Genomic DNA, 226,619 nt, shown 5'->3' with positions numbered 1-226,619 from the left:
ATAGTTCACCAGTACCCGGCGACCATTTTCAACGGACACACAGCTGCGGCCGTCTACGGCCTCGGATCAGTCAGCGCTCCAGCCACAGGACTGGTACCCGGGGATCACCGGTCAATCTCCACGCCTGCGATGACTCTGACCCGCTCCCGTCAGCGTCGCCACCGGATCGTCGACGGGCTGCCGGTGACCACGCCGGCGGCGACGATCGCCACACTCGGCCGGGATGACTTCACCGCGGTGAAGTTCCTGGAGCGCCACTACGACGGGCTGAAAGGCGCGGACCGGTTCGCCGCGGATCTCCGGGCGATGCGACCGGAGCAGCGCGCCGCCCTGGATTCTGTCCTGTCGAGGGCGGTGATCGGGGCGTCGAGTCGGATGGAGCGGTTGTTCATCCTGGATCTGCGCCGGAAGGGCCTGGACGTGATCCCCAACTTCCGGTTCGGGCCGTACACGTGGGACGGCGGGATCCCGGACGGGACGACACTGTTCGATCTGGACAGTTACCGGTACCACGGGCCGCACGAGGAGGACATGAGGGACATGAACCACCGGACGTTCATCATCGACCGGTGGAAGTCGAACCACGCGGAGATGTTCGGGTGGGGGCATCTGCAGTACACGGATTCGTGCCTGGCGTATCCGGACACCCGGGCCCACGCGCTGGCGGAGATTCTTAGCCTGGTGGAGCATCGCCGGTCACGTCGTCACCCGGAGGCGGTACCCGGGGGCGTCAACTCGGGCGTGTGGACCTTTCACGGGGAGTGGGGCTGATCAGGGTGCCGGTTCCGGGGCGCCGCCGGTGAGTTCGTTGAGCCAGCCCTCGATGTCGATCTCCGGCAGGTCGGAGGGGACGATGTCGGACGGGATCTCCGTGGGGATCTGGGTGGGCAGGGCCGGGGCCTCCTCGGTGGTGGTGACGGTGCGTTCGACGGTGCTGGTGACGGTGACCGGGGCCGGGGGCTCACGGTCGGCTTCGGCGGCGGCGCCGCGCCAGAGGAAGAAGAAGGCGATGGCGGCCAGCAGGGTGAGGCCGAAGAGGATGCCCAGGAGCATCGGCAGTGCCCCGCCGGACTTCTTCGCCGGCGCCGGGGCCGCAGAGGACGGTGCGTAGGGCTCCTCGTACGGCTGTTCGTGGGCGGAGTCATAGGCGGGGTCGTAGCGGAAGTTCGGGTCGTGCTCGCCCGGGAAGTACTGGCGGGGTCGGCCCTGGTCGCCAGAACTGCCGGAGCCGCCGCTGGTGGGGCCGATGTACCGGGTCTCGTCGTCGGGGTTGCCGGGGTTGCGCGGGTTCATGGGGATGAGGTTACAGATACCGGTGGGCGTCGCGGAGGCGGTCGAACCACCGGTCGCGACGATCGGCGGGGGCGGCGAGTGTCTCGAGCCGGTCCGGGTCGGGGGTGACGGGTGCGACGGGCAGGTGCCCGTCGACGAGTTCGCGGGGTTCGGCGACGTCCTCGAGGAACAGCGACCCGGTGGCGAGGCCGGCGGCGGCGGGCGGGACGTCCATGTCATCGTCGTCGGAGAGCACCGGCAGCGCTGCGACGGCGGCGAGTCCGGCGTTCATGCCGACGGCGGTGTCGAGGGCGGAGGCGACGGTGATGTCCATGTGGCGGGCCCGGAGGTCGGTGGCCAGCTGCAGGACGCGGCGGACCCCGCCGAGGGGGGCGACCTTGACCACGGCGACGTCGGCGGCCTGCAGCTCGGCGACGCGGTAGGGGTCGTCGCTGCGGCGGATGGATTCGTCGGCGGCGACGCGGGCGAAGATGCCGGAACGCATGAGGGCGCGGCGGACCTCGGCGAGTTCCTCGACGGTGGCGCAGGGCTGTTCGAGGTAGTCCAGCGGTCCGAGCTCGTGCGCCGCGGCCACGGCCTCGGTCACGGTCCAGCCCCGATTGGCGTCGACGCGGATGACGGCACCGGGGACGTGGTCGCGGACCGCATTGACGCGGGCGATGTCGTCGTCGAGCGTCTGACCCTTCTCGGCGACCTTGACCTTGATCACGCGGCACCCGGCGAACCGGGCCAGCACCTCCGGCACGGCGTCGGCGGTCACGGCGGGGACGGTGGCGTTGACCTCGACTGTGTCGCGCAGCGGTGCGGGGAAGCCCTCGTAGGCGGCCTCGAGCCCGGCGCGCAGCCAGGCGGAGGATTCCCGTGCCCCGTACTCGAGGAAGGGGGAGAACTCACCCCAGCCCGCGGGGCCGTCGATAAGCAGTGCCTCGCGGATGTCCACCCCGCGGAAGCGCACCGCCATCGGCAGGGCTACAACGTGGGCGCGGTCCAGGATGTCGTCGACGTGCATGGGACCTAGAGTAGGCGGACCTCGTCGTCGTCGATGAGCAGGGCCCGGCCGTCGCGGAGCAGGGCCAGCGGCCAACGTTGCCCGTAGGCGCGGACGGTGTCGGCGATGATGTCGATGGGAAACGGCGGGTCGCCCTGTGCGTGTGGGATGACCACGAGGTCGGTGAGCCCGAGGCCGGTGTGGTCGGTGAGCTCGGGCGCGACCGAGGGCGAGTCCAGCAGACTCACCGGTTCAATGCTCGGCCCGGCGATGACGGAGCCGGCGGAGCAGCCGATGTAGGGCAGGCCGGCGCGGACGTGGCGCAGGAGGATGTCGTCGGTGCCGGTGGAGCGGAGGACCCACAGGAGGTCGAAGGTCTCGCCACCCGCGACGTAGACGGCGTCGACGAGCCCCAGCACCCGGTCGACCTCCGCTGGCGGCGTGGTGGCCAGGGGCAGCTCCACGAGGTCCAGTCCGGCGGCGCGGAGTCCGTCGCGTTCGGTGTTGATCCACGGCGCCTGGTCGACGGAGCCGAAGGAGCGTGCGGCGTCGGGGATGTAGGCGACCGTCCCGCTGACGAACTCGGACAGGCGGGGGTGAAGGAACGAGGTCAGGAGCAGTCTCATGGCACCAGGGTAGTTTTGCCCGCACAATGGTGTCCATGAGCGATCCGAAGAGCATCCTGTCCCCCACCGAGATCGACACGCAGCTCCCGCACGACTGGAAGCGGGAGGGCAACACCATCCACCGGCAGGTCGAGACCGGCGACTTCACCACCGGCCTCGGCCTGCTCAACAAGATCGGGGAGGCCGCCGAGACCCAGGACCACCACCCCGACCTGTTCCTCACCTACGGTTCGGTGGCCATCACCCTCTACAGCCACGACGTCGGCGGAGTGACCACCCGGGGCATCCGGACGGCGGAGACCATCAACGGGATCATTACCGGCTGACATCCCGGCCGGCTCGTAGGCTGGGAGACATGACCTACAGCACTGACAACCCCTACGACGCCTCCCAGTGGGCCACCGTGGCGGGTTTCGAGGACCTCACCGACATCACCTACCACCGCCACGTGGGCACCGAACGCAAGGACGGCATCGTCCGCATCGCCTTCGACCGGCCGGAGGTGCGCAACGCATTCCGCCCGCACACCGTCGACGAGCTCTACCGGACCCTCGACCACGCGCGGCGTACCCCGGACGTCGGCGTCGTGCTCATCACCGGCAACGGGCCGAGTGAGAAGGACGGCGGCTGGGCGTTCTGCTCCGGCGGTGACCAGCGCATCCGCGGCCGCTCCGGCTACCGCTACGCCTCCGGCGAGACCGCCGACACCGTCGACGAGGCCCGCACCAAGGTCGAGGGTGGGCGCCTGCACATCCTCGAGGTCCAGCGCCTGATCCGCACGATGCCGAAGGTGGTCATCGCCGTGGTCAACGGGTGGGCCGCCGGCGGCGGGCACTCCCTCCACGTCATCTGCGACCTCACCATCGCATCCCGCCAGGAGGCCCGCTTCAAGCAGACCGACGCCGACGTGGGTTCCTTCGACGCCGGGTACGGTTCCGCCTACCTGGCCAAGCAGGTGGGCCAGAAGTTCGCCCGCGAGATCTTCTTCCTCGGCCGCAGCTACGACGCCGAGACGATGCAGCGGATGGGTGCGGTCAACATCGTCGCCGACCACGGCCAGCTCGAGGAGGAGGCCATCCAGGTCGCCCGCGAGATCAACGGCAAGTCCCCGACCGCGCAGCGCATGCTCAAGTTCGCCTTCAATCTCACCGACGACGGCCTCATGGGCCAGCAGGTCTTCGCCGGCGAGGCGACGCGCCTGGCGTACATGACCGACGAAGCCGTGGAGGGCAAGGAGGCGTTCCTGGCAAAGCGCGCCCCCGACTGGGACCGTTTCCCCTTCTACTACTGACGTGCGCCGCATCATCGCCGTCGACGGCCACGGCGGCTCCGGCGAGACGACCCTCGCCGCGTCCATGACCGGGCCCGGCGTCACGGTCGTCCGCGCCGACGACCTCGCCCGGCACCGCTCCTTCTGACTGGGCGCAGCTGCTTGTCGACGACATCCTCGTCCCCTACCTCGCAGGCACCCTCATCGTGGAGGGCACCGGGGCGGACGCCGCCGACTTCATCGACGAGTGGATGGCCGAGGAGATCCCCTTCCTCGGGCATCACCGCCCGTGGGAACGGGCCGACCGGATCATCCGGCCCGGTCAGAACTCCCCGGCCCCCGACTCCGGCTCCGGGTCGCGGTAGACGATGGAGCCGTCGATGACGATGGTGACGTTGTCGGAGACGAGCACCCCGCCGGATTCGAGCACGGTCTGGAACATGACGCCGTAGTCGCGGCGGTTGATCTCGGTGCGGGCCTCGAAGCCGACGCGGTACTTGCCGAAGGGGTCGATGTCCGCCCCGCCGAGGGTGAGGGTGAACACCTCGTGCCGGGCGATCCCCTTGAGTGTGAGGGTGCCCTCGACCTTGCCGTGCAGTTCATCGTCGAGCCAGGCGTTGGTGGACTCGAAGGTGATCTCGGGGTATTCGCGGACGTCGAGGAAGTCGGCGCTGCGCAGGTGGACGTCGCGGGGCGGCACGCCGGTGTTGATCGAGGATGCGCGGACTGTGGCGGTCAGCTTGAGGTCGTGGAGGTTCTCCCCGACGGAGAAGGTGCCCTCCCAGTCGTCGAACACGCCCCGGATCTTGGTCACCATGGCGTGCCGGGCCTCGATGTATACCGCGGTGTGGTCAGGGTCGATGTCGTAGTCACCCTGGAGGACGATCTGGGTCATGGCGTTCCTTGGAAATGAGAGGTCGATGGTCCGGACGTTTACGTTTCGATAACTATACATATCCCGGCGGCGGTGGTCACCGGGTCGGGTCGGCGGGCCAGTCCTCCGGCAGGTCATCGAACCCCGGCGGCGGCCACGGCGGCAGATCGGCCGGGTCGAGCGAGATCGGGGTGCGCGGCGACCAGTTCTCCGCCCAGGGTGCGCCCTGCGTGTCGATGGTCCGGGTGCCGTCGACGCTGGTCCACCCGCCCCCGCCGAACGAGCTCGCGGTCGCGGTGTGCTCCCCGTCCGTACGGATGAGGAAGGAACCGTCGACGACGGAGAAGATCTCCTTGTCCAGGTCCTCGATGAGGACGTCGGAACCGCTGTCGCACGCGTCGCAGGCGCACGAGGGGATGTCCGCGATCGGGTGCGGCGGGTCCGCGACCGCGACCTCAACCATCGGTGCCCGGCCGTTGTCGAAGATCCAGGCCGCCCCCTGCAGGTGCACCGGCAGCGCACCCGGTCGGCGCGGTGTGAGGGTGATCCGCCAGTCCTCCTCCCCCGTCCGCTCCCGCACCACGGTGGCCCAGCCGCGCTCCTCGAGGATCTGCGCCCAGGCCAGGCACCGGTGGATGATCATCCGGAACTTCCGCGGGTCGGCGCACACGCTGTAGTCCTCGTCGCGCGCACCATCCTCCGGGAACGGCCAGGACGGCGGGTCCTGCGCCCGGAATGCGGCCTCGACGTCCTCGAGCAGTGCCACGGCCTCCACCGTCAGCGGATCGTGCCCGCGGTTGTTGTGGTCGTTCCACCAGGTGGTCATGGGCCCAGGCTAGTATCGACGCCCGTGACCCGCGTTCTGGAACCCCTGCTCATCGACGCCGCCGACCCCGCCGCCGCCCTGCCCGCCCTGGAGGAGGCGATCGCCGGCCGGCGCACCCTGCTGCCGGTGCCGGTGCAGGATCCGGCGCGGACGGCGCTGCTCAAGGACTCCCAGCATGCGGGCCGCGCCATCGAACCCACGATCGCGCTGGTGGTGGCCACCTCCGGGTCGACCGGCACGCCGAAGGGGGCGCAGCTGACGGCGGTCAACCTCGTCGCGAGCGCAGATGCGACGCACCAGTTCCTCGGTGGGGAGGGCCTGTGGGTGCTGCCGATGCCGGCGCACCACATCGCGGGCATCCAGGTGCTGGTGCGGTCCCTGGTGGCGGGCGTCGATCCGATCTGTCTGGACCTGTCCACGGGGTTCCACATCGGTGCGTTCGCCCGGGCCGCGTCGGAGGCCGCGACGACGTCGGGCCGCGTCTACACCTCGCTGACCCCCATGCAGCTGGCGAAGGCGATGGACACGTTGCAGGGCATTGAGGCGCTGCGGGTCTTCGACGCGGTGCTGGTCGGTGGGGCGGCGATCAACCCGCGGCTGGCTCAGGCCGCGGCGGACCTGCAGATCACGGTGGTGGCCACGTACGGGTCCTCGGAGACCTCCGGCGGCTGTGTCTACGACGGCCGTCCGCTGCCCGGCGCGCAGGTGCGGGTGAGCGGCGGCCGCATCCACCTGGGTGGGCCGATGATCGCGCACGGCTACCGCAACCATGCGGGGCATGAGGCGTTCGCGGAGCCCGGCTGGTTCGCCACCTCGGACGCCGGGCGTATCGACGCCGGCGTGCTCACCGTCACCGGCCGCCTCGACGCCGTCATCGATTCCGGTGGGCTGAAACTCCAGCCGGAGGTGCTGGAGCAGGCGATGCTGCGGATCGCCGGGGTCGACGAGGTCTGTGTGGTGGGCATCCCGCATCCGCGGCTGGGCCAGGCCATCGTCGCCGCCTACACCGGCGCCGCGACGCCGGGTGAGGTCATCGAGGGCCTCGACGACCTGCCGCGGTGGCAGCTGCCGAAGGAACTGCGGCGGGTGGACGCGCTGCCGGTGACGGGGCCGGGGAAGGTGGACCGGCGCGGCGTCGAGAAGCTCTTCTAGTCTTCGCGGGCGGAGGCCTCGACGAGGGCGGCGATGTCGTCGTCGGTGTAGACGCGGGCGATCTGCTCGTCGTTGCCGCCCATGAGGGTGTTGCCGATGACCAGCGCACCACCCTGGGTGGTGGGCACGACCGCGAAGTTGCGGGGGTTGGAGTAGACCTGCCGGATGGGGTGGCCGGAGCGCAGGGCGCAGGCGTGGAGCCAGACATCGTCGGCCCGCGGCGTCAGCTCCATGAACTCCTCCCCCTGCGCGACGACGTGGGAGATGAAGGTCTCCGGGTAGAGCACCCCGGACACGCCGGTGGCGAAGTGCAGGTAGGAGGCGCGGGAGGTGTTCGCCGCCGTCCACTTGACGTAGGGCAGCAGCTGCCCGTCGCGCAGCTCGATGCGGTGGGCGCGGTAGGCGATGACCACGTCGCTGCGCAGGTCGCCGATGAACAGCAGACGCTGGAGGAACCACTCGGGGTAGATCATGTCGTCGTCGACGGTGGCCACCCGCACTCCCTGCCCCTCGACGGCGCGGAACTGGTTCCAGTACTTGGTGTGCGGGCCGTAGAGCCCGTCGGAGCGGCGGACCTGCAGGCCCCGGCGCACCAGACGGCGCAGGGTTTCGGCCAGGACGCCTCATAGTCCGCCGGGTCGAGCCACAGGATGATCGGCGCCTTGACGTACCCACGGGCGAGGGACTCGATGGTGTAGTGGACACGACGCAGGCGGTCGCCGTGGGAGGTCAGGGAGATGACCACGTCACCGTCGCCGGGGATCTTCGTCATGGCGAACCGGTTGTTCCAGGCCAGCGGGATCATCCGGAGCAGGGTGAAGAAGAAGCTCACGACCTGCCCCAGCACGTATCCGATCCACATGGGTGACCACTGTAACCCTCCACTCCCCCGAACGCGCACCGGGCGGGCCGATGGAGGACAATGGCCACCATGTCCTACTCCGCCACCCCCGGGACTGGTGGCAGGCCGCGCGCCCGCACACCTGGCCCAATGCCTTCGCCCCCGTCATCGTCGGTTCCGGTGCCGCCGCCTACGCCGGTGGTTTCTCCTGGTGGCGGGCGCTGCTCGCCCTCGTCGTGGCGTGGGCGCTGATCATCGGGGTCAACTACGCCAACGACTACTCCGACGGCGTCCGCGGCACCGACGAGGACCGCACCGGCCCGGCGCGCCTGACCGGCGGCCGGCTCGCCCGACCGGAGCACGTCAGACTGGTGGCCTTCGTGGCGTTCGGTGTCGCCGGGGTGGCGGGTGTCATTCTGTCGTTGGCCAGCGCCTGGTGGTTCATCCTCATCGGCGCGCTGTGCATCGCCGGCGCCTGGTTCTACACCGGCGGCAAGAACCCCTACGGCTACCTCGGACTCGGGGAGGTGGCGGTGTTCATCTTCTTCGGCCTCGTCGCCGTCCTGGGCACCCAGTACACCCAGCTCGGTGCCGTCACCTGGATCGGTGCGGGCTGTGCGGTGGGTATCGGCGCGATCTCCGCGGGCGTGAACCTGGTGAACAATCTCCGTGACATCCCGACGGACGCCGCCGCCGGCAAGATCACCCTCGCGGTGCGCCTGGGGGATGCCCGCACCCGCATCCTCTACGCCGTCCTGGCCGCGACGCCGTTCGTCATGTCGCTGATCATGGGCGCCGAACTCACCCCGTTGGTCGTCGCCGTCCTCGCCCTGCCCCTGGCGATCGCCGGGATGCTCACCGTCCTGCGCGGTACCAGCGGCCGCGAGCTCATCCCGGTACTGGGCACGACGGGTAAGGCGATGCTGCTGTGGGCCGTGATCACGGCCGCCGTCCTCGCGTTCAACGCCCCGGGGGTGTAGATGAGCGGGGTCATCACCGGGTTCGCCATCATCCTCGCCGTCATCGGCGTCGGTGTCCTGCTCGCCCGCTTCGGCGTGATCAACAACGACCGCGAACGGCTCGTGCTCAACCGCGTCGCCTTCTATGCCGCGTCCCCGGCGCTGCTGTTCACCTCGGTGGCGAACTCGGATGCGTCGACGTTGTTCTCCCCGGTCATCGTCGTCATCTTCCTGGCGACGGCCGCGACCTCCCTCATCTACATCCTCGCCTCGCTGGGCTTCTTCCGCCAGGATCTGCCCACCACGACGATGGGGGCGGCGTCGTCGAGCTACTTCAACTCGGTGAACATCGGGCTGCCGGTGAGCATCTACGTCCTCGGGGAGGCGACCTATGTGGTGCCGGTCCTGGTGCTGCAGATGGTGATCGTCACCCCGTTCATCCTCGCCGGGCTCGGTGCCGGCCCGGACGAGGGCGGCGGCCGGTCGACCGCCGCGAAGATCGGCGACTCCGTCCGCACCGCGCTGCTCTCCCCCATCGTGCTGGGCTCCTTCCTCGGGCTCATCGTGGCGGTGGCAGGCATCAGCATCCCCGCCCCGGTGATGACCCCGCTGGAGATCCTCGGCGGCGCGTCCATCCCGATGATCCTCATCAGCTTCGGCGCCTCCCTGCGCAACACCGCACCCCTGACCACCCCGGCGGACCGGCCCGGCACGATCGTCGCCACCGCCCTCAAGCTGGTGGGCATGCCCCTCATCGCCTGGCTCATCGGCCTGGGCATGGGGCTCGACGACACCCAGCTCTACGCCGCCGTCATCCTCGCCGCACTGCCGGCCGCCCAGAACGTGTACAACTACGCCGCCACCTACCAGCGCGGCATGATCATGGCGCGCGACACCGTCTTCCTCACCACCTTCGGCTCCCTGCCGGTCATGCTCGGCATCGCGCTGCTCTTCGGCCGCTGACCCTCACCCGGGGAGCAGGCCCGCGAGCCGGGCCATGCGCAGGCCGGTGTGCAGTTCCGCGCGCACCGCGCCGTCGGCGAGGTCACCGGCGATGACGGAACGCATCTTGTCCAGCCGGTAGTACAGCGTCGACCGGTGAATGCCCAGCTCACCTGCCGTGCGTCGGGCGTCACCGCCGGCGTCGAGGTACGCGGTGAGCGTGGCGATGAGGTCGGGCGAATCCACCGCCCCCAGCAGGTCCCGGACCACCGGGGGAAGGTCCGCGCGGGTGAAGGACTCCAGGGGCATCCGCGCCAGCGTGGCGTCCAGTCCCGCGGCATCCCAGGTGGTGACGGTTCCGTGGTCGCGCGGCGCCAACCAGGACGCCCGCCACGCCAGGCGGGCCTGTTCGAAGGACCGGGGAGCCTCCTCCAGTGCCATGAGGGTGCCCACCCCGGCGCGGACCGGCGTGACCTGCGGGTCGGCGAGAATCCGGACCAGGCGTGGCACGACGACCGGGCGGGGGAAGATGAGCACCCCGACCTGGTTGTCCAACACCCCGCCGACGACCGTCGCGGTCGAGGTCTCCCGCACGAAGCCGAGGGTGCGGGCCACGGCCTGCCCGGCCTTCTCATGGTCCGACGGCGCGGCCGTCCGGGGGTCGACGCCGAGCGCCACGGCGCAGTAGCTGGCGGAGGAGCTGAGGAACCGTTCGGCGATCAGGGCCTCGGCCGCCCGGGCCCGGACGGGGGCGTCGCCGGCGACCAGGTCGACGGTGAGCTCGTGGGCGCGGGCCGATCGTCCGGCCGCATTCTGCTGCCGGGCCTGGAGCAGGGCAGCCAGGCGTTCGGTGGCGTGGCCCAGCTCCGGCGGCGGGCTCCCTGTCGAGGGCAGGACGAGGTGGCCGACGATCTGCCGGCGGGCGTCGACGAGCCGGGTGAACAGGAGCGGGCCGACACCGGGAATCTCGATCACCTGCTGCGGGGTCCGCGACGTGCGCGGGCGTTCCCAGGAGTCGCTGTGGGTGAGCAGGTGCGCCAGCCGCCGACGGTCCTCCGGGGACTCGTGGATGGACCAGGCCACCGCCCTCATACCCGCGTCGAGGACGACGAGGCGGCAGCCGAGTTCCTCGGACAGGTCCTGAAGGGCGTCATCAAGTTCGGGTGAGCGGTCCACCCACCGGATCCTAGCGGAGCAGTCCGACAGAGTGTCGGAAATCTCGTCCCCGCATTGCCACATCGTGCCGATGAATCCACCCGTGCGTCACCCGTACGGTGCAGGACATGACTTCCCCACGCATCGCCATCATCGGGGCCGGCATCGGCGGCCTCACCCTCGCTGCGGAACTGCGCCGCCGCGGCCTCGACCCGCAGGTCTACGAGCAGGCCGCCGAGCTCCGTGAGGTCGGAGCCGCCGTCGCCCTCTCCGCCAACTCCACCCGATTCCTCCGCGACCGCCTCGGCATCGGGGCGGACCTCGCGGACAAGGCCGCCGACGTCGACGGGCTCATCTTCCGCGACGCCCGCGACGGCCGCACCATCGGCCGGGTGCTCTCCCGGGCGGAGTACCACGACCGCGCCGGCGCCCCCTACTACGGAGTCCACCGCGCGGACCTGCAGCTCATGCTCCGTACCGCCCTCGGCGACGACGCCATCCACCTGAACAAGAGGTGCGTGGACGTCGACGATTCGGGACAGTCCGCGATCGTCCACTTCGCCGACGGCGACCACGTCGAGGCCGACCTGGTCATCGGCGCCGACGGTGTCCGCTCGGGGCTGCGCCGCAAGATCCTCGGCTACCACGACGCCCAGTTCTCCGGCTGCTTCGCCTGGCGCGGCCTCGTCCCGCCGGAGCAGGTCCCCTCCCTCCCCGACCCGGAAGCCATCCAGTTCTGGCTGGGCCCCGGCGGCCACATGCTCCACTACCCCATCGGCAACGGGACGCAGAACTTCTTCCTCGTGCAGCGCCACCACGGGCCGTGGCCGGCCAAGCCCTGGGTCATCCCCGCCGAGGAGGGCGAGCACGTGCGCGCCGTGGAGAACTGGCACCCGGCGATCCGGGAGATGGTCGGCGCCGTCCCCGCCGCCGAGCGCTGGGCACTGTTCCACCGCCCACCGCTGCAGCACTGGAGCTCCGGACGCATCACCCTGCTTGGCGACGCCGCCCACGCCATGGTCCCCCATCACGGTCAGGGTGCGAACCAGTCCATCGAGGACGCCATCGTGCTCGCCGACTGCCTCATCGAGGGCCTCGCGGACGGCACCGGCTGGGACGCCGCCCGCCAGCGTTACCAGGATCTGCGCGTCGACCGGACCCGCCGGGTCCAGATCACCTCACTGGCCGCCGCCGACGTGTTCCACCTGCCCGACGGCCCACTCGCGGACGCCCGCAATGCCCGACTCGGCGCCCCGGACTTCTGGGAGAAGTCGATGGCGTGGATCCACGAGCACGTCGCCGCGCCTAGCGGGACTCCAGTTCGCGCTTGACCCAGTCCTTGCGCTCCCGGCGCTGGCGGGCCCGCTCCGCCACCGCCCGGGTGGCCTCCTCCCGCATGCCGCGGAACAGCAGCATCGACAGCGGCAGCGCGACGATGAGCGCCAGGAGGGCGGACATGACGAGGGGCACGGGGGCGTCGATAAGCACCGCGGCGAGCTGGATGACCACGGTGAGCACCAGGAACAACGCCAGCCGGGCGCCGCCGTATTTCAGCAGCGCGACATTGGCCCGCCGCTGCAGGGCCGGATCCACCTCCGGCGGGGCGGCGGCGGACTCAGGCTGCGGGGGCGTGTCAGGTGCGGTCACACCAGTAGAGCCTACTCAACCGCATTCCCCGGTTGCCAGGCACCGTAAGGTGGAATGCAGAAGGAGGAACTCATGGGACGTCTGCTGCTCATTCTGCTCATCATCGTCGCCGTCGTGCTGGTGTGGAAGGCCTTCGGGCCCAGCTCATGGAAGCGCAACCAGAAGGCCGGTGCCACTCCGCGCGCCATCAAGGGCCCGGACGATGACGAAGAGTTCCTGTGGAACATCGAGAAGGACCGTTTCAAGCAGCGCCGCGCCCGTGAGGCCGCCGCCCGCGAGGAAGAGGAGCGGGTCAGACGAGCCCGGGAACGCTACGTGGACGACGACGCCGCTGACCCCGGGCCGGGCACCGGGACCCCCGATTCACCGGAGAATCCGGACACCCCCGACACCCCGGACCCCGGCACCGATCCCACCGACGGGAACACCCGGCCATGACCCCGGCCGCCGTCACCGCCTGGGTCGAGGCCGACCGTGCCCTCGACCTGGCGGTGATGCGCGACCAGCTCGCCGACGACGTCCGGCTGACTTCCCCGCTCACCGACGGCTTCGACTTCCGGGGAGCCGACGAGGTGATGGCCGTGATGGCGGCCGCCTTCGAGCTGCTCGAGAATATTGACATCCGACGGGTCACCGGCGCGGACCGGGACTTCGCCCTCCACGGCACCGCGACGCTGCGGGGAGCCAACCTGGAGGAGATCCAGTGGCTCCATCTGTCGGCGGACGGGCTCATCGACGAGATCACCCTGTTCGTCCGGCCGATGCCCGCGGCCGTGGCGCTGCTCGCGTCAATCGGCCCGGGGCTGACCCGACGTGGCGCGATGGGACGGGTTGGCGCGCTCGCCTCCCGGGCGGCGGCCCCGCTGGCGGGGATCACCCAGACGCTGGAGACCCGGCTGATGCCCCGCCTGAAATAGGTCAGGCGTTAACGCTTCTCAGACCTGTCCGAGGTGTCCGCGAAGGTCATCTTCAGGCGCAGGGCCTGCGCGACCGCGGCGACCTTCTCCCAGCGCACCCCCGTGCCACCGTGCTCGATGGTGTGGAGCGTCGACCGGGACACTCCGGCCTCCGTCGCCACATCCTGCTGCAGACGCCCGAGGTCACGGCGCCGCTGGGCCAGCTGGCTGCCGAGCGCGATGAGTTCAGGGTCATCGCCCGCCGGCTTGCCGGTCTTGTTGCGGGGTGCTGACGTTCCGGTCATCACTGCCTCCCCTTGGTCGGGGTCTGGGACACTTCTTTTGCTTGTCACAACAAGCATAGTGTGTCCGACGTTATACCGGCAGGGGTGACGGTGGGATGTGACCCTGATGTGACCTCAGGAGACGCTCAGTTCAGTCCCGCTAGTTCAGTCCCGCGTAGGAGTGCAGGCCGGAGACGACCATGTTGATGAAGAACAGGTTGAAGATCATCGTGGCCAGGGCGACGATGTTGATCCACGCGGCACCGTGGTTACGCCAGCCGGCGGTGGCGCGGGCGTGGAGGTAGGCGGCGTAGAGGATCCAGGTGATGAAGGAGACGGTCTCCTTCGGGTCCCAGCCCCAGAACCGACCCCAGGCGGCCTCCGCCCAGATCGCGCCGAGGATGATGCCCAGGCCGAAGATCGGCAGGGTGAAGATGGCGGACTTGTAGGCCAGGGCGTCGAGCTTCTTCGCGGTGGGCAGCGGCTTGGCCACGGCACCGAAGAAGCCGTGCTCCTGCCCTTGGGCTGCCAGATGCGCAGCAGGTAGAGCAGGGAGGCGATGCCGGAGAGCATGCCGATCGACGCGCCGACGGAGACGGTGGTGACGTGGATGGGGAACCAGAAGGACTGCAGGGCCGGGACGACGGGGGCGGCGTCGGCGTAGAGCTTGGTGCCGCCGAAGAACATCAGGGCCAGGACCGGGACGAGCAGCCACGGCCAGACGATGCGCCATTCCTTGCGCTGGATGACCACGGCGGCGGCGATCATGGTGAAGGCGGTGATGACGAGGACGTACTCGTAGAGGTTGCCGAAGGGGAATCGTTCGGTGGCCAGGCCACGCAGCACCGCGGAGACGACGTGGACGATGATGCCCAGCCACACCAGCGCCTGGGCCATGCCGCCGATCCGGTCGGTGGCGGCCTCCCGCTGGCGGGCCTGTTCACGGGAGGGGACGGTGGTGTCGCCCACGGGGGCGTCGACACGCTCCCCGGTCGGGGACGCTCCCACGGTGACCAGTTCCCGCTCAGCGGCGAAGGCGCGGCGGGCGTCGATGACGCCCTGCATCTTCACGTAGTAGAACAGCGACAGCGCGAGGGCGGCGAAGTAGATGATCAGTGCCGTCACGAAGGCGGTGTCGGAGAAACTGGAGAGTGTCGTGTTGACAGGCATGGCGAGGTGGACACCTTCGGGGAGTCGGTGGAACAGGCGGAGTTACGTCTCGACGCTACCCCACCCTGCCTGGCGAATCCAACCCTCGGACCACCGGAACTCCGTCTTTCGGTGGATCAGCGGACGGGTTGTTCATCCAGGTCGGGGACGAGGTCATCGTCGTCGATCTCGTCCGGGTCCTCCAGGCCGAACAGGGCGCGGTGGATGTCCTCGAACTCGCCGCCCCAGCCGGCGCGGTCGGTGCGGGCGAGGCCACCCATCTCGACGCGGGTGACACCCTCGTCGACGGGGATGAGCCGGACCCAGATGCGGCGGCGGCGGATGAGCAGGGAACCGACGAGGGCGGCGAGCATCACGGCCGAGGTGACCAGCACCCAGGGCTGGAACGGATCGCGGGAGATCTGGTAGTTGGCGAACTCGCTGGCCCCGTCGAAGGTGACCTCGGTGCCGTCGTCTAGGGTGACGGACTCGCCCTGGGTGAGGTTGACGCGCTCGATCTTCTGCAGCTGCCCGGAGTGCAGGAGGGTGGGATCGAGGCTGAAGATCGACTGGGCCCGGCCGGTGTCCAGACCGGCGTCACCGCGGTAGACGTCAATGGCCACGGCCGGGTCACGCATGGCCGGGTAGCTGGAGGTGAGCAGTTCACCGTTCTCACCCGACCATTCGGCCGTCGGGGCGAACAGGCCCTGGATGGCGATCTGGTTCTGGCGGCGGTCGAACAGGTCCGGGTACATGCCGGCGGGCGGATCGAAACGCATGACGCCCGAGGAGAGGAAGAAGGTGGGGTCGTCCGGGCGCCACTGGATGGTCTGCGTGCGGGTCTCACCGTTGGGCCACGTGACCGTGAAGGTGGGGGCGTAGCCGTGGCCCTGCAGGTAGACGCGGTCACCGGCGACACGCAGCGGGTGATTGACCTTGAGCTCGTAGTCGGTCCACTCCTCGGTCGGGGTGAGGATGTCGTCGCCGACGGCGTAGGAGATGTTCGAGGTGAACATCTCGGCCTGGCCGTTGGGCAGGTAGTCGGCGGCGAAGTCGTGGGCGTCGAAGCAGAAAGTGGTCAGGCCGGTGCCGTCGAACAGGGGCCCGGCGCGGAAGGAGTCGTAGTTGGCGGTGGAGGTGTTGCAGAACTCGGTGCTCTGGGTGATCTCCGGGGTCTCGTAGTTGCCGGATTCGGTGACCACGATGACGTGGCCCTCGTAGTAGACCATCCGGCCGGCGGCGATGGTGATGAGCATGCCCACCAGACCGAGGTGGAACAGGAGGTTGGCCAGTTCGCGGGTGTAGCCGCGTTCGGCGGCGAGGGAGAAGGCGCCGGCCCGGTCGTCGTCGGGCTGGTACTCGGCGACGTGCCACTTCTTCAGCAGCCCGCGGGCGTCGTCGGCGACCTCGGCCATCGGTTTGTCGATGGTCCCCTCGGCGTGCAGCGGCAGCCGCCCGAGGTTCTTCGGTGCCCGGGTCGGCGGTGTCTTCATCGCCTGGTAGTGGTCCCAGGTCCGCGGCAGGATGCAGCCGATGAGGGAGAGGGTGAGCAGGAGGAAGATGGCGGCGAACCAGGTGGACTGGAAGACGTCGAAGAGCTGGAGCCGATCGTAGATCTCGGCGAGGCGGCCGTTGTTGGCGATGTACTCCGCCACGTTCTCCTCATTGAGGCTGCGCTGCGGCAGCAGGGCGCCGGGGATGGCGGCGATGGCCAGCAGGAACAGCAGAGCCAGTGCGGTACGCATGCTGGTCAGCCAGTGCCAGGCCTTCTTGAGGTACGTCCAGACGGTGCGCATCGCGTTAACTTTCCACTCCTGAATTGTTGGTGCTGGTCGGTGCCGACGGTCAGATGAGCGTCGCGCCGTACTCGACGGTCCACTGCCGGACGACGTTGATGAAGTGCGCCCACGCGCCGGACAGCAGGGCGATGCCGACAAGGATCATGAGCACGCCGCCGATGATCTGGATGGTGCGGGAATGCCGGCGCAGCCAGTCGACCGACCGCATCGCGCGGGCGGAGCCGAGGGCGATGAGCAGGAACGGCAGGCCGAGGCCGAGGCAGTAGCCGATGATGAGGATGACGCCGCGGGCGGCGGTCATGCCCTCGGTGCCGGCGGAGACGGAGATGATCGCGGCGAGCGTCGGCCCGAGGCACGGGGTCCAGCCGAGGGCGAACACGCCGCCGAGCAGCGGGGCGCCGACCCAGGTGGTCCAGCGTTTCGGCGCCATGCGGGTGTCGCGCTGCAGTGCGGGGACCATGCCCATGAACACGATGCCCATGAGGATGGTGATCACCCCGCCGATCCGCATGAGGGTCTCCGCGTTGAGGGTGAGCAGGCTGATCGCCCCGAACACCGTCACCGTGGCCAGCACGAACACGACGGTGAAGCCGAGGATGAACAGCAGTGCGGCACCCGCCACCGCCCACTGGCGCTTCTTTGCGACGACCGCGCCGTGTCTCTCATCGACCCGCATCTCACCGCCGACGATTCCCGCCAGGTAGGACATGTACCCCGGCACCAGCGGCACCACACACGGGGAGGCGAAGGACACCAGTCCCGCCGCGGCGGCGGCGAGGATGCCCAGCAGCAGTGGGCCGGAGGCGGCGGCGTCGGCGAACTGCTGGCCGATGCCCTGCGCCAGGACGACGTCGACCACCAGGGCCTCCTGCGCCAGCGGTAGGGCGACGTCGAGAATGTCCTGCGAGGTGACCTCGCGGAGGAACACCGCGGCGGGGCGGTGCTCGGTGTCGAGGACGATCGTCGTCGGGATGACCGAGGTGGGCACGCCACCGAGGGCGGCGGCGGTGCGGAACGGCGGATCGTAGATCGACGGGTAGGTCAGGCCGTTGTCGGTGATGAAGTCCTGCGCGATGGTCTGGTTGTAGTCGCGGACGTTGATGCCCAGCACGGTGCCGCCGAGGGGCTCGAGTTCCTCCTGGATGACCTGCAGGTCATCGGCCTCGGAGCGGCAGGGCGCACACCACTGGCCCCAGGCGTTGAGGACGACGACCTCGCCGGCGTAGTCGTCGAGGCTGATCGTCTCCCCCTCGTCCATGAGAGATTCACCGCTGAAGTCCGGGAGCGGGGCGCGCTCGTCCTCGGCGTAGAAGATCTCGGTCTGCCCGCCGGGCGAGTGGAACTGGAAGGTGCCGCCGACGGCGACGGCGTTCTGCGCGCTGTCGGAGTCGGTGGTGCAGGCGGTGAGGGTCAGGGCCGCCGTCGCGACGACCGCCGCGGCTGCTGCTCTGGTGCGGCGCATGCTCAGATGTCCTTCGCGGGGGTGGAGTAGAAGATGTCGGTGATCTCGTCGTCCTGGAACACCAGGGAGGTCACGGACGCCAGGTCGCATTCGCGGCTGGCGTGCGCGAGCGGCAGACCACGGACGGCGCGCTGGACCATGACGATGGGCAGCTGGTGGCTGACGAGGATGGCCTCGTGGCCTTCCGCGCGGCGGCGGACCTTCTCCACCGCGCCCATCATGCGCTCGGCGATGTCGACGTAGGCCTCACCCCAGCTCGGCTCGAAGGGGTTGAGCATGAGCGGCCAGCGCACCGGGTTCCACAGCTGGGAACGCCAGCCCTTGGTGCGCAGCCCCTCGAAGCGGTTACCGGCCTCGACGATCTCGTCGACGGTGTCCACCTCCAGGCCCGTGATCTCGGCGACGACCTCGGCGGTCTCCTGCGCGCGCTGCAGCGGGGAGGCCGCGAGATAGGTGACGTCATGGTCCTCGAAGGAGCGGGCGGTGCGCGCCGCCTGGGAACGGCCCCGGGCCGACAGGTGGTAGCCCGGCAGGGTTCCGTAGAGGATCTTCGTCGGGTTGTGGACCTCACCGTGACGGACGAGGTGGACGATCGTGGTGCTCATGGCGGGGTTCCTTTAGGCGGTTGCGGCGGCGGCGGCCTTCGCGGCGGGGACGAGTGCGTCCTCGATCCGCTTGAAATCATCGTCCGTCAGCGCGGTGGACACAAACCAGGTCTCGAACGCGCTCGGCGGGGCGTAGACCCCGTGGTCGAGCAGCGCATGGAAGAACGCCGGGAACCGGAAGGTGTCGGCGGCCTTCATCTCGTCGAAGTTGTGGCCCTGCCCCTCGGCGAAACGGATGGACAGCATGGTGGCGGCGCGCTGGATGTGGTGTGCCACACCCTCGCGCTGAAGGGCGGTGGAGATGAGCCCGGCCAGGCGGTCGGCGTTGGCCTCGAGCACCGGGTAGATGTCCTCGGAGGCCAGTCGCAGGGACGCCATGCCCGCGGCCATGGCGACGGGGTTACCCGACAGGGTGCCCGCCTGGTAGACGGGGCCGGTGGGGGCCAGGTGCTCCATGATGTCGCGGCGGCCACCGAACGCGGCGGCGGGCAGACCACCGGAGACGACCTTGCCGAAGGTGGTGAGGTCACCGGCCACCCCGTCCACCCCGAACCAGCCGGAGTGGGAGGTGCGGAAACCGGTCATGACCTCGTCGAGGATGAGCAGGGCACCGTCGGCGTGGGCGATCTCCTTCAGTGCGGCGTTGAAGCCGTCCTGCGGGGCGACGGTGCCCATGTTGCCCGCGGCGGCCTCGGCGATGATGCAGGCGATCTCCCCCGGGTGCTCCGCGAATGCGGCCTTGACCGCCTCCAGGTCGTTGTAGGGCACGACGATGGTGTCGGCGGCCGAGGCCCCGGTGACACCCGGCGAGTCCGGCAGGGCGAAGGTGGCCACCCCGGAACCGGCGGCGGCGAGCAGGGCGTCGACGTGGCCGTGGTAGCAGCCGTCGAACTTGATGATCTTCGGTCGACCTGTGAATCCGCGGGCCAGCCGGACGGCGGACATGGTGGCCTCGGTACCGGAGTTGACCAGGCGGACCTCCTCCACGCTGGTGCGGTCGACGATCATCTGGGCCAGCTCGGTCTCCGCGTTGGTCGGCGCGCCGAAGGAGAGTCCCTTCGTCACCGCCTGCTGCACGGCCTCGACCACCTCGGGGTGGGCGTTGCCGTGGATCATCGGGCCCCAGGAGCAGACGAGGTCGACGTACTCGTTGCCGTCGACGTCACGCAGCCGGGACCCGGACGCGGACTCGATGAAGCGGGTCTGGCCGCCGACGGAACCGAAGGCCCTCACCGGCGAGTTCACGCCACCGGGGATGAGCGCGCGGGCGCGATCGAAGGATCGGGCGGACGCAGTCGTGTGGGCCGAGGTCACATCAGCGGAAGTCATGGCTCCCCATTGTAGGGGGTGGTCCGGGGTAGTCCATATGGTGGGGGTCACCTGTCCGCCGGACCCACCAACCGGCCCGGAACCTCCCGCAATGCCGCCGGGTGGGCGGTCGCCGTCGCCTCGGAGCGGGCGGCCGGGAACTGCTCCCGGATCTCCTGCACCCGGGTGTTGAGCCCGGGTCAGCTGGCGAGTTTGAGGCCCACGATGCCTCCGACGACCATGAGCAGGAAGAGGATCTTCAGGGCGCTGACGGCTTCCTGCCCGGTGACGAAGGAGTAGATGACGGCCAGGGAGGCACCGACGCCGACCCACACGGCGTAGGCGGTGCCCAGTGGGAGGGTCTTGAGCGCCCAGGCGAGCCCGCCCATGGAGATGATGAGGGCGACGACGAAGACGATGGAGGGGCCGAGGCGGGAGAAGCCGGCGGACTTGTCCAGGGCGACAGCCCACACGGCCTCGAAGGCGCCGGAGAGAAGCAGAATGATCCACGAGATGGTCACGACAGTGTCTTTCTGGCCGTCTTGTCGCGACTCCGGGTACGGCTCCCTCGTCCGGGCCCGGCCACCACGGCCGGGCTACGCCTGATCAGCCTAGCAAACGGGTGGCGGCGGCGCGGGCGTCCGCGATGACGGCGGGGACACCCACTCCGCCGGTCCAGGCGCCGGTGACGTCGATGCCGGGGGCGTCGGTAAGCGCGGTGCGGACGGTGTCGACGGTGGCCAGGTGCGTCTCGTCGTAGCGCGGGAGGCCGCCGAACCAGCGCTGGACGTAGATCTCGGCGAGGCCGGCGGCGCGGCCGTCGAAGCCGGTGAGGGTCTCCAGGTCGTCGAGGGCCCAGTCGACAAGTGCGTCCTCGTCGGCGCGGACGATGGCGTCGTCGCCGAAGCGGCCGAAGCTGGCACGGACGAGGGCGCCGCCCCGCTCCCCCAGGTGCGGCCACTTCTTCGAGGAGAGGGTGAAGGCCTTCGCCTGGACCTCGGGCTCGTCCGCGGCGACGAGGATGCCGGAGTTCTCCGGCAGCCCCTCGGCGGAGTCGAACTTCATGCCCACCACGGCGGAGGAGGCGAGCTTGACGGCCTTGAGGGCCTCGGCGGCGGCGGGCACCAACTGGCGCAGCAGCATGGCGGTGGTGGGGGCCGGGGTGGCCAGGAGCACGCGGTCGTACGTGCCCTCCCCACCGCCGGTGATGGTGAAGCCGCCGACGCCGCGGGTGATGCCGGAGACGAAGGCGTCGAGGTGGATGTCGGCACCCGAGGCCTCGGCGAGGGCCTCGTAGAACTGGGCGTAGCCGCCACGGAAAGTGGCGAACACCGGCGCCGGCACCGCCCCCGGCGCGGGGGTGGGGCGGGCGGCCTCGCAGCGGGCGACGGCACCGGAGAGGGTGACCTTCTCCCCTGCCTCGGCCAACTCGTCCAACGCGACGGCCAGCTGCGGGATGGTGGCGCGGATGCCCAGGTCGTCGGCCTGGCAGGAGTACACGCCGCCGAGCAGGGCGGAGACGACGCGGTCGGCGACCTCGTCGCCGTAGCGTTCGCGGACCAGGCGGCCGACGCTCATGTCACCACCGACCTGCCAGGGGATGCTGTCCTGGTCACCCTCGGCGTCGATACGCGCGGCGGTGTCGGTGGAGACGAGGTGGGCGACGGGGGCGGAGGTGGCGGGGATGCCCATGACGCCGCCGGCCGGCAGATCGTGGACGGTGCCGCCGGAGTAGACCAGGGAGCGCAGGCCGGAGGGGTGGACGAGTTCGTCGCCCAGGCCGAGGGACGCCACATACTCGACGGCGTCCTGTCGCCGGGCGAGGAACGCCTCGGCGCCCATGTCGGTGGGGCCGGACTCGAAGGGGACGGTGAACAGCTTGCCGCCGATACGGTCCTCGGCCTCGAGGACGTCGATGTGGGCGTCCGGGTCGGCGCGGCGAATCTCCACGGCGGCGACGAGGCCGGCGAGGCCGGCGCCGATGATGGCGTAGCGCACTAGTGCTCCTCGTGGATGATGGCGACGGTCTCGGTGATGGCCTCGGCGGGGGTGTTCGGCAGGACACCGTGGCCGAGGTTGAAGATGTGGCCGGTGGCGTCGCCGGCGTCGATGGCGGCGGCGGCCTCGGCCTTGATGCGGGCGACCTCCTGGGACAGGACGGTGCGGCCGGCGAAGAGCATGGCCGGGTCGAGGTTGCCCTGGAGGACCTTCGGGCCGGAGGCGGCGGCGATGCGGGTGGCGGCGACGTCGAGCGGGACGCGCCAGTCCACGCCCATGACCTCGGAGCCGGCCTCGCTCATGGCGCCGAGGATCTCGCCGGTGCCCACGCCGAAGTGGATGCGCGGGATGCCGGCGTCGTCGATGGCGCGGAGGATCTCGGTGGAGTACGGCAGGACGAACTCGCGGTAGTCGCGTTCGGTGAGGAATCCGGCCCAGGAGTCGAACAGCTGCATGGCGTCGATGCCGGCGTCGATCTGCAGCTGGAGGAAGCGGATGATCGTCGGGGTCAGGCGCTGCATGAGGGCGTGCCAGGTCTCCGGCTCCGCGTGCATCATCGCCTTGGTGGTCTCGTGGTTCTTGCTCGGCCCACCCTCGACGAGGTAGCTGGCCAGGGTGAAGGGCGCGCCGACGAAGCCGATGAGGGCCTGGGTGTCGGTGAGCTCGTCGAGGATGATCCCGATGCCGCGGGTCACCTCGTCCACGTCCTGCTCGAGGATCGGGAGCTTGTCGACGTCCGCGCGGGTCCGGATCGGCGCATCCATCACGGGTCCGCGTCCGGGGACGATCTCCACGCCGACGCCGGCGGCCTTGAGCGGCACGACGATGTCGGAGAAGAGGATGGCGGCGTCGACGTCGTGGCGGCGCACCGGCTGGAGGGTGATCTCGGCGAGCAGTTCCGGCATGAAGCAGGAGTCGAGCATGTCGATTCCCTCGCGCACCTGGCGGTACTCGGGCAGGGAACGCCCGGCCTGGCGCATGAACCACACCGGGGTGCGGGTGGGGGTGCGGCCGGCGGCGGCGTCGAGAAGCGGGGCGTCGTGGAGGCTACGGCGTGTCATGTCCCCCATTGTGGTCCACCGGCGGGTGGAACACGAACCGCCGGGCCCCTAGCGGGGGAAGTTGCGGGCGCTGTTGGAGCGGGCCTCGATGAGCAGGGAGGACCCCAGCATGAGGACGGTGGCGGCCATGGGGTGGAGGATGCCGGCGACCGACGCCGCCAGGGCGAGGCCGTTGTAGGTCCAGGCGAAGATGATGTTGTGGTCGATGATCCGGCACACGCGACGGGCGTGCCAGATCAGCTGCGGCACGGCGGAGACATCCGGGCGCAGGACGATGACGTCCACGTCCGCGTGGCCGGACTGGGCGACCCGGTCGACCTGGTCGTCGGTGCCCATGAGGATGCCCACGTCCGCCACCCGCAGGGTGTCGGTCACCGAGACGTCACCGACCATGGCCACCGTCGCCCCGCGGGTGTGCAGTGCCCGGACCGACTGCGGCTTCTTCGCCGGGGCGATGCCCGCGAGAACCTGGTCGATGCCGATGCGGTCGGCGAAGCGGCGGGCCACCGGATAGGTGTCCCGGCTGAGCATGACGGTGTCCACCCCGAGATCGTCGAGCTCGGTGATGGCGTCCTGCGCGTCGTCCTTGACGGTGTCGTGGAGGGTGATCACTCCCCGGTCCCGGCCCTTCCACCGCACCACCAGGGGGGTGCCGCCGGACACCGCGGCCGCCGCCAACCGGCCGTGCAGCTCCGACATGTTCTGCGGCCGCCACAGCCGCGCCTCCACCTGGGTGAGGTGGACGCTGCCGTCGGCCTCCGCCAGGGGCAGGTCGATGAGTCCGGTGAATCCGCCCTCGGAGTCGACCTCCGCGTGGGTGACGTCGATCCAGTGCGGGATCTCCTCCCCGCCTGCGCCGGCGTCGCGCGCCTCCCGGGCGGCACGGACCAGGGCCCGGGAGACGGGGTGGTCGGATTCCAGCGCCAGGGCGCCGGCGACCCGGAGGATGAGTTCGGGGTTCTCCCCCCGGTCGGCGGTCACGGTCTCCACGGTCATGTCCGTCTCCGCGAGGGTGCCCACCCGGTTGAACACCACCGTGTCCACCGTCTCGGTGCGGCGGATGGTCGCGCCGTCCCGGAAGAGCACCCCGTTGCGGGCCGCCGACTCGACACCGTGGCGGATGGCCAGGGCCGGGGACAGGGCGATCGCCACCGGGGCGACACTCGCCAGCACCGCGAGGGCGGTGGCGAAGGCGGCGTTGAAGTTGCCGGCGATGAGCACCCACAGGGCGAAGTCGAGCGCCGCCACCCCGAGGGCGGCCGGGATGAGCAGGGAGGCGGTGCGGGTGGACAGCAGGGTCGACTGGTTCTGCTTCCGGTTCGCGTCCGAGACCCACTGGTGGATGGCGGCCAGGCGGGTGCGGTGGCCGGTGTAGACCACGCGGACCTTGATCCGGCCGTCGAGGTTCCGGGTGCCGGCGTAGACGTAGGAGTTGACCTTGACGGGCTCCCGGTCGACCTCACTGGTGGCGATCATGCTGCGTTCGACCGTGCAGGCACCACCGACGACCACGCCGTCGACCGGGATGATCTCCCCGGCGGTGACCACGACGTCATCGCCGACGTTGACCTCCTGCAGGGGGATCCGCTCATCCGCCGGCGCGCTTCCCGGCCCTCGGCCCTTGGGGACGACGAGCACGGGATGGTGCGGCCCCGGGCGGCGGGCGTCCACCTCGTCGAGCAGGCTGCCCCGGGTACGCATGGTGAGCAGCCGGCCGGCCAGGAGCAGGACGGTCATGCCGCAGGCGACGTCGAGGAACAGCTCACCGTCGGTGATCCGGGAATGGCGGAAGGCGAACCACTCCGGGTGGGAACGCCAGTCGAGGTCCCCGGCGGAGGTGAGCAGCAGCATGACCAGGGACCAGACCACGGCCGCGATGATGGCCACCGAACTGGCGCCGTCGAGGGCCGTGAGCCCGCGGCGCAGCCCACCGACCAGCGCCCGGTGGAAGGGCCACGCACACCAGGTGACCACCGGGGTGGCCAGCGCCAGGCTCGCCCACTGCCAGCCGTCGAACTGCCAGTCCGGGAAGTAGGCCATGATGAGCACCGGGATGCTCAGCAGCAGGGCGATGACCAGGCGGGTGGGCGTGAGCAGTTCCCGGGCGGTGAACAGGACGTCGTCCGGGTGGGCGGTCTCCGGTTCACGCAGGCGGTCGAGCTCGGAGTCGAGGAAGCCGGCGCGGCGGGCCCGTTCGAGGAGACGCGCCTCCTCCTCGATGTGGCGGCGGATCTTCCAGGAGGGGCCGCGGCGGGGGCTGCGTTCCCGACGGTCCCGGCGGTCGGTGCGCTGGGCCAGCCCCTCCCCCGGCATCGCGCGGAGCACGCGGCGGCGCAGGGACAGGTCGGTGAGCACCGCGGTGATGCCGAAGCCGGCGATGATCTCCACGAGGACGTCCGGGTCGACGGTGTCGGGGGCGGTGATCCAGGCGGTGGCTTTGGGGTAGACGATGCGGGCACGGACGCCGGGCACGGCCTCGAGGGCGATCTCCATGTCGGCGACGTCCGGGGCGTTGGTCAGTCCCTCGAGTTCGAAGCCGTAGGAGACCTTGGGGCGGTCGGCCGGGTCGATGTCGGGATCATCACCGCGGGCGTCCCGGTCGCCGAAGCCGGCGGCGTCGGCGGCGCTGCGGGCCTCGGCGATCGCGGCGGTCACCTGATCGGCGTTGCGTTCCATGTCTGGAAGATTAGTGCTCCGCGTCGGTTTTGTATGCCACGTAGTGGTTGGCGTCCGGGCGGAACATGAGGAACGCGGCCAGGGCCAGCAGAATCACGATGAGGATCATGGCCAGCCCGCCGACCTGGATGGCGAAGGCGACGACGTTGAGGAACACCGCCAGCGCGATGACCACGAGGAGGATCCGACGCGAGAGGCGGCTGCCGGACCTCAACTGCGCGGCGAGCGCGGCGATGAGCAGGCCGGTGATGATGTTGGCGATACCGACGAAGCGGAGGTTGCCACGGAAGGCCTCGATGAGGTCCCGGCCGGCCCCGGGGTTGGCGTCGCTGGCGGCCTGCGGGTTCTCCGTGAGCATGACCAGGCCGGCGAGGACCATGACGATGGCGGCGGCGACACTGAGCCAGTAGCTCCACCGCAGCGAGGCTGGCCAGGTGTCGGGGTCACCGGCCGGGGTGCGGGGCCGACGGTTGGGGTCGTTCGGGTCGGCGTACATGCCGGGGAACATGCTGGGCACGGGGTCAGTCCCTCCCCGGCTTGTCGGAGTCGATCTCACGGGTCCACCGCATGGTCTCGACCCGGAAGGAGAAGACGAGGCCGAGGATCGCGGCGACGCCGACGAGGATCTGCAGGCTGCCGTCGATGAGGTAGAAGATGACGGGGACGTCCCCGCCGCCGGCGGGCGCCATGAACAGCAGCAGGATGCGCAGGCCGAAGTAGATGCCGAAGAACAGCAGCAGTCGGCGGGCGGTGCCGGCGTGCCTCGAGCGGCGTTTGATCAGGGTGAGTCCCCAGGCGAGCAGGCCCATGATGAGCAGGCCCATGACGCCGATGAGGATGACCGAGGCGTAGGCGCTGGCGGTGACGGTGGCCTCGCCGAGGTTGGCGATCTCCTCGTCGCTCAGGCCTTCCCGGGCCATGGCGAGCAGCGGCGCGGGGTCGATGAGCGCGATGACGACGTTGAGGATCTGGTGGAGGACCTCACCTCCGATGGCCAGCGACCACAGCAGCAGGAGCAGCCGGATGGTCTCGGGCATCTCGGGCCTGCCGTCGGCGGGCGGCGTCGTCTCCGCCCCCGCGCGGGTGTCCAGTCCGGTCGTCGTCTCCGACATCAGCGGCCCCCGATAAGCCGGGCGGCGTCGGTGGCGAAGTAGGTGAGGATCTGGTCCGCGCCCGCGCGCCTGATGGAGGTCAGCGACTCCATCATCACGGCGTCGAGGTCGACCCAGCCGTTGCGGCCGGCGGCCTGGATCATCGCGTACTCGCCACTGACCTGGTACGCGGCGACGGGCACCGGGGAGGTCTCGGCGACGGCGTGGAGCACGTCGAGGTAGGGCAGGGCGGGCTTGACCATGACGAAGTCGGCGCCCTCGTCGATGTCGAGCTGGACCTCGAGCAGGGATTCGCGCAGGTTGGCGGGGTCCTGCTGGTAGGTGCGGCGGTCCCCCTGGAGGGAGGAGCCGACGGCCTCGCGGAAGGGGCCGTAGAAGGCGGAGGCGTACTTCGCGGAGTAGGCCATGATGGCCACGTCCTGGTGCCCGGCCTCGTCGAGTGCCTCCCGGATGGCGAGCACCTGGCCGTCCATCGCCCCGGAGGGGGAGACGATGTGGGCGCCGGCGTCGGCCTGCGCCACGGCCATCTGCTGGTACAGCGGCAGCGTCGCGTCATTGTCGACGACCGCCCGTCCCCACCGGTCCTGCCTCACCACCCCGCAGTGCCCGTGGTCCGTGAACTCGTCGAGGCAGGTGTCGGCCATGATGAGCAGGTCCTCGCCGAACTCCTCCCGCAGTGCGGCCAGCGCCCGGTTGAGGATGCCCTCCTCCTGCCAGGCCTGGGAGCCGTCGGCGTCCTTGTCCGCGTCGGTGGGCACGCCGAACAGATCGACGCAGCGCACCCCGGCGTCGAGCGCCTCGTGCGCGGCCCGCTTGAGCGAGTCGAAGGTGTGCTGGTTCACGCCCGGCATGGAGGAGATCTCCCGCGGGGTGTCGATGCCGTCGGCGATGAACATCGGCAGGATGAGGTCGGCGGGTCGCAGAGTGGTCTCCGCGACGAACTCGCGCATCGCCGCGTTCCGCCGCAGCCGGCGGGGGCGACGCGAAGGGATCGGGGTGGACAGCGGGGACGGGGAGTTGGAGGCCACGGGGGCTACTGGTCCTTCCTCAGGGGGCGGGGTCTCGGCCCACCCCATCGTAGGTGCTATTCCGACGCCGGTTCCGCGACGACGGCACCGGCCTCGGTGGCCACCTCCGGGGCAGCCTTGCGGCGGGCGCGGCGCTTCTTGCGCGGCGGCGGGAGCTGACCGGCCGCACGCAGGCGTGCGACGTGGGCCGCGAGGGCGTCGACAAGCTCGGGGACCTCGGCGATCTCCGGCTCCACGTCGACCCGCAGCCCCATCTCGCGCGCGGTGGCGGCGGTCATCGGGCCGATGCAGGCGATGATGGTGCGCTGGTGCGGCTTGCCGGCGATGCCGACGAGGTTCTTCACCGTCGACGAGGAGGTGAAGCACACGGCGTCGAAGCCACCGGACTTGATCATCTCGCGGATCTCCGCCGACGGCGGGGCGGCGCGGACGGTGCGGTAGGCGACGACATCGTCAACCTCCCAGCCCGCCTCGTGCAGGCCGTCGACGAGGACGTCGGTGGCGATGTCCGCCCGCGGCAGCAGCACGCGTCCCACCGGGTCGAGGTCCTCGACGTACTCGGGGAACACCTCGACCAGGCCCGCGGCGTTCTGCTTCGTCGCCGGGGGCAGCAGCTCCGGGGTCATGCCCAGGGCACGGATGGCGTCGGCGGTCTTGGAGCCGACGGCGGCCAGGTGCACACCGGCGAAGGCGCGGGCGTCGAGGCCGATCTCGTTGATCTTCTCCCACACCGCGGACACGGCGTTGACGGAGGTGAACACGATCCACTGGTAGCGACCCTCGACGATGCCCTTGATGGCGCGTTCCATCTGCGCCGGGTTCCGCGGCGGCTCCACCGAGATGGTGGGCACGGACTGCGGGATCGCCCCGTAGGAGGACAGGCGGGCGCTCATCGCGGCGGCCTGCTCCTTGGTGCGCGGCACGAGGACGCGCCAGCCGTACAGCGGGCGGTTCTCCCACCAGGAGTACTTGGTGCGGTCGTCGACACCCTTGCCCAGGGTGACCACCAGCTGGCCCGGCAGCTCGGCGTCGAGCCGGCCGAGGGTGCCCAGGGTGGCATCGTGGGTGCGCTGCAGGCGGGTGGTGCCGTTGACGGTGACGGACACCGGGGTGTCCACGCTCATGCCGCGGGTGATCAGCTCGGTGGCGATGGTCTCCAGGTCCGCGGCACCGGCCTGGAGCACGAGCGGCTCCGGGGCACTGACCAGCTGGTCCCAGTCCACCCCGCCGCCGGTGACATCGGTCTCCGTGTAGGTGGAGCCCAGGGCGATGCCGGCGAAGGACGGGACCGTCGACGGCAGGGACATGCCCGGCACGACCTGGAACTCCAGGCCCGCGGCGGCGACGGCGGCGATCTCCGCCATCGTGGAGTCCCGGGTCAGCGGGTTGCCGGAGACCAGACGGATGACATCCCCCTCGGCCTCGGCGAGGGCCTCGGACAGCTGCGTGGCGATGAACGCCGGATCAGTGCTCACCGGTTCCCGGATGTCCGCGGCCGTCGGCGGCGCCGGACGCGGCGGCCGACGACGGGCACCCGCCTCCTTCGCCTCCGCGCAGATACGCTCGTACTCCGCCTCCGCGGCGGCGAGACGCTCCTTCGGCACCGGGAGAGCGGCAGCGACGACCTCACGTACCCCTGGGAGCACTGCCTCGTCGGTGACGGCGACGGAGGTGGTGGAGAGCACCTCACGCGCGCGGACGGTCAGCAGATCGGGGTTACCGGGGCCAGCGCCGACGAAGACGACCTTTCCCGGCTGGGAGGTCTGGGGGACCATGCTCATACGGATCTTTTCTAATGTCGGGCCCGCCGCCATGAAACGGGCCGGAAATGGTTTGTCACAACAGGTCAGGACACAAATGCACGCCCATCGCAGCGGTGTGCCCCCGGCCGGTGACGGCGTAAAAAGGGGGCCATATCGCTCACGGGGCGTCCACCGTGTGGTATCTACACCATAAATTAGAGGGGCCGGAATACGAAAAACGGTGACCGGGGTGCTCTGCCCCCTACCCGGCCCTCAGCCGACCGTCAGCCGACCACGCGGGAGAGTTCGTGGGCGTAGTCCCGCGCCTTCGGGGTGGAGATGATGATGCGGTTGACCGTCACCGAATCCAGCTCGAGGATGATGCCCGGGCCGGCGCCGTGGCACACCGAGAAGGTGCTGGCCCGGGTGCCGTCGGCGGCGGTGAAGGTGCCGGTGTTGGTCAGCCCCCGGATGCGGGTGCCCGGGGCCCGGCGCAGCGAGTCCCGGGTGCTGGCGACGGCGCAGGCGTCCTCGACGACCTCCACCGCGGTGATAGCGCGGGTGGGGATGGTCAGGTGCGAGCGACGGGCGGCGAGCTTCTCCCACCAGTCGAGCAGGACGGTGACCTGCCGGTCGTTGATCTTGAGAACGGCCATGGGGTTCAGTCTATGGCCATGACCTCTGCGGCACCACGCCCGATGAGGTCGGCGGCGACCTCCTCGCCGAGGGCCACGGGGTCGGTGCCGGAGGCGGTGTGGGTGAGCTGGGTGGAACCGTCGAGGGCGAAGACGCCGGCGGTGAGCGTGATGGTGTCACCGTCGAGGGTGGAGTGGGCGGCCACCGGCGCGGTGCAGCCGGCCTCGAGCCGGTTGAGCACGATACGTTCGGCGGTGGCGCAGGTGAAGGCGGCGGCGTCGAGAAGCGAGTCGATGGCGGCGCGGGCCTGCTCGTCGTCGACGCGGCACTCGATGGCCAGGGCACCCTGGGCGGGGGCGGGGAGGATGGTGCCGGCGTCGAAGACCTGGCTGGCGCGGTCGCCCTGCTCCACGCGGGACAGGCCGGCGTAGGCGAGGACGACGGCGTCGAGCTCCCCGGAGGTGACCTTGCCCATGCGGGTGTCGATGTTGCCGCGCAGCGGACGGATGTCCAGGTCCGGTCGGTGGGCGCGCAGCTGGGAGATGCGGCGCGGGGCGGAGGTGCCCACCCGCGCCCCCTCGGGCAGGGTGTCCAGGGTGAGGCCGTCGCGGGCGATGAGCGCCTCGCGGGCGTCGGCACGCACGGGGACGATGAGGTGGAAACGCTCGTCCGGCGCGGTGGGCAGGTCCTTGAAGGAGTGGACGGCGATGTCGCACTCGCCGGCCGCCATCGCGTCGCGCAGCGCCTGGGTGAACACGCCGACGCCGATGCGCTCGACCGGCGCCATGTTGACGTCGCCCGCGGTGGTGACGATGTGCAGCTCTGCGTCGAATCCGGCGGCGATGAGCGCATCACGCATGTGGCCGGCCTGGGTCGTCGCGAGCTTCGAGCCGCGGGTACCGATCTTCAGGGTCATACCTTCTCCTTCACAGTTGTGGCGGGGTCCTCGGTCAGTTTGCCCTCCGGCAGGTCAGCGACGTCGACGGCGACGGACGGCCCCTCGGACGCGAGCCCGAACAACTCCTGCAGGGCGGACTCGTAGGAGACGACGCCGGACTCCGCGGCGAGCTTCTTCACCCGCACCGTCGGCTGGTGGAGGAGCTTGTCGACGACCCGGCGCACCGTCCGCGTCACCTCCTCGAACTCCGCGTCGTCGATGGTGGGGGTCCGGGAGCGCAGGCGCTCCAGCTCCCCCTCCACCAGCTCCGCGGCGTGCCGGCGCAGCGCCGACACCGCGGGGACGACGTCGCGGACCCGCTGCTCCGAGCTGTAGGCCTGCAGTTCCTCGGCCACGATCCCGAGCGCCTCCTTGTGCCCGGAGTGGTGGTCGCCCCGGCCGGAGATGGTCTTGTGCAGCCGTTCGATGTTGACCAGGTGGACCCCGTCGAGGGTCGCGGTGTCGTCGTCGATGTCCCGCGGCATGGACAGGTCGATGAGCATGAGATCCTCCACCCGGTCGTCCGGGACGTCCGCGGCGGTGATGGTGAAGTCGTCCGCGCCGGTGGCGGAGACGGCCAGGTCCACCCGGGACAGGGTGGCCGCCCGGTCGTCGAAGTCCACGACCTCGGCCGTCACCCCCGCCTCCCGGGAATGCTCGGCCAGCCGCTCGGCCCGGGAACGGGTGCGGTTGGCGATGATGAGCTTGTCGATGCCCAGCCGCCCCAGGTGCGTCGCCGCCAGCGACGCCATCGCCCCGGCGCCGAGCACCAGCGCGGTGCGGCCGGTGAGCACGGAGGTGCCCAGGTGGCCGAGGGCCTCGTCGACGGCGACGGAGACCATCGAGGCCCCCGCGTCGTCGATGTCGGTCTCGGAGTGGACGCGCTTGCCGGTGTGCAGCGCCGACTGGGCCAGGGAGTGCAGCGCCGGCCCGACGGTGCCTTTGCCGGATGCCTCCTGGTACGCGGTGCGGACCTGGCCGATAATCTGCTGCTCGCCGACCACCATGGAGTCCAGGCCCGAGGCCACCACCATCATGTGCTCGGCGGCGGCGTCGGCGTAGCGGACGTAGAGGTAACCGCGCAGGGTGTCGATGTCCACGTCGGAGATCTCGTGGAGCACCTCCACGACGTCCTGGACTCCGGAGTGGAAGGAGTTAGTCACGGAGTAGATCTCGAGCCGGTTGCACGTGGAGACGATCATCGCCTCACTGAGCGCGGGGCGTTCCACCAGGCGGGAGGTGGTGTCGTTGCGCACCGTCTCGTCCATGCTCAGTCGCTCCAGCAACGCCACCGGCGCTGACCGGTGCGACATTCCCACGACGAGCACACTCACGTTTACCTTCACCGCTTCCCGTTCAAGACCTTGCACGTGCCAGACCCCGGGGCGGCGGGCGCCTCGGGGCGGATCAAACAAAAGGATACCCCCGCGGTGTCGGAAACCCGCATTCAGTCTCCTGGGTGCACCCGCCGGGAAGGATCAGACGTCCGCAGCCAAGGCGGCGGCCAGCTCCGCGTCGTCGACCTCCCAGCAGGAGAACTCCTCCCCGTCGAGCACCACCACCGGCACCCGGTCGCCGTACTCCATCGCCAGCTCCCGGTCATGATCGACGTTGCGCACCCGCAGACTGGCCCCCGCCGCCGCCACCACCGGGGTGATCTGCTTCTCCACCCGGGCACAGGACCCGCAGGTCGTGCGCACCATCAGTTCCACCTCATGGGTGTTCGTCTCCGCCATGGCGTCCACCTTCCGTTCCCGTCAGGGCGCGCACGGTCGCGGGCGCGCCTACGATGGACACGATAAACGAGCCGGTCTGCGGGCGGCTCCCCCCATCCCTGACAGGAAGGCACGGACACCGTCATGGACGCAGTGGACCCAGTGGACCCAGTGGACCCACTGTCCGCCGAATCACCCCGGGAGTTCCTCGCCAGCTGGAGTGCCTCCCGCGGCAACCTGCGCCGATTCCTCGAGGACCGGGCGCTGCCCCCGCTCGACGAACAGTCCCAGCGCACCGCGGGCGAGGCCGCCGCCGCGGCCGCCGTCCAGGAGACCTTCGAGAATCGAGCTCGACGCCTTCAGCGCCGGCGTGGACTCCGTGTCCAGCTCGATCCACAGCGCCGGCGGCATCCACCTCAACCTCCCCGACCCGGACATTCCGCAGGACATCGGTGCCGCCGCCTTCTTCGACGTGGACAACACCCTCATCCAGGGTTCCTCGCTCATCGTCTTCGCCATGGGGCTGGCCCGGAAGAAGTACTTCCGCCTCTCCGAGATCCTGCCCATCGCCTGGAAGCAGCTGAAGTTCCGCGTCACCGGCTCCGAGGACGCCCAGGACGTCGCCGCCGGCCGCACCCAGGCCCTGGAGTTCATCCGCGGCAAGAACGTCGCCGACCTCGTCGAACTGTGCGAGGAAATCGTGGACACCCGGATGATCGACAAGGCGTGGCCCGGCACCCGCGAACTCGCCCAGATGCACCTCGCCGCCGGCCACCAGGTGTGGCTGGTCTCCGCGACCCCGGTCCAGCTCGCCCAGATCCTGGCCGAGCGCTTCGGGTTCACCGGCGCGCTGGGCACCGTCGCCGAGGTCGAGGACGGGCGTTTCACCGGCCGCCTGGTCGGCGACATCCTCCACGGGCCCGGCAAGAAGCACGCCGTCGCCGCCCTGGCCGCCATCGAGCAGCTCGACATGTCCCGCTGCACCGCCTACTCCGACTCCATCAACGACATTCCCATGCTGTCGATGGTGGGCACCGCCGTGGCCATCAACCCGGACAAGAAGCTCAAGCAGGAGGCCGCCCGCCGGGGGTGGCAGGTCCGCGACTACCGCAGCCTCCGCCGGGCCGTCCGCGCCTACGGCCTGCCCGCCCTGGCAACCGCCGCCTTCAGCCTGGGCAGCTGGCGGATCTTCCGCCGGGGCCGGGGCCCGGGCGGTCCGGGCGCTTCGGGGCCGGCAGCCCCCGCCCGGCCGTAGGCCTTCCCGGACAGCCACCCGGATACAGGAGAAGGGCCGCCGGCCACCCTCCGAGGAGGTGTGTCGACGGCCCTTCAGCCCAAGTCGAGGCTTACTTGCCCAGCTTACGACGCTGCACGCGGGTGCGGCGCAGCATCTTGCGGTGCTTCTTCTTGGACATGCGCTTGCGGCGCTTCTTGATGACAGAACCCATGGGGTTTCCTCATTTCGTCTTCGAGTACGTACGTAACCTGCTGACCATTCCGCGGACCCGGTGAAAGGTCACCGACACCGAGGTGCACGCTCGGCGCGAACGGATCGTCAGCACGAATGCGGACCATCTTACCTGTCAGTGCCCGAGCACCACAAAGCCGGGTGTCCTGACCCCGGGGGCACCAGCGGTGCCCGGGATCACCACCGGCGCCCGCCCTCCGGGGAGGAGCGGGCGCCGGTGATGTTCTTACCAGGGGGTGAGTGTCTGACCGACCGCTCTACCCGACCTCGTAGTACGAGGAGTCGAGGTAGTCGTTGACCGCCTTCTCGTGGACGCGGAAGGAGCGACCCACGCGCACGGCCGGCAGGTCACCGGAGTGGACCAGCCGGTACACGGTCATCTTGGAGACGCGCATGATCTCCGCGACCTCCGCGACCGTCAGAAACGTTCCCTTGTCTGCATTAGCCATAATCTTCTAACCCTTCAAGCAAGCGGGCGCGCTGCAGGCTTCCCCTCCCGCAGATCGGACACGCACGTGCTTGGACAAGCTTAGCGTGAATTGTGTGACTGTTGCGACTTAAGTGCCGGGAATTTCTTCGTAGTCCCCCGGGCGGGGTGGCGCGACGGCCTCACCGAGCTCCGCGGAACGCTGCGCACAGGCCTCGGTCGCCCGGAAGAATGCCCCGCGGATACCGGATTCCTCCAGCTCACGAAGGGCGGCGACGGTCGTGCCCGCCGGAGAGGACACGTTGGCGCGCAGCGTCGCCGGATCCGAACCGGAGTCGGCGAGCATCTGGCCGGCACCGGCGGCGGAGGTGGTGACGAGCTTCTCGGCGACGTCGCGGGTGAGGCCGAGGGAGACGCCGGCGTCGATAAGCGATTCGGCGACGAGGAAGAAGTACGCCGGCGAGGACCCCGCCAGCGCCGTCACCGCATCCATGTCAGACTCCTCCACCGGGACGACCTCACCCACGCTGGAGAGCAGCTCCGTCACCTCGGCGAGCTGATCCTCGGTGACGAAACGACCCGGCGCCACCGCGTTCATCCCCCGCCCCACGAGCATGGGGGTGTTCGGCATCACGCGGATGACGGGGGTTCCCGCGACGACGGCGTCCTCCATCGACGCCAGCGGGATACCCGCCGCCATGGACACCAGCACCGTGGCGGTGTCGTTGCCGTCGAGCGAGTCGGAGATCTCCCCCAGCAGATCCACGATGTGCTTCGGCTTCACACAGAGGAACACCACACCCGCACCCTCAACGGCCTGCTGGTTGTCCGTCGAGTCGCGCACGCCGTACGCCTCGCGCAGCTCCTGGCCACGCTCCGGGCGACGGTTGGTCACCGTGATGGACTGGGGGTCGACATTGGCGTTGACGAGGCCGGAGATCAGCGCCTCGCCGATCTTCCCGCCTCCGATTACTGCGATATTGGTCATGTCCCCACCCTGCCACGACAACGGCCCCGCGGCACCAGTGCAGGTGAGCGGGGCCGGAGAGGCGCGATGAGGCTAGATCATCACGACGACGAGGGGGCCGAAGGTCATCACGAGACCCACGACCGCGGCCAGGAACATCGACAGCCCGTCGTTGGCGGTACGCAGCGCGCGCACCACCGCGACCATGCCCACGGTCACCAGCACGGCCAGCACCGCCACGATCGGCCGACTGAGGTTGTCCCACAGCATCTCGAAGCCCTTGAACACCACGACACCGAGCACGACACCGATGATCGCCAGCAGCACGACCCCGGTGATCGAGGTCTTCTCCTCCACGGCGTCATCGTCACCGTCCCGCGTATCGACGTCACCCTCGTCCACCGCCGCGTCATCCTCCCGGACCGCGACATCCGCCGCCGTGGATCCGGAGGTCGCCGCTGCCGTGGTGGCGGCCAACGGATCCACCTGCGGAATCTCACCGGTCTCGTCGACACTCGGGGCCGGGCGCTTCGGCGCACTCACGGCCGCCTGCCGGGTGGTCTCCGGGGCAGTCCCGTCGTCCGCAGCGGACTCCTCGCCTGTCCGGGCCGTGATCTTCTCAGCCAGTGTCCGGCCGGCCGGCTCAGCGGTTCCGCTGTCAGCCTTGTCCTCGGCCTGATCCACCTTCTGGAAGACCACGGTCTGGTCCCCCGACGGTGTCGGCGTTGGGGTGTCAGAGTTCTCGTCCTCAGCCCCCGCGTCGTCGCGGGAATCCGTCGTGGATGGGGTGGGCTTGTCAGCGGCGGGGGCGGCCATCGTCGGCTTGGGCTCGGACGTGGCCTCGGGCTTTGCCTCATCCGTTGCCTCAGCCTGGAGCTCATCCCGGGCACCGATTCCTGCATTCGGCTCCGAAACTGCTCCGGATTCAGGCTTCAGACCGACCTTTTCGGAGCTCTGCGCAGAGGGCGCATCCTCCTTCTTCGGGGTCGGCGTGACGGCGGGTGCGAGCTTGGCATCGGCCTTGCTCTCCGCCTCCGGACCAGCCTCCGGCCCAGGTTCCGGGCCGGTCGTGGGGTCCGAATCCTCCGGACCGTCAATCGGGACGGAGGAGTGACGGGACTCGGCGGGCTTCTCCTTGACGGCCGGGAAGGAACCGGTCAGCTCGGCGACGGAGATGCCACCGTCCTCGAGACTCCGGCGACGCCGGCGGCGGGGCTTGTCCCCCTCCGGGGTCTCCTTGCCGGCCCGAGCCAGCAGCTCGGCGACGGTCAGCTGTTTCTCGCTCATGGTCTCGTCCTTTTCTGGTCAACGGCGTCTACGGTCTCCACGGCTCGGCCGTCGGCAAGTCCCTTGTCGATGCGTCGGAGGATGACACCTTCGCGCAGCGCCCACGGGCAGATCTCGATCTTCTCCAGCCCGAGGGCACGCATACTCGCCTCCGCGACGAGCGCACCGGCGACAATCTGGTGCGAGCGGTCGGAGCTGATGCCCTCTAGCTCTGCGCGGTCGGCAGCCGTCATGCGGGAGATGAAGGCGATGAGCTGGCGCAGACCCGGCGCGGTGAGGGTGCGTTTGACGTAGGGCCCCTCTGCGCTGGGGGCGGCACCGGTGAGGCGGGCGAGAGTGCGGAAGGTCTTGGAGGTGCCCACCGCCAGGCCGGCGGTGCCGTAGGCACGCATCTGCCGGGCGGGGTCGACGAGTTCAGCGTCGATGTAGTCGCGCAGGAGGTTGATCTTCTTGCGCTCCGGCGGGTCGGTGTCGAACCACTGGTGGGTGAGGCGGCCGGCGCCGAGGTCGAGGGACACCGCGACGTCGGGAAGCTCGTCGGAGCCGGTGGACAGCTCGAGGGAGCCGCCGCCGATGTCGAGGTTGGTGATGCGGCCGGCGGACCAGCCGTACCAGCGGCGGACCGCCAGGAAGGTGAGTCGGGCCTCGTCCTCGCCGGAGAGGATCTCCAGGCGGACGCCGGTCTCCTTCTCCACGTGGTCGAGGACGGCGTCGGAGTTGGTGGCGGAGCGGACGGCCGAGGTGGCGAACGGCATGATCTCGGAACACCCGAGGGTGTTGGCCAGATCGGCTGCCTCGCCGACGGCGTTGGTGAGCTTGCGTAGCCCCTTGTCGTCGATGGCGCCGTCGTCGTCGACGAGCTCCACCAGTCGTAGGGTCGTCTTCCAGTCGCTCATGGGGGTGGGGTGCCCGCCGTTGCGGGCATCCACTGCCACGAGGTGGACAGTGTTGCTGCCCACATCCAATACACCTAGTCGCACATGTATCAGGGTAGACGGTCTACGGTGTGCAAGTGTGAATCGCCCGCGCCCTCGCCAGGTTTTTCTTGGTTTCCCCGAATCCTCCCCCGCCGGCCGTCAGATCGTGGCGGGCCGGGAGGCTGCCCCGGACTTTCCCCGGGAATGGTTCGAGTTCGTCAATCCCGAGGATCCGCACCACACGTTCCAGATCGACCTGACGTGGCTGGAGTCGTTCTGGAGCTGTCAGTTCGGTACCGACCGCTGCGGCGGGATCGACAGATCGCAGCCGGATGTCGGCTGCTGTGTCCACGGCGCGTATCTCGCCGATGAGACGGACCGGGATCAGCTGTACAACGCGGTGGCGGAGATGCCGGCGAAGTACTGGCAGAACCGCCCGGACAACGTCGACGCGTATCTGCGGGAGGCGGACCCGGTGGCCCTGGAGCCGTGGCTGGTGTGGGACGAGCTCGATGATGAGGACGGGGAGCCGGAACCCGCACTGAAGACCCCGGTCGTGGGCGGTGCCTGCATCTTCGCCAACCGGGCGGGCTGGCCCACCGGTACCGGTTGCGCCATCCACCAGTGGGCCGTGGCCGAGGGCCGGGATCTCACGGTGGAGAAGCCGGAGGTGTGCTGGCAGGTGCCCCTGCGCCGGAACGAGGCCTACGAGGACCGGTCCGACGGAGTGGAGATCCTCCGTACCGTCATCGGTGAGTACGACCGTCGGGGCTGGGGCAACGGGGGCGAGGACTTCGACTGGTGGTGCACCGGTGACTCCACCTGCCACACCAGCGACGTGCCGATGTGGCGGTCCTATGAGGCGGAGCTGGTGGCGCTGATGGGCCGGCCGTCCTATGACGTCCTCGCCGATCATTGTCGACGCCGCGCCGCCGCCGACCTGCACGCCGCAGCCCACCCGGCGAGCGTGAAGGCGGGATGGGCCTGACATGTCCGTGACGTTCGCCCCCATGTGGCGGGTCTCCTGGCGGTCCGTCCTCGCGCACCGTGGCCGGATGCTGCTCACGTTCATCTCGGTGGTGCTCGGCACGGCGTTCATCTCCGGTTCCCTCCTGCTCACGACGGCCCTGGAGAAGTCCTTCGACTCGATCATCGATGCGGGCGTGGAGGGGATCGACGTCGGCCTGGTCGGCAGCCAGACCTCCCCGCAGGGCGTGCCGTTCACGGTGCTCGAGGAGATCTCCTCCTGGCCGGAGGTCCGCGCCGTCAACGTCATCGGCGACGGCCCCGGCACCCCGACCGGCACCCGGGCCGCAGGCGATTCCGGCATCATCGTCATCCTCCCCGACGGCACTCCCCTGCAGGCCGGATCCTCCGGCGCCCACCCGGCGGCGGCCCATCCCCCGGAGAACACGGTCGGCCCGGTCCCGGACATCACCGACGGTGCCGCCCCGGCCACCCCGGAGGAGGTGCTGATCAACTCCTCGGCCGCCGAACGCGCTGGCCTGAACGTCGGCGACGCGATCCAGGTGATCACCCCCGCCGAGCAGGTCACCGTCACCGTCTCCGGCATCTACGACTCCCCGCGGGACATCGCCGGCTGGGTGGGGGTGATGTTCACCCCGGAGCGCTACCTGGAGATGTTCACCCTCAACGACTACGCCTCCCAGGCCGTCATCGCGGCCGCCGAGGACGCCGACCCGATGACGGTGCGCAACCGGATCGGTCAGACCTGGCCGTGGCTGACTCCCCTGCTCCCCGAGCAGATCGCCGAGCGGATGAGCGGCAGCGTGGTCCAGCAGATGGAGTTCGTCCGCTACGTGCTCGTCATCTTCGGCGCCATCGCCCTGCTGGTCGGCGCGTTCAACATCGCCAACACCTTCGCCATGGTGGTCGGCCAGCGCACCCGGGAGTTCGCCCTGCTGCGTTCCATCGGGGTGTCCACCGCCCAGGTCGCGGTGTCGGTCATCGCGGAGGCCGCCCTCGTCGGGCTGGTCGGCTCGGTCGTCGGCATCGCCGTGGCCTTCGCCCTCGTCGCCGCGTTGCTCGGCTACTTCAACACCGGCGCGGGCGAATTGTCCCACATCGACTTCCAGTGGACGTGGCAGGCGGTGACCATCCCGCTGGCCTTCGGTGTCATCATCACCATGGCCGCCGCCGTCGCCCCGGCCCGTCGGGCCGGCATGCTCCCTCCGGTGCAGGCCTTCGATCTTTCCGACGCCCGCTCCTCCCGCGCCCCGCGCCTCACCCTTCTGGCCGCGGGGGTTCTCGGCGGGGTCGGCGCCGTGCCCCTCGCCGCCGCCGCGTTGATCACCACGATCAACGGGATCACCCCGAGCGTGGAGGCCCGGCTGAGCCTCATCGCCGTCGGCGTGGTGGCCATGTTCACCGCGCTCGCCCTCGCCGGCCCGACCCTGGTCACGGCCGCCGGCCTGACCCTCGGAGCCGCGCTGACACTCCCCCTCGGTGCGGTGGGCACCCTGGCGCGCCGGAATTCGGTGCGCAACCCCCGCCGCTCGGCAGCCTCCGCCCTGGCGCTCGCCCTGGGCGTCGGTCTCGTGGCCTGCGTGGGCACCATCGGTTCGACGACGAAGGCCAGTGTGTTCGGCATCGCGGAATCCTCGGTGACCTCGCCCTTCGTCCTCGACAGCCTCGCGGGTTCCTCCCTCCAGGGCCAGCCCGGTTCCACCTCCGGGCTGTCGCTGCCGCCGGAGACCCGGCAGCGGGCGGAGTGGACCACCGGCGTCGAGGACGCCGGCACCCTCATGAACGTGCCCCTGCGGGCGAACAACTGGGACCACCAGACCACGACGGTCCTCGACGCCGACTTCACGCAGTTCATGTCCCTCGGCATCCTCCAGGGCACCGTCGGTGACGCCTCCGAACCCGCGGTGATGATCTCCGCGGAATACGCCGACCAGACCGGACTGCAGGTCGGTGACCTCATTCCGCTGACGGCCTACGAGGGCGACGAGGCGGACGCGGTGTGGATCCCGGTGTCGGCGGTCTACACCGACACCTCCCTGCTCGGCCACCTGGCGGTCAGCCTGCCGGCGGCCGCGGCGGTGGTGGACAACCTGGAGTCGTTGATCACCCGGGTGTCCGTGTTCGTCTCCGCCGACGGCTCGGTCTCCGACGAACAGCTGCGGCACAACCTCACCAACGTCATGGACCCGCTGCTGGTGGTGCAGGTGAAGTCGAAGGCGGAGTACGGCAGCGCCCTGGGCACCCAGATCAACCAGCTGCTGCTCATCGTCTACGCACTGCTGGCCCTGGCGGTGATCATCGCCAGCCTCGGGATCATCAACACCCTCATGCTCTCGGTGGCGGAGCGCACCCGGGAACTGGGTGTGCTGCGGGCGGTGGGGCTGCAGCGCCGGGAGATCCAGTGGATGGTCCAGATCGAGTCGTTGATCATCTCCATCCACGGCGCGGTGGTGGGCATCGCGTTGGGCACCTCCGCCGGGTGGGCGGCGACCCGGGTGCTCGGGTCCAAGGGGATGGCGAGCCCGGAGATCCCGTGGCCCCAGATCGGCCTCATGGTCGGCGCCTCGATCATCCTCGGCGTCGTCGCGGCGCTGATCCCCGCGATCAAGGCGTCCTACACCCCGGCGCTCGAGGCCATCGAGCGCTGATCAGGCCTCGAACTTGTACCCCAGGCCGCGGACGGTGACCAGCTGCTTGGGGCGCGAGGGCTCTTCCTCGATCTTGGACCGCAGGCGCTTGACGTGAACGTCGAGGGTCTTGGTGTCGCCGACGTAGTCCGCGCCCCAGATCCGGTCGATGAGCTGGCCACGGGTGAGCACCCGGCCGGCGTTGCGGAGCAGGTACTCCAGCAGGTCGAACTCCTTGAGCGGCATGGGCACGGGCTCTCCGGCGACGGTGACGGTGTGGCGTTCCACGTCCATGGTCACCCGGCCGCCGGTGAGGATCTGCTCCTCGACGTCGTCGAACACCACGTCCGGGTCGGCGCCGCGACGCAGGACCGCCCGGATCCGGGCGATGAGTTCGCGGGAGGAGTAGGGCTTGGTCACGTAGTCGTCGGCACCGAGTTCCAGGCCGACGACCTTGTCGATCTCGGAGTCACGGGCGGTGACCATGATGACGGGGACGGTGGAGGTGGCACGCAGCTGCTTGCACACGTCGGTGCCGGACATGCCCGGGAGCATGAGATCGAGGAGGACGATGTCCACGTCATTGCGTTCGAACTCCACGAGGGCGGTCTGGCCGTCACCGGCGGTGATGACCTCGAAGCCCTCCTTGCGCAGCAAGAACGCCAGCGGATCGGCGAGGGATTCCTCGTCCTCGACGATGAGAATGGTCGTCATGATGCTTTGTCCTTTCGACGTGTGGCCACCCGGGTGACCGCTTGCCGCAGCGGTCCGGCTGCCTGAGTCTCATCATCCCCGATGACGGGCGTGTCGTCCGTGTCAGGCTCGGGATGATGTATCGGAAGTTCGATGGTGAACGTGGATCCGGTCCCCGGTCGGGACCACAACTTGATATTACCGTTGTGGTTGGCCACCACATGTTTGACGATGGCCAGCCCCAGGCCGGTGCCCCCGGTGGAGCGGGACCGGGCCTTGTCGACGCGGAAGAAGCGCTCGAACACGCGCTTCTGGTCCTCCGGGGAGATGCCGATACCCCGGTCGGTGACGCGGATGAGGACGACGTCGGAATCCACGATCTTCTGTGACACCGACACCGGCACCGACTGCGGTGAGTAGTTGATGGCGTTGGAGATGAGGTTGGAGACCGCGGTGACCAGGAGAGACCGGTCCCCGAGGACGAGGACACCGGAGTCGTTGCCCTTGGTGAGGGTGATGTCGGCGTTGTCGGCCGCCACCTGGTTGCGGGAGAACGCCTCGGCGATGACGTCGTCGACGGAGACCGGCTCCATCTCCGGCAGGGCCTCGGCACCCTGCAGTTTGGACAGGGAGATCAGTTCGTTGATCATGTCCGCCATGCGGTGGGCCTCTCGGTGGAGGCGCTGGCCGAAGTACTCGACGTGCTCCGGGTCGTCGACGCCCTCCATGAGTGCCTCCGCCAGCAGCGCCATGCCGCCGACGGGGGTCTTGAGCTCGTGGGAGACGTTGGCCACGAAGTCGCGGCGGGCGGACTCCATGCGGACGTTCTCGCTCTCGTCGGTGCCGTAGACGATGACGAAGCGGTCGTCGACGAGCGTGAGCGGTTTGATGAACGCCCGGACCGAGGAGACCCGGCTGCCGGTGCGGCGTCGTGTGACGGTCAGGTCGAGGGTGCGGCTCTCCTTGTCGTCGAGGACGACGGTGGCGACCTCCCAGACCTGCTCGTTGACCGAACGGTCGTGGACCAGGTTCATGTCGTGGGCCCGGGCGTTGGAGAGGATGACCTCGCCGCCGCGGTCGAGCACGGCGACGCCGGTGGGTGAGCCCTGGATCGCCAGGTGGAGCACCTGGCTGATCGTGGTGACCTGGTTGTCCTCCAGCGTGGCGGTGGACCGGTAACGCGCGAAGCGTTTACGCGCCCAGCCGAACGCCGGAAGGGCGACGCCGGCGACGGCGACGCCCAACAGAAAGGCGAGGACGGAGGACACGCCCTAACGGCTACTTGCCACCCTGCGCCGCGACAGCGGCGGCACCGGCCTGGGCGGCCTCGGGATCGAGGTAGGTGCCACCCGGGTTGACCACGGTGCCCTCGGCGTCGAGCTCGTAGATCAGCGGGATGCCGGTGGGGATGTTGAGGGCCGCGATGTCCTCGTCGGAGATGTTGTCCAGGTGCTTGACCAGGGCGCGCAGGGAGTTGCCGTGCGCGGCGATGAGGACGGTCTCGCCCCGCTTGGCGCGCGGCAGGATCTCCTGCTCGTAGTACGGGATGAACCGCTCGACGACGTCCTTGAGGCACTCGGTGCGGGGGACGGTGTCCAGGTCGGCGTAGCGGACGTCGTCGGACTGGGAGTACTCGGCGTCATCGGCCAGCTCCGGCGGCGGGGTGTCGTAGGAACGGCGCCAGGCCATGAACTGCTCGTCGCCGTACTTGTCCTTGGTCTCGGCCTTGTTCAGGCCCTGCAGGGCACCGTAGTGGCGCTCGTTGAGACGCCAGTCACGGATGACCGGAATCCAGTGGCGGTCCGCGTGGTTGAGGGCGATGTTCGCGGTGCGGATGGCACGACGCAGCAGGGAGGTGTACACCACGCCGGGGAGCAGGTCAGCCTCGACGAGGAGCTCGCCGCCGCGCTTGGCCTCGACCTCGCCCTTCTCGGTGAGGTCGACGTCGACCCAGCCGGTGAACTGGTTGGATTCGTTCCACTTGCTCTGCCCGTGGCGCAGAAGAATCAGCTTTCCGTTAGTCATACCTCCTAATATGCCACCTCCGCGCCGGTCGCGCCGTGCTTCCGGGCGAGGAAGGCCGGCCGGACCACTACGGTCGGGGGTAGAGCGGGTGGCCGTGGTGGCGCGGGGCGGGGCCGGGTCAGAGCCGGGTCGGGTACGGGCGAGCGTCGACACGCTCTCGTCGGTGCTACTGCGCTGAGGCGTGCCGGGGCTGGCAGTCGTTGATCTCCACGGTGACGGCCTCGGCGTAGACGGAGGCGAGGCGCGCGGCGGTGGAGGCCCAGGAGAAGTTGGCGGCGTGGCCGACGGCCTCCTCGGCCATGCGGATGCGGGTGTCGTCGTCGTCGAGCAGCTGGCCGATGGCGTCGGCCCAGTCCTCGGTGGCATGCCCGTCGACGAGCAGGCCGGTCTCCCCCTCCGCGACGGCGACGGGCAGACCGCCGACGCGGGCGGCGATGACGGGGGTGCCGCAGGCCTGCGCCTCCATGGCCACCAGGCCGAAGGACTCGTTGTAGCTGGGCACGGCGACGATGTCGGCCGCCTGGTAGATGGACACCAGTTCCTCGGGCGGGCGGGGGTCGAGGAAGCGGATCCGCCGGGCGACGCCGAGCTCGCGGGCGAGGTCGAGGTACTCCTCCGCCGTCGCCGACGCACCGCTGGCGCCACCGCAGATGATCACCCGCAGGTTGCGGTGCGGGTCGCGGCGCATGAGTTCGGCGGTGGCGCGGATGAGCACCTGGGGGCCCTTGAACTGCTGGAGCCGGCCGACGAAGGCGACGACCTTGGCGTGCAGTGGGATGCCGAGCTGGCGGCGGGACTGCTCGGTGTTGCGTTCGGTGCCGGGGGTGAACACGTCGACGTCGGTGCCGGGGGTGACCACGACGATGCGGTCCGCGTCGGCGTCGTAGTGCCCGACGAGGTCGGCGGTCTCCTCGAGGGTGTTGACCACGAGGACGTCGGCGTTGTCCACCAGCTGCTGTTCGCAGATGCGGCGGGCCTCGGACTCGGCGGAGTCGTCCTCGCTGCGGTGGGCGTTCTTCACCGCGGCGAGGGTGTGGGCGGTGTGCACGAGCGGGATCTCCCACAGATCGCGCAGCAGCCAGCCGACCTGGCCGGAGAGCCAGTAGTGGGAGTGGATGAGGTCGTAGTCCAGGTCGTGGCACTTGTGGAACTGGACGATCCCGCCGGCGAACGCGGCGAGCTGGGTGGGCAGGGCCTCCTTGTCCAGGCCCTCGTAGGGTCCGGCGACGATGTTGATCACCCGCAGCCCCTCCTCCACCTCGACGACCTCGCCCTGGCTGGGCCGGGTGGCGCGGGTGTAGACGTCCACCTCGACGCCCTGCCGGGCCAGATGGCGGGCGGTGCTGAGGACGTAGACGTTCATGCCGCCGGCGTCGCCGGAGCCCGGCTGCTGCAGTGGCGAGGTGTGCATGGAGATCATCGCGATGCGCATGCCCCAATAGTAGAGCCGACAGTGGGCGCTCAGCCGTCGTTATACTGGGGCGAACCGGACAATCGACCGAAGGGACCTCCATGTCGGCTTACGAGGACAAGGCCTGGCTGCAGTACTACGACGACTGGACACCCCATTCGTTGGACTACGACGACACCACGTTGCTCGACGTCTACGACAACAACCTCGCCCTCAACGCCGAGAAGCCCGCCACCTGGTTCTTCGGCCGGTCCCAGACCTACGGCGAGCTGGATCGCCAGGTCCGTCGTGCCGCCGCCGGCCTGCGTGCCTTCGGAGTCCGCCCGGGTGACAAGGTCGCCATCATCCTGCCGAACTGCCCGCAGCACATCGCCGCCTTCTACGCGGTGCTCAAGCTCGGCGCCACCGTCGTCGAGCACAATCCGCTCTACACCGCCCACGAGCTCAAGGGCCCCTTCGCCGACCACGGCGCCCGGGTGGCCATCTGCTGGGACAAGGCCGCCCCGACCCTGGAGAAGCTGCGCAACGAGACCTCCCTGGAGACGGTCATCTCGGTCAACATGATCGAGGCGATGCCGAAGGTCAAGCAGCTGGCGCTGCGTCTGCCGATCAAGAAGATCCGCGAGTCCCGCGAGCAGCTGTCCGCCCCGGCCCCGAACACGGTGCCGTGGGAGGCGCTCATCGGCACCGCCATCGGCGGCGAGGGCGACGACATCGTCTCCGAGCCGTCGGTGACCAAGGAGACCATCGCGCTCATCCTCTACACCTCGGGCACCACCGGCGCCCCCAAGGGTGCGCAGCTGTCCCACGGCAATCTCTTCGCCAACTGCCTGCAGGGCAAGAACTGGGTCCCGGGTCTGGGCGAGCAGGACGAGCGCATGCTCGCGGCCCTGCCGATGTTCCACGCCTACGGCCTGACGATGGTGGGCACCCTCGCCTTCTACGTCGGCGGCGAGATGGTCCTGCTGCCGGCGCCGAAGATCCCGCTGATCATGGACGTGATGAAGAAGCACACCCCCACGTGGCTGCCGGGCGTGCCCACCCTCTACGAGAAGATCGTCGAGGCCGCGGAGACCGACAACGTCGACATCTCCGGTATCCGCAACTCCTTCTGTGGTGCGGCGACCCTCCCGGTGTCCACCGTGGAGAAGTGGGAGCGTTTCACCGGCGGCCTGCTGGTGGAGGGCTACGGCCTCACCGAGACCTCCCCGGTCATCGTGGGCAACCCGATGAACGAGAACCGTCGCCCCGGCTACGTGGGCATCCCCTTCCCCGACACCGAGGTCCGGGTGGCCGATCCGGAGAACCTCGACGAGACCCAGCCGGACGGCACCGAGGGCGAGATCCTGGTCAAGGGTCCGCAGGTGTTCCAGGGTTACCTCAACCAGCCCGAGGCCACCGAGGCCAGCTTCCACGACGGCTGGTACCGCACCGGCGACGTCGGTGTCATGGAGGAGGACGGTTTCATCCGTCTGGTGGCGCGCATCAAGGAGGTCATCATCACCGGTGGCTTCAACGTCTACCCGGCGGAGGTCGAGGAGGCGATGCGTGATCATCCGGACATCATCGACCTCGCCGTCGTCGGCCGCCCCCGCGAGGACGGTTCGGAGGACGTCGTCGCCTGTGTGACCCTGCGCGACGGTGCCGCCATGGACCCGGACGGTCTGAAGGACTTCGCCCGCGAGCGCCTCACCCGCTACAAGGTGCCGCGCACCTTCTACCACTTCGAGGAGCTCGCCCGCGATCAGCTGGGCAAGATCCGCCGCCGTGAGGTGCAGGAGGACCTGCTCAAGCTGCTGGAGAAGTAACCGGCCGCTTGTCGACGTCGCCGCGCCTCCCCCACCGCGCGTTCCCCGGCGTCCCCGAGTCAGCCCCGCGACCGTTGGTCGCGGGGCTTTCCCGTGCAGTTGACCGCTCATACCCCCATGGGTATATTCTCCACTGTTCAGACGATACCCCCTAGGGTATGAAACCCCGACGACAGGAGAACCCCATGTGTCGCCCCGTCACCTGCAAGAACTGCGGAAAAACCACCTGGGCCGGCTGCGGCCAGCACATCGACCAGGTCCGCGCGACCGTCCCCGCCGGCCAGTGGTGCACCTGCACCCGTGACCAGCAGAAGAAGCCCGGCCTGTTCGCCGGACTGTTCGGCCGCTGACCGGAAGGACAATCCCATGACCACCCCCACCACCACCACCGTCATCGTGGGCGGCGTCGCCGGCGGCATGTCCACCGCGGCCAGGCTGCGGCGACGAGACGAGACGATGGAGATCATCGTCCTCGAGGCCTCCGGCCACGTCTCCTTCGCCAACTGCGGCCTGCCCTACCACGTCTCCGGCGTCATCCCGGAGCGCTCGAGCCTGCTGCTGCAGACCCCGGACGCCCTCCGGGACCGCTTCAACCTCGATGTCCGGGTCAACCACCGCGTCACCGCCGTCGACCGCGCGAATCAGACCGTGACCGTACGCGACGAGACCGACGGCCGCGAGTTCACCCAGGCCTACGACCACCTCGTCCTCTCCCCCGGCGCGACCCCCGTCCGACCGCCGATTCCCGGCATCGAGCGCGCCCTGACCCTGCGCACCGTGGAGGACGTGGACGCGATCATCGCGTCCCTGGATGAGAACGTGCACTCGGTGGCCGTCGTCGGCGGCGGGTTCATCGGCCTCGAGCTGGCCGAGAATCTCCGCCACCGCGACCTCAACGTCACCGTCCTCGAACGCGGCGACCAGATCATGGCACCGCTCGACCCCGAGATGGCCGCCCTCGTCACCGACCACCTGCGCGAGCACGGTGTCACCGTTGAGACCGGTGCGGACGCCACGGAGATCACCGCCGACGGCGTCCGGCTCGCCGACGGCCGCCACATCGACGCCGACCTGGTCATCGCCGCCATCGGCGTCACCCCCGAATCCTCGCTCGCCCGCGCAGCCGGCCTCAAGATCGGTGAACGCGGCGGCATCAGCGTCGACGACCAGCTGCGCACCTCCGACCCGGCGATCTTCGCCCTTGGCGACGCCGCCGAAAAACGCGACGCCGTCTCCGGCGAGGACACCCTCGTCCCGCTGGCGCAGACCGCCAACCGCCACGGCCGGCTCGTCGCCGACATCATCACCGGCCGCGACGTCTCCCGCACCGCCACCCTGGGCACCGCCATCGTCGGCATCTTCGGGCTGGCCGCCGCCTCGGTGGGCTGGAACGAGAAGCGCGCCCGCACCGCCGGCCGCGACATCCGCCTCATCCACGTCCACCCCGTCGACCACGCCGGCTACTACCCCGGCGCGGAGATGCTGCACCTCAAACTCGTCGTCGACGCGGCCACGGACGCGATCCTCGGTGCGCAGGCGGTGGGCATGGGTGGCGTGGACAAGCGGATCGACGTCATCGCCACCGCCATGCGCGCGGGGCTGACCGCCACCGATCTCGCCGACCTCGAACTGGCCTACGCCCCGCAGTTCGGGTCCGCGAAGGACCCGGTCAACATGCTCGGCTTCGTCAACGACAACATCATCAACGGCGAGAAGACGATGCAGTGGCACGAGGTGGCGGACGCCGTCGCCGACGGCTGGACGCTCGTCGATGTCCGCACCCCGGAAGAGTTCAACGCCGGCACCATCCCCGGTGCGATCAACCTGCCTCTCGACGATCTCCGGGAGCGCCGAGACGAGCTGGCCGGACGGCGGGCGCTGGTGTTCTGCCGCGTCGGCCAGCGCGGCCATGTGGCCGCCAGCCTCCTGGGCCAGCTGGGTGTCACCGTGGCCAACCTCGACGGTGGTTTCCTCACCTGGAGCAGCCTGAACGCTGGGATAAGGTGACAGGCATGAAACTCAGCCCCGAGGAATCCAAGCCGGCCGTCACCCGACTCAAGCGGGCGCAGGGCCAGCTCAGCGCGGTGATCCGCATGCTCGAGGAGGGCCACGAGTGCGAGGAGGCGGTCACCCAGCTGGCCGCGGTGGCCAAAGCCATCGACCGGGCCGGGTACCTCGTCGTGGCCACCGGCATGAAGAAGTGCTTCACCGAGGAGGGCCCGGAGTCCTACGACGAGAAGAAGCTGGAGAAGATGTTCCTCTCCCTGGCCTGAGCTCCCCGGCCTGGGCCCGCACCGGGTTCAGTCGATGGCCACGCCGATCCACACCGGCTCGGGCACGAGCGTGACACCGAAGGCGTCGCGGACGCCGTCGCGGACCTCGCGGGCCAGGGCCACCAGGTCGTTGGTCACCGCCTGCCCGCGGTTGGTCAGGGCGAGGGTGTGCTTGGTGGACAGACGCACGGGGGCGCCGTCACCGGGGTAGCCCTTGTCGTAGCCGGCGCGGTCGATGAGCCAGGCGGCGGAGAGCTTGACCTGCCCCTCAGCCCCTCCGCCGGCGGCAAACCGGGGCATCCGGTCAGCGTCCTCGTCGCCGCGGCGGGCGCGGACCTCGGCCTGGACGGCGTCGGCAAGCGTCGTCGGGACGATGGGGTTGGTGAAGAAGGAGCCCGCGGACCAGGTGTCGTGGTCGTCCGCGTCGACGACCATGCCCTTGCCGCGCCGCAAATCGAGGACGGCCTCGCGGACGTCGGCGACGGGGCGTCGTTCGCCGCCCTCGGTCGCCCCGAGGCGGCGGGCCAGCTCGCCGTAGCGCAGCGGGGCACTCTGGCCGCCGGGGTGCAGCTGCAGCTCGATGGCCAGGACGATGCCGCGGCCCGTGAACTTGAGGTTGGAGTAGCGGTAGGCCAGGTCGAGGTCGGCGGCCGGGACCCAGGCCATCTCACCGGTGTCGCGTTCGAGCAGGAGGACCTGCACGAGGACGTCGGAGATCTCCGCACCGTAGGCCCCGACGTTCTGGACGGGGGTCGCGCCGGCGGAGCCGGGAATGCCGGACAGGCACTCGATGCCGCCGAGACCGGCCTCGACGGAGGCGAGGACCACGTCGTCCCACACCGCACCCGCGTCCGCACGGACCAGGCCGTGCCCGGAGACGGTGACCTCGGTGTTCTCCACGACGACGGCGACGAGATCGAGGTCGCCGTCGGCGACGACGAGGTTGGACCCGCCGCCGACGATGAGGAGGGGAACCGCCAGGGCGTCGAGAAGCATGACCACCTCAGCCACCGCGGAGTCGGTGCCGCAGCGGACGGTGAGCCGGGGCTTCCCGCCGAGGTGGAGGGTGGTCAGGTCGGCGAAGGTGACGGTGTCATCGAGGGTGACATCGTCGATCTCCCGGAGACGGGCGGCAATGTCTGGGGTCGTGGAGGAGTCAGTCACGGGATTAACGGTAGTCTGTTGTTCATGGCAACCCGTAGTGAGAACACCGTAACCATCAATCAGCCGGCCGAGAAGGTCCACGCCGCGCTGACCAACGCCGACTACTGGGCGTACATCGCGAAGAATCTCTCCCCGGAGCCGGGCGAGGTCAACGCTTTCGAGGCCACCGAGGGCGGTGCCGTGGCCACCCTCTTCGAGGTCCTCCCGCTCGACGTCCTGCCGGAGGCCGTCCGCGCGATGATCTCCCAGGCGCTCAAGGTCAAGCGCGTGGTCACCGTCGGCCCGCTCACCGACAACGCCTCGCACATCTCCTACACCGCCGACGTCAAGGGCACCCCGGTCGACTTCAACGGTGACATCCAGCTCACCGGCGACGCGGACACCACCACCCTGTCCTACACCAACGACGTCTCCGTCAACATCCCGTTCATGGGCCCGGCCATCGAACCGAAGGTCGGCGAGGCTCTGGGCGAGCTGTTCACCAACGAGGGTCAGCTCACCGACACCTGGATCACCGAGAACCTCTAGGCACCCCCGGTTTCTCCATGGCCGACCATGCCCATAATCTCCGCGCGGAGCCCGGGCAGGGTCGGCCTTTCGGCGTCATCACCCGCGGCACCACCGGCTTCAACCGCCTGCGCCGCTCCGACCGGTGGACCATCCACCATCCCCGGGTCCGCGAGCTGCTTGCCGACGCCGCGCACCCGCTCGCCGTCGACGTCGGGTACGGCGCCTCCCACGCCACCACCGTGGAGTGGGCCACCCGGTTGCGCACCGTCCGCCCCGACATCGAGGTCGTGGGCCTGGAGATCGACCCGGACCGGGTCCTGCCCCCGCGCGACGGGGTGCGTTTCCAGCTCGGCGGCTTCGAACTCGCCGGCTACCGTCCCCACCTCGTCCGGGCGTTCAACGTGCTGCGCCAGTATGACGTCGACCAGGTGGCGCAGGTGTGGTCCACCGTGTGCGGCCACCTCGCCCCCGGCGGACTCTTCGTGGAGGGCACCTGCGACGAGCTCGGCCGCCGGGCCACGTGGGTGCTTCTCGACGCCGCCGGCCCCGTCTCCCTCACCCTCGCCTGGGACCCCTTCGACGTCGAGCGCCCCTCCGACGTCGCGGAACGCCTGCCCAAGGCCCTCATCCACCGCAACGTCCCCGGCGAACCGGTCCACGCCCTGCTGGCCGCCGCCGACAGCGCCTGGGACCGATCCGCCGGGTGGGAACCCTACGGCCCGCGGGTGCGGTGGCGGCAGGCCCGGCAGCTGCTCATCGACGACGGCGTGCCGCTGACCCCCGTCCGCCGCAAGGTCCGTGACAATCTCCTGACAGTTCCCTGGGCAACGGTTGCCCCGGCCCACTGATCTGCGGTTCACTGGTGGGCATGGCTCGCTCAACCTCCTCCACCATCGGCAAGTTCCTCCTCGGCCTCCTCGTCGCCGTCCTCATCCTCGTGCTCGTGGCCGAGTTCGGACTGCGCTGGTTCGTGGGCAAGGAACTGCGCGACGGATTCCGCGCCGAGGCACAGGAACAGGGCACGACCCTGAGCGAGGACCCCACCATCGCCTTCGGCGCCACCCCGCTGATCGTCTCCGCGGTCCGCGGCGTCATCCCCGAAGTGGAGATCACCACCCCCTCCACCCTGAGCATCACCCAGGGTGAGCTCCCGGAGATCAACGGCTCCCCCGCCGCCCACGTCCAGCTCACCGACCTGCGGATCTCCGACCCGGACAACCCGGTGGCCGCCCACATGGTCACCTCCACCGAGGTGCCGGAAGACTACCTGCTGGCCACCGTCCAGCGATCGATGGCCGAACAGCAGTCCGGCACCGAGGGCGTGGGCGCCCTGGTCCAGGGGCTCATCCGGGTCACCGACATCACCGCGAACCCGGCCGGCAACACCCTCGACGTGGAGTTCACCGACGGCGCGGCCACCCTCAACCTCACCCCGGTCCCCGTCGACGGCCAGCTCACCTTCGAGGCCACCGGCGCCTCCCTCTTCGGCTTCGACCTGCCTGAGCAGGTCACCGACATGATCACCCGGGGTCTCGCCGAGAGCGTCACCGATCAGAGCGGGCAGGTGAGAATCGACTCCTTCGAGGTCATCGACAACGGCGCCCGCGTCGTCGTCTCCGGCGACAACCTCAACCTCAACTCCATCGCCGGGTCCACCTCAGCCGTCGAGCAGCGCTGACAACTCACTCACACCGACCCGGTCGGCACCGGCCTCCAGCGCGGCGATGACCCCGGCCAGATCATCGGCGCCGACCGCGGTGCGCGGCAGGTCCGTGCGTATCGACGCCCCCGACACCACCCGGTCAGCACCTGCCAGACGGGCCGCCTCCGCGGCCGCCTCCCCGTGCGGGCCGTCCACCAGCACCGCCAGATGCACCGGCGCCGGCACCGCCTCGCGGACCGCCACGAACTCCGCCAGCAGAGTGTTGGGGTCATCGACCGTGGCGTCCGGGGTCAGCCAGATCTCCCCCGCCCCCTGCTGCACCGCCAGCCGCGCCTCGGCGGCCTTGACCAGACTGTGGTGCCGACCCGAGGGGTAGCCCACCACCGACGCGACGGTCAGGCCCTCCGGCTCCCCCACGGCCGCGAGATGACTCGGAGAGACGACGACCCCCGCCAACCCCGCATCGCGGGCCGCCAACGCACGGTGACAGGCCTGGGTGGGGGTGACGGGGACGTCGACAAGCAGAAGAAAGGCGCGGCCCATCAGCCACGCCTGATCATCAATCACGGCAACTACCAGCCACCGTTGCCGCTGACCAGCGACCGCAGGTGCGGGCGGACATCGAACCAGTAAACGCCGATCGCGACCATGCCCGCCCACGACAGGAACGGCACACGGGTGAACACCACGAACGCCGAGGCGACGAGAATGGCCACCCAGATCAACTTGGACTGCCGGTCCCCGGCCGTGTACGCGTCATCGCGGGTGGTGGCCGCGAAGAAGGCCCCCACCACACCTGAGAGCACGATGATGGAGAACAGCACCAGTTCGAGGATCTGGTAACCGAAGATGAGTTGTTGGGCAAGCATGGTGGTTCTTAGACGTCCTTGTCGCTGGGGCGGTCGTCGGTGTCCACGACCTCTCCGTCGATCATATGCGGGACCGGTCCGTCCGTCGTAGTCGCACCCGGGGTCGCACCCGGGGCCGGAGTGACATCGGTGGCACCGTCCCGGTCCGCGGCGGCACGGGCCCGGTTGATGAGCACCTCCAGGCGCTCACGCAGATCGTCGAACAACGAATCCTCGTTGTCAGCGCCCGAAGTTGCGCCCGCGGCACGGCGGGCCTTCGCCTGGCTGACCGTCTCGTCGAAGGTGCTGCGCACCGAACCCACGGCGGTGTTGAGAGCGGACTTGGCCTCCTCTGCCGCCGTGGAGTCCTTCGTCTCGGCCGCGGCCCGACGGGCGGAGGCCGCCAGGTCACGCAGGATGTCCTCCGCCCGGCTGGCGAAGGTGGCGGAGACGTTCCGGTAGTCATCGGTGCTGCTCGCACCCGACAGACCGGTGCGGGCCTCCTGGGTCGCCGCCTTGAGACGGCCGAGGGTGGAGTCCTCCTCCTCGACCGGGGTGTGGATCGCGTGGGCACCGGGGGTCAGATCCGACTGCTCACGGTCCTCCCGGAACCGGCCGGCGAAATCGGAGACCACGTCACCGAGACGGGAGCCCGCGGTCACCCAGGCCTGGAACGGCTCGCGGAGATTGTCCAGCAGGGAGTTGTTCTCCTCCGGGGTCTGGTGGAGGTTGTCGTTCGGGGTGTTCATGGTCGATCCCTTCTTGACTGTGAGAGCGCTACGCTCCGAAGAGCAGGTGATTCACAGTGTAAATAAGAAGTCCCGCCAGCGCACCGACGATCGTGCCGTTGAGCCGGATGAACTGCAGATCCTTGCCCACCATGAGCTCGATCTTGTCGCTGGCCTCCTCCGCGTCCCAGCGCTGCACGGTCTCCGAGATGATGGCGGTGACCTCCCCGGCGTAGTTCTCCGCCAGGAACGCCGCCACACCGGTGATCCGGCGGTCCAGACTCGCCCGCAGCTCCGGATCGGACTGGATGTTGTTGCCCCACGTGACGCCGAGCTCGGTGATCTTGGTGCGCAGCATCGACGTCTCATCACCCGCCGCCTCGATGAGTGAGGCGGAGGCGCTCGCCCAGATGCTCCCGGCCGCGCCCCGCACCGGGGTCGAGCCCATGAGATCGTGCTTGAGACCCTCCACCCGGGCGATCATCGTCGGATCGTGCTGGAGATCGTCGGCCAGGTCGCCGAGGAAACGGCGGATGGCGTTACGGGCCTCATGCTGCGGGTCATTCGCCACAGCCGCGGTGAAGCCGACCAGCTCCTTGTACACCTTCGCGCCGACCAGTTCCTTGGCGAACTTCGGTGACCACTGCGGCATACGCTCGTCGATGAGCACCGTCACGGTGTCCTCCATCCCCCGGACCTTCCGGTGGACCCAGGTCACCACCTCCTGGACGATCGGCTCGGTGCGGCCGTCCTCGATGAGATCCGCGAGCATCCGACCCGCCGGTGGCCCCCAGTCCGGGCCGGCGAGCTTGTCGATGAGCTGGGACTGGATGAGCGCCTCCGCGTCCTTCGGGTCCAACGCCCGGACCGCGTTGGCCGTCAACCGGCCCGCCTCACGGGAGAGCTTCCGGGAGTTCTCCTCCTCCGCGAGCCACGCCCCGATCCGTTCCGGGATGTTCGCGGAGCTCACCTTCTCGGTGATCAGCTCCGCGTTGAGGAAGTTCTCGCCGACGAACCCCGAGAGCGCCTCACCCAGCTGGTCCTTCTTCTTCGGGATCAGCGCCGTGTGCGGGATGGGGATGCGCATGGGATGACGGAACAGGGCGGTGACCGCGAACCAGTCGGCCAGGCCACCGATCATGCCGGCCTCGGCCGCGGCCCGGACGTATCCCACCCACGTCGGCGCCCCGCCCGGCTGGTTCTGCCACCAGCTGCAGACCAGGAAAATGACCGCGGCGACGATGAGCAGCCCGGTGACGAAGGCCTTGTGGTTGCGCAGGGTGCGCCGACGCCGGGCCTCGACCTCGGGGCTCGGGCCCGGCACCCCCCGGGTGTCGAGCAACGGCTCCAACCCGGCCCCGGAGTCCGTGCCCGTGGTGCCGGCGGTCAAACTGTGCTTACCCATGTTCCCCATTATCCCTAGAGCAGATCGAGCGCCAGCTGGAAGAGGTTGAACGACGTGATGGCGACGATGATGGTGACCAGGACGATGATGATCTTCCGCGACATGCGCTCCACGGTACGGCAGGCCCGGGCGCGGACAGGCATGAGGAACGCCGACAGCTCCGCGCCCGCGGAATGCGGGGCGGAGCTGTCGGAGCGAAAGACGTCAGCGACGCAACGGTCTAGTTACGGCGACCGGTGGTGTCGCGGTACTCCCGGTAGAACCGGCGGCCGCGCCAGATGAGGCCGAAGCCACCGACGAGGAGGACGACCGCGATGGCCAGGCCGATCCAGAAGAACATCATCAGGTTGTACTCGGCCGGGGCGACGCCCTGGCCCCAGAGGTAGTTGGCTGCCACCCAGATGAGGATGCCGATACCGGCCAGGGAGGTGAGGATGAGACCCATGCCGATCCAGGTGGAGGACCGCTCCAGGGAGGAGTGGTGGGCACCCAGGGACACCGGGTCGTAGCCCTCGATGTATGCCTCATGGATCTTCGGGGCGTAGTTGGGGAAGCTCTCGGATGCCTGGTCCGCAACCGCATGGTTGTTGGAACTCATGAGTGCTCTCGCTTTCGTCTCTCGGAACTGAAGTTACTTAACGAGCTTAGTCGTCCTTGCCGCGGAAGGCGGCACGTGCGCGCTCCTTGTTGATCGCCGAGACGGCGGTCAGCGGGATGCCCGCGGGGCAGACGTCGGCGCACTCGCCGTACAGCGAGCAGTGGCCGAAGTTGGTCTCCAGCTCGTCGACCATGTGACGGGCACGCTTGCCACGCTCCTCCTTGCCCAGGGGCATGAGGGAGAGGTGGACCAGCTTCGCGCCGGTGAACAGGTGCGCAGCACCGTTCGGGCAGGCGGCGACGCAGGCGCCACAGCCGATGCAGGCGGCGTGGTCGAGGGCGAACTCGGCGGTCTCGTGGTTCTGGTGGAGGGTGTCGGCGTCCGGGGCGGTGCCGGCGTTGATGGAGACGTAACCACCCTTCTCCATGACGCGATCCAGTGCGGAACGGTCGACGACCATGTCCTTGATCACCGGGAACGCGGCGGAACGCATCGGCTCCAGCTTGATGACGTCACCGTCGTTGTAGCCGACGAGGCGCTGCTGGCAGGCCGGGGTGTTCTGGCCCGGGCCGTGCGGACGACCGTTGACCATGAGGCCACAGGTGCCGCAGATGCCCTCACGGCAGTCGGAGGCGAACATGTACGGCTCGAGGTTCTGCTCGATGAGCCGGTTGTTGACGTGGTCGAGCAGCTCCAGGATCGACATCTGCGGAACAGCGTCCGGGACATCGACGGTCTCGAAGGCGCCTTCGTGAGTCGGTCCGGCCTGACGCCAGATCTCAAGTGTCAGCTTCATTACTTGTAGTTCCTTGTCTGCAGCGGGATCGATTCGAAGTACAGGGGATCAGCGTGGCGGATGAACTTGCCCTCGCCGGCCGGCTCCCATGCGGAGACGAAGCACCAGTTCTCATCGTCGCGCTCGGCCTCTCCGTCCTCGGAGAGGTGATCGTCGCGGAAGTGTGCACCACAGGACTCGTCGCGGTCGAGAGCGTCGACGCACATGAGCTCACCCAGGTCGATGTAGTCGGCGACGCGCGCCGCGTACTCGAGAGCCTGGTTCATGTAGTTCTGCTCGCCCGGGACGACGACGTTGGCCCAGAAGTCCGCGCGGATCTCGCGGATCTTGACGATCGCCTCCTGCAGGTCCTTGACGTTACGGGACACGCCGCAGGCGAAGTAGAGGATCTCGCCGAGCTGACGGTGGTAGTAGTCGGCACCGTGCGGGTTCGGGCCCTTGATGTTGAGCAGGCGGTCGATGCGGGCCTGGGCACGCTCGACGGCTTCCGCGGCCTCCGGGGAGTCCGCCGGCAGGACAGCCTCGCCGAGGTGGTTGGCCAGGTAGTTCGGGACGGTGAACGGCAGGGTGAACCAGCCGTCGACGGAGGCGGACAGCAGGGAGTTCGCACCCAGGCGGTTCGCACCGTGGTAGGTCCAGGAGGCCTCACCGGCACAGAACAGGCCCGGGATGGAGGTCATCTCGTTGAAGTCGGTCCACAGGCCACCCATGGTGAAGTGGCAGGTGGGGGCGATACGCATCGGGGAGGTGTAGGGATCCTCACCGATGGCCTCCTCGTACATCTTGAAGAGGTTGGAGTAACGCTCGCGGATGGTGTCCTTGCCCAGGCGCTCGATGGCGTCGCGGAAGTCCAGGTACGCGGAGTTGTGCAGCGGGCCCACGCCGAGGCCGGCGTTGATCTGCTGGGAGATCGCGCGGGACGCGACGTCGCGGGGAACCAGGTTGCCGAAGGCCGGGTAGCGGCGCTCCAGGAAGTAGTCGCGCTCCTCCTCCGGGATGGAGTTCGGGTCGCGGTCGTCCTTGGGCTCCTTCGGGGACCAGATGCGACCGTCGTTACGTAGGGACTCCGACATGAGGATGGTCTTCGACTGCCAGGTCGCGTTGACCGGCAGGCCGGTCGGGTGGAACTGGATGAAGGCCGGGGAGGCGAAGTAGGCGCCGAGTTCGTAGGCGCGCATGAGGGCGCCCGCGTTCGAGTTCTTGGCCAGCGTGGACATGTGGTACACGTTGCCGTAACCGCCGGTGGCGAGGATGACGGCGTGGCCGGTGAACGGGGTGAGCTCGCCGGTGATGAGGTTGCGGGTGACGATGCCCTCGCAGCGCTTCTGGCCGTCCCGCTCGGTGACGATGAGGTCGACGAGGTCAGCGTGGGTGAAGATCTCCACGTTGCCCAGGCCGATCTGACGGGTCAGCGCGGAGGCGGTGGACAGCTGCAGCTGCTGACCGGTCTGGCCGCGGGTGTAGTAGGTGCGGGAGACCTGCACGCCACCGAAGGAACGGGTGGCCAGGGTGCCGCCGTACTCGCGGGCGAAGGGGGCGCCGATGGCGTTCATGTGGTCGATGACGCGGACGGACTCGACGGCCAGGCGCCAGCAGTCGGACTCGCGGCAGCGGTAGTCGCCGCCCTTGACGGTGTCCTTGACGTGGCGGTAGGCGCCGTCGTTGTCGACCTTCTTGCCGCGGGCGGAGTTGACGCCACCCTGGGCGGCGATGGAGTGCGCGCGACGCGGGGCGTCGTGGTAGGTGAAGACCTTGACGTTATAACCCAGCTCGCCGAGGGCGGCTGCGGCGGCGCCGCCGGACAGGCCGGTGCCGACGACGAGGACCTCGAACTTGCGGCGGTTGAGCGGAGAGACCAGGTTCATGTGGTCCTTCTGCCAGTCCCACATGTCCTTGGTCGGAACGCCCTTGGGCTCGGCGTTGTCCAGGATGGTGCCGAGGCTGACGCCGTCGACGATGGATGCCGGCTGAGTGAACTCAGCGCGCTCGGCAGTCTCGATGGTGTTGTTCATGGTGATGTCTTAATTCCCTTCCGGACCTAGCTGAGCCAGCCGAGTGCGATGGACAGCGGCATCGAGATGTTGCCGATCATGACGATCGCCGGCACCAGGTAGGCGACGACGAGCAGAACCTGACGCCAGCGCTTGCCGGTGATGCCCAGGTCGGACACGGCGAGGTAGATGCCGTGGGACAGGTGCAGGAACAGCACGACCATGGCCAGGATGTAGAAGATCGCGACAGGCCAGCGGCTGAAGCTCGCGATGAGGTTGGCGTAGATCTCGCCGTGGGCGAATGCGTCCGGAGCGGCCGGGGCGACGCCCATGGTCAGGTCCAGGACGTGGAAGATGACGAACAGCAGCAGGATCAGGCCGGTGACCAGCATGCTGCGGGTGGAGAAGGAGTTCAGGCCACCGACGAGGTTGGTGCGCTTGAACTTGCCGCGGGAGCGGGTGGATCGGCCGTGCAGGGCGAAAGCGCCGTGGACGTGCAGGACCAGGGCGACCAGGAGCACGATGCGGAAGACCCACAGGATGGACTCACGCGGGAAGATCGGGCCACCCATGGTGCGGAGGAACTCTCCGTACTCGTTGATGGCCGCCACGCCAGCATGGTCCGGCATGTAGATCTTCAGGTTTCCGACCATGTGGACCAGGACATACAGTCCGAAGATCAGGCCGGTGATGGCCATCACCAGTTTGATGGCCCAGGTCGGGTAGGACGGCTGCTCGCGCAGCGGCTTCTCAGTAATCTTGCCGTGGACGATCGCGTCACGGTCTGCGTTTTTAACAGTCATGGCACCTCCAGTGTCGCTCATACTTTACGGTCCAGCCCCCGCCAGCGACTACTTTCCCGGTTTCGGATTCCTCCGCCCACCCCGCCAACTCCCCCCAAGGTCGATACATGTTAGGTCAGGGTTACCTTCCTGTCCGGGGACGGAAACTACCGCCTGCCACGTCGCTTTCCGCACCTGAGCACTGACGGACCACGGAACTGGGACGGTTGTGAGCTTGCTCACCTGGAACACCGCTCCCCTCACCCCCTCCCCCGTTCGGTGTCAAACTTTCGGCGATTCCCGCCTCGGATCGCCACATTCACCACAGGTTCGCCTCCGACTCGCTGCGTTTCCTCACAAAATTTGCAAAGTAGTGAATGAGTGAGGCGCGTCACGCTAACATGTCCCCATGGGAAAGACCTATGTGGGTTCGCGCCTGCGCCAACTCCGCCGCGAGCGGGATCTGAGCCAGGCCTCGCTGGCCTCCACTCTCGGCCTGTCTGCCAGTTACGTCAACCAGATCGAACATGACGTCAGACCGTTGACCGTGCCGGTCCTGCTCCGCATCACGGAGGCCTTCGGTGTGGACGCCACGTTCTTCTCCCGCGACGACGACTCCCGCCTCCTCGCCGAGATCCAGGACGTCGTGCTGGACAAGGAACTGTGCCCCAACCCCGTTGAACTCCAGGAACTGTCGGAACTGGTCTACAACCACCCCGCCATCGCCCGCACCATGGTGGACATGCACCGCCGGTACCGGAACGTGCGCGACAAGCTGTCCATCGCCACGGACACCCGCCGCCACGTCAGCCCCCTGGCCACCGGGTCCGGCACGCAGGCACTGTCCATGCCGCACGACGAGGTCCGCGACTTCTTCTACGCCCGCCAGAACTACCTGGAGACCCTGGACACGACAGCCGAGGACATCGCCGAACAGGTCGGCGTGACCCGCTTCGGCATCCGCGACACCGAGGAGGCCCTGGCGGACCGCCTGCGAGCGCAGCACGGCATCGAGATCACCACCTCCCCCGACCTGGACGGCACGCTGCACCGATTCAACCGGGAGACCGGGGAACTGGAACTGGCCAGTCGCCTGTCCACCGGCCAGCGGGCGTTCCGGATGGGCATGGAGCTGGCCTACCTCGACGCCCACGACACCATTGAGGCCCTCGTCGCCGAGGAGCACTTCACCTCTGAGGCCTCCGCCAACCTTGCCCGGCGCGGCCTGGCCAGCTACTTCGCCGCCGCTGTCCTACTCCCGTACCAGGTGGTCCACACCGAGGCGGAACGCTCCGGTTATGACGTCGACTACCTGGGCAACGTCTTCGGCGTGGGTTACGAGACCGTGGCCAGCCGCCTGTCCACGCTGCAGCGGCCCAACCTCCGCGGCATCCCCTTCACGTTCGTCCGCGTGGACCGGGCGGGCAACATGTCCAAGCGCCAGTCCGCCACCGGTTTCCACCTGGCCAACTCCGGCGGCACCTGCCCGCTGTGGAACATCTACGAGACGTTCACCAACCCCGGCACCATCCTGCGCCAGCTGGCCCAGATGCCCGACGGCCGGAACTACCTGTGGATCGCGCGCACGGTGCGCCACCACCGGGGCCGGTTCGGTGACACCGGCAAGCTCTTCGCCATCGGCCTGGGCTGCGAGGCCCGGCACGCCGACCGGACGGTCTACGCCGAGGGCCTCAACGTCGAGGACCTGTCCGGGGTGACCCCGATCGGTGCAGGCTGTCGCGTGTGCCCGCGCGAGAACTGCGCGCAGCGCGCCTTCCCCCCGATCCACGAGGAGATCGTCATCGACGCCCACCGCTCCTCCGTCGCCCCCTACAACTAGCCCTCCTTCCAGGAGGAGAAGGCGCACGCCCGGGAGGGGCGGGCGTCGATACGCAGGTCAGAGCTCGTCGAGCTCGACGTAATTGCCCTGCTGCGTCCGGCGCTGGTACTCGCGCAGATTGTAGGTCGCGCTGCGGATCTCCACGTCCCGGTCGAAGTTGGAGCCGAGCGCGCCGGCCATCGTGCCCAGGGAGGCGCTCAGCCAGGCGATGGAGATGTAGGTGAGGTACCCGACGTCGCGCTCCAGCTCCGACTCCAGGTAGGCGACCGGGATGACCACCGTCGCGGCGATGAGCATCACCGCGAACGCCAGGAGATAGATGAGTATCGCGGTCATGCCGATGGTGCCGACGGTGGCCAGGTTGTCGATCCGCTCCCGCCAGCGTGTCTCCTGCGTGTTGCTGCGCTGCCACAACCGGTTGTGGATGATCAGCCAGGTAGCGAATGCCGTGACCGCCAGGAGGCTGACGAGGATGAGACGGCCGGCTGTCATCTCCTCCGCCAGCACCCAGATCGACCCGTAGAAGATACCGAAACCGCCGGTCGCGGCAATCGCCGCCAGCGAGCTCGACAGCACCGGGATGAGATGCCCCGGCTGATTGCCGCGCACCATTCCCGCCACCATCCGGAGGTTGCGCACCGGGCCGTCGAGCACCCGGGTACGTACCTCGTCGGAGTCGTCGGAGGCCGCCCCCTCGACCGGGTCCCCGTCACTGCGCGGGGCACCCTGGATCGGGCCGGAGCCCTCGATGAGGCTCGTCAGCTCCTTCCGCAGGCGTCCGGTGGAGCCGAACATCCCCAGCGCCGGCAGGCTGATGAGCACCGCATCATGCTCCTTGGCCCGCTGGCTGACGATGGGGCGCTCCGCGGCGGTCAACGGCAGATCGGTGACGTAGATGAAGCGGTCCCACCCCCGGTGTCCGAGGATCTTCTCCGCGTGTTCGTTGAGGTGGATGTCCCCGTCCGGGGTCATGGGCAGCGTCTCCACGCGGACCTCCACAGGCCCGACGCCGGGGTAGGTGCCGTGGATGACCCGGGTGTCGTTCTCCTCCGTGTCGCGGTGGACGTCGGTGAGCATCGGCTCGATGATGCGTGCGACCTCGCGGGAGGGCTTTCCCTCGTCCGCGATGATTCCCAGAGTTGGCATGGATGTCCTCTCTTCCGGCTGACCGGACACAGACGAAAGGGGCCTGCGGGCGGATGTGCCCTCAGGCCCCTTCGACGGCGTCCGGGGTGGCGCTGTGACGGCCGCCCCGGAAGCCCGGGTGGAACTTACAGGTTGATCATGTGGCCGGAGATGCCGTGGGCGGCTTCCTTGATGGCCTCCGACAGGGTCGGGTGGATGTGCACGGCGCGGCTGATCTCCTCGGTGGTGAGATCGAAGTTCTGCGCCAGGACCAGCTCGGGCAGCAGCTCAGAGGCGTTGGCCCCGACGAGGTGGCCGCCGAGCAGCTCGCCGAACTCGGCGTCGGCGACGATCTTGGCGAAGCCGTCCGTCTCGGCCAGGCCGACGGCCTTGCCGTTGGCGGAGAACGGGAAGGTGGCGACCTTGATCTCACGGTCCGGCCACTTCTCCTTGGCCTGCTCCTCGGTGTAGCCGAAGGAGGCGACCTGCGGGTTACAGAAGGTGGCGCGCGGCATCATCATGTAATCGCCCAGCTCCTGGGTCTCCGCGCCGGCGATGGTCTCGGCGGCGACGATGCCCTGCGCCTCGGCGACGTGGGCGAGCTGCAGCTTCGCGGTGACGTCACCGATGGCGTAGATGTGGTCGACGTTGGTGCGCATGAAGTCGTCGATGGCGATGGCACCGCGCTCGGTGAGCTCGACACCGGTGTTCTCCAGGCCGAAGCCCTCGACGCGCGGGCGGAAACCGACGGAGACGAGGACGCGGTCGGCGGTGATGGTCTCGGTGTCGTCCGAGCCCTTCTTCTGGTAGTCCACCTCGACGGAATCGCCGTTGTCGCGCACGGCGGTGGTGGCGTGCCCCGGCAGGAGCTTGACGCCGAGCTTCTTGTAGGCCTTGGCGATGACCTTGGACACCTCGGCGTCCTCGTTCGGCAGGACGCGGTCCATGTACTCGATGACGGTGACGTCCACGCCGTAGTTGGAGAGCACGTAGGCGAACTCCATGCCGATGGCGCCGGCGCCGACGATGACCATCTTCTCCGGGGCCTTCGGGTTGAGGATCTGCTCCTCGTAGGAGACGACGTTCTCGGAGAACTCGACGCCGCGGAGGTTGTTGACCACGGAGCCGGTGGCGATGATGCAGTCATCGAAGGTGAGGGTCTTGCCCTCGTCCTTGCCCTCGCTCACCTCGATGGTGTTGGCGTCGGTGAAGGTGCCGAAGCCGTCGATCTCGGTGATCTTGTTCTTCTTCATCAGGTAATGGACGCCGCCGACGATCTTCTCCGACACCTTGCGGGAACGCTTGTGGGCGTCCTCGTAGTCGAAGGAGACGTCACCGTTGATGCCGAACGTCTTCTTCTCGTGCGTGAAGATGTGGGCGACCTCGGCGTTCTTGATCAGCGACTTGGAGGGGATGCAGCCCACGTTGAGGCAGACACCGCCCCAGTACTGCTTCTCTACGACGGCTACCTTCTTGCCGAGCTGGGCTGCGCGGATGGCGGCGACGTAGCCACCGGGGCCCGCGCCGAGTACTACAACGTCATAATGTTCAGTCACGAAAACCAGGATACGTGCTGCCCTCCGCCGTGTCACCGGGCAGGTCTCCCGACGGCCCTTCCCCGGACAAAAGCAATCCCCGGCCCACCCTGTGCAGGTGGACCGGGGATGCCTCCGGGCGGCTCCTAGATGAGGCCGATGGTCAGCGCGAGGTTGGAGGAGGCGGAGGAGCCGAAGTGCAGGGCCTGGCCGAGGACGGTGTTGATGGAGACGATGATCTGCTCGAAGATGCTCATGGGTCTACTTTCTCTTATGGTTTCAGCGGAGTGCTCCCACCCCGGTGACAGGCATTCGTTGGATACCAACGTTGCGGCCGGCCGAAACGTTACGGGACGAGACTCCGGACATTATGACATAGAAACCACTTGCCCACCATACGTAACGCCGGTAACTTTGACGGCTCTTCGCGTTTCGGAGTGCGTAGCTGACCGCGGGGTGGGGTTCGGGGTGGCACAACATGTAGGGGTCCTGGCCGGTACAAAATGAGAGTTACCACACCATCATCTGACCGAACCAGGACCCTACTGTGCAGCCTACTACTGGCAACCTCGTCGCCGACACCATCTGCCGTACCGCGGAAATCGGCCTGACGATCACCGGCGCCGCCGACGCCGGAAACATCACCGTCATTGACGCCACACCGGTGGCCGTGAGCAACGCCTGTCCTGAATGTTCCCGACCCGGGAAGCTTCGCGACCACGTCCTTCGCCGTCTCGTCGATCTGCCGGTGGTCGGGTTCCCGACCCGTCTGCACGTCCGCGTGCCCCGCTTCACCTGTACGAATGCCTTCTGTGGCAGGAAGATCTTCCAGGCCACACTCAGCTGCGCCGATGACGGAGCGAAACTCACCCACCGGGTGACCCGCTGGATCCTCCAGCGCCTGGCGATAGACCGGATGAGCGTGTCTGCCACCGCCAAGGCACTGGGCATCGGCTGGGAGCTGGTCAATCAGGTCGCCCTCGAGGCCTGCCGCAAGCTTGTCTACGACAACCCCTCCCACCTGGACGGCGTCCGGATCCTCGGGGTGGATGAGCACGTATGGAAGCACACCCGAAAGCCAGGTCAGCCATCCGGTCTGGTGACCATCCTCGTCGACCTCACACCCCTGGTCGACGGACGTGGGCCTGCCCGACTGCTGGATATCCGCCCCGGACGCAGTGCACAGGTGCTGCGCGGGTGGCTGCAGGAACGCGACCCTGGCTTCCGGAAGCAGGTACAGGTGGTGACCATGGACGGCTTCGCTGGCTACGCCACCGCAGTCGATGAGGTGTTGCCGCAGGCCACCAAGGTGATGGACCCCTTCCACGTGGTGCATCTGGCAGCCGACAAACTCACCCGCTGCCGGCAGCGGCTCCAGCGGGAGACCCAAGGGCGGCGTGGCCGGAAGGACGACCCGTTGTACAAGCACCGTCGCACGCTGTTGACCAGGAGGAACTACCTCACCGAGCGGCAGAAACAGCGCCTGGAGATGCTGTGGGCCACCGATGACGACTACGTGGCCCTGGAAGTGACGTGGCTGTTCTACCAGGACATGATTGCAGCGTACGGGCATCCGAAGAAGTCGGAGGGCAAGAAGCTCATGAGCAGGGTGATCAACAGCATTCGTAAGGGCCTACCCGAAGGTCTCACGGAGCTTGCCCAGCTGGGACGGACACTGTGGCGCCGGCGTGAGGACATCCTCGCGTACTTCGATGTCGGGGCGCCCAACGGCCCGGTCGAGGTGATCAACGGCCGGCTCGAGCACCTACGCGGCATCGCCCTGGGTTTCCGGAACCTCGACCACTACATCTTGCGGTCCCTGATTCACTCTGGGCAGCTGCAGGCCAGGATCAACGCACTCTAAATCGTGAAGAGCCCCTTAAACGCTACGTGGCCCGGGAGGTCTACCGCGTCCTGCGCAACCCCCGGCCCGCGCCGGCCACCAATGACCTGCGCCCACGCCGTCTCGCCTTGGGTCTGACCCAGGTCAGGGTCGTCCGGGAACTGGGCACCTGGTCCACCTCGATCTCACGTCTGGAACGCGCTCAATCCCGCGACCGCGACCTCATCCGCCGCTACCGGGAATAGCTGGAAGAACAACCCAAAATAAGCGTTTGACAAAGATAGGAGCATCATTTTCAGCCTTGTGCATGCGAGTAGTGACCAGATAGTGGTCAAGAGTCGTGTTCACATGCCTGGCCACCGGGTGCTGGCTGTGCAAACGCCTTCTGCCTCTGACAATTCATGCCGGAAATGTCCTCGCAACCGGACTCATAGCTAGGAGTGGGCAGACGTTAAAATGAGTGACGCGTTACCTAGGTGGTCGGACTAGCTGTGTCTTGGGAAAGTAGCATTGGGCGGGAATCTTTTTTACTGGTGTCTATGGGGGTCCATATGCCCCTAAGAGAAAACACGAACCACCACCTAACTTCGCTGAGATTCTTACCGACTATACTTGAGGGCAATAGAGCGACTGTAGCTCCTAATATCATAATGATAGAAAAGGAAGTAATTCCCATTAGTATGGCGATGCTGCCATGCAGGGGATTCGGTCACACCGCCGTTGACGATGTAGTCGTGGACTATCTGCGCACCGGTGAAACCACGGTGACCGATCTCCCTGGATTGAACTAGACCCTACAAGGCGGGCGACTGATTTTGAATATGGCACCACCAAGTTCGCAGCTATGTTGTAACCGAAAAAATCAACGAGGTAACCCTTGAACTCTATTCCCAATCAGGAAACAACCGGAAAGCCCCATGAGTCATTGAACCGGCTCCCCTGGGAGTGGTACCTGGGAATAGTGGCTGTTATCGCGGGAGCTTGTGCAGTCCTCGTCGCGGGGTGGGAGATGATCCCTGATCCTTTCCCGTCGCACTGGAACGCCGGTGGGGAACCCGACTCCTTCCGGGAAAAGCAGGTTGCCGGCGTTTTAGTCGTTGTCCTCTCGATACCTTTCCTCTTTCTGGTGACCGGGGTCATGGCTGGCTTAGTTGATCATTCTCGTCAAACAATTCATGATTCAGGGATCGAGGCCGACCGGGCCCGTATGCTCTCGAATCTGGTGCAACCTGCGGTAGCCGCATTTTGTTTCGTCGGCGCTATAGTGACCACTCTCAGTAATCTGGCATCGGTTTTTGGGCTACTGCAGGGGGGCTGGTCGTTCTGGGGGATGCTTAGCGTCATTGTGTTGCTGATCCTGGTGTTTTTCCGAAGATCTGCCACCATCCACCAGCAGGTAGAAACCGTCTACCCATCTGAAGAATCTCGGAAGACGTACAAGTGGGGGATGTTTTATTTCAACCCTGACGATGATGACATGATCATTAACAGCGGCGGACTGAATGTCCCGAACTTCGGGAATAAGTATTTCTGGGTGTTGTTCGCATTCCTGGTCGGAATCATAGTTTTTATCACTACCTTGGCAAATGTAGCCGATTAACCGGCTCTTCCGTTTCTAGAGTGCATTGATCCGGTTTTGTAGCTGGCCAGAATGAATCAATGACCGCAATATGTAGTGGTTCAAGTTTCGGAAGCCCAGGGCGATTCCACGCAAGTGTTCCAGCCGTCCGTTGATCGCTTCCACCGGGCCGTTGGATGCCCCGGTATCGAAGTACGCCAGGATCTCGTGGCGTAGTTTCCACATTGTCCGGCCCAACTGCCCCAACTCCTGCAGTCCCTTCGGCAGGTCGGATTTAATGCGTCGCATGATCTTGTACATCCACAATTTTCCAACCTTTCGGTCCTGGTACTCATACGCGGCAATAATGTCTTGATAAGTGTGGTGAGTGACATCCACCGCGACGTGATTTTCATCAGCGATCACCGCATCCAACTTCGCTCGCTGACCGTCAGTCAGCAGGCCCATCCTGGTCAATAAAATCCTGCGCACCCCATATAATGGGTCACCTGACCTGCCACGATGGCCCAACGTCATCTGTTGGATTCGTTGCCTCGTTGTCGTGAACTTTTCCCCAGCTAGCTGCACCACATGAAACGGATCCATTACTTTGCGGGCCTTGGGCAACTGCTCCCGGGTGGCTTTGTGATAACCAGTAAATCCGTCCATCGCGACGACTTTCACTCGGCGACGAAAGTCCTCATTACGACTGGCCAGCCAGTGACTCAAGACTCCCGCGGAACGCCCTGGCACCATGTCCAACAACCGGGTTGGACCGGTGCCATCGATGGTGGGTGTCAGGTCGACAATGACGGTAACGAAGCTGGGTTCTCCCTGGCCACGACGGTGTTTCCACTTATGTTCATCCACCCCCAGGATCCGGACCCCAGCCAGGTGATCAGGGTCGGCGTACACCAGATCACGGGCCATGCTCAACGCCACCGTGTTGACTAAGTCCCAGCCGATATCCAGTGCCTTGGCAATGCCTGCAACACTCATCCGATCAATAGCTAGGCGCTGCAAGATCCAACGGGTGCATCGGTTGGTCAGCTTGCTCTTCGGGGCGGCACAGGTGAGTTGATGCTGGAAGATCTTGGTTATACACGTGGTGTTGGTGCAGGTGAACCTGGGTATCCGGACCCGCAACCGGGTGGGATGGCCGACGACGGGCAGATCAACAAGTTCACGAATGGTGTGGTCGCGTAACCGGCCGTCCATCCCGCAGGATGGGCAGTGTGCATCAGGCTGAACTGGTGCGCAGTAGATCCAGGTGTGAGTGTCAGCGATCGCAGCATCAGTGATTGTCAGACCTAGTTCAACAGTGCGGATGATGGTGTCAGCGACAAGAGACGTAGAATTAGGCTGAGGTCCTCGGGGCGGAAGATGGTTGTGTAGTGACTTTCATCTTCGCACCGGGGGCCCTACATCTTGTGGTGGGCCGCTCTCATAGTGTTCGTGTCGCCGCCAGGGTTACGCACTCTAGAAACGGAAGAGCCACTTTGACCGGGAACCGAGCAGGGAGACGATTCCAGTGCACCACCTCACCCGACCGCGACTGACCGTCGCCGCCCTGGCACTGACCTGTGCCCTGCTCCCCGCCCCCGCCCTCGCCGGCGGCCCCACCCCGGCCTCCCCACCCGCCGCCACCGCGACACTGACCCCGGTGACCACTCCCCTCACCGACGACGCCCCCTCGTGGCGCCACGCCGTGGCCGCCCACTCCGACGAGCGTGTCGACGTCCTCGAGGTCACCGCCCACTCCCCCGCCATGGGCCGCGACGTCCCCCTCGTGGTCATCACCCCGACCGGTGACGCTCCCCGCCCGACGCTCTACCTGCTCAACGGTGCCGACGGCGGCGAGGGCGCCGCCAACTGGATCGACCAGTCCGACATTCTCGACTTCTACGCCGACAAGAACGTCACCGTGGTCATCCCCATGGCCGGCGCCTTCTCTTACTACACCGACTGGCTGGAACCGGCCCCGGACCTCGGCGGCGTGCAGAAGTGGGAGACCTTCCTCACCGAGGAGCTGCCCGGCCCGCTGGAGGACCGCTTCCACGGCAACGGCCAGCGGGCGGTCGCCGGCATCTCCATGTCCGCGACCTCCTCCCTGCTGCTGGCCCAGCACCACCCGGGTTTCTACCGGGCGGTCGGCTCCATGTCCGGCTGCGCCGCCACCACCACGGGTGCCGGCAACTTCGGTCTCGGCCTGACACTGCAGCGCGGGGGTGCCACCCCGGAGATGATGTGGGGTCCGGTCGACGGGCCGGTCTTCCGGGAGCATGACGCCCTCATCAACGCCGAACGCCTGCGGGGCACGGAGATCTTCCTGTCCAACGGGTCCGGCCTGGCAGGGCCGTGGGATCTGCCCTCCTCGCCGTATCTGGCTGGGCAGACGCAGCAGCAGGCGTCGGAATCCATGGCCACCACCATCGGTGTCGGGGGTGCCATCGAGGCCGCCTCGAACTCCTGCACCCACGACCTCAAGGCCAAGCTCGACTCGCTCGGGATCCCCGCCGATGTGGATTTCACGGACGTGGGCACACACACCTGGGGGTACTGGCAGGATGCGCTGCGATCCTCCTGGCCGACGTTCGCCCGCGCCTTCAACCTGGCGGACGACCTGGCAGGGGGGTGACGCCGTGAGAACCTCACATCAATTGTTCAGCACATCCGGGGGTGTCCCGTTAACATCTCTGTCAGCCGTTACGATGAACCCCATTGAGTGCGCTTCAGGCCTCCGGCCCGAATCGCCCCCACACTCCGCCTCTCCGGGTACCAGTCTCCGGGACCGGCGGCGAACGACTAGGAATCAGGAAACCAACCGCATGAAGCTTCTTCGCCAGATCGCCGCCCCGCTTGCGGCGCTGTCCATCGCCGCCACCGCCTTCGTCGCCCCGGCCGCCGGCGCCGCCGAGCTCACCCCCACCGACGTCGCTGATGGCGCCACCCTGGGCACCATCAAAGAGATGACGCAGGATGAGATGGCCGCCAGCGACCGTAAGTGGATCCAGAAGACCATCAACGACGAGCGCGTCCAGAAGCTCAAGGTCTCCTCCCCGTCCATGGGCCGCGACATCCCGGTCGCCGTGATCACCGCCAAGGGCGGCTCCGAGGGCGCGCCGACCATCTACATGCTCAACGGTGCCGGTGGCGCCGAGCAAAACATGGACTGGATCACCTCCGGCAAGATGCGCGAGTTCTACGAGGACAAGAACGTCAACGTCGTCATCCCGATGCAGGGCGCCTTCTCCTACTACCTCGACTGGTACGACAAGACCGCCGGCACCAGCTACATCGACGGCCCGCAGATGTGGGAGACCTTCCTGCTCAAGGAGCTCCCGGGCCCGATCGAGGAGCGCCTCGGCGCCAACGGCAAGCGTGGCATCGGCGGCTACTCCATGTCCGCCACCTCCTCCCTGGTCCTGCCGCAGAAGGCACAGGGCTTCTACGACGTCGCCGGTTCCTTCTCCGGTTGCGCCGCCACCTCCGCTCCCCTGCCGTGGCTCTACGGCAAGCTCACCGTCAACCGCGGTGGCGCCGAGCCGGAGCAGCTGTGGGGTCCGATGGGCGGCGAGTACAACCGCGCCAACGACGGCCTGATCAACGCCGAGAAGCTGCGCGGCACCGAGCTCTACATCTCCAACGCCTCCGGTCTCGCCGGCGAGAAGGACATGCCGGGCTACTACGTCGAGCAGGGCGTTGACCCGGCCGTCGCCTCCGCCGGTGCCGCCACCCTCATCGTCGAGGGCGGCGCCATCGAGGCAGCCACCAACCAGTGCACCCACGACCTCAAGGCCAAGCTGGACAACGCCGGCATCCCGGCCGAGTACAACCTGCGCCCGACCGGTACCCACTCCTGGAACTACTGGATCGAGGACCTGCACAAGTCCTGGCCGACCTTCGCCAGCGCTCTCGGCGTCGAGTAATCGAGCCTGACTGAGCCACTGACTCAGCCGACGTCAACGGCGCCGCCCACCTCGCGTGGGCGGCGCCGTTTCGCGATTAGACTCGGCGGGCATCATGACTGAGCACACCGATCGAACGTTCCTGGAGTCCATCGACGATCCGCGGGCACTGGCCTGGGCGGAGGAATGGTCGGCGGTGACGGAGGCCGACGTCGACAGGCATCCGGGCCGGGCACGGGTGCGGGACCGGATCCGGGCGGCGCTGGACACGGATGACCGCATTCCGTACGTCGCCCGGCGCGGGGACCACCTGTACAACTTCTGGCGCGACGCCGGCCACGAGCGCGGCCTGTGGCGGCGGACGACGCTGGAGTCCTACCTGGGTGAGGGGACGGAGTGGGAGGTGCTCATCGACGTCGATATGCTCGCCGCCGAGGAGAACGAGCCGTGGGTGTGGAAGGGCGCGCACGTGCTCACCCCGGACAATGACCGCGCTCTGGTGCGGCTGTCCCGCGGCGGGGCCGACGCCACCGTCATCCGCGAGTTCGACCTGGGCACGCGTTCCTTCGTCGCCGGCGGGTTCGCGCTGCCGGAGGCGAAGTCGGACGTCAGCTGGGTCGACCGCGACACCCTGCTGGTGGGCACCGACACCGGCGAGGGCTCGCTGACCGCCTCCGGGTACCCGGTGCAGGTGCGGGTGTGGCGGCGTGGCACCCCGCTTGTCGACGCCCCCGTGTACACCTCCGGCCGCCACGACGACGTCGCCGTCGGCGCGTGGGCCGACACCACCCCCGGCCACGAGCGGATCATCGTCTCCCGCGCACTGGATTTCTACCGCTCCCGCCAGTCGGTCGCCGCCGGGCTCGACCCGGACGCCTCCCTGCAGGTGCTGGAGATCCCCGAGGACTGCGACGCGATCATCCACCACCAGTGGCTCTTCCTCGCCCCGCGCACCCCCTTCGCCGGGTTGCCCGCCGGCGGACTCGGCGTCATCGGGCTGGCTGATTTCCTGGGCGGGGCACGCGACATCCGCCCGGTGTTCGAGCCGACCGCCCGGATCTCCCTGCAGTCCACGGCCTTCACCCGCGGGTTCCTCATTCTCACGCTGCTCGACGACGTGGCCACCTCCCTCCGGGTCCACCCCCTGACCGACCCCACCGCGCCCGGCGACGACATCGTCCTGCCCGACCTGGTCGCCGCCTCCGTGGTGTCCACCAGCCCGCTCGACGGCGACGAGGTGTGGCTGACCACCTCCTCCTTCACCCGGCCGGCCACCCTGTGGCGCCTCGACCTGGCCGAAGGGTTGGTGCCCCGGATGGTGCGCCGCTCCCCCGCCCTGTTCGACGCCACCGGTCTTCAGACCCGGCAGCACTGGGTGACCTCCGCCGACGGCACCCGCCTGCCCTACTTCATCACCGGCGACTTCTCCCGGGGCTCCCGCCCCACGCTCGTCGGCGGCTACGGCGGCTTCGAGGTCTCGCTGACCCCCGGATACTCCGCCGTGCGCGGCATCGGCTGGCTGGAGCAGGGCAACTTCTTCGTCCAGCCCAACCTGCGGGGCGGCGGCGAGTTCGGCCCCGACTGGCACACCCAGGTCACCCGCACCAACCGGCACAAGGTGTGGGAGGACCACCACGCCGTGCTGCTTGACCTGGTGGAGCGTGGGTACGCCCGCCCGGAGCAGATCGGCATCCGGGGCGGCTCCAACGGCGGACTGCTCACCTCCGGCGCGCTCGTGCAGTACCCGTCGGCGTTCGGCGCCGCCGTGATCCAGGTGCCGCTGACGGACATGCTGCGCTATCACACCTGGTCAGCGGGGGCGTCGTGGATGGCGGAGTACGGCGACCCGGATAATCCGGCGGAACGTGCCGCGATCGAGGCGTGGTCGCCGCTGCACAACGTGGAGGGGGCGGACGTCGAGAAGTATCCGCCGGCACTGGTGACCACCTCCACCCGCGACGACCGCGTCCACCCCGCCCACGCCCGCCTGTTCGCGTCCGCCCTCCGCGACGCCGGCCAGCCGGTCGACTACTTCGAGAACACCGAGGGCGGCCACGCCGGCGCCGCCGACAACGCACAGGTCGCCCGCGTCGAATCACTCATCTACACCTGGCTGAGCCAACGCCTGTGAGACGCGCGGGTAACATCTTGTGGACCATGATCAGTAACAGGCTGCGCTCCACCCCCGTCCCCGGCATCCGCGACGAGTACACCGGAATCGACTTCAACCTCGGCTTCCACGTCCGCGCCTACGACCTCAGTCTGGACTACCGGGTCGCCCCCAACCGCCTGGACGGCACCGCCACCCTGCACCTGGACAACTGGCGCGCGCTGCAGACCATGACCCTCGATCTCGCCCAGGGCATGCGCGTGGCCAAGGTCACCGCCCAGGGCACCGCCGGCCGGTCCATCCAGGTCCAGCGCTTCCGCCACACCGGCGGCAAGCTGCGCCTGAGCTTCCGCGAGGAGATCCCGGTCGACTCCGAGTTCTCCCTGACCATCCGCTACTCCGGCACCCCGCGGCCCGTCCGGTCGCCGTGGGGCACGATCGGCTGGGAGGAACTGACCAACGGCGCCCTCGTCGCCTCCCAGCCCAACGGTGCCCCCAGCTGGTTCCCGTGTGACGACACCCCCGACGAGAAAGCCCGGTACGACATCACCGTCACCACCGACAGCCCCTACGCCGTCATCGCCAACGGCACCCTCGTCGACCGCCGCACCGCCGGCTCCCGCACCACCTGGCGCTACCAGGTGGCCGACCCCATGGCCACCTACCTGGCCACCATCCAGATCGGCGACTACTCCCAGCTCCAGCTCTCCGCCGACGGCGCCGCCGTGCCCGTGCACGCCTGGGTGCCGCCAGCCCTGCGGGCCCGTGCCGCCGAGGAGTTCGTCGACCAGTCCCGCATGGTCGAGCTCTACTCGCAGTTGTTCGGCCCGTATCCCTTCGACTCCTACACCGTCGTCGTCTGCGAGGACGCCCTGGAGATCCCCCTCGAGGCGCAGGGCCTGTCCATCTTCGGCGCCAACCACATCCGCGGCGACCACGCCTGGGAACGCCTCATCGCCCACGAACTGTCCCACCAGTGGTTCGGCAACTCCCTCGGTCTGGCCCAGTGGAACGACATCTGGCTCAACGAGGGCTTCGCCTGCTACTCCGAATGGCTCTGGTTCGAGCACGCCCACGGAGTGCCGGCCGCCGACTCCGCCCGCGAGCACTACGCCCGTCTGGCGGCACTGCCGCAGGACATCCTGCTCTCCGACCCCGGCACGAAGGACATGTTCGACGACCGCGTGTACAAACGCGGTGCCCTCACCGTCCACGCCCTGCGCGTCCTGCTTGGCGACGCCCCCTTCTTCCGCATGCTCCGCCGCTACGTCGCCGCCGGCCGCCACGCCGTCGTCGAACCCGTCGACCTGCGCCGCGAGGTCCTCGCCGAGGCCGCCTCCGCGGGAATTCCCGAGGCGTCGGTGGAGGCCGTGTGGAACGCCTGGCTCAACCAGACCGCCCTCCCGGAGTTCCCTTCGTGAGTGCCGCATGAAAGCCCTGAGCCTGGCGACCGTCTTCGCCGCACTCTCCGGCTTCATCGTCGTCTACGTCGCCTCCTGGGCACTCGACGTCGACCGGGCCGCCGAGTTCCAGGCCTACTGGGGACTCTTCTTCGCCGCCACCGGCTTCCTCGACGGCCTCATGCAGGAGACCACCCGCGCCGTCTCCACCGCCCGCGAATCGGGACGGATCGGGTCCGGACGACCCTGGCGGCTCGGCACAGCTATCGGCGTCGGCGCCCTGGCCCTGGTAGCTGTGAGCGGCTTCTGGTGGATGCCCCTGCTGGTCACCGGCGACACCGGATCAGCCGTCGCCCTCATGGCCCTCGGCCTGCTCTCCTACACCTTCCAGTCCGTCCTCTCCGGCATCCTCTCCGGCCTCGGCCTGTGGACCCGCTACGCCTGGCTCGTCGCCCTCGACTCCGGCATCCGCCTCCTCCTCGCCCTCCTGGCCTGGGCACTCGGCTGGACCATGCTCGCCTTCCTCATCCTCACCGTCATCGGCGCCGCCATGTGGCTGGTCGTCCTGGCGCTGTCCTCCGAGGCCCGTTCCGCCGCCCGGGCGCTTGTCGACGTCGACCCTGCGCCACTGGCCCGCCGCGTCGGCTCCGCCATGCTCGCCACCGGCGCCGCCGCCGTCATGATCACCGGATTCCCCGTCTTCATTCAGGCCACCACCACGGAATCCACGCCCGGGAACGTCACCGTCGCCGGCATCATCATGGCCGTCACCCTCACCCGCGCCCCCATCCTCGTCCCACTCCAACGCTTCCAGTCGGCGCTCATCGTCCGCTTCGTCGAGACCCGCGACAGCCTGCTCCGTTCGCTCGGAGTTCCCGTCGCCCTGGTCCTCGGACTCGGCGTCGTCGGTGGCGTACTCGCCTGGCTGATCGGCCCGTGGATCCTGTCGACCTTCTTCAAGGACGGCTACGAGATCCCCGGCCTCATCCTGGCGATCCTCACCTTCGCCTCCGCCTGCACCGGCTCCCTCATGATCACCGGCACCGCCACCCTCGCCCGCGAAAAGCACCGCGCCTACGTGGCCGGTTGGGTCGTCGCCTCGGCCGTCGCCTTCGGCGTGCTGTGGCTGGCACCGCTGACTCTGGAAGCTGGCGTCTGTGTCGCACTGATCGCCGGCCCGGTCGCAGGTGGGCTGGTGCATGTGTGGGCGTTGCGCAGGATGGCTGTGCCGGCTTCCGGCGCGTCGTAAAAGTCGGTCTCGTAATTACGACGCCACCAGGAGCCGTTAGGGCTGCAATCTGAGTCATAAACCGGTCGGTGGTGGTCGTAATTACGAGACCGACTTTTACGACCATTTACGACCTCTCACGACGCAGCCAGGCCAGCCAGCGCCACCTCCACCGCCTGCCGGATCCGCCGCTTCGTCTCCCGGGTCTTGCGGAGCATCCCGGCCGAGGTCCGGATCAGCAGCCACCCGGACGCCAGCAGATCGGCCGTGATCTCGGCGTCCTTGTCGCGCTGGCTGCGTTGCAGGTGATGCTCGCCGTCGTGCATGAGCCCGACCCGAAGCCGGACGTCAGCCTGGTCCAGAACCGTGAGCAACGTCTTTCCGGCCAGTGGTTCGCCGGGGCGGCCGACCGTACCGTCCGTGTAGACGGGCACCTGCGCCCGGAAACACACATCCAGCCCTGCCACGGCCTCATTCGCCAGCAGCCGCAGCACCGTCTCCGGTTTCGACTCGGCTCCGCCGCAGCTCAGCCGCAGCAACCGCTCGAGCCGCTTCGCGGCGATCTGGCCGCGCAGCCCGACCCGGATCGCCTCGGCGTCCACACCGAACACATACCGGAATCGGTCGATGAGCTGCACCGACATCACCGTCACCGGGTCCAGCTCCAGGCTCGCCAACGTGTCCCAGGCATGCTCTCTGCGGGCCAGGGACTTCAGGCAGGCGGCCAGCGTGGTCATCGGAGTCGTCACTTTGACTCCGTCGATGGTCGTCCACTGGTGGTTTTCGTCCACCGCCGCACCGTCGGGCTCTGCGAGCTCGACGCCAGTCGGGCATCTGCTGTGCACAGCAGGGTCGTGTCGGCACCGTCGGCGAAGTCGTGGAGACCGAGCAACGCCAACGCTGACCACTCCGCCACGACTGACCTGGGCCGGGCGCGGTGGTGGGCGAGCGCCCGGTCGCGCGCCCGCACCCGGTAGAGCAGGCCGCGGGGGTGGAACTGGGCGTCGTGTCGCGCGAGATGGTCGGGGCGCAGCGCTGCCACGGGCACGGCCCAACCTGGTGCGGCGAGGACGTGGTCTCTCGGGAGGGTCGTGTCGGTCAGCGGAAGGAGGGCGTTCACACTCCTGTTAGACCCGGCCACGCCCGGAAAGGTTCCCGGCCTGGTCCGTATAGTGGGCAGGCATGAGGACAATGCTGGTCACCGGGGGCGCCGGGTTCATCGGGGCGAATTTCGTGCACCTGACACGGAGTCGTCACCCGGAGGATCACATCATCGTCCTGGACAAGCTCACCTATGCGGGCAACCGCGACAGCCTCGCGGGTGCGGAGGTGGAGTTCCTCGAGGGTGACGTCTGTGACGCCGCGCTTGTCGACGCCGCCGTCTCCCGCGCCGATGCCGTCATCCACTTCGCCGCGGAGTCCCACAACGACAATTCGCTGCGGGATCCGCGGCCGTTCGTCGACACGAATGTCGTGGGGACGTTCACGATCCTGGAGGCGGTGCGTCGCCATGAGACGCGCCTGCACCACATCTCCACCGATGAGGTGTTCGGCGATCTCGCGCTCGATGACCCGGCGCGCTTCACGGAGACCACCCCGTACCAGCCGTCGAGTCCGTATTCGGCGACGAAGGCCGGGTCGGATCACCTGGTCCGCGCGTGGGTGCGCAGCTTCGGCGTCACTGCGACGATCTCCAACTGCTCGAACAACTACGGGCCGTACCAGCACATCGAGAAGTTCATTCCCCGGCAGATCACCAACATTCTCGACGGTCGCACGCCCAAGCTCTACGGCACCGGCGAGCAGGTCCGCGACTGGATCCACGTCGACGACCACAATGCGGCGGTCCATCTCATCCTGGAGCAGGGGCGGATCGGCGAGACCTACAACATCGGCGCGGACAACGACCACGTGGACAACAAGCGGGTGATGGAGCTGATCTGCGAGCTCATGGACGCTCCCGGTTATGAACATGTCGCCGACCGCCCGGGGCATGACCAGCGTTACGCCATGGACTCGACGAAGCTGCGGACCGAGCTCGGGTGGGCCCCGCGGTACACGGACACCGACACCGGCATGCGGGCAGGCCTCGAGCAGACCATCGCCTGGTACCGGGACAATGAGGCATGGTGGCGGCCGGCGAAGGAGCAGGTCGAGGCCGGTTACGCGGAGAGGGGACAGTAGATGCGGAGCACAGCGATCGAGGGGCTGATCGTCCTGGACCTGGCGGTCCACACCGATGAGCGCGGCTGGTTCAAGGAGTCCTGGCAGCGGGCCCGGATGACCGGGGAGGGGCTGCAAGATTTCCGGCCGGTGCAGTCGAATGTGGCGTTCAACGCCACGGCGGGGACGACGCGCGGCCTGCACGCGGAGCCGTGGGACAAGCTGGTGACCGTCGGCACGGGCCGGGTCCAGGGCGGCTGGGTGGATTTGCGGGAGGGCTCGCGGACGTTCGGTGAGACCGAGTCCGCGGAGATCGGCCCGGGCACGGCGGTGTTCGTCCCCCGTGGGGTGGCCAACGGGTACCAGGCGCTCGAGGACGACACGACCTACCTGTATCTGGTCAATGACCACTGGTCCCCGGACGCCCCCTACGTCAACGTCTCCCACCGGCTCGTTGACTGGCCCCTGGAGCCGGTCAACCTGTCGGACAAGGACCTGGCGAACCCGGCGGAGCTTATCCCGGTCGCCCCGCGCAGGATCCTGGTGACCGGCGCTGACGGGCAGGTCGGCCGGGCCCTGCGGAAGGTTCTGCCGGACGCGGAGTTCTGCACCCGGGAGGAGTTCGACATCACCGACCCGCCCGAACGGCCGTGGCGGCAGTACGCGGCGATCATCAACGCCGCGGCCTACACCGACGTCGACGGTGCCGAGGATGACCGGGCGACCGCCTGGCGGGTCAACGCCGAAGGCCCGGCGCAACTGGCCCGGATCGCCACGGAGCACAATCTCACCCTGGTGCACCTTTCCAGCGACTACGTCTTCGACGGGGACACCGACCGGCCGTACACGGAGGAGGATCCGCTGAGCCCGGTGAGCGTGTACGGGCAGTCGAAGGCGGCGGGTGACATCGCGGTGGCCACCGCGCCGCGGCACTACATCGTCCGGACCGGGTGGGTGGTCGGGGAAGGGCGCAACTTCGTCGACACCATGCGCGGGCTCGCCGAGAAGGGCGTTCAGCCGCAGGTGGTGCACGACCAGAAGGGTCGGCCGACCTTCGCGGGCGACCTGGCGAAGGGCATCGCCCACCTGCTCACCGCACAACCCGAGTACGGGACCTACCACCTCACCGGCGCCGGTGATGAGGTCGGGTGGGACGAGGTGGCGATGGCCACCTTCACCGCCCTCGGCCAGGATCCCGACAACGTCCATCCCGTCAGCAGCGCACAGTACTTTGCGGGGAAACGGCACGCGCCGCGGCCGTCGAGAAGCACGCTGAGTACGGCGAAGATCGAGGCGACGGGGTGGGCGCCCCGGAACTGGCGCGTCGGGCTGGCACTATATCTGGCATGAAGGGCATCATTCTCGCCGGTGGATCCGGGACGCGGCTGTCTCCGATCACGCAGGGCATCTCCAAGCAGCTCATGCCGATCTACGACAAGCCGATGATCTACTACCCGCTGTCCACCCTCATCCAGGCGGGCATCCGGGAGATCCTGGTGATCACCACCCCGGAGGACCAGCCGGCGTTCCGACGCCTGCTCGGTGACGGTGCGCAGTGGGGCGTGATGATCGACTACGCCGAGCAGCCGAAGCCGGAAGGACTGGCGCAGGCGTTCATCATCGGTGCGGACTTCATCGGCGACGATGACGTGGCCCTGGTCCTCGGCGACAACATCTTCGAGGGTCACCAGTTCTCCACCACCCTGGCGGAGTGCCGGAACCCGTCCGGCGGCATCGTCTTCGCCTACGAGGTCTCCGACCCGGAGCGCTACGGTGTCGTCGACTTCGACGCCGACGGCCGGGCCGTGTCCATCGAGGAGAAACCCGCGCACCCGAAGTCGAACTTCGCGGTCGTGGGCCTGTACTTCTACGACAACCGGGTCATCGACATCGCCCGGTCGATCGAACCGAGCGAGCGGGGTGAGCTGGAGATCACCGCCGTCAACGAGGCCTACCTGCGCCTGGGTGAGCTGACGGTCCAGCGGCTGCAGCGTGGCGATGTGTGGCTGGACACCGGCACCTTCGACTCGATGAGTGAGGCCTCCTCCTATGTCGAGGTGATCCAGAAGCGCACCGGCACCATCATCGGCTCACCCGAGGTCGCCGCCTACCGGGAGGGGTTCATCGACGCCGCCGCCCTGGTGGAGCTGGCACGGCCGCTGGAGAAGTCCGGGTACGGCGAGTACCTGCTCAATGTCGTCCGCGACCGGTAGTCGGCGTTAGGATCACCCCCATGACCAGACTTGCCGTCCTCATGACCGTCTATCACCGGATCGTCCCTGCCGAGCTGGCGGCCGCCCTGGATTCGCTCGTGGCGCAGACCCGCCCGGCGGATGAGATCGTCATCGTCGAGGACGGACCGGTCGGCGCGGAGCTTCGGGCGGTGATCGACGGGTTCGTCGATAAGCGGTCGGAGGCGCGTACCGTCACCCTCGCCCGCAACCAGGGCTCCGGGCCGGCGTCGGCGGCGGGGATGGCGACGATCACCACCGACCTCGTCGCCCGGCTCGACGCCGACGACCTCGCCGCCCCCGACCGCCTCGAACGCCAGCTCGCCTGGTTCGCCGACCACCCGGAGACCGACGTCCTGGGTACCGCCGTCGCCGAGTTCCGGGACGACCCGGCCGAGACGATCGCGGTGCGCGCCCTGCCGGAGACCCACGAGGAGATCGCCCGCTACGCCCTGATCAACTCGCCGCTCAACCACCCGTCGGTGATGTTCCGGGTCGCGGCGGCGGAGAAGGCCGGCGGCTACCGCGACGTCCACTTCATGGAGGACTACGACCTGTGGGCGCGCATGCTCGCCGGCGGCGCCCGCTTCCACAACCTGCCCGAACCGCTCACCCACTTCCGCACCTCGGAACAGCAGCTGCAGCGCCGCACCGGCAAGGGGATGTTCGCCGCGGAACGCCAGATGCAGGCCAACCTCGTGCGCTACGGACTCATCAGCCGGCCCCGCTCCTGGTTCAACCTCGCGGCCCGGACCGCCTACCGGCTGCTGCCCACCGCACTGCTCACCCGCGTGTACGGCCGGTTGTTCCACCGATGATGTTCGGCCCGCGATAGCATGAGGGTCACCATGAACGAGCCCACACAAGACTTCCGGGACACCTGGCTGGTCATCCCCTGCTACAACGAGGGCGCCGTCATCCAGGACGTCATCGAGAACGCCCGCCGGACGTTCCCCAACATCGTCGCGGTCAATGACGGCTCGCCCGATGACTCCGCCGCACGCATCCACGCCGGCGGCGCCCACCTGGTCAACCACCCCGTCAACCTCGGCCAGGGGGCCGGCATCCAGACCGGTGTCGAGTACGCCCGGCAGCAGCCGGGGGCCAGGTACTTCGTCACCTTCGACGCCGACGGCCAGCACCAGGTCAAGGACGTGGTCCGCATGGTCGAGCGCCTGCGCACCGAACCGCTGGACATCATCGTGGGCACCCGATTCGGCCGGCCGCGTGCCGCCGACGACCAGGTGCCGTGGATCAAACGGCTGGTGCTGAAAACGGTGGTCATGCTCTCCCCCACCACCCGGCGCCTCGGCCTGTCGGACGCGCACAACGGTCTGCGGGCGTTCAACAGGAAGGTCGCCGACGAGATGAACATCCGCATGAACGGCATGTCCCATGCCTCGGAGATCGTCTCCCTCATCGACCGGAAGGGCTGGCGCGTCGCCGAGGAACCCGTGGACATCCTGTACACGGAATACTCGATGAGCAAGGGCCAGTCCCTCATCAACGGCGTGAACATCCTCGCCGACGGCATGCTCTCCAGGAGGCTCTAGATGATCGCGACCATCGTGCAGATTCTGCTCCTGCTGGCCACCGTGGCGCTGGCGTTCTACTTCCTCACCAACCGCCGCAAGGCCCGCGCGAAAGCCGGCGTCAAGCTCGGTTTCGTGCTGTTCATCGTCGCCGCGATCTGGGCCGTCCTGCGCCCGGACGACCTCACGGTCCTGGCGAACTGGATCGGCGTGGACCGCGGCACCGACCTGCTGCTCTACGTGCTGGTCATCGCGTTCATGTTCACCACGATGTCCACGTGGATCCGCTTCCGCGAGCAGGAACTGCGCTACGCCCGCCTCGCCCGCGCCGTCGCCCTGCAGAGCCCCGTCCTCCCGGACGAGACCATGCCACGTATCGACGCCACCGGGGCACCCAAGCAGGACCCCGCAGCGTCCTGACCAGCCGCCGGCTAGTTGTTCCGGAAGAACTCCACCGTCTGCGCCACCCCGTCCTCGATGGAGGTCAGCGGCTCCCAGCCCAGGACGGCGCGGGCGCGCTCGTAGGACAGTGCCGAGCGGGGCACATCCCCCAGGCGGGCGGGGGCGTACTCGGGATCGTCGGTGGCCCCGGCCGCGTCCGCGACCAGGGTATGCAGCTGCCGGTCGGAGGTCTCCACCGACGTACCGATGTTGAAGCGCATGCCCGACCCCTTCTCCCCGGAGGCGAGGTAGAAGGCGCGGACGACATCGCCGACGAAGACGTAGTCGCGGGTGTTGCCGCCGTCGCCGAACACCTTCGTCGGTTCGCCGGCGAGCAGTCGCTGGGAGAAGATGGCCACCACGCCGGCCTCGCCGTGCGGGTCCTGGCGTGGCCCGTAGACGTTCGCCGGGGCGATGTGGGAGCAGTCCAGGCCGTAGAGGTGGCGGAAGGTGTTGAGGTAGACCTCGCCGGCGTACTTGCTGGCCGCATACGGGGCGTGCGGGTCGACCGGGACGTCCTCTGTGACGGGGAAGTCCTCCGGCGTGCCGTAGATCGCCCCGCCCGAGGAGGTGTGGACGACCTTGCGCACCCCGTTCTTCCGTGCCGCCTCCGCCAACCGGATGGTGGCGAGGATGTTGGTCTCCGCGTCATGGATCGGGTCGGTGACGGACTCCCGCACGTCGATCTGCGCGGCGAGGTGGAAGATCACCTCGGGTGAGTGCTCGGCGACGATCTGGTCGAAGTCGACGTCGAGCAGATCCCCCTCGATGAAGGTGAGTTTGCCCGTCGTCTCCGCGTCGGCCAGGTTGGCCAGCCGGCCGTGGGAGAGGTTGTCCAGGACCACCACCTCATGGCCCTCCGCGATGAGCAGATCGACGAGGTGGGAGCCGATGAAACCGGCGCCGCCGGTGACCAGTGTCTTCATGCCCTGCACTCTAGCAGCGCCGACCGACACGACCGGCTAGATCGTGGCTAGTGGCCCCGGCGGATCCACTCCTCCAGGTGCGGGGCCTCGGCCCCGACGGTGGTGTGGTCACCGTGGCCGGTGCGGACGATCGTCTCGGCCGGCAGGTCGAGGACGGAGCGCTGCAGGGACTCGATGATGGTGTCGAAGGAGGAGTAGCTGCGGCCCGTCGCCCCGGGCCCGCCCTGGAAGAGGGTGTCGCCGGAGAACAGCTCATTCGCCTCGGGCAGGTAGAGGCAGCAGGAGCCGGGCGAGTGGCCCGGGGTGTTGAGCACCTGCATGTCGGTGCCGGCGATGTGGAAGACCTGGCCGTCGTGCATGGTCTCCGGTGCCAGGCCCGGATGGGTGTCCTCCCACAGCATGAGGTCGCCGGAGTGGAGGAGGACGGGGGCGTCGAGAAGCTCGGCGAGTTCCGGCGCCACGGTGATGTGGTCGTTGTGGCCGTGGGTGCACAGGATGCCCTTGACCTTGCGGCCCGCCACCGCGTCGATGACGGGGGCGGCGTCGTGGGCGGCGTCGATGATGTAGACCTCGGAGTCGTCGCCGACGAGCCAGATGTTGTTGTCCACCTCCCATTCCCCGCCGTCGAGGGCGAAGGTGCCGGAGGTTTCCACGTGATCGATGCGCAGGCGGCTCATTTAGAGGACCACCACCGATCGCAGGACGTCGCCGGCCTTCATGGTGGCGAAGGCCTCCTCCACCTCGTCGAGGCCGATGCGCTCGGAGACGAACTTGTCCAGCGGGAACCGGTCCTGCAGGTGCAGGTCGACATAGGTGGGGAAATCACGTTCCGGCAGGCAGTCGCCGTACCAGGCGGGGCGCAGGGAACCGCCGCGGCCGTAGAAGTCGATGGCGGGGATGTCGATCCGGGAGGTGAGGTTGGGCACGCCGACCATGACCATGCGGCCGGCGTGATCACGGGAGTAGAAGGCCTGCTGCCAGGTGGGCATGATGCCCACCGCGTCGATGGTCACGTCCGCGCCGAAGCCGTCGGTGATCTCCCGCACCTTGGCGACGACCGCGCTCTCCTCACCCTCACCCGTCAGCTGGGAGGAGTCGATGGTGTGGGTGGCACCGAACTCGGTCGCCCACTCGAGCTTGCGGGGGTCGATGTCCACCGCGATGATCGTCGACGCGCCCGCCAGCTTCGCGCCGGCGATGGCGGCCATGCCGACCCCGCCGAGGCCGAAGACGGCGACCGACTCACCGCGCTGAATGTCGGCGGTGTTCACGGCCGCGCCGAGGCCGGCCATGACGCCGCAGCCGAGCAGGCCCGCAGCCGCCGGATCCTCCGCCGGGTTCACCTTCGTGCACTGGCCCTCGTGGACGAGGGTCTTCTCCGCGAAGGCGCCGATGCCGAGCGCCGGCGACAGCTCCGTGCCGTCGGTCAGCGTCATCTTCTGCGACGCGTTGTGGGTGTTGAAGCAGTACTTCGGCTCACCCTTGCGGCAGGCCCGGCACTCGCCGCACACGGCCCGCCAGTTGAGGACGACGAAGTCACCCACCTTGACGTGGGTGACGTCCTCGCCGACGGTCTCCACCACGCCCGCGGCCTCGTGGCCCAGGAGGAAGGGGAACTCGTCGGCGATGTCGCCGTCGCGGTAGGCCAGGTCGGTATGGCAGACGCCGCACGCCTGGATGGCGACGATGACGTCGTTGGGGCCCGGGTCCGGGATGACGATCTCCGCGCTCTCCACGGGGGCGCCCTGGGTTCTGGCGATGATGCCGGTGACGGTGGTGCTCACTGAGGCACGCTCCTTTGTCTGTCGGGATTATGTCGGAATTATGTCGGGTCCGATGTCAGTGCCCCGAGCCTACCGACGCCTACCGACCCCGGACATGCGACGACCCCGATCAGGGGATCCTGGTCGGGGTCGGTGCGGTACGTCAGTACGGGCTAGCTGCCGGCGATCACGTTGGCCACGTGCTCGTGGCCGCGGGAGGTGAGGTGGAACGGCAGGTTGCCGGGGCCGGCGTGGAAGTCGACCAGGCCGGCCCACCCACGCAGGTGGTCGGGGCCGCACATGCCGCGGTCGACGGTGGAGGGCTTGAGGTCGACGAACTCGACGCCGGTGGCGCGGGCCAGATCGATCTGCATGTTCTGGGCCTGGCGCTCCCAGTGGCCGACCTGCGGGGCCGGGGTGCGGTCGGAGATGTTGCCACCGACGTGGACCAGGCAGATGTGGTCGTTGGTGGTGATGGTGCCGTAGCCGACGATCTGGATGCGGGCGTTCGGGGCGGCGGCGCGGATGCGGTTGATCTGCGGGGACATGGCGCCGACGAAACGGTTGCGCAGGTCCTGGTCGGAGAGGTTCTGGTTGTTGTAGGTGTCGTTGAAGCCGGAGGAGATGACCACGCGGGCGGTCGCCGGGGTCAGGGCGCCGGCGGCGAGGGCGCGGTCGACCTGGGTGGAGAACTGCGGGCCGGGGGAGATGGAGGTGGTGCCGGTGCAGGCGTAGTCCCACGGGGAGAGGCCGACCTTGTGGGCGGCACGGACACCGTAGTTGTTGTTCGAGGTCGGGCAGGCGGCAGTGGAACCCGGCGCGGAGGAGGCGGCGAAGCGTCCGCCGATCCACTCGCCGACCGGCGGGTCCGCGATGACGGAGTCACCGAAGATGACCAGGTTGCGCTCCTGCGCGTCCGACTGCGGGGCGAACATGAGGCCCGTGAGGATGATGAGGGCGGCCCAGAGGACGGCGAATCGGCGGGTGACGGGGTGGGACAGGCGCAACTGCATGCGTGGGATCCTTACGCGGAGATGGTGTGTCGTCACTGGACAGTCTGGTACATGAAACAACATTTGTCACATGAACCACACCAGTAACACACATGGTTCGTCTAAGGTGTAATCGCAGATTAGCCGACCGGAGTTACTTCGACAAAGAAAACTAACTACAGTGTCAACCAGTTTGTCGCCCACCCTTGCTGCTACCGAGGAGCCAGTCCCACCGTGTCATTCCCCATCCGCCTGCGAGACACCGCCGCCACCGCCCGGGCCCTGGCGTCCTTCATCCCGGGAGTCGTCCGCTCCGGCATCGTCGGCCTCCACGGTGGCCCCGCAGCGGTCGCATCCACCCCGTCCGTGCTGGCCAGGTACTGGTTCACCACCGCCCGCGAGGTCGAGCAGGGACACCAGACCACCCCGCACCGCGTGGCGCTCATCGACGATGACGGCGAGCTGACCTACCGGCAGCTGCGGGAGAACTCCCAGTCCGTGGCCCGCCACCTCGTCAGCCTGGGCCTCGACGAGATCCGCCTCGGCGTCATGGCCCGCAACGGCCGCGGCATCCTCTATCCCATGGCCGCCAAGGGTTACGCCGGCGCCGCCATCTTCCTCCTCAACGTCGGATCCTCCCCCGAGCAGCTCACCGGCTGCATCGAGGAGAACGACATCAACGTCCTCGTCATCGACGACGAGTTCCTCGACCGGCTCAGCCCCGAGGTCGTCGAGCGCACCGGCGTCCACGTCATCGTCGGTCACCAGTCCCGCGAACACGATGACCTGCACACGCTGCGCGACATTGTCGACGCCCCGTCGCGCACCGCCGACATCTCCCTCCCGGTGTTCCCGAACCATGGCCCCATCGTGCTCATGTCCTCCGGCACCTCCGGCATCCCGAAGGGTGTCATGCGGCCGGAGCCGAAACTGCCGCTGGTGCTGGCGGGCATGCTCAAGAAGATCCCGTGGCGGGCCGACATCCGCGTCCAGATGCACGCCTCCATGTTCCACACCTGGGGCTGGGGTGCGACGAACATCGCGCTGGCGGCCCGGGCGACCATCGTCACCCACCGCATCTTCGACGCCGAGCAGGTCCTCCGCGACATCGACGAGCATCGGCTCGAGGCGATGGTGACCTCCCCGATATTCCTCAAGCAGATGTTCGAGATCCCGGACAACGAGCGTTACGACACCTCTCGCCTCGAGTTCATCGTCTCCTCCGGCAACGCCCTGACCCCGCACCTCGTCGAGCAGACCATCGAACGTTTCGGCCCGATCCTCTGCAACGTCTACGGCTCCACCGAACTCACCCTCGCCACCGTCGCCTCCGCCGAGGAACTCGCCGCCGACCCGACCGTCTCCGGCGAGGTGGCCATCGGCACCGTGCTCAAGATCCTCGACGAGGACGGCAACGAGGTACCCACCGGCACCCCGGGCCAGATCTACCTGCGCAACTCCACCACCCTGACCGGCTACACCAACCCGACCATCCCCATCGACCAGGCGCAGGGCCTGGTCCGCATCGGCGACCAGGGTTACCTCGACGAACACGGTCAGCTCCGCGTCCTTGGTCGCATCGACGACATGATCATCGTCGGCGGCGAGAACGTCTACCCCCGCTCCGTCGACGAGGTCCTCGACGGCATGCCCGGCGTCGCCGACTCCTTCGCCGCCGGCGTCGACGACGACACCACCTTCCAGCGCATCGCCGTGTGGATCGTCCGCGAGGACTCCCCCGCCGGCGAGGCACTGACCGACGAGACCATCCGCGACCACGTCCGCGACAACCTCGCCGACCACTCCATCCCGCGCGACGTCCATTTCGTCGACGAACTCCCGCGCAACGAGACCGGCAAGGTCGTCCCCCGCCTCCTGCCGAACTAGAAGCGGATCCCGTGCCCGTAGGCGTAGGCCACGCCGTCCCGGTCACGGTAGACGTAGTCGTCGTCGAGGAACTTGCCGGGCACGTCACGCGGTGAGTCGGCGATGGCCTGCGGACTCACCGGCATGGTCAGCGGCAGGCGTCCGGCCGGTCCCCCGCCCTCGCCGGCGAGGGAGGCGAGCAGGTTCTCCGGGGTGATCTCGAAGGTCGCCACGACTGCGGCGGCGTCCGGCTCGATCTCCCCGAGCAGCCACGGATTCGTCACGTTGACCAGCAGGATCGTCGGCACCGCCCGTTCGATCTCGCGGACCCGGTCGACGTCGACACCGTTGTTCCGCGGATCCACCGACAGGGACACACCCTCCCGGTCGTCCTCGAACAGCGCTATCGCGGGCCGCGCCCACACCAGGGCGAGATCGGCCTCCTCCGGCGTATCGACGACCGTCGCTCCCGGCCACCGCGTACCGATCGCCGCCTCCAGCTTGCCCTGGACCTCATCGATCTTCGTCCGGCCGGTGACGTAGGGGAACACACGCACCGGGCGGGAGGGGTCGAGGGGGAGCAGGGCGGCGTCGTGACGCAACAGGGTCACCGACTCCCGCTGCGCCCGCTGCCCCAGCGCCGACACCTCCGCATTGCCGATGACCTGCCCGGCCGCCTGCTCGTCGACATAGGGGTTCTCGAAGAGCCCGAGAGCGAAGATCTCGGAGAGCAGGCGGGAGACCGCCGTATCCAGGTCAGCGGTGCCCACCAGCCCCTCGGAGACGGCGACGAGCAGCTGCGCCGGATCCGACATGTCGGAGAAGACGTCCGTGCCTGCCTTGATCGCACGGGCGAAACGCTCCGGACGGGTGAGCTCCTCCACGCCCCAGTACATCGCGTCGATGACACCCGAATCGGAGTTGACGTACCCGCCGTGGCGCATCTGCCGGCGCAGCAGATCACAGAGGAACGTCTCGTTGTACGCGAATGCCACCTCATCGAACTGGGCCGTCGGACCGAACCAGTCCGCCTCCGGCAACTGCGGCGCCGACGAGTTCACCGGCTTGGCGTAGTACGGCATCACCGAGGAGACCCCGGCATCGAACGCCGCCTGGAACGGCGGCAGGTGATAACGCGACAGGGAATCCTCGGTCGGGTACTCGTTCGTCTGACCCCACTCGAAGTGCGGGTCATGGCCGTCCAGACGCACGCCACCACCGGGGAAATGCTTGATCGTGCAGGCCACGGAGGTGTCCGTGAGCTCAGGACCCTGCATGCCGGTCACGGTGGCCCGGATGTACTCCGTCACCAGGTCCGTGTCCTCACCGAAGGTGCCGTTGAAGCGCGACCACCGCGGCTCCGACGCCACATCCGCCATGTACCCGTAGAGCTTGTGCAGGCCACCGGCCCGCCACTCCTTCGCGATCTCCACACCGAAACGCTCCATGAGCTCCGGATCCTGCAGAGCCGCCAGACCCAGCTCACTCGGCCACTCCGAGAACACACCCGTCGACTCGTTGACACCGAACTCGGCCACCAGCGCCACATGGTTACGCGGATTCGACGCGAACACCACCGGGATACCCAGGCGCGAGGCCTCCGCCACCTCCTGCACCGCATTCGTCCACGTCGCCAGATCCTCCGGCGCCAGATTGTCCCGGCAGATGAGGAACCGCTGATGCCGGACGTTGACCGCGTTGTCCGTCGACGACGTCACCAGCACCGGCTCCGGATACGCCTGCCCCGTGATCGGGTTGGCGTCCCGCCACACATCCTCCGGATTGAGGACCCGACCGGGCTCGGCGTGGGGCAGGAACTCGGAGTACCCCGGGTAGTGCGAGCCGATGATCATCAGGCCCGCCTTTTCCTCATCGGTCATCCGGCCGACCAGGTCGGCGACCCGCTCGGCGACCGGCAACCGCCAGTCCTCGTAGGGGCTGAGCTGACCGTCGCCGTCCAGGTCACGGAACTTCAGACCGTCGACCTCGATGATCTGTTTGGCGCGGGCGCCCAGGGTCGGTTGGGTGGGCATGAGGCCTCCAGCTTTCCGGCCGGGGCCACCGGCCTGCTCGGGTGTGATGGGCTTTCGGGGCGGTGATTATCTGCTGCCGAGCTTATGTCGCTTCCCGAGAGAGCTGGAGGGGGTTGCAGGTAGTTGCAGGTGTCGGCCGGATCAGTCACGTTCACCCCAATTCGACGTGACCAATTTATCGAGAGGCGAGCGGGCGACTCTCGATAAATTGGTCAAGTCGAATTGGGGTTTCCGAATTGGGGGCACGACGAAACCCCAGACCTACCTGCTTGTGGCCTGGGGTTGTGTGGAGCCGCCTGCGAGAATCGAACTCGCGACCTTCTCATTACGAGTGAGATGCTCTACCGACTGAGCTAAGGCGGCGCGGTACAGGTAACGCGTACCGAGGGACAAGCTTAGCGCACCTGCGTTTATCGGAGAAATTGCCGGTCAGGACACCTGGCAGGCCTGGCGGATGCGGCCGATCATGCCGTCGAAGGCGATGACGGGGGTGACGTTGACGTTGATGCGTTCGCGGCACTGGGCGACGGCGTCGAGGCAGTCGACGAGGCCGGTTTCGCTGACGCGGCCGGCGAGGTCGCCGGCGAGGCCGGAGAAGTCGGGGTGGGTCAGGGGAACCTGGGCACCGGTGTGGATCATGAGGGCGTCACGGTAGAGGCCGGTGAGGTCGACAAGCGCCAGGTCGAGGGTGTCGCGGATGCTGCGGGTGGTGCGCTTCTTCTGGGTGTCGGTGAGATCCTTGAGGGCACCGGCGCTGCCGTCCATGGCCTTCTGGGTTCCCTTGCCTCGGCCGCCCTTGCCCAGGGCGCGTTCGAGTTCGGCGAGTTCGTCGGCGTTGATCTCCTCGAGTTCGGCCTTGATCTGCTTTTCCACGCCCCGGATGAAAACGAGGGAGGCCTTGAAGGCTTCGTCGCGGTGGAAGATGAGCTCGGCGAGGTGGAGGATGCTGGCGCGGCGTTTCTGGTTGGCAGGGTCGGTGATGAGGCGCCGGGCACGGCCGACGTGGCGGAGGGAGGCGACGGCGGCGAGGTGGGCGTCGTCACGCGAGGCGCCGACCTCGGTGGTGAGGATGCGCACGATCTCGTCCACGGAGGGGTAGGGGACGTAGAGGTGGCGGCAGCGGGAGCGGAGTGTGGGCGAGAAGTCGTCCGGGTCGATGGAGGGGGCGCACATGATGATGACGGTGTGCTCCGGTGGTTCCTCGACGATCTTGAGGATCGCGTCGGCGGCCGGCCCGGAGAGACGGTCGGCGTCCTCGATGATGATCACCCGCCACGGGGAGGTGGTGGGCAGTTTACGGGCCTCAACACGCACGGTGCGCATGGACTCGATGCTGATGGACAGCTCGGTGGGGACGATGTGGATGACGTCGGTGTGGGCGTCGGCGAAGGTGTCGCGGCAGGCCTGACAGCGGCCGCAACCGGCCTCGTGGGGATCGGTGCACACGAGGGCGGCGGCGAGGGCGACGGCGGCGATGGACCGGCCCGAGCCGGGTGGGCCGGTGATGACCCAGGAGTGGGCCATGCCGTGGCCGAGTTCGGTGACCTCGCCGCGGACGAAGGCGCGGGCGGTGTCGGCGGCGCGCAGGACGGTGTCCCGGACGGCGGGGGCGTCGGCGAGTCGCTCGGCCACCGAGACACGTGCCTCGGAGACGGGGGAGTTGTTCACCCGTCCCACCCTATTCACCCTGTCACGGTGCTGCCCGCGTGGGAGGGGTGGGGAGGTTAGAGTTAGGAACCATGAGTCGACTTATGCGGGCCGCGAAATGGCTGTGGGGCACCTCGTGGCCCCTGTATGCCGCGACCGTGCTGCTGTCGAATGTCATCGGCGCGCTGGCGATCATGCTGTTCATCCGGTTCCTCATCCCGATGCCGGAGGTCCGTAGTTTCCGGGCGGATGTGCCGCATCTGGAGGTCATCGGGCTGGGGTACCTGGCGTTCGCGGTGATCGTGGGCATCATCGCCACGCTCATGCTGTTCCGGCCGGTGCTGGACTGGCAGCGGCACCCGGATCAGCATGACCCGAACATGGTGCGCAACCTGGTGATGCGGATCCCCGTGTACCAGGCGCTGGTGTGCCTGGTGGTGTGGGCCATCGGTATCGCCATCGCGGTGGCGGTGGCGGCGTCGTCGAGCGGACGCCTGGCGGTGGTCATCGGCCTGGCGACGTCGCTGGCGGGCATGATCGTGGTGCTGCTGACCTATCTGGAGGCCGAACGCCTCGTGCGCCCCGTCGCGGCGGAGGCACTGGCCCGGCGTTTCGAGGATTCGACCCTGGAACCGCCCATCACCCAGCGCCTGCGGCTGACGTGGGTGATGACCACGGCGGTGCCCGTCTTCGGCATCCTCCTGCTGGCCATGGCACAGCGGGCCGGTTTCTTCATGGGCAATGCCGGCGAGCTCATCCCCGGCATCGTCGCCCTGTCGCTGACGGCCCTGGTCACCGGCTTCGTGGGCACCACGTTCGCCATCATGAGCGTCGTCGACCCGATCCTCGAGCTGCAGGAGGCCATCAACCGGGTCCGCCGCGGCGACACCGACGCGCAGGTGGACATCTATGACGGCTCCGAGATGGGTGTCCTGCAGGCCGGGTTCAACGAGATGATGCGCGGACTAAAGGAGCGCCAGCGCGTCCGCGACATCTTCGGCCGCTACGTGGGCACCGAGGTGGCCAAACGCGCCCTGGAGGAACGCCCCACCCTCGGTGGTGAGGACCGCAAGGTCGCCGTCCTGTTCATCGACGTCATCGGCTCGACCACCTTCGCCGTCAACCACACCCCGGAGGAGGTCGTCGAGGAGCTGAACAAGTTCTTCGAGCACGTCGTCGAGGTGGTGCACCGCAACAAGGGCATCATCAACAAGTTCCAGGGTGATGCGGCACTCGCCGTGTTCGGTGCTCCCCTGCCGCTGTCGGACTCGACCTCCCACGCGCTCACCGCCGCCCGGGAGCTGCGCCAGGAACTCAAGGGCCTGGAACTGCAGGCCGGCATCGGTGTCGCCGCGGGCCATGTCGTCGCCGGCCACATCGGCGGCTCCGACCGTTTCGAGTACACCGTCATCGGCGACGCCGTGAACTCCGCCGCCCGCCTCACCGACCTGGCCAAGGACACCCCGGGCCGGGTGCTCACCAACGCCACCACCCTCCGCGGCGCCAACGAGGCCGAGCAGGCCCGCTGGACCGTGATGAAGTCCGTCGAGCTGCGCGGCCGCCGCGAGATGACCCAGCTTGCCCGCCCCATCCGCGCGACGATGGCCGACCGTTCCTGACATGTCACGCCTGCACCCGCGGCGCCTGCTGCTGCTCACCGTCGGCATGCTCATCATGGCGCTCGGCATCGCGCTGTCCATCCGCAGCGACCTGGGCACCACCACCATCTCCTCCCTGCCCTACGTCCTCAGCCTCATCACCCCAATGACCCTCGGCACGGCGACGATCCTGGTCAACCTCGGCCTCGTGACGCTCCAGGTGGCGATCCTGCGCCGCCGCTTCCGGCTCTTCCAGCTGCTCCAGCTCCCCATCCTGGTGATCTTCGGCCTGTTCAACGACCTCGCCCTGTGGGCCACCGACTGGATCAGCCATGACGCCTACTGGCAGCAGTGGCTTCTCGTCCTCGCCGGCATCGGCCTGCTCGGCGTGGGCATCTGCTTCCAGATCGCCGCCGACACCGTCATGCTCCCCGGCGAGGCCACCGTCCTTACCATCAGCCGGGAACTGAGCCGCCGTTTCGGCGATCGCACCCTCTTCGTCTTCGGCTACATCAAGATCATGCTCGACCTCACCCTGGTCAGCAGCGCACTCATCCTCGCGCTCACCTTCCTCGGCGGCTTCATCGGCGTCCGCGAGGGCACCCTCGCCGCCGCGTTCCTCATCGGCGCCACCGTCAAGCGCCTCCAGCCGCACCTCGGACCAGTGCTGGTGCGCTTCCGCGGCTGACGCTTATCGACGCCCACCCGTCCCCCATCCACAGCGCCACAGTCCGGGTGTCAACAACCGACGTGGTTGTCCACAGAGCCGGATCGCACCGTGGTGGAGGGTCGAACATTTCTGCGAGGCTGAACGCATGACAACCACTCTGACGGTCCATCCCACCCCCACCACCGACTTCGTTCCCCGACCCCGCAAGCTCCGCGCCCGCCCCGCCCACGGGGCATACACCCTCATTGACGGCGCCCTCGATCTCGGCCTGGTCACCGGGGATTCCTTGTACGCGGTCGCCGACACCGACGGCCGTCACCACGTCACGGACATCGACGAACTCCGTTCCGGCACGCTCGCCCGCATCATCGTCCGTGGCGGGTTGTGAATCCACCATGCCGCCGAGTTCATCGACCAGGCCCGGGACGACCTGCGCCTCGCCGGCGCGGTCTCCGTCCACGAGAGCGAGGGTGTCGTGTGGTCCTTCTGGCCGGATTCCCTGTCCGCCGAGGATGTCGCGGTGGCCGTCGCCCGCTCGGCCGTCGAGTTCGGCCTGGCCAACTCAGTGTGTCAGGAGCAGTCGCGACCGCAGCTCATCGAGGCGCTCATCCATCCCGGCCCGCCGCTGCCCGCCATTCCCTTCCTGTGAGCCTCAGTCCTCAGCGGCGGGTGAGCCCGTCCACCATGAGCATGTTGCCGATGACGTTGGAGGCCACCATGCCGGCGTCGAGGACCCGGTACGGCAGGGAGTCGCCGGTGAGGATGGTCTCCCGGAACAGGGCGATGCCCTCGGACACCAGGAGCAGGTTGCCACCGTGACCCAGGCCCTTGGCGGGGGTGCTGCCGTCCTGGAGGGCGGGGTCGTCGGCAAGCGTGGACGTCGCGGAGACGAACGCGCCGGCGAGGATCGCGGGGGCGATGAGCTGCTTCTTCTTCCACGCGGCGAGACCGACACCGGTGGCCCAGGCCGCGGCGCGCAGGCCGGTGCGGACCAGGGAGGGCCGGGCGCCGTGGGCGACGAGTGCCGCGGAGTAGGCGGCGTGGTTCGCCGCGATGCCGAACATGCCCATCACCGGGGTGGTCTCCGGCCCCTTGAGCTTGGCCAGGGTGCCCACCCAACCGCCGGCCATGCCGGCGAGCAGGACCGGTTCGCGGTTCGTGCGCAGGATCGTGCCCGCCAGCAGCGGCAGCAGGGTCGGGGCACTGAGCAGTTCGACGCGGCGCCAGCGCAGGATCCTCGACCAGGCGGTCAGCTCACCGAGGGTGAGGTAGGCGGTGCGCTCCGGCTCGGTGAGGGTGGTGGACACGGCGGCGACGAGCGCGTCGACGCCGTCGCGGGTGTGGCTGAGGATCTGGGTCATGTTCTCCAGGCTAGTGCGCTCATGAGCAGACGCTGCGCCGCAACGTAGGTCACGGCGACGGCGGTGTCCACGGCCCGGGCGGCCGGGGTGTCCCCGGGCAGGGCCACGGTGCGCACGAGAATGAGGGAGTCGGACAGCAGGAAGAGGTTACCGCCGGCGGCCGCCCCGCTGCCCCTGAGTGCGGGGTCGCTGGCGAGCGCGGAAGTGGCTCCGACGAAGCCGCCGTAGGTGAGGACCAGGCCGAGCCGTTCGCGGCCGCCGAGGACGGCCGCCGCGGCCAGGGGAACGGCCCGCAGCGCCACGGGCCCGGGCCGGAAGCGGGCACCCCGCCGGTGGAGAAGGGCGAGGTAGGCGGCGTGGTTGAGCGCGAAGGCGGCCGCGGCGGGGCGCAGGCGGTCCTTCCGCAGCAGCAGCAGGTCCCCGATCCAGCCACCGGTCAGACCGACGGCGGCGGGGGCACGGTCGCGGCGCGGCAGGGCCACGACGGCGTCGGCGAGCAACGGGACCACCAGGGGTTTGGCCACGTCACGCACCCACCGTGAACCGACCGCCCGGGAGGCCGCATAGGCGGCGCCGGCCAGCCAGTAGGGTGTGCCCGTCCGCATCTACTTCTTCCGCGAACCGGCCTTGACCACGCGCTTGGTGGTCTTCGGCGGCAACTTCCTGGTCGTTTTCTTCGTCGTCTTCTTCGTCGTCTTCTTGGTGGACTTCTTGCCCGACTTCTTGGTGGTCTTTTTCGCCGGCGCGCCCCCGTCGGCGGCCTCCTTGGCGCGACGCTCGGAGAGCAGTTCGTTGGCGCGGGCGTCGGTGATCGTCTCCGGGGAGTCACCCTTGCGCAGCGACGCGTTGGTGGTGCCGTCGGTGACGTAGGGGCCGAAGCGGCCGTCCTTGACGGTCATCGGCTTGCCGGAGACGTCGTTGTCGCCGAGCTCCTTGAGCGGCGGCTTCGCGGCGGCACGGCCCCGGCGCTTCGGCTCCGCGTAGATGCGGCGGGCCTCGTCGAGGGTGATGGTGAAGATCTGCTCCTCGTTCGCCAGCGAGCGGGAGTCGGAGCCCTTCTTCAGGTACGGGCCGTAGCGGCCGTTCTGGGCGGTGATGACCTCGCCGTCCGCGGGGTCGGTGCCGACCTCACGGGGCAGGGACAGCAGCTTGAGGGCGTCGTCGAGGGTGACCGAGGCCGGTTCCATCGACTCGAACAGCGACGCGGTGCCCGGCTTGAGATTCTCCTCCACCAGGGCGGTGATGCGCTTGTCCTTCTGGGCGGCGGCGGTCTTGGTGTCCCAGTTCTTCGCCCGCTTGCCCTCGGCGGCGCGCTGGGCGTCCTCCTCGGCGCGTTCCTTCGCCACGACCTCCTCGGCGGACTTCTCGGCGCGTTCGCGCTCGTCCTCGCGCAGGACCTCGGTGACGTACGGGCCGTAGCGGCCCTCCTTGGCCACGACCATGCGGCCGGTGGCGGGGTTCTCCCCGAGTTCGCGGCCGCCCTGCGGGGTGGCGAAGAGCTTCTCCGCCAGGTCGAGGGTCAGCTCGTCCGGGGTGGTGGTCTCGGGCAGGTTGGCGCGCTGGTACTCCGGCTCGCCGTCCTTCTCACCGACCTTGCGCTCGATGTAGGGGCCGTAGCGGCCGACGCGGACGTAGACGGGACGGTTCTCGGCGTCGTCGAAGAGGTGGAGGGAGTTCACGGAGCGGGCGTCGATGTGCTCGAGGTTCTCCCCGACCAGGGCCTTGAGGCCGCCGTGGCGGGCGATGGACTCGGCCATGTTGTCGGAGGCCTCGGCGTTGCCGAAGTAGAAGCCGGTGAGCCACTCGGTGCGGTCCTCCTCGCCGGCGGCGATGTCGTCGAGCTCGTCCTCCATCGAGGAGGTGAAGTCGTAGTCGACCAGCGGGGTGAAGTTGTTCTCCAGCAGGCCGACGACGGCGAAGGCGACCCAGCTGGGCACGAGGGCGTTGCCTCGGGGGTGGACGTAGCCGCGGTCCTGGATGGTCTTGATGATCGACGCATACGTCGACGGGCGGCCGATGCCCAGTTCCTCCATCTTCTTGACCAGGCTGGCCTCGGTGTAGCGGGCCGGCGGGTTGGTGGAGTGGCCGTCGGCGGTGATCTCGGTGGCGGTCAGCGGGTCACCCTCGGTGAGGTTGGGCAGGCGACGCTCGGCGTTGTCGGCGACGTCTCGGCCGTCCTCGAGGCGGGAGGTCTCCACGTAGGCGCGGAGGAAACCGGGGAAGGTGATGGTGCGGCCGGTGGCGGAGAACTCCGCCTGCTCGCCGGTGGTGGCGGTGCCCGAGACCGTGACCTTGAGCGAGGTGCCCTTCGCGTCGGACATCTGGGAGGCGACGGTGCGCTGCCAGATCAGTTCGTAGAGTTTGAACTCCTCGGCGTCGAGCTGGCCGTGCAGCTGGCCCGGGGTGGCGAAGCTCTCGCCCGCCGGGCGGATCGCCTCGTGTGCCTCCTGGGAGTTCTTCGACTTACGTTCGTAACGCCGGGGTGAGTCGGTGACGTAGGCGTCGCCGTAGAGCTCGCGGGCCTGCTGCCGGGCGGCGGTCAGGCCCTGCTCGGACAGCGAGATCGAGTCCGTACGCATGTAGGTGATGTGGCCGTTCTCGTACAGGCGCTGCGCGATGCGCATCGTCCGGTCCGAGGTGTAGTGCAGCTTGCGGCCGGCCTCCTGCTGCAGCGTCGACGTCATGAACGGCGCGTACGGGCGGCGGGTGTAGGGCTTCTCCTCCACCCCGGACACCTGCATGTCCACGCCCTGCAGGGCCTCGGCGAGGGCCTCGGCCTTCTGCTTGTCGACGACCACCGCATCACCTTTGAGCTGTCCCAGGTCGTTGAAGTCACGACCCTGGGCCACGCGGCGCCCGTCAATGGCAGAAAGCTTCGCGGCGAAGGCACGCGGGTTGTTCGGGTCCTCGTCCGTGTTGCCGGTGTCCAGCTGGGCGGTGAGGTCCCAGTAGTCGGCGGAGACGAACGCCATGCGCTCGCGCTCACGCTCGACGATGACGCGGGTGGCCACGGACTGCACACGGCCGGCCGACAGGCGCGGCATGACCTTCTTCCACAGCACCGGGGAGACCTCGTAGCCGTAAAGACGGTCGAGGATACGACGGGTCTCCTGGGCGTCGACGAGGTTCTCGTCGAGCTCGCGGGTGTTTTCCGCGGCGGCGATGATGGCGGGCTTGGTGATCTCGTTGAACACCATGCGGCGCACCGGCACGGTCGGCTTGAGCACCTCGAGCAGGTGCCACGCGATGGCCTCGCCCTCGCGGTCGGGGTCGGTGGCCAGCAGGAGGGCGTCGCACTCCTTGAGCTTGGCCTTGAGGTCGGCGACCTTCTTCTTCTTGTCCGGGCTGACCACGTACAGCGGGGCGAAGCCGTGTTCGGTGTCCACGCCGAGTCGGGCCCACGGTTCCTTCTTGTACTTGGTGGGAACGTCAGCGGCTCCCCGGGGCAGGTCGCGGATGTGTCCGACCGAGGCCTCGACGATGTAGTCGTTGCCCAGATAGGGCTGGATCTTGCGGGCCTTGGTCGCCGACTCCACAATGACCAGGGTCTTCCCTGATCCCTTCGCTGCTGCCACGGGAATTCTTCCCTCTCAACTAGATGAGACATTGCACTTGATGCTTTTTCCGGGAGACTCTAGCCGGTTCCCGGTTCTGGGCTACACCGTACACAGTATTTAATGGCCCTCCTGTGGTCGGGGACGGTTGAGTCGGAAAGTTCCCCCGGGGCCGGCGCCGCAGGCGGTACCGGACGCGGCGCCACGGTGGCCACTACACTCTGTGCAATGACCGATCAGATCGTCAGCTGGGTGGAGACCCTCATGACCCTGCCGGTCTTCTATCCCGTGCTCGGCCTCGTGGTCATCATCGACTCGTTGTTCCCCCTCGTCCCCAGCGAGACCATCATCACCCTCGCCGGGGCGTGGGCGGGTTCCCGTGGCGTACCCGACCTGCTCACCGTCATCCAGGTCGCCGTCATCGCGGCGATGATCGGTGACAACCTGTGTTACCTGCTGGGCACCCGCCTCATCGGATTCGTGGAGAACACCCCCGACGACTCCGCCCGCGGGAAGGCCATCGCCTGGGTGCGGCGCAACATCCGTCGCCGCGCCGCCACGACGATCATCGTCGCCCGGTTCATCCCCTGGGGCCGGTGGTTCATGACCATCATGCTCGGCTCCGTGCGCTACCCCTGGCGCTGGTTCCTGCTCTACGACACCTTGGGCATCATCATCTGGGCCGTCCAGGCCGCGATGATCGGCTACCTCGGTGGCTACCTCTTCCGTGACCATCCGCTGGTCGGCGTCATCGTCGGCATCACCCTGGGCACCGTCGTCGGCCTGCTCATCCAGCGGGTGCAGGCGACGTTCTTCGAGTGGCGCGACGAGCAGCGGGGCATCTCGGAGGCGTGAGTCGACGCGCCCCACCCCGACAACGACGAAGGCCGCCCCTTCCCGCTCTCGCGGGGATGGGACGGCCTTGTCGAACGTCAGCTGCGTGGCTGAGTTTCCTCTTTAGAGCATTACCTCTTGGGAGTCTGAGTACTCAGAGTCGGTGACGACTTAGAGCGGGCGGACAGCCTGAGCCTGCGGGCCCTTGGCGCCTTCGCCGATCTCGAACTCGACCTGCTGGTTCTCCTCGAGGGTGCGGAAGCCCGAACCCTGGATCTCGGAGTAGTGAACGAAGACGTCGGCGGAGCCGTCGTCCGGAGCGATGAAGCCGAAGCCCTTTTCGGCGTTGAACCACTTCACAGTACCCTGTGCCATGTGTATAACCTTTTTCTTGATCTGGGGTGGTACGGATGACAGCATCTGCCGGCATCCGGGTCGAAATCGAACCCCCGTTAAACTCCATCTCCCGTGAGGGAGAGGTAAATCCCGGGTGCTCGCGTCAAAAATCCCTTGCGAGCACGTAAACGTAACGCACAGAAACCGCGACCGAGGTCCAGTGTGTCATGCTTTGGGCCTAAGCGGTAGTCTAATCGCATTTCCGGCCGAAAATATTTGGCCCGAACCCCACCGAGAGGGGGTATTCCGATGGTGGACACCAACCCGTTGGGCGCCGAACTCTCCGCGACCATCATCCGACGTTTCCCCACATCAACCTGCACTTATGCGTCGACGATCGACGCCCGCCCCTCGCGTCACGCCGAGTGGCCGGAGTGGGTGCATCCGGGTGTGCAGAATTTTCTCGTCGACTCCGGAATTTCCCGGCTGTTCTCCCATCAGGTGGAGTGTGCGCAGCTCGCCTACGACGGAATCGACGTCGTCGTCGCCACCGGAACCTCCTCCGGCAAGTCCCTGGGCTATCAGCTGCCCATCCTGACCACCCTCGCCGAGGACCAGACCGCCTGCGCGCTCTACCTCACCCCCACGAAGGCACTGGGATCGGACCAGCTGGCCGCTGTCACCCGGATCACCCGCGAGGTCGACGAGCTGCGCAGCATCCACCCCGCCCCCTACGACGGCGACACCCCGGTGGAGGCCCGCGCCGGCATCCGGGACGCCAGCCGCCTGGTGTTCACCAACCCGGACATGCTGCACGTGTCCATCCTGGCCAATCACCAGCGGTGGGGGCGGCTGCTGCGAAATCTGCGCTACATCGTCATCGACGAGTGCCACACCTACCGCGGTGTCTTCGGCGCCAACGTCGCCCTCGTGCTGCGCCGCCTGCTGCGGATCGCCGCCCACTACGGTTCCCACCCCACCGTCATCCTCGCCTCCGCCACGTCGGCCGATCCCGCCGCGCACGCCGAGAACCTCATCGGCCGCCCCGTCACCGCGGTCATCGAGGACGGGGCCCCCACGGGTGCCCGCACCGTCATGCTGTGGGAGCCCGGGTTCATTGAGGGCATGGAGGGCGAGAACGGCGCGCCCGTACGCCGCGCCGCCACCACCGAGTCCGCCGACATCATGGCCACCCTGGTGGCCGAGGGTGCTCGCACCCTCACCTTCGTCCGTTCCCGTCGTTCCGCGGAGTTGGTGGCGATGCGCACCGCAGAGGATCTCTCCGGCATGGGTCGGCCGGATTTCGCCCGCCGCATCGCCGCCTACCGGGCCGGTTACCTCGCCGAGGACCGTCGCCGCCTGGAACGCCAGCTCGACGACGGCGAGCTGCTCGGCGTGGCCACCACCAACGCGCTGGAGCTGGGTATCGACGTCGGCGGTCTCGACGCCGTCGTCACCGCCGGATTCCCCGGCACGGTGGCGAGTTTCTGGCAGCAGGCCGGCCGGGCGGGGCGCCGCGGCCAGGGGTCACTGGTGGTCCTCGTCGCCCGGGACGAACCGATGGACACCTACCTCGTCCACCATCCGGACGCCCTGCTGGGCCGGCCGGTGGAGCGGTCGGTGTTCAACCCCCGCAACCCGTACGTGCTGCGGGGCCACGTGTACTGCGCGGCCGTCGAGAAGCCCTTGAGTGAGGCGGACGTCGAGACGTTCGCCGCACACGACGTCGTCGTCGAGCTGGAGCAGGCCGGCCTGCTGCGCCGCCGCCCGCGCGGCTGGTTCCCCGTGCCGGTACTCGAGGGGGAGCTGACCCCGGAGACGGCGCACACCTCGGTGAGCCTGCGGGGCGGGTCGGGCGAGGAGGTCATGATCGTCGACATCTCCGACGGCCGCCTGCTGGGCACCATGGACTCCGCCCGCGCCGCCGCCCAGGTCCACCCCGGCGCGGTGTACCTGCACCAGGGGGAGAGCTTCGTCATCGAGGACCTCGACCTCGACGACTACGTGGCGCTGGCCCGCCCGGAGGTGCCGGACTACACCACCATCGCGCGCACGGAGACGGACATCCGCATCCTCAACCGGCCGGGCGAGGACGAGATCATCAACTACTCCCCCGGTCTGTGGGTGGCCAACGTCGAGGTGGAGGTCACCGACCGGGTCGTCGGCTACATGGTCAAGCTCGCCGACGGCACCACCGCCGACATGGTGCCGCTGGACATGCCCGAGCAGCGCCTGGTCACCCGGGCCGTCTCCTACACGATCGACCCGCTGGCCCTCAGCGCGATGGGCGTGACCGCGGCCGACACCCCGGGCACCCTACACGCGGCGGAGCACGCGGCGATCGGGCTGCTGCCGCTGATCGCCACGTGTGACCGTTGGGACATCGGCGGCGTGTCCACCGCGCTGCACATGGACACCAATCTGCCCACCGTCTTCGTCTACGACGGCCACCCGGGTGGTGCGGGTTTCGCCGACGAGGGTTTCGCCCGCTTCCCGGAGTGGATCGAGGCGACGTTCGAGGCCGTGCGCTCCTGCGCTTGCGAGTCCGGCTGCCCTTCGTGCGTGCAGTCGCCGAAGTGCGGCAACGGCAACAACCCGCTGGACAAGGCCGGCGCCCTCAAGCTGCTCGGAGCGCTGGTGACCATGACGGCTACACCGGCCCCGCCGTCGAACTGACCTCCCTTCCGCGGACGACGGCGCTGACCGTCACGTCCGCACCACTCACGGTGCAGGTGCGTATCGACGCCCCGTTGTACCCCGCCACCGCATCCGCCGCACCGCAGGCGTCCTCCCCACGGTAGACCGCGAAGGCGCCGGCCACGGCGGCGAGATCCGCCGCGACCTGTGCCTCGTGGTGGGCGATGACCAGAGCGGCGGCCGCCCCCACCGCCGCGTACAGCGTGAGCAGGGCGGCGGCGAATCCGGCGGTGGCGATGGTGGCGTAGCCGTCGTCCCCGAGCTGGCGGCGCAGGCGGATCACGGCTGCTCCACCGGGTAGACGGCCGAGTGTGAACGGGTGCCGAAGATGGCCGGGACCTCCGCGGTCGCCGTCACCAGGCCACCGGATTCGCGGATGGTGACCTCGCCGCGCACCGCATGGTGCTCCACCCCGATGGCGTGGGAGCGGGCGGCGGAGCCGGCGAGGTCGACGGCCGCGAGGTGGGCGGCCATGGTGGCGACGGCCCCGACGATGAGTCCGCACACCATCACCAGGCTGGCCAGGGCGAGCGCGGCCTCGACGGTGACGGAACCGCGGTCGTCGAGACGCATCATCAGCCCGGCGTGTTGGACAGGGCGTCGGTGATGATCGACTCGAGGGCGTCGGACACCCCACCCGAGCTGACCACGAGATACAGGGCGGCGGCCAAGGCGGCGGCGCCGAGCGATCCCATGGCGTACTCGATGGTCGACATACCATCGTCGTTGCTGGTCAGGGTGCGGATTCGGTGGATGAGGGACATGGTTTTCTCCTTAGGTGAGTAACTGGGTTCCCAGGCTGATGACCACGGGGGCCAGGCCGAGGAGGAAGAAGGCGGGCAGGAAACAGGTGGCCAGGGGCAACGCGATGAGCACCCCGGCGCGTTCGGCCCGGGCGGTGGCGTCATCGGCCGCCCTGGCGCGCAGGCCGTCGGCGACCTGACCGCAGGCATCGGCCATCGCCGCCCCGGACCGGCCGGACATGCGTGCCAGGCCGGCGAGATCGGACAGTCCGGGGACGTCCGCGACCTCGGCCCACGCCCGGTCGGCGGGGACGCCGATGGCCAGCAGAGCTGCGACCTGCCGCCACCGGTGGACGGTCGCCCGGTCGGCGGCCGCCCCGGCCACCGCGGTGGCCGCGGCCGCCGTGGACAGGCCGGCGCGGATGCACGTGGCGAACAGGTCGATGTCCGCGGCCAGCGACAGCGGGTCCACGTCCGGGGTCGGCCCGGCGCGGGGTATGCGGGGCCCGTGGCGGTCGAGTCGCCCGGTGGGGCGTGGGGTGGCGATGAGCAGGGCCGCTGCCAGCAGCAGGAGTTTCATGGCGCCGCCTTCGTGATGATGTGGCGGGACCAGGCGAATCCGGCACTGGCCAGTCCGACGCCGGCGACGAGCAGGATGCCGCCGAGGCCACCGCCGAACAGGAAGCCGAGCGGATCCGCCCCCATGGCGGTGCCCATGCCGACGCCGGCCACGGGCAGCAGGGTGAGAATGACGGCGGTGGCCTGCGGTCCCTGCAGCGTGGCGGTGGTGGCGCCACGGTGGCGGACGCGGGCGTCGATACCCGCCCTCGCCTGCTGCATGAGCGGAACCAGGGGCAGGCCCCGCCGGTCCGCCAGCTCCCAGAGGGAGCGCAGGGTGGCCAGTTCCGGAGGTCCGGGGTCGTCCCGGATGGCCCGGGGGTCGGCGGCGAGGAGCCGAAGGGTGCGGCTCAGCTCCGGCGGGGCGCTGTCGGGGATCTCCGCGACGGCACGGGTCAGTGCCTGCCCCGTCGGGGAGCCGGCCTGCAGTTCGCCGATGAGGTGACCGAGGAAGGTCACTGTGGCGGCCTCGCGGCGCCGCGTGCGGGCACGCTGCCGGGTGTCACGGACAGTCCACACCAGGGTAAGGCCCGCGGTGAGGGTGGCGACGGCGACGCTGAGTCGGCCCAGCAGGAGGAAGACGGTCAGCCCCGCACCGACGGAGAACGGAATGAGCCAGCGGGTCCACTGCATGGCAGCCGGGGGCAGGAGGCGCGTCCGCGGGGACGGGGCGGCGGTGACCACGCAGGCGGCGGCCAGGAGCAGGGCGGTCATGCCGGCCTCCGGTGGGCGGCGGCGAACTCGTCGAAACCGGCCAGCGGGCCGTGATCGGCGTCCCACACGGCACGGGCGGTGACGGGATGGCCGCTGAGCTCGCCGATCTGATGGATATGACGGCGGCCGGTGGGGTCTCGCCGCATGACGATGACCACGTCCACCGCAGCCGAGAGTTGGGTGGCCAACGCGTGCCGGTCGAGTCCGCCGAGGGCGGCGAGGGCCTCCATACGGGCAGGCACCTCTTCGAGGGAGTTGGCGTGGACCGTGCCGGCTCCACCGTCGTGGCCGGTGTTGAGGGCGGTGAGCAGGTCGACGACCTCCGGGCCGCGGATCTCGCCGACGACGATGCGGTCGGGTCGCATCCGCAGCGCCTGCCTCAGCAGGGTGGACATGGTGATCTCGCCGGAGCCCTCGATGTTGCGGGCGCGGGAAACCAGGGTCACCACGTGCGGGTGGGGCGGGTGCAGTTCGGCGGTGTCCTCGATGCACACGATGCGTTCGCGATGGTCGACCTCGGCGAGCAGTGCCGCGAGCATCGTCGTCTTGCCGGTGCCGGTTCCGCCGACGACGAGGAATGCCCGTCGCTGGTGGATGATGCCGCGGAGCAGGTCTGCGATCTCGGGGCTCACCGTCTCGCGGTCAGCCAGTTCCGTCAACGTCGTCGCCGCCTGGCGCAGGACCCGCAGGCTCAGGCAGGTGCCGCGTTCCGCCGGTGGGGACAGCAGGGCGTGGACGCGGATGATGCTGCCGTCGTCCCGGGTCAGGCGACCGTCCGCGAAGGGCTGGGCGTCATCGAGGCGGCGGCCGCAGGAGACCGCGAGCCGGGTGGCCAGCTGGCGGACCTCCGCGTCGTCGGTGAAGGTCAGGTCGGCGCGTTCCAGGCCGTGTCCGCGGTCGAAGAACACCCGGTCGGGGGCGTTGACGACGATGTCGGTGACCCCGTCCAGGCTGAGGATCTGTTCCAGTGGGCCGATCCCCGTCGAGTCGTGTCGCAGGCGCCGCAGCAGGGCGAGCACGTCGACGTCGGAGATGACCCCGGCCTCTTCCCGGATGAGTCGGGCCAGTTCGGCGGGGTCGGTCGCCGCGCCGGGCAGGTCGATGAGGCGCCGTTGCACCCGTTCCATGAGGGTGCTCATGACCGCGTTCCTGCCTCGGCCAGGGCTGCCCGCGCGCAGGTGAGCAGAGGTCGGGGAAGCTGGTCCGGGAGTCCGGACAGCTCCACGGTGCGGGCGAGACGGGTGATGGTCCCGAGTTCGGCGATGATGTCGCACTGGGTGATCTTCTCCAGGTCGTCGCTGCTCAACCCGGCCCAGCCTCGGTGGCGCGCGATGCCGGCCACGCTGGTGCGGGTTCGTCGCAGGTCAGCCGTGATCCGGGCTGCGGCCGCCGCCGGGCGGACCTCGGCGGGGATGAGGAGGATCGCCTGGTCGGCGGCGTCGAGCACGGTCAGGGCGGTGTGGTGGTCGGCTGTGCTGGTGTCCACGATCGTCGTCCCACCCGCCCCACGGATACTGTCGAGGACCGGGGAAATGGTGTCCGGCCCGAGTCGGAAGGGGTCGGCGATGGTGCTGCGCGCCGCGGAGAGCACCGCGACGCCGTCCCGGGTGCCGGGCAGGGCGGCCCGCAGGTCGACAGCACTCACCGCCCCTTCGCCGAGTCGCAGGTCCGGCCAGCGGGCCCCCGGGGTGTCCTCGAGCCCGAGGAGCAGGTCGAGCCCGCCGGAGCCGCCGTCGGCGTCGATGAGCGTGACGGGAGCACCGGAGTCGGTGGCGCAGACGCGGGCCATCGCGGCGGCGAGGGTGGAGGTCCCCGCTCCCCGGCGGCGCCGAGGACGGCGATGACGGTGGAGGCATGGTCCGCTCCACCGGATCCGGGATGGTCCGGGATCCGTGGGGCGGCGTCGGCGTGACCCAGTTCGGTGAGGAGTTCGGCCGCCTGGGCGGGAAGCACGTAGGCGTGTTCGGCGTGGCAGTTCAGGGCGGCCTGCCAGTCGACGGGGCCCGGGTCCGCGGCGAGGAAGTAGACGCCGGGGCGACGGGCGAGGGTGCTCACGTGGGCGGCAATGTCGGCGTCGACGAGGACGGCGCGGGCCCGGGTATGCAGGCGTGAGATCTCCCGCGGATCAGCCGAGTCCATGACGGCGTAGCCGGTGGCGGCCGCGACATGGGTGGCCTCGGGATGCAGGGCGGGGTCGCCGACGGCGACGAGGATGAAGTCACCGGTGGTGCGGCCGGCGGGTTGGGTCCACCTGGAATTCGACATGCCCCCACCATCGCGGGGCCGACGGGTGCGGACAATGCCCGATAGCGCAGATTGTGGACAACTCCGCCGGTTGTTGAGGTGTCCCCGTCTTTATGGGGATAAGACCGCTCCCCCGGCGACGGATTCGGTCGGACCCGGCCATACTGACGGTGTCCGGAAAATTAGGGACGGCCCGCGCCTCGGGGGGGTGTGCGCGGGCCGTCAGTAACCCGGCTCGGGGGGGTGTGCCGGGGCAGGCCACACGGTATATCGGGGCCTTGCAAGAGGAATTATGGCACATCTTTCTCACAGAGACAACAGTGGATCGACGAAATCTTCGAAAAATCTTTCGAGGGGGTTTCCGGATGTTACATACTGGCCCGTCACACCGATAGTTCTTGAAGCACCACTCACATGCCCACGGACAACAGGGGGAAGGAGGACGGATGGACCACGTCATTCACAATGCACCCCTAACCACATTGGCAACATCAATCACTTACGTTTCACAGACTTCAGGTCTAGACTATGCATCCATGAGTTCCGGTCCCCTGTCCTCCCCTGAGGCACCTGAGGCCCCCGCGCGTCGCGTGGCGGCCTTCTTCGACCTGGACAAGACCATCATCGCCACCTCCTCCGCCTTCGCCTTCGGCCGCGAGTTCATGCACAGCGGCCTGATCACCCCGGCGGCGGCCCTGCAGCTGTCGCTGGCCAAGGCGACGTACATGATCGCCGGACAGTCGAGTGAACAGATGGACGCCACCCGTGACCAGCTCGCTGCGATGGTGGCCGGCTGGTCCGTGGAACAGGTCCGCGACATCGCCCGGGAGACCATGCACAACGTGGTCACCCCGGCCATCTACGCCGAGGCCCGGGAACTGATCACCTTCCACCGCAACGCCGGCCATGACGTGATCATCATCTCCGCCTCCGCCTCCCACCTGGTGGAACTCATCGCCGAGGAACTGGGCATCGACCAGGTCGTGGCCACCGAGCTCGAGGTCGCGGACGGCCGTTTCACCGGTGAGATCCTCTCCTACTGCAAGGGCGACGCCAAGGCCCAGGCCCTGCTCGACCTGGCAGCGAAGAACGACTATGACCTCGACGCCAGCTACGCCTACTCGGATTCAGCCACGGACATCCCGATGCTGGCGACGGTGGGTAACCCGGTGACGGTCAACCCGGACCGGGCGCTGAAGAAGCACGCCCTCGAACACGCCTGGGAGATCCGCACCTTCAAGGATCCGATCCCGCTGTTCCAGATGCCCTCGTCACGCGAGGTCGGCATCGGGGCCGGGGTTGTCGCCGCCGTCACGGCCGTGACCGTGGGCAGTCTGTGGTGGGCCCAGCGCGGCCGCCGCGGCACCGCCTGAGATCAGACAGCCCGGGCGATGGCCTCCGCCTCGTCCGCACCGGCGATCCACGCCCGCAGGGACAGTTCGAGGAAGTCCTCCCCGTAGCCCTCGGCAAGCGATTCCAGATAGTGGGCCCGGTGCCGGTTGAGGTGGGTCTCCGGCACCGCCAGGCCGCGGGGGTCAAATCCGGTGGTCACCGCAGTCAGTCGTGCCGCCGCCCGGGCGATGAGACCGGAACGCTCCCCGAAGATGCGGTGGCCGGCGATCTCGCCGTGCACCACCTGGGGCAGCAGCACATCGTGGGCGTGCCCACCGGTGATCAGACCGGCCAGTGCCTGCAGCCGGGCGGCCCCGTCCGCGGCCACCGGGAGGCCGTCCCCGCCGGCCAGGGTGTCCATGCGGGCGAGGATCTGGAGCGGCGCCCGGAGAAATGTCCGGGCGGAATGCTCGACCGTGCCGGGGGCCAGCAGGCCGTAGACGCTGATGGCCGCGCCGAGGGGCCCTGCGGGGGTGTCGAGGCGTCGGGTACGGGGGTCGTCGATAAGCGCGGAGGTGCGCGCACCACGGAGAACGGATTCGGAGCCGGTGACATCCGCCCGGCGCAGGGACACGGGCCGGCGGTGGACCGCGGCGACGGCTGCGGAGGCCTCACGGGCGAGGTCGGCGATCCCGCCCAGTTCCAGGAGGGGTTGCAGCGGGTCTGTCGCGGGCATATCCACTACGATAGCCGTCGAGGGTGTGCGCATTCATCATGAATCCGTGACACCATGGGCTGATAACGCTGGACAATGGAACCTAGGAAGGCACACCGTGAGCAACGACGGACTGTACACCGATGGACCGAAGGACTTCACTCCTCGGGTCAACTCCATCCCGCTGAGCGATGTCGACACCACCCGGGCCGGTGAGGGCTCGATCGGCGACCTGGTGTCGAACGCCACCGCCCAGATGTCGAGCCTGTTCCGCTCCGAGCTGGAGCTGGCCAAGACCGAGCTCGCGGGCGAGGCCAAGAAGGGTGCGATGGGTGGTGGCCTGTTCGGCGTCGCCGGCGTCATCGGCCTGTACAGCTCGTTCTTCTTTTTCTTCTTCCTCGCTGAGCTGCTGTCCACCTGGCTGGAGCGCTGGGCGTCGTTCCTCATCGTCTTCCTCATCATGGTCGTCCTCGCCGCGGTGCTCGCACTGTTCGGCTGGAAGAAGATCAAGAAGATGGGTGCACCGAAGAAGACGATCGACTCGGTCAACGAGCTGAAGAACCTCGTCCCCGGTCAGGCAGAGAAGAAGCTGGAGGCCCGCAACCGGGGCCTGTACAGCTAGTCTCCCCCGATCTTCTCCTCCGCCCGGCGTCCCTGCGACCGGGCGGTCTTTCTGTTGTCCCCTCCCCGGAAGGAGCCCGACGTGGCGGACGCACCCCTGTCCCCCTCCGTGGTGGAGCTGCCCGGCCCTTTCGAGCACGTGCTCGTCCACACCCGCGGCCTGCGGCTGCATGCGGCGGTCGCCGGCGATCCGGCAGCCCCGCTCATCGTGCTGCTGCACGGCTCCTTCGGTGGCTGGTTCGACTATCTTGACGTCATCGCCCCGCTGACGGAGGGGGCTTCCATGTCGCGGCTGTTGACGCCCGCGGCTACGGCCTCTCCGACAAACCCCCGGCGGTGGCCGGTGACGACCTGCGCACCGCCGCCGGTGACATCGCGGGCCTCATCCTCGCCCTCGGGCATGACGACGCCGTGGTGGTCGGCTCCGACACCGGCGGCAGCGTCGCGTGGGCCCTGGCCTCCGCGTACCCGGAACGGGTGAGTGCGCTCGTCTCGGTCGCCGCGGCCTTCCCCAGCGACCTGCGCCAGGCGATGCTCACCCGTCCGTGGAGCTTCGCGTGGATGATCGCCCGCAGCCTCGTCTCCCGCGCACCGTCCTCCCTGCTCACCCGGATCCCCCGGCTGGGGGCGGTGGCCTACCGTCGGCAGCTGCTGCTCAACACCGCCCCGGGTTTCCACTCCTCCCGGCGTTTCGACGACACCCTTCAGCTACGCCGCACGGCCGCCCGGATCGGCCGCGCCCCGGCAGCCATCGTCCGCAACAACCGGTTCCTCACCTCCGCGGTCACCCCTCGGTGGGCGAGCGAGAAGGTCACCGCCCCCACCCTGCTGCTCGAGCCGGCGCTACCGGCCTGGCGTCACCTCAACGCCCTGTCCCGGGCGCGGGTGGCCGGCCCGGTGGAGGTCACCGGGGTCCCGGGGACGAAGAACCTGCCGCAGATCGAGGACCCGTCGGGGTTCGTCACCGCGGTGCTCGGTTTCCTCGGCCGTCACCTCTGACTGCTGCACTCACTGCCCTTATCGCACCACACACGCCTGCGTGTCCACTTCCGTGGACAGGGCGGTCACGTCCCCGATGTGCTTGCGCACCTCGGCGGCGGTGAGGGCGTAACCGGTGTCGGTCTGGTCGACGCTGGCGCCGAAGACGAGACCGAGGACGGCGCCGTCCCGGTCGACCAGCGGCCCGCCGGAGTTGCCCTGCCGGATGGTGCCGCGGACGGTGTAGGCCTCCCGCTCGATGCGGCCCGAGGCGTAGATGTCCGGCCCGGCGATGATGAGCTTGTCGCGGACGCGGGCGGGGGCGGCCTCGAAGGGGCCGGAGTCGGGGAAGCCCATGACCAGGGCGTCCGCACCCGTGTCCGCGGGTTCCGCGGCCCAGTTCAGCGGAGCCAGCCCCAGGTCGGGGCTGTGGAGGACGGCGATGTCGATCTCGGGGTTGTAGTAGACCACCTCGGCGTCCTTGACCCCCAGGACGGTGTCCAGGCGCACGGTCTCGGTGCCGGCGACGACATGGGCGTTGGTGACCACGTAATCGGGGGCGGTGACGAAGCCGGAGCCCATGAGACGGCGACGGCAGGTGCTGGAGTCACCCATGACGTGGATGACGGAGGGGCGCAGCGCCTCAACGAGCCCGGGGTCACCGACGTCCATGTTGGGTGCCTCGACCTCGCGGGCCACCGGCTCGTCGAAGGGCGAGAACAGCGGCGGCAGGCCGGAATCGTTGAGCATGACCGAGATGCGCGAGGGCAGCTGGTCGAGGCCGGGCGGGGTGGCGGAGTCGACAGCGCTGAGGATGGTGGAGTTGCGGATGCCGTTGCTCACCGGGCCGGTGAGGCCGGCGGCGAGCGGGATGGAGATGAGCCAGATGACGATCATCGTCGCGGCCGCCGAGAACAGCGCGCCGATGGCGGAGTCGATGGTCTGGGAGGTGCGCATGCGCATCCGGTCACGCACCGAACCGCCGAGCATGCCGCCGATGAGGTTGCCCAGGCCGACGAGCAGGATGATGGTGCCCAGCCCCAGCAGGAAGCGGAGGGCGGTCGACTCGGTGAGCTGCATGACGGGCGGGGCGACGGCGGCACCGATGATGAGGCCGGCGACGATGCCGATGGTGGACAGGACCGACGAGAAGGCACCCTGCCGCCACCCGCTGACGATCGCCAGCAGGAGTGCGAGGACGATGAGTCCGTCGACGATGAGGGCGGATGTCACGTGGGTGGTCACCTTTCCGGATGGGTTATCGGAGGAATCTTATCTGGTTGAGCTGTGGCTCATTGTTGCGTGACTTTTCCAGCGTGGCGGACAGGTCGAGGGTGGTATCCCGGTCCCAGGGCTGTTCCCAGCCGGCCTGGTGGATGAGGGCGGAGATGAGGCCGGCGGTGAAGCCCCACACGAGGTAGCCGTGGGAGGTGAAGGCGGGCCCGGACCAGCCGGACCAGCCGACCATGAGGCGGTTGCGGGGATCGATGAGGTCGTGGAGCCGGGCGTGGAAGACGTCGTCGGTCTCGGCGGGGCTGGCCACCCCGACCCGGGAGGGGCTGTGCCGGTGGGCGAGGACGGGGTGAACGGGGTAGCCGGAGGCGCGGATGTGCACGGGGTCGAGGGCGGCGACGGGGGTGACGGCGGTGCGGTCGAGGCCGGTCTCCTCCCAGGCCTCTCGCAGTGCGGCGTCGACGGCGTTGACGTCGTCGGGGTCGATGCGGCCGCCGGGGAAGGCGATCTGGCCGGAGTGCGAGCGCATCGTCGGGGTGCGGTGGGTGAGCAGGATCGTCGCGTCCTCTGGCAGGGAGTCGGAGAGGCTGCCGGTGCCGGACATGAGCATGAGGACGGCGGCACTGCGGCCGTCGGCACGCGGGTTGGTCAGCCCCCGGGCGTCCACTCCGCGGATGTCACGGTGGCTGCGGGCCATGGGGACGTCGTCGACAAGGCGCCGCATCCACCGGGGCGCGCGTTCGGGTCGCAGGTCGGTGTTGATGCCCGGCTGATCCTGCACGTACGGGTCGGTTGAGCCGGTCACCTGGCCAACGCCTCCGTGACGGCGTCGTTGATCTCGTCCGCCGAGGTGAAGGGCTTCGCGTACATGCCGACCTGCTCGTCGCCGTCGAAGACCACGGTGACGGGGATGACCCCGGGCAGTCCGAGGGTGCCGGCGAAGGTGTTGTCGTCGTCCTGGTAGCTGGGCAGCTCGATCCCCAGCTCGGTGAGCATGGCGGCACCGTTGGCGGGATTGGCGTCCGCGTGCACGCCCACGACCTCGTACTCGGGGTGTTCGGCGGCGAACTCGTCGAAGTGCGGCAGCTCGTCGCGGCAGGGACCGCACCACCAGGCCCACACGTTGACCACGGTCGGTTTGTCCGTCCCGGGCCCGGTCTCCCCGCCGAGACAGGCCAGGTCGATGCCTCCCGCACCGTCACCGGGGCAGTCCGGGCGGGCGACGATCTCGGCGTCGCTTGCCGACGCCTCCCCTCCCGCGCCCTCCGCACTCTCCTGCGGGGCGTTGACCTCACGCAGCAGAAACACCGCGCCTGCGACGACGGCGATCGTGGCGAGGACTCCGGCGGCGGTCATCCACAGCAGCTGCCGGGTCATGCGAACTCCCCTCGGGAGGGGCAGTCCCGGGCGATCGGACACCGCCCGCACTCGGGCCGGCGCGCATGGCAGATCCGGCGGCCGTGGAAGATCAGCCGGTGGGAGAACATGGTCCACTCCTTCTTCTCGATCAGTTCCGCGATCGCGTACTCGATCTTCACCGGATCCGTCTCACCGGTCAGCCGCAGCCGTCCGACGAGTCGCTTGAAGTGCGTGTCCACCGTCAGCCCCGGTAGCCCGAAGGCGTTGCCGCGGACCACGTGCGCGGTCTTGCGGCCCACCCCGGGCAGGGAGACCAGGTCGTCGAGGCCCTCGGGCACGCGGCCGTCGAAACGCCCCACGAGCGCCTGCCCCAGGCCGATGAGGTGACCTGCCTTGGCCCGGAAGAACCCGGTGGGGCGGATGATCTCCTCGATGTCGGCGGGGTCCGCGGCGGCGTAGTCCGCGGCCGTCGGAAAGCGCCGGAACAGTTCCGGGGTGACCTGATTGACGCGCACGTCGGTGCACTGCGCGGACAGGACCGTCGCTACCGTCAGCTCCAGCGGATCCGAGAAATCCAGCTCACAATGCGCGTCCGGATACGCCTGCGCCAGGGTCCGGTTGATGCGACGGGCCCGACGCTTACGCCCCAAGTCGGTCTCTGGCGGACGAGGGGTGGAGGGCTTACCGGGCATACCGGACAGCTTAGCCACTACGATGTCAGACCATGACCGCCCTACTCGTTCTCGCCGTTCCACTCGTCCTGGCGTTGTTCGCCATGCAGATGGAACGCTTGGAGTCGGTGGTGCTGCCCGACAGCGCCAAGGCCCCGACCGAGGTCCCCGACCCGGAGGACTCGGAGGACTCCGCCGAGTAGGGCCACATCAGCCCGGCCAATGTGACTAAATCCCCCCGAGTGTCTGCTTGGTGACCAATTCCACGGTAGGGTGGTGTGGAGCACATTGCGCCGAGAGTCACATCCGAGATTCGCGAGAGTCACAGTCGGATATCAATCCGTCCCATCAGAGGACCGCTCCCGGCGCGCCATCTACGTAGAGCACCGAGGAGCAAGCCAGTGGAAGGTGTACAGGAGATCCTGTCCCGCGCGGGTATTTTCCAGGGAGTCGATCCCACCGCCGTGAACAACCTGATCCAGGACATGGAGACCGTCCGGTTCCCCCGCGGAACCACCATCTTCGAGGAGGGTGAACCCGGCGACCGCCTGTACATCATCACCTCCGGCAAGGTGAAGCTCGCCCGCCACGCCTCCGACGGTCGCGAGAACCTCCTCACCGTCATGGGCCCCTCCGACATGTTCGGCGAACTGTCCATCTTCGACCCGGGCCCCCGCACCTCCTCCGCCGTGTGCGTCACCGAGGTCCAGGCCGCGACGATGAACTCCGAGATGCTCAAGCAGTGGGTGTCCGACCACCCCGAGATCGCCCAGCAGCTGCTGCGCGTCCTCGCCCGCCGCCTGCGCCGCACCAACGCCTCCCTCGCCGACCTCATCTTCACCGACGTCCCCGGCCGTGTGGCCAAGACGCTGCTGCAGCTGGCCAACCGCTTCGGCTCCCAGGAAGGCGGCGCACTGCGCGTCAACCACGACCTCACCCAGGAGGAGATCGCCCAGCTCGTCGGCGCCTCCCGCGAGACCGTGAACAAGGCCCTGGCCACCTTCGCCCACCGCGGCTGGATCCGCCTCGAGGGCAAGTCCGTCCTCATCGTGGACACCGAGCACCTGGCCAAGCGCGCCCGCTAGCCACCCCGCACACGACACAACCCGCGCCCCCTACTCCGGGGGCGCGGGTTGTCTGTTGTGCCTGTTTTGGTGACGCCTCAGCGGCTACGCGTTCTCGCGGTCCAGGTAGCGCAGGGCCACGCGGGTGGACTGCTCGGCGGCGTGCCGCAGGACGGGGTCCACGTCGTCGTACATCTCGTCGATCATCGTCTTCAGGTCCACATCAGCCCCGAACTTCTCCCGGACCTCCCGGATCTGGGTGAGACGGTGCTCCCGACGGTCGATGTACTTGCGGGCGAACGCGGAGACGTCCTCCCCGTCCGGGCCGTGACCCGGCAGGAGGCGGATCCCCGCGCCCCGCTCCTCGAGAGTGCTCAGGGTCTCCAGGTACTCGCCCAGGTCACCGTCGGTCTCCGAGATCATGGTGGTGTGGCGGCCGGCGATGGTGTCACCGGTGATGATGCCCTCCAGGGTCGACTCCCCCGGGACACCGGACCAGATGAAGAAACACACCGAATCCCGGGTGTGCCCCGGAGCGTGCACGACCTCGATCTGCGGGGTCACGCCCTCGACGCTGATGATCTCCCCGTCCGTCAGCGGGGCCTGGTCGCCGCTGCAGTAGGTCGGGTCGAACGCCCGGACCGGCGCACCGGTGAGCTGGCGGAAACGCTGCGCACCGTCCGCATGGTCGTGGTGGCGGTGGGTGAGCAGGATGAGGGCGACCTCGGCCGCCTTGGCGCCGAGGACGTTGAGATGGCCCTCGTCCTCCGGGCCCGGATCGATGACGATGCTGCGCGGGTCATCCGCGGCACGGATCACCCAGGAATTGGTGCCCTCGAGGGCGGCGTAACCCGGGTTGGGACACAGGACAACGGCCACCGAATCGGTGACCGGCCGAAGCTGGCTGTAGGCGGGATGCTCCATGGGGACCAGCTTAGCCCGCTTCCCCCCGTGCCACCGAACACACGGGGTGCCGGCGTCAGGCGGGGCGGGCCTGGGTGGGCCTGGGTGGGGCAGCGTGTCCTACTGCTCCCCTGCCACCTCGACGATGATCTCCACCTCGACCGGGGCGCCCATCGGGAGCTCGGCGACACCGACGGCGGCGCGGGCGTGCTCGCCGGCCTCGCCGAAGACCTCACCCATGAGGTTGGAGGCGCCGTTGATCACGGCGGGCTGTCCGGTGAAGCCCTCCGCGGAGGCGACGTAGCCGACGACCTTGAGCACGCGGGTGACGTTGTCGATGCCCACCAGGGCGTCCACGGCGGCCAGGGCGTTGAGGGCGGCGGCGCGGGCGTACTGCTCCGCATCCTCGGCCGACACCTCGGCACCGACCTTGCCGGTGGCGGCGAGCTGACCGTCGACGAACGGCAGCTGGCCGGAGGTCCACACCTGATGACCGGTGCGGACGGCGGGGACGTAGGCGGCGACGGGGGCGGCGACGGCCGGGAGGGTGATACCCAGCTCGGACAGACGGTCGGTGGTGGTCACAGTTACTTCTCCCGCTTCATGTAGGCGACGACGTTCTCGGGGTTGGGGCCGGGGACGACGGAGACGAGCTCCCAGCCGTCCTCGCCCCAGGTGTCGAGGATCTGCTTGGTCGCGTGAGTGAGCAGCGGAACGGTGGCGTATTCCCATGTGGTCATGGGCAACACCCTACCGGGGAGCGAACGTCAGAGTCCCTCGATGTCCCCGCCCGCGGCGAGGAAGTCCGCCCAACTGGTGATGTGGGGGTTCTTCCGCAGCAGGGCGCGACGCTGACGCTCGGTGAGGCCGCCCCACACGCCGAACTCGACGCGGTTGTCCAGGGCGTCCGCCCGGCACTCGATGACCACGGGGCAGTGGCGGCAGATGACCGCAGCCTTGCGCTGTTCGGCGCCGCGGACGAACAGGGCGTCCGGATCCCCGGACCGACACTTGGCCTGAGTGATCCATTCACCACGCTCAAAGCAGAGGGAATCCTGCTCAGGGGAAGACTGGAGGGTCTCACCGACGAGGGGGGCACCCATCATGTGCTCCTTTCCACAGGCCAAATTCGTTTGCGGCCAACACTTTCCGGGTAAGTGTATTCACACACTTCGCATCAAGTCGAATGCGTCACACTTACAGGGGCAACCAAAGGTTCCCACCACACCCCTCCACTGCGTAGGGTATTGAACGTGTCTGTTTCGAAATCCCTGGCAAAGATGGTTGCCGCCACCGCCGCCGCCGGTGTCGCCGGCGCCCTGGCGCTCGCCCCGGTGGCCGGTATCTCGGGCGTGGCCATCGCCCGGACGAATGAAACCATGCAGTCCAACCTCGCTGACCTGACCGGAGGCGAGACCCCCGGTGTCACCACGGTCACGGACGCCACCGGGGAGCCGATGGCGTGGCTGTTCAGTCAGCGCCGCTACCCCGTCGGCGGAGACCAGATCGCCCAGCCGATGAAGGACGCGATCGTCTCCATCGAGGACCACCGCTTCTACGAGCATGACGGCGTGGACATGCAGGGCACCGCCCGTGCCCTGGTGACCAACCTGGTCGCCGGCGGGGTGGAGCAGGGTGCCTCGACCATCAACCAGCAGTACGTGAAGAACTACCTGCTGCTCATCGCCGCCGAGGACGACGCCTCCCGGGCCGCCGCCATCGAGCAGTCCATCCCCCGCAAGCTCCGGGAGATGCGGATGGCCTCGGATCTGGACCGGAATCTGAGCAAGGACGAGATCCTCACCCGCTACCTCAACCTCGTGCCCTTCGGTAACCACGCCTACGGCATCGAGGCCGCCGCCCAGACCTACTTCGGGGTCACCGCCGCCGAGCTCACGGTCCCGCAGTCGGCGATGCTGGCCGGCATGGTCCAGTCCTCCGAGGCGCTCAATCCCTACACCAACACCGAGGGTGTGACCTCGCGACGCAACACCGTCCTGCAGTCCATGGTGGGCAACGGCTACCTCTCCCAGGCCGACGCTGACGCCTACGCCGCCGAACCGCTCGGGGTGCTGGAGTCCCCGGCCACCCTGCCCAACGGCTGCATCGCCGCCGGGGACCGCGGTTTCTTCTGCGACTACGCCCTCACCTACCTCGACTCCAAGGGGGTCAGCCGCGCCGAACTGCTCGAGGGCGGCTACACCATCACCACCACGCTTGACCCGCAGGTCCAGGACGCGGCCCGGGCGGCGGCCGCCGCGAACGTCAGCCCCGAGGCCGCGGGTGTGGCCGAGGTGATCAACGTCGTCGAACCGGGCCGGGACTCCCGCGACATCCTCGCCATGACCTCCTCCCGTAACTACGGGCTCAATCTCGACGCCGGGGAGACGATGCTGCCGCAACCGTCGTCGATGGTGGGTAACGGCGCCGGCTCCATCTTCAAGGTGTTCACCGCCGCCGCGGCCATCGACCAGGGCATGGGCCTGGAGACCACGCTCGACGTCCCTACGCGTTACGAGGCCCGCGGCCTCGGCGAGGGTGGGGCCCGCAACTGCCCGCCGGCCACCTACTGCGTGGAGAACGCCGGGCAGTACCAGCCGCAGATGACCCTGCGTGAGGCGCTCGCCCACTCCCCCAACACCACCTTCGTCCAGCTCATCGAGCAGGTGGGTGTGCCCGCGGTGGTGGACATGTCCGTCAAACTCGGGTTGCGCAGCTACACCACGCCGGGCAGCTACGACGGGGATCGTTCCATTGCGGACTTCATGAAGGAGGCCAACCTCGGTTCCTACACCCTGGGACCGACCCCGGTGAACCCGCTGGAGCTGGCCAACGTCGGTGCCACCCTCGCCTCCTCCGGTCGCTGGTGCGAACCCAACCCCATCGACTCGGTCACCGACCGGGAGGGCCGCGAGGTCTACCTCGAGCGTCCCGCCTGTGAGGACGCCATCGAACCGGGCGTGGCCGACGCCCTGGCGGGAGGCATGGCCGCCGACATGGAGATCGGCACCGCCCGGGCCGCGGCGCAGGCCTACGGCTGGGGTGGGCAGGCAGCCGGAAAGACCGGCACGACCGAGTCCAACCAGTCGTCCGCTTTCCTCGGCTTCAACACCGGCTTCTCCGCCGCGCCGTACATCTACAACGACGGCACGACCACCACGCCGCTGTGCACCGCCCCGGTCCGGCAGTGCGGTGACGGTAATCTCTTCGGCGGCCGCGAACCGGCCAACTCCTGGTTCCAGACCGCCAACCAGGTGCCGGCCGCCCTCAACGGGGGCCTGCCGTCCCATGACCCGAAGTTCGACGAGGGCACCTCACACGCCGTCCTCGGCGACGTGGTCGGCCGCACGGAATCCGATGCCCGCCGGTACCTCACGGACCGCGGCTACCAGGTGAACACCCGGATCGTCACCGGCAACCCGACGCCGCGGGGCATGGTGGTCCGGGCCACCGCGCAGGACGGGCTGCTCCGCGAGGGCGGCACCGTCATGCTGGAGATCTCCGACGGCGTCTACCGGGCCCCCGCCCCGGCTGAGCCGTCCCCGAGCCCGGACGCCGGCCCGGAACCGGCACCGCAGCCCATCCCGGGCGTGCGCCAGGAGGACATCGACGCCCTCCTCGACGCGTTCGGACTCTAGCTGCTCAGGCGGTCCTTGACCGCCGCCGAGAGGCGCTTGCCGTCGGCCTGGCCGGCGGCGGCCGCCGTGGCGGCCTTCATCACCTGGCCCATCTGTTTCATGGACACCTCGCCCACGGCGACGCCCTGTTCGGCGGCGACGTGGGCCACCGCGGCGTCGACAAGCTCGGTGAGCGCGGCATCGTCGAGCTGTGCGGGCTGGTACTCCTCGAGCACCGCGACCTCGGCCAGCTCCGCGTCCGCGAGCTCCTGCCGGTCATTGGCCGCGTAGATCTCCGCCGACTCGCGGCGCTTCTTGATCTCCCGGGCGACGACCTTGAGGATGTCCTCGTCGCTCACCTCGTGCTTCGCGCCGGTGGTCTCCTCCGCCTGAATGGCAGCCAGGAGCATGCGGATCGTGCCCGTGCGCTCCTTCTCCTTCGCCTTCATCGAGGTCTTCAGGTCGGCCCGGATCTTGTCCTTCAACTCACTCATGGGGACCACGGTACCCGCCCGGTAAGGTGGTGCGGGTGAACGAGACAACCACAGCGATCAAGCGCATCCTCACCATCGCCGGCGCCGTGGTGGGCGCCGGAGCCGCCGCCGGAATCGGCGTCGCAGCCTGGGGAAACTCCGAGCTGCGGAAGTTCGAGCTCAAGCAGGTCACCGCCCCACTGCTGGCCCCCGGCACCCTGCGCGGCGCAGACGCCTTCCGCATCCTGCACATCTCCGACCTGCACATGATCCCCGGCCAGGACACCAAGATCGCCTGGGTCTCCGCCCTCGACGCCCTCGACCCTGATCTGGTGGTCAACACCGGTGACAATCTTTCCGACGAACGCGGTGTCCCCGACGTGCTGCGCGCCCTCGGCCCCCTGCTCAACCGGCCCGGCATGTTCGTCTTCGGCACCAACGACTACTGGGCGCCGGGCATCCCCAACCCGGTCACCTACCTTTTCGGCGCGCGACGCACCCCCAGCTACGTCGACCTGCCGTGGCGTGACATGCGGGCCGCCTTCATCGAACGCGGCTGGCAGGACGCCACCCACCAACGCCTGGAATTCCAGGTCGGGCCCGTCCGCCTCGCTGCCGCCGGTGTCGACGACCCCCACCACGACCTCGACGACTATTCCCTCATCGCCGGCGCCCCCAACGTCGACGCCGACCTCTCCCTCGCCCTGCTCCACGCCCCCGAGCCGCGCGTGCTGGAGAAGTTCGCGGCCGACGGCTACCAGCTCTCCCTGTCCGGCCACACCCACGGCGGCCAGCTCTGCCTGCCCGGCAGCCGGGCCGTGGTGACCAACTGCGGCATCGACCGCGAACGGGTCTCCGGCCTCCACCGCTTCAAGAACATGCTCATGCACGTCTCCAACGGCCTGGGCACCTCCAAGTTCGTCCCCCTCCGGTTGTTCTGCCGCCCCTCCGCCACCCTCATCCACGTCACCGAACGAGACGCCTAGCTGGCGTTTTGCAGGTTTCTCCGGTCCTCGGCTAAGGTATCTCAGGTACCCACGCAGTAATGCAGCCGGTACGAACCGGGATATGGCGCAGCTTGGTAGCGCGCCTCGTTCGGGACGAGGAGGTCGCAGGTTCAAATCCTGTTATCCCGACCATCAGATGAACCCCCTGGCAATCGCGCCAGGGGGTTCCGTCATGTCCGGGGTGGAGGTCCGGGGGCCACACACCGAGACCTGAACCCCGAGAGGGGTGGTGCTCTCGGCGTTGACCGGCCCCATACCCCGAGAGGAGTGGCCCTCTCGGCATCCAGGTCTCGGGGTATGGCTCAGACGCCGGTCTCCACGGAATTGTCGGCCGTCACCGCGCTCGCCCGACGGGCAGCGATAGAGAGACCGGCCACACCCACGGCAGCCAGCACACCCAGCACGGCGACCGCGGCCCACAGGGACATCGCGGAACCGTCGTTGCCCGCGGCGGTCAGGCCGGTGGTTGCCCAGTTGAGTGGGGTGAGGTTGGCCAGGACCTGCCAGATGACGGCGACGTCATGGCCGGAGGCGGCCTTCCACACCCAGCCGACGAGCCCGATCTGCACGAGGGCGGCGATCCCGGCGACGACGGACCCGGCCACCGGCCCGAACAGGCCGATCACCGCACGGGTGAGGACCGCGGAGGCGACCACCCCGAGGGCCAGGATCAGGGCGGACAGGGCGAGGACGGCCGGGGTGACGCCGCTGCCGACGATCGCCAGCAGCACCACGCCGAGGGCGGTGAGACCGGCGGTCGCACCGGCCAGGATCCACCAGCCGCCCCGGGCCACGCGCATGAGCACTCCGCTGGCCGCGCCACCGAGCATGACGAGGGCGGCGATGAGCATGGCGTACATCGGGGCCAGCGTCGGTGTCGTCTCCGCCGTATCGGCGGTCGCCACCCCCTCGCCGGTCCCGGCGGCCTGGACGACGGGCAGGGCCCGCTGGATGGCGCCGATGCGGTCCTGGGTCTGGGTGGCCATCTGGTCGATGCGCTGGACGCCGGCGTCAAGTTCCTCCACCCCCGCGACGGCCTCGTCGACCCCGCCCTGGGCCTCGGTCAGTCCGTGGGAGAGGTCCTGCGCACCCTTGGTGGCGGAGTAGATGCCGTCGTGGAAGGCGTAGCCGGGGACGGCCAGCTGGTTGGCCACCTCGCGGGAGCCGTCCTTGAGGGCGGTGAGCTGGTTGGCCAGGTCGCCGTCGAGCTGGGCCATCTCGACCTGACCGCGCAGATCCTGCAGACGCGTGCGGGCGTCGACGAGGTCGGGGTCGGTCGCACCCTCGAGACCGGCGACGGTGTCGTCGATCATGCCGAGGAGCTGGCCCTGCAGGGCACCGAGGCCGACGACCTGGTCGACGGCGGTGCCCACGCCGTCGGCGACCTCGGTGGCACCGGTGCCGAGCTGGCCCACGCCGGCCTGGAGTTCGACCATGCCCTGGGAGAGCTGCTGGGCGCCGGTGACGGCCTCACCGAACTGGGTGGGCAGGGTGGTCGCCCCCTCCTTCATCTCACCGACGCCTTCGGTGAGCTGTTCGGTGCCGGTGGTGAGGAAGCCGGCCTGGGCTCCGGCCTCGCCGGCGGCGCGGCGGGCGTCGACAAGCTGGGCAGGATCGATGCCGGACGGTGAGGCGGCGACGGGCGCGGCCGCCGGTTCGTCGTCGGCGTTCCAGGAGCGCGCCGGGTCGAGGCCGGTGGCGGCGGCCAGCGCTGCGCCGATGATCAGGGGCAGCACGAGGAGTGCGGCGATGATGATCCAGGACCTTCTGCGGGGCGACGTGCTCATGGCTTCGAACGTACTGGTCCGCGGGCGGAGAACCTCTCAGGCGCACCGTCACAGCCCACTGGTAAAGTGATGCTGGTCAAACTGTGAATTCAACACCTGACCCGACAACATAATTGAGCGTGATTCCCCCGTGACACTTGTTCTTGTCATTGCGCTCGCGGCCCTGGCGGTTGTTCTCGCCCCACCCGCGGTGCGCGTGTTCGACAGAAAGGCGGGGTGGCCGCTCGCTGCCCTGTTCATCGCCGGTGCTGTGATCCTCGGTCGCGAGCTGCCCGCCGTCATCGACGGGAGGGCGCTCGAGTTCACTCAGGTGTGGGTGCCGGACGTCATCGCCCCGGGGATGGATGTCTCGCTGGCGTTGCGCGGCGACGCACTCGGCGTCTTCTTCTCGCTGCTGGCGCTGGTCATCGGCGCGGTGGTGTTCATCTACTCGGCCGCCTACCTGCCGAAACATCAGGGCAACACCAGTTTCTACACCATCATGACGGCGTTCACGCTGTCGATCCTGCTGCTCGTGCTCGCCGATGACGTCATCCTGCTGTTCCTGGCGTGGGAGCTGGTGTCGCTGGCGTCGTTCATGCTCATCGCCCGGTCGGGGTCGAGTGGTGAGGCAGGCTCGGTCCGCACCCTCGTGCTCACCTTCGTCGGTGGTCTCACGCTGCTCACGGCGGTGGCGATCGCGGCGACCCAGGCGGGGACGACGAACCTGCAGGGGATCCTGGCCAGCGACGTGTGGGCGGGCAACCCGGGGCTGACGGCCACGGTGGCGGTACTCATCGCGGTCTCCGCGTTCACCAAGTCGGCGCAGCTGCCCTTCCACTTCTGGCTGCCCGAGGCGATGGCCGCGGCCACGCCGGTGTCGGCGTTCCTGCACGCGGCCGCGGTGGTCAAGGCCGGTATCTACCTGCTGCTGCGCTTCTCCACGATCTTCCACGACGTCGCGGTGTGGAACTGGCTGCTCATCGTCGCGGGCATGACCACCGCCATCGTCTCGGCGGCGTTCGCGGTGCAGAAGACAGACCTCAAGCAGCTCACCGCGTACTCCACGGTCTCCCATCTGGGCTGGATCGTGGCCACCATCGGCGTGGGCACCCCCTTCGCCATCGCCGCGGCCGTGGTCCACACCGCCGCGCACGCCCTGTTCAAGTCGAGCCTGTTCATGCTCATCGGCGTCATCGACCACGAGGCCGGCTCCCGCGACATCCGTCGCCTGGGCAGGCTCTACGACAAGATGCCGTTCACGTTCGGCTCGGTGGTCGTCGGCGCGGCGTCGATGGCCGCGGTCCCGCCGCTGCTGGGCTTCATCTCCAAGGAGGGCATGCTCACCGCCTTCCAGGACGCCCCGGTCGGCAACGCCGGCGTGGTCATCCTGCTCGTCGCCGCGGCGATCGGCGCGGTCCTCACCTTCACCTACTCGGCGAAGATCGTCTTCGGCGCGTTCATCGACGGCCCCCGTGACATGAGCGGCGTCCACGAGGCCCCCGTCTCCCTGTGGCTGCCGGCCGCTCTGCCGGGCCTGATGTCGCTGCCGCTGGCGTTCATGGTGGGGCTTGCCGACGCCCCCGTGGACGCCGTCGTCGCCGCCGTCGGCGCCGAGCACGAATCCCACCTCGCCCTGTGGCACGGGATCAACACCCCGCTGCTCATCTCCGTCGGCGTGCTCGTCGTCGGCGTCCTCGGTGTCGTGGCACGGAAGCGGATCTGGCCGGCCGTCGAGGGCCGCAGCCTCTTCCCCGGCTCCGGCAACGCCGCCCTCCACTCGCTCACCCAGGGGGCGACCACCCTGGGCCGTGGCCTCGGGGCCATGGCCGACACCCACAACCCCTCCCGCCACCTGCTGCCGCTCGTCGGCTGCGTGGTGGTGCTCGCGGCGGTGACCCTCGGGGTGTCGATAAGCAACGGCGGCGGGATCGACGGCATCGCGCTCGCACCACGGGCCAAGGGTCTGGACAACTGGTGGGACCTCATCCCGCTGGCGATGATCGCCGTGTCCGTCGCCGGCCTCATGACCACGCGGAACCGGCTGTCCGCCGCCGTGCTGCTCGGCACCGCGGGTGCCGGCATGAGCCTGCAGATGATGATGCTCGGCGCCCCCGACGTCGCCCTGACCCAGCTGACCGTCGAGGCGCTCACCGTCATCGTCATCATGATGGTGCTGCGCTACCAGCCGGAACAGTTCCCCACCGTCCGCTCCGGCGCCCAGGTACGGTCCCTGATCGTCGCGCTGCTCGCCGGCACCACCGCCTTCCTCGGCGTGTTCACCCTCATGGGTCGCCGCGACCGCTCCGAACTGGCCATGTGGTACCTCGAGGAAGCCCCCGAGATCACCGGCGGCCAGAACGTCGTGGCCACCATCCTCGTCGAATTCCGTGCCCTGGACACCCTCGGTGAACTCTCGGTGCTCGGCATGGCCGCCGTGGTCATCGCCGCCGTGGTCAGCTCCATGCCCCGCCACCCCTTCAAGGGCGGCACCCGACCGGCCCCCTTCGGCCAGTCCCAGCTCAACTCCATCCCCATGCGCAAGGTCATCGTCCTGGCCATCCCCGTTCTCGCGGTCCTGTCCGTGCTCGTGTTCATGCGCGGCCACCAGGACCCGGGTGGCGGCTTCGTCGCGGCCCTGATCATGGGCGCCGCCATCGGCCTGGCCTACCTGTCCAAGGGCAGCGACTCCATCGTCTTCCGCGAGTCCACCCCCATGTGGCTGACCGGCATCGGCATCATCACGGCACTGGCCGCCGGCTTCATCGGCCTGCTCAAGGGCTCCTTCCTCTACGCCATCCACGGCTACGTCCTGGGCACCCACCAGACCACCTCGCTCATCTTCGACCTGGGCATCTACCTCGCCGTGCTGGGCATGCTCACCATGTCCATCAACGCCCTCGGCGGGTACCTGCGTCCCGGCACCGAGCAGGAGGAACTCGACTGGGTCCGTTCCGGCGACGGCCCCCTGCCGGCCACCGCCCCGGTCGAGGCCGAAGAGGACGCCGCCGAGGCGTTCCCCACCCCGATCAACCCGGCTGACGCGCCGCGGTCGGTGCTGGTCCGCGAGTCCCGCACCGACGCCAAAGCCCGCCCCGACACCGCAGCCCGCCCCGATGGAAAGGAGAACAACGAATGATCATGGCCCTGACCATCGGCGTGCTCGTCACCGGCGCCGTCTACCTCATCCAGCAACGCGGCATGGTCCGCATCGTCTTCGGCATGACCCTGTTCGGCCACGCCGCCAACCTCATGCTGCTCGCCGGCGGTGTCGGCGCATGGCGTGGGGAACCGTTCCCCGACCGCACCGCGGTCGCCGACGCCGCCGACCCCCTCCCCCAGGCGTTCGTCCTCACCGCCATCGTCATCGCCATGGCCACGACGACGATCCTGCTCACCCTCTCTGCCCTCGGACGGGATGACGACACCGACGTCCCCGAGCCGGCCGACGACAACATCACCGACCCGATGGCCACCCTCGGCCGCGCCGCCGCGACAGAGCCCACCGGGTCCACTGCGAAGGAGGTGCGCAGCTGATGCAGACCGTTGACTGGGTCCTGCCCCTGTTCGCCGCCGTCCCGCTGCTGTCCGCCGCGATCGCGGTACTGCTGCCCTGGCGCGCCGCCCGCGACGTCATCTCGATGGTCATCCCTCTGGCCGGCATCGTCGCCGGTGGCTGGCTGTTCGCCCACACCGCCGAGCACGGCGCCATCGCCCACAACGTGGGCCTGTACGTCGGTGGTGTGGCCATCCCGTTCGCCGCGGACACGTTCTCCGCGATCATGATCATCACGACGATGATCGTCGCCGCGACCGCCAACTGGTTCGCCATCGTCAGCGGTGAGACCGTCTCCCGCTACTACGCGTCGCTGACCCTCATCCTCATCACGGGTGTCAACGGTGCCCTGCTCACGGCCGACCTGTTCAACTTCTTCGTGTTCATCGAGGTCATGCTGCTGCCGTCCTACGGCCTCATCGCGATGTCGGGCACGTGGTCGCGCCTGGCGGGCGGCCGCACGTTCGTGCTGGTCAACCTCTTCGCCTCCACGCTGCTGCTCATCGGTGTCGGTTTCGTCTACGGTGTCACCGGCTCCGTCAACATCGCCGCCCTGCAGGGCGTGGCCGCCGGCAACGGCCCGGCCGTCGTGGCGATGGGTGTGGTGGTCATCGCGATCGCCGCGAAGGCGGGTGTGTTCCCGGTCCACACGTGGCTGCCACGCACCTACCCGGGCTCCTCGGCCGCGGTGATGGGCCTGTTCTCCGGCCTGCACACCAAGGTCGCGGTGTACATGCTCTTCCGGATCTACGTGCACATCTTCGATCTCGAGGACCGGTGGAACTGGCTGATCATCGCCATCATGATCATCTCCATGCTCATCGGCGCGTTCGCGGGCCTGGCGGAGAACTCGATCCGCCGGGTGCTGGGCTACCAGATGATCAACGGCATGCCGTTCATCCTGGTGATGCTGGCGTTCACCTCGGAGGATCCGCAGCGCGCCCTGGCCGCCGGCCTGCTGTACACGCTGCACCACATGATCACGGTCGGGGCGCTCATCCTCAATTCGGGCGCGATCGAGGAGACCTACGCCACCGGCACGCTGTCCAAGCTCTCGGGCCTGGCGCGTCGCGATCCCCTGGTCGCCGCCGTCTTCGCCGCCGGCGCGTTCTCCATCGTCGGTTTCCCGCCGTTCTCCGGCATGTGGGGCAAGATCCTCATCGTCGTGGAGATCGCGCGGACCGCCGACTGGGTCGCGTGGCTGGTCATCGCGGTGATCGTCATCGCGTCCGTCGGCGCGCTGCTGGCCATGATCCGGGTGTGGCGCACAGTCTTCTGGGGTTCACCGATGCAGAAGTACCCGTCCGCCCTGCGCGTCTCCGGCCGCCTGCTGGCACCGTCGGCGCTGCTCATGGTGGTGTCGCTCGCCATGTTCGTCTTCGCCGGCCCGCTTATCGACGCCGTCCTCATCTCCACCGAAGGCCTCCTCGACGTCGGCGCCTACGCCGACGCGGTCCTCGGCGAGGACCCCATCGGCGTCCCCGACATGACCGACCTGCAGGAGGCCGCTGACATGCACGTGCTCATCTACATCCCCTGGTTGATCAAGGAGATCTTCGTCGCCGGTTTCCAGGTCGCGGCAGCCGCGTTCCGCCCGGCCGCCGGCTATGACCCGGTGGTGGTGCGCTACCCGCTGCGGGTGACCAGCGACTGGCAGATCTTCTGGTTCACCACCTCCATCACCGCCACCCCCTCGACCCTGTCGCTCGGCCTGCGCGAGCCCACCGAACCCGGTGCCCCCCGCATCCTGCTCGTGCAGGCGGCCTTCGGCTCCGATCCCTCCGACGTCGTCGCCGGCCTGGCCGACATGGAGGAGCGCATGGCACCGCACGTCAAGAACATCGACCACGGGGTGCCGGGCCACGGCTCGGTCACCGAGCTGCCCCGCCCGTACTACGAGTACCCGACCGACCGGAAGGAGCACGACCGATGAGTCCCTTCGAGTGGATCCTCGCCGGCTGCATCGCCGTCATGACCGTCGCGCTGGTCTCCGGACTGGTGCTCATCCTGCGCACCTCCGACTTCCTCACCCGGGCGGTGCTCAGCGACCTCATCTTCTACGCCATGCTGTGCATCTTCCTCACCTGGACGCTCACGCACTCCACGTCCATCGGCTACGAGGTCGCCCTGCTCGCCGCCATCGCCGGCGGTGTCCTGCCGACCCTGTCGATGGCGCGCATCATCTCGAAGGGACGCAGATAACCATGACCGTCGCTGAGATCATCGTCTCCATCCTGGCCGTCCTCGCCACCGTCATGGTGGTCGCCACCGCCGTCGCCATGTGGCGCGCCCCCGACGCGCTCACCCGGGTCAACCTGCTCGGCCCCGTCGTCGGTGTCGCGGTGCCGTTCCTGCTCATGGGCAAGCTCATCCTCGACTGGTCCACCACCGGTTTCGACCCGAACAACACCATCCGCGCGATCCTCGCGATCGCCGGCGTGTGGATCGTCGCCTCCGTCGGCTCGTACTACATCGGCCGCTCGATCTACGGCGTCACCGTCGTCGACCGCAAGGCCGAGCAGCAGCAGGCGTACCGCTAGGGAACCTGTCATTCGGGGAGATCCCCTGCACTGCAGGGCAGGGAATCTCCCCGAATGCAGAGTCGCTCCACCGACTCAGTACAGATTCGTCAGAGCGTACGTGGCCTGGTCGTTGGTGTAGCCCTCGTACACCAGCTGCTCGTAGAGCCGCGCGTTCCGGAGGGCCCGAACACGTGCACGAGACAACACGACGCCCGCCACCCGGGATGATGTCCGGGGTGGCGGGCCTGCAGTCTGCCGGGTGTTACTTGTTCTTGTTGGCGGTGTAGATCTCGCGGACCCGGTTGCCCAGGTTCTCGTCGACGGAGCTCCAGTACCAGTAGACGCGCTCCTCCACCTCAGGAGAGACGCCCTCCATTGCACCGGCGATGTTGTTGGCGATGCGCTCCTTCGCGGCGTCGTCAAAGACCTCGCGGTAGAGAGTGCCGGCCTGGACGAAGTCGCCGTCCTCCGGGTGCTGGACGTAGGCGGCGCGGACGAGGTCGGTGCCGTGGTTGTCGGCGCCGACGTAGGTGTCGGTGGCCTCGCCGTAGGTCACGCCGGAGGAGGAGTCCTCTCCGTTGTCCAGGTATCCGGCGCCCTTGTCGTAGCGGTTCGGGGAGTAGGAGGGCTGGGTGGCGTCCTCGAACTCGTAGGCCATGTGGCCCTCGCGGCTGTAGGTGTTGACGTCGTCGATCGGGCGGTTGATCGGCAGGTCACGGTAGTTCGGCCCGATGCGGTAGCGCTGCTGGTCGGCGTAGGCGAAGATGCGTGCCTGCAGCATGCGGTCCGGGGAGAAGCCGATGCCGGGGACCAGGTTGGACGGGTCGAGGGCGATCTGCTCGATCTGTGCGAAGTGGCTGTGGGGGTTGCGGTTGAGCACGAAGTAGCCGACGTCGATGCGCGGGTAGTCCTTCTTGGACCAGATCTTGGTCAGGTCGAAGGGGTTGAAGCGGTAGTTCTCGGCCTCGGCGACGGGCATGATCTGGACCTTGACGTCCCAGATCGGGTAGTCGCCGTTCTCGATGGAGTCCCACAGGTCCTGGCGGTGGTAGTCGGCGTTCTCGCCGGCCATCGTGGTGGCTTCCTCGTCGGTGAAGTTCTCCACGTCCTGGCGGGAGATGAAGTGGTACTTCACCCAGAAGGCTTCGCCGGCCTCGTTGATCCACTGGAAGGTGTGGGAGCCGTAGCCGTTCATGTGGCGGTTGGTCTTGGGGGTGCCGCGGTCGCCCATGAGGTAGGTGACCTGGTGGGCGGACTCGGGGGTGCGGGTCCAGAAGTCCCACTGCATGTCGGCGTCACGGAGGCCGGAGCCGTTGAGGCGCTTCTGGGAGTGGATGAAGTCGGGGAACTTCACGCCGTCACGGACGAAGAAGACGGGGGTGTTGTTGCCCACGATGTCGTAGTTGCCGTCCTCGGTGAAGAAGCGCAGGGCGAAGCCGTGGACGTCGCGCCAGGTGTCGGGGGATCCCTTCTCGCCCGCGACCGTCGAGAAGCGGGCGCCCATCGGGGTGACGGTGCCGGGCTGGAACAGCTTGGCCTTGGTGTACTGCGAGACGTCCTCGGTGATGTGGAGCTCGCCGAAGGCGCCGTGGCCCTTGGCGTGGGGGATGCGCTCGGGAACGTTCTCGCGGTTGAAGTGGGCGAGCTTCTCGATCATGTGGATGTCGTTGAGGATGTTGGGACCCTGCTGGCCGACGGTGACCGAGATGTTCTCCGACGCAACGGGCGCGCCGTTGTGGCGGGTGGTGTGGCCGGTGGTGTGCGGGCGCAGACCGCGGCTGAGGATCTTGTCGATGGCGGACTGGTCGTTCGACATGTCATGCTCCTTCGGGACTATTTCATGGACTGAAGTTATGGGCGGTTCGTGATTGATAGTCTATGTGCAGGTTCGGCCACCCGCAAGGCCCAACCTCATCACCGGGGGCAATTTCGGCCGTTTGCCCTGGTAACCTCATAACCCGTGACCAAGCACTCCGCCCGCGATGACGCCGTCGTCACCGACCTGGCCCTCCGCGCCGGCCGGGGCGACCGCGACGCGCTCACGGAGTTCATCCGCGCCACCCAGGACGACGTGTGGCGCCTGCTCGCCCACCTCGGCGGCCGCGACATCGCCGACGACCTCACCCAGGAGACCTACCTGCGGGTCATGAGCGCCCTCCCCCGCTTCGCAGCCCGCTCCTCCGCGCGCACGTGGCTGCTCTCGCTCGCGCGCCGCGTGTGGGTGGACAACATCCGCCACGACATGGCGCGTCCCCGCAAATCCGTCACCGAATACGAGGACGCCGCCGCCGCATCGCAGGTCAACGGCGCGAACGCCTCCTCCTGGTCCGACTGGATCGACGCCCGCACGCTTATCGACGCCCTCCCTCCCGAACGCCGCGAAGCCCTCATCCTCACCCAGGTCCTCGGCTACACCTACGAGGAGGCCGCCAAGATCACCGGCGTGCGCATCGGCACCATCCGCTCCCGTGTCGCCCGTGCCCGCAAGGACCTCATCGAGGCGACCGGGCCGGTGTGACTATCGGGGATAAATCGCGTTTACTTAAGACATTGACACCCCAGGGCAGTTTTGCCTTGCAACCGTCCATTTCACCTTTTCAGGAGCAAACTTCCTCATGTTTAAACGTGCGTTAGCCATCTCCATGGCTTTCATCGGTCTCATCGTCGGCGCAGGTTTCGCGTCCGGCCAGGAGGCTCTGCAGTACTTCGTGGCATTCGGCACCTGGGGCATCGTCGGTGCTGTTGTCGCGTCAGCGCTCATGATCGTCACAGGCGTCGCCATTCTCCAGCTCGGCAGCTATTTCCAGGCTTCCGAACACACCGCGGTGCTCAGCCGTATCTCGGGGCCGGTGACGTCGAAGATCCTGGACTTCTCCACCATCGCCACGCTGTTCTGCATCGGATTCGTCATGTTCGCTGGCGGTGGCTCGAACCTGCAGCAACAATTCGGCTGGCCGGCGTGGATCGGCGCAACCATCATGCTCGTCCTGGTCATGCTCACAGGCATGCTGGACGTCAACAAGGTCTCCGCCATCATCGGTGCGATCACCCCATTCGTGATCGTCTTCATTGTCTGCACCACCATCTGGACCATCGTCACTTCCAACCCGGACTGGAGCTCCCTTAACGTGGCCTCTGAGTCCGTGGTCACCACGCTCCCCAACTGGTGGCTGTCCGCCCTCAACTACATCGGCCTGGCGATCATGACGGCGGTGTCCATGGCAATCGTCATCGGCGGCAACAACCTGGATACCCGCGCGGCAGGTCTCGGCGGCCTCATCGGCGGCCTGTTCTTCCTGCTCATGCTCATGCTGCTCGTCGTCTCCCTGTTCATCGCCGTGGAGACCGTCGGTGGCGAGGACATGCCGGTTCTTGCCCTGATCAACGAGATCCACCCGACACTCGGCTTCATCATGACGTTCGTGGTGTTCGGCATGATCTTCAACACCGCCATCGGCATGTTCTACGCACTGGGCAAGCGCCTGACCCGCGGCAATCCCTCGAAGTTCCGCGTCGTCTTCCTCGCCGCCTGCCTCATCGGCTTCGGCCTGAGCTTCTTCGGCTTCCGCGACCTGGTGTCCTACGTCTACCCGGTACTCGGCTACCTCGGCATCCTCATGATGATCGTCATCTCGATTGCCTGGTTCCGAGGCCGCGAAAAGTTCAGCACGGAGGGCAAGCGCCGCGTCCGCGCCCGCAAGCTACTGGCCCGCAAGCTTGACCCCCGCAAGCGGTTCACCAAGAAAAACCAGCGGGAACTGGCTCGCCTGACCGATGAGTCGAACGTACCGGACGAAAAGTTCCGCGAGTCCCTCATCGACGAAATCGCCTCCGAGCTCGAGTCGGACCCCGACGTGGATTACGACCGCAACGATCCGCCGTCCAACGTCGTGTATGTCCAGCACACAAAGCCGACGGCAAACACGGACGGTTCAGAGACAACAAACCACACCGAAGTCCCACCAGCGAAGTAACCACCCTCACGCCCGACGCCCCTTCGTCACCACCCGGTGAACAAAGGGGCGTCGGTGATTCAGCTCGAGCAAGGTCGCTCCGAGGAAGCGGACAGACTCCCAACCACCACGCGCTTCGAGACAGCAGAAGACCTCCGGCTGAAGGAAGGGAGCATTTCGCCTTCCTCCACACCAGAGGTCTTCATTCCACCACCGGATCACCTGCTCGACTAGGTGATCCGGCAGGATCCCACTAGCTTCGCGGGACGCAGTTGTCGTACAGGTACTTGCCGACGAGACCACCGATGGCGATCACTGCGGCAGCGCCCACTGCCTGGCCGATGGCGCCACCGTCGTTCTCCAGCTCGGCGTTGATCTGAGCGATGAGACGTGCAGTCTCTTCGTCATAGATCCCGGACTGCTGCTGCAGGTCAGTGTTGATGCGCTGCAGCTGTGCCTGCGCGTCAGCGACCAGCGGGGACAGTCCCGGGATGTTGACCTGTGTTGCGATGCCGATCGGGATCAGGGCGAGCAGGGGAAGGCCGACGGTTGCGGCAGCCTGGACACAGCGGGCGTCCGAGGAACTACTACTGGGGCCACGGGTCAGGGATGAGCCCTCGGTGCCATCCGAGGATCCGATTCCCGACGATCCCCCGCATGCCGCACATTCACCCTTGTTCACCGTCACGACAGTGCCATCAGAGAATTCGATGATGGTGTTGCCGGACTCGTCGATGCACTGGTTCGCCCCGGGTTTAATGGAGGGTAGGAAACTGGAAAAGGAACCCCTTACGTGCCCGTCAAGTACACCCCAGAGCTCAAGCAGCGCGCCATAGAACTCGTGCTCCACGCCCAAGCCGACCCTGACACGGCCCGGGGTGCGGTCACCCGCATCGCCGGCGAGCTCGGCGTGAGCAAGGAAACACTGCGCGTCTGGGTCCGCACCCACAAACAATCCGGTGTTGGCACCCCGGCCGAGTCGGTCGACCTGGAAGCAGAAAACCGCCAGCTGCGGGCTGAGCTCGCCGAAGCCAAACGCGCCAACGATATCCTGAAGAAGGCCTCAGCTTTTTCGCGGCGGAACTCGACCGCCCACACAAGTGATCGTGCGATTCATCGACGACAACCGTGCCCAGTTCGGGGTCGAGCCCATCATCCGTGTCCTGGCTACCACCAGCGCGAAGATAGCCCTGAGCACGTATTACGCCCACAAATCCCGGCCTGAATCAGCCCGGTCTATCCGGGACAAGCAGATCACCCGGGCGCTACGCCGCATCTTCGAGGACAACTACTCATGTTACGGTGCCCGGAAACTGTGGGCGGAGATCAACCGCGAAGGCACCTTCGGCAACGTTGCCCGCTGCACCGTCGAACGCCTCATGGCCGCCGACGGCCTGGCGGGTATCCGCCGAAGGAAGAAAAAGCCCTCGACCCGCAGCGCGGGGCCAAGTCCTGGGAAGTGGTGTTTCTGCCCTTTCGATAAAACAGAAGGTCTGACGGGCTCAGGGGCCGTCACGAGTCCGATGGTGAGACTGGCTCATGCGACCTCCTGAGTGGACTCGCCGGCATCGATGACGGCGGCGGCCATCATCGCGTTCGTCTGCTCCAGACTCGTCAGCGACATGTAGCGCTTCTGCTGGATCCACTCATCATGCTGCTCCGCCAGCACCGCCCCGACCAGACGGACCACGGCGTCGCGGTTCGGGAAGATACCGACGACGTCGGTGCGCCGGCGGATCTCCCGGTTCAGCCGCTCAGTGGGGTTGTTCGACCACACCTTCGTCCACACCGCCTTCGGGGCGTGCGTGAACGCCAATAGCTCGTCCAGGGCATCCCCCAATAGTCGGCCACGTGCGGGAACCTCTGCTCGCAGAAGGTCACGACTTCGCGGGCTTGGGCCCACACCGATGCGGCGTCGGGTTGCTGGAAGATCGTGTGGAACATCGCCGACAACGTTGGCCACTGGGTCTTGGGCACCATCCCGGAGAGGTTCTTCGCGAAGTGTGTGCGGCAGCGCTGCCAGGAGGCGTTGGGCAGGACTTCCCCGATGGCGTGCTGGATGCCCAGGTGCGCGTCGCTGGTGACCAGGTAGACCTCGTTGAGACCCCGGGCTTTCAGGTCTCTGAAAAAGCCGGTCCAGGAGGCCACCGACTCGGCGGTGGCGACCTGCATGCCCAACAACTCCCGGTACCCTTCGGCGTTGGCCCCGGTGGCCAGCAGGACGGAGGTTTTCACCACCCGGCCGCCTTCACGGACCTTCATGGTCAACGCGTCACACGAAACATACAGGTACGGGCCGGTGTCCAACGGCCGGGTGCGGAAATCCTCCACCATGGAATCGAGATCCTTGGCCATCTCGGAGACCTGCGACTTCGAGAGATTGGTGATGCCCAGGCTGGCGACCAGGTCGTTCATCCGACGCGTCGACACACCCTTGAGGTAGCAAGTGGCAATGACGGTGGTCAGGGCTCGTTCGGCACGTGTGCGCCGTTCCAGCAGCCAGTCCGGGAAGAAGGACCCGGTTCTGAGTTTGGGCACGGCGACGTCGATGGTGCCGACGCGGGTGTCGAGGTCGCGGTGGCGGTAGCCGTTACGGACGTTGGAGCGGTTGTCACTGACGGTGGCGTAATCAGCACCGCAGATCTGGTCGGCCTGGGTGGACAGGATCTGGTTGATGAAGCGCTGGAGCATCTCGCGCATCAGGTCCGGGGAGGCTTGAGACAGTAGGTCGTCGAGATAGGTGGCCGGGTCGATAGAATAAGGGCCAGCGGCCATCGTGGGTTTCCCTTTCGAGGAGATGTGAGAGTTGATTCGAAAGGTGACTTCGGTGGTCGCCCACGTCGTTCATGGGGTCCTCACCGGCAGTTACAGATACACCACGCTACGGGACACGACCCGTACCGATGATCAGATCACCCTCCCAGTGTCCGGGAACCGCCCGATCGGCGGCCTCGGCGGGCCGTTCGGACAACACGACGTCCGCGGTGGCGTGACCCTGGGGTGTATTCCGTGACCGTTCCCGGGGTCGGCGCAGCGCCCGCCCAGTACGCAAGCAGGTGACCAACTCACGTTTCAGGCCGCCACGACCCTCGATGAACAGTGACTGGTAGATCGCCTCCGGGCTGATGCGCATGGATTCATCATCGGGGAAATCGATGGTCAACCGGTGAGAGATCTGCTCGGGACTCCAGGCAAGCGACCAGCGACGATCCGCCCGATGCGGCTTGTTCAACCCTTTCCACGGCACCGGTGTCGGCCCATCAACCACGGTTCCGTCAGAACGGCGAATGTTGCCGGAGAGTCGCTCCTGCACATACTCACGCAGCACCACGTGAGAGACGAGTTTCGCAGTTTTCGGGCGCTTCGCGGCCTGTTGCGCTTTCCACTGTGCCACCACCGCCGGATACTCTTGTTTCCCGCTGCGGGTTGCAGCGTTGCGCCGCAGTTCCCGCGAGATAGTCCCCGGGTCACGCCCCAGCTCACGGGCGATCTGCCGCACTCCCAAGCCCGTGGCCCGCAGGATCGCGATCTCCTCGAGCTCTTCGAACGACAGGTACCTACCCGAGGGCTCGTTCAGGCTCAGTGGTGGCATGCCCCCAGCATGCCGAAACCAGCGCGTACCCACCGGCACGGACACTCCTACTTTGAGCGCTGCCTCCGCCGAGGTGATGCCCGTCGCGATCAAGCGCCAGAACTCACGCTGCACCTCCCGCGAGGGTTCCGGACGACCGGGCGACCGCATCGGGGGCCGCAACGCCCGATCCGCACGCCACTGCCGCCGCGCACCCTCGTGCACATCGCTCGTCCTCGCGATCCAATCCTTCGTCGCCACAGCTGAACACCTCCATCAAAAGGGGTGTTGCGACGACCAGTTGAATCCGCCCCGGACATAGTGATCATAATCGCACTTTTCGTCCGGGTGGAGCCATCCCGATGCGGTGCGGTGGGATTCACTACACGTCAGCCGAGTTCGACCCAGCGACGTGAAAGATCCCTCGCCCGACAGAGTGGGCGAGGGAAGGAGGGGCTCTCTTAGACCAGCAGTTCGGCGATCTGCACGGTGTTAAGAGCGGCGCCCTTGCGCAGGTTGTCGCCGGAGACGACGAGCACGAGACCCCTGTTGTCGTCCACGGTCTGGTCCTGGCGGATGCGGCCCACGAGGGAGACGTCCTTGCCTGCGGCAGCGAGGGGGTGGGGACGTCGACAAGCTCGACGCCGGGAGCATCAGCGAGGATGGCCTTTGCCTCGTCGGCGGTGATGGAGCGGTCGAACTCGGCGTGGAGGGTCAGGGTGTGGCCGGTGAAGACGGGCACGCGGACGCAGGTGCCGGCGACCCTGAGATCCGGAATGCCGAGGATCTTGCGGGACTCGTTGCGCAGCTTCTGCTCCTCGTCGGTCTCCTCGGAGCCGTCATCGACGAGGTTGCCGGCCAGCGGCAGGGCGTTGAAGGCGATGGGGGCGACGTAGGGGCCGAGGTCCTCCGGCATCTCGACGGAACCGTCGTGGACCAGCTCGACGTTGCGGTCACCGATCTCGTTGGTCTGCTTCGCCAGGGTCTCCACACCGGCGAGGCCGGAGCCGGAGACGGCCTGGTAGGAGGAGACGTGCAGGCGGGTGAGCCCGGCGGCGTCGTGAAGCGGCTTGAGCACCGGCATTGCGGCCATGGTGGTGCAGTTCGGGTTGGCGATGATGCCCTTGACCAGCGAACGGGCCTGGTCACCGTTGACCTCGGAGATGATGAGCGGGACCTCGTCGTCCTTGCGCCACGCGGAGGAGTTGTCCACGACGGTGGCACCCGCGGAGGCGAAGACCGGGGCCCACTCCTTCGAGGTGGTGCCGCCGGCGGAGAACAGGGCGATGTCGACGTCCGCGACGGACTCCGGGGTGACCTGGGTGAGATCCTCGACGACGATGTCCTGACCCCGGAACTCCAGGGAGGTACCGGCCGAGCGCGAGGAGGCGAAGAAGCGGACCGTGTCGGCCGGGAAGTTGCGCTCCTCGAGAATGGAACGCATGACGCGTCCGACCTGGCCGGTGGCGCCGACGACTGCGATGGTGGTCATGGGTGGTACTCCTTAACGGCCGGTGCCGGCGTAGACGGTGGCCTCGGTGTCGCCGCCGAGCTCGAAGCGCTCGTGCAGGGCACGGGCAGCGGCCTCGAGGTCGGTCTCGCGGATGAGGACGGAGATGCGGATCTCCGAGGTGGAGATGAGTTCGATGTTGACGCCGGCGTCACGCAGTGCCTCGGTGAAGTCGGCGGTGACACCCGGGTGGGACTTCATGCCCGCACCGACGAGGGAGACCTTGCCCACCTGGTCGTCGTAGAGAACGTTCGACCAGTCGTGCTCACCCTGCAGCTTCTTCAGCAGCTCCATGGCGCGCGGGCCGTCGGAACGCGGGCAGGTGAAGGTGATGTCGGTCTTGCCGTCCTCCAGCGAGGAGACGTTCTGCAGCACCATGTCGATGTTGATCTCGGCGTCGGCGACGGCGCGGAACACGGTCGCGGCCTCGCCCGGCTTGTCGGGGATGCCGAGGACGGTGACCTTGGCCTCGGAGTTGTCGGTTGCTACGCCAGTGAGAACTGCTTCTTCCACGGGGATATCCTCCATCGAACCGGCGATCAGGGTGCCGGGATCATTGCTGTAAGACGAGCGAACTCGCATCGGGACATTGAAGGCGCGCGCGTACTCCACGCTGCGCAGCACCAGGATCTTCGACCCCACCGCCGCAAGCTCGAGCATCTCCTCGAACGAGAGCTTCTCCAGCTTCTGGGCGTTGGGGACGATGCGCGGGTCGGCAGTGTACACGCCGTCGACGTCGGAGTAGATCTCGCACACGTCGGCGTTGAGCGCCGCAGCCAGTGCGACGGCGGTGGTGTCCGAACCGCCCCGACCCAGCGTGGTGACGTCGCGCGTGTCCTTGTTCACGCCCTGGAATCCGGCGACGATGCAGATCCGACCCTTGTCCAGGGCCTCCTGCACCCGGGCCGGGGTGACATCGACGATCCGCGCGTTGCCGTGACGCTCGGTGGTGAGCACACCGGCCTGGGAACCGGTGAAGGACTGGGCCTGCGCACCGAAGGACTCGATGGCCATGGCCACCAGCGCATTCGAGATACGCTCACCGGCGGTCAGCAGCATGTCCATCTCGCGGGCCGGCGGGACCGGGTTGACCTGCGCGGCGAGGTCGAGCAGTTCGTCGGTGGTGTCCCCCATCGCGGAGCACACGACGACGACGTCGTTGCCGGCCTTCTTGGTGGCGACGATCCGCTCCGCAACCGCGCGGATGCGCTCCGCCGTCTCCAGGGAGGAACCGCCATATTTCTGAACGATCAGAGCCACCAGTCGGCCACCTTTCGTCGTTGTTCGCCAGGGGTGAGTGAAGTTCGTGGTTCACCTTACCTGCCTGCGTTTACGGCGCAGCATTTAGTTGCGCGGGGGCAACTACCCTCCCCCGCGCTCAGATGGCCCAGGGGAACACGCCGAGCAGGTACGCGGAGAACCACGCCCCGAACAGGACCCACCCGGTCGCGGCGGCGAGCTGCCAACCGCGCGGCCACCGCCGGACGATGAACAGCACCCACGGGAGCAGCAGGATGACGGCGGGCATGAGCAGGCGGGGCCGGGAGTGCATGATGCCGTCGGAGAGCAGGACCGTGGCCATGAGCGCGGCGGAGAACAGCCACACCTCCCAGGGCACACGCCGCCAGGCGGCGGCCAGGGCGATGACCGAGGCGACCATGACGCCGACACTGAGGAGGTACCCGGCCTCGTCACTGGTGGTGAGCACCTCCCAGACCCAGGTGACGGTGGCCCGGCCGAGATCGACGCCTGAGCTCCAGCCCTGCTCCTGGATGCCGAAGTAGCCGCCGGCATCCCAGGTGGGGATGCTGGCGTAGATGACGTAGCCGAAGATCGACCACGGGGTCAGGGCGAGTGCGGCCCATGCCCGCCAGTCCCGGCGGGCGTGCAGCAGGACGACCACGAGGAACACCGCGATGAGGGCGACCGCCGTGAGACGGGTGAACCCGCAGGCCAGGATGAGGATCCCGGCCAGCCACCAGCGACGGTCCATGAGGGCGAGAAGCGCCCAGAACGCCAGCGCCCCGAACAATGCCTCCGAGTACGGCATGGAGAAGGTGATCGCCATGGGGGCGCAGGAGACGAGGATGCCGGCCCCGATGCGACCGGACAGGCCCGCGCCCATGCGGGCGGCGATCGCCATGGCACCGGCGGTCATGGCGGTGCCGGCCACGACGTTGACCAGCATCGCGGCGACGGGAAAATCAAGCCCGGTGACTTCGTGCAGCAGGCGGACCAGGGCCGGGAACCCGGGGAAGAACGCGAGGGTGCGTTCATGGACGGGGACATCGGTGCCCAGGTCGGCGTCGAAGTAGCCGGACTCGGCGATGGCCAGGTAGTACTGGGCGTCCCACTTGGTCAGCAGGCCGGCGAGGTCATCGTCGTTGGCTCGGGCGACGACCCCCAGGGTGATGATGCGGACGACGGAGCCGATGAGGAAGATCAGCGCGGCGACCAGCCACTCCCCCGGCGGGAAGGCGGGGCGGGTGGACGGAACGGCGCGGGTGCTCACGGGACGATCGTAGCCAGATGTATCCACAGCACCACCCCTCGCACCGTGAGGTGCGGGGAGTGGTGCGGGAGGGGCGGCGTCGATAAGCGGGGGTTACACCGCCTCGCGGGTGTGCATGCTGCGGTCCGCGAGGAAGTAGATGACGGTGCCGGCGGCGGCGATGAGCGCCAGGACCCACAGGACCGAGGAGTAGACCTGGCCGGCGGCGGTGTCCGAGAGGGACAGGCCGGAGAACCACGTGAGCTCGAGGTCCTGGAGTTTCGCGGAGTACGCGATACCCAGGGGGATGGCGATGTTGATGATGAGGTTGTAGAAGCCGATCGCGATACCCGACTTGATCGGCGGGATGTTGCTCAGCGCCGTGTTGACCAATGGTGCGTAGATGAGGGCGAAGCCGGAGGCGAAGAGCACGATGGAGACGGCGAGGACGCCGACGTGCAGCTCCATGAAGATCGCCGCCATGACCAGCGAACTGACGATCATCGCCAGGGCGGTGAAGATGGTCTGCCGCGAGGTGAGGACCTTGCCGATCTTGCCGGAGAAGATACCCACCAGCACGGCGCACGCGTAGCCGGGCACCATGAGCAGCGCGGCACGGTCGAGCGACATGTCATGCAGCGAGTTCGCGGCATACGGCAGCAGGAAGATGTAGCCCAGCTGCGTGGAGTAGACGATGAACACCAGGGTGATCGCCCAGACGTAGCGGCCGTTGGTGAAGAACTCCGGGCGGACCAGGGCACCCTTGTGGGACTTCACGTGCCAGGCGAACAGGGCCAGGCCGATGACGGTCGGGATGAGCCACAGCCAGTTGAAGGCCTGCATGTACATGGTGAGGCTGGCGGCGAACACGGCGATGAGGAACAGGCCGAGGATGTCCAGGTGTCCCTCGACGGCCTCATCCTCCGGCACCATCTTGTAGATCGCCGGGACGACGAGCACGAGGATGAGCGGGATGAGGAACATCGCCGTCCACGACACGTAGGTGGCGATGAAACCACTGGTGAGAGCACCCACGAGTAGACCGAACTGGAAGGCGGCGGTGGAGAAACCGAGGTAGGTCTTCTGGTCCTCGGCGGCCAGATGCTTGGTCACGTAGATGACGTAGAGCGTCTCCGCGGCGGCGAGACCGGCGGTCTGGACGATACGGCCGGTGAGGACCATCGGCCACGAGCCGGAGAAGATGAAGCCCATGAGCGAGCCGACGACGATGAAGCCGACGCCGACGAGCATGAGCTTGCGGATGGAGATCGAGTCGGCCAGCGCGGCGTAGACCACCGCGCCGATGCCGATGACCACACCCGCCAGCGACGCCTGGAGGCTGGCGGTGTTGTCGGAGATGCCCAGGCCCTCGGCGATGGGCATGGTCATGGTCTTGAAGCCGTTGTCCACGATGAGACAGAAGACGAAGGCGAACAGCAGGACCGGGACGGCGGCCTTGGGGTTGACGGCGGTGCCGGCCTGGGTGCCGGACTGGTTGCGGGGCTGGTTGCCGGTGGCGGTTGACATGGTCCCCGGCCCCTAGATCGCAGCCAGCGGGAGGGCGAGTTCCATCATCTGGGTGAACGCCGTCTGGCGCTCCTCCGGAGTGGTGGCCGCACCGGTCATGATGTTGTCGGAGACGGTGAAGATGCCGAGTGCGTCCACGCCCGCATGGGCGGCGATGGCGTAGAGGCCGGCGGACTCCATCTCCACACCGAGCACACCCATGTCGGACCAGCGCTGGTTCACCGTGTCATCGACGTTGTAGAAGATGTCGCTGGAGAGGATGTTGCCCACGTGGATGTCCACGTTCTGCTTCTCCGCCTCATCAGCGACAGCCTTGAGCAGCGTCCACGACGCGGTCGGGGCGAACGTGCCGGGCAGGTTGTACTGCTCGAGGATCCGGGAATCCGTGGAGGCGGACTGGGCGACGACGACCTCGTAGAGGTCCAGATCCATCTGCAGCGAACCGCAGGAACCGACGCGGATGACCTTCTTCGCCTCGAAGATGTTGATCAGCTCCCAGGCGTAGATGCTGATGGAGGGGATGCCCATGCCGGACCCCATGACCGAGACCGGGGTGCCTCGGTAGGTGCCGGTGTAGCCGAGCATGTTGCGGACCTCGTTGAACTGGACGACGTCCTCCAGGTAGGTGTCCGCGATGTGCTTGGCGCGCAGCGGGTCACCGGGCAGCAGGACGGTGTCGGCGATGTCGACGCCGCGGGGGTTGATGTGCGGGGTGGACTTGGTGGTGGCCATGGTGGCGGGACTCCTCATCGACGGTGATGCGTTCTGGTGATGCGTGGTGATGCGTTGTGCTGATGCGTTCTACCGCCCAGGCTAGACCCCGGCAGAACAATTGGCAATGCGGTGGATTACATTTGTTCCAGTCGCGTGAGGCAGGTCACGATTCGTTACGTCATACACGGGAGAATCATCCCGTCCGCACGGCCAAAGACTCGCGTACGCTCAGCAAAAGCGCTGGTAGTCGTACCCCGCCCCAGTAACATAAGGATCGATTCATCAGTTCGGTGAGTCATCTGACCGAAAGGGTCGACCTCATGTCCTACCTCAGCTCCTGGCTCGTAGCCCCGTTCGATTTCGTACTCGACTGGCTACTCCTGCCGTTCTATTTCCTCAGCTCCATCCTCTGAGTTCGCGGGACTTCACGGGCCCCACGATCCGCCGGCCCCGCAACCCGGCAGATCCCGAACTCCCGCAGCGTTCCATCGCCCACCCCTCGCCCACCACGCCATGGTGCCGGCCGGGGGTGTCCGCGATTCGACGGCACGTCAGGGACCGCCGACTGACGACGCCCGCGCGACGCCGGGGAGGCCGCATCATCCAGGTTCGCGCCGGGGCATGAAACAGACAGGCCCCTCCCCACAGCCACCTCCTCAGATTCCGGACAACTATTCTCAGGGAAACGAAAGCTCTGGTCACTATGATCGGCCCGGCCCACCGACTCCGGTGGCATAACCGACCAGAAAGGTTCTCCCATGTCCTCCTTCCTCAGCTCCTGGGTCACTTCTCCGTTCGTGTTCGCCTTCGATTGGCTGACCGCCCCGCTGCACTTCCTCAGCTCCATCGTCTAACTGCGTTCGGATCCCTGCCGGTCCCCGCCCACGCCATCCCGGCGTTACGGGCGGGGATCTCACGTTCCCGGGCCCGGTTTCACCCCACCGCCCCAGACCCCGTCAGCAGATTCTTCACAGAAAAGCGTTGACCGGACAGTCATCCGGTGTAGGCTTCACACCATGTTCTACCGCGCGAACCTCCTTCTTCTTCGCCGCGGCGGGTTCTAGGTCCTGGCAGACACGACCGGCACCCCGTCGCGGAGTTCGGTGTTGCCGGTTGTGAACCTCGCAGACTTCCACCGATAGTCAGCGATGAGACCTCGGGCACTACTACAGTGAAGGCCATTCGGCCCCTGGTAGCCGCCCGGTAGAAACCGAAGAAGAAAAGGAAACTCCGATGTCCCCGAACGACGCCTTCATCTCCGCCCCCGCCGAGATCTCCACGCCCGCCGGCCCCCGCCGCGAGGGCCAGCCCGCCTGGAACAAGCAGCGCAATTCCTCCCAGCCGGTGCACCGCTACCGCCCCTTCGCCGAAGAGGTGGAGGACATCACCCTGCCGGACCGCACGTGGCCGGACAAGAAGATCACCGTGGCTCCGCAGTGGTGTGCGGTGGACCTGCGTGACGGCAACCAGGCGCTCATCGACCCGATGAGCCCGGAACGTAAGCGCCGGATGTTCAACCTGCTGGTCCAGATGGGCTACAAGGAGATCGAGGTCGGTTTCCCGTCGGCCTCCCAGACGGACTTCGACTTCGTCCGCGAGATCATCGAGAAGAACATGATCCCGGAGGATGTCACCATCCAGGTGCTGGTGCAGGCGCGCGAGCACCTCATCCGCCGGACCTTCGAGGCGTGTGAGGGTGCCAGCAACGTCATCGTGCACTTCTACAACTCCACCTCGGAGCTGCAGCGTCGGGTGGTGTTCCGCAAGGACAAGCCGGCCATCAAGCAGCTGGCGGTGGATGCGGCGCACCTGATCAAGGACATCGCGAAGGATTACCCGGGCACCAACTGGCGCTGGGAGTACTCGCCGGAGTCCTACACCGGCACGGAGCTGGAGTTCGCCCGCGAGGTCTGTGACGCGGTCACCGAGGTCATGGAACCGACGCCGGAGCACCCCATGATCATCAACCTGCCGTCGACGGTGGAGATGATCACCCCGAACGTCTACGCCGACTCCATCGAGTGGATGCACCGCAACCTGGCGCGCCGTGACTCGATCATCCTGTCCCTGCACCCGCACAACGACCGTGGTGAGGGCGTGGCCGCCGCCGAGCTGGGTTACCTGGCCGGCGCCGACCGGATCGAGGGCTGCCTGTTCGGCAACGGCGAGCGCACCGGCAACGTCTGCCTGGTCACCCTGGGTCTGAACATGCTCACCCAGGGCGTGGACCCGCAGATCGACTTCTCCGACATCCGCCTCATCCGCGACACCGTGGAGTACTGCAACCAGCTGCGCGTACCCGAGCGCCACCCCTACGGCGGCGACCTGGTGTTCACCGCATTCTCCGGCTCCCACCAGGACGCCGTGAACAAGGGCCTCGACGCCATGGCCGCGAAGGTCAAGCCCGGCGCGGACAACACCGAGGTCACCTGGGACGAACTGCGGGAGACCGTCTGGGAGGTCCCCTACCTGCCCATCGACCCCAAGGACGTCGGCCGCGACTACGAGGCCGTCATCCGCGTCAACTCCCAGTCCGGCAAGGGCGGCGTCGCCTACATCATGAAGACGGACCACGGCATCAACATGCCCCGCCAGATGCAGGTGGAGTTCTCCGGCGTGGTCCAGGCCGTGACCGACTCGGAGGGCGGCGAGGTCAACTCGAAGAACATGTGGGACATCTTCGCCACCGAGTACCTCGACACCGACTCCCCCGTCGAGCAGGTCTCGGTCCGGGTGGAGAACGCCGAGACCGACGAGGACGAGGCGAAGGTCACCGCCACCGTCATCCATGACGGCAAGGAGACCACCATCACCGGCTCCGGCAACGGCCCCGTCGCGGCCTACGCCAACGCCCTGGAGCAGCTGGGCATCGACGCCGAGGTGCAGGAGTACTCGCAGCAGTCCCGAACCGCGGGCGATGACGCCGAGGCGGCCTGCTACATCTACGCCACGGTCAACGGCTCCGCCGCCTGGGGCGTGGGCATCGCGGGCTCCATCACCCGCGCCTCGCTCAAAGCCCTGACCTCCGCCGTCAACCGTGCCCTGTCCTCGCAGGTCCCGGCCCTGGCCGGCGGTGTCTAGAAGGCGTCCGAACACCGCCCGACACCGGGACATCAACCGGGACATCAACCGCCGCACACGCCGGAGACTAGGCTGACAGCGTGCACAGCTACCTGTTGGCCGTGCTCTTCGCGTTGGCCTCGGCCCTGACGATCGCGTGGGGCACGGTCGTCCGCCACCGGATCGTCGAGAACGCCCCCGCGGGTTCCTCGCCGATCCTCGTCGCCATGCGGCGCCCGTTGTGGTGGGCGGGGATGTCGACGGCGATCATCGCGTACGTCCTGCAGGTGGTGGCCCTGGGTTTCGGGCCGCTGCTCATCGTCCAGCCGGTGCTGGTCATGTCGTTGATGTTCACTCTGCCGCTCTCGGCGGTGTACGAGGGCCGCCGGATCTCCCGCCGCGAGACCTTCTGGTCCGCGGCGTTGACGGTGGCGGTCACCGCCATCGTCCTCGTCGGTCGCCCGGTGGGCGGTGAGGACCACCCTCCGCTGGAACGGTGGATCCCGGCTCTCACGGTGGGGGTGATCGTCCTGGTGGCCATGGACCGGTTCGCCCGTCGGCAGATCCGCCGGGAACGGGCCCTGATCCAGGGCCTGGTCACCGGCGCGGTGTTCGGTTACGTCGCGGTGCTGTCCAAGGCGGTGGCGGACGTGTTCGTCGAGTCCGGGTTCATCGGGCTGCTGACCAACTGGGAGGTCTACGGCCTCACGCTCGCGGCGACCCTGGGCACGTGGGTGCAGCAGAACGCGTTCAACGCCGGGGCATTGCGCAACTCCCTGCCCGCGATGAAGATCGCCGAGCCGATCGTCGCGTTCACCCTCGGTTATCTCGTGCTCTTCGAGCGTTTCCAGGTCGACGGCTGGGAGTGGCTCCTCTTCGGCGCGGCCTTCGCCACGATGATCGCGTCGACCGTCGTGTTGTCGCGCATCAACATCTGACCGCCGGGCGCGCACGGCTGTGCAACGGAGGTGAACTAGACTTCCTCAACATGACCGACACCAACGGGACCGCTGAGCAGGCGCCGGGCCAGCAGGAGCAGTCCGAGCAGGACGCACGCCACGCCGCGGTGGCCGCCCACCCGTTCGTCGCGGTGACCATCCAGTCCACCGGCATCCACCCCTCGACGGGTCGGCTGGTGTCCGTGGACGCCGTCACGTTCGACGCGGACGGGGAGATCGGTGAGGAGTTCCACGCGGTGATCAACCCGGGCTCGGATCCGGGGCCGCACCACTTCCACGGCCTGACCCATGAGGAGGTCGCGGCGGGGCAGCGCTTCAGCCAGGTGCTGCGCACCCTCGACCGGCTCATCGACGACCGCACGCTCATCGTCCACAATTCTCCCCGGGTGTGGGGGTTCATCGTGTCCGAGGCGCGTCGCACCATGAACGCCGCGGCCCGGGCGAACCGTTCGCGCGGCCGGGGTCGGGGGCGGGGCCGTCGTCGCCGCCAGCGGGTGGGGCATGTCCCGCGGCCTGCCGCGATCGTCGATACGCTCGCGTCCGCCCGCCGGCAGGAGATCGCCTTCGAGGACACCCGCCTCGGTGGCCTGGCCACCGCGCTGGGAATCCCGGACGCCTCGCCGGTGGCCACCGTCGACCGGGCGCAGGTCCCGGAGGAGGAGACCTCCCGGGAGCAGTCGCTGCTGCTCATCGACGTCCATGAGACCCTGCGGGAGCAGGGGCCCCTGTGCGAACGGGAACCCTCCGAGCTCCGCGCGGACCGGTTCGGCCTGCAGCGCACCCACGTGCGTGTCGACGCCGTCGAGGCGCCCCGCCCGCACCCCAACCCCGGGGTGTACGTCCCGGGGCGTTCCCTGGTGCAGGGCATGGAGGTCGTCGTCGCCCCGGAGATCGAGATGGACCCCAACGACATCATCGAGGCCTGCCTGCGCGAGGAACTGGCCTACTCGGAGAAACTCACCCGCCAGACCTCGGTCGTGGTGTGCAACAAGACCACCGACCTGCGGGGCAAGGCCATGCACGCGGTGCGCAAGGGTATTCCGCTGCTCTCCGATGTCGCGTTCATGGCCGCCGTGGAGCGTGGCGTGACACCGGCGGGCCGGTAGCCGTCCACTACGCTGGAGCGCATGCCTGCACGAATCCCGCGCTCCCTGCGCCGACTGCGATCGACTGCGGCCACCGCCGCCGCCTCGCTGGCCACCACCGCCTCCCGGCTGTCCGGCCGGGGTGCCGGCGGCATGATCGGCGGTCTCGTGGCCAACGCCATCGACCCGACCATCATGGACCGGCTCGGCCGGGGACGGCCCGCGGTGCTGGTCACCGGCACCAACGGCAAGTCCACCACCACCCGGATGATCGCCGCCGCGCTGCGCGCCCGGCACACCGTGGCCACCAATGACGGCGGTGACAACATGGACGCCGGCATCATCTCCGCTCTGCTGGCCGGCAAGGACGGCTCCCACATCGTCCTCGAGGTCGACGAACTCCACGTCCCCGCCGTCGCGGACCGACTGTCCCCGAAGGCCCTGGTGCTGCTCAACCTCACCCGGGACCAGCTCGACCGCGTCGGAGAGATCAACAAGATCGAACGCGCCCTGCGCGGGGCGGTCATGGCGCACCCGGACATGCTCGTCATCGCCAACTGCGACGACGTGCTCATGACCTCCGTCGCCTACGACGCCCCCAACGTCGTGTGGGTGGCCGCCGGCGCCGGCTGGACCGGCGACTCGGTCTCCTGCCCACGCACCGGCGGCCACATCGTCCGCGAGGGCGATGACTGGTGGGCGATGAAGAAGCTGCCCGACGGCCGCGAGTTCCGCCGCCCCTCCCCCACCTGGACCGTCACCGATGACGGACTCACCTCCCCCGACGGTGGCCACACCCTCAGCCTCCAGCTGCCGGGCCGGGCCAACCGTGGCAACGCCACCCAGGCCATCGCCGCGGCCGTCGAGGCCTTCGACGTCCCGCTCGACGCCGCCGTCGAGGCCGCCGAGGGCGTGGACAACGTCGCCGGCCGCTACTCCACCGTCCGCTACGGCGACCGCGACGTCCACCTGCTGCTGGCCAAGAACCCGGCCGGCTGGCAGGAAGCCCTGTCCATGGTCGACCGGTCCGCGGACGGCCTGGTCATCGCCGTCAACGGCCAGGTGGCCGACGGTGAGGACCTGTCCTGGCTGTGGGACGTGCGCTTCGAGGATTTCGACGACCTCTCCGTCAAGGCCGCCGGCGAACGCGGCACCGACCTCGCCGTCCGCCTGGTCTACGCCGACATCGACCACGAACACATCCCCGCCCCGGTCAAGGCCATCGAGGCCTGCCCGCCCGGGCGCATCGAGGTCCTGGCCAACTACACCGCCTTCCGTGACCTGAAGAAGGACCTGCAGAAGGCTCTGAACAAGGAGGCGGAGAACCGTGGCTGATCAGCTCACCATCGGACTCGTCCTGCCCGACGTCCTGGGCACCTACGGCGATGACGGCAACGCCCTCGTCCTGCGCCAGCGCGCCCGGATGCGCGGTTACGAGGCGGAGATCCTGCCCATCAAACTCGGGGACGCCGTGCCCGAGGACCTCGACGTCTACTGCCTCGGCGGCGGCGAGGACACCGCCCAGATCCTGGCGGCGGAGCACCTCATCGCCGACGGCGGCCTCACCCGCGCCGCCCACCACGGTCGCCCCATCTTCAGCGTGTGCGCCGGGCTGCAGGTCCTCGGCGAGTCCTTCCGCGCCTCCGGCCGCATCATCGACGGTGTCGGCCTCATCGATGCCACTACCGTCGGCCTGGACCACCGCGCCATCGGTGAGGTGACCACCACGCCGACGAAGGCCGGCATCACCGCCGAACTGACCGAGCCGCTCACCGGCTTCGAGAACCACCTCGGCGCCACCGTGCTCGGTGCCGGTGCCGAACCACTGGGCCGGGTCACCCGCGGCACCGGCAACTGCGACGACGCCGCGGCCGCCGATCTGCCCGACGCCTCCCGTCAGCGCTTCGCCGAGGGTGCTGTGCAGGGCAGCGTCATCGCCACCTACATGCACGGCCCCGCACTCGCCCGCAATCCGCAGCTCGCGGACCTGCTGCTGGCCCGTGCCATGAACATCGCCCTGGGGGATCTCGAGCCCCTGGAGATCGGGGTCATCGACCGGCTCCGGCTCGAGCGCCTGAAGTAGAACGCGGCCCGGCGGAGTATCCTCGTCACATATCGCGCGGGAGTGATGTGTCCCGCCGGAGGGTGAGAGGATGCTCCCATGAGACAGGCAGTCCCACTGGTGCTGGTCGTAGCCGCCGGCCTGCTCGCTGGCTGCGGGTCCGTGACCATTCCGTCCGACGTGGACGGCACCTTCGACCGGGCCACCGACGGCACGCTCGTGGTCGGGGTCTCCGAACACCCGCCCTGGGTCGCCGTCGACGAGGACACCGGTATGGCCACCGGCATCGAGGCGGACCTCATCGCCAGCTTCGCCGGGAGCATCAACGCCGAGGTCCGGTGGCAGCCGGGTCCGGAATCGGTGCTCGCCGGACAAGCGGAGGAGGGCACGGTCGACATCGTCGTCGGCGGGCTGACCACCTCCTCCCCGTGGTCCTCCCACCTGGCCCTGACCCGCCCCTACGCCACCGTCACCTCGGCCGGCGGACGGGAGGAGCAGATGGTCATGGGCGTGCGCATGGGTGAGAACGAACTGCTCGTCGAACTGGAGAAACACCTCGCCCGCCACCAGGGGGAGGTCTCATGAGCCGGCACCACGACACCGCCGACGCTGCCACCGACGCTGACGCCGGCCCGGTCAGCGGGCCGCTGCCGAGCGGACCGCAGGACGCGCTACGCCGGGCCGTCAGGCTCGAGTGGATCACCATCGCCTTCCTCGTCGTCTCGGTCATCGTGGTGGGACTGGTCGCCGGCCAGTCCCAGGCGATGCAGGCCGCCTGGGCCGAGGACGGGTTGTCCCTGCTGCCGCCGGTCGCCTTCCTCGTCGCCACCCGGATCATCCGCCGGCCCCCGAGCTTCCGGCACCCCTACGGTCATCATCGTTCCATCGGTGTGGCCCACCTGGTCGCCGGGACCGCTCTGCTGCTCATGGGCGGCATCCTCCTCGTCTCCTCCGTGCTGGGACTGATCCAGCTGGAGAAGCCGCCCGTGGGCACGACCGTCCTGTTCGGCCACCAGTTCTGGGCGGGCTGGCTCATGATCGCGGTGATGATTCCCACCGCGATCATTCCGGTCATTCTCGGGCGCCTGAAGATCCGCCTGGCCGAGGAACTCCACGACAAGGTGCTGCGCGCTGACGCCGACATGAACAAGGCCGACTGGTCGACCGCCGTGGCCACCATCATCGGTGTCCTCGGCATCGGGGTGGGGTTGTGGTGGATGGACGCCGCGGCCGCCATTCTCGTCTCGGCGTCGATCGTCTACGACGGGATCACCAACGTGAAGGCCGCCGTGGAGGATCTCACCGACACCCGCGCCACGCGATTCGACGATTCCGCGGAACACCCCCTCATCGACGAGGCCGAGGATCTGGCCCGTGCGGTCCCCTGGGTCCGGCAGGCCGCCGCCCGGGTCCGGGACCAGGGGCACGTCTTCCACGTCGAGATGTTCGTCATTCCTCAGCCGGGGCAGGACCCCACCGTCGAACAGCTCATGGCGCTGCGACACCAGCTGCTGGACATCCACTGGAAGCTTCATGACGTCGCCGTCATCCCCGTCGCCTCCATCCCGGGATATCTGCTCGCGGATGAGCCCCGCCTGACGTAGGCGGGGCCCGTCGCGGATCGAAGGCGGTTACGTGGCCGGATGGGGCTGGAGGTCCTCCCGGCTCCGGTAAGCCGTCTCCGAGGCGGAGGGATGACGCGGCAGGAATGACAGCGCCACCATGGCCAGGCCGAGACCCAGGTGGAGCCAGTTGTCCGCGCTGTTGAGCGGGAGGAAGTTGGCGGCGGAATCCAGGTCGACGATCAGACCGTAGACGAACAGGGCCAGATAGATGATGCCGCCGATGAGCAGGAAGTTCCGCGCACCGTCCGGGGAGCGGAACATGAAGATGCCGGCGAGGCCGAACAGCAGGTGGATGATGTTGTGCAGGATAGATACCTGGAACACACCCAGCAGCAGCGCCTCCGAGTGGTGGCCGGCGACACCGAGCGAGTCGTAGTTGGAGGTGAGGACGGGGATGAATCCCGCGAAGCCGACGATGAGGAAGGCGATACCGACGGCGAGGGCGAGGATCTGGACCGGGGAGGGCTTGACCCGGGAGCGCGAGGGTTTGAGGGCTGACATGGGACACCTCTTTCCGAGGGGCCGACCGCGGAACCGGCGGGTCGAAGGGACGTGCCGGCGGCCAGGTGCATGCCGCGGAAGTTCACGTCACTCTCGTGCATCTGTGACAAACCGCTGATGCGTACATCAGAGCCTAACAACCGTGCCTGCCAGTGACTATAAGCCGGGAATGATTGTTACCGCATCTAGATCTTCAGCCGACCACTCAGCGCCCGGGACAGGGTGAGCTCGTCGACGAACTCCAGGTCCCCGCCGAGCGGCATGCCCGACGCGAGCCGGGAGATGGTCAGTTCCGGGAAATCCCGGAGCAGGCGCGCCAGGTAGGAGGCGGTCGCCTCACCCTCGGTGTTGGGGTCGGTGGCGAGGATGACCTCGTGGATGTCGGGGATGTCGTCGTAGAGCGGGGCATCGGGGGTGGAGTCCGCGAGTTCGCGGTCCGGCAGCACTCCGCCGATGCGTTGCAGCAGTTCGGAGACGTGCAGGTCCTTCGGCCCGATGTTGGCCAGCGGGTCGAGCGCCCCACCGAGGACGTGGTACCGGCCGGTGTATTCGCCGGTCCGCTCGATGACCTGGATGTCCTTCGGCTCCTCGACCACGCAGATCATGCCCTTGTCGCGGCCGGAGTCGGCACAGATCCGGCACACCTCCTCGCGGGAGATGTTGCAGCAGATCCGGCAGAAGGTCACGCCATCGCGGACGGCCTCGAGTGCCGAGGTCAGTCGGTTGATGTCGTCCGGCTCGACGGCCAGCAGGTGGAAGGCGATGCGCTGGGCGCTCTTGGGGCCCACGCCGGGCAGGCGGGAGAGTTCATCGATGAGATCCTGGAGCGGTCCTTCAAACACGTCGCCTACCACTGCCTTTCACCTACGTCACTGACCGGTCCAGGATAGTGCCTGGCACCCCGGGGGCCGGTCACCGCCCCACGGCCTGACCGACAAACGACGTGATCCCCGTCCGGTGAGGGCGGGGATCATGAGTCGGTGCGGATCAGGGGTTAACCGAGCATGCCGCCGAAGGGGTCGCCGCCGCCCTGGGACAGCGGGCCCATCTTCTCCACGGCGAGGTCACCGGCCTTCTGGTGGGCGTCCTGGAAGGCGCCGGTGACCAGGTCCTGCAGGGTCTCCACGTCCTCGGGGTCGACGACCTTCGGGTCGATGGTGACGTTGGTGACCTCGCCGCCACCGGTCATGGTGACCTTCACCAGGCCGTTGCCGGCTTCGCCGGTGATGGCGGTGGCGAGGATCTCCTCCTGGGCCTGCTGCAGCTTGGCCTGCATCTCCTGGGCCTGGGCGAGGATCTGGGACATATCCGGCTGAGTCATGGCGTGCCTTTCATCGTCTGTGAATTACCGGGCCAAGTGTACCGACTCACAGCTTGCGTGCGCCGAGCTCCTGCGTCAGCAGTTCCACCGCGATGGTCGTCGCGTCTCGACGGTCGAACGTCCCCGGCTGCTGCGCCTCCTCCGCCATCATCTTCTCCTCCTCCCTGCGGGAGGCCTCCGGATCGGGTGTCGGTTCCGCCTGCGGCGGAGTGGGGGCGGGGGCCGGCTGCGGTGCCGGCGGAGTCATCTGGCGGCGCGGCGCCGGGTGGTGGTCCTCCGGCGGTGCGGCGAACTCCTCCTCTGGTTCCGGCGGCAGGGGAACGCCGTTGTCGAACTGGGGCCGGGCGGCCCGCTCGGCCATCTTCGCCCGGCCGCGTTCCACGGCCTGTTCCCAGGGTTTCCGGGCCGGCTGCTGGGCCGGCTGTTCCGGCTGCTGCGCCGCCTCCGGCCGCTTCTCCGTCTGCGGCTCAGGCGCGGCCTCAGGCGCCGAACCGCCGAGCGGGCGCGGCGTACCCCAGCCAGCGGTGGCCGGGGGTGCGGGATCAGGCGTGGGGGCCGGACTCTCGGGCTCCTCGGTGGGCTCCGGCTCATCCCGGGATTCCTGGCCGCCGTCGGCCTGGCGCTGCGGATTCCAGGCGGGCTGCTTCGGCGCGGGGGCGTCGAACCCGGCCGCGGAGGGATCCGTGCCGATGACACAGTGCACCTTGAGGCTGCGCCCCGCCTCCTCGGAGATCACGGCGGCAATGTCGCGGTTCTTCGACTCCTCGTTCAACCGCTCCGCCAGCGCGCCGGTGTTGTGGCCGAGGATGAGCGTGTCGTCCCGCAGGCCGAGGACCCGGGCCTCGGCGAGCATGATGCCGGCGATCTTGTTCTTCTCGCTGATGCGGGCGCGGACCTGGGACCACCGGGCGCGGATGGTCTCCACGGGATCGGCGGCCGATTCCGTCGGCCCCCGGGTGGGCTCGGGGGTCGGCGTGGGCGTCGGTTCCTCTGCGCGCACCGGCTCGGGCTGCTTCTCCGGTTCGGGGGTCGGCTCCGGTGCGCGGGGTGGAGCCACGGGTGCCTGCTTCTCCGGCTCCTCCGGCTGAACCGGGTCCGGCTTCCGCTCCGGCTGGGCGGCCTGCTGTTCGGCCTCCTCCCGGGCGCGGCGGACGGAGGGGCGCTCGAAGACGCGGCGGGGCTGCTGGTCCACACCCTGCTCCGGGGTGGCGGCGGGGGCCGGCTGTGCCACCGCGGCGGCCTGGGCACCGGCGTGGGCGACCCCCGCGCCCTGGACCGGCTGGGCGGGCAGGAGCAGGTGGGCGCAGAGGATCTCCAGGAGCAGGCGCGGGGAGGTGGCGCCACGCATGTCGGCGATGCGCTCGTTGACGGTGGTGGACAGGTGGGCGAGCTGGGCGGCGGTGAAGTTCGCGGCCTCGTCGCGGAGGATGTCGGCGCGGTCGGTGGGGGCGTCGACGAGTCCGAGGTCGAGCGCCTCGGGGACCGCCTGGAGGATCATGAGGTCGCGGAGGCGGTCGAGGAGGTCCTCGACGAAGCGGCGGGGGTCGTGGCCGGCCTCGATGACGTCGTCGACGGTCTGGAACAGGGCGGCGCGGTCACCTGCGGCGAGTGCGTCCACGGTGGCGTCGATGAGGGAGAGATCGGTGACCCCCAACAACGGGAGGGCCAGATCATAGGTCAGCCCCTGCTCCCCGGTACCGGCGATGAGCTGGTCGAGGATGGACAGGGAGTCACGCGGCGATCCGCCGCCGGCGCGGATGACCAGCGGGTAGACCGAGTCCTCGACGGGCACGCCCTCGGCAGCGACGGTGCGCTCGAGCAGCCCGCGCATGGCCAGCGGGGTGAGCAACCGGAACGGGTAGTGGTGGGTGCGCGACCGGATCGTGCCGATGACCTTCTCCGGCTCCGTGGTGGCGAAGATGAAGATGAGGTGCTCCGGCGGCTCCTCCACTATCTTGAGCAGCGCGTTCGACCCCTCGCGGGTGATCATGTGCGCCTCGTCGATGATGAAGACGCGGTAGCGGGACTCGGCGGGGGCGAAGTACGCGGACTCCCGCAGCTCCCGCATGTCCTCCACGCCGCGGTGGGAGGCGGCGTCGAGCTCCGTGACGTCGAGGTTGCCGGACCCGCCCGGGGCCAGCGACACACACGACGGGCACACGCCGCACGGGTTCGAGGTGGGCCCCTCGATGCAGTTGAGGGAGCGGGCGAGGATGCGCGCCGACGAGGTCTTTCCACAGCCACGCGGGCCGGAGAAGAGGTAGGCGTGGTTGATGCGTCCCGAGTCGAGGGCGACGGACAACGGTCGCGTCACCTGCTCCTGGCCGACGAGTTCAGCGAAGGAGGCGGGACGGTACTTCCGGTAGAGAGCCACGGGCATCAGCCTACCCGTGGATTCAGCGCTGCCAATCCAGGAGATCGATCCCCGCGGACCCCAGTTCCTGCTGGAGGGCCCCCACGCCCTCCTCCACCGCGAAGGCGTGTTCCGCGTCGGTGAGCATCACCAGCTGCAGGAGCACCGTCAGCCGGCCCTCCTCGGTCATGCGCGGCACCTGCCCGCCCCACAGGTACGGCGGGACGAACAGGCCGTGGGCGACGCTAACGTCACTGAGTCCGGCCTTCTCCGCAAGGTTCGGCAGCATCGTGCCGGGCTGTGCGGGGAGGACCCCGGCGGCGTCGATAAGCATGGTGGCGGCGGCCGCCAGGACGTCGATGATCTGCTGCTCCCCCGCCGTCGCGACGGCGAGCAGCTCCGAACGTACCGGCAGGGCCTCGTCGGCCGTCTCCAGCCCCGTATCGACGACCGCGAAATCAACGGTGCAGCCCAACCGCTGCCCCTCACCGAGATCGGTCACCGCGACGTGCAGCTGCCCGAGCTCCTTCAGCGCCAGCTCACCGGGGATGAACTGGTCGACCCAGTAGAGCGTCTCCTCGATGTTCAGGAGATCACGCCCCGAGCTTCTCGACGGCCGCGAGCAGCACGCACGTGGCCACCCCGTCCATGGCGACCTCGAGCTCCTCCACCGGCGGCAGCGACGGCGCCAGGCGGATGTTGCGGTTGTTGGGGTCATCCTTGAGCGGGAAGGAGGAACCCGCGCCGGTGAGGTTGATGCCGGCCTCCTTCGCCAGCTCCACCACCCGGGAGGCGGTGCCGTCGATGACGTCGAGGGAGATGAAGTAGCCGCCCTCCGGCTCCGTCCAGCGGGCGACCTCGTACTCGCCGAGACGACGCTCCATGATCTCGATGACCCGGGCGAACTTCGGGGCCAGCGACCCGGCATGCTTGCGCATCACCGCACGCACCCCCTCGGCGTCGCCGAAGTAGCGGGCGTGCGCCAGCTGGTTGACCTTGTTCGGCCCGATGCCGCGCACCCCGGCGATGCCGAGGTACCAGTCGAGATTCTCCTTCGAGGACGCGAAGAAGCTCACACCCGCGCCCGCGTGGGTGATCTTCGACGTCGACGACATCACCCAGAAGCGGTTCGGGTTGCCGGCCCCAGCGGCCAGCTCGATGACGTTGACGATCGGCGGGAACTCATCCGTGAGCGTGTGCACCGCGTACGCGTTGTCCCACACGATGCGGAAGTCCGGGGCGGCGGTCTCCATCGCCGCGAGCTCACGGCACACCTCCTCCGAGTAGGTGATGCCGGTCGGGTTGCCGAACATCGGCACCGACCACATACCCTTGACCAGCGGATCCTTCACCAGCTCCCGGATGGCCTCCACATCGGGGCCGTCCTCGAGCATGGGCACCGTGACCATCTCGAAGCCCAGGGTCTCCGTGATGGTGAAGTGACGGTCATACCCCGGCACCGGGCAGATCCACCGGATCTTCTCCCCGTCGCCCTCCAGATCCTTCCAGGGACGCTCGGAGTCGTTGTTGCCGAACATGTACGACCACGTGATCAGGTCGAACATGATGTTCAGCGACGACGCGTCTCCGGCGATGAGGTTCTCCGGATCCACCCCGATGACCTCCGCCCACAGCGTCCGGATATCCGAGATGCCCTTGAGGTTGCCGTAGTTGCGCACGTCCGCCCCGTCAGCGTCGGTGTGGTTACCCTCCCCCGGCAGCGCGAGAAGGGATTCCGCGAAGTCGAGCTGCTCCGAGGACGGCTTACCGCGGGTGAGATCGAGCTTGAGATTCTTCGCCTTCAGCTCGTCATAGTCCTTGCGGACCTGGTCCGCGAACTGCGCCAGACGGTCAGAATCGAAATCGAGGAGCGTCACTGTGGGCCTGCCTTCCGAGGCTTTACGTGGAGAAAAGTCTTCGGCCACAATGGTAGACGCTCAAGAAAAAATAAGGGGACCCCGCGCACCCGCCAGAGCTCGCTGACCCTTGCTGCATTCCTGCCCTGGGGGAGTTCACAAGATGGACGCCGCACGGGATCCTGCCGATCACTCTAACGCATCCGGGTGCGAAGAGACCAACTTGCCCCGGGTGGCCAGCGATTTGTTTTTTCCTCTCAGGGTTGTGTACTGTTTCACGAGAACACAGCGACGAAAGTTGCCGGGTTCGGCTGGGAGGATTCGACTAGCGGCCTATGTCACACGCCTGGAACGCGTGCGGGTAGCAATACCCTCGTGGGTTCAAATCCCACATCCTCCGCCACAAGATCGCGGCACCTACTCCGGTAGGTGCCGCGATCTTGTCGATTCAGGGGTTGGTTGGCGGCGGGGCGGAAATTCGGGTGGCACGAACGCCCGGGAATCAGGGATTCCGGGGCGTTCGTGCCACCCGAAGGGACGGTCAGCTCCCCCATACATAAGCCTGTCGAGACAACGATTCCGGATCCCACTGCTCCAACAGCTCCCCCACCGTGGTCATGCCGGGGTACCCCAGGGAGGCGGCGAGGTGGGCGACGACGGTGTCCACGGGGGCGTCGAGAAGCATCTCGCGGAGCGTGACAGCGCCGTCGCGCTTGGCCAGCCGCCGCCCCTCGGCGTTGAGGACGAGCGGGACGTGCCCGTACTCCGGCACCTCGAGGCCGAGCAGACCGGCGAGATACGCCTGGCGCGGCGCGCTGGCCAGCAGATCCTCGCCACGCACCACCTGATCCACCCCCTGGAAACCGTCATCGACGACCACCGCCAGGTTGTACGCCCACCCCGGCTCCTGCCCGCCGCGCTGCAGCACAAAATCATCCACCTCGCCGGTGTAGGTGCCGAGCCAGCGGTCATGGACCGTGAACTCCGCGACGTCCGCCCACAACCGCACCGCCGGCACCCTCCCCTGCTCCGCCAGTGCTTGTCGACGCCCCTCCTGCTCCCCCTCCGTGAGATCCCGACACGTCCCCGGGTAACTGCCCGGCACCGCATGCGGCGCCCGCGACGCCTCCTGGATCTCCTTCCGGGAGCAGAAGCACTCATAAGTGGGCAGCCGGTCGAGGGCCGCAGCGTAGGCCGGGAACCGGTCCGACTGGTGGAGAATCTCCCCGTCGAAAGTCAACCCCAGAGTCCGCAGATCCTCGATCTGGCGCTGCGCCGATTCCTCGCTTGAGCGCTGCGTGTCGATGTCCTCCACCCGCAACAGAAACTCCCGCCCCGTGTGCCGGGCCAGCAACCACGCCACCACCGCGGTACGCAGATTACCGAAGTGGAGATCCCCGCTCGGGGAGGGTGCATAACGTCCGGCGCCGGTCATGGCACCTAGGATAACGGCCATGACCGCACCCGAGGCCCGCTTCATCCCCGTCCGCGCCACGATCTACCCCGTCATCGTGGCGTTCTTCGTCGCGGTGTTCCTCATCTCCAACATCCTGGCCACCAAGGGCGTGGTCATCGGGCCGCTGGTCACCGACGGCGCCTTCTTCCTCTTTCCGCTGGCCTACATCCTCGGTGACGTTCTCTCCGAGTGCTACGGGTTCGCGGCGACCCGACGGGCCATCCTCACCGGTTTCACGGTGACGATTCTCGCCGTCGTCTCCTTCTACATCGCCATCTGGCTACCGCCCGCCGACTTCTACCAAGGGCAGGAACAGTTTGCCCACGTCCTCGGCCTCGTCCCGCAGATCGTCCTGGCGTCCCTGGCCGGCTATCTGGTCGGCCAGCTCCTCAATTCCTGGGTGCTCGTGGCCATCAAGCGCCGCACCGGTGAGAAGTCCCTGTGGGCGCGCCTCATCGGTTCCACGGTCGTCGGCGAGTTCGGTGACACCCTGCTGTTCTGCCTCATCGCCGCGCCGGTCATCGGCATCACCACGGCGCCCGACCTGGTCAACTACGTGCTCGTCGGGTTCCTGTGGAAGACCCTCATCGAGGTCATCCTCCTGCCGGTGACCTACCTGGTCATCGGGTGGGTGAAGCGCCGGGAGGGTTACTTCCGCCCCGCGTAGTAGCGCCCCATGAACTCGTCGCGGTAGGCCTCGAAGTCGCCGGTCTCGATGGCGGCCCGGATGTTGTCCACCAGGCGGATCATGAACTCGAGGTTGTGGATCGTGCACAGGGTGCCGGCGAGGAACTCCTTCGCGCGCAGCAGGTGATGGATGTAGGCGCGGGAGTAGTTCTCGGAGACGTAGCCGCCGAACTCCTCGTCGACGCCGGCGAAGTCCCGGCGGAACTTCGCCCCCATGAGGTTGAGGCGGCCGTCGAGGGTGTACACACCACCCCGGCGGGCCAGACGGGTGGGGGCGACGCAGTCGAAGGTGTCGGCGCCCGCCTCGACAGCGGTGAACAGGTCATCCGGTTCGGAGATGCCGAGCAGGTGGCGGGGCTTGTCGGCGGGCAGTTCGTCACAGACCCAGCCGACGATGGTGCCCAGGTTGCCCTTCTCCAGGGCGCCACCGATGCCGAAGCCGCCGAAGCCGCGCCGCCCCTCGTCCACGGCGGTCTGCGAGAGTTCGACCAGGCCACGGGTCGCCTGGCGGCGCAGGTCCTCGTACTGGGCACCCTGGACCACGCCCCACAGGGACTGCTTCAGCTTGTCCACGCGTTCCTCGGTGAGCCGGTGGTGTTCGTCGAGGCAGCGCTGCGCCCAGCGGTGGGTGCGCTGCACGCTGGACTCCTGGTAGGAGCGGGTGTCCATGAGGGTGGTCAGCTCGTCGAAGGCGAAGATGATGTCGGCGCCGAGCTGGTGCTGGATCTGCATGGAGATCTCGGGAGTGAAGCGGTGTTTGGAGCCGTCGCGGAAGCTGGTGAAGTCGACGCCGTCCTCGTCCACCCGCGCCAGGTTGGGTTTGCGGTGGGTGTGGTGCTGCCCTTCGGCGGCCTCCATGGACAGGGTCTTCTGGAATCCACGCCCTGGCTCATCACCTGGAATCCGCCGGAGTCGGTGTAGGTGGGGCCGTCCCAGTTCTCGAATCGGCCCACTCCCCGGCCTCGTCGACGATGTCGGAGCCGGGCTGGAGGTAGAGGTGGTAGGCGTTGGAGAGGATCGCCTGGGCGCCGGTGGCGCGGATCTGCTCCGGGGTCAGGGTCTTCACGGTCGCCTTGGTGGCCACGGGGATGAAGGCGGGGGTGCGGATGTCGCCGTGCGGGGTGTGGATGACACCGGTGCGACCGTGGCGGCCGGGGGCGGAGCCCAGCTCGGTGCCCACCTCGAAACTCAGGTCCTGACTCATGAACTCACTTTCTCCATTTCCTCACGGTGCGCGGTCTCGGCGGCGTGCCGGGCCTCCCATTCCTTCTCCAGTTCGGTGCCCTCGATGTCCATGCGGGGGATGAGGCGGTCGAGCCAGCGGGGGATCCACCAGGTGGCCCCGCCCATGAGGAACATGGTGGCCGGGACGAGCGACATGCGGACGAAGAAGGCGTCGAAGAATACGCCGACGCCGAGGGCGAAGCCGAAGATCTGGATGAACGGCAGCGGCTGGTCAATGAAGGCGATGAACACCGCGATCATGATGAGGGCGGCGGCGGTGACCACGCGGGCGCCACGGGTGAAACCGACGATGGTGGACTCATCGACGGCGTCGAGACGCGTGACCTTCCGCGGTGCGCCAGGCTCGGCCGCCGCCTGTTCCTTGAGCGAGATGTAGTGCTCACGCATGCGGGTGACCAGGAAGACCTGGTAGTCCATGGCCAGGCCGAAGGTAACGCCGATGAGGAAGATCGGCATGAAGGAGATGAGCGGGGCCGGGGTGTTGACCAGATCCCACAGGCCCTCCTGCCACACCAGGACGGTGAGGCCGAAGGCGGCGCCGACGGAGAGCAGGAAGCCCAGGCCGGCGACGAGGGGGACGAGCACGGAGCGGAACACCCCGAGCAGGAGGAAGATGGCCAGGCCGACGACGATGGCCAGGTACACCGGCATGGCACCGGCGAGGCGTTCGGTGATGTCCATCTGGACGGCGGTCAGGCCGGTCATGCCGACGTCGACGCCGGTGGCGTCGGAGATCTGCTCGCCCTGTTCGCGCAGGGCGTGGGAAACCTCGGTGGTGAACTGGTCGTCCGGCCCGGTGGTGGGGGTGACCAGGATCTGGGCGGCGGTGGCGTCGTCGTTGACGGCGATGAGCTGGGCGTGCTTGACGCCGCCGACGGTCTGCAGCTGCCCGACGGTGTAGAGGAAGGAGCTCATGGTCGCGGCGTTCTGTGGGTCGACGGCCTCGCCGGCCTGCTCGGCCAGGTCGGTCTGGGCGCGCACCAGCGGTTCGAGGGCGGCGGAATCGGGGTTGACCTCGTGGGCGTCGACGATGACCAGGAAGGGGGCGTTGACGCCCTCACCGAAGCCCTCGGCCATGAGGTCGGCGGACTTGCGCTGGGTGGTGTCGAGGTTGGAGGTGGAGTCCGACGGCAGCGACAGCTCCATGTCGAGCACCGGCGCGGCCATGGCTCCCAGGCCGAGGACGACCACCGCCATGACGAGGCCGGGAGCCTTCCGGACGAAGCTGACCCAGCGGTTGCCCATGGTGCGTCCGCGGCGACGCTTCCCGCCGCCGCGCACCGGGTTGCCGGACAGGCCCGGGATGCGGGCCTTGAACACCCGGTCGCCGAGGACACCGAGCAGGGCCGGGATGAAGGTGAGCGCGATGAGCACGGCCACGAGGACGGTGAAGGCGGCGGACAGACCCATGGCGGTGAGGAACTCGATGTTGACGATCGTCAGCGCCGCGAGGGCGATGATCACCGTCGCGCCCGCGAACACGACCGCGGATCCGGCGGTGCCCACCGCCATGCCGGCGGCCTCGTCGGCGGGCATGCGCCGGCGTTCGGCCCGGTAGCGGGAGAGGATGAACAGGGCGTAGTCGATGCCCACGGCCAGGCCGATCATCACCGCCAGCACCGGGGTGATGTTGTTGAGCTCGACAAACGCGGTGGCGACGATGATCGCCAGGGCGCCGATGCCCACGCCGATGACGGCGGTGATCACCGGCAGGCCGGCGGCGATGACGGAGCCGAACGTGGCGATGAGCACGAGGAACGCGACACCCAGGCCGATGATCTCGCTGGAGGTCTTGACCTCGATCGGGTCACCGAAGCCGGCACCGCCGGCCTCGACCTGGATGCCCTGCTCACGGCCGAGATCCATGGCGTTGTTGACGATGTCCCGGTGCTCCTGCGTCACGTCCATCGAGGACTCGACGTCGAAGGTGAAGGTGGTGTAGCCGATGCGTCCGTCGTCGGAGAGCATCTTGAGGTTCTCCGCGTCCGCCCGGGCCGTCTCCTCCGGCAGGCCCTGGGAGGTCATCTGCTCGATGACGCCGGCCTGCAGGGCCGGGGACACCTCGACCGGGTTGCCGAAGCGTTCGGTGCCGGTGATGTCGTCGAGGTTGTCCTCGATGGCGGAGACGACCGTGTCGATCGCCGCCGAGTTCTGCGGTTCCGCAAGCGTCTGGCCGTCGGGGGCGACGAAGACGACGTTGACCGAGGCCGCGTTCGCCGGGTTACCGGCATCGGGGAAATTCTCCTGCAGGGTGTACAGCGAGTTGATCGACGGGGTGCCGCCGATGCTGAACTGGTTGGAGAACGGCTTCTGGAAGGCCACGGCAGCGCCGGCCATGCCGCCGAGGACGGCCAGCCACAGGACGATGACGATCCACTTCCTATGGAAGGACCAGCGCCCGAGCTTGAACAGAAACTTTGCCACGATTGATTGGCTTCCTAAGGGAGGACGGGGAGAAAACTCCCGCCAGTCTACCGAGAGTTCGGGAATGCGAAAATCCCTGGTACTCGGGTGAGTACCAGGGATCCTCTGCTGGCGGTGGCGGCGGGATTTGAACCCGCGGTTGGGGGTTACCCAACAATCGCTTTCGAGGCGATCACCTTCGGCCGCTCGGACACGCCACCGCGGACAACTCTAACGGAGCGTGTCAGTGTCGACCAAATTAGCGCTTGTCGTCCTGCACGGAGCCGAGGACCTTGTTGCCGGCGTCCTTGACGGCGTCGCCGGCCTCATTGGCGGCCTGCTTGGCGTCGGCCTTGGTCTGGTCGGCGCGGCCCTCGTCCTCGAGGCGCTCGTTGCCGGTGGCCTTGCCCAGGCCCTCCTTGGCCTTGCCGCCGAGTTCCTCTGCCTTGTTCTTGAAGTCACCCATGGTGTGTCTCGCTTTCTGCATCGGTCGGTCAGTTGCTGTGACCCAGCCTACAGGCGTTCCCGGAAACGTGCAGACACCCTTATCTCCGCCCCTATCTCAGTCCGGCGAAGAATTCCGCGAGCAGCGCCGCGCACTCGGACTCGAGCACTCCCCCACGGACGGCGAGGTGGTGGAGCTGGCGTGGGGTACGGACGGCGTCGATAAGCGAGCCGCAGGCGCCGGTCTTCGGCTCCCACGCACCGAAGACGAGCTCGCCGACGCGGGCGCCGAGGATGGCGCCGGCGCACATCGTGCACGGCTCGAGCGTGACCACCAGCGTGCAGTCCGTCAGCCGCCACGCGTCCCCGTAGGTGCGGACGGCGCGGCGGATGGCCTCCATCTCGGCGTGGGCCGTGGGATCCGCGTCCGCTTCGCGACGATTCGTCCCCCACCCCAGCTCCCGCCCATCGGGTGCGTAGATCACGGCACCGACCGGGATGTCACCGGGCGGGGTGGTGCGCGCGACCTTGAGCGCCCGGCGCATCCGCTCCTCCGCCAGCACCAGACCGGCCTCGCGGGGCAGCGACTCAGTCATCGAGGTCGGCGGCCTCCGCCAGCTCATCCGCGAACCCGAGCTCGTCCGCGATGCGCAGCAGGAGCTCGGAGGGGTACGGCTCGGTGTCGTCGACGAGCACGCCGAGCACCTCCTCACTGATCCCGAGATCGGCGAGAAGATCGACGTCCCCGTCCGGCCAGCCGTCCACGTCATCGAGCTCATCCGGGTCCAGGTCCGGGACATCGGCGTCCAGCTCGCCGAGGACCTGGGCGGCGAAATCATCGTCCACCGCCATCGTCGCGTCCGAGAGCAGCAGCTGGACACCGTTGGGTGTGGGGCGGACGATGACGAAGTACTCGTCCTCCACGCACAGCAGCGCGAAAGCCGGGCCCTCACTGCGCAGCCCGCGGACCGCCCTGATCGACGTGGACAAGGAGGAGAAGTCATCGTCGAACGGACGCACCTGCCACTGCCCCTCCGAACGGGTGACGGTGACGGCGAAACTCTGGCCGTACTCCTCGTGTTCCATATCGGTGAGCGTAGTCGGCCTGTGCCACACTTGTCAGGTGACCTCGACTGCCCTCAAGCGACCTGTCTGCATCCTCGGCCTCGGCCTCATCGGCGGCTCCCTCCTGCGCGATCTCGCAGCCGCCGACCACCCCGTCTTCGGCTACAACCGCTCCCCCTCCGGCGCGCGCGCCGCCGCCGGGGAAGGTTTCGACGCCATCTCCGACCTCGAGGCGACCCTGCGACGCGCCGCCGACGACAACGCCCTCATCGTCCTGGCGACCCCCATGCCCGCCATCCCCGGTCTCCTCGACGCGATCGCCGAGTTCGCCCCCGACTGCGGCTTCACCGACGTCGTCTCCGTCAAGGCCAAGGTGTGGCAGCTGGTCCAGGAACGCGGCATGGCCGACCGCTACGTCGGCGGCCACCCCATGGCCGGCACCGCCGACAGCGGCTGGGAGGCCTCCCACACCGGACTGTTCCGCCGCGCCGCCTGGGTGATCACCTACGACCACGCCCCCGACGCCGACCAGTCCTGGATCGACCTGTGGACCGAGGTGGTCCACCTCATCATCACCGTCGGCGCCGAGGCCATCCCCGCCCGCGTGGACACCCATGACGCCGCCGTCGCCCGCGTCTCCCACCTCGTGCACGTCTTCGCGGAGGTCCTCGCCGTCGTCGGCGACAACGGCGGCGCCCTGGCCCAGTCCCTGGCCGCCAGCAGCTTCCGCGACTCCACCCGGGTGGCCGGCACCCAGCCCGCCCTCGTCCAGGCCATGTGCGAGACCAACGCGGACGCCGTCGTCGCCGCACTCGACGAGGCACTCGACATGCTTCACGACGCCCGCGACACCCTCGCCAAACCACATCCCGACCTCTCCGCCCTCGCCGACGCCGGTTACGCCGCCCGTGTCCGCTTCGAGGCCCGCCACGGCGCACGGGCCGAATCCGTCTCCCCCGTCAAGATCTCCTCCCGACCGCTCCTGCGCCTGCACCCCGGCACCGAGGGCTGGATCACCCAGCTCCGGCACGCCGAGTCCCTGGGCGGACGGATCGAGATCTTCTAGGGTGCCCCGGGGGTTGCCTTCGCCCCTTTGCCCCTCTGCCCCTGACGCCTTATGCCGGGAATTCACGCGGATGCGCCGGACACCCGATTCTGACCTGGGGATTGGTCGGGGCACGCCAGAATCCGCGTGAATTCCGGGTGGAGACACGGCCGGCCGGCCCCGGCGGCCACCCCGCCAACGCAGAAACCGCGGTTCCCCGTGACGGGGAACCGCGGTTGCTGTCTGTGCGCCCGGAGGGATTCGAACCCCCAACCTTCTGATCCGTAGTCAGATGCTCTATCCGTTGAGCTACGGGCGCTGGCCGCTCAGCGTGTCGCCGTGCAACGAGACGTTACTTTACCCCCGCTGCCAGCGACACACAAAACAGCTGGTTAAACCACCAATCCGAAGACCGGAACAGCGATGAAGTACGCGGCCAGGGTGATGAGGACAACCGCGATGAGGTTGAGCCAGATGCCGCCCTTGATCATGTCCCCGATCTTGACGTAACCGGAGCCGTAGGCGATGGCGTTCGGCAGGGTGGCGACCGGCAGCATGAACGCACAGGTGGCGGACAGGGCGACCGGGATGGTGAGCAGGAGGACGTTCATCTCGGTGGCGCCGGTGAGGCCGATGCCGACGGCGACGCCGCCCATGATGGGCAGGAAGGTCGCGGCGGTGGCGGTGTTGGAGGTGAACTCGGTGAGCACGAGGACCAGGAGGGCGACGGCCCCCATGAGCAGGAAGATCGGGAGGACCTCGAGCGCCTTGGCCTGCTCACCGATCCACAGGGACAGCCCGGTGGCGGTGAACATGCCGGACAGGGAGAGGCCGCCGCCGAAGAGGAGGAGGACGTCCCAGGGGACCTCGTTGGCGGTCTTCCAGTCGAGGAGGCGGACGCCGGTCTTGCCCTCGGCGGGGATGGTGAACATGAGCAGGCCGGCGATGATGCCGACGATGGCGTCGTCGTAGACCATCTCGGAGCCGGTCCAGGCGATGATCAGGGGGATGAAGACCCAGGACAGGGCGGCGAGGATGAAGATGATGCCGACCATGATCTGCGGGCGGGTCCACGGGCCCATCTTCTCGATCTCCTCGCGGATGAGCTCACGGCCGCCGGGGATCTCGTCCATCTCCGGCTTGAACACGGTGATGAGGACGAGCCAGGCCAGGACGGTGAAGGTCGCGGCGACGGGGACGCCGACCATCATCCACTGGCCGAAGCCGATGGTGATGTCGTGGGCTTCCTTCATGTAGCCGGCCAGCAGCGCGTTCGGCGGGGTACCGATGAGGGTGCCCAGGGAACCGATGGAGGCGGAGTAGGCGATGGCGAGCATGAGGCCGGTGGCGAAGTTCTTCTGCTTGCGCATGCCGCCGACGATGCCGGCGGTCAGCTGCAGGACGGACAGGCCGATGGGCAGCATGACCACGGCGGTGGCGGTGTTGGACACCCACATGGAGAGGAAGCCGGTGGCGATCATGAAGCCGAGGATGAGGCGCTTGGGACTGGTGCCCACGGCCATGACCACGGCGAGAGCCATGCGGCGGTGGAGGTTCCAGCGCTGCAGGCCCAGGGCGAGGAGGAAGCCGCCGAGGAAGAGGAAGATGGTGGAGCTGGCGTAGGGCGCTCCGACCTGGGAGAACGTGGCCACCTGGGAGATGGGGAACACGGCGATCGGGATGAGCGCGGTGGCGGCGAGAGGGATGGCCTCGGTCATCCACCAGACGGCCATCCACACGGTGGTGGCGGCGACGATGCGCATGGCCTGGTGGCTGTACTCGACCTCCGGGTCCGCGCCGGCGGACTGGAGGACGGTCTCGGCGGCGTTGGCCGGGAAGAAGAAGTAGACGAGGGCGGCGAGGACGATGCCGAGGACGATGCCGAACAGCTGGCGGTGCCATTCGCGGGTTTCACGGACCTCGGTGAGTTCACCTTCGGTGACGGCGGTGCTCTCGTGTGTCTGAGGAGTGCTCATGATGCGTGCACGATCCTTCTGGTAAAAGGGATGGATTGATCGGCTGTGATGTTACTTACGGGACCCTGACCCACAAGAATGAATCACGCCGATTCGGACGTGAGATCGCCTACGTGTACCCGCCTGAACCCCGTCACCTGCACCGATCGCACGAGGTCCGCCCTTCTGTCACCCCGTAACGGGGGCGGCGTCAGTGTAGTCGAAAGATCATATCAACCCCCTGGTCAGAGCCCCAGGACGGCCTTGGCGATGAGGAAGTAGACGATGAGGCCCGTCGCGTCACAGAACGTCGAGATGAACGGGTTGGAGAACACCGCCGGGTCCGCTCCGAGTTTCTTCGCCAGGATCGGCATGACCCCGCCCACCGTCGCCGACATCATGCACACCGCCAGCAGGGTCGACCCGATGACGATGCCGATCGGCAGTCCGTAGACGGCGGTCGCCAGACCGAACCCCAACGTCCCCAGCAGTGAGCCGAGGACCACGCCGACCCGCAGCTCACGCCAGGCGACCTGGGCGACGTCGCGCCCGCGGACGTCGCCCAGCGCGATCGCCCGGGTGACGGTCGTCGCGGCCTGGTTGCCGGTGTTGCCGCCGGTGCCGGTGAGCAGGGGGATGAACAGGCTCAGCACCACCGCGGCGGCGAGCGTGTCCTCGAAGGTGTCCAGGACCTGCACCGTCAGCAGCGCCGACACCGCCAGCACCAGCAGCCAGACGATGCGGGAACGCACGACCTTGAGCAGCGGCGTTGACAGGTAGGGCTGCTGCAGCGGTTCCGACGCACCCGAACGGGCCGTGTCCTCCAGAATCGGCGTCCTCGACGATGTCCATCGCGTCATCGACGGTGAGGATCCCCACCAACCGGTCCGAGTCGTCCACCACCGGCATCGCCAGCAGATCCAACGCCAGGAACCAGCGCGCCGTCTCCTCCGCGTCATCCTGCGCACCCGCGTACACCGGGGTGTTCATGAGCGTATCGACGCCCTCCTCCCCCGCCGCCGTGAACAGCGCACGCAGAGACGTCACCCCCACCAGCACCCGGTCCTCGGTGATCACCGGCAGGGTGTAGATAGTCTCCACGTCCCCGGCGACGTCCTTGAGTTTCGCCAGGACGTCGTCGACCGTCATGTCCTGGTAGATGTGCGGCACCTCCGGTGACATCCGTCGGCCGATGGACCCCGGGCCCGACCCCCGGAAAGTAGACACGGGGGATGTGATCAGGAAGCAGATCTCAGCGTAACAGGACATTGCTCCTCAAACACTGCTGGAGCGAGATACCCGCACCAGGAATGCCGACGCGTGGTGTTGTAGCGGGTACACCAGCGGAAAACAACTCGCCGGCACTGCAACTGATTGGCAAACGTCTTTGCGTCCTGGAGGACCTCACGCTTCAACGCGGCGTTGAAGGACTCCGCCAGGGCGTTATCAGCGCTGCTGCCGATCGCGCCCATCGACTGCCGGATCCCCAGCTGCGTACACGTGTCCTGGAACGCATGGGAAGTGTAGACACTGCCATGGTCCGAGTGAAAAATTGCGTCGTCGAGACTTCCGCGCTGGCCCTTGGCCATCACCAGGGCGTCCTGGACCAGGGAAGAACGCATGTGATCGGCAATCGCGAAGCCGACCAGCCGGCGGGAGAAACAGTCGATGACCGTGGCCAGGTACATATTCGACCCGTCCGCGATCGGCAGGTACGTGATATCGCCGACGTAGACCTGGTTCGGTGCCGGGGCGGTGAACCTCCGGCCGACGAGATCCGGAAACACCGGCTTCCTCCCATCCGAGACAGTCGTGGTGACCTTGCGTTTCTTGGAGTAGCCAACCAGTTGCAACGAGCGCATGATCCGGGCGACTTTCTTGTGATTGACCGGACTGCCGGGCGAGTCGTCGTTGAGTTGCGCCGTGATGCGTTTGGAGCCGTAGCAGCCGCGTTCTGCGGCGAACACGGCCTTGACCCGTGCGCCGAGGATCGCGTCGCTGAGCAGGCGTTGTGTCCTGGCGGAGGAGGTGTTTCTCCATTTGTAATACGAGGACCGGTTGAGTTTCAGAACCTCACATAACCGCTTGACCGAATGGCTGTTCTTGGCGTCGTCAACGAACTGGAAGCGGATCACCAGGTCGTCTCTTCCGCAAAATATTTCGCGGCCTTGCGCAGGATGTCGCGCTCTTCCTTCAGTCGGGCGTTTTCCCGTTCCAGCTGGCGGATACGTTCGGCATCGGTCACCGATGTCGGGGTCTGCGAGGCGGCCTCGGTGCTGGTGGTGGTGCGGGCGCCGGTGCCGTATTTGCGGACCCAGATCTGGAGGGTGTTGCGGTTGACGCCGAGTTCGGTGGCGAGGGCGTTGATCGATACGCCGGGGGAATTCTCGTAGAGGGCGACCGCGTCGTGGCGGAATTCCTCGGTGTAGGTCTTGCTGGGCATGGTGGCAGGTTACCTTTCTTCCCCGGCAGAAAGCCGGGTTGTCGGGTGTCTACCAAACAGGGTCAGGTCCCCCCTTCGGGTAGCCGAGGACCACGCCCGTGACATCGCGTTCCGAGTCCTCCAGCGCCTTGAGCAGCCGCTCCGCGATCTCCGCCGGGAGCTCATCGAGCAGGGAGACCCGGTCGTCCGGGTCCAGCTCCGCGAAGAACTCATAGACTGCCGTGTCCCCCAGCGCGTCGATGAGGTCGGCCTGGTGGGCGGAGTCGAGCGCGTCGAACACCCCGATCGACCGGCGCCGGGACAGCAGCCGCAGAATGAGCGCGGCCCGCGTGGCCGGGGAACGCTCGACCAGGGCGACGACGTCCTTGATCGGCGCCTCGTCCAGCAGCTCCGACAGTTCCTCGGCGCGCTCCGGCCGGATCTGCCTCTCCGAGCGGATGATGTGCTCGAGGCGGTCGATGACCTCACTCATGGGCCCTCCCTTTTCCGCAGGCCACACTACCCGACCGGCTGACCCGGCCCCCAGATCATCACCGGGTCGGTCGGCGCCCCGGACAGCAGGCTCAGCTCACATCCCTGCGGGTCGGTGATCACCTGGACCCGCCCGGCCGGGGTGTCCCAGGCCTCCAGCTCCACCGTGCCACCGAGTTCGAGCACCCGGTCCGGAAACCCGCCCGCCTCCGCCACCCGGATGTGGATGTCCGCCCACCGAGGGTCGTCGTCCCGCAGGCAGGACACCTCCTCGGTGATGCCGGCGCGGTCGGTGGCCACGTAGAACGGCGGCCCGCCCATGGTCACCACCGGGTCGTAGCGGGTGCCGATCCGCCACCGCAGCTGCCGCCGGTAAAAACGCCCGGTCTCCGCGACATCGAAAGTGCGGAACCCCACCCAGGCCGGGGTTCCCGGGCCGTCGTCCCAGCACGCGCCCGGCGCCGTCCCCGGCTGCCACAGCCCGACCACCCCCTGCACCGCGATGACGGCCTTCACTCCCAGCGCGCCCACCTGGGTCGGCGCCACCACCAGCTGGTCCTCGTCGTCGAGCACCCGGCCCAGTGTCCGCGTCAGATCCCGGTCCTTGAGGTACGGCAGCCAGCCTTCCTCACGCCCGCTCGCCGGCAGGAGGCCCCCGACCGGGCGTCCGGCGCTGATGATCAACCGGTAGCCCGCCAGCCCGTCGACGTCGGCGAACTCCCAGCCGAACAGGGGCCCGTAGAACGTCTCGGCGGCGGCCGGATCCGGGGAGGCGAGTTCCATCCAACAGGGGTCGCCGACATGGTGCGTGGTGGTCATGGGCTCACGGTAACCGTCGACCCCGACACGGCCGCCGGGCCTGTCGAACACGCAGCACAACAGCAGAAAGGCGACCACCCGGAGGTGGTCGCCTGTTGTGCGCCCGGAGGGATTCGAACCCCCAACCTTCTGATCCGTAGTCAGATGCTCTATCCGTTGAGCTACGGGCGCGGTGCCGGTTCCGCGGGGGATCCGGCGGCGGAGACGAGAGGATTCGAACCTCCGGCCCGCCGTTAAGCAGGCAACTCATTAGCAGTGAGTCCCATTCGGCCACTCTGGCACGTCTCCCGGCTCTCCGGCAGCCACGAGGGCATACCGGGTGAACCTCAGCGAATCCTACCTGTGACCCGGCCCATCGATCAAACCGCTATACACTCAAGCCCATGATTCGCCCTGATCTCGCCGATATCCCCGCCTATGTGCCCGGTCAGCGTCAGCCGGACGCCCTGAAACTGTCCTCCAACGAGGTGACCACCCCGCCGTTGGCCGCGGCCGTGGAGGCGATGTCCCGGGCGGCGGCCGGGGTGAACCGGTACCCGGACATGGGTGCGGAGGATCTCAGGGCGGCGCTGGCGGAGCACCTCGACGTCGACGTCGATCAGGTGGCCGTGGGCTGCGGCTCCTCCGCCCTGTGCCAGCAGCTGGTGCAGATCACCGCGACCCCGGGTGATGAGGTCCTGTTCGCGTGGCGCAGTTTCGAGGCGTACCCGATCTTCGCCCGCGCGGTCGGGGCGATACCGGTGGCGATCCCGCTCACGGCGGACGGGGCCCATGACCTCGACGCGATGGCGGCGGCGATCACCGACCGCACCCGGCTGATCTTCCTGTGCAACCCGAACAACCCGTCGGGAAACACGATCACGCAAGAGGAGTTCGACGCGTTCATGTCGAAGGTGCCGGCGGAGGTCATCGTCGGCCTGGATGAGGCGTACGTCGAGTACAACCGGGCCGGGGACACCGTCCTGGCCACCGAGGCGATCACCCGCCACCCCAACGTCGTGGGCCTGCGGACCTTCTCCAAGGCCTACGGTCTGGCCGGGGTGCGGGTCGGGTACGCGTTCGGCGCCCCGGACATCATCGCGGCACTGAACAAGCTGGCCATCCCCTTCGCCGTCAGCTCGGTCGCGCAGGCAGGGGCGCTGGCGTCGCTGGCGGCGGCCGATGAGCTGCTGGAGCGCACCGAGGAGACCGTCGTCGAGCGGGACCGGGTGGCCGAGGCGCTGGGGGCGCGCCGCTCCCAGGCGAACTTCGTGTGGCTGCCGGCCGAGGACCTCGCCGAGCGGCTGGGCACCACCCCGGCCGAGCTCGCCGCCCGTCTCGCCGGGCAGGGTGTGCTGGTGCGCGCGTTCCCGGAGGGGGTACGTGTCACGGTCACCACGGCGGCCGAGGCCGACCGGCTGCTCGACGCGTGGCGGGAGGCCGGGCTGTGACCGGGTTGATCCGTTTCGCGCTGAACATCGTGGTCACGGCGATCGCGTTGTTCTTTGTCACCCGCATCGTGCCCGGGGTGACGGTCACCCCGGCGGAGGATCCCTGGGCGTTCATCTACGTGGCCGCCGTGTTCGTCCTGGTCAACGCGTTCCTCGGGCCGATTCTCCACGGGCTGGGTGCACCGGTCACGGTGCTCACCCTCGGCCTGTTCGCGCTGGTGATCAACGCGGTACTGCTCATGGTCGCCGGGTGGCTGTCCGGCGTCCTCGGCCTGGGCCTGTCGGTCGACGGTTTCGGCCCGGCGCTCATCGGCGCGCTCATCATGGCCGTGGCCACGTGGGTGATCAACCTCGTGCTCGGCGCGGTGGGCCTGCGGCGTTAACCGCCGGCGAAGGGCGGGAGGACGTCGACCCGCTGCGCGCCGGCGAGCGGGGTGTCGCGGGGGGAGTTGCGGCCGTCGACGAGGAACGTGCAGCGTGCGAACACCTCGGCCAGCGTCATGCCGGCGTCGGTGGTGCCGCGGTGGTGGGCCGCGCGGGCGTCGAGAAGCTCGCCGAGGGTGGCGGGGACCCTGTCGGGGTCGACGGTTTCCCGGTCGGTGCCGGCGGCGGCGCGGGCGGCGGCGAAATAATGGATCTCCACGGCCCCCAGCATGCCACTACCATGGCGTTCATGCGTACCCCCGAGGAGCACACCGCCGCGATCGCGAAGGCCGTTCCGGCCCGTGGGCAGGTGCGTGTCCCGCTTGCCGACGCCGCCGGGCGCACCCTCGCCGCCCCCGTCACCGCCGGCGTCGACTCGCCGCGCTTCGACAACTCACAGATGGACGGCTACGCCCTGAGCAGCGCACACGTCGCCGCCACCCCGGGGGTGTTCACCGTCGGCGAGACACTGCCCGCGGGCACCGACCCCGACCAGCTCTACCCGGACGGCCTCGACGATCACGTCGCGCCCATCATGACCGGGGCGAAGATCCCGCGCGGCACGGCCGCGGTCGTGCCCGTCGAGGCCTGCCGCCCGGACCGGTTCCCCGGGGCCGGTGAGCGGATCGAGATTACCGCCGCCGTGCAGCCGGGTCAGTACATCCGGCCCGCCGGCAGTGACATCCGGGCCGGCGATCCGCTGCTGCGCGCCGGCGACCGGATCAGCCCCGTCGCCGTCGGCGTCCTCGCTGGCCAGGACATCACCGAGGTCACCGTCGTCGAACGACACCGGGTGATCATCTGCACCGGCGGGGCGGAGATCGGCACCGGACACGGCGCCGGAGCCGCCGCGATCCCCGACTCCAACGGCCCGATGCTCGCCGCGCTGTGTGCCCGGGCGGGCATCGAGGTCGCCGCCCACATCCGCACCGACGATGACCCGGCGCGCCTGGCCGCCGAGCTGGCGGCGGTGGCCGAACGCCTGGGCCCGACGGCCATCATCACCTCCGGCGGCATCTCCGCCGGCCAGTTCGAGGTCGTCCGGCAGGTCCTCGGCTCCGACGGCTGGTTCGGACACGTGGACCAGCAGCCCGGCGGGCCGCAGGGACTGGCCCGGTTCCACGGGATCCCCGTCATCTGTCTACCCGGCAACCCGGTGTCCACCCTGGTCAGCTTCCGCCTCTTCGTCGCCCCGCTGCTGGGCACCGCCCCCGCCCCGGTGGTGGCCGTCCTCGCAGAGGACGCCCCGGGGCTGCCCGGCCGGGACCAGTTCCTCCGCGGCCGCCACACCGGCGGGCAGGCCGCCCCCGTCGGCGGCGCGGGTTCCCACCTGCTGGCCCAGGCCCTCGGCGCCGACTGCCTCATCCGCATCCCCGCCGGCGGTCTGCCCGCCGGGCAGCACGTCACCGTCTACCCGTTCGATTAAGGAGACCCGGATCCCCATGACCCGCACCGGACTCGTCATCGTCGCCTCCACCCGCGCGGCCGCCGGAGAGTACACGGACCGTTCCGGCCCGATCGCCGTCTCCTTCCTTCGTGAGCTGGGCTTCACCACCCCCGACGCCCTCGTCGTCCCCGACGCCGACATGCCCGCCACCATCGACCGCATCCTCACCGGTGAACGCCCGGACGTGGTACTCACCTCCGGCGGCACCGGCGTCACCCCGGACGACCGCACCGTCGACGCCGTCACCCCGCACCTGGACAGCGAGCTGCCCGGCATCGTCCACGCCTTCTTCGCCCGCGGCATGGAGCACACCCCCACCGCCGTGGTCTCCCGCGCGGTCGCCGGCATCGTCGGACACACCTTCGTCATGACCCTGCCGGGCTCCACCGGCGGTGTCCGCGACGGCTGCGAGGTGCTCCAGCCCCTGCTCACCCACCTCCTCGACCAGCTGGCCGGGGCACGGACCGGGCACGACCACGCCGCGGACCGGGCGCCTGCCGATCCCGCCTACGTCGCGGACCAGACCGGCGTGGTCCTCGACGCGTTCATCACCGACGAGCCGCTCGAACCCCTCCTGGCGCAGGCCCGGCGCGACACCCTCACCGACGCCATGGGTGCCCTGGTGACCTTCGAGGGTGTGGTCCGTGACCACGACGGCGGCCAGCGCGTGGCCACGCTGTCCTACTCCTCCCACCCGACCTCGGACGCCGTGATCGGGGAGGTGGCGGTCTCGGTGAGTCAGGCGCACCCCACCACCCGCCTGTGGACCGCGCACCGCACCGGCGACCTGGCCATCGGAGAGGTCGCCTTCGCGGTGGTGGCCGCCGCCGCCCACCGCGGTGACGCCTTCGCCGCCTGCTCGACGCTGGCCGACCGGGTGAAGGCCGAGGTGCCGATCTGGAAGGAACAGGAACTCACCGACGGGGCCAAACAGTGGGTGGGGCTGGAATGACCGGGCACAGCGACCTGACACCGGAACACATCGCCCGCTACCGCCGCCAGATCACCCTCGGTGGGTTCGGTCGCCCCGGCCAGGGGAAGCTGCTGGACTCCCATGTCGCCGTCGTCGGTGCCGGTGGCCTCGGCTCCCCCGCCCTGCTCTACCTGGCCGGCGCCGGCGTGGGGCACGTCACCGTCATCGACGATGACGTCGTCGACCTGTCCAACCTGCACCGGCAGGTCATCCACACCACCGACCGCATCGGCACGCCCAAGGCCGGGTCCGCCCGCGAGCAGATGCTCGCGCTCAACCCGGACATTGAGGTCTCCGTCGTGGCGGAGCGGCTGACCTGGGACACCGCCCTCGACGTGCTGCGTGAGGCCGACGTCGTCCTCGACGGCACCGACAACTTCGACACCCGCCACATCGTCTCCGCCGCGTGCGCCCGCCTGGACATCCCGCATGTGTGGGCCTCCATCCTCGGTTTCGACGCCCAGCTCACCGTCTTCCACGCCGGCCGCGGCCCCGTCTACGACGATCTCTTCCCCACCCCGCCGGCCCCCGGTGAGGTCCCCAGCTGTGCGCAGGCCGGCGTGCTCGGGCCGGTGGTGGGCATCGTCGGTTCCGCGATGGCCATGGAGGCCATCAAGCTGCTCACCGGGATCGGCGAGCCCCTGCTGGGCACCCTCGGTTACTTCTCCTCCCTGACCGGCCGCTGGGAGTACATCCCCGTGACCGGTTCCGCCGACACCGTCGAGCGGCTGCGTACCGAGGACCCGCCGGCCCAGGTCACCGCCGCGCCGATGGTGGTCAGCGTCGCCGAGGTCACCTGCATCCCCGACGACGCGGTGCTCATCGACGTCCGCGAACCCGACGAGTACGCCAACTTCCGTATCCCCGGCGCCGTCAACCGCCCGCTGGGCGAGGTCCTGGAAGGAACGGACCCGCCGGAACTGACCACCGATCGACCCGTGGTCATCTACTGCGCCGGTGGCGTCCGTTCGGCCCGGGCCGTCGCCGCCCTGGCCTCCCGAGGCATCACCGGGCCGGTGAGCCTGGCCGGCGGCATCGACGCCTGGTTGGACCGACAGGGCTGACCGGGTGCACTAAGGTTGGTGACCCACGTCACCAACCGGAAGGAAGGAGTACCCCATGTGGCTCAACACCCTGTCCAGCATCACCCCGCAGCCCATGCTCGATGGGCTGCAGCACATGCTCGTCACGTCGAGCGTGTTCGAGTTCTTCATGATGTTCCTCGACACGTCCCCTGCCTGACCCTGCCTGACACACCACCGCCCCCGTCACCGAGAGGTGCGGGGGCGGAGGACTGCGCGGAGACGGCGGGATTTGAACCCGCGGAGGTGTGACCCTCGCTGGTTTTCAAGACCAGTGCATTCGGCCGCTCTGCCACGTCTCCTCACACCGCCGACCGGAGCCGACGACACCCAGGGAGCTTACCCGACCTGCTCGGGCAGCCGGGAATTTCCCTACCCTGGGAGGACATGAAGGCAATCACCGTAACCAATCCCGACGATCCCTCCTCCCTCGAACTCACCGAGGTGGACACCCCGCAGCTCCGGGACGGCGAAGTCCTGGTCAAGGTGCATGCGACCAGCGTGAACCGGGCCGACCTGTTGCAGGCCAAGGGCAACTACCCGCCACCGAAGGGCGCCTCCGAGATCATCGGCCTGGAGTGCGCCGGCGTCATCGAGGACCCGGGCACCACCGGCCGCACCACGGGCGAGGAGGTGGCCTGCCTGCTCTCCGGCGGTGGCTACGCCGAGTACGTCGCCGTCCCGGAGGGCCAGCTCCTGCCCATCCCGGAGGGTTACTCCCTGTCGGAGGCGGCCGCGGTCGTGGAGGTCGCCTGCACCGTGTGGTCGAACCTGGGCATGCTCGCCGGTGTGCGCGAGGGGCAGACGGTGCTGCTGCACGGTGGTGCGGGCGGCATCGGCACCTTCGCCATCCAGCTGTGCAAGCAGCTCGGCGCCACCGTCGCGGTGACGGCTGGCTCGGCGGAGAAGCTCGAGACCTGCCGGAAGCTGGGGGCGGACATCCTCATCAACTACAAGGAGCAGGATTTCGCCGAGGAGCTCACGGGCAGGTGCGACGTCATCCTCGACATCATGGGCGCGAAGTACCTCGAGCAGAACCTCAAATCCCTCAACGTGGACGGCCAGCTGGTCATCATCGGCATGCAGGGCGGCCGGAAGGCCGAGATCAACCTCGGCGCACTGCTGCCGCGCCGCCTCAGCGTCCGCGGCACGACGCTGCGCGCCCGCTCCGTCGAGAGCAAGGCGGAGGTGGTCCGTTCCACCGTGGAGAACGTCTGGCCCCTGCTTGACGACGGCCGCGTCACCCACCACATCCACACCACCCTGCCGCTGGCGGACGCCGCGAAGGCCCACGCGCTGCTGGATTCCGGCGAGGTCACCGGCAAGATCGTGCTGGAGGTCGGGGAAGTCTAGGCGAGGGACGCCACGACGCGGGCGAGCTGCTCGATGTCGTGGCGGGTGGTGAACGGCGACAACGACACGGTCACCGCACCGCCGACCTCGTCGACGCCCATCTCGGTGAATACAGGGTCGGCGGGCAGCATCGACGTGACCAGTCCGTTGTCCAGCAGCCGCTGGTGGACCGTCTCGGCCGGCACGCCCCGCACACCGAAGGACAGCCGCGGGATCCGGTTGCCGAATCCGCCGTCACCGGCCTCCCCGGACACCCCCAGGATGTGAACCGTGTAGCGGCTCTCCAGCAGGTCGACCAGGTCATCGAACAGGCCCTGCAGGTGAGTCTGCAGCTGCCCCATGGAGTGCACCAGACGGGTGCGACGGGTACCGGACCCCTCCACCATCGCGGCGAGGTGGTCCACCACCGCGGGGGCGCCACCGGCCAGCGACGGGGCGACCGGGGACTCCAGACCCGGATCGATGCGCTTGTACATGTAGGTGTCCCGGAGCACCAGGGCCGCCACCTGCGGACCACCGAGGGCGGCGAGATCCACGGCGACGATGTCAGCGTCCCAGTCATCCACGTCGAGGGGCCGGTAGGCGGCGTAGGCCGAGGCGTCGACGAGCACCCAGGCCCGCGACCGGGCACGGGTCTGCTCGATGATCTCCGCGACGGGGGCCACCGTGCCGATACGCCCCTGCGCCGCCGACAACGCCACCAACCGCGTCGACCCGTCCACCAGCTCCCCGTACTGCGACGCCGGTAACTGACCCGTCCCCAGGTCGGGCTGCGCCCAGGTGATCCTCGCCGGGGCACCCCGGAGGACATGGTTGAGTTCCGGGGCGTCCAGCCGGGAGAGCACCATCGAGGAGTTGTGGCGCAGCAGCGGACGCATCGACCGGATCAGGGTCTGATACAGAGCCGGCAGGCTCGGGCCGAGGACGACGCGGTCCGCGGTGGCGCCGCAGAGATCGGCGACGGCGACCCGGGCGGCGTCGATAAGCGAACCACCTTCGAGGCGACCCGCCGCACGCGGGCGGGAATGCAGACCCGAAGGGGACTCGACGTCCGCCATGCACGGGGCCAGACGGACGGACCGCGCGATGGCCGCGGCGACCCGCTCCGGCACCTGGGGGCAGTCATGGGCGTTGAGGTAGGTCCACCCGCCGCCGAGCGAGGCGTACTGCCCACGGATGCTCGCGACATCAAGCACCATCCTGGGCGCCTCCTCTGTTGTGACCGACTGCTTCGACAACCCAGTATGCACCGTCTCGCCCGGCGATGCACCGTCACCCCCGAGATGAAGAAAAGTGCATGTCAGGGCAAGTTATCCGGTCGATTCTGCCAGATTTCGGCCTGGGTCTTCTCAGCCTCCATTCAGCCAACTGCGGAGGTCACGGGCGGTGGCGGAACCACCGCGGAATACCGGCCCCACGACCGCGCGGGGTTAGGGTGTTAGATGTGCAGGAACCATCCCCCACCCGAGACCTGGCCGCCGACATCGCCCGGATGACCGGGACCACCGACACCGATGTCCCGGCCTCCCGATCCACGACCTTCGCCGCGGCATGGCGCGACCTCGTCCGCGGATTCCAGCAGCACGAGCTGTGGCTGCAGCTGGGTTGGCAGGACATCAAACAGCGCTACCGACGCTCCACGCTCGGCCCGCTGTGGATCACCATCGCCACCGGCGTCATGGCCCTGGCCCTCGGCCTGCTGTACTCCATGCTCTTCCAGATCCCGCTGGCCGACTTCCTCCCCCACGTCACCGTCGGCCTGATCATGTGGGGATTCATCTCCGGCTGCATCAAGGACGGCGCCGACATCTTCATCGACAACGAGGGACTGATCAAACAGCTCCCCTCCGCCCTGTCGGTGCACGTCTACCGACTCGTCTGGCGCCAGGCCCTGTTCCTCGCCCACAACCTGGTCATCTGGGTCGTCCTCATGCTCATCTTCCCCCGCGACCTGGGTTGGGAGGTCCTGCTCGCCATCCCGGGCATGGCCCTGCTCATCCTCAACGGCGTGTGGGTGACCATGTTCTTCGGCATCGTGGCCACCCGCTACCGCGACGTCGCCCCGCTGCTCGAGGCCATGACCCAGCTGCTGTTCTACGTCACCCCCATCGTGTGGACCACCCAGACCCTCAAGGAACAGGGCGGTGACATCGCCCAGCGCGCCCTGCTCGCCGAGATCAACCCCCTGTTCCACTACCTGGAGATCGTCCGCGCCCCCATGATCGGCGAACCCATCGCCGCCTATCACTGGTGGATCGTCCTCGGCTGCACCCTCGTCGGCCTCGTCCTCGCCCTGCTGGCCATGAAGCAGTGGCGCTTCCGCGTCAGCTACTGGGTATAGGAGAAAAGCCTTGGTATCCATCGACACCTACAACGCCTGCGTCGACTTCCCCATCTTCGACGCCAAGTCCCGCTCCATGAAGAAGGCCCTGCTGTCCACCGCCGGCGGCGCCATCGGCCGCAACAGCGACAACACCGTCGTCGTCGAGGCACTCCGCGACATCAACCTCCACCTCCGCGAAGGCGACCGCGTCGGCCTCGTCGGCCACAACGGCGCCGGCAAATCCACCCTCCTGCGGCTGCTGTCCGGCATCTACGAACCCACCCGCGGCTCCGCCCACATCCGCGGCCGCGTCGCCCCCGTCTTCGACCTCGGCGTGGGCATGGACCCCGAGATCTCCGGCTACGAGAACATCATCATCCGCGGCCTCTTCCTCGGCCAGACCCGAAAACAGATGAAGGCCAAGATCGACGAGATCGCCGAATTCTCCGAACTCGGCGAATACCTCAACATGCCCCTGCGCACCTACTCTACCGGCATGCGCGTCCGCCTCGCCCTCGGCGTGGTCACCTCCATCGAACCCGAGATCCTGCTGCTCGACGAAGGCATCGGCGCCGTCGACGCCGCCTTCATGGCCAAGGCCCGCGTCCGCCTCCAGGAACTGGTGAAACGCTCCGGCATCCTCGTCTTCGCTTCCCACTCCAACGACTTCCTCGCCCAGCTGTGCAACACCGCCCTGTGGATCGACCACGGCGAAATCCGCGAGGCTGGGTTGGTGGATGAAGTGGTGGAGGCCTACGAGGGCAAGGGCGCCGGCGACTACGTCCGCTCCCTGCTCCAGCGCTTCGACGAAGAGGGGTCCGAGGAACCGGGTTCCGCGTAGCTGCCGACCGGAAAAGGTCCGCTGCACGCCCGAATGTGTCGATCGCCGGTGAACTTCCGGGACGGCGGACCCATTTTCGGGCATTGTTCACCGGCGATCGACATCTCCCTTGCCGCGCGCTCCACTCCGCGCTCCTCTAGGATGCCGCCAAGGGGGATTTTTCATGAGCACCAGTCACGTCGGAGACCCTCGGGAACACGCAATCGTCGATACGGCGATGCTGCGCGACCGAGGGCTGAACCAGAAACAGATCGAGCGCCTCGTCCGCACCGGCCGCCTGTACCGGGTGGAACAGGGCGTCTTCACCACGTCGCCGCCCGAGGGAGACCTGCTGCTGCGGGCGTTGTGCCACCGGCGACCGGCGCTGGTGTTCACCGGCAGGACCGCGCTGGAACTGCATGAGGGCCGGGAGATCACCCTGCCGGTCCAGGCTGTCGTCCTCCCCGGGAAGTCTCTCTCCGGCCCGGCAACCCTCACCCTTCGCCGCCGGAAGGCCATCCGCTTCCAGCACGTCAGGGGCCTCAAGGTGACGTTGGGCGCGGTGTCGGTGGCAGATGCCGAAGACATGTCTGATGCTGATCTCATCGCTCACCTCGAGGACCGCTACGCCGGCCGGGCGGGGAAGATCGCCCTCGAGGCGGAGATGGGGACGATCTCCCGGGTACCCGCCCGCCTGCGGCACCTCATCGCCCGAGCCTCCATCGGCGCGGACAGCGACGCGGAGCGGCAAGTGTTCCGGGAGCTCCGGGCGCGCGGTATCCGCGTGGACCAGAACCGGCAGATCGGCGGGTACTTCTTCGACGGTGTCATTGAGGAGGGCAGGGTCATAGTCGAGGTCGACGGGTACCGGTTCCACTCGGCGGAGAACCGGGAGACGTTCATCCGGGACCGGTGGAAGGCGAACTATGCCACGCGTCGGGGGTACCGGGTGCTGCGGTACACGGGCAGTTGTGTGCGGTATCACCTCGATGAGGTGGTGGAACAGATCATCGCCGCCGTTGAGGGGCTCGACGAGGAGCTGCCGACTGAGGCTCACCCGGTGTGGTCGTGGCATGAAACGTTGGTCAGAGACGGGTCCTGGTGGCAGGAGGTGGCACAATGATCCCCATGTCAACAGCCACTCTGTCCCGATCCGGCTCGACCGCGGCGGTGATCGTCACGCACAAGCGGGTTGATCTCCTGCGGGCCTCCCTGGAGCAGGTGGTCCATCAGACGCATCCGGTGAATTGGGTGATCGTGGTGGACAACGGTTGCGAGGACGCGGTGGAGCAGCTGGTGACGGAGCTGGCCGGCGATCGGGCGGTGTACCTTCCCAGCCGCACGAACCTCGGTGGTGCGGGCGGGTTCGCCTACGGTTTCCTCACGGCGCTGTCTCTCGGGGCGGATGCGGTCTGGTGCGCCGACGATGACGGGCGTCCTGCGGACGAGCACGTCCTGTCGACGCTTTTCGACGTCGCCGAGCAGCACCGTCTGCACGAGGTCTCCCCGGTGGTGTGCAACATCGACGAGCCGGGTCGGCTGGCGTTCCCGCTGCGCCAGGGCCTGGTGTGGCGTCGCCACCGCTCGGAGCTGGAGGGGGATTTCCTCGAGGGGATCGCCAGCCTGTTCAATGGCGCGCTCATCAGTGCGGCCGCGATGGAGATCATCGGTGTGCCGGACTACCGGCTGTTCATCCGGGGCGACGAGGTGGAGTACCACCGCCGGCTGGTCCGCTCGGGTCTGCGGTTCGGGACGGCCCTGACCACGGCGTACCTGCATCCGGACGGCTCGGACGAGTTCAAGCCGATCCTGGGTGGTCGGATGCACACGCAGTACCCGGACAATGAGTCGAAACGCTACTTCACCTACCGCAACCGCGGCTACATCATGAGCCAGCCGGGCATGCGGAAGCTGCTGCCGCAGGAGTACGCCCGTTTCGGCTGGTTCTTCCTGGTGCAGAAGAAGGACCCGAAGGGGTTCCTCGAGTGGTTGAGGCTGCACCGGCAGGGGCGGAACGAGAAGTTCACCCGCCCCTGACAACCGGTCAGCGGAAGATGAAGATCCGCTGGACGAAGAAGTTGATCACCGTGGCGGTGCCCTGGGCGATGACGAAGGCGACGAAGATCGCCAGGGAGTCGGACCAGTCCCAGCCGGTGAGCAGGCGGTAGAACACGGTGTGCAGGCCGACGTTGACGAAGTAGGTCAGCGTGTACAGCCCGGCGACCATGAAGAACCGCTTGTAGGAGGGCTTGGCCTGGAAGGTCCAGCGGCGGTTGATCAGGTACGCGGTGAGCGTGCCGAAGATGAAGCCCACCGACCGGGCGAGCACCGGGCCCGCACCGGTGAAGATCTGGAGCGCCCAGGTGAGGCCGAGGTCGACGACGGCGGAGATGACACCGGAGATGATGAAGCGGATGGCCTGTGTTTTCAGGGTCATGCCGGTGATCTCGACGTCGGGCTCTGCGGCAGGTTCGGTGCGCGGGGTGGGGTTGGACACGAGGTAACACCCTACCCTGGTTGCGCTCAGGTACCTGCGACGTTGAGCAGCTCGCGGTAGATGTCCAGCCGATCCACAGGTGCCAGTTCGTCGGGCCCGTAGCCGCCGACGGCGGTCAACCGGTCCAGGGAGGCCGTGCACAGGTCACGGATGGCGGGGCCGGTGAGCGGGGAGCCGTCGTCGTCCTGCCAGCCGAGTCCGCTCATGGCGGTGGTGAGAACGTGGTCGGTGAGCTCGGTGTCGCTCATGCAGGCCAGGGCGAGAATGACCACCCAGAAGGCGTCACGCCCGGCCGCGTCCTCCTCGACGGGTAGTTCGGCCAGTTCGGCCTGTACCGACGGCGGGAGGTCGACGGCCCGCCCGAGGTCGAGGGCCTGGAGGAGGGGGACGAAGTCGAAGATGCCACTGCGGTCGATGATGTCACGGACCGCGGGGTGGGTGGCGGCGAGGACTTCCCGGATGGTGGTGGTGCCGGTGAGTTCGGCGTTGATGCCCGCCAGGTCGAACTCGACGCCGCCGAAGGCTCCGGAGCCGCCGACGCACAGGGCGCGGGGGGTGCCGGAGTCGCGGGGGTAGGACTCGACGGCACTGATGGTGATGTCCCACAGCCCCCAGTGATAGACGATGGCGTCGCCGTCGTCGGTGAGGTGCTGGTGGAGTTCGTCGGCGGCGTCGAGACGCTCCTCGCGGTCCCCGGTGGTGCTGAAGTGCCAGGGTGCGGCGCCGGCGTCCTCGCCCGCGTCGGCCAGGCCGAAGGAGATCCGCAGGACGTCGTGCAGGTCGACGAGGTGCAGGGCGTCGTTGAGGCCGATGTGGCGGTGCACCTCGGCGTCGGGCCGGATGTTGGACGCACGCAGAATCACCGTGCGCGGCTGCCGCTGGCGGCGGGCACGCGCGGCCGTCAGATCGACGACGTTGGCGGCACCTTTCTGTGGCATGCCTCAAGGGTAGCGACGCACCCGCCGGGCGTGCAGAAATCCGTCGGCACCTCAGGGCAGTGGGAGGGGCCGGATCTCCGCCCCGAACTGCTCCTGCAGGTACTTCCGGGAGCGTCGCTGCCCCTCGATGGTGTGCCACGCCTCGACGAGGTCGGCGGCGGCCATGGCCCAGGTCCAGGCGGTGCGTCCGACCGGCTCGCCGCGGTAGGCCTCGGCCAGCGCGGCCGGATCGGGCTGCTCGGGGGCCGTGAAACGCGGCAGGGTGAGCGAGGCGTTGGCCTCCTTCGCCGCGGTGGCGGCCGCGGTGATCTCGGCGAGGGAGTTGTCGATCGCCTGCCGGATCTGCTCGAGCGTCAGGCCGTCGCCGTCGGTGGGCAGGACGGTGGCGTCGGTGAGCAGATCATCCAGGCGTGCGGGATCGACCTCCCCGTCCCCGAGGATCCATGCGCCGGACAGGATTCCGGAGGCCGAGGGCCCGTCGGCGGAGGTCTGCACGTGCCACACGACGACCGTGTCGTCCTGCTTGTCGACGACCGCGAGCACCGTCACGCCGTCTCCTCCCGGGCGGCTGCCAGGCGCTGGCGGTGGGAGACCTCGGCGGCGGCGAAGGACACGGCGCCCGCGACCGCACCGAGCAGGGTGTTCGGCCGTCGCACACCGCGCTTCCGCAGGAAGGCGGCGATGCGGCGCTGCACGGCGGCGTCGACACGCACCGTCATGAGGATGACCACCGCGGCGGCGACAATGATCGCCCACGTCCGTGTCGGCGAATCCACCGAGAAGTCACCCGCCGGGGTATCCGAGTCCGGGCCGGCCCGGTGCCCGATGTGGCCGATGGACTGCCGCAGCTGATCGACCATGACGGCCGGATCATTGTCCGGGTCCTCGTCGAAGGAGTTGAGGACCGCCACCAGGGCACCGCCACCGGCGAGCAGACCCAGCTTCACCAGCGCGCGGGCCGGGCGGGAGGAGACGTAGTCCGGCGAGGCGACGAACGCGCCGACCACGCCCGACTGGGTCACGCGGCCGGCCAGAGTGTCATCAAGGCTGTAGTAGTCGGTCATGGACTCCAGCCTAGCGCCCGCAGCCCGCACCGACAGCGCCGATCGCCGCACTGTATACGCTGGTGACCATGTTCGGACGCAAGAAGGGCTTCGACCCCGACAAGGACCAGCAGGACGGCCGCTTCATCGCCGCGGAGCAGACGAACCTGCCTCTCAATGACTTCATGACGCGGCTCATGGCCCAGGAACTCCCCCTCCTGGACAGTCACGACCGCTCCACCGTCTACCGGCTCCTGCGCGAGTACGCCGAGTCAGGGCAACCGGAGATCACCAGTCAGGACGAGTTGCCGGCGGAGATCCGGGAGATCATCGACCTGTAGAAATGCGGACAACCCCAGCCCGAAGGCTGGGGTTGTCCACTCAGTCCTCTCAAGGACTTGGGGTGTCTACCTAGAGACTAGGAGGACAGAGCGTCAACGACACCCTGGGCGCCGGTGAACACGCCGCCGCCGACAGCGCCGATGGCGTTGAAGACGGTCTCGACGAAGTTGGAGACGATGTTGACGATGTCGGTGAAGAAGTCAGACATGTGAGTGTCCTTTCTCGGAGGTTGTCGAACAAACCTGGTGGCTTGTTCCGTGTCTCAACAATGACAAACCTGCCCCGCCCTGAGCAACCCCGACCCCGGCCGCGAAAAGTGGATTCAGCTTCATGAAAATTATGCTTATGCACATGTTTCCGCTACTCAGGCCGATTTTTCTGGCGAGCGGATATGCCGAGCCTGATGCATACAATTGACCCCGAAACTACCCTAATTCAGGGGTGAGAAAATGGCCTGCGAAATCGTTTCCGCAGGCCGACAAGGGTGATGTCCTCGATGAGCGCAGAGGAAAACGGTGCATAACATGCACGTCGGTGGCGCTCCGCGACGGTCGCTGAAAAGTCCCTTATCGCTTGCGGAAATGATAAAACACTGTAAATCGGAAAGCAACCGTCGGGCGTTACATTTTCCGCCTGATTCGAGATTTTTCGCCCCGAGGGCGGTTTTCCTGTTAACGCCACCCGCCCGGAGGGCGATGAAGAAGTGGTGCGTGTGCCCTGCTTCGTGTGCAACAAGAGATATAGGACACGGGCTCTCAGCGGGCTGATATGTTTCACCGCCCGCCCCTCCCTTTCGCTGCGGGGTCCGGCGCCCGGCCACGGGTAGGCTCGTCGATGTATCAGGTACGCGGGTATGGCCCGCGGACTTCAGTCGAGAGAAGAATCGGATGATGGAACTCCAGACCACTGAACAGTCCCTCACCGGATGGGGCCGTACGGCGCCCACCACGGCGCATGTCCTGGCCACGCCGGACGTCGAGACGATCATCAACGCGGTCCGGCAGGTCGCGGACGACAACGCCGACAAGCCGGTCCATCTGCGTCGTGGCGTCATCGCCCGCGGCATGGGCCGCTCCTACGGTGACCCGGCACAGAACGCGGGCGGCCTCGTCGTCGACATGCAGCCGCTCAACCGCATCCACGCCATCGACCCGGACACCGCCCTGGTCGATGTCGACGGTGGTGTGACCCTGGACCAGCTGATGAAGGCCGCCCTCCCCTACGGCCTGTGGGTTCCGGTGCTGCCGGGCACCCGGCAGGTGACCATCGGTGGCGCCATCGGCCCGGACATCCACGGCAAGAACCACCATTCGGCCGGTTCCTTCGGTGACCACGTCGCCTCGATGGAGCTGCTCGTGGCCGACGGCCGCGTCCTCCACCTGGAGCCGGAGGGCTCGGCGGATGACCCGGACGGCACCCTGTTCTGGGCGACCGTCGGCGGTATGGGCCTGACCGGCATCATTCTGCGGGCGACCATCCGCATGACCAAGACGGAGACCGCCTACTTCATCGCCGACGGTGACCTCACCCAGAATCTGGATGAGACGGTGGAGTTCCACGCGGACGGTTCGGAGAAGAACTACACGTACTCCTCCGCCTGGTTCGACGCGATCTCCCCGGAGCCGAAGCTGGGCCGTGCCGCCATCTCCCGCGGCAGCCTCGCCACCCTCGACCAGCTCAAGGAGCTGTCCCCGAAGCTGGCGAAGGATCCGCTGAAGTTCAACGCGCCCCAGCTGGTGACGGTGCCGGACATCTTCCCGTCCTTCACCATGAACAAGCTGTCCATGATGGCCATCGGCGAGCTGTGGTGGCTCAAGTCCGGTGAATACCGCAACCAGGTCCAGAACCTCACGCAGTTCTACCAGCCGCTGGATCTCATCGGTGAGTGGAACCGTGGCTACGGTTCGAGGGGTTTCCTGCAGTACCAGTTCGTCGTGCCGCGCGAGGCGGTGGAGCCGTTCAAGGAGATCATCCGGGACATCCAGAAGTCCGGCCACTACTCGGCGCTCAACGTGTTCAAGCTGTTCGGCGAGGGCAACCGTGCCCCGCTGTCGTACCCGATGCCGGGCTGGAACGTGTGCGTCGACTTCCCCATCAAGAAGGGCCTCGGCGCCTTCCTCGATGACCTGGACCGTCGGGTCATGGAGTTCGGCGGCCGCCTGTACCTGGCCAAGGAGTCGCGGACGTCGGCGGAGAACTTCCACCGGATGTACCCGGGCATGGCCGACTGGCTGGCCACCCGCAACGAGATCGACCCGACGGGGGTCTTCGCCTCCGACATGTCCCGCCGCCTCGAACTGAACTAACTAGGAGAATCCGAAAACCATGCTCAATGCAGTGGGCCAGGCCCAGAACATCCTCCTGCTCGGCGGCACGTCCGAGATCGGTCTCGGCATCGTCGCCGAGTTCCTCTCCCGCGGTCCCGCCCGCGTCACCCTCGCTGCGCGTGCCGATTCCCCGCGTATCGACGCCGCCGTGGACCAGGTCCGCGCCGCCGGCGCCAGCGAGGTGGACGTCATCGACTTCGACGCCACCAACTTCGCCCAGCACCCGGCCGTCATCGATTCCGCCTTCGCCCACGGTGACGTGGACGTGGCGATCGTGGCCTTCGGCACCCTCGGTGACCAGGAGGCACTGTGGCAGGACCAGGCGGCCGCCGTGTCCTCCGCGCAGACCAACTACACCGGCCCCGTCTCGGTCGGCGTCCTGCTGGGGCGGAAGTTCCGGGAGCAGGGCCACGGCACCATCGTCGCCCTCTCCTCGGTTGCGGGCACCCGTGTCCGTCGCTCCAACTTCGTCTACGGCGCCTCCAAGGCCGGCATGGACGGTTTCTACACCCAGCTCGGTGAGGCGCTGCGTGACTCCGGCGCCAAGGTCCTCGTCGTCCGTCCCGGTCAGGTACGCACGAAGATGAGCTCCGGCGGCAAGGAGGCACCGCTGACCGTCGACGTCGAGGACGTCGCCACGGCCACGGTCAGCGCCGTTCTGGAGGGCAAGGACATCATTTTCGTCCACCCGGCGTTCCAGGCTGTCGCCGCGGTGTTCGGGGTGCTGCCGCGCCAGATTTTCCGCAGGCTACCCTTTTAGGCATGTCGACCCGCGCCACCGTCACGGACGCCCTCCCCGCCTCCGCCCGGAACACCGAGAACTTCACCTCTGACGGGCTCAGCCGGGGCCGCACCCTGCTCGGGATCGCGGCGGCGTCACTGGGCGGCGGTGGCCTCACCCTCGCGGCCTGGCTCGTCCTGCGGCTGACCAGCTGGCCGGCGTTCAACCGGTCCAACATGATCTTCGCGCTGTCCACGGCGGTGACACTCGCCGTGATGATCGCGGTGGGGGTGGTGATGACGGCGTGGCTGCTCGACGACCAGCGGGCGTCGCGGCGTCGAAAAGCTCTGTACGCGCAGGCCGTGGACACCTCCGAGCCGGAGCCGGGAGCGGACGGCAACGTCGCCCCCGTCCCGGTTCCTCCCTCGAGATCCACCGGCCACGCTGGCGGGTGATCCTCACCTACGTGGTGGCGTACCTCTCCCCCGCCGCGATCGTCATCTCCACCACCGCCATTCCGCTGGCGTCGACCCGTCTCTACCTCGACGGCATCCAGGTCGACCAGGGTTTCCGCACCCAGTTCCTCACCCGAATGGCCACCACGTGGGGCAACGAGGACATGAACTACGCCGACCTGCCCTCCTACTACCCGCTGGGCTGGTTCTGGCCCGCCGGCCGGCTGGCCAACCTGCTGGGGATCCCCGGCTGGGAGGTCTACCAGCCGTGGGCCCTGGTCTCCATCGCGGCGACCGGCTGCGTGCTCGTCCCGGTGTGGCAGCGCCTGTCTGGATCCCTCGCGGTGGCCACCGCCATCGCCCTGGTGAGCGTGTGTGTCTCCCTGGTCATGAGCCCCGAGGAGCCCTACGGCGCGGTCGTGGCCATGGGCGCCCCGGCCGCCACCATCCTGGCCAAGCGCGCCCTGCTCGGGTCCTGGTTCGCCAGCGTGGGCCTGATGATCTACATGGGCATCTCCGCGACGGTGTACACCCTGTTCACCGGCGTCGTGGGCGTCTCCATCGTCGCCATCGCGGCGATGTTCATGGCCCTGCACTCCCGGACGTGGGTGCCCGTCAAGCACCTCTTCCTCATCGGTGGCGGCGCCATCCTCATCGCCCTGATCGCGTGGGGGCCGTACCTGTGGATGGTGGTCACCGGACATCCGCACGACGGCAGCGCGGCCCCGAACTACCTGCCGCCGGAAGGGGCGCAGATCCCCCTGCCGTTCCTCACCCCGTCCATCATCGGCGTGCTGTGCCTGCTGGGGCTGATCTTCCTCATCGTGCGGTCCTGGGACCCCGAGGTGCGCTCCATGGGTGTCTCGCTCATCGGTTTCTACGTCTGGGCCGCCGCCTCGATGGTGGCCACGCTCGCCGGTAGCACACTGCTCGGCTTCCGGATCGACATCCTCATCGTCCTCGTCCTGGCCACCGCCGGTGTCCTTGCCATCGTCGAGTTCCGGCTCGTGGGACTCGACCGCTTCTACCCGAACCGGTTCAGCGACAAGGCCCGTCGGTACATCACCATCATTCTCACGGTGGTTCTGGCGGCCGCCGGCCTGAGCTACGCCCAGTCCATCCCGCTGAAGAACATGACCGCCATCGACAACGCGTACTCCAACACCGACGGCTACGGTGAACGGGCCGACCTCGCCGCCCCCGACGCCGGCCGCTACTACGCCGACATCGACGCCGAGATCCGCTCCCACGGGTACGTCCCGGAGGACACGGTGGTGTTCACCGACGAGATCAACTTCATGGCGTTCAACCCCTACCTGGGTTTCCAGGCCTTCACCAGCCACTACGCCAACCCGCTGGGCGAGTTCGAGGCCCGGAACGCGGCCATCGAGTCCTGGGCCGACGGCTCATGGGACCAGTTGGCGGATCCGGACGCCTTCGCCGCCGCCCTCGAAGAGGTGAAGTGGCGCTCCCCGGACGTGTTCATCCTCCGCGGTGAGCTGGATGATCCGGAGGCCGGCTGGAAGACCCACGTCAGTGAGGACATCTACCCCAACAACCCGAATGTCCGCTACCGCGGGCTGCAGTTCAACAGTGCCCCGTTCCTCGATGATCCGGAGATGTGGGATGTCGCCCAGATCGGTCCGTTCGTGGTGGCGAGCCGGTTGAGCCAGTGACGCTGACGTAGACTCAACGCCTGTGTCTGCAACCGCCGTGTCGAAAAAGTGACCCCCGGGGTACCGCCCCGGGCGGGCTGAAGAATCTCGCGATCATCTCCGGCCTCCTGGGGTTTCTGATCTTCGTGCTCACCCCGTTCCTGCCGGTCAACCAGACCCAGTCGACGCTGTCCTGGCCCCAGGGCGACAGCCTCAACTCGGTGAACGCGCCGCTGGTGTCCTACGCGCCGGAGAGCATCGACGTGACGGTGCCCATCACCGACGCGATCGACGGTCTCCGCGACGACCAGTCCCTGGTGCTGTCCACCCTCCCGGCGGACTCGACGGACGCCACCTCCCGTGGCCTGTTCGTCCGCTCCACCGACGGCGGGATCGACGTGGTCATCCGCGACCAGGTCCCCTTCGAACTCACCGAGGACGAGATCGCCGAGCTTGACGACGCCGCGGTGCTCCACATCTCCTCCACCGAGGAGGAGACGGTGGTCACCGTCCCCGACGAGACGGATGACGAGGGCGAGCCGCTGCGCGGCGTCATCGACGAGGACACCCGCCCCCAGGTCACCGGCATCTACACCGAACTCGACGACGCCTCCGGTGCCGCGGCCGCACTGGCGGCCGCCGGACTCGACGTCGAGGTGGAGATCAACTCCCGCTTCACCACCACCCCCTCGGCGGTGAAGTACATCGCCATGTTCGCGGGCTTGGCCCTGCTCGTGGTGTCCCTGTGGTGCCTGCACCGGATGGACCAGCTGGACGGGCGGTCGTCGAGACGCTTCCTCCCCGCCGGCTGGTGGAAGTTCCGCCCCCTCGACGGCATCGTCGGCTTCGTGCTGCTCTACTGGCACATCTGGGGTGCGAACACCTCCGATGACGGCTTCATCCTCACCATGGCGCGGGTGTCCGAGAACGCCGGCTACATGGCCAACTACTACCGCTGGTTCGGTGTGCCGGAGTCCCCCTTCGGCTCCCCGTACTACGACCTGCTCGCCCTCATGGCCCAGGTGTCCTCCGCCTCGGTGTGGATGCGCCTGCCCGCGCTCATCTCCGGCATCATCATCTGGCTGGTCCTGTCCCGGGAGATCCTGCCCCGCCTCGGCGCGAAGATCGCCGGCCGGCAGGTCGCCCACTGGACCGCCGCGATGGTCTTCCTCGCCTTCTGGCTGCCCTACAACAACGGCACCCGGCCCGAGCCGATCATCGCCATGGGTGCGCTGCTGACCTGGGCGTCCTTCGAGCGCTCCATCGCCACCTCCCGGCTGCTGCCGGCGGCGATCGGCGTCATCATCGCCACCATCTCCCTCGGCGCCGGCCCGACCGGCCTCATGGCCGTCGCCGCCCTCCTGGCGTCCCTGTCCAGCCTGTTCCGGATCATCTACCGCCGCCTGCCGCTGCTCGGCGCCCCGCCCGGCTCGTCCAAGGGCACGATCATCCAGGGCGTGCTCGCCATGGTCGCCCCGTTCCTCGCCGCCGGCACCGCCATCCTCATCGCCGTGTTCGGCGACCAGACCTGGGCGAGCGTCATGGAGTCCATCCGGGTGCGCTCGGACAAGGGCCCGTCCATGACGTGGTACGAGGAGTGGGCGCGCTACCAGACCCTCATGGAACAGACCGTCGACGGCTCACTCACCCGCCGTTTCGCGGTGCTCATGATGTTCCTCTGCCTGGCCATCGTCCTCGCCGCCATCCTGCGGCGCGGCCGGGTCCCGGGGGCCGCGAAGGGCCCGTCGCTGCGCCTGGTGCTCATCATCTTCGGCACCATGTTCTTCCTCATGTTCACCCCGACGAAGTGGACCCACCACTTCGGCGTCTACGCGGGCATCGCGGGTGCGCTCGCCGCCCTGGCGGCCGTGTCCCTCAGTTATGTGGCGCTCCGGTCCTCGCGGGCGCGGACGCTGTTCATCGGTGCGGTGCTGTTCCTCCTGGCGATCTCCCTGGCCGGCATCAACGGCTGGTGGTACGTGTCCAGCTTCGGCATCCCGTGGTTCGACAGGACCATCCAGTTCCGTGGATTCGAGGCGTCCACCCCGGTGCTCTTCCTGGCGCTGCTCGTCCTCGTCATCGGCACGATCCAGTCCTTCGTCAGTGACATCCGCACCGCCCAGGCCGAGGCCACCGGCCACCTCGCCGAATACGAGGCCGAGCGCACCGAGAAGCTCAAGCGCTGGACCGGCCTGGCCTCCGCACCCATCGCCATCGCCTGCGCCCTCATCGTCCTGTTCTCCATGGCGTCACTGGGCAAGGGCTTCGTCTCCCAGTACCCGGCCTACTCCGTCGGCCTGGGTAACCTGCGCTCGCTGACCGGCAACACCTGCAGCCTGGCCAATGACGCCCTGGTGGAGACCAACTCCAACGACTCCTTCCTCACCCCCGTCGGCACCGACCTCGGTGAATCCCTCGAGTCCGAGGACAACCGCGGCTTCGAGGCGAACAACGTGCCGCCGTCGATCAACCAGGACGCGGTGTCCACCGCCTCCGTCGGCGCCATCGCCGACTCGGAGAACTCCGGCGGTTCCGCCGAGTCCACCGGCCAGGAGACCGGCAACACCGGCGGTGTGCGCGCCGACACCGGTGTCAACGGTTCCACCGCCCGCCTGCCCTTCGCCCTGGACTACACCCGCGTCCCGGTCGTCGGTTCCTGGACCTCCGGCCCGCAGTTCCCCGCGGAGATCACCACCGCCTGGTACGAGCTGCCGGAGGCCACCGAGGACGCCCCGCTGCTCGTCGTCTCCGCGGCCGGCCGCATCGAGCACCACGACATCAACGGCGTGCTCCACGACGGCCAGGACCTGGTTCTCGAGTACGGCACCCGGGGTCCCGACGGCGAGATCGACGAGGACTCCGTCGGCGAGATGGAGATGCTCGACATCGGCCCGCAGCCGTCCTGGCGCAACCTGCGCCTGCCGCTCGAGGCCCTCCCGGCGGAGGCGGACGTCGTGCGCATCGTCGCCACCGACCTCAGCCTCGACCCGGAGCAATGGCTGGCGTTCACCCCGCCGCGCGTGCCCACCCTCGACAGCCTCGACAACGTCGTCGGCTCCGAGAAGCCGGGCCTGCTCGACTGGTCCGTCGCCCTGCAGTTCCCCTGCCAGCGCACGTTCGACCACTTCGCCGGTGTGGCTGAGATCCCCGAGTTCCGCATCTCCCCGGACCACCCGGGCAAGTCGACGCTCACCCCGTTCCAGGACTACGACGGCGGTGGTGTCATGGGCACCGCCGAGGCGGTGAACAACTCCTACGAGCTGCCCAGCTACACCAAGGACGACTGGCACCGTGACTGGGGATCCATCGAGATCTACCAGCGCCGCGCCAACTCCGAGGACATCGCCCCGGATGACGCTGAGATCGAACTGGAGACCATCCAGCGTTCCGGCCTGTGGCATCCGTCGGACATGATGATCGCCACCGGCGACTGACGGTGACACGTGGCAGGGCCCGGCGTGCAGGTGACCTGCACGCCGGGGCCCTGCGGCGATTCCGGTTACGCTCGTCGGACATGAACGGTCACCAGGACAGCACCGCCGAGCGGATCGTCGCCGACGCCCTCGACGCCATCATCTACGCCGGGCACGACGGCACCATCCGGCTGTGGAACCACGGCGCGGAACTCATGTTCGGCCAGAGTGCCCAGGAGGCGCAGGGGAAGTCGCTGGACATCATCATCCCGGAGAAGCACCGGCCCGCACACTGGCGTGGCTGGGAGCGGGTGATGGCCTCCGGGGAGACGAGGTACGGCAGCGATCCCCTGTCGGTGCCGGGCGTCCGGAAGGACGGCAGCACCCTGTCGCTGGACTTCACCATCATCATGCTCAAGGACGCCGGGGGTGAGGCCGAGGGCGTGGCCGCCATCCTGCGCGACGTGAGTCAGCGGTGGCAGGAGACCCGGGAGCTGCGTCGACAGATCCGCGACCTCACGCAGGACCGGGACGCCGACACCCGCTGATGCCGGGGGTTGGTCAGACCCCCAGCGGCACGGTCGACGGGGTGACGGCCACCGGCAGGGCGGTCTCGCCCATGAGGTCGGCGTCGACGGCGGCAGCCGCGGCGCGGCCCTCCGCGATGGCCCAGACGATGAGTGACTGGCCGCGGCCGTTGTCGCCGGCGACGTAGACCTTCGGGCGGAACCCGGGGAGCAGCGGCTTGACGGAGGCGCGGTACTGCTCGTCGCGGACCATGCGTCCGCGGTCGTCGAAGGCGACGCCGAGCTCGTGGACCAGGCCGCCGCGCTCGGCACCGGTGAAGCCGAGGGCGATGAAGACGAGGTCGGCCTCGAACTCGAACTCACTGCCCGGGACGGGGGTGCGGACACCGTCGATGACCTCGATCTCAACGCAGCGCAGGCCGGTGAGTGTGCCCTCGGAGCCGAGGAACTCGACGGTGTTGGCGGAGAACACGCGGCCACCGAGGGTGTCGCCGGGGGCGCGGGTGGCCAGGCCGAGGGCTTCGATTTCCTCGGCGGACTCGTTGCCGGTGATGACGTACTCGCCCTCTTCGTGGGCGGTGGCGGTGCGCCACACCAGGGGGAAGGTGGGCCACGGGGTGGAGGCGGCGCGGGTCTTCGGGGCGGGCGGGCGGATGTCGAACTGGGTGACGCTCGCCGCGCCCTGGCGCAGGGCGGTGCCGAAGCAGTCGATGCCGGTGTCGCCGCCACCGATGATGACCACCTTCTTGCCTTCGGCGGAGATCTGGGGGTGGTCCATGTCACCCTCGTTGACGCGGTTCTGCAGCGGCAGGTAATCCATCGCCTGGTGGACGCCCTCGAGGTCCCGGCCCTCGGCCGGGAGTTCGCGCGGGAGGGGGTGCCGGTGGCGAGCACGACGGCGTCGAAACGCGCGAGGTCCTGCGCGGTGGGGGACACGCCGGTGCGGAAGGTGGTGCCCTCGGCTGCCATCTGCTCGATGCGGCGGTCGATGAAGCGGTTCTCCATCTTGTAGTCCGGGACGCCGTAGCGCATGAGACCCCCGATGCGGTCGTCACGTTCGTAGACGGTGACGCGGTGTCCGGCGCGGGTGAGCTGCTGGGCGGCGGCCAGGCCGGCGGGCCCGGAGCCGACGACGGCGACGGACTGGCCGGTGTCGAAGCTGGGGGCGACCGGCGTGACCCAGCCTTCCTCGAAGCCCTTCTCGGCGATGGCGAGTTCGACGTTCTTGATGGTCACGGCCTCGTCGTTGATGGCCAGGACACACGCGCCCTCACACGGCGCCGGGCAGAGCCGGCCGGTGAACTCGGGGAAGTTGTTGGTGGCGTGGAGGCGGTCATAGGCCTCCTTCCACCGGTTCTGACGGACCAGGTCGTTCCATTCGGGGATGATGTTGCCGAGCGGGCAGCCCTCGTGGCAGAAGGGGACGCCGCAGTCCATGCAGCGGGTGGCCTGCTGCTGGATCTGGCCGCCGGGGGCGTCCTCGTAGACCTCGCGGAAGTCCATGAGACGCAGCGGGACGGGCCGGTGGGCGGGCTCGGCGCGGGTGTGCTTGCGGAAACCGTGCGGATCAGCCATGTCAGTTCACTGCCTCCATGATCGCGGTGTTGATGTCGCGGCTTTCCTGGCTCGCGAGGTCGATGATGCCCAGGACCTTCTTGTAGTCACGCGGCATGACCTTGACCATGTCGCGGGCCTGCCAGGTGGTCGTGGAGCCGGTGAGGCGGATGTGTTCGTCGATGATGCTCTCCAGGAACTCGACGTCCTCGTCGGTGAGCTTCTCGACGTCCACCATCTCACCGTTGATGCGCCGCTCCAGGTCGCCGACGGGGGCGAGGTAGGCGACGCCGCCGGACATGCCGGCGCCGAAGTTGTCGCCGACCTCACCGAGGACGACGACGCGGCCGCCGGTCATGTACTCGCAGCCGTGGTTGCCGATACCCTCGACGACCGCGGTGGCGCCGGAGTTGCGGACGCAGAAGCGTTCGCCGACAGCACCGGCGATGAAGATGTCGCCGCTGGTGGCGCCGAAGCCGATGACGTTGCCGGCGATGATGTCGGGGTTGTCGGCGCTGATCTGCTCCGGCGCGGTGCCGTGCGGGCGCACGATGATCCGGCCGCCGGACAGACCCTTGCCCACGAAGTCGTTGGCGTCGCCGACGAGGTCGAGGGTCAGGCCCCGCGGAATGAACGCGCCGAAGGAGTTGCCGGCGGAGCCGGTGAGCGTCACGGCGATGGTGCCGTCCGGCAGGCCCTCGGCGCCGGCCGCCCGGGTGATGCGGGAGCCGGTCATGGTGCCGACGGTGCGGTCGACGTTGCGGACGGGATAGCTCAGGTGGACCTGCGGCACCGGGCTCGACGCCATCCAGGCTGGGGCATTCGAGCTGGAGGCGGCCGCGGCGGCGTCGATGGTCAGCTGGGTGTCACGGATGATGCGCTCGTCGAGGATGCCCGCCAGGCCGTGCTCCTGGGTCTTCGTCTGCCGCTGGTTCTGGTGGCGGAAGAACGGGGACTCGGGCACCTCGAAGATCGGGGAGAGGTCGAGGGCGGCGGCGCGGGGATGGGCGGAGGTGAAGGCGGCGTCGTCACGCTGACGCAGCACGTGGGCCTGGCCGACGGCCTCGTCGATGGAGCGGAAGCCCAGCTCGGCGAGGTACTCGCGGACCTCCTGGGCGAGGAAGGTGAAGAAGTTGACCACGTGGTCGGCCTGGCCGGTGTACTTCTTGCGCAGCTCGGGGTTCTGGGTGGCGATGCCGACCGGGCAGGTGTCGAGGTGACACACGCGCATCATGATGCAGCCCTCGACGACGAGCGGGGCAGTGGCGAAACCGAACTCCTCGGCGCCGAGCAGGGCAGCGATGACGACGTCGCGGCCGGTCTTGAGCTGGCCGTCGCACTGGACGCGGATGCGGTCGCGCAGGCCGTTGAGCAGCAGGGTCTGCTGGGTCTCGGCGAGGCCGAGTTCCCAGGGGCCGCCGGCGTGCTTGAGGGAGGTCAGCGGGGAGGCGCCGGTGCCGCCGTCGTGGCCGGAGATGAGGACGACGTCGGCATGCGCCTTGGACACGCCCGCGGCGACGGTGCCCACGCCGGCCTCGGCGACGAGTTTGACGTGGATGCGGCCCTGCGGGTTGGCATTCTTCAGGTCGAAGATGAGCTGGGCGAGGTCCTCGATGGAGTAGATGTCGTGGTGCGGCGGCGGAGAGATCAGGCCCACGCCCGGGGTGGTGATACGCACCTCGGCGATCCACGGGTAGACCTTGTTCGGCGGGAGCTGCCCGCCCTCGCCGGGCTTGGCGCCCTGGGCCATCTTGATCTGGATGTCGGTGCAGTTGTTGAGGTAGTGGCTGGTCACGCCGAAGCGGCCGGAGGCGACCTGCTTGATGGCGGAGCGCTTCCAGTCACCGTTGGGTTCGACGTCGAATCGCGCGGGGTCCTCGCCGCCCTCGCCGGAGTTGGACATGGCGTGGAGGCGGTTCATGGCAATCGCCAGGGTCTCGTGGGCCTCGGCGGAGATGGAGCCGTAGGACATCGCGCCGGTGGAGAAGCGGGTGACGATGTCGGCGACCGGTTCGACCTCGTCGACGCTGATGGGCGCCCGGTCGGAGGCGAACTCGACCATGCCGCGGATGGTGGCCAGGCGGCGGGACTGGTCGTCGACGGCGCGGGTGTAGTCGCGGAAGATCTGGTACTGGCCGGTGCGGGTGGCGTGCTGGAGCTTGAAGATGGTCTCGGGGTTGAACAGGTGGTACTCGCCCTCCCGGCGCCACTTGTACTCGCCGCCGAGGTCGAGTTCGCGGTGGGCGAGTTCCTCGGGGCGGGGCAGGAAGGCGGAGCGGTGGCGGGCCTCGACGTCCTCGGCCAGCTCCGCCAGGTCGACGCCGCCGATCGGGGAGGTCACGCCGCCGAAGTACTCGTCGAGCAGGGCCTGGGACAGGCCGGTGACGTCGGCGAGCTGGGCGCCACGGTAGGAGGCGACGGTAGCGATGCCCATCTTCGACATCACCTTGAGCACGCCGGAGGTGGCGGCGGTGATGTAGTTGGTGCAGGCCTCGTCGAGGGTGAGGTCACCGAGCTGGCCCTTCATGCGCAGCTCGTCGATGGTCTCGAAGGCCATGTAGGGGTTGATGGCGTCGGCGCCGAAGCTGACGAGCATGGCCAGGTGGTGGACCTCCCGGGCGTCACCGGCCTCGATGACCAGGGACGCGCGGGTGCGGGTCCGCTCGGCGACGAGGTGCTGGTGCACCGCGGAGGTCAGCAGCAGCGACGGGATCGGGGCGTAGCGTTCGTCGGACTCGCGGTCGGAGATGACCAGGAGGGTGGCGCCGTCGCGGATGGCGGCGGATGCTTCCCGACGCACGCGGTCGATCGCCGCCCGCATACCGGCACCGTGGTGGGCCACTGGGTAGAGACCGGAGATGACGGCGGTGCGGAAGTGCGGCCAGTCGCCGTCGTCGTCGGCGTGGCGGAGGGTGGCCAGCTGGTGGTTGTCGATGACCGGCCCGGTCAGCCGGATGCGTCGGGCGGCAGCCGAGGTGGGGTTGAGCACGTCGGACTGCGCGCCGAGCAGGGTGTGCATGGAGGTGACCGGCTTCTCCCGGATGGAGTCGAGCGGCGGGTTGGTCACCTGGGCGAAACGCTGGGCGAAGAAGTCGTAGAGCATCCGGGGGCGCTGCGACAGGGCCGCGATGGGGGTGTCGGATCCCATGGAGCCGATCGCCTCGGCGGCGTTGAGCGCCATCGGGGCGATGATGAGGTCGACGTCCTCCTCGGTGATGCCGAAGACGCGCTGGCGCAGCACGGCCCGGTTGTGGGGCATGTACTCGTAGCGGGTCTGCGGGAGGTTCTCGATGTGGACGAAGTTCTCGTTGATCCAGGTCCGGTAGGGCTTGGCACTGCCGAGGGAGGCCTTGATCTCCTCGTCCGGCACGATGCGGCCGGCGGCGGTGTCCACGAGGAACATCCGGCCCGGCTGCACGCGGGTCCGCTTGACGACGTCGCGCGGGTCCAGGTCCAGCACACCCGCCTCGGAGGCCATGACGACGAGGCCGTCCCTGGTCACCCAGATGCGTCCCGGGCGCAGGCCGTTGCGGTCCAGTACCGCGCCGATGAGGGTGCCGTCGGTGAAGGCGACGGCCGCGGGGCCGTCCCAGGGTTCCATGAGGCAGGAGTGGTACTCGTAGAAGTCGCGCAGCTCGGGGTCGATGGTGGGGTTGTGCTCCCAGGCCTGGGGGATCATCATCGCCATGGCGTGGGGCAGGGAGTAGCCGCCGAGGTGGAGGAGTTCGAGGGCCTCGTCGAAACGCGCGGTGTCGGAGCCGTCGGGCGAGCAGATGGGCAGCACCCGGTCGAGGGGGCCGAGGAGCTCGGAGTCGATGAGGGCCTCGCGGGCGCGCATCCAGTTCTCGTTGCCGGTGACGGTGTTGATCTCTCCGTTGTGGGCGACGAAGCGGTACGGGTGGGCCAGCGGCCACGAGGGGAAGGTGTTGGTGGAGAAACGCGAGTGGACCAGGGCCATGGCCGAGGCCATCCGGGGGTCGCGCAGGTCCTGGTAGAACTCGGCGAGCTGCGGGGTGGTGAGCATGCCCTTGTACACGACGGTGCGTGAGGACAGCGACGGGAAGTACACCGTCTCCTCGCCGTGCTTGGTGCCCAGTTCGCGGGCGCAGCGCTTGCGGATGAAGAACATCACCCGGTCCAGGTCGACCCCGGTGCGCTGGCCGGCGGCGAGGAAGATCTGCTCGAAGTGGGGCATGGCGTCGAGAGCCATGGTGCCCAGGCCGGAGGGGTCGACGGGGACCTCGCGCCAGCCGAGGACCGTCGCCCCCTCTTCGACGGCGATGGCCTCGATCTCCCGCTTGGCGTCGAACATGGCCATACGGCGGCGCGGGAGGAAGGCGATGCCGGTGGCGAAGGCCCCGGCGTCGGGCAGGGTCACCCCCTGCTCGGCCATGACGGTGCGGTAGAAGCTGTCGGGGATCTGCAGGAGGATGCCGGTGCCGTCGCCGGTGTTCTTCTCTGCACCGGCGGCACCACGGTGGTCGATGTTCTGCAGGATCTGCAGTCCCTTGTCCACGATGTCGCGGGACGCGCGTCCGTGCATGTCGGCGACGAAGCCGACACCGCAGGCATCGTGTTCGTGTCGGGGGTCGTAGAGGCCCTGACGGTCCATGGATTCCACCTCGCTCTGTTTTCTGACTATCGACCTATAGAAAACACCACGGGCGGCGGGCCGCGCAAGAGATACCTGTCAATCGTTCGGCAGATTACCCCCGTATGTTCGCCACCGACACCGTGGGCACCGGGGTGAACGCGTAGGAGTCGTCCGCCACACACCTGCGGTGCGCCTGAATCCACACCCAGATGAGCAGCGGGTACATCACCAGGGCCACGGCCAGCATCCCGACGACCTGCATCCACATCACCGGCCACATGATGTTCCACCCGAAGTGCAGCAGGAAGGCGATGAACAACCACACCCCGGCCACCCGCAGCCGCCACGCAGTGGACCGCCCGGCGGTGAAGATCGCCAACCCCAGGCCCCAGCCGGCCAGCGCCGAGAACACGATGTGCAGACCCGGGCCCGCGAAGACACGCAGGGCCCAGGTGGTCAAGGTGCCGGCCACGTCGGAATTCGGGTCCATCACGGCGAACATGGCACCGTACATGGCGTTCTCGATGGCCTCGAACCCCAGCCCCACCAGAGCACCGGTCATCAGCCCGTGCCAGGGCCGGTTGAGGCCCCGGAAGGTGAAGAGGATGACGCCGACCCCGAGCGCCTTGGCGATCTCCTCCGGATACGCCCCACCGAAGGACGCCTCGAACAGATCCCACCCCAGCTTGCTCACCAGGTCCATGACCGGGAGCCCGCCGGCCATGACGAGCAGGAAGCTGACGCCGGCACCCCACACCAGGCAGGCGGCCACCCACCGCCACCCCGCCCCAGCGCGGTCGGGCCACATCGGTGACAGCGTGAACAGCCAGATCACCAGGGCGACATAGACGGCCGCGAAGATCAGCCCCAGCAGACCGCCGATGGGCGAGATGAGAAAATTGGTGGCTGTGAAATACACCAGCACCGGGATGCCGATGACGGTGCAGACCACGAGGGTCACCCGGAACAGGCGGCTCATACGTTCACCCTCCCCGGTCAGTGAGCGGCGGGACAGGCAGCCGCGGAGACGGTTCGACGATGGCGTCGGTGACCACCGCCGGCAGGGGTTTCCCGCCGGTGTAGGCACCCCACACCTGGTCCGCCACCGGAGCCACCCGGACGCCGGGGCCGGTGATGACCGCCACCATCGTCTGACTGGCCCGGTCCCCCTCCCCCTCCAGCGAGATGCCGACGCTGGAGGTGGCGGTGTCGATGAGCATCCGGGCCTGACCCTCCCGGAAGACCGGCTCACTGTCGGCGGGGCCCACGAAATTCAGTGCCCGCATCATCCGCCGCAGCGTGCGCTCCGGGTCCTCCCCGCCGTCGGCGATGAGCGACTGGACCGTGACCCCGTCGCAGCGCCAGCCCGGACCGACCGAATCCAGCCCCATCGGCTCACACGTCATGTCGAGCGGGATCTCCCAGGAGTACCCGGGCATCCCGAGGTACGCCTGTTCCCGGCGCTCCCGGTCCGGCACGAGGAGGTTGAGAGCGACCGGCAGGAGCAGGATCACCGCGGTCGCGCCGAACAGTGACCACCACCAGGTACGGTCCACTGTCGGCTGGAGTCGATATCGAGGCATGAGTCCCAGACTAACCGGGGTCGGCTGGCCTAGAGTTGGGACCATGAACGACCTCTACGCCTACGTCAACGGCCCCTGGCTGGCCACGCATGTCATTCCCGACGACCGCGGGGTCGACGGCACGTTCCACCGGCTTCGCGACGACGCCGAGGCCGACGTCCGCGCCATCGTCGAGGAGGACACCGGCCGCGCCGGGACCCTCTTCGACTCCTTCATGGACGTCGAGGGCGTCAACGCCGCCGGCATGGCACCGCTCGACGCGGACCTCGACCTGCTCACCGTGCCCAACATGGCCACCTTCGCCGGTCGCCTCGGCGAGCTCGAGCGCCTCGGCGTCGCCGCCCCCCTGACCTTCTGGGTGGAGAAGGCCTCCGACACGCGCAGCGACTCCGAGAACGCCATCGCCTACCTCATCCAGTCCGGACTCGGCCTGCCCGATGAGGCGTACTACCGCCAGGCCACCCACGCGAAGATCGTCTCCGCGTACCGCGCCCACATCGTGGCCATGCTCGGCTTCCTCGACCCGTCCCGCCTCTTCGGCCTGACGCCTGAGCTCGCCGCCGACCGCATCCTCAACCTGGAGACCGAACTCGCCGCCGGCCACTGGGACGTCGTGACCACCCGCGACGCCGTGAAGACGTACAACCCCACCGCCTGGGCCGACCTGCCCGGCGTCATCCGCACCATCCTCACCGGCGCCGGCCTGCCCGAGTCCGAGGTCATCTCCATGATGCCCAGCTACGTCGACCACCTCGCCGGCCTGCTCACCGACGACCGGCTCGCCGACTGGCAGCTCTGGGGCACCTGGCACATCCTGCGCTCCCGCGCCGGCGTCCTGCCCGAGGAGGTCGGGGCCAGGAACTTCGAGTTCTACGGCACCCTCCTGTCCGGGGCGACCCAGCAGCGCGACCGCTGGAAGCGCGGCGTCGGCCTCACCGAGTCCCTCGTCGGCCAGGAGATCGGCCGGATCTTCGTCGACCGCCACTTCCCGCCCTCCTCCAAGGACGAGATGCTCCGCCTCGTCGACTACCTCGTCGAGGCCTACCGCGAACGCATCACCGACCTCGAGTGGATGACTGAACAGACCCGCGGCCGCGCCCTGGAGAAGCTCGACCAGTTCAAGGCCAAGATCGGCTACCCCGACGTGTGGCGCTCCTACGAGGGCCTCACCTTCGGCGCGACCGGCGCCGACCTGCTCGACAACGTCCGGGCCGCGTCCGCGTTCCTGCAGGACTACGAGCTGAACAAGATCGGCAGGCCCGCCGACCGCGACGAATGGTTCTCCACCCCGCAGACCGTCAACGCCTTCTACAACCCCGTGGTCAACGACATCACCTTCCCCGCCGCCATCCTCCGGCCGCCGTTCTACTCCCCCGACATGGACGCCGCCGAGAACTTCGGCGCCATCGGTGCTGTCATCGGCCACGAGATCGGCCACGGTTTCGACGATCAGGGCTCCCAGTACGACGGCCTGGGCAACCTCAACTACTGGTGGACCGACGCCGACCGCGACGCCTTCACCGAACTCACCGACAAACTGGTCCGCCAGTTCAACGGCCTCATCCCCTCCGTGCTCACCGAACGCGGCATCGAGTCCGAGGGCGTCAACGGCGAGTTCACCCTCGGCGAGAACATCGGTGACCTCGGCGGCCTCGGCATCGCCGTGGTGGCCTACCGCCGCTACCTCGCCGACCAGGGACTCGACTTCGACTCCTCGCCCCGCCTGCCCTTCGAGGCTGAGGACGCCGACCCCGGCCTCGTCGGCCGCGAGTTCACCGGCCTGCAGCGGCTGTTCCTGTCCTGGGCCCGGGTGTGGCGCACCGCCATCCGCCCCGAGCAGGCCCAGCAGTACCTGGCCATCGACCCCCACTCCCCCGCCGAGTTCCGCTGCAACGTCATCGCCGGCAACATCGAGGAGTTCTACCAGGCGTTCCCCGAGGTCGACGAGGACTCCCGGATGTGGGTCGCCCCGGCGGACCGGGTGACCATCTGGTGACAGACCCGGCCACCGGGACCGATGCCGGGCCGGAGTCGGTGGCCCGGCGTTTCGTCGAGGCGTGGAACCGTGCCGACGCCGACGCGCTGGCGGAGGCGTTCACTCAGGACGCGGACTTCGTCAACGTCGTCGGCTTCTGGTGGCACGGACGCCGGCAGATCCGCCACAACCACGCCATCGGATTCCGGGACATGTTCGGCGATTCCACCATGGCCCTAGAACGCGTGCGCACCCGGCCGCTGGGCGAGGATCACGCCGTGGTCCAGGCCCGGTGGACCATGCGGGGCCAGCGCTCCCCCGACGGAATCGTCGACCCCGGTCCCCGACGCGGGGTGTTCACCTTCGTCTGCGCCCGGCAACCCGACGGAACGTGGCTGGGCGTCACCGGGCACAACATCGACATCGTGCCCGGCGCGCAGACGCATGTCGCCGGGCCGGAGGGGTACGGCCGGCCCGCTACTGAACCCGGGCCGTGCACAGCTCCGTTCACCTAGTCCACGAAGTTGAGCTCCGCGACGACGCGTTTCTTCTCCGGCATGGACGGCAACCAGCCGATGAGGGCGTAGCGGGAGGTGTTGGCGTCGGTGCCGGTGGTGCTGGCCCGGCGCAGCAGGTGCGGCATCCGCAGCTCGAAGGAACGGACGTCCCCGTCGACCCGGACGGTGCCCACGGCGCGCTGGCGGGTGGCCTCGTGGAGGGTGACGTCGGTGACCTCGAGCTTCGCGGCGTGCTTGCCGGCCGTCTCCCCGGGCTGGCCGGAGCCGCGGATGTCCAGGGCGGCGGGGACGCCGTCGGAGCGGGTGGCACCGTCGTCGGCCTCGAGGATGGTGCGGATCAGCTGGGTCACCGCGATCGGGTCGCCGAGGGCGTTGGACACCCAGCGGTGGCCGAGGACGCTGTGGTCCATCTCGGTGAGGGTGTGTTCGGGGTCGACCTCGGAGGGCCGGTAGGTCAGGGGCAGCTGGACGTGGCGGCCGTCGAGGTCGGAGCCGATGAGCACCTCGATGCCCACTTCATCGTCCCAGTCGACGAGCCGGAAGCTGCCCAGCAGCGAGACGATTCCGCCGAATCGGGCGGCGATGTCCTCCTTGGTGGGGTTGAGTTCCGCATCGTAGATCTTCGCTACTCCGCTCATGACGGACTCCTCACTGGGACGAACCGGGTCGACTGCTGGTTATTTGCCACCCTAGCCCTCCCGCACCCCTGACGCGCGGCAGTTCGGGTAACTAGGCTGGGCGCCATGAACGAGTCCGACAAGACGCCAGAACAGCTGCAGGACGAGAAGTTCCGCGCCGAGTTCCAGGTCGGCGGTGTTGACCGTGAACTGCCGGCGGAGGAGCAGCTCGAGCAGCTCTACTCCTACCTCGACGCCCACTATGATCTCCCCGATTTCACCCCGCCCTGGAAGGGTGGTGCGGGTGATCCGGACCCGGCGGACAACTACATCGCCCGGCTGGCCGACCGGACGACGCATGCGGCGATGCTCATGCTGGGGTCGGGTCTGGATCATTCGATGCCCGGGGTGGTGTGGGCTGACGGGGTGGAGGCCTCGGAGGTGCCGGAGGTCGGTGGTCGTCTGTTCACCCCGTCGGAGCCGACGGGCCGGTGGGCGGTGAGCTTCCACTCCGGCGGGTGGTGGCGCGGTTCGGGGAATGCGCTGGAGATGTCGTGGCGTCCGGAGGTCGCGGCCGCAGCGGAGCGGTCGGGCACGATCATCCTCGACCTGGATTATCCCCTGGCCCCGCAGAGCACGGTCAAGGAGATGAATCAGGTGGTGCGGAAGGCCATCGGGTACGCCAAGCACCACAACGCGTCCTCGATCGCGGCCTGGGGGTATTCCTCGGGTGCGGCGTTGGCGGCGATGAACGCCTCGCTTGTCGACGCGCTCGTGCTCACCTTCCCCGACCTCGCCTCGGTGGCCAGCCTCCCGGACGAGATCAGCGCGGGGCAGACGGTGCCGGCGGCGGCGGCGTGGCCGCGCAGCCTCGTGCAGATCGCGCTGCAGGACGAGATCGCCGACCGCCCCGAGGGGATCGACGGCGTGGACGGCATCGAGGTCCGGGAGTACGTGGCCCGGCATCGGGTGTCCACCCCGGAGGTGGCGCGCCAGAAGATCGCGGACGTGGCGGACTTCCTCCGGACGGTCTAGGTCCCTCCGCGCAGTTCCCGGCCGCGTTCCTCCACCTTCTCGCGGGCGGCGTCCTGTTTGATCAATGCGGTGGTCCCGCGCAGGGGCAGCTGGATGTCACGTTCCGCGGGGATGCCGGCCTTGAGTTGGCGGGCGCGTTCCACCTCGGCGTCGACCTTGACGCCGAGGACCAGGGAGATGTTGGCTCCCCACAGGGCGAACATGAGGGCCAGGACGGTGCCGATCGCCCCGTAGGAGCTCAGGCCGGTGAGGTAGCTGAGGTAGAGCCAGAAGGCACCGGCGACGAGGCCGATGCCCGCCATCGCCACGACCGCTCCCCAGCTCAGCCAGCGGAACCGGGGCTGTTTCACGTTGGGGGTGTAGTAGTACATCACCGCGATGAGCATGTTCGTGAGCACGAGGATGACGGGCCAGCGTGCCCACCGCCAGACGGGGAGGAAGACGCCGAGGAGGTAGTCGAGGACGTCGCCGAGCCCCAGGGGGCCGGCGATGGGGCCGAGCACGGCGGAGACCACCGACTCATTGAGCACGAGCGCGGCGAGGATGATGACCATGCCGATCTGCAGCAGCAGGGTCGTGCCCAGCATCGTGCCGAAGGTGCGGATGAGCGTGCGCCCCTCAGCCTGGCCGTAGAGGTGGTTGGAGCAGCGGGAGAAGGCGCGGACGTAGGCCGAGGCGGACCACAGGGAGGTGAGCACGCCGGCGATGAGGCCGAGGATGCCACCCATGGAGGAACCCAGGACCATGGACACCACGTCCCGGACCGTCTCCTGGTATTCCGCGGGGACGTACTCGGTGATGACGTCGCCGACGAGGGTGCCCACGAGGTCGGCGTTGTTGGCGAGGATGAGCGTGGCGATCGAGTAGACCGCCAGCAGCGTCGGCGCGAAGGACAGCACCGTGAAGAAGGTGAGCATCGCCGCCTTGTCGAGGATGCCCACGGGGAAGAACTCCCGGACCACCCGGCCGAGGACGTAGCGCCAGCCCACCCACGTCAGGTGCGGCCGGGGCACCTCGGTCGCCTTGGTCGATCCTCCACCCTCGCTCACCTGCCCCATCCTGCCAGAGGCACCGGCGTTCGCCGGGGAGGAACTAGAACGTGGCGGCGTCGATGACGAAGCGGTAGCGCACGTCGGCGGCGATGGTGCGGTCGTAGGCCTCGTTGATGGCCGGGGCGTCGATGAGCTCGATCTCGGCGGTCACCCCGTGCTCGGCACAGAAGTCGAGCATCTCCTGGGTCTCCCGGATGCCGCCGACCAGGGAGCCGGAGAGCGAACGGCGGGCCTGGGTGAACATGCGGGCGGGAGCCTGCAGCGGTGCGCCGGGCAGGCCGAGCTGGACCAGGGCGCCGTCGAAACGCAGCAGGGACAGGTAGGCGGTGGTGTCCAGGTCGACGGAGACGGTGTTGAGAATGAGGTCGAAATGGTTGAGCAGATCCTCGGGCAGACCGTCGGCGGTGGAGACGTGGCGGGTGGCGCCGAAGGCGAGGGCGTCGTCCCGCTTGCGGTCGGAGTGGGAGAAGACGGTGACCTCCGCGCCCATGGCTGCGGCGATCTTCACCCCCACATGCCCCAGACCGCCCATGCCGACGATCCCGACCCGCCGGCCGGGACCGGCACCCCAGTGCTTGAGCGGCGAGTAGGTGGTGATGCCCGCACACAGCAACGGGGCGGCCGCCGCCGGGTCGAGGCCGGCGGGAATGGCGACGGTGAAGGCCTCACGGACGATGATCTCCTGCGAGTAGCCGCCCTGGGTGTATTCGCCGTCGGCGTAGCGGTCGACGCCGCCGTAGGTGACCACCGGCCCCTGCTCACAGTAGGAGATCTCCCCCTGCTCACAGGCGTGGCACTGCCCGCAGGAGTTGACGAAGCATCCCACACCCACCCGGTCGCCGGGGGTCCGCGAGGTCACTCCCGCACCGACCTCCTCGACGATGCCGACGATCTCATGGCCCGGCACCAGCGGATACTCCCGCGCACCCCACTCGCCGCGCATGGTGTGGATGTCCGAATGGCAGATACCGGCGAACTCGATGCGGATGCGCACATCGTCCTCGCGCAGCGCGCGACGTTCGATGGTGACCGGCTCGAGCGGTTCCTGGAAACCCGGGGTACCCCAGGCGCGGACAGTGGTGGTTCCGGTGGTGGCGGTAGCAGTCATGGTGGCGAGGATACCGGTCAGCGGAAACGCACGGCGCGCCCGTTGTGCGGGATGCCCTCCGCGTCCCAGTGCGGGACGGAACGGGCGGGATCGTGGGAGGAGCCGTCGGCACGCACCACCCGCCACCAGGCGGTCAGGTGCCCGACCTGCGCCATGACCCGCCCGACCTGGCGTGGGCCGGTGCCCACCCGGGCGGCGACCTCACCGTAGGTGGTCACCTCCCCCGGCGCGAGCTTCTCGACGACCGCGAGCACCGCCTCCTGCAGATCCGTCAGATCCGCAGTGGGTTGATCAGGGGAGGTCAAATCCCTGCAGCGGGTCGGATTCGCGGGCGTCCTCGACCGGCTCATCCACCTCGCACAGGGTGACGGTGGCGCCGGTGGAGTCGGCGACGATGCACATGCGGCCGAACTCGGAGTCCCAGGGCTCGCGGATGATCTCGCCGCCGAGTTCCGGCACCTTGGCCACGGTGGCGTCCATGTCGAGGACGCCGAGGTAGGTCTGCCAGAAGCTGGGCACCTGCGGCGGGAAATGGCCCTCCGCCTTCCAGATGCCGGCGAAGGCCGCACCGTCGGCCATGGCCGTGGTGTAGGCGAAGTCCTCCCCCGCCGCCATGGCGACGAGCTCCCAGTCGAACAGGCCGTGGTAGAAGTCGACGGCCTTGTCGAAGCCGGCGGTGGCGGTCAGCTCGTGCCACACCGGGGTGCCGGGCTCGCCGGCGGCGATGAAGGCGTCCTCGCCGGCCGGTTCGATGAGGCCGAAGATGGCTCCGGCGGCGTCGACAAGCACCGCCATCCGGCCGAGCTGCACCTGCGTGGGCTCTGCGAGCACCCGCCCACCGAGCTCGGTGATCTGCCCGATCTGGGCGTCGAGATCGTCGGCGAGGAAGTAGGTGATCCACGTGTCCGGGATCGCCGCCCCCTCCTCCGGCTGCGGGATGAACCCGGCGACGGGCAGGCCCTGGATGCGGGCGATGCGGTAGTCGTCGCCGGTGATCTCCCAGCCGAGGATCTCGGAGTAGAACCGTGCGGACTTCCGCACATCGGAGGTGGTCAGGTCGATCCAGTACGGCATGCCGCCGATGGCCTCAAACGCGGGCATTTACAGGTTTCTCCACTTCTCGGGGTCAAAGTCGTCGTCGGCGGTGGCCTCGTCGAAGAAGTCGTCCTGCGCCTCGGTGGTCACCCGGGCGCAGGTCTCGCCGATGCACACGACGTCGCCGTCACGCAGGGTCTTCCCGCGGCGGGTGTCCACCTCACCGTTGACGGTCACCTGCCCGTCAGCGATCTGGTCCTTCGCCTCTCCCCCGGTGGCCACGAGGTTGGCCAGCTTGATGAACTGGCCGAGCTTGATCGATTCGTCACGGATCGCGACATCGCTGACATGCATGCCGGCCAGTCTACTGAACAGCCCGGATCAGACCCCCGACGCCCTCCCAGAGCATGAACACCGCCAGCGCGATGAAGATGACGCCGGTGACGAGGTCGATGACCGCGGAGTTCCGCACGATCCTCGCCGCCATCGCCCGCACCGCCAATGCGAAACCGGCGAACCAGGCGATGCCGGTGAGAATGAGGACAACGGCGATGAGCACCGCCCAGCCACCGCTCATGTCAGGGCGGATGAACTGGGCGAAGACCGCGCCGAAGAAGAGGATCGCCTTCGGGTTGGCCAGGTTGGTGGTCACCCCGAGGCGGAAGGCGCGGGCCGGCGGGAGGTCCGGCACGGGCCCGTCGGAGGTGGTGCCGGACGCGGCCTGGCGGGGGACGGTGGCTGTAGACACGCGGGCGGCCAGACCACCACGCACCGCGCCGATGCCCATCCACAGCAGATAGGACCCGCCGAGCAGCTGGAGCGCCGTGAGCACCTGCGGATAACGGGTGACCAGCGCGGACAGACCGAGCAACGAGCCGGTGATCCACAGGGTGTTGCCCGCCATGATGCCGAGCGCGCACCAGATGCCCGCGGCCCGCGACCGCGACCCCACGCGGATGATCTGCACGAGGTCCGGGCCGGGCGAGATGATCGCCGCGAGCCAGACGACGAGCAGGGACAGCAGACCGGAGGCACTCACGAACGGGCAGTGTAGCCCCCTTGAACTCCCCTTCCGGGGTCACGGTCAGCCAGACGAGGACCAGGACAACACGAAGACGACACCGAGTATGCGGAGCAGTACCTCCCGGAGCGGATTCATCCCTTCACTGGACAAGTGGTTCTGCACGGAGGTGCCCACCTCCGACGGGATGGTCTGGGCGGAAGCCGGGGCGGTGATAACAGCACCGGCGAGGGCGACGGTGGCGACTGCGGTGGTCGCGGCAGTGAGAATACGGCGACGAATACGGGCCATGATGAACTTCCTCCATTGGCTGTTGACAACTTGTAGACAAATTTCGGAGGATGCACCGATCCTGACGGTACATGACTACCAAACTTGTGTCGCAGACCACCGTATCTCACATCGTTTTCACGAATGAAACAGAAAGATATAGTTTTAGAAACGATCCATCAACCTTATTGTTCTTATTTTTACACTGGCGCGGTGAGTACCCGAGAATCCCGACAATCGAACCCAGCGCGTTGACCAGCCCCGATGCCCGTCATTTCCCGCGGTGTCAGTGACCCCAGCCAGCCTCATGACCCGCCGACACTGGAACGCCCTCGAGGAACTCGTGGAGGAGTGGGACTAGATCCCCACCTGCCGGATCGTGATGTTGATCCGCCCCTCCCGCAGCCCGCAGCCGGCCGGCGCGGTGTCCGGCCGAATGGTGGGCACCCCGTGATAGGCCCGGCGCGCCGGTCCGCCGAAGACGATGAGGTCACCGGACATGAGGGTGACATCATCCCAGGGCTTTGTCTTCCCCTCGGTGTGGCCGATGCGGAACAGGGCCTCATCGCCGATGGACAGGGAGACCACCGGGGCTGCGGACTCCTCGTTGGCGTCGACGTGCAGACCCATTTTCGCGTCCGGGGCGTAGTAGTTGACCAGGGCCGCCTCGGCCCGGAACTCACCCGTTGCCCAGGGCACCAGCTCGGGGGCGATGTCCGCCGCGGCGACCAGGGCCCGCTGCGCCAGGTCCGACCACTCGGGTGGGATCGGGGCGGCGTCCACCCCGCCCACGGCGGTGACGTAGCGGTAGGGGTTGGCCGCCCAGAACTGCCCCAGGGACAGGGTGTGCACGCTCATCTGCCCCGAGCCGACGACGGGGCGGGCCATCGCGACCGGTGTCCCCGCCACGGAACGGGCGATCTCGCGGGACTGATCCACCAGGCCGCGCTGCTCGTCGAAGGAGAGGAATCCCGGGACATGCGCGACGCCGGCCCGCAGGTGGCGCGGTGGGCGGGGCAGAGGGGCGTCGAAAAGCACCGGTCCCTCCTGACACAATGGCTTCCATGGACTTCGATCCCAGAACCTACAGCACGCTCGACGACCTGCGCGCGGGGCGCTGGTACCTGCCGGTCTCCGAGGAGGTCGCCGGGCGCCACCGCGAGGTCGCGGACCTGCTCAAGGAGTTCAACGACCTGGGGAACACGAACCCCGCCTGCGGCGAGGAGCTGCCGGACGGAGTGCCGGTGGAGGGGTTGAATGTTTGACCTCACCCGCATCGGCGCCGGCCTCCCCGTCGCGGCGACGATCGACCAGCTCTCGGAGCTTCTGGCCCGCAACAACCGGGCGGTCATCCAGGCACCGCCGGGCACGGGTAAGACGACTCTCGTGCCCCCGGCGCTGGCCAACCACGTCCACACCACCAGCGGCACGAGCGGCAAGGTCCTGGTCGTCGCACCCCGGCGGGTGGCGGTCCGGGCAGCGGCGCGGCGGCTGGCTCAGTTGGACGGGTCATCGCTGGGTGACAAGGTCGGCTTCACCGTCCGTGGTGAGCATCACGCGGGGTCGGCGGTGGAGTTCATGACCCCGGGTGTGCTGTTGCGTCGGCTCATGTCGGATCCGGAGCTCAGCGGCGTCAGTGCCGTGGCGGTCGATGAGGTTCACGAGCGTCAGCTGGACACCGATCTGGTGCTGGGCATGCTGCTGGAGCTGGCGGAGTTGCGCGAGGATCTCGCGGTCGTCGCCATGTCAGCGACCCTGGATGTGGAGAAGTTCGCCGGTCTCATGGACGCGCCGGTCCTGGATACGCCCGCGGTGACCCATCCGCTGGCCATCGAGTACGCGCCGCACGAGGGTCGGCTCCGGAACTCGCGGGAGTTCCTCGACCATCTCGCGGGCCTGGCCCGGGGTCATGAGCATTCCGTGCTCGTGTTCGTGCCCGGTGTCCGCGAGGTCGAGGACGTGGTCGGACGGCTGCCCGGCGCGCTGCCGCTGCACGGTTCGCTCAGCGCGGTAGAGCAGGATGCGGCGCTGACACCCGGGGCGGAGCCGCGGATCATCGTGGCCACGTCCATCGCGGAGTCCTCGCTCACGGTTCCCGGGGTCCGCGTCGTGGTGGATTCGGGGTTGTCGCGGGTGCCGCGTCGGGATGCGGCCCGCCAGATGACCGGTCTGGTCACGGTCTCCGCGGCACAGTCGACGGTGAATCAGCGCGCCGGCCGTGCCGGCCGTGAGGGCCCGGGCACGGTCATCCGCGCCTACTCCCAGTCCGACTACCAGCACCTTCCCGCGCACATCACCCCGGAGATCGCCACCTCCGATCTCACGCAGGCCGCGCTCACCCTTGCGGTGTGGGGCACCCCGCGCGGTGAGGGCCTCCCGCTTGTCGACGCCCCTCCCTCCCCCGCCCTCGACGCCGCCGAGGCAGTGCTGCGCGGCATCGGTGCGATCTCCGGGGACGGCACCGCCACCTCGCTCGGCCGCCGGTTGGCCGGCATGCCCGTCGACCCGCGACTGGGGCGCGCCCTGCTCGCCTGCGGCCCGGCGGCCGCGGAGACCGTCGCGTGCCTGGCGGATTCCCCGCGTGGGGACATCGCCGCGCAGATCCGTCAGCTACGGGGCCAGCGGCGCTTCGACCGGGAGGTCACGCGCCTGCGGCGGCTGGCCGGGAAGGACGGCTCCGGCGAATCCGATCCCGGTGTCATCACCGCCCTGGCCTTCCCCCGTCGGGTGGCCCGACTGTCCGGCTCCGAGTACCTGCTTGCCAGCGGCACCCGGGCGGTCCTGCCGCCGGACTCCTCCCTCAAGGGCCTCCAGGGCGCGGAGTGGCTGGCCGTCGCCGAGGTCACCCGCACCGGCGGCACTTCCCGGGAGGGCCGCGCGGGCGCGACGATCCGGGCCGCCGCCCGCCTGAGCGAGGCCGCGGCGAGGCAGGCCGTCGGCGTGGACACCAACACGCTGGCCACCGCCGAGGGCGGAAAGGTGCGTGGCCGGCGGGTCACCCGCATCGGGGCGATCGAGCTGAGCTCCACCCCGGTGACGGTCGATCCGGCCCGGGCGGCCGAGGCCCTGGCGGAAACGGTGCGGAAGGAGGGGCCGGTGATGTTCCGTTTCTCGGAGAAGGCGCAGGCCCTGCGGGAGCGGCTGGCTTTCCTGCATAAGCAGCTCGGCGAGCCCTGGCCCGATCCGGCCAGCGCTGACCCGGACGTGTGGTTGGCACCGGAGCTCGACGCCATGGCGCACGGCACCGCGGCCAACCGGGTGGACATGTATCCGGCGCTGCAACGGCTGCTGCCCTGGCCGGAGGCGACGCATCTTGATGACCTCGCCCCCACCCACTTCGCCGCCCCCAGCGGGAATCGGCACCGGATCCGGTACGACACCGGCAGGCCGATCGTCAGCGTCAAGCTGCAGGAGTGCTTCGGCCTGGACGCCTCCCCGGAATGCGCCGGGGTGCCGGTTCTGTTCCATCTGCTCTCCCCTGCCGGGCGCCCGCTGGCGGTCACCGATGACCTGGCCAGTTTCTGGGCGGGGCCCTACGCCCAGGTGCGGGCCGAGATGCGGGGGCGGTATCCGAAGCATCCGTGGCCGGAGGATCCGTGGTCGGCGCCGGCGACGGCACGGACCAAGAACCGGACCAGGAACCGGATGTAAAGCTCCCTTGACTGTCAAGGCCACTTGACAGTACCGTCGCAGACATGACTTCCCGCTTCGGCCGTTCACGTTTCGGTGGTTCCACCGCCACACTGCTCATCACATCCGTCGCGATCGGTCTCGTCGGCGGCCTCGCCCTCGGCGCGATCGCCGCCATGCTCCGGCCCGATGACCCCACCTGGGTGGTGCTGCTCGTGTTCACGGCGAGCACCCTGCCGATTGTCGCCGCCCTCGCCTGGGTGCTGCTCGTGGACCGGGCCACGCTCACCGATGCACCGCGCAATCCCGGAGACAGCATCGAGTCCGCGTGGCTGGACACGGCCGCGTCCGGGGCGTTCTGGGACATCGTCGCCGCAGCGGGTCTGGGTGCCGCCGCGCTCACCTTCGCCGACGGCGCGGGATTCTCCCCGTCCGTCGCCCCGGTACTCGTCGGCCTGCTCGTCCTCGCGGCCCTCGATGTAGGGGCCCGCTACCTGCACCAGCGGAAGATCCACGGCTGATGCGCAACTCCGTCGCGCAGGCACGGGCCGGGCTCGGCTGGTCCCAACAACGCCTGGCGGATGAGCTGGGGGTGAGCCGGCAGACGGTCATCTCCATCGAGAAGGGGCGCTACGATCCCTCCCTCCCGGTCGCGTTCCGGTTGGCCCGGGTGTTCGGCACCACCATCGAGGAACTGTTCATCCCGGAGGATTAACCCTCGACGAGGTGGAACTGTTCCGGCAGGTCGGCGGAGTCGAGGGCCGCGGCGGCGGTGGCCAGGGTGGGCAGCACCTCGGGCGTGGCGATGATCTCCACACCCGCCAGCCCGTACACCGTGGCGACGGCGATCTCTCCGCCGATGAAGTCCAGTGCCGCCATGACGTCACCCGCCAGTTCCTCGGGAGCTCGGACCTGGTGGGCACTGATAAACGTTGTCATGTAGGTCAGGTTAGGCAGCGCCGCTGAAAAACTGCTGCCAGGTCAGGTACGAGCTCATGACAATGACCACGACCAGCAGGGCGACGCGCACGAGCTTCGCCCCGCCGCCGAGGACGGTCCGGGCGCCAAGCTGGGCCCCGGCGACGTTCGCCAGGATGAGGATGAGGCCGAGCTGCCACCACACGTGCCCGCCCCACGCGAAGACGATGAGGGCGCCGAGGTTGGTGGAGGTGTTGACCACCTTCGCCATCGCCGCGGACCGCAGGAAGTCCTGGGAGAGCAGCGCGGTGAACGCCATGATGAGGAACATGCCGGTGCCGGGGCCGAAGATGCCGTCGTAGAAGGCGATGACGCCGACGGCGACCATCACCGCCCACCGGCGCCACCGCCCGACGTCTCCCCCGCCGACGGCGGTGCCGAAGCTCGGGCGCAGCGCGACGAAGGTGCCCACCGCGAGCATGAGGATGATGATGACGGGGCGCATGACGGCGGCGTCGATAAGCGAGGCGGATGCGGCGCCGAGGCCCGCACACACCAGCGCCACGGGGATGAAGCGCACGCTTATCGACGCCCCCACCTTCCGCACCATCGTCACCGCCGCCGACGCGGTGCCGGTGACGCCGACCAGTTTGTTCGTTCCCAGTGCCGTCGCGGGGGCGATGCCGGGAACCACGGCGAGCAGCAGCGGGATGAGCACGAGCCCGCCGCCGCCGATGACCGCGTCGATACAGCCGGCGACGGCCGCGCCGATGATGAGGACGGCCCAGGCCCCCAATTCAATTTCCACGGAAACCTCCAGATCAATCGGGCGCGGCATTGGTACTATCAGCGTTCAAACAACTCGTCCCCCGGAGGTTACCCGCATGGTTCGCCGCCGCCGTACCATCCTGGCCGTCGGTGCCCTCACTGCCCTCACTGCCCTCACTGCCCTCACTGCCCTCCTGACCGCGTGCGGAAGCACACCCGCGGCGGAGGAACCGACGGTGCCCACGGCGACGTCGACACGCGGGGAATGCTTCTCCGGCGACCTCGCGGAGAGTGAGTTCGGACCACACCTCGGCTCCAGCGTCATCCGCACGGACAGCGGCGAGTACGTCCATTTCGGGGTGGCCGACAACGCCTACGACTCCTGCCGCGACCTCAGCTGGATCGTCCTCGACGGGCAGATCGTCGACCGCGCGGGCGCCGGCATCCGCCCCGCCAGCACCGTCATCTTCTTCCACGGCACCCGACTCGCGGACGAGCAGCAGCCGCGCCTCTACCTGGGTGTCGAATCGGTGCAACGGCGCGGTGAGACCGGAGCGACCGTCACCTGGCGTCACGAACAACCACCGCACCGTTCCGAGGACACCGTGTCCCTGACCGGCACCCGGCTGACCGACATCAACCACACCACCCCGGAGCAGCGACGCGCCGATGCCCCGGTCATCGACCTCCACAGCCCGCCCATCGAATCCGGATCCGGTGTGCCCCCGCACGGCAACATCCACGGCGGGCCCTTCGACGCCGTCCTGCCCGCCGGCCGCTACCGCATCCCGCTGACCGAGGGCCACGACCTGCTCTGCGAACTCGACGGGACCATCGACTGCTACCGCGACGTCGACGTCCCGGGCGGCGGCGAGCCCGCAACCGAGCGCGTCACCGTCACCCCCGACGGGCCCGTCACCGGCACGGGCCGACCACCCACCGGCCCCTGGACCACCCTGCCCCGCAACGGCTACTTCCGGATCGGTGACACGATCGTCGACCTCACCGACCCCGCCGAGGCACGCTTCCACCGCCAGGGAGGCGACGGCGTGTCCATCTCCCCCGATTCCGCCGCCCGCTTCGGCAACTCCTGACCTGAGGGGGCGACCGCAGCGAGTATGGTGGCCCTTCCGGATCCGGAGTGCATAGCTGGGGTTCGCCGGTGATGCGGTGAGGCACAAGATGTAGGGGTCCTGGGGCGTGTGAAGATGCAAGTTCCTACACCAGCACTTCGCATCCCCAGGACCCGCTTTGAACGCTACCGCCAGCCTGCTCGCCGACACCATCTGCCGCACCGTCGAGCTCGGGGTGACCATCACCGACGCCGCTGTGGCTGACGAGCTCACGCACCTGTTCTGCGCCCCGGTCACACTCGACCCGATCTGCGCCGAGTGCGGGATGGCGGGCCGTTTGCGGGACCACGTCCAGCGGAAGGTCACGGATCTACCGATCGTCGGGCATCCCACCAGACTGCACGTGCGGGTACCGCGCTTCACCTGCGACAACACCGAGTGCGCTACGAGGATTTTCCAGCAGCGGATGCCGGCGTTGGCTGAGCCGCGGGCCAAGACCACCCGCCGTTGCAGCCGCTGGATCCTGCAGCGTCTGGCGATCGACCGCACCAGCGTGTCCGCGGTGGCCAAGGCCCTCGGGCTGGGGTGGGATTTGGTCAATGACCTGGCGGTCTCGGAGGTTCGCGCGATGGTCTACGAGCAGCCCGGACACTTCGATGGCGTCCGCGTTCTCGGTGTCGATGAGCACAAGTGGAAGCACGTGCGCGGCGACGGCAGCAGTGCGTTCGTCACCGTGCTGGTCGACCTGACCCCAGTCGTGGACGGCACTGGCCCGTCCCGCCTGTTGGACATGGTCCCGGGGCGTTCGGCGAAGGTGCTCACCGAGTGGCTGGACGCCCGTGACCAGGTGTTTCGGGATCGAGTCAAGGTTGTCACGATGGACGGTTTCGCCGGCTACCATTCCGCTGCGGCGAAAGCTGTTCCTGCAGCACGGACGGTGATGGATCCGTTCCACGTCGTGCATCTTGCCGCGGACAAGCTCACCGTGTGCCGCCAGCGGATCCAGCAGGCCACCACCGGGCACCGGGGACGGGCCGATGACCCCCTGTACGGGATCCGCCGCATCCTGCGCACCCGCGCTGAGCTGCTGACCGACAAGCAGAAGGTCCGCCTGTTCAAGGCGTTCACCGCCCATGATGCGCACGCGGCGGTGGAGGTCACCTACGGCGTCTACCAGCGACTCATCGCCGCCTACGAGGCCTCGGGCAAGCGGGAGGGCAAGATCGCGATGTACAAGCTCCTCAAGTCGATCCGGGCCGGTGTCCCAACGGAGTTGCCCGAGCTCGCGCAGCTCGGTCGCTCACTGTGGAAACGGCATCGCGAGATCCTCGCTTACTTCGACGTGGGTGCCTCCAACGGACCCGTCGAGGCCATCAACGGCCGCCTCGAGCACCTGCGCGGGATCGCCCTGGGCTTCCGCAACCTCAAGCACTACATCTTGCGGTCACTCATTCACTCCGGCCGGCTTCAGGATCGGATCAATGGGCGGATTCCAGGGGTCGTGGCAACACCGGCGGTTAAGTAGCTTCGATTAGATCACGGAACACCTCCGCCGGTGTGCGGTACGCAAGAGTTTTCCGCGGCCGGCCAGTAAGCTGCTGGGCCACGAACTCCAGATCCTGCGCTGAATGCACCGACAGGTCAGTGCCCTTGGGGAAATACTGGCGCAGCAACCCGTTGGTGTTCTCGTTGCTGCCACGCTGCCAGGGACTGGCCGGGTCACAGAAATACACCTGGCACCCGGTGTCGATGGTGAACCTCTTGTGCCCGGCCATCTCACTACCCTGATCCCACGTCAATGACCCCTGCAGATGCTTCGGCAACCTCGGGATCGTGGCCTTGAGCCCGGCCAGCACCGCTTCCGCATCATGGGCCCCAGGAAGATGGACCAGCATGACATACCGGCTGGTGCGCTCGACCAACGTTGCGATCGCGGTTTTGTTGTACGTCCCGGTGATCAGGTCCCCCTCCCAGTGGCCCGGCACCGCACGATCATGAACCTCCGCCGGCCGGTCGCTGATCATGACCATGTCGTCGACGAAACGTTTGGTGCGTTCCTGGGGCCCGGTCCGTGGTTTCCTCCTCGCCCTACCCTGGCGCAGACACTCCTGCACCTGACGTTTCAGACCCCCTCTGGCCTGCAGATACAACGCCTGGTAGATCGTTTCATGACACACATGCCACCTCTTTTTCTCCGGATGGTGCAACCGTAACCACCCGGAGATCTGCTGAGGAGACCACCGCAGTGCCAGCTTCTCCTGGATCACCGCCTGCAACTGCCGATCCGCCGCGATCACCGCCCGTTTAGGACGCAACCGCCTCGCCGCGGCCTTGCGTTGGGCCGCCAACGGCCCGTACGGACCCGCAGCGCTGTGATTGCGGCGCAGCTCCCGAGAAATCGTCGACGCGGACCTGCCCAGAATCCGGGCGATCGCGCGCACACCGTGACCGGCTTTGTGCAGGTCAAAGATGTGCTCACGTTCGATCAGGGACAGGTACCTGCTGCTGATCTCACGGTAGGGGTCGATGAGTGCTCCTGCTGCCGGCTCGGGTGCACGGCCAGGTTCGATGACATCAGCAGCAGTCAGCAGGGTAGTCATCAGTTTGTTATAGGTCACCGCGTCCGGGCCCTGGGGGATGAATCGCACTCTGGGCCCGGTTTTCGGTTTGACCAGGCCCTTGTCGTAGTCCTGCGCGGTGCTGATGTTGATGTTGCAGGCGACGGCGGCGTCCTTGCAGCTGAGGGCGGATTGACGCAGCAGCAGGTAGGCCACCCGGCGGGTGGTGGTGGCATCCCCACGCGGTACTTTCCTGGGGTGGTGGACACCGGCATCGGTCGCCGCATGGAAGAGGCCGCTGAGGCTGATACCGCACCGGTCGGCGGCGTGGCTCAGCGAGCTACCTGTGGCGACCATGGTCACGGCTCGGGCCAGTGCCTGCTGATCGGTCCGGCGTTGGTGTCCGAAGCCGAGGGTGTGGGCATAGTTGAGTGCGTGACCGTAGTTCAGCCCCAGCTCACTGGCGGCGTGGAGCACGCTGGCACCGCTGCGTAGCTTGTCGGTCAGGGCCTGCTTATCCGTATCGGACAGTGAGTGGAAGGGGCCGTGGGCGGTCATGGGGGTTGCTCCCTGCAGGTGACAGGGCGTTGCAACGACCACTCGAATCCAAGATGCACTCTGATTCCGGAAGAGCCAGTATGGTGCTGGCATGACAGCAGGCTCGGTGGCACGGCGATGGGCGATCGTCCTGCCCGCCTCCTTCCTGCTCGGGGTGGCGCTGAGCTGGGGAAACGTGCCCGCAGCGTGGATCCTCGCGGGCATCCTCGCCTCCGGGGCCAGCGCCCTGCGCTCAGGTGCGGAACTGCCGCTCAACCGGATCGTCGAACGCGGCGGCCGGGGCACCATCGGCATCCTCGCCGGCGTCCCCCTGGCCGGGGTCCCCCTCGCGGAACTGGCCGGCTACGCCCCGGCCGGCATCGTCGTGGCCCTGCTCATCGTGGCCTTCGGCCTCGTCGGCGGCATGCTCCTCCACCGCACCGAACCGGCCATCTCCCGTGAGACCGGTGTGCTCTCCATGCTCGCCGGCGGCTCCTCCGTCATGCCCGCCCTGGCCCGCGACCTCGGTGCCGACTACCGCTACGTCGCCCTGTCCCAGTACCTCCGACTGCTCGCCGTCTCCATGACGTTGCCACTGGTCACGGCGCTGTTCGCCACACCCCCGGCCGGTGATGCGGGCGCTGCGTCCCCGGCCGTCAACTGGTGGATGTTCCCCGTGGTGGCGGCCGTCGCCATCGGCGGCTTCCACGTGGGCAAGCTCCTGCGCCTGCCCTCCCCCGGCGTCTTCGGCCCGCTGCTGCTCACCGTCATCGCCGGGCTGATCCTCCCCGAGGCATGGACCATGCAGCCCCCGGAGTTCTTCCGCATCTACGCCTTCCTCGCCATCGGCTGGATGTGCGGTGGTGGCCTCTCCCTGCCCGCCCTGCGACTGTTCGCCCGCCAACTACCGGCGACGATGGCGTTCATCGTCGCCCTGTCCGCGGCATGCGCACTGCTGGCCTGGCCGCTGACCGCCTGGCTGGACATCACCTACTTCGAGGCCTACCTGGCCACCAGCCCCGGCGCGATCGAGACGGCCCTGGCCCTGTCCGCCGAGGGTGGCGCCGGGCCCGTCGTGGTGGCCATCCAGCTCATCCGGCTGCTCGGTGTGCTGCTCATCGCCGGATGGCTGCCCCAGATCCTCCGACTGTTCGGGAGGCACTAGATGTGGTGGAGATGGGCGATCGTCGCCCCCGCCTCCGTCCTCCTCGGCCTGCTGCTGAACTGGTGGAACGTCCCCGCCGCCTGGATCCTCGCGGCGATCATCGCCTCCGGCACGATGGCCCTGGCCGGCGGGGAGGAACTGCCCGTCAACGAGGGGGTCTACCGCTTCGGCCGCGGCATCATCGGCATGCTCGCCGGCCTGCCCTTGGTGGGCGTACCCCTGGGCGTGCTCGGTGGCTACCTCCTACCCGGTGTGTTCGTCGCGGTGGTCACCCTCATCATCGGCATCGGCGGCGGCATGCTGCTGGCCCGGCGCGAGAAAGAGGTCTCCCCCGAGACCGGCATCCTCTCCATGCTCGCCGGCGGGGCGTCGATCATGCCGGTCCTCGCCCGCGAACTGGGTGCCGACTACCGCTTCGTCGCCCTCGGCCAGTACCTGCGCCTGCTCGTCGTGTCCATGTCCCTGCCCCTGGTCACCGCGTTCTTCGACCGTCCCGGCGGCGGCGTGGCCGGGGATGGGGTGGACCTGGTGTGGTTCATGGTCCTCGCCGTGGCCCTCATCGCCTACTTCGGCGAGACCCTGGGCCGCCTCGCCCGCCTCCCGGTACCCAGTGTCCTCGGCCCCCTCATCATCACCGTCGGCGTCTCCCTGCTGCTTCCCGACTCCCTCACCCTCCACCCGCCCGAAATCTTCCGCATCATCGCCTTCCTCGCCATCGGCTGGATGTGCGGCGGCGCCCTGTCCATCCCGGCGCTGACGACCTTCGCCCGCCAGCTGCCCGCCACCATCACGTTCATCGTCGTGGTCATCGGCGCCTGCGCCCTGACCGCCTGGCCGCTGACCGCCTGGCTGGACATCACCTACTTCGAGGCCTACCTGGCCACCAGCCCCGGCGCCCTCGAGACCGTCCTCGCCCTGTCCTCCGAGGGCGACGCCGGCCCCGTGGTCGTGGCGATTCAGCTCATCCGCCTGCTCGGTGTGCTCCTCATCGCCGGGTGGCTGCCACAGGTCATCCGCCTGCTCACCCGGGGCCGCTAGGCTCTGGGGCATGGCCCTCACCGTCATCCGCTCCGCCGAGCGTGACCTCTGGCGCGACGCCGCCCTCACCTCCCGGCAGTCCTTCCCCGCCACCGGCAACTTCGACCTGGCGGCCGGTGCCTTCGGCCTGCTCATGGTCCACAACGACGACACCGTCGCCCCCGGCGAGGGTTTCGACATGCACAGCCACGACAACGTCGAGATCATCACCTGGGTCGTCGAAGGCCGCCTGCGCCACCGCGACAACGGCTCCCCCACCGCCACCGAGCTCGGACCGGGCTGCGCCCAGCACATCTCCGCCGGCTCCGGCGTCCGCCATTCCGAGGTCAACGCCGCCGGCTACACCAGCCGGGAGACGGTCCGCGTGGTCCAGTCCTGGCTTCCCACCGACCAGCGGGACACTCCCCCGTTCCACGCCTCCCACGACTTCACCCCCGCGCTTCTCGACGCCCCCCTCGTCCCCGTCGCCGGCCCCTCCTCACCGTTGCCGCTGGGCACCGCCGGCGCCGCCCTGTGGGCCGGACGTCCCGGCGCCGACGTCGAGGTGCCCCTGCCACCGGCCCGCTACCTGCATGTCTACGTCATCCGCGGCCGGGTCTCGCTCGCCGGCGTGGATCTCGACGAGGGCGACGTCGCCCGCCTCGTCGACCACGGGCCGGTCACCGCCCGCGCGCTCGCCGACACCGAACTCCTCGTGTGGGCGATGGACCGGGCCCTGCGGGACTAACCCTGGAGCTGGCGGGCCTCCACCAGCTGCCCGCAGGCGGCTGCCGCCCGCGCGGCCAGGGTGACCGCGGACTCATGGTCGGCGACCTCGACAATCCAGAACCCGCCGAGCTGGCGACCCCGGTCAGCGGGCGGCGGGGTCTGCCCGCCCTCGGCGTCAACGACCGTCGCCGACTCCGGCGGCAGGAGACCACAGGCGAACACCAGCTGGTCGTTGCTCTGGAGTTCCTGGTTGAATGCGTCAACCGCGGCGAAGGCGGCCTGCATCTCCTCGTCGGACTGGTAAGCGGCCCCGGCATCGTGGACACCGGGATCATGGAACACGGACAGCATGAACTGGGTCATGGTCGAATCCTAGTGGCGGATCAGCAGCGACGTCTGACACCGGAGCCGAATTCAGGCGGATTCGCCCCTCGGTGTCAGACGCTGCTGCCACTCCCGGGTCGCGGAGCCCCGCCGCCGGAGGTAACGTCACCCCCAACCAACTGGGGGGACACCATGGGGACGATTCTGCGCGGCCGTGATCTGGTCGCTCTCGGCATCACACGCCACCACCGCGACGCACGCCTGACAGCGGGCACACTGCACCGCGTCGAACCGGACGTCTACTGCACCGAGCCACCGACCGGGCATCTACTGCTGGCGGCGCTCGCCGAGAAGCGGCCCCACCTGGTGTTCAGCGGGCCCACCGCCCGCCAGCTTCACGACGCCGCCCCCATCACCACCCCGGCCCACGGCCTCGTCGCCCGACCCGGCGACTACCGCTCCACGGCCCTGCTCACCGTGCGGCAGGTCCGGAACCTGCACCACCGCTCCCTCGACGGCCTCCGGGTCGTCTCACCCCTGGCGGCCGCAGCCGGGCTCGCCGACACACACCCCGCCGAGACCAGCGATTTCCTTGAGCGCCACTACGCGGGGCGCCATGGACGTGCCGCTCTCGACGCTGACCTCGCAGATCTCGGCCGGGTGAGTTCAACTCTCCGGGACGCCCTGGCCGCGGCGTCCCTGTTCGCTGACAGTGAGACGGAACGAAAACTGTTCCGCCAGCTGAAGAAACGGGGCGTGGACGTGGAGCAGAACTACCGGCTCGGCCACTACCACTGGGACGGAGCCATCCTCCGGGAGCGGGTGCTCATCGAGATCGACAGCTACCTCCATCACGGGCCCGGTGGCGGCGAACAGACCTTCACCAGGGACCGGTGGAAGGCGAACGACGGTGCCCGACGCGGCTGGGTCGTCCTGCACTACACCGGCGAATGCATCTTCTGGCACCTGGGAGAGGTGGTCCAGCAGATCATCGACACTCTGCGCTGGCGGCGGGGCCTCGGCGCCCTCCCCACGGGGCCGGGGCTGCTGGACTTCGAGGTGGCTCCGCCGTGGTCGTGGCACCGGGCATGGCACCCCGCCCAGGGATGGCCCGCCTCGGTCGATGATCCACCGTTCTTCTGACCGTCAACCAGCAGCCACGTCTGACACCGGAGCCGAATCCGCCTGAATCCTGGCCCCGTGTCAGACGTCAGTGCGGATTCCGCCGATCCATACGGGCCCGCCACCCAGAATCAGCAACAGCGTCTGACACCGGGGCCACAATCACGGAAAACCGGGCCCGGTGTCAGACGCTGGAGCTGGTCTGCGGCCGAACAGTCAGTCGAGGACCTGCTGGCGCAGGATCGACATCGGGATCGAGCCGAGGGAGAGCGCGCGGCGGTGGAAGTCGCGGACGGACTGGCCCTGCGCGACGGCCTCGTCGCGGGTCTGCTGCCACAGCCGC

Annotated in this window: 217 protein-coding genes, 8 tRNA genes, 1 other RNA gene, 13 pseudogenes, 1 riboswitch and 1 other annotated feature (1 of these 241 cut by a window edge); of the genes and pseudogenes, 102 read left to right on the top strand and 137 right to left on the bottom strand. The window is 68.4% G+C overall.

From position 1 onward, the window contains the following. Positions 1-129 precede the first annotated feature (129 nt). Entirely contained in the window at positions 130-771 is a 642-nt protein-coding gene (locus tag QP029_RS05660; RefSeq protein ID WP_284875839.1) for a hypothetical protein, read from the top strand. Here the strand turns inward: QP029_RS05660 and QP029_RS05655 are convergent, their stop codons facing one another. Genes QP029_RS05655 through QP029_RS05645 form a run of 3 tightly spaced genes read right to left on the bottom strand, consistent with a single transcriptional unit; the run spans position 772 to position 2,907 of the window. Then, positions 772-1,293 (bottom strand): hypothetical protein, encoded by a 522-nt coding sequence (locus tag QP029_RS05655; protein ID WP_284875838.1) that lies wholly within the window; start codon positions 1,291-1,293, stop codon positions 772-774. Positions 1,294-1,303: 10 nt separating this feature from the next. Then, positions 1,304-2,302, bottom strand: coding sequence for an o-succinylbenzoate synthase (locus QP029_RS05650; protein WP_284875837.1), 999 nt, complete (start codon positions 2,300-2,302; stop codon positions 1,304-1,306). Between the two features lie 5 nt (positions 2,303-2,307). Further along, positions 2,308-2,907, bottom strand: coding sequence for a Type 1 glutamine amidotransferase-like domain-containing protein (locus tag QP029_RS05645; protein WP_284875836.1), 600 nt, complete (start codon positions 2,905-2,907; stop codon positions 2,308-2,310). A 35-nt stretch (positions 2,908-2,942) separates the two neighbouring features. Here QP029_RS05645 and QP029_RS05640 point away from each other — a divergent pair, with 35 nt between their 5' ends. From QP029_RS05640 to QP029_RS05625, 4 genes are read left to right on the top strand one after another with little or no spacing between them, the layout of a single operon-like run. After that, the gene (locus QP029_RS05640) at positions 2,943-3,233 is read left to right on the top strand and encodes a 4a-hydroxytetrahydrobiopterin dehydratase (protein ID WP_284875835.1); all 291 of its coding nucleotides are present in this window, start codon (positions 2,943-2,945) and stop codon (positions 3,231-3,233) included. A gap of 29 nt (positions 3,234-3,262) precedes the next feature. Continuing rightward, positions 3,263-4,198, top strand: coding sequence for a 1,4-dihydroxy-2-naphthoyl-CoA synthase (locus QP029_RS05635; protein ID WP_284875834.1), 936 nt, complete (start codon positions 3,263-3,265; stop codon positions 4,196-4,198). A gap of 1 nt (position 4,199) precedes the next feature. Further along, positions 4,200-4,325: a hypothetical protein gene (locus QP029_RS05630; protein WP_284875833.1), complete on the top strand. Its 126-nt coding sequence runs from the start codon at positions 4,200-4,202 to the stop codon at positions 4,323-4,325. 58 nt (positions 4,326-4,383) lie between these two features. Continuing rightward, a complete protein-coding gene (locus QP029_RS05625) occupies positions 4,384-4,542 on the top strand; it encodes a hypothetical protein (protein WP_284875832.1) in 159 nt (52 codons plus the stop codon). On the opposite strand, the gene QP029_RS05620 is transcribed toward QP029_RS05625, so the two are convergent. Next, positions 4,500-5,072: a YceI family protein gene (locus QP029_RS05620; protein ID WP_284875831.1), complete on the bottom strand. Its 573-nt coding sequence runs from the start codon at positions 5,070-5,072 to the stop codon at positions 4,500-4,502. The genes QP029_RS05625 and QP029_RS05620 overlap by 43 nt on opposite strands. A 76-nt stretch (positions 5,073-5,148) precedes the next feature. After that, positions 5,149-5,877 carry a DUF6226 family protein gene (locus QP029_RS05615; protein ID WP_284875830.1) on the bottom strand — a complete coding sequence of 243 codons (729 nt, stop codon included), beginning with the start codon at positions 5,875-5,877 and terminating at the stop codon, positions 5,149-5,151. Between the two features lie 24 nt (positions 5,878-5,901). On the opposite strand from QP029_RS05615, the gene menE reads away from it, so the two are divergent. Next, positions 5,902-7,029 (top strand): o-succinylbenzoate--CoA ligase, encoded by a 1,128-nt coding sequence (gene menE, locus QP029_RS05610; protein ID WP_284875829.1) that lies wholly within the window; start codon positions 5,902-5,904, stop codon positions 7,027-7,029. Here the strand turns inward: menE and QP029_RS05605 are convergent. Further along, a pseudogene (locus QP029_RS05605) lies at positions 7,026-7,891 on the bottom strand (glycosyltransferase). The gene menE and the pseudogene QP029_RS05605 sit on opposite strands and share 4 nt — an antisense overlap. A gap of 50 nt (positions 7,892-7,941) precedes the next feature. On the opposite strand from QP029_RS05605, the gene QP029_RS05600 reads away from it, so the two are divergent. Both QP029_RS05600 and QP029_RS05595 read left to right on the top strand, forming a co-directional pair. Next, positions 7,942-8,850 carry a 1,4-dihydroxy-2-naphthoate polyprenyltransferase gene (locus tag QP029_RS05600; protein ID WP_284876165.1) on the top strand — a complete coding sequence of 303 codons (909 nt, stop codon included), beginning with the start codon at positions 7,942-7,944 and terminating at the stop codon, positions 8,848-8,850. After that, the gene (locus tag QP029_RS05595; RefSeq protein ID WP_284875828.1) at positions 8,851-9,792 is read left to right on the top strand and encodes an AEC family transporter; all 942 of its coding nucleotides are present in this window, start codon (positions 8,851-8,853) and stop codon (positions 9,790-9,792) included. A gap of 3 nt (positions 9,793-9,795) precedes the next feature. On the opposite strand, the gene QP029_RS05590 is transcribed toward QP029_RS05595, so the two are convergent. Then, the gene (locus QP029_RS05590) at positions 9,796-10,947 is read right to left on the bottom strand and encodes a PucR family transcriptional regulator (protein ID WP_284875827.1); all 1,152 of its coding nucleotides are present in this window, start codon (positions 10,945-10,947) and stop codon (positions 9,796-9,798) included. A 107-nt stretch (positions 10,948-11,054) separates the two neighbouring features. Between QP029_RS05590 and QP029_RS05585 the strand changes: the two genes are divergently transcribed. Continuing rightward, the gene (locus QP029_RS05585; RefSeq protein WP_284875826.1) at positions 11,055-12,257 is read left to right on the top strand and encodes an FAD-dependent monooxygenase; all 1,203 of its coding nucleotides are present in this window, start codon (positions 11,055-11,057) and stop codon (positions 12,255-12,257) included. Here QP029_RS05585 and QP029_RS05580 read toward each other — a convergent pair. Beyond that, positions 12,232-12,573, bottom strand: coding sequence for a DUF4229 domain-containing protein (locus QP029_RS05580; RefSeq protein WP_284875825.1), 342 nt, complete (start codon positions 12,571-12,573; stop codon positions 12,232-12,234). The two genes, QP029_RS05585 and QP029_RS05580, sit on opposite strands and share 26 nt — an antisense overlap. 72 nt (positions 12,574-12,645) lie before the next feature. Here QP029_RS05580 and QP029_RS05575 point away from each other — a divergent pair, with 72 nt between their 5' ends. Both QP029_RS05575 and QP029_RS05570 read left to right on the top strand, forming a co-directional pair. Beyond that, a complete protein-coding gene (locus QP029_RS05575; RefSeq protein ID WP_284875824.1) occupies positions 12,646-13,011 on the top strand; it encodes a hypothetical protein in 366 nt (121 codons plus the stop codon). Further along, positions 13,008-13,490, top strand: a complete 483-nt coding sequence (locus tag QP029_RS05570) for a nuclear transport factor 2 family protein (protein ID WP_284875823.1) — start codon at positions 13,008-13,010, stop codon at positions 13,488-13,490. The genes QP029_RS05575 and QP029_RS05570 overlap by 4 nt, the downstream gene beginning before the upstream one ends. 8 nt (positions 13,491-13,498) lie before the next feature. On the opposite strand, the gene QP029_RS05565 is transcribed toward QP029_RS05570, so the two are convergent. The 19 genes and pseudogenes from QP029_RS05565 to QP029_RS05475 all read right to left on the bottom strand — a co-directional run bounded on the left by QP029_RS05565 (position 13,499) and on the right by QP029_RS05475 (position 33,002). Next, positions 13,499-13,774: a helix-turn-helix domain-containing protein gene (locus QP029_RS05565; RefSeq protein WP_284875822.1), complete on the bottom strand. Its 276-nt coding sequence runs from the start codon at positions 13,772-13,774 to the stop codon at positions 13,499-13,501. 139 nt (positions 13,775-13,913) lie between these two features. Further along, positions 13,914-14,923: pseudogene (gene ccsB / locus QP029_RS05560) on the bottom strand (c-type cytochrome biogenesis protein CcsB). Between the two features lie 116 nt (positions 14,924-15,039). Then, positions 15,040-16,698: a cytochrome c biogenesis protein ResB gene (locus tag QP029_RS05555; RefSeq protein ID WP_284875821.1), complete on the bottom strand. Its 1,659-nt coding sequence runs from the start codon at positions 16,696-16,698 to the stop codon at positions 15,040-15,042. 49 nt (positions 16,699-16,747) lie between these two features. Then, complete coding sequence (locus QP029_RS05550) at positions 16,748-17,560, bottom strand: cytochrome c biogenesis CcdA family protein (RefSeq protein ID WP_284876164.1); 813 nt, start codon at positions 17,558-17,560, stop codon at positions 16,748-16,750. A 138-nt stretch (positions 17,561-17,698) separates the two neighbouring features. Beyond that, a pseudogene (locus QP029_RS05545) lies at positions 17,699-17,959 on the bottom strand (TlpA disulfide reductase family protein); the annotation flags it as partial. A gap of 206 nt (positions 17,960-18,165) precedes the next feature. Next, positions 18,166-18,768, bottom strand: a complete 603-nt coding sequence (locus tag QP029_RS05540; protein WP_284875820.1) for a histidine phosphatase family protein — start codon at positions 18,766-18,768, stop codon at positions 18,166-18,168. A gap of 12 nt (positions 18,769-18,780) precedes the next feature. Continuing rightward, entirely contained in the window at positions 18,781-20,097 is a 1,317-nt protein-coding gene (gene hemL / locus QP029_RS05535) for a glutamate-1-semialdehyde 2,1-aminomutase (RefSeq protein ID WP_284875819.1), read from the bottom strand. Positions 20,098-20,276: 179 nt separating this feature from the next. Continuing rightward, positions 20,277-20,591: a DMT family transporter gene (locus tag QP029_RS05530; RefSeq protein ID WP_284876163.1), complete on the bottom strand. Its 315-nt coding sequence runs from the start codon at positions 20,589-20,591 to the stop codon at positions 20,277-20,279. Positions 20,592-20,608: 17 nt separating this feature from the next. Continuing rightward, positions 20,609-20,676: riboswitch (guanidine-III (ykkC-III) riboswitch) on the bottom strand. Between the two features lie 6 nt (positions 20,677-20,682). Then, positions 20,683-22,074, bottom strand: a complete 1,392-nt coding sequence (locus QP029_RS05525; RefSeq protein ID WP_284875818.1) for a protoporphyrinogen oxidase — start codon at positions 22,072-22,074, stop codon at positions 20,683-20,685. Next, positions 22,074-23,135 carry a uroporphyrinogen decarboxylase gene (gene hemE / locus QP029_RS05520; protein ID WP_284875817.1) on the bottom strand — a complete coding sequence of 354 codons (1,062 nt, stop codon included), beginning with the start codon at positions 23,133-23,135 and terminating at the stop codon, positions 22,074-22,076. The genes QP029_RS05525 and hemE overlap by 1 nt, the downstream gene beginning before the upstream one ends. Before the next feature lie 48 nt (positions 23,136-23,183). Beyond that, positions 23,184-25,811 (bottom strand): heavy metal translocating P-type ATPase, encoded by a 2,628-nt coding sequence (locus QP029_RS05515; RefSeq protein ID WP_284875816.1) that lies wholly within the window; start codon positions 25,809-25,811, stop codon positions 23,184-23,186. 10 nt (positions 25,812-25,821) lie between these two features. Further along, positions 25,822-26,328 carry a hypothetical protein gene (locus QP029_RS05510; RefSeq protein ID WP_284875815.1) on the bottom strand — a complete coding sequence of 169 codons (507 nt, stop codon included), beginning with the start codon at positions 26,326-26,328 and terminating at the stop codon, positions 25,822-25,824. 4 nt (positions 26,329-26,332) lie between these two features. Further along, positions 26,333-26,923 (bottom strand): hypothetical protein, encoded by a 591-nt coding sequence (locus QP029_RS05505; RefSeq protein WP_284875814.1) that lies wholly within the window; start codon positions 26,921-26,923, stop codon positions 26,333-26,335. After that, positions 26,923-27,873, bottom strand: coding sequence for a porphobilinogen synthase (hemB, locus tag QP029_RS05500; protein WP_284876162.1), 951 nt, complete (start codon positions 27,871-27,873; stop codon positions 26,923-26,925). Before hemB ends, QP029_RS05505 begins: the two co-directional genes overlap by 1 nt. Before the next feature lie 134 nt (positions 27,874-28,007). Then, positions 28,008-29,732, bottom strand: coding sequence for a bifunctional uroporphyrinogen-III C-methyltransferase/uroporphyrinogen-III synthase (locus QP029_RS05495; RefSeq protein WP_284875813.1), 1,725 nt, complete (start codon positions 29,730-29,732; stop codon positions 28,008-28,010). A 245-nt stretch (positions 29,733-29,977) separates the two neighbouring features. Next, complete coding sequence (locus tag QP029_RS05490; protein WP_284875812.1) at positions 29,978-30,349, bottom strand: hypothetical protein; 372 nt, start codon at positions 30,347-30,349, stop codon at positions 29,978-29,980. Between the two features lie 5 nt (positions 30,350-30,354). Then, positions 30,355-31,245 carry a hydroxymethylbilane synthase gene (gene hemC, locus QP029_RS05485; protein WP_284875811.1) on the bottom strand — a complete coding sequence of 297 codons (891 nt, stop codon included), beginning with the start codon at positions 31,243-31,245 and terminating at the stop codon, positions 30,355-30,357. Further along, on the bottom strand, positions 31,242-32,600 hold the full coding sequence (locus QP029_RS05480; protein ID WP_284875810.1) for a glutamyl-tRNA reductase: 1,359 nt from the start codon (positions 32,598-32,600) through the stop codon (positions 31,242-31,244). Before QP029_RS05480 ends, hemC begins: the two co-directional genes overlap by 4 nt. Positions 32,601-32,744: 144 nt before the next feature. Beyond that, positions 32,745-33,002: a glutaredoxin family protein gene (locus tag QP029_RS05475; RefSeq protein ID WP_284875809.1), complete on the bottom strand. Its 258-nt coding sequence runs from the start codon at positions 33,000-33,002 to the stop codon at positions 32,745-32,747. 123 nt (positions 33,003-33,125) lie between these two features. On the opposite strand from QP029_RS05475, the pseudogene QP029_RS05470 reads away from it, so the two are divergent. Continuing rightward, a pseudogene (locus QP029_RS05470) lies at positions 33,126-34,236 on the top strand (HAD-IB family hydrolase). 91 nt (positions 34,237-34,327) lie between these two features. Here the strand turns inward: QP029_RS05470 and QP029_RS05465 are convergent. The 5 genes from QP029_RS05465 to QP029_RS05445 form a co-directional block, all read right to left on the bottom strand. Continuing rightward, positions 34,328-34,429, bottom strand: a complete 102-nt coding sequence (locus QP029_RS05465; protein ID WP_003855542.1) for a 30S ribosomal protein bS22 — start codon at positions 34,427-34,429, stop codon at positions 34,328-34,330. Positions 34,430-34,706: 277 nt separating this feature from the next. After that, positions 34,707-34,898, bottom strand: coding sequence for a helix-turn-helix domain-containing protein (locus tag QP029_RS05460; RefSeq protein WP_284875808.1), 192 nt, complete (start codon positions 34,896-34,898; stop codon positions 34,707-34,709). Between the two features lie 108 nt (positions 34,899-35,006). Then, complete coding sequence (proC, locus tag QP029_RS05455) at positions 35,007-35,864, bottom strand: pyrroline-5-carboxylate reductase (protein WP_284875807.1); 858 nt, start codon at positions 35,862-35,864, stop codon at positions 35,007-35,009. Positions 35,865-35,936: 72 nt separating this feature from the next. Continuing rightward, positions 35,937-37,130, bottom strand: a complete 1,194-nt coding sequence (locus QP029_RS05450) for an Rv0497 family membrane protein (protein ID WP_284875806.1) — start codon at positions 37,128-37,130, stop codon at positions 35,937-35,939. Next, positions 37,127-38,110, bottom strand: a complete 984-nt coding sequence (locus QP029_RS05445; protein ID WP_284875805.1) for a Ppx/GppA family phosphatase — start codon at positions 38,108-38,110, stop codon at positions 37,127-37,129. The genes QP029_RS05450 and QP029_RS05445 overlap by 4 nt, the downstream gene beginning before the upstream one ends. A gap of 34 nt (positions 38,111-38,144) precedes the next feature. Here QP029_RS05445 and QP029_RS05440 point away from each other — a divergent pair, with 34 nt between their 5' ends. Further along, positions 38,145-39,035, top strand: coding sequence for a DUF3109 family protein (locus tag QP029_RS05440; protein ID WP_284875804.1), 891 nt, complete (start codon positions 38,145-38,147; stop codon positions 39,033-39,035). Between the two features lie 67 nt (positions 39,036-39,102). Further along, positions 39,103-41,682: an ABC transporter permease gene (locus QP029_RS05435; protein ID WP_284876161.1), complete on the top strand. Its 2,580-nt coding sequence runs from the start codon at positions 39,103-39,105 to the stop codon at positions 41,680-41,682. Here the strand turns inward: QP029_RS05435 and QP029_RS05430 are convergent, their stop codons facing one another. The 4 genes from QP029_RS05430 to mshA all read right to left on the bottom strand — a co-directional run bounded on the left by QP029_RS05430 (position 41,683) and on the right by mshA (position 45,811). Then, positions 41,683-42,375 (bottom strand): response regulator transcription factor, encoded by a 693-nt coding sequence (locus tag QP029_RS05430; RefSeq protein WP_284875803.1) that lies wholly within the window; start codon positions 42,373-42,375, stop codon positions 41,683-41,685. Next, on the bottom strand, positions 42,372-43,622 hold the full coding sequence (locus QP029_RS05425; RefSeq protein WP_284875802.1) for a sensor histidine kinase: 1,251 nt from the start codon (positions 43,620-43,622) through the stop codon (positions 42,372-42,374). The genes QP029_RS05430 and QP029_RS05425 overlap by 4 nt, the downstream gene beginning before the upstream one ends. 10 nt (positions 43,623-43,632) lie before the next feature. Next, positions 43,633-44,379 (bottom strand): phosphoglyceromutase, encoded by a 747-nt coding sequence (locus QP029_RS05420; RefSeq protein WP_284875801.1) that lies wholly within the window; start codon positions 44,377-44,379, stop codon positions 43,633-43,635. Positions 44,380-44,545: 166 nt separating this feature from the next. Then, a complete protein-coding gene (mshA, locus tag QP029_RS05415) occupies positions 44,546-45,811 on the bottom strand; it encodes a D-inositol-3-phosphate glycosyltransferase (RefSeq protein WP_284875800.1) in 1,266 nt (421 codons plus the stop codon). A gap of 80 nt (positions 45,812-45,891) precedes the next feature. On the opposite strand from mshA, the gene QP029_RS05410 reads away from it, so the two are divergent. From QP029_RS05410 to QP029_RS05395, 4 genes are all read left to right on the top strand, one after another. Then, positions 45,892-47,598, top strand: a complete 1,707-nt coding sequence (locus QP029_RS05410) for a long-chain-fatty-acid--CoA ligase (RefSeq protein WP_284875799.1) — start codon at positions 45,892-45,894, stop codon at positions 47,596-47,598. A gap of 185 nt (positions 47,599-47,783) precedes the next feature. Further along, entirely contained in the window at positions 47,784-47,948 is a 165-nt protein-coding gene (locus QP029_RS05405; RefSeq protein WP_284875798.1) for a DUF8730 family Cys-rich protein, read from the top strand. A 16-nt stretch (positions 47,949-47,964) separates the two neighbouring features. After that, complete coding sequence (locus tag QP029_RS05400) at positions 47,965-49,605, top strand: FAD-dependent oxidoreductase (protein WP_284875797.1); 1,641 nt, start codon at positions 47,965-47,967, stop codon at positions 49,603-49,605. Between the two features lie 5 nt (positions 49,606-49,610). Beyond that, entirely contained in the window at positions 49,611-49,871 is a 261-nt protein-coding gene (locus QP029_RS05395) for a metal-sensitive transcriptional regulator (protein WP_284875796.1), read from the top strand. Between the two features lie 27 nt (positions 49,872-49,898). Here QP029_RS05395 and QP029_RS05390 read toward each other — a convergent pair whose 3' ends face one another. Beyond that, entirely contained in the window at positions 49,899-51,035 is a 1,137-nt protein-coding gene (locus QP029_RS05390) for a UDP-N-acetylmuramate dehydrogenase (RefSeq protein WP_284875795.1), read from the bottom strand. Positions 51,036-51,059: 24 nt separating this feature from the next. Here QP029_RS05390 and QP029_RS05385 point away from each other — a divergent pair, with 24 nt between their 5' ends. From QP029_RS05385 to QP029_RS05375, 3 genes are read left to right on the top strand one after another with little or no spacing between them, the layout of a single operon-like run. Continuing rightward, positions 51,060-51,563, top strand: coding sequence for a DUF2505 domain-containing protein (locus tag QP029_RS05385; protein WP_284875794.1), 504 nt, complete (start codon positions 51,060-51,062; stop codon positions 51,561-51,563). Between the two features lie 17 nt (positions 51,564-51,580). Further along, a complete protein-coding gene (locus tag QP029_RS05380) occupies positions 51,581-52,393 on the top strand; it encodes a class I SAM-dependent methyltransferase (RefSeq protein ID WP_284875793.1) in 813 nt (270 codons plus the stop codon). Positions 52,394-52,413: 20 nt separating this feature from the next. Next, positions 52,414-53,223, top strand: a complete 810-nt coding sequence (locus QP029_RS05375; protein WP_284875792.1) for an LmeA family phospholipid-binding protein — start codon at positions 52,414-52,416, stop codon at positions 53,221-53,223. Here the strand turns inward: QP029_RS05375 and QP029_RS05370 are convergent. From QP029_RS05370 to QP029_RS05335, 8 genes are all read right to left on the bottom strand, one after another. Beyond that, complete coding sequence (locus QP029_RS05370) at positions 53,203-53,775, bottom strand: deoxyribose-phosphate aldolase (RefSeq protein ID WP_284875791.1); 573 nt, start codon at positions 53,773-53,775, stop codon at positions 53,203-53,205. The genes QP029_RS05375 and QP029_RS05370 overlap by 21 nt on opposite strands. Before the next feature lie 5 nt (positions 53,776-53,780). Then, positions 53,781-54,077 (bottom strand): DUF2516 family protein, encoded by a 297-nt coding sequence (locus tag QP029_RS05365; RefSeq protein WP_284875790.1) that lies wholly within the window; start codon positions 54,075-54,077, stop codon positions 53,781-53,783. Between the two features lie 8 nt (positions 54,078-54,085). Continuing rightward, complete coding sequence (locus QP029_RS05360) at positions 54,086-54,805, bottom strand: CGLAU_01105 family protein (protein WP_284875789.1); 720 nt, start codon at positions 54,803-54,805, stop codon at positions 54,086-54,088. A gap of 28 nt (positions 54,806-54,833) precedes the next feature. Then, entirely contained in the window at positions 54,834-56,189 is a 1,356-nt protein-coding gene (locus QP029_RS05355) for a DUF445 domain-containing protein (protein WP_284875788.1), read from the bottom strand. A gap of 220 nt (positions 56,190-56,409) precedes the next feature. Then, positions 56,410-56,787 (bottom strand): Asp23/Gls24 family envelope stress response protein, encoded by a 378-nt coding sequence (locus QP029_RS05350; protein ID WP_284875787.1) that lies wholly within the window; start codon positions 56,785-56,787, stop codon positions 56,410-56,412. A gap of 46 nt (positions 56,788-56,833) precedes the next feature. Continuing rightward, entirely contained in the window at positions 56,834-57,583 is a 750-nt protein-coding gene (locus QP029_RS05345) for a succinate dehydrogenase/fumarate reductase iron-sulfur subunit (RefSeq protein ID WP_284875786.1), read from the bottom strand. Beyond that, a complete protein-coding gene (locus QP029_RS05340; protein WP_284875785.1) occupies positions 57,583-59,595 on the bottom strand; it encodes a fumarate reductase/succinate dehydrogenase flavoprotein subunit in 2,013 nt (670 codons plus the stop codon). The genes QP029_RS05345 and QP029_RS05340 overlap by 1 nt, the downstream gene beginning before the upstream one ends. A gap of 26 nt (positions 59,596-59,621) precedes the next feature. Beyond that, the gene (locus tag QP029_RS05335) at positions 59,622-60,377 is read right to left on the bottom strand and encodes a succinate dehydrogenase cytochrome b subunit (protein WP_284875784.1); all 756 of its coding nucleotides are present in this window, start codon (positions 60,375-60,377) and stop codon (positions 59,622-59,624) included. A 388-nt stretch (positions 60,378-60,765) separates the two neighbouring features. Between QP029_RS05335 and ramB the strand changes: the two genes are divergently transcribed. Then, a complete protein-coding gene (gene ramB / locus QP029_RS05330; protein WP_284875783.1) occupies positions 60,766-62,196 on the top strand; it encodes an acetate metabolism transcriptional regulator RamB in 1,431 nt (476 codons plus the stop codon). Positions 62,197-62,253: 57 nt separating this feature from the next. Here ramB and QP029_RS05325 read toward each other — a convergent pair whose 3' ends face one another. Together QP029_RS05325 and lpdA are read right to left on the bottom strand one after the other, a co-directional pair. Next, positions 62,254-63,342, bottom strand: a complete 1,089-nt coding sequence (locus QP029_RS05325; protein ID WP_284875782.1) for a hypothetical protein — start codon at positions 63,340-63,342, stop codon at positions 62,254-62,256. Between the two features lie 125 nt (positions 63,343-63,467). Next, positions 63,468-64,877 (bottom strand): dihydrolipoyl dehydrogenase, encoded by a 1,410-nt coding sequence (gene lpdA / locus QP029_RS05320; RefSeq protein ID WP_284875781.1) that lies wholly within the window; start codon positions 64,875-64,877, stop codon positions 63,468-63,470. Positions 64,878-65,403: 526 nt separating this feature from the next. Here lpdA and QP029_RS05315 point away from each other — a divergent pair. The 3 genes from QP029_RS05315 (at position 65,404) to QP029_RS05305 (ending at position 68,299) form a co-directional block, all read left to right on the top strand. Further along, entirely contained in the window at positions 65,404-66,720 is a 1,317-nt protein-coding gene (locus QP029_RS05315) for an ISL3 family transposase (RefSeq protein WP_284875780.1), read from the top strand. 26 nt (positions 66,721-66,746) lie between these two features. Continuing rightward, positions 66,747-66,944, top strand: coding sequence for a hypothetical protein (locus tag QP029_RS05310; protein WP_284875779.1), 198 nt, complete (start codon positions 66,747-66,749; stop codon positions 66,942-66,944). Positions 66,945-67,576: 632 nt separating this feature from the next. After that, positions 67,577-68,299, top strand: a complete 723-nt coding sequence (locus QP029_RS05305) for a DUF1648 domain-containing protein (protein WP_284875778.1) — start codon at positions 67,577-67,579, stop codon at positions 68,297-68,299. Between the two features lie 15 nt (positions 68,300-68,314). Here QP029_RS05305 and QP029_RS05300 read toward each other — a convergent pair whose 3' ends face one another. Then, positions 68,315-69,589, bottom strand: a complete 1,275-nt coding sequence (locus QP029_RS05300; RefSeq protein WP_284876160.1) for an ISL3 family transposase — start codon at positions 69,587-69,589, stop codon at positions 68,315-68,317. A 199-nt stretch (positions 69,590-69,788) separates the two neighbouring features. On the opposite strand from QP029_RS05300, the gene QP029_RS05295 reads away from it, so the two are divergent. The 5 genes from QP029_RS05295 to QP029_RS05275 all read left to right on the top strand — a co-directional run bounded on the left by QP029_RS05295 (position 69,789) and on the right by QP029_RS05275 (position 76,924). Next, positions 69,789-70,895: an alpha/beta hydrolase gene (locus QP029_RS05295; RefSeq protein WP_284875777.1), complete on the top strand. Its 1,107-nt coding sequence runs from the start codon at positions 69,789-69,791 to the stop codon at positions 70,893-70,895. A 190-nt stretch (positions 70,896-71,085) separates the two neighbouring features. Continuing rightward, positions 71,086-72,186 (top strand): alpha/beta hydrolase, encoded by a 1,101-nt coding sequence (locus tag QP029_RS05290; RefSeq protein WP_284875776.1) that lies wholly within the window; start codon positions 71,086-71,088, stop codon positions 72,184-72,186. A gap of 94 nt (positions 72,187-72,280) precedes the next feature. After that, positions 72,281-74,296 (top strand): prolyl oligopeptidase family serine peptidase, encoded by a 2,016-nt coding sequence (locus QP029_RS05285; RefSeq protein ID WP_284875775.1) that lies wholly within the window; start codon positions 72,281-72,283, stop codon positions 74,294-74,296. A gap of 26 nt (positions 74,297-74,322) precedes the next feature. Further along, entirely contained in the window at positions 74,323-75,696 is a 1,374-nt protein-coding gene (locus QP029_RS05280) for a M1 family metallopeptidase (protein WP_284875774.1), read from the top strand. Between the two features lie 7 nt (positions 75,697-75,703). Beyond that, complete coding sequence (locus tag QP029_RS05275; RefSeq protein WP_284875773.1) at positions 75,704-76,924, top strand: polysaccharide biosynthesis protein; 1,221 nt, start codon at positions 75,704-75,706, stop codon at positions 76,922-76,924. Between the two features lie 116 nt (positions 76,925-77,040). Here QP029_RS05275 and QP029_RS05270 read toward each other — a convergent pair whose 3' ends face one another. Further along, entirely contained in the window at positions 77,041-77,652 is a 612-nt protein-coding gene (locus tag QP029_RS05270; protein WP_284875772.1) for a hypothetical protein, read from the bottom strand. Continuing rightward, complete coding sequence (locus QP029_RS05265) at positions 77,649-78,023, bottom strand: hypothetical protein (protein WP_284875771.1); 375 nt, start codon at positions 78,021-78,023, stop codon at positions 77,649-77,651. Before QP029_RS05265 ends, QP029_RS05270 begins: the two co-directional genes overlap by 4 nt. 62 nt (positions 78,024-78,085) lie before the next feature. On the opposite strand from QP029_RS05265, the gene rfbB reads away from it, so the two are divergent. Genes rfbB through QP029_RS05235 form a run of 6 tightly spaced genes read left to right on the top strand, consistent with a single transcriptional unit; the run spans position 78,086 to position 83,249 of the window. Further along, complete coding sequence (gene rfbB, locus QP029_RS05260; protein WP_284875770.1) at positions 78,086-79,087, top strand: dTDP-glucose 4,6-dehydratase; 1,002 nt, start codon at positions 78,086-78,088, stop codon at positions 79,085-79,087. Continuing rightward, positions 79,088-80,416, top strand: coding sequence for a dTDP-4-dehydrorhamnose reductase (rfbD, locus tag QP029_RS05255; protein ID WP_284875769.1), 1,329 nt, complete (start codon positions 79,088-79,090; stop codon positions 80,414-80,416). Beyond that, positions 80,413-81,279, top strand: a complete 867-nt coding sequence (gene rfbA, locus QP029_RS05250; protein WP_284875768.1) for a glucose-1-phosphate thymidylyltransferase RfbA — start codon at positions 80,413-80,415, stop codon at positions 81,277-81,279. Before rfbD ends, rfbA begins: the two co-directional genes overlap by 4 nt. 20 nt (positions 81,280-81,299) lie before the next feature. Beyond that, a complete protein-coding gene (locus QP029_RS05245) occupies positions 81,300-82,115 on the top strand; it encodes a glycosyltransferase (RefSeq protein WP_284875767.1) in 816 nt (271 codons plus the stop codon). A 30-nt stretch (positions 82,116-82,145) separates the two neighbouring features. Beyond that, positions 82,146-82,850: a polyprenyl-phospho-N-acetylgalactosaminyl synthase PpgS gene (ppgS, locus tag QP029_RS05240; protein ID WP_284875766.1), complete on the top strand. Its 705-nt coding sequence runs from the start codon at positions 82,146-82,148 to the stop codon at positions 82,848-82,850. Further along, a complete protein-coding gene (locus QP029_RS05235; RefSeq protein ID WP_284875765.1) occupies positions 82,851-83,249 on the top strand; it encodes a DUF2304 domain-containing protein in 399 nt (132 codons plus the stop codon). 11 nt (positions 83,250-83,260) lie between these two features. Here QP029_RS05235 and QP029_RS05230 read toward each other — a convergent pair whose 3' ends face one another. The 4 genes from QP029_RS05230 to QP029_RS05215 all read right to left on the bottom strand — a co-directional run bounded on the left by QP029_RS05230 (position 83,261) and on the right by QP029_RS05215 (position 86,972). Further along, complete coding sequence (locus QP029_RS05230) at positions 83,261-84,196, bottom strand: NAD-dependent epimerase/dehydratase family protein (RefSeq protein ID WP_284875764.1); 936 nt, start codon at positions 84,194-84,196, stop codon at positions 83,261-83,263. Positions 84,197-84,243: 47 nt separating this feature from the next. After that, positions 84,244-84,873, bottom strand: coding sequence for an MBL fold metallo-hydrolase (locus QP029_RS05225; RefSeq protein WP_284875763.1), 630 nt, complete (start codon positions 84,871-84,873; stop codon positions 84,244-84,246). Beyond that, complete coding sequence (locus QP029_RS05220) at positions 84,874-85,980, bottom strand: S-(hydroxymethyl)mycothiol dehydrogenase (RefSeq protein ID WP_284875762.1); 1,107 nt, start codon at positions 85,978-85,980, stop codon at positions 84,874-84,876. Between the two features lie 152 nt (positions 85,981-86,132). Beyond that, positions 86,133-86,972, bottom strand: a complete 840-nt coding sequence (locus QP029_RS05215; protein WP_284875761.1) for a GDSL-type esterase/lipase family protein — start codon at positions 86,970-86,972, stop codon at positions 86,133-86,135. A 213-nt stretch (positions 86,973-87,185) separates the two neighbouring features. On the opposite strand from QP029_RS05215, the gene QP029_RS05210 reads away from it, so the two are divergent. Continuing rightward, complete coding sequence (locus tag QP029_RS05210; RefSeq protein WP_284875760.1) at positions 87,186-88,838, top strand: AMP-binding protein; 1,653 nt, start codon at positions 87,186-87,188, stop codon at positions 88,836-88,838. On the opposite strand, the gene QP029_RS05205 is transcribed toward QP029_RS05210, so the two are convergent. The 3 genes from QP029_RS05205 to QP029_RS05195 all read right to left on the bottom strand — a co-directional run bounded on the left by QP029_RS05205 (position 88,835) and on the right by QP029_RS05195 (position 92,518). After that, positions 88,835-90,850: a glycoside hydrolase family 3 protein gene (locus QP029_RS05205; RefSeq protein WP_284875759.1), complete on the bottom strand. Its 2,016-nt coding sequence runs from the start codon at positions 90,848-90,850 to the stop codon at positions 88,835-88,837. The two genes, QP029_RS05210 and QP029_RS05205, sit on opposite strands and share 4 nt — an antisense overlap. 287 nt (positions 90,851-91,137) lie before the next feature. Next, positions 91,138-91,213 (bottom strand) — tRNA-Thr (locus tag QP029_RS05200). Between the two features lie 66 nt (positions 91,214-91,279). Further along, positions 91,280-92,518: a DNA polymerase III subunit delta' gene (locus tag QP029_RS05195; RefSeq protein ID WP_284875758.1), complete on the bottom strand. Its 1,239-nt coding sequence runs from the start codon at positions 92,516-92,518 to the stop codon at positions 91,280-91,282. Positions 92,519-92,589: 71 nt separating this feature from the next. Between QP029_RS05195 and QP029_RS05190 the strand changes: the two genes are divergently transcribed. From QP029_RS05190 to QP029_RS05175, 4 genes are all read left to right on the top strand, one after another. After that, a complete protein-coding gene (locus QP029_RS05190; protein WP_284875757.1) occupies positions 92,590-94,116 on the top strand; it encodes an adenylate/guanylate cyclase domain-containing protein in 1,527 nt (508 codons plus the stop codon). A 1-nt stretch (position 94,117) separates the two neighbouring features. Next, positions 94,118-94,783 carry a YczE/YyaS/YitT family protein gene (locus tag QP029_RS05185; protein WP_284875756.1) on the top strand — a complete coding sequence of 222 codons (666 nt, stop codon included), beginning with the start codon at positions 94,118-94,120 and terminating at the stop codon, positions 94,781-94,783. Positions 94,784-94,910: 127 nt separating this feature from the next. After that, positions 94,911-95,153 carry a hypothetical protein gene (locus QP029_RS05180; RefSeq protein WP_284875755.1) on the top strand — a complete coding sequence of 81 codons (243 nt, stop codon included), beginning with the start codon at positions 94,911-94,913 and terminating at the stop codon, positions 95,151-95,153. Positions 95,154-95,240: 87 nt separating this feature from the next. Continuing rightward, positions 95,241-95,414 carry a hypothetical protein gene (locus tag QP029_RS05175; RefSeq protein ID WP_284875754.1) on the top strand — a complete coding sequence of 58 codons (174 nt, stop codon included), beginning with the start codon at positions 95,241-95,243 and terminating at the stop codon, positions 95,412-95,414. A gap of 10 nt (positions 95,415-95,424) precedes the next feature. Here the strand turns inward: QP029_RS05175 and QP029_RS05170 are convergent, their stop codons facing one another. From QP029_RS05170 to topA, 3 genes are read right to left on the bottom strand one after another with little or no spacing between them, the layout of a single operon-like run. Further along, the gene (locus QP029_RS05170; RefSeq protein ID WP_284875753.1) at positions 95,425-96,126 is read right to left on the bottom strand and encodes a lysoplasmalogenase family protein; all 702 of its coding nucleotides are present in this window, start codon (positions 96,124-96,126) and stop codon (positions 95,425-95,427) included. Beyond that, a complete protein-coding gene (locus QP029_RS05165) occupies positions 96,123-96,731 on the bottom strand; it encodes a lysoplasmalogenase family protein (RefSeq protein WP_284875752.1) in 609 nt (202 codons plus the stop codon). The genes QP029_RS05170 and QP029_RS05165 overlap by 4 nt, the downstream gene beginning before the upstream one ends. After that, the gene (topA, locus tag QP029_RS05160; protein ID WP_284875751.1) at positions 96,732-99,701 is read right to left on the bottom strand and encodes a type I DNA topoisomerase; all 2,970 of its coding nucleotides are present in this window, start codon (positions 99,699-99,701) and stop codon (positions 96,732-96,734) included. 207 nt (positions 99,702-99,908) lie between these two features. Here topA and QP029_RS05155 point away from each other — a divergent pair, with 207 nt between their 5' ends. After that, complete coding sequence (locus QP029_RS05155; RefSeq protein WP_284875750.1) at positions 99,909-100,535, top strand: DedA family protein; 627 nt, start codon at positions 99,909-99,911, stop codon at positions 100,533-100,535. A 150-nt stretch (positions 100,536-100,685) separates the two neighbouring features. On the opposite strand, the gene QP029_RS05150 is transcribed toward QP029_RS05155, so the two are convergent. Further along, positions 100,686-100,889, bottom strand: a complete 204-nt coding sequence (locus QP029_RS05150; protein ID WP_284875749.1) for a cold-shock protein — start codon at positions 100,887-100,889, stop codon at positions 100,686-100,688. A gap of 270 nt (positions 100,890-101,159) precedes the next feature. On the opposite strand from QP029_RS05150, the gene QP029_RS05145 reads away from it, so the two are divergent. Then, the gene (locus QP029_RS05145; protein WP_284875748.1) at positions 101,160-103,526 is read left to right on the top strand and encodes a DEAD/DEAH box helicase; all 2,367 of its coding nucleotides are present in this window, start codon (positions 101,160-101,162) and stop codon (positions 103,524-103,526) included. Here QP029_RS05145 and QP029_RS05140 read toward each other — a convergent pair. The 7 genes from QP029_RS05140 to QP029_RS14335 form a co-directional block, all read right to left on the bottom strand. After that, a complete protein-coding gene (locus QP029_RS05140; protein ID WP_349293718.1) occupies positions 103,501-103,830 on the bottom strand; it encodes an Rv3654c family TadE-like protein in 330 nt (109 codons plus the stop codon). The two genes, QP029_RS05145 and QP029_RS05140, sit on opposite strands and share 26 nt — an antisense overlap. Beyond that, positions 103,827-104,120 carry a hypothetical protein gene (locus tag QP029_RS05135; RefSeq protein WP_432418721.1) on the bottom strand — a complete coding sequence of 98 codons (294 nt, stop codon included), beginning with the start codon at positions 104,118-104,120 and terminating at the stop codon, positions 103,827-103,829. Before QP029_RS05135 ends, QP029_RS05140 begins: the two co-directional genes overlap by 4 nt. Positions 104,121-104,122: 2 nt before the next feature. Then, positions 104,123-104,311, bottom strand: a complete 189-nt coding sequence (locus QP029_RS05130; protein WP_284875746.1) for a DUF4244 domain-containing protein — start codon at positions 104,309-104,311, stop codon at positions 104,123-104,125. A 10-nt stretch (positions 104,312-104,321) separates the two neighbouring features. Further along, on the bottom strand, positions 104,322-104,870 hold the full coding sequence (locus QP029_RS05125; protein WP_284875745.1) for a type II secretion system F family protein: 549 nt from the start codon (positions 104,868-104,870) through the stop codon (positions 104,322-104,324). Further along, positions 104,867-105,622, bottom strand: coding sequence for a type II secretion system F family protein (locus QP029_RS05120; RefSeq protein WP_284875744.1), 756 nt, complete (start codon positions 105,620-105,622; stop codon positions 104,867-104,869). The genes QP029_RS05125 and QP029_RS05120 overlap by 4 nt, the downstream gene beginning before the upstream one ends. After that, on the bottom strand, positions 105,619-106,761 hold the full coding sequence (locus tag QP029_RS05115) for a TadA family conjugal transfer-associated ATPase (protein WP_284875743.1): 1,143 nt from the start codon (positions 106,759-106,761) through the stop codon (positions 105,619-105,621). The genes QP029_RS05120 and QP029_RS05115 overlap by 4 nt, the downstream gene beginning before the upstream one ends. A 502-nt stretch (positions 106,762-107,263) precedes the next feature. Further along, on the bottom strand, positions 107,264-107,887 hold the full coding sequence (locus QP029_RS14335; protein WP_489886008.1) for a hypothetical protein: 624 nt from the start codon (positions 107,885-107,887) through the stop codon (positions 107,264-107,266). A gap of 515 nt (positions 107,888-108,402) precedes the next feature. On the opposite strand from QP029_RS14335, the gene QP029_RS05105 reads away from it, so the two are divergent. Next, positions 108,403-109,239 (top strand): HAD family hydrolase, encoded by an 837-nt coding sequence (locus QP029_RS05105; RefSeq protein ID WP_284875741.1) that lies wholly within the window; start codon positions 108,403-108,405, stop codon positions 109,237-109,239. A 2-nt stretch (positions 109,240-109,241) separates the two neighbouring features. Here the strand turns inward: QP029_RS05105 and QP029_RS05100 are convergent, their stop codons facing one another. Then, on the bottom strand, positions 109,242-109,934 hold the full coding sequence (locus tag QP029_RS05100) for a hypothetical protein (protein WP_284875740.1): 693 nt from the start codon (positions 109,932-109,934) through the stop codon (positions 109,242-109,244). A gap of 97 nt (positions 109,935-110,031) precedes the next feature. On the opposite strand from QP029_RS05100, the gene QP029_RS05095 reads away from it, so the two are divergent. Together QP029_RS05095 and QP029_RS05090 are read left to right on the top strand one after the other, a co-directional pair. Further along, positions 110,032-110,535, top strand: coding sequence for a phage holin family protein (locus QP029_RS05095; protein WP_284875739.1), 504 nt, complete (start codon positions 110,032-110,034; stop codon positions 110,533-110,535). 326 nt (positions 110,536-110,861) lie between these two features. Next, positions 110,862-111,533, top strand: a pseudogene (locus QP029_RS05090) (alpha/beta fold hydrolase); the annotation flags it as partial. A gap of 18 nt (positions 111,534-111,551) precedes the next feature. Here the strand turns inward: QP029_RS05090 and QP029_RS05085 are convergent. Genes QP029_RS05085 through nth form a run of 4 tightly spaced genes read right to left on the bottom strand, consistent with a single transcriptional unit; the run spans position 111,552 to position 114,796 of the window. Further along, positions 111,552-112,745 (bottom strand): MarP family serine protease, encoded by a 1,194-nt coding sequence (locus tag QP029_RS05085; protein ID WP_284875738.1) that lies wholly within the window; start codon positions 112,743-112,745, stop codon positions 111,552-111,554. Between the two features lie 25 nt (positions 112,746-112,770). After that, on the bottom strand, positions 112,771-113,550 hold the full coding sequence (locus QP029_RS05080; protein WP_432418705.1) for an NUDIX hydrolase: 780 nt from the start codon (positions 113,548-113,550) through the stop codon (positions 112,771-112,773). Next, positions 113,547-114,122 carry a TlpA family protein disulfide reductase gene (locus QP029_RS05075; protein WP_284875737.1) on the bottom strand — a complete coding sequence of 192 codons (576 nt, stop codon included), beginning with the start codon at positions 114,120-114,122 and terminating at the stop codon, positions 113,547-113,549. Before QP029_RS05075 ends, QP029_RS05080 begins: the two co-directional genes overlap by 4 nt. Then, positions 114,119-114,796, bottom strand: coding sequence for an endonuclease III (gene nth, locus QP029_RS05070; protein ID WP_284875736.1), 678 nt, complete (start codon positions 114,794-114,796; stop codon positions 114,119-114,121). Before nth ends, QP029_RS05075 begins: the two co-directional genes overlap by 4 nt. 32 nt (positions 114,797-114,828) lie before the next feature. On the opposite strand from nth, the gene QP029_RS05065 reads away from it, so the two are divergent. Together QP029_RS05065 and glxR are read left to right on the top strand one after the other, a co-directional pair. After that, on the top strand, positions 114,829-114,978 hold the full coding sequence (locus tag QP029_RS05065) for a hypothetical protein (protein WP_284875735.1): 150 nt from the start codon (positions 114,829-114,831) through the stop codon (positions 114,976-114,978). A 198-nt stretch (positions 114,979-115,176) separates the two neighbouring features. Beyond that, positions 115,177-115,860 (top strand): CRP-like cAMP-activated global transcriptional regulator GlxR, encoded by a 684-nt coding sequence (gene glxR, locus QP029_RS05060; RefSeq protein WP_284875734.1) that lies wholly within the window; start codon positions 115,177-115,179, stop codon positions 115,858-115,860. Positions 115,861-115,944: 84 nt separating this feature from the next. Here glxR and QP029_RS05055 read toward each other — a convergent pair whose 3' ends face one another. The 4 genes from QP029_RS05055 to QP029_RS05040 form a co-directional block, all read right to left on the bottom strand. Next, a complete protein-coding gene (locus QP029_RS05055) occupies positions 115,945-116,763 on the bottom strand; it encodes an MBL fold metallo-hydrolase (protein WP_284875733.1) in 819 nt (272 codons plus the stop codon). A 99-nt stretch (positions 116,764-116,862) separates the two neighbouring features. Further along, positions 116,863-117,327: a RidA family protein gene (locus QP029_RS05050; RefSeq protein WP_284875732.1), complete on the bottom strand. Its 465-nt coding sequence runs from the start codon at positions 117,325-117,327 to the stop codon at positions 116,863-116,865. Between the two features lie 2 nt (positions 117,328-117,329). After that, positions 117,330-117,482 (bottom strand): Sp36 family protein, encoded by a 153-nt coding sequence (sp36, locus tag QP029_RS05045; protein ID WP_284875731.1) that lies wholly within the window; start codon positions 117,480-117,482, stop codon positions 117,330-117,332. Positions 117,483-117,509: 27 nt separating this feature from the next. Continuing rightward, positions 117,510-117,845, bottom strand: a complete 336-nt coding sequence (locus tag QP029_RS05040; protein WP_284876157.1) for a WhiB family transcriptional regulator — start codon at positions 117,843-117,845, stop codon at positions 117,510-117,512. A 150-nt stretch (positions 117,846-117,995) separates the two neighbouring features. Between QP029_RS05040 and QP029_RS05035 the strand changes: the two genes are divergently transcribed. Beyond that, positions 117,996-120,380: a transglycosylase domain-containing protein gene (locus QP029_RS05035; protein WP_284875730.1), complete on the top strand. Its 2,385-nt coding sequence runs from the start codon at positions 117,996-117,998 to the stop codon at positions 120,378-120,380. Here the strand turns inward: QP029_RS05035 and QP029_RS05030 are convergent. Then, positions 120,377-120,853, bottom strand: coding sequence for a GatB/YqeY domain-containing protein (locus QP029_RS05030; RefSeq protein ID WP_284875729.1), 477 nt, complete (start codon positions 120,851-120,853; stop codon positions 120,377-120,379). The genes QP029_RS05035 and QP029_RS05030 overlap by 4 nt on opposite strands. Positions 120,854-120,888: 35 nt before the next feature. Between QP029_RS05030 and QP029_RS05025 the strand changes: the two genes are divergently transcribed. Both QP029_RS05025 and QP029_RS05020 read left to right on the top strand, forming a co-directional pair. Continuing rightward, positions 120,889-121,818 (top strand): metallophosphoesterase, encoded by a 930-nt coding sequence (locus tag QP029_RS05025; RefSeq protein WP_432418704.1) that lies wholly within the window; start codon positions 120,889-120,891, stop codon positions 121,816-121,818. A 76-nt stretch (positions 121,819-121,894) separates the two neighbouring features. Continuing rightward, positions 121,895-121,971 (top strand) — tRNA-Pro (locus QP029_RS05020). 170 nt (positions 121,972-122,141) lie between these two features. Here QP029_RS05020 and QP029_RS05015 read toward each other — a convergent pair. After that, positions 122,142-123,626, bottom strand: a complete 1,485-nt coding sequence (locus QP029_RS05015; RefSeq protein WP_284875728.1) for a hypothetical protein — start codon at positions 123,624-123,626, stop codon at positions 122,142-122,144. 130 nt (positions 123,627-123,756) lie between these two features. Here QP029_RS05015 and QP029_RS05010 point away from each other — a divergent pair, with 130 nt between their 5' ends. From QP029_RS05010 to QP029_RS04990, 5 genes are read left to right on the top strand one after another with little or no spacing between them, the layout of a single operon-like run. Then, the gene (locus tag QP029_RS05010) at positions 123,757-126,744 is read left to right on the top strand and encodes a DUF4040 family protein (RefSeq protein ID WP_284875727.1); all 2,988 of its coding nucleotides are present in this window, start codon (positions 123,757-123,759) and stop codon (positions 126,742-126,744) included. Beyond that, positions 126,741-127,142 (top strand): cation:proton antiporter subunit C, encoded by a 402-nt coding sequence (locus QP029_RS05005; protein WP_284875726.1) that lies wholly within the window; start codon positions 126,741-126,743, stop codon positions 127,140-127,142. Before QP029_RS05010 ends, QP029_RS05005 begins: the two co-directional genes overlap by 4 nt. Then, complete coding sequence (locus QP029_RS05000; protein ID WP_284875725.1) at positions 127,142-129,094, top strand: monovalent cation/H+ antiporter subunit E; 1,953 nt, start codon at positions 127,142-127,144, stop codon at positions 129,092-129,094. Before QP029_RS05005 ends, QP029_RS05000 begins: the two co-directional genes overlap by 1 nt. Continuing rightward, complete coding sequence (locus QP029_RS04995) at positions 129,091-129,363, top strand: cation:proton antiporter (RefSeq protein ID WP_284875724.1); 273 nt, start codon at positions 129,091-129,093, stop codon at positions 129,361-129,363. The genes QP029_RS05000 and QP029_RS04995 overlap by 4 nt, the downstream gene beginning before the upstream one ends. Before the next feature lie 2 nt (positions 129,364-129,365). Next, on the top strand, positions 129,366-129,701 hold the full coding sequence (locus QP029_RS04990; RefSeq protein WP_284875723.1) for a Na+/H+ antiporter subunit G: 336 nt from the start codon (positions 129,366-129,368) through the stop codon (positions 129,699-129,701). A 75-nt stretch (positions 129,702-129,776) separates the two neighbouring features. On the opposite strand, the gene QP029_RS14270 is transcribed toward QP029_RS04990, so the two are convergent. Both QP029_RS14270 and QP029_RS04985 read right to left on the bottom strand, forming a co-directional pair. Continuing rightward, entirely contained in the window at positions 129,777-129,833 is a 57-nt protein-coding gene (locus QP029_RS14270; protein ID WP_432418720.1) for a hypothetical protein, read from the bottom strand. Positions 129,834-129,945: 112 nt separating this feature from the next. Beyond that, on the bottom strand, positions 129,946-131,499 hold the full coding sequence (locus tag QP029_RS04985; protein ID WP_284875722.1) for a catalase: 1,554 nt from the start codon (positions 131,497-131,499) through the stop codon (positions 129,946-129,948). A gap of 144 nt (positions 131,500-131,643) precedes the next feature. Between QP029_RS04985 and QP029_RS04980 the strand changes: the two genes are divergently transcribed. Together QP029_RS04980 and QP029_RS04975 are read left to right on the top strand one after the other, a co-directional pair. After that, entirely contained in the window at positions 131,644-132,201 is a 558-nt protein-coding gene (locus QP029_RS04980) for an RNA polymerase sigma factor (RefSeq protein ID WP_284875721.1), read from the top strand. 97 nt (positions 132,202-132,298) lie between these two features. Further along, a complete protein-coding gene (locus QP029_RS04975; protein WP_284875720.1) occupies positions 132,299-133,657 on the top strand; it encodes a YkvI family membrane protein in 1,359 nt (452 codons plus the stop codon). Between the two features lie 232 nt (positions 133,658-133,889). Here the strand turns inward: QP029_RS04975 and QP029_RS04970 are convergent, their stop codons facing one another. After that, positions 133,890-134,318: a hypothetical protein gene (locus tag QP029_RS04970; RefSeq protein ID WP_284875719.1), complete on the bottom strand. Its 429-nt coding sequence runs from the start codon at positions 134,316-134,318 to the stop codon at positions 133,890-133,892. Positions 134,319-134,429: 111 nt separating this feature from the next. On the opposite strand from QP029_RS04970, the gene QP029_RS04965 reads away from it, so the two are divergent. Both QP029_RS04965 and QP029_RS14265 read left to right on the top strand, forming a co-directional pair. Next, positions 134,430-134,861, top strand: coding sequence for a transposase (locus QP029_RS04965; protein ID WP_284875718.1), 432 nt, complete (start codon positions 134,430-134,432; stop codon positions 134,859-134,861). Then, positions 134,702-134,829, top strand: a sequence feature (AL1L pseudoknot). (Overlaps the previous gene by 128 nt.) Beyond that, entirely contained in the window at positions 134,743-135,189 is a 447-nt protein-coding gene (locus QP029_RS14265) for an IS3 family transposase (RefSeq protein WP_432418703.1), read from the top strand. Before QP029_RS04965 ends, QP029_RS14265 begins: the two co-directional genes overlap by 119 nt. Here the strand turns inward: QP029_RS14265 and QP029_RS04960 are convergent. The 7 genes and pseudogenes from QP029_RS04960 to deoD form a co-directional block, all read right to left on the bottom strand. Further along, positions 135,174-136,327: pseudogene (locus tag QP029_RS04960) on the bottom strand (IS256 family transposase). The gene QP029_RS14265 and the pseudogene QP029_RS04960 overlap by 16 nt on opposite strands. Before the next feature lie 199 nt (positions 136,328-136,526). Continuing rightward, positions 136,527-137,378, bottom strand: a pseudogene (locus QP029_RS04955) (transposase); the annotation flags it as partial. Positions 137,379-137,668: 290 nt separating this feature from the next. Further along, positions 137,669-138,699: pseudogene (locus QP029_RS04950) on the bottom strand (aspartate-semialdehyde dehydrogenase). Between the two features lie 12 nt (positions 138,700-138,711). Next, positions 138,712-139,977: an aspartate kinase gene (locus QP029_RS04945; protein ID WP_284875717.1), complete on the bottom strand. Its 1,266-nt coding sequence runs from the start codon at positions 139,975-139,977 to the stop codon at positions 138,712-138,714. Positions 139,978-140,095: 118 nt separating this feature from the next. Then, a complete protein-coding gene (locus QP029_RS04940) occupies positions 140,096-141,229 on the bottom strand; it encodes a mannosyltransferase family protein (protein ID WP_284875716.1) in 1,134 nt (377 codons plus the stop codon). 93 nt (positions 141,230-141,322) lie between these two features. Continuing rightward, positions 141,323-142,735 (bottom strand): MFS transporter, encoded by a 1,413-nt coding sequence (locus QP029_RS04935; protein ID WP_284875715.1) that lies wholly within the window; start codon positions 142,733-142,735, stop codon positions 141,323-141,325. 12 nt (positions 142,736-142,747) lie between these two features. After that, entirely contained in the window at positions 142,748-143,467 is a 720-nt protein-coding gene (gene deoD / locus QP029_RS04930; protein ID WP_284875714.1) for a purine-nucleoside phosphorylase, read from the bottom strand. 1,215 nt (positions 143,468-144,682) lie between these two features. Here deoD and leuA point away from each other — a divergent pair. The 7 genes from leuA to QP029_RS04895 all read left to right on the top strand — a co-directional run bounded on the left by leuA (position 144,683) and on the right by QP029_RS04895 (position 152,219). Further along, on the top strand, positions 144,683-146,530 hold the full coding sequence (gene leuA, locus QP029_RS04925) for a 2-isopropylmalate synthase (protein WP_284875713.1): 1,848 nt from the start codon (positions 144,683-144,685) through the stop codon (positions 146,528-146,530). An 80-nt stretch (positions 146,531-146,610) separates the two neighbouring features. Further along, positions 146,611-147,447, top strand: a complete 837-nt coding sequence (locus tag QP029_RS04920; protein ID WP_284875712.1) for a DMT family transporter — start codon at positions 146,611-146,613, stop codon at positions 147,445-147,447. A 50-nt stretch (positions 147,448-147,497) separates the two neighbouring features. Next, positions 147,498-148,574 carry an exonuclease domain-containing protein gene (locus QP029_RS04915; RefSeq protein WP_284875711.1) on the top strand — a complete coding sequence of 359 codons (1,077 nt, stop codon included), beginning with the start codon at positions 147,498-147,500 and terminating at the stop codon, positions 148,572-148,574. A 21-nt stretch (positions 148,575-148,595) separates the two neighbouring features. Continuing rightward, entirely contained in the window at positions 148,596-149,888 is a 1,293-nt protein-coding gene (locus tag QP029_RS04910) for a Mur ligase family protein (RefSeq protein ID WP_284875710.1), read from the top strand. After that, positions 149,881-150,636, top strand: coding sequence for a type 1 glutamine amidotransferase (locus QP029_RS04905; protein WP_284875709.1), 756 nt, complete (start codon positions 149,881-149,883; stop codon positions 150,634-150,636). The genes QP029_RS04910 and QP029_RS04905 overlap by 8 nt, the downstream gene beginning before the upstream one ends. 78 nt (positions 150,637-150,714) lie before the next feature. Next, the gene (locus QP029_RS04900; RefSeq protein ID WP_284875708.1) at positions 150,715-151,200 is read left to right on the top strand and encodes a transporter substrate-binding domain-containing protein; all 486 of its coding nucleotides are present in this window, start codon (positions 150,715-150,717) and stop codon (positions 151,198-151,200) included. Further along, positions 151,197-152,219, top strand: a complete 1,023-nt coding sequence (locus QP029_RS04895) for a cation diffusion facilitator family transporter (protein ID WP_284875707.1) — start codon at positions 151,197-151,199, stop codon at positions 152,217-152,219. Before QP029_RS04900 ends, QP029_RS04895 begins: the two co-directional genes overlap by 4 nt. A 27-nt stretch (positions 152,220-152,246) precedes the next feature. On the opposite strand, the gene QP029_RS04890 is transcribed toward QP029_RS04895, so the two are convergent. The 7 genes from QP029_RS04890 to ffs form a co-directional block, all read right to left on the bottom strand. Further along, positions 152,247-152,741: a DUF4383 domain-containing protein gene (locus QP029_RS04890; protein ID WP_284875706.1), complete on the bottom strand. Its 495-nt coding sequence runs from the start codon at positions 152,739-152,741 to the stop codon at positions 152,247-152,249. 185 nt (positions 152,742-152,926) lie between these two features. Continuing rightward, entirely contained in the window at positions 152,927-153,583 is a 657-nt protein-coding gene (recR, locus tag QP029_RS04885; protein WP_284875705.1) for a recombination mediator RecR, read from the bottom strand. Between the two features lie 152 nt (positions 153,584-153,735). Next, entirely contained in the window at positions 153,736-154,062 is a 327-nt protein-coding gene (locus QP029_RS04880; RefSeq protein ID WP_284875704.1) for a YbaB/EbfC family nucleoid-associated protein, read from the bottom strand. A 46-nt stretch (positions 154,063-154,108) separates the two neighbouring features. Continuing rightward, positions 154,109-156,436, bottom strand: a complete 2,328-nt coding sequence (locus QP029_RS04875) for a DNA polymerase III subunit gamma and tau (protein ID WP_284875703.1) — start codon at positions 156,434-156,436, stop codon at positions 154,109-154,111. A 22-nt stretch (positions 156,437-156,458) separates the two neighbouring features. Beyond that, positions 156,459-156,917, bottom strand: coding sequence for a suppressor of fused domain protein (locus QP029_RS04870; RefSeq protein WP_284875702.1), 459 nt, complete (start codon positions 156,915-156,917; stop codon positions 156,459-156,461). A gap of 91 nt (positions 156,918-157,008) precedes the next feature. Next, entirely contained in the window at positions 157,009-158,292 is a 1,284-nt protein-coding gene (locus QP029_RS04865) for an aspartate aminotransferase type Ic (protein ID WP_284875701.1), read from the bottom strand. A gap of 67 nt (positions 158,293-158,359) precedes the next feature. Further along, positions 158,360-158,458: signal recognition particle sRNA small type (gene ffs, locus QP029_RS04860), an RNA gene on the bottom strand. A 127-nt stretch (positions 158,459-158,585) separates the two neighbouring features. Between ffs and QP029_RS04855 the strand changes: the two genes are divergently transcribed. Further along, positions 158,586-158,674 (top strand) — tRNA-Ser (locus QP029_RS04855). Positions 158,675-158,812: 138 nt separating this feature from the next. Here QP029_RS04855 and gluQRS read toward each other — a convergent pair. Further along, a complete protein-coding gene (gluQRS, locus tag QP029_RS04850) occupies positions 158,813-159,706 on the bottom strand; it encodes a tRNA glutamyl-Q(34) synthetase GluQRS (RefSeq protein ID WP_284875700.1) in 894 nt (297 codons plus the stop codon). A gap of 19 nt (positions 159,707-159,725) precedes the next feature. Here gluQRS and QP029_RS04845 point away from each other — a divergent pair, with 19 nt between their 5' ends. Further along, positions 159,726-160,394, top strand: coding sequence for a queuosine precursor transporter (locus QP029_RS04845; RefSeq protein WP_432418702.1), 669 nt, complete (start codon positions 159,726-159,728; stop codon positions 160,392-160,394). On the opposite strand, the pseudogene tgt reads toward QP029_RS04845, so the two are convergent. From tgt to QP029_RS04815, 6 genes and pseudogenes are all read right to left on the bottom strand, one after another. Beyond that, positions 160,376-161,618 (bottom strand): annotated as a pseudogene (gene tgt / locus QP029_RS04840) (tRNA guanosine(34) transglycosylase Tgt). The gene QP029_RS04845 and the pseudogene tgt sit on opposite strands and share 19 nt — an antisense overlap. Continuing rightward, positions 161,615-164,083, bottom strand: coding sequence for an MMPL family transporter (locus tag QP029_RS04835; RefSeq protein ID WP_284875698.1), 2,469 nt, complete (start codon positions 164,081-164,083; stop codon positions 161,615-161,617). The pseudogene tgt and the gene QP029_RS04835 overlap by 4 nt, the downstream one beginning before the upstream one ends. Before the next feature lie 109 nt (positions 164,084-164,192). Continuing rightward, a tRNA-Ser gene (locus tag QP029_RS04830) sits at positions 164,193-164,283 on the bottom strand. A gap of 38 nt (positions 164,284-164,321) precedes the next feature. Then, the gene (locus QP029_RS04825; RefSeq protein WP_284875697.1) at positions 164,322-164,528 is read right to left on the bottom strand and encodes a CsbD family protein; all 207 of its coding nucleotides are present in this window, start codon (positions 164,526-164,528) and stop codon (positions 164,322-164,324) included. A gap of 91 nt (positions 164,529-164,619) precedes the next feature. After that, a complete protein-coding gene (locus QP029_RS04820) occupies positions 164,620-165,102 on the bottom strand; it encodes a nucleoside deaminase (RefSeq protein ID WP_284875696.1) in 483 nt (160 codons plus the stop codon). After that, on the bottom strand, positions 165,095-165,592 hold the full coding sequence (locus QP029_RS04815) for a tRNA adenosine deaminase-associated protein (RefSeq protein WP_284875695.1): 498 nt from the start codon (positions 165,590-165,592) through the stop codon (positions 165,095-165,097). The genes QP029_RS04820 and QP029_RS04815 overlap by 8 nt, the downstream gene beginning before the upstream one ends. A gap of 37 nt (positions 165,593-165,629) precedes the next feature. Between QP029_RS04815 and QP029_RS04810 the strand changes: the two genes are divergently transcribed. Next, positions 165,630-166,637 carry a prephenate dehydrogenase gene (locus QP029_RS04810; RefSeq protein ID WP_284875694.1) on the top strand — a complete coding sequence of 336 codons (1,008 nt, stop codon included), beginning with the start codon at positions 165,630-165,632 and terminating at the stop codon, positions 166,635-166,637. Between the two features lie 225 nt (positions 166,638-166,862). On the opposite strand, the gene QP029_RS04805 is transcribed toward QP029_RS04810, so the two are convergent. The 8 genes and pseudogenes from QP029_RS04805 to QP029_RS04770 all read right to left on the bottom strand — a co-directional run bounded on the left by QP029_RS04805 (position 166,863) and on the right by QP029_RS04770 (position 172,592). Further along, positions 166,863-166,935, bottom strand: a tRNA-Arg gene (locus QP029_RS04805). A gap of 73 nt (positions 166,936-167,008) precedes the next feature. Beyond that, positions 167,009-168,592 carry an SLC13 family permease gene (locus tag QP029_RS04800; protein ID WP_284875693.1) on the bottom strand — a complete coding sequence of 528 codons (1,584 nt, stop codon included), beginning with the start codon at positions 168,590-168,592 and terminating at the stop codon, positions 167,009-167,011. Between the two features lie 224 nt (positions 168,593-168,816). After that, positions 168,817-169,783 (bottom strand): annotated as a pseudogene (gene mgtE / locus QP029_RS04795) (magnesium transporter); the annotation flags it as partial. Positions 169,784-169,809: 26 nt separating this feature from the next. Continuing rightward, a protein-coding gene (locus QP029_RS04790; RefSeq protein WP_284874050.1) for an IS3 family transposase occupies positions 169,810-171,014 on the bottom strand; the annotation gives its coding sequence in 2 pieces (ribosomal slippage) (positions 169,810-170,717 and positions 170,717-171,014; 1,206 coding nt in all). 70 nt (positions 171,015-171,084) lie between these two features. Further along, positions 171,085-171,486, bottom strand: a pseudogene (locus QP029_RS04785) (magnesium transporter MgtE N-terminal domain-containing protein); the annotation flags it as partial. 26 nt (positions 171,487-171,512) lie between these two features. Then, entirely contained in the window at positions 171,513-172,304 is a 792-nt protein-coding gene (locus QP029_RS04780) for a VOC family protein (RefSeq protein ID WP_284875692.1), read from the bottom strand. Positions 172,305-172,402: 98 nt separating this feature from the next. Further along, positions 172,403-172,475 (bottom strand) — tRNA-Arg (locus QP029_RS04775). 28 nt (positions 172,476-172,503) lie between these two features. Next, a tRNA-Ser gene (locus QP029_RS04770) sits at positions 172,504-172,592 on the bottom strand. 95 nt (positions 172,593-172,687) lie between these two features. On the opposite strand from QP029_RS04770, the gene QP029_RS04765 reads away from it, so the two are divergent. Both QP029_RS04765 and QP029_RS04760 read left to right on the top strand, forming a co-directional pair. Next, a complete protein-coding gene (locus QP029_RS04765; protein WP_284875691.1) occupies positions 172,688-173,734 on the top strand; it encodes a histidinol-phosphate transaminase in 1,047 nt (348 codons plus the stop codon). After that, positions 173,731-174,117 (top strand): phage holin family protein, encoded by a 387-nt coding sequence (locus QP029_RS04760; protein ID WP_273056749.1) that lies wholly within the window; start codon positions 173,731-173,733, stop codon positions 174,115-174,117. Before QP029_RS04765 ends, QP029_RS04760 begins: the two co-directional genes overlap by 4 nt. On the opposite strand, the gene QP029_RS04755 is transcribed toward QP029_RS04760, so the two are convergent. Next, positions 174,114-174,377, bottom strand: coding sequence for a MoaD/ThiS family protein (locus QP029_RS04755; protein ID WP_284875690.1), 264 nt, complete (start codon positions 174,375-174,377; stop codon positions 174,114-174,116). The two genes, QP029_RS04760 and QP029_RS04755, sit on opposite strands and share 4 nt — an antisense overlap. Before the next feature lie 30 nt (positions 174,378-174,407). Between QP029_RS04755 and QP029_RS04750 the strand changes: the two genes are divergently transcribed. From QP029_RS04750 to QP029_RS04730, 5 genes and pseudogenes are all read left to right on the top strand, one after another. Continuing rightward, positions 174,408-175,583: a molybdopterin molybdotransferase MoeA gene (locus QP029_RS04750; protein ID WP_284875689.1), complete on the top strand. Its 1,176-nt coding sequence runs from the start codon at positions 174,408-174,410 to the stop codon at positions 175,581-175,583. 16 nt (positions 175,584-175,599) lie between these two features. Continuing rightward, positions 175,600-175,980, top strand: a pseudogene (locus QP029_RS04745) (MogA/MoaB family molybdenum cofactor biosynthesis protein); the annotation flags it as partial. Positions 175,981-176,052: 72 nt separating this feature from the next. Beyond that, entirely contained in the window at positions 176,053-176,556 is a 504-nt protein-coding gene (locus tag QP029_RS04740) for a molybdenum cofactor biosynthesis protein MoaE (RefSeq protein ID WP_284876155.1), read from the top strand. Then, positions 176,553-177,641 carry a ThiF family adenylyltransferase gene (locus QP029_RS04735; protein ID WP_284875688.1) on the top strand — a complete coding sequence of 363 codons (1,089 nt, stop codon included), beginning with the start codon at positions 176,553-176,555 and terminating at the stop codon, positions 177,639-177,641. Before QP029_RS04740 ends, QP029_RS04735 begins: the two co-directional genes overlap by 4 nt. A gap of 55 nt (positions 177,642-177,696) precedes the next feature. Next, the gene (locus tag QP029_RS04730; RefSeq protein ID WP_284875687.1) at positions 177,697-177,819 is read left to right on the top strand and encodes a hypothetical protein; all 123 of its coding nucleotides are present in this window, start codon (positions 177,697-177,699) and stop codon (positions 177,817-177,819) included. 57 nt (positions 177,820-177,876) lie between these two features. On the opposite strand, the gene QP029_RS04725 is transcribed toward QP029_RS04730, so the two are convergent. Continuing rightward, positions 177,877-177,961 (bottom strand) — tRNA-Ser (locus tag QP029_RS04725). Between the two features lie 85 nt (positions 177,962-178,046). Between QP029_RS04725 and QP029_RS04720 the strand changes: the two genes are divergently transcribed. Continuing rightward, entirely contained in the window at positions 178,047-179,012 is a 966-nt protein-coding gene (locus QP029_RS04720; RefSeq protein WP_284875686.1) for an NAD(P)H-quinone oxidoreductase, read from the top strand. On the opposite strand, the gene QP029_RS04715 is transcribed toward QP029_RS04720, so the two are convergent. Next, positions 179,009-180,211 (bottom strand): aminotransferase class V-fold PLP-dependent enzyme, encoded by a 1,203-nt coding sequence (locus QP029_RS04715; RefSeq protein WP_284875685.1) that lies wholly within the window; start codon positions 180,209-180,211, stop codon positions 179,009-179,011. The genes QP029_RS04720 and QP029_RS04715 overlap by 4 nt on opposite strands. Before the next feature lie 245 nt (positions 180,212-180,456). Between QP029_RS04715 and wzm the strand changes: the two genes are divergently transcribed. The 4 genes from wzm (at position 180,457) to glfT1 (ending at position 184,192) form a co-directional block, all read left to right on the top strand. Further along, positions 180,457-181,353 (top strand): galactan export ABC transporter permease subunit Wzm/RfbD, encoded by an 897-nt coding sequence (wzm, locus tag QP029_RS04710; RefSeq protein WP_284875684.1) that lies wholly within the window; start codon positions 180,457-180,459, stop codon positions 181,351-181,353. Positions 181,354-181,363: 10 nt separating this feature from the next. Next, positions 181,364-182,176, top strand: coding sequence for a galactan export ABC transporter ATP-binding subunit Wzt/RfbE (gene wzt / locus QP029_RS04705; protein WP_284875683.1), 813 nt, complete (start codon positions 181,364-181,366; stop codon positions 182,174-182,176). Positions 182,177-182,339: 163 nt separating this feature from the next. Then, on the top strand, positions 182,340-183,278 hold the full coding sequence (locus tag QP029_RS04700) for a DUF559 domain-containing protein (RefSeq protein WP_284875682.1): 939 nt from the start codon (positions 182,340-182,342) through the stop codon (positions 183,276-183,278). Further along, positions 183,275-184,192, top strand: coding sequence for a galactofuranosyltransferase GlfT1 (glfT1, locus tag QP029_RS04695; RefSeq protein ID WP_284875681.1), 918 nt, complete (start codon positions 183,275-183,277; stop codon positions 184,190-184,192). The genes QP029_RS04700 and glfT1 overlap by 4 nt, the downstream gene beginning before the upstream one ends. A gap of 7 nt (positions 184,193-184,199) precedes the next feature. On the opposite strand, the gene QP029_RS04690 is transcribed toward glfT1, so the two are convergent. The 4 genes from QP029_RS04690 to QP029_RS04675 all read right to left on the bottom strand — a co-directional run bounded on the left by QP029_RS04690 (position 184,200) and on the right by QP029_RS04675 (position 186,654). After that, positions 184,200-184,592: a GtrA family protein gene (locus QP029_RS04690; protein ID WP_284876154.1), complete on the bottom strand. Its 393-nt coding sequence runs from the start codon at positions 184,590-184,592 to the stop codon at positions 184,200-184,202. 86 nt (positions 184,593-184,678) lie between these two features. Beyond that, positions 184,679-185,590 (bottom strand): hypothetical protein, encoded by a 912-nt coding sequence (locus QP029_RS04685; protein ID WP_284875680.1) that lies wholly within the window; start codon positions 185,588-185,590, stop codon positions 184,679-184,681. A gap of 51 nt (positions 185,591-185,641) precedes the next feature. Next, positions 185,642-186,139 carry a hypothetical protein gene (locus tag QP029_RS04680; protein WP_284875679.1) on the bottom strand — a complete coding sequence of 166 codons (498 nt, stop codon included), beginning with the start codon at positions 186,137-186,139 and terminating at the stop codon, positions 185,642-185,644. After that, entirely contained in the window at positions 186,136-186,654 is a 519-nt protein-coding gene (locus QP029_RS04675) for a hypothetical protein (RefSeq protein ID WP_284875678.1), read from the bottom strand. Before QP029_RS04675 ends, QP029_RS04680 begins: the two co-directional genes overlap by 4 nt. A 68-nt stretch (positions 186,655-186,722) precedes the next feature. Here QP029_RS04675 and QP029_RS04670 point away from each other — a divergent pair, with 68 nt between their 5' ends. Beyond that, positions 186,723-186,974, top strand: coding sequence for a hypothetical protein (locus tag QP029_RS04670; protein ID WP_284875677.1), 252 nt, complete (start codon positions 186,723-186,725; stop codon positions 186,972-186,974). Positions 186,975-187,051: 77 nt separating this feature from the next. On the opposite strand, the gene QP029_RS04665 is transcribed toward QP029_RS04670, so the two are convergent. Continuing rightward, the gene (locus QP029_RS04665) at positions 187,052-187,183 is read right to left on the bottom strand and encodes a hypothetical protein (RefSeq protein WP_284875676.1); all 132 of its coding nucleotides are present in this window, start codon (positions 187,181-187,183) and stop codon (positions 187,052-187,054) included. 682 nt (positions 187,184-187,865) lie between these two features. On the opposite strand from QP029_RS04665, the gene dprE1 reads away from it, so the two are divergent. The 6 genes from dprE1 to QP029_RS04635 all read left to right on the top strand — a co-directional run bounded on the left by dprE1 (position 187,866) and on the right by QP029_RS04635 (position 196,094). Beyond that, entirely contained in the window at positions 187,866-189,281 is a 1,416-nt protein-coding gene (gene dprE1, locus QP029_RS04660; protein WP_284876153.1) for a decaprenylphosphoryl-beta-D-ribose oxidase, read from the top strand. 19 nt (positions 189,282-189,300) lie between these two features. Further along, positions 189,301-190,062, top strand: coding sequence for a decaprenylphospho-beta-D-erythro-pentofuranosid-2-ulose 2-reductase (gene dprE2 / locus QP029_RS04655; protein WP_284875675.1), 762 nt, complete (start codon positions 189,301-189,303; stop codon positions 190,060-190,062). Positions 190,063-190,064: 2 nt separating this feature from the next. Then, positions 190,065-190,478, top strand: a complete 414-nt coding sequence (locus QP029_RS04650) for an arabinofuranosyltransferase (protein WP_284875674.1) — start codon at positions 190,065-190,067, stop codon at positions 190,476-190,478. Beyond that, positions 190,475-192,154, top strand: a complete 1,680-nt coding sequence (locus tag QP029_RS04645; RefSeq protein ID WP_284875673.1) for a galactan 5-O-arabinofuranosyltransferase — start codon at positions 190,475-190,477, stop codon at positions 192,152-192,154. Before QP029_RS04650 ends, QP029_RS04645 begins: the two co-directional genes overlap by 4 nt. A 20-nt stretch (positions 192,155-192,174) precedes the next feature. After that, complete coding sequence (locus tag QP029_RS04640) at positions 192,175-195,567, top strand: arabinosyltransferase domain-containing protein (protein WP_284876152.1); 3,393 nt, start codon at positions 192,175-192,177, stop codon at positions 195,565-195,567. Positions 195,568-195,647: 80 nt separating this feature from the next. Then, positions 195,648-196,094 (top strand): PAS domain-containing protein, encoded by a 447-nt coding sequence (locus QP029_RS04635; RefSeq protein WP_284875672.1) that lies wholly within the window; start codon positions 195,648-195,650, stop codon positions 196,092-196,094. 13 nt (positions 196,095-196,107) lie between these two features. Here QP029_RS04635 and QP029_RS04630 read toward each other — a convergent pair. The 4 genes and pseudogenes from QP029_RS04630 to QP029_RS04615 all read right to left on the bottom strand — a co-directional run bounded on the left by QP029_RS04630 (position 196,108) and on the right by QP029_RS04615 (position 203,804). Then, positions 196,108-197,648 (bottom strand): annotated as a pseudogene (locus tag QP029_RS04630) (glutamate synthase subunit beta). A gap of 1 nt (position 197,649) precedes the next feature. Beyond that, positions 197,650-202,239 (bottom strand): glutamate synthase large subunit, encoded by a 4,590-nt coding sequence (gene gltB / locus QP029_RS04625; protein WP_284875671.1) that lies wholly within the window; start codon positions 202,237-202,239, stop codon positions 197,650-197,652. Positions 202,240-202,333: 94 nt separating this feature from the next. Further along, a complete protein-coding gene (locus QP029_RS04620; RefSeq protein ID WP_284875670.1) occupies positions 202,334-203,200 on the bottom strand; it encodes a PrsW family intramembrane metalloprotease in 867 nt (288 codons plus the stop codon). A 4-nt stretch (positions 203,201-203,204) separates the two neighbouring features. Next, on the bottom strand, positions 203,205-203,804 hold the full coding sequence (locus tag QP029_RS04615) for a hypothetical protein (RefSeq protein ID WP_284875669.1): 600 nt from the start codon (positions 203,802-203,804) through the stop codon (positions 203,205-203,207). A gap of 43 nt (positions 203,805-203,847) precedes the next feature. On the opposite strand from QP029_RS04615, the gene QP029_RS04610 reads away from it, so the two are divergent. Together QP029_RS04610 and QP029_RS04605 are read left to right on the top strand one after the other, a co-directional pair. Continuing rightward, positions 203,848-205,800 (top strand): M13 family metallopeptidase, encoded by a 1,953-nt coding sequence (locus QP029_RS04610; RefSeq protein WP_284875668.1) that lies wholly within the window; start codon positions 203,848-203,850, stop codon positions 205,798-205,800. Continuing rightward, positions 205,797-206,294, top strand: coding sequence for a YybH family protein (locus QP029_RS04605; protein ID WP_284875667.1), 498 nt, complete (start codon positions 205,797-205,799; stop codon positions 206,292-206,294). The genes QP029_RS04610 and QP029_RS04605 overlap by 4 nt, the downstream gene beginning before the upstream one ends. On the opposite strand, the gene QP029_RS04600 is transcribed toward QP029_RS04605, so the two are convergent. Further along, positions 206,291-206,935, bottom strand: a complete 645-nt coding sequence (locus QP029_RS04600) for a CG0192 family protein (protein ID WP_284875666.1) — start codon at positions 206,933-206,935, stop codon at positions 206,291-206,293. The genes QP029_RS04605 and QP029_RS04600 overlap by 4 nt on opposite strands. 105 nt (positions 206,936-207,040) lie before the next feature. Here QP029_RS04600 and QP029_RS04595 point away from each other — a divergent pair, with 105 nt between their 5' ends. Beyond that, positions 207,041-207,949 (top strand): alpha/beta hydrolase, encoded by a 909-nt coding sequence (locus QP029_RS04595; RefSeq protein ID WP_284875665.1) that lies wholly within the window; start codon positions 207,041-207,043, stop codon positions 207,947-207,949. Here QP029_RS04595 and QP029_RS04590 read toward each other — a convergent pair. From QP029_RS04590 to QP029_RS04555, 8 genes are all read right to left on the bottom strand, one after another. Beyond that, positions 207,946-208,998: a YihY/virulence factor BrkB family protein gene (locus tag QP029_RS04590; protein WP_284875664.1), complete on the bottom strand. Its 1,053-nt coding sequence runs from the start codon at positions 208,996-208,998 to the stop codon at positions 207,946-207,948. The genes QP029_RS04595 and QP029_RS04590 overlap by 4 nt on opposite strands. 43 nt (positions 208,999-209,041) lie before the next feature. Next, positions 209,042-210,109: an NAD(P)-dependent alcohol dehydrogenase gene (locus tag QP029_RS04585; protein ID WP_284875663.1), complete on the bottom strand. Its 1,068-nt coding sequence runs from the start codon at positions 210,107-210,109 to the stop codon at positions 209,042-209,044. Between the two features lie 17 nt (positions 210,110-210,126). Beyond that, on the bottom strand, positions 210,127-210,414 hold the full coding sequence (locus QP029_RS04580) for an MGMT family protein (RefSeq protein WP_284875662.1): 288 nt from the start codon (positions 210,412-210,414) through the stop codon (positions 210,127-210,129). Further along, on the bottom strand, positions 210,401-211,210 hold the full coding sequence (locus tag QP029_RS04575; protein WP_284875661.1) for a VOC family protein: 810 nt from the start codon (positions 211,208-211,210) through the stop codon (positions 210,401-210,403). The genes QP029_RS04580 and QP029_RS04575 overlap by 14 nt, the downstream gene beginning before the upstream one ends. Further along, positions 211,211-211,498: an RNA-binding S4 domain-containing protein gene (locus QP029_RS04570; protein ID WP_284875660.1), complete on the bottom strand. Its 288-nt coding sequence runs from the start codon at positions 211,496-211,498 to the stop codon at positions 211,211-211,213. A gap of 10 nt (positions 211,499-211,508) precedes the next feature. Next, positions 211,509-212,183, bottom strand: a complete 675-nt coding sequence (locus QP029_RS04565; RefSeq protein WP_284875659.1) for a LysE family translocator — start codon at positions 212,181-212,183, stop codon at positions 211,509-211,511. Between the two features lie 45 nt (positions 212,184-212,228). Beyond that, positions 212,229-212,456 carry a hypothetical protein gene (locus QP029_RS04560; RefSeq protein ID WP_284875658.1) on the bottom strand — a complete coding sequence of 76 codons (228 nt, stop codon included), beginning with the start codon at positions 212,454-212,456 and terminating at the stop codon, positions 212,229-212,231. Positions 212,457-212,792: 336 nt separating this feature from the next. Continuing rightward, positions 212,793-213,473 (bottom strand): alpha-ketoglutarate-dependent dioxygenase AlkB family protein, encoded by a 681-nt coding sequence (locus QP029_RS04555; RefSeq protein WP_284875657.1) that lies wholly within the window; start codon positions 213,471-213,473, stop codon positions 212,793-212,795. A 26-nt stretch (positions 213,474-213,499) separates the two neighbouring features. On the opposite strand from QP029_RS04555, the gene QP029_RS04550 reads away from it, so the two are divergent. From QP029_RS04550 to QP029_RS04535, 4 genes are read left to right on the top strand one after another with little or no spacing between them, the layout of a single operon-like run. Further along, the gene (locus QP029_RS04550; RefSeq protein WP_284875656.1) at positions 213,500-213,700 is read left to right on the top strand and encodes a hypothetical protein; all 201 of its coding nucleotides are present in this window, start codon (positions 213,500-213,502) and stop codon (positions 213,698-213,700) included. Further along, positions 213,693-216,086 (top strand): ATP-dependent helicase HrpB, encoded by a 2,394-nt coding sequence (gene hrpB, locus QP029_RS04545; RefSeq protein ID WP_284875655.1) that lies wholly within the window; start codon positions 213,693-213,695, stop codon positions 216,084-216,086. Before QP029_RS04550 ends, hrpB begins: the two co-directional genes overlap by 8 nt. 44 nt (positions 216,087-216,130) lie before the next feature. Then, on the top strand, positions 216,131-216,586 hold the full coding sequence (locus QP029_RS04540) for a ZIP family transporter (RefSeq protein ID WP_284875654.1): 456 nt from the start codon (positions 216,131-216,133) through the stop codon (positions 216,584-216,586). After that, on the top strand, positions 216,586-216,780 hold the full coding sequence (locus QP029_RS04535; protein WP_284875653.1) for a helix-turn-helix transcriptional regulator: 195 nt from the start codon (positions 216,586-216,588) through the stop codon (positions 216,778-216,780). Before QP029_RS04540 ends, QP029_RS04535 begins: the two co-directional genes overlap by 1 nt. On the opposite strand, the gene QP029_RS04530 is transcribed toward QP029_RS04535, so the two are convergent. Then, positions 216,777-217,004 (bottom strand): hypothetical protein, encoded by a 228-nt coding sequence (locus tag QP029_RS04530; protein WP_284875652.1) that lies wholly within the window; start codon positions 217,002-217,004, stop codon positions 216,777-216,779. The two genes, QP029_RS04535 and QP029_RS04530, sit on opposite strands and share 4 nt — an antisense overlap. 10 nt (positions 217,005-217,014) lie before the next feature. Continuing rightward, positions 217,015-217,821 (bottom strand): TSUP family transporter, encoded by an 807-nt coding sequence (locus QP029_RS04525; protein WP_284875651.1) that lies wholly within the window; start codon positions 217,819-217,821, stop codon positions 217,015-217,017. A gap of 46 nt (positions 217,822-217,867) precedes the next feature. On the opposite strand from QP029_RS04525, the gene QP029_RS04520 reads away from it, so the two are divergent. Further along, complete coding sequence (locus tag QP029_RS04520) at positions 217,868-218,845, top strand: LppP/LprE family lipoprotein (protein WP_284875650.1); 978 nt, start codon at positions 217,868-217,870, stop codon at positions 218,843-218,845. Positions 218,846-219,002: 157 nt separating this feature from the next. Then, positions 219,003-220,349 carry an ISL3 family transposase gene (locus QP029_RS04515; RefSeq protein ID WP_284875649.1) on the top strand — a complete coding sequence of 449 codons (1,347 nt, stop codon included), beginning with the start codon at positions 219,003-219,005 and terminating at the stop codon, positions 220,347-220,349. Here QP029_RS04515 and QP029_RS04510 read toward each other — a convergent pair. After that, positions 220,342-221,583: an IS30 family transposase gene (locus tag QP029_RS04510; protein WP_432418719.1), complete on the bottom strand. Its 1,242-nt coding sequence runs from the start codon at positions 221,581-221,583 to the stop codon at positions 220,342-220,344. The genes QP029_RS04515 and QP029_RS04510 overlap by 8 nt on opposite strands. A 448-nt stretch (positions 221,584-222,031) precedes the next feature. Between QP029_RS04510 and QP029_RS04505 the strand changes: the two genes are divergently transcribed. Genes QP029_RS04505 through QP029_RS04495 form a run of 3 tightly spaced genes read left to right on the top strand, consistent with a single transcriptional unit; the run spans position 222,032 to position 224,849 of the window. After that, positions 222,032-223,084 (top strand): AbrB family transcriptional regulator, encoded by a 1,053-nt coding sequence (locus tag QP029_RS04505; RefSeq protein ID WP_284875648.1) that lies wholly within the window; start codon positions 222,032-222,034, stop codon positions 223,082-223,084. Continuing rightward, positions 223,085-224,122, top strand: a complete 1,038-nt coding sequence (locus QP029_RS04500) for an AbrB family transcriptional regulator (protein ID WP_284875647.1) — start codon at positions 223,085-223,087, stop codon at positions 224,120-224,122. 10 nt (positions 224,123-224,132) lie between these two features. Further along, positions 224,133-224,849, top strand: a complete 717-nt coding sequence (locus QP029_RS04495; RefSeq protein WP_284875646.1) for a pirin family protein — start codon at positions 224,133-224,135, stop codon at positions 224,847-224,849. Here QP029_RS04495 and QP029_RS04490 read toward each other — a convergent pair. Beyond that, positions 224,846-225,193: a YciI family protein gene (locus QP029_RS04490; RefSeq protein WP_284875645.1), complete on the bottom strand. Its 348-nt coding sequence runs from the start codon at positions 225,191-225,193 to the stop codon at positions 224,846-224,848. The two genes, QP029_RS04495 and QP029_RS04490, sit on opposite strands and share 4 nt — an antisense overlap. A gap of 153 nt (positions 225,194-225,346) precedes the next feature. On the opposite strand from QP029_RS04490, the gene QP029_RS04485 reads away from it, so the two are divergent. Then, positions 225,347-226,297, top strand: coding sequence for a DUF559 domain-containing protein (locus QP029_RS04485; protein ID WP_284875644.1), 951 nt, complete (start codon positions 225,347-225,349; stop codon positions 226,295-226,297). A gap of 195 nt (positions 226,298-226,492) precedes the next feature. On the opposite strand, the gene QP029_RS04480 is transcribed toward QP029_RS04485, so the two are convergent. Continuing rightward, positions 226,493-226,619: the final stretch of a DUF885 domain-containing protein gene (locus QP029_RS04480; RefSeq protein ID WP_284875643.1), read on the bottom strand. 1,583 nt of this gene lie beyond the right edge of the window; only the last 127 of its 1,710 coding nucleotides appear in the window; the start codon falls outside the window, past its right edge; the stop codon is at positions 226,493-226,495.

It is taken from the genome of Corynebacterium suedekumii (assembly GCF_030252185.1).
In the GTDB taxonomy this organism is placed as follows: Bacteria; Actinomycetota; Actinomycetes; order Mycobacteriales; family Mycobacteriaceae; genus Corynebacterium; species Corynebacterium suedekumii.
The sequence above is the reverse complement of the archived record's forward strand: the minus strand, read 5'-3'. Positions and strand labels throughout refer to the sequence as shown.

What these genes read in the sequence shown, in the direction of transcription:
- QP029_RS04615 (WP_284875669.1), bottom strand. Translation starts at nt 203,804, where the DNA reads ATGCCTCGATATCGACTCCAGCCGACAGTGGACCGTACCTGGTGGTGG.
- QP029_RS05600 (WP_284876165.1), top strand. Translation starts at nt 7,942, where the DNA reads ATGGAGGACAATGGCCACCATGTCCTACTCCGCCACCCCCGGGACTGG.
- QP029_RS05055 (WP_284875733.1), bottom strand. Translation starts at nt 116,763, where the DNA reads ATGGAGCATCCCGCCTACAGCCAGCTTCGGCCGGTCACCGATTCGGTG.
- QP029_RS05000 (WP_284875725.1), top strand. Translation starts at nt 127,142, where the DNA reads ATGCAGACCGTTGACTGGGTCCTGCCCCTGTTCGCCGCCGTCCCGCTG.
- QP029_RS04685 (WP_284875680.1), bottom strand. Translation starts at nt 185,590, where the DNA reads ATGCCACAGAAAGGTGCCGCCAACGTCGTCGATCTGACGGCCGCGCGT.
- QP029_RS05450 (WP_284875806.1), bottom strand. Translation starts at nt 37,130, where the DNA reads ATGAGCGAGAAACAGCTGACCGTCGCCGAGCTGCTGGCTCGGGCCGGC.
- QP029_RS04635 (WP_284875672.1), top strand. Translation starts at nt 195,648, where the DNA reads ATGAACGGTCACCAGGACAGCACCGCCGAGCGGATCGTCGCCGACGCC.
- QP029_RS05170 (WP_284875753.1), bottom strand. Translation starts at nt 96,126, where the DNA reads ATGACCCAGATCCTCAGCCACACCCGCGACGGCGTCGACGCGCTCGTC.
- QP029_RS05410 (WP_284875799.1), top strand. Translation starts at nt 45,892, where the DNA reads ATGTCGGCTTACGAGGACAAGGCCTGGCTGCAGTACTACGACGACTGG.
- ppgS (WP_284875766.1), top strand. Translation starts at nt 82,146, where the DNA reads ATGAACGAGCCCACACAAGACTTCCGGGACACCTGGCTGGTCATCCCC.
- QP029_RS05215 (WP_284875761.1), bottom strand. Translation starts at nt 86,972, where the DNA reads ATGCAGTTGCGCCTGTCCCACCCCGTCACCCGCCGATTCGCCGTCCTC.
- QP029_RS04895 (WP_284875707.1), top strand. Translation starts at nt 151,197, where the DNA reads ATGAGCCGGCACCACGACACCGCCGACGCTGCCACCGACGCTGACGCC.
- QP029_RS05635 (WP_284875834.1), top strand. Translation starts at nt 3,263, where the DNA reads ATGACCTACAGCACTGACAACCCCTACGACGCCTCCCAGTGGGCCACC.
- QP029_RS05650 (WP_284875837.1), bottom strand. Translation starts at nt 2,302, where the DNA reads ATGCACGTCGACGACATCCTGGACCGCGCCCACGTTGTAGCCCTGCCG.
- hemB (WP_284876162.1), bottom strand. Translation starts at nt 27,873, where the DNA reads ATGCGCGAGTTCGTCGCGGAGACCACTCTGCGACCCGCCGACCTCATC.
- rfbD (WP_284875769.1), top strand. Translation starts at nt 79,088, where the DNA reads ATGCGGAGCACAGCGATCGAGGGGCTGATCGTCCTGGACCTGGCGGTC.
- QP029_RS05290 (WP_284875776.1), top strand. Translation starts at nt 71,086, where the DNA reads ATGAAGCTTCTTCGCCAGATCGCCGCCCCGCTTGCGGCGCTGTCCATC.
- QP029_RS05495 (WP_284875813.1), bottom strand. Translation starts at nt 29,732, where the DNA reads ATGAGCATGGTCCCCCAGACCTCCCAGCCGGGAAAGGTCGTCTTCGTC.
- QP029_RS05595 (WP_284875828.1), top strand. Translation starts at nt 8,851, where the DNA reads ATGAGCGGGGTCATCACCGGGTTCGCCATCATCCTCGCCGTCATCGGC.
- QP029_RS05540 (WP_284875820.1), bottom strand. Translation starts at nt 18,768, where the DNA reads ATGAGCACCACGATCGTCCACCTCGTCCGTCACGGTGAGGTCCACAAC.
- QP029_RS04610 (WP_284875668.1), top strand. Translation starts at nt 203,848, where the DNA reads ATGAACGACCTCTACGCCTACGTCAACGGCCCCTGGCTGGCCACGCAT.
- QP029_RS05120 (WP_284875744.1), bottom strand. Translation starts at nt 105,622, where the DNA reads ATGACCGCCCTGCTCCTGGCCGCCGCCTGCGTGGTCACCGCCGCCCCG.
- dprE2 (WP_284875675.1), top strand. Translation starts at nt 189,301, where the DNA reads ATGCTCAATGCAGTGGGCCAGGCCCAGAACATCCTCCTGCTCGGCGGC.
- QP029_RS05155 (WP_284875750.1), top strand. Translation starts at nt 99,909, where the DNA reads ATGACCGATCAGATCGTCAGCTGGGTGGAGACCCTCATGACCCTGCCG.
- QP029_RS05075 (WP_284875737.1), bottom strand. Translation starts at nt 114,122, where the DNA reads ATGACCCGGCAGCTGCTGTGGATGACCGCCGCCGGAGTCCTCGCCACG.
- QP029_RS04650 (WP_284875674.1), top strand. Translation starts at nt 190,065, where the DNA reads ATGTCGACCCGCGCCACCGTCACGGACGCCCTCCCCGCCTCCGCCCGG.
- QP029_RS05015 (WP_284875728.1), bottom strand. Translation starts at nt 123,626, where the DNA reads ATGAGCACGTCGCCCCGCAGAAGGTCCTGGATCATCATCGCCGCACTC.
- QP029_RS05350 (WP_284875787.1), bottom strand. Translation starts at nt 56,787, where the DNA reads ATGAGTTCCAACAACCATGCGGTTGCGGACCAGGCATCCGAGAGCTTC.
- QP029_RS05395 (WP_284875796.1), top strand. Translation starts at nt 49,611, where the DNA reads ATGAAACTCAGCCCCGAGGAATCCAAGCCGGCCGTCACCCGACTCAAG.
- QP029_RS05400 (WP_284875797.1), top strand. Translation starts at nt 47,965, where the DNA reads ATGACCACCCCCACCACCACCACCGTCATCGTGGGCGGCGTCGCCGGC.
- QP029_RS05380 (WP_284875793.1), top strand. Translation starts at nt 51,581, where the DNA reads ATGGCCGACCATGCCCATAATCTCCGCGCGGAGCCCGGGCAGGGTCGG.
- QP029_RS05115 (WP_284875743.1), bottom strand. Translation starts at nt 106,761, where the DNA reads ATGAGCACCCTCATGGAACGGGTGCAACGGCGCCTCATCGACCTGCCC.
- QP029_RS05040 (WP_284876157.1), bottom strand. Translation starts at nt 117,845, where the DNA reads ATGGGTGCCCCCCTCGTCGGTGAGACCCTCCAGTCTTCCCCTGAGCAG.
- QP029_RS04890 (WP_284875706.1), bottom strand. Translation starts at nt 152,741, where the DNA reads ATGTCAGCCCTCAAACCCTCGCGCTCCCGGGTCAAGCCCTCCCCGGTC.
- QP029_RS05325 (WP_284875782.1), bottom strand. Translation starts at nt 63,342, where the DNA reads ATGCCAACTCTGGGAATCATCGCGGACGAGGGAAAGCCCTCCCGCGAG.
- QP029_RS04700 (WP_284875682.1), top strand. Translation starts at nt 182,340, where the DNA reads ATGAGCACCAGTCACGTCGGAGACCCTCGGGAACACGCAATCGTCGAT.
- QP029_RS04500 (WP_284875647.1), top strand. Translation starts at nt 223,085, where the DNA reads ATGTGGTGGAGATGGGCGATCGTCGCCCCCGCCTCCGTCCTCCTCGGC.
- QP029_RS04985 (WP_284875722.1), bottom strand. Translation starts at nt 131,499, where the DNA reads ATGTCGAACGACCAGTCCGCCATCGACAAGATCCTCAGCCGCGGTCTG.
- QP029_RS04490 (WP_284875645.1), bottom strand. Translation starts at nt 225,193, where the DNA reads ATGACCCAGTTCATGCTGTCCGTGTTCCATGATCCCGGTGTCCACGAT.
- QP029_RS04595 (WP_284875665.1), top strand. Translation starts at nt 207,041, where the DNA reads ATGAACGAGTCCGACAAGACGCCAGAACAGCTGCAGGACGAGAAGTTC.
- QP029_RS04820 (WP_284875696.1), bottom strand. Translation starts at nt 165,102, where the DNA reads ATGACTGAGTCGCTGCCCCGCGAGGCCGGTCTGGTGCTGGCGGAGGAG.
- QP029_RS05065 (WP_284875735.1), top strand. Translation starts at nt 114,829, where the DNA reads ATGACCGCCCTACTCGTTCTCGCCGTTCCACTCGTCCTGGCGTTGTTC.
- QP029_RS04800 (WP_284875693.1), bottom strand. Translation starts at nt 168,592, where the DNA reads ATGAGCACTCCTCAGACACACGAGAGCACCGCCGTCACCGAAGGTGAA.
- QP029_RS05515 (WP_284875816.1), bottom strand. Translation starts at nt 25,811, where the DNA reads ATGGAACGCAACGCCGATCAGGTGACCGCCGCGATCGCCGAGGCCCGC.
- QP029_RS05585 (WP_284875826.1), top strand. Translation starts at nt 11,055, where the DNA reads ATGACTTCCCCACGCATCGCCATCATCGGGGCCGGCATCGGCGGCCTC.
- QP029_RS04900 (WP_284875708.1), top strand. Translation starts at nt 150,715, where the DNA reads ATGAGACAGGCAGTCCCACTGGTGCTGGTCGTAGCCGCCGGCCTGCTC.
- QP029_RS04505 (WP_284875648.1), top strand. Translation starts at nt 222,032, where the DNA reads ATGACAGCAGGCTCGGTGGCACGGCGATGGGCGATCGTCCTGCCCGCC.
- QP029_RS05185 (WP_284875756.1), top strand. Translation starts at nt 94,118, where the DNA reads ATGTCACGCCTGCACCCGCGGCGCCTGCTGCTGCTCACCGTCGGCATG.
- QP029_RS05030 (WP_284875729.1), bottom strand. Translation starts at nt 120,853, where the DNA reads ATGAGTGAGTTGAAGGACAAGATCCGGGCCGACCTGAAGACCTCGATG.
- QP029_RS05435 (WP_284876161.1), top strand. Translation starts at nt 39,103, where the DNA reads ATGCTGCTCACGTTCATCTCGGTGGTGCTCGGCACGGCGTTCATCTCC.
- QP029_RS04735 (WP_284875688.1), top strand. Translation starts at nt 176,553, where the DNA reads ATGACCGGGCACAGCGACCTGACACCGGAACACATCGCCCGCTACCGC.
- QP029_RS04990 (WP_284875723.1), top strand. Translation starts at nt 129,366, where the DNA reads ATGACCGTCGCTGAGATCATCGTCTCCATCCTGGCCGTCCTCGCCACC.
- QP029_RS04670 (WP_284875677.1), top strand. Translation starts at nt 186,723, where the DNA reads ATGTTCGGACGCAAGAAGGGCTTCGACCCCGACAAGGACCAGCAGGAC.
- QP029_RS04690 (WP_284876154.1), bottom strand. Translation starts at nt 184,592, where the DNA reads ATGACCCTGAAAACACAGGCCATCCGCTTCATCATCTCCGGTGTCATC.
- nth (WP_284875736.1), bottom strand. Translation starts at nt 114,796, where the DNA reads ATGCCCGGTAAGCCCTCCACCCCTCGTCCGCCAGAGACCGACTTGGGG.
- QP029_RS04620 (WP_284875670.1), bottom strand. Translation starts at nt 203,200, where the DNA reads ATGAGCCGCCTGTTCCGGGTGACCCTCGTGGTCTGCACCGTCATCGGC.
- QP029_RS05430 (WP_284875803.1), bottom strand. Translation starts at nt 42,375, where the DNA reads ATGACGACCATTCTCATCGTCGAGGACGAGGAATCCCTCGCCGATCCG.
- QP029_RS05565 (WP_284875822.1), bottom strand. Translation starts at nt 13,774, where the DNA reads ATGACCGGAACGTCAGCACCCCGCAACAAGACCGGCAAGCCGGCGGGC.
- QP029_RS04530 (WP_284875652.1), bottom strand. Translation starts at nt 217,004, where the DNA reads ATGACAACGTTTATCAGTGCCCACCAGGTCCGAGCTCCCGAGGAACTG.
- mshA (WP_284875800.1), bottom strand. Translation starts at nt 45,811, where the DNA reads ATGCGCATCGCGATGATCTCCATGCACACCTCGCCACTGCAGCAGCCG.
- QP029_RS05355 (WP_284875788.1), bottom strand. Translation starts at nt 56,189, where the DNA reads ATGGGTAAGCACAGTTTGACCGCCGGCACCACGGGCACGGACTCCGGG.
- QP029_RS05460 (WP_284875808.1), bottom strand. Translation starts at nt 34,898, where the DNA reads ATGGCTAATGCAGACAAGGGAACGTTTCTGACGGTCGCGGAGGTCGCG.
- QP029_RS04575 (WP_284875661.1), bottom strand. Translation starts at nt 211,210, where the DNA reads ATGCCCGCGTTTGAGGCCATCGGCGGCATGCCGTACTGGATCGACCTG.
- QP029_RS05235 (WP_284875765.1), top strand. Translation starts at nt 82,851, where the DNA reads ATGATCGCGACCATCGTGCAGATTCTGCTCCTGCTGGCCACCGTGGCG.
- QP029_RS04675 (WP_284875678.1), bottom strand. Translation starts at nt 186,654, where the DNA reads ATGACCGACTACTACAGCCTTGATGACACTCTGGCCGGCCGCGTGACC.
- QP029_RS05230 (WP_284875764.1), bottom strand. Translation starts at nt 84,196, where the DNA reads ATGAAGACACTGGTCACCGGCGGCGCCGGTTTCATCGGCTCCCACCTC.
- hemC (WP_284875811.1), bottom strand. Translation starts at nt 31,245, where the DNA reads ATGACCCTGAAGATCGGTACCCGCGGCTCGAAGCTCGCGACGACCCAG.
- QP029_RS04520 (WP_284875650.1), top strand. Translation starts at nt 217,868, where the DNA reads ATGGTTCGCCGCCGCCGTACCATCCTGGCCGTCGGTGCCCTCACTGCC.
- QP029_RS05180 (WP_284875755.1), top strand. Translation starts at nt 94,911, where the DNA reads ATGACAACCACTCTGACGGTCCATCCCACCCCCACCACCGACTTCGTT.
- dprE1 (WP_284876153.1), top strand. Translation starts at nt 187,866, where the DNA reads ATGGAACTCCAGACCACTGAACAGTCCCTCACCGGATGGGGCCGTACG.
- QP029_RS04880 (WP_284875704.1), bottom strand. Translation starts at nt 154,062, where the DNA reads ATGACTCAGCCGGATATGTCCCAGATCCTCGCCCAGGCCCAGGAGATG.
- rfbB (WP_284875770.1), top strand. Translation starts at nt 78,086, where the DNA reads ATGAGGACAATGCTGGTCACCGGGGGCGCCGGGTTCATCGGGGCGAAT.
- QP029_RS04815 (WP_284875695.1), bottom strand. Translation starts at nt 165,592, where the DNA reads ATGGAACACGAGGAGTACGGCCAGAGTTTCGCCGTCACCGTCACCCGT.
- QP029_RS04585 (WP_284875663.1), bottom strand. Translation starts at nt 210,109, where the DNA reads ATGACTGCTACCGCCACCACCGGAACCACCACTGTCCGCGCCTGGGGT.
- hemE (WP_284875817.1), bottom strand. Translation starts at nt 23,135, where the DNA reads ATGACACGCCGTAGCCTCCACGACGCCCCGCTTCTCGACGCCGCCGCC.
- QP029_RS04915 (WP_284875711.1), top strand. Translation starts at nt 147,498, where the DNA reads ATGACCGACACCAACGGGACCGCTGAGCAGGCGCCGGGCCAGCAGGAG.
- QP029_RS04570 (WP_284875660.1), bottom strand. Translation starts at nt 211,498, where the DNA reads ATGCATGTCAGCGATGTCGCGATCCGTGACGAATCGATCAAGCTCGGC.
- leuA (WP_284875713.1), top strand. Translation starts at nt 144,683, where the DNA reads ATGTCCCCGAACGACGCCTTCATCTCCGCCCCCGCCGAGATCTCCACG.
- QP029_RS04730 (WP_284875687.1), top strand. Translation starts at nt 177,697, where the DNA reads ATGTGGCTCAACACCCTGTCCAGCATCACCCCGCAGCCCATGCTCGAT.
- QP029_RS05385 (WP_284875794.1), top strand. Translation starts at nt 51,060, where the DNA reads ATGGCAACCCGTAGTGAGAACACCGTAACCATCAATCAGCCGGCCGAG.
- QP029_RS05360 (WP_284875789.1), bottom strand. Translation starts at nt 54,805, where the DNA reads ATGAACACCCCGAACGACAACCTCCACCAGACCCCGGAGGAGAACAAC.
- QP029_RS05465 (WP_003855542.1), bottom strand. Translation starts at nt 34,429, where the DNA reads ATGGGTTCTGTCATCAAGAAGCGCCGCAAGCGCATGTCCAAGAAGAAG.
- QP029_RS05190 (WP_284875757.1), top strand. Translation starts at nt 92,590, where the DNA reads ATGAGTCGACTTATGCGGGCCGCGAAATGGCTGTGGGGCACCTCGTGG.
- QP029_RS05165 (WP_284875752.1), bottom strand. Translation starts at nt 96,731, where the DNA reads ATGCGGACGGGCACACCCTACTGGCTGGCCGGCGCCGCCTATGCGGCC.
- QP029_RS05225 (WP_284875763.1), bottom strand. Translation starts at nt 84,873, where the DNA reads ATGAGCCGCCTGCGCATCGATCACGTGGAAACCTCCGGCACCTTCGCC.
- QP029_RS05135 (WP_432418721.1), bottom strand. Translation starts at nt 104,120, where the DNA reads ATGCGTCTCGACGACCGCGGTTCCGTCACCGTCGAGGCCGCGCTCGCC.
- QP029_RS05285 (WP_284875775.1), top strand. Translation starts at nt 72,281, where the DNA reads ATGACTGAGCACACCGATCGAACGTTCCTGGAGTCCATCGACGATCCG.
- QP029_RS04995 (WP_284875724.1), top strand. Translation starts at nt 129,091, where the DNA reads ATGAGTCCCTTCGAGTGGATCCTCGCCGGCTGCATCGCCGTCATGACC.
- QP029_RS05345 (WP_284875786.1), bottom strand. Translation starts at nt 57,583, where the DNA reads ATGAAGCTGACACTTGAGATCTGGCGTCAGGCCGGACCGACTCACGAA.
- QP029_RS05505 (WP_284875814.1), bottom strand. Translation starts at nt 26,923, where the DNA reads ATGTCGGAGACGACGACCGGACTGGACACCCGCGCGGGGGCGGAGACG.
- QP029_RS04935 (WP_284875715.1), bottom strand. Translation starts at nt 142,735, where the DNA reads ATGTCAACCGCCACCGGCAACCAGCCCCGCAACCAGTCCGGCACCCAG.
- QP029_RS04715 (WP_284875685.1), bottom strand. Translation starts at nt 180,211, where the DNA reads ATGGTGCTTGATGTCGCGAGCATCCGTGGGCAGTACGCCTCGCTCGGC.
- QP029_RS04765 (WP_284875691.1), top strand. Translation starts at nt 172,688, where the DNA reads ATGATTCGCCCTGATCTCGCCGATATCCCCGCCTATGTGCCCGGTCAG.
- QP029_RS05205 (WP_284875759.1), bottom strand. Translation starts at nt 90,850, where the DNA reads ATGCCCACCCAACCGACCCTGGGCGCCCGCGCCAAACAGATCATCGAG.
- QP029_RS05475 (WP_284875809.1), bottom strand. Translation starts at nt 33,002, where the DNA reads ATGGCGGAGACGAACACCCATGAGGTGGAACTGATGGTGCGCACGACC.
- QP029_RS05575 (WP_284875824.1), top strand. Translation starts at nt 12,646, where the DNA reads ATGGGACGTCTGCTGCTCATTCTGCTCATCATCGTCGCCGTCGTGCTG.
- proC (WP_284875807.1), bottom strand. Translation starts at nt 35,864, where the DNA reads ATGACCAATATCGCAGTAATCGGAGGCGGGAAGATCGGCGAGGCGCTG.
- QP029_RS04665 (WP_284875676.1), bottom strand. Translation starts at nt 187,183, where the DNA reads ATGTCTGACTTCTTCACCGACATCGTCAACATCGTCTCCAACTTCGTC.
- QP029_RS05655 (WP_284875838.1), bottom strand. Translation starts at nt 1,293, where the DNA reads ATGAACCCGCGCAACCCCGGCAACCCCGACGACGAGACCCGGTACATC.
- QP029_RS04910 (WP_284875710.1), top strand. Translation starts at nt 148,596, where the DNA reads ATGCCTGCACGAATCCCGCGCTCCCTGCGCCGACTGCGATCGACTGCG.
- QP029_RS05145 (WP_284875748.1), top strand. Translation starts at nt 101,160, where the DNA reads ATGGTGGACACCAACCCGTTGGGCGCCGAACTCTCCGCGACCATCATC.
- ramB (WP_284875783.1), top strand. Translation starts at nt 60,766, where the DNA reads ATGGGAAAGACCTATGTGGGTTCGCGCCTGCGCCAACTCCGCCGCGAG.
- gluQRS (WP_284875700.1), bottom strand. Translation starts at nt 159,706, where the DNA reads ATGACCGGCGCCGGACGTTATGCACCCTCCCCGAGCGGGGATCTCCAC.
- QP029_RS05105 (WP_284875741.1), top strand. Translation starts at nt 108,403, where the DNA reads ATGAGTTCCGGTCCCCTGTCCTCCCCTGAGGCACCTGAGGCCCCCGCG.
- QP029_RS14335 (WP_489886008.1), bottom strand. Translation starts at nt 107,887, where the DNA reads ATGTCGAATTCCAGGTGGACCCAACCCGCCGGCCGCACCACCGGTGAC.
- QP029_RS04975 (WP_284875720.1), top strand. Translation starts at nt 132,299, where the DNA reads ATGTTTAAACGTGCGTTAGCCATCTCCATGGCTTTCATCGGTCTCATC.
- QP029_RS05280 (WP_284875774.1), top strand. Translation starts at nt 74,323, where the DNA reads ATGATCAGTAACAGGCTGCGCTCCACCCCCGTCCCCGGCATCCGCGAC.
- QP029_RS05275 (WP_284875773.1), top strand. Translation starts at nt 75,704, where the DNA reads ATGAAAGCCCTGAGCCTGGCGACCGTCTTCGCCGCACTCTCCGGCTTC.
- QP029_RS04600 (WP_284875666.1), bottom strand. Translation starts at nt 206,935, where the DNA reads ATGAGCGGAGTAGCGAAGATCTACGATGCGGAACTCAACCCCACCAAG.
- QP029_RS05660 (WP_284875839.1), top strand. Translation starts at nt 130, where the DNA reads ATGACTCTGACCCGCTCCCGTCAGCGTCGCCACCGGATCGTCGACGGG.
- QP029_RS05375 (WP_284875792.1), top strand. Translation starts at nt 52,414, where the DNA reads ATGGCTCGCTCAACCTCCTCCACCATCGGCAAGTTCCTCCTCGGCCTC.
- QP029_RS04720 (WP_284875686.1), top strand. Translation starts at nt 178,047, where the DNA reads ATGAAGGCAATCACCGTAACCAATCCCGACGATCCCTCCTCCCTCGAA.
- QP029_RS05555 (WP_284875821.1), bottom strand. Translation starts at nt 16,698, where the DNA reads ATGCGCACCGTCTGGACGTACCTCAAGAAGGCCTGGCACTGGCTGACC.
- QP029_RS05620 (WP_284875831.1), bottom strand. Translation starts at nt 5,072, where the DNA reads ATGACCCAGATCGTCCTCCAGGGTGACTACGACATCGACCCTGACCAC.
- QP029_RS05405 (WP_284875798.1), top strand. Translation starts at nt 47,784, where the DNA reads ATGTGTCGCCCCGTCACCTGCAAGAACTGCGGAAAAACCACCTGGGCC.
- QP029_RS05490 (WP_284875812.1), bottom strand. Translation starts at nt 30,349, where the DNA reads ATGGCCGTTCTCAAGATCAACGACCGGCAGGTCACCGTCCTGCTCGAC.
- QP029_RS05125 (WP_284875745.1), bottom strand. Translation starts at nt 104,870, where the DNA reads ATGAAACTCCTGCTGCTGGCAGCGGCCCTGCTCATCGCCACCCCACGC.
- QP029_RS05645 (WP_284875836.1), bottom strand. Translation starts at nt 2,907, where the DNA reads ATGAGACTGCTCCTGACCTCGTTCCTTCACCCCCGCCTGTCCGAGTTC.
- QP029_RS04845 (WP_432418702.1), top strand. Translation starts at nt 159,726, where the DNA reads ATGACCGCACCCGAGGCCCGCTTCATCCCCGTCCGCGCCACGATCTAC.
- QP029_RS05150 (WP_284875749.1), bottom strand. Translation starts at nt 100,889, where the DNA reads ATGGCACAGGGTACTGTGAAGTGGTTCAACGCCGAAAAGGGCTTCGGC.
- gltB (WP_284875671.1), bottom strand. Translation starts at nt 202,239, where the DNA reads ATGGACCGTCAGGGCCTCTACGACCCCCGACACGAACACGATGCCTGC.
- QP029_RS04540 (WP_284875654.1), top strand. Translation starts at nt 216,131, where the DNA reads ATGACTTCCCGCTTCGGCCGTTCACGTTTCGGTGGTTCCACCGCCACA.
- QP029_RS05340 (WP_284875785.1), bottom strand. Translation starts at nt 59,595, where the DNA reads ATGAACAACACCATCGAGACTGCCGAGCGCGCTGAGTTCACTCAGCCG.
- QP029_RS04485 (WP_284875644.1), top strand. Translation starts at nt 225,347, where the DNA reads ATGGGGACGATTCTGCGCGGCCGTGATCTGGTCGCTCTCGGCATCACA.
- sp36 (WP_284875731.1), bottom strand. Translation starts at nt 117,482, where the DNA reads ATGACCACATGGGAATACGCCACCGTTCCGCTGCTCACTCACGCGACC.
- QP029_RS05245 (WP_284875767.1), top strand. Translation starts at nt 81,300, where the DNA reads ATGACCAGACTTGCCGTCCTCATGACCGTCTATCACCGGATCGTCCCT.
- QP029_RS04495 (WP_284875646.1), top strand. Translation starts at nt 224,133, where the DNA reads ATGGCCCTCACCGTCATCCGCTCCGCCGAGCGTGACCTCTGGCGCGAC.
- QP029_RS04550 (WP_284875656.1), top strand. Translation starts at nt 213,500, where the DNA reads ATGGACTTCGATCCCAGAACCTACAGCACGCTCGACGACCTGCGCGCG.
- QP029_RS04750 (WP_284875689.1), top strand. Translation starts at nt 174,408, where the DNA reads ATGCGTACCCCCGAGGAGCACACCGCCGCGATCGCGAAGGCCGTTCCG.
- QP029_RS05005 (WP_284875726.1), top strand. Translation starts at nt 126,741, where the DNA reads ATGATCATGGCCCTGACCATCGGCGTGCTCGTCACCGGCGCCGTCTAC.
- QP029_RS05615 (WP_284875830.1), bottom strand. Translation starts at nt 5,877, where the DNA reads ATGACCACCTGGTGGAACGACCACAACAACCGCGGGCACGATCCGCTG.
- QP029_RS05130 (WP_284875746.1), bottom strand. Translation starts at nt 104,311, where the DNA reads ATGTCCCTCATCCACCGAATCCGCACCCTGACCAGCAACGACGATGGT.
- QP029_RS05420 (WP_284875801.1), bottom strand. Translation starts at nt 44,379, where the DNA reads ATGACTAACGGAAAGCTGATTCTTCTGCGCCACGGGCAGAGCAAGTGG.
- hrpB (WP_284875655.1), top strand. Translation starts at nt 213,693, where the DNA reads ATGTTTGACCTCACCCGCATCGGCGCCGGCCTCCCCGTCGCGGCGACG.
- QP029_RS05570 (WP_284875823.1), top strand. Translation starts at nt 13,008, where the DNA reads ATGACCCCGGCCGCCGTCACCGCCTGGGTCGAGGCCGACCGTGCCCTC.
- deoD (WP_284875714.1), bottom strand. Translation starts at nt 143,467, where the DNA reads ATGGCCACCACCAAGTCCACCCCGCACATCAACCCCCGCGGCGTCGAC.
- QP029_RS04560 (WP_284875658.1), bottom strand. Translation starts at nt 212,456, where the DNA reads ATGGCCCGTATTCGTCGCCGTATTCTCACTGCCGCGACCACCGCAGTC.
- QP029_RS04525 (WP_284875651.1), bottom strand. Translation starts at nt 217,821, where the DNA reads ATGCCGCGCCCGATTGATCTGGAGGTTTCCGTGGAAATTGAATTGGGG.
- QP029_RS05365 (WP_284875790.1), bottom strand. Translation starts at nt 54,077, where the DNA reads ATGCTTGCCCAACAACTCATCTTCGGTTACCAGATCCTCGAACTGGTG.
- glfT1 (WP_284875681.1), top strand. Translation starts at nt 183,275, where the DNA reads ATGATCCCCATGTCAACAGCCACTCTGTCCCGATCCGGCTCGACCGCG.
- rfbA (WP_284875768.1), top strand. Translation starts at nt 80,413, where the DNA reads ATGAAGGGCATCATTCTCGCCGGTGGATCCGGGACGCGGCTGTCTCCG.
- QP029_RS05100 (WP_284875740.1), bottom strand. Translation starts at nt 109,934, where the DNA reads ATGCCCGCGACAGACCCGCTGCAACCCCTCCTGGAACTGGGCGGGATC.
- QP029_RS04825 (WP_284875697.1), bottom strand. Translation starts at nt 164,528, where the DNA reads ATGGGTGACTTCAAGAACAAGGCAGAGGAACTCGGCGGCAAGGCCAAG.
- QP029_RS05640 (WP_284875835.1), top strand. Translation starts at nt 2,943, where the DNA reads ATGAGCGATCCGAAGAGCATCCTGTCCCCCACCGAGATCGACACGCAG.
- QP029_RS04535 (WP_284875653.1), top strand. Translation starts at nt 216,586, where the DNA reads ATGCGCAACTCCGTCGCGCAGGCACGGGCCGGGCTCGGCTGGTCCCAA.
- QP029_RS05335 (WP_284875784.1), bottom strand. Translation starts at nt 60,377, where the DNA reads ATGACTGTTAAAAACGCAGACCGTGACGCGATCGTCCACGGCAAGATT.
- QP029_RS04780 (WP_284875692.1), bottom strand. Translation starts at nt 172,304, where the DNA reads ATGACCACCACGCACCATGTCGGCGACCCCTGTTGGATGGAACTCGCC.
- hemL (WP_284875819.1), bottom strand. Translation starts at nt 20,097, where the DNA reads ATGACTTCCGCTGATGTGACCTCGGCCCACACGACTGCGTCCGCCCGA.